We start from the raw sequence: 230686 nt of genomic DNA on the forward strand, positions 1-230686 counted from the left end.
CCCTCCCCGTAAACGGGGTGGGCGAAAGCGTGTAAAAGTCGGGGGCTATTGGTATAAGCCATACATTAAAGCGTAGTCGTTGATACGCGTTCTAATTTGAGGTATAATTTTACTTTGCATGCGTGTGTAACGCTAAAACAGAAAAGGGCTCCTTGCGGAGCCCTTTCAGCGTCTGGCAACCTCTTGATTGTACCGCGTTGCGCGTGAACCCATCTTGCGACAGGTGGGAGAAGCTATCTCAGCCAGTCAACCTCTGTGCTTTGATGACACACCAAAAACATGTCGAAGTAAAGAAAATTGCCTGACAGCTTTACAACTACGCCAGCGAGGGATCGATCGTCTTACAGGCCGCAATCAGGCCCTGGACGCTTTCGACCGACTTGGCGAACATGGCGCGTTCGTCGTCATTGACCGAGAACTGCACGATCTTCTCCGCGCCGTCCTTGCCGATCATCACCGGCACGCCGACATAGAGGCCGCGCAGGCCGTATTCGCCCGACAGATAAGCGGCGCACGGCAGGACGCGCTTCTTGTCCTTCAGGTAGGAGGTCGCCATGGCGATAGCCGATTCGGCCGGGGCATAGAAGGCCGAGCCGGTCTTCAGCAGGGCGACGATTTCGCCGCCGCCGCCGCGCGTCCGCTTGACGATGGCGTCGAGTTCGTCCTGGGAGATCCAGCCCTGCGCCACGACTTCCGGCAGGGGCAGGCCGGCTATGGTCGAATGGCGCACCATCGGCACCATATCGTCACCATGACCGCCCAGGGTCCAGGCGTGGATGTCTTCGACCGACACACCGGTCTTTTCCGACAGGAAGTAGGCGAAACGCGCCGAGTCGAGGACGCCGGCCATGCCGACGACCTTCTTGTGCGGCAAGCCCGAGAATTCGCGCAGCGCCCACACCATGGCGTCGAGCGGGTTGGTGATGCAGATAACGAAGGCGTTGGGAGCGTAGGTCTTGATGCCCTCGCCGACGGCCTTCATGACCTTCAGGTTAATGCCCAGCAGGTCGTCGCGGCTCATGCCCGGCTTGCGCGGCACGCCGGCGGTGACGATACAGACATCGGCGTCGGCTATATCGGCGTAGGAATTGGCGCCCTTCAGCGACACGTCCTTGCCGAAGACGGCGGTGGCTTCGGCGATATCGAGCGCCTTGCCCTGGGGGGTGCCTTCCATGATGTCGAACAGGACGACATCGCCCAATTCTTCACGCGCGGCGATATGGGCCAGAGTGCCCCCGATCATACCCGCACCAATCAAAGCAATCTTCGCACGCGCCATGGGAACTCCCCTTCATACAATTGCGCCAGAAATTATCGCTGCGATCTAATCCCTAAACGGGTTGGGCGCAAGCCTTCGCTGCAATGCAATCAAAAGCGAGTCTATTTTGCCGGCGTCAGGACCCCGTGCGGGTCAGCACCACCGGCGTCAGGTCGCCGGCGACATTCATCTGCGTGCCGCGCCACTGGCCGCTACTGTCCTTGTGCAGCTGGAGAATGATCGGCGAATGCGCCGAGCCGACGAAATAATTGATCTCCAGCTCGCGGCCCGTCAGGCTGACATCGGACACGAAGCCCGAGCCGTTCAGCCCATAGCTGGCCTGGGCCGAGCGCCAGGCGCCTTCGATCTGGCCCGTGCCGCCGCGCAGTTCCAGGCTGATAAGCTTGCGGCCGTCGGAGCTCGAAACCAGCCACGAGCCTTCCATCTGGCCTTCCCTGGCCGACATAGCCTGGGCAATCCGTGAATCATACTGGCGCTCGGAATCACCCTTGGGCGGCTCATAGTCTCGATGATAGTCGTTGACGGTGACCGCAGCGGAGGGCGCACCGGCAGGAACGGCGTCTTGCGCCAGGAGCGCGGCGGACATGATCAGGGCATGCAACACTTGGGATTTACTCGCACATGAAGACAGAATAACGGAAAACAGACGTGACCTGAGGAACCTCGAGATATATGTGGCACGGTACCGCCGCCGCGTACCACTATGACCTCAACATGGGGTTCTTAAGATTTCTTTCACCTCATGAGTGAACAACAGGATTTTGTCGAAGAATGGGCAAATCAGGAATCAATTCGGTTGTTGCGGTCAAGCCTGCGTGAACATAAGCTCGCCGCCACAGTCGCCGCCAAATGCATGTTGCGATGCAAAGCCTGATTGACTCCACGTTCTCAGGGTCTAAAAGACCCGCAAATGTAATGCCCGCTGCTACGGACAGCCGTTCGTGCAGATAGTTGTAAGGCCCGATTGCATGTCCCAATCTCTGCCGCCGCCCCGGCCGCTGTCTCCTCACCTCCAGATCTGGCGCTGGCATGTCACCATGCTCAGCTCGATCCTGCATCGCGTCACGGGCTCCGCCGCCGTCGCCGGCGTCATACTGGTCGCCGCCTGGCTGGCCTGCCTGGCGCTCGGTCGTGAGGCCTATACCGTCTTTATCCAGTACGCCGCCTCACCGCTGGGCCTGTTGGTTTGGTTCGGCCTGTCCCTGGCCGGTTTCGTCCACCTGACCGGTGGTCTGCGTCACCTGATATGGGACACCGGTGCGTCGTTCGAGCCGAAGAAGGCCGATGCGCTCGCCACCTGGACCATGCTGCTGGGCGTCGCCCTGACCATCGCCTTCTGGGCTGCCCTGTTCGCCACCGGAAAGGTCCATATCGGATGAGCCACGATCTCGACGTCTCCCGCTCCGCCAAGGCCTGGAAGGTTTCTGAAAAGCACGGCGCCGGTGAATGGCTGGCCGAACGCTTCACTTCGCTCGCCCTTATTCCTCTGACCGCCTGGTGCGTCTGGGTCGCCTACAGACTGGCCGGCGGCGGTTTCGATGCCGCCATCGCCTTCGTCACGAAGCCGGCCAATGCCAGCATTCTGGGCCTGACCCTGCTGGTTTGCGTCTGGCACATGTATATGGGCCTGAAGGTCATTATCGACGACTATATCGGCAAGCCCGGCACGCGCGGCTTGCTTCTGTTTCTTGTTTTCCTGCTGTGCGCCGTCGTCCTGGTCGCCGGCCTTGGCGCCCTGCTGCTGCCCTATGTGCTGCCGCAGTTCGCCACCCATGCGACCCAGGGGGCGTAAATGACCAAACCCTACAATATCATCAATCACGACTACGATGTCGTCGTCGTCGGCGCCGGTGGTTCCGGCCTGCGCGCCGCCCTGGGCGCCGGCCAGGCCGGGCTGAAGACCGCCTGCATCACCAAGGTTTTCCCGACTCGTTCGCACACAGTCGCCGCCCAGGGCGGCGTCGCGGCCAGCCTGGGTAATATGGGCGAGGACAAGTGGCAATGGCACATGTACGACACCGTCAAGGGGTCGGACTGGCTGGGCGACCAGGACGCCATCGAATATCTGGTCCGTAACGCCCCCGAAGCCGTCTATGAACTGGAACACTGGGGCGTGCCTTTTTCCCGCACCGACGACGGCAAGATCTACCAGCGTCCGTTCGGCGGCATGACCAAGAATTTCGGCGAAGGCCCGGTGCAGCGCACCTGCGCCGCCGCCGACCGCACCGGTCACGCTATCCTGCACACCCTCTACGGCCAGTCCCTGCGCAACGACGTCGAATTCTTCATCGAATATTTCGCGCTCGACCTGATCATGGATGGGGATACCTGCCGCGGCGTCACCGCCTGGCAGCTCGACACCGGCGACATCCACGTCTTCCGCGCCCACCTTGTGATTCTCGCCACCGGCGGCTATGGCCGCGCCTATTTCTCGGCGACCTCGGCCCATACCTGCACCGGCGACGGCAATGCCATGGTGCTGCGCGCCGGCCTGCCGCTTCAGGACATGGAATTCGTCCAGTTTCACCCGACCGGCATCTACGGCTCCGGCTGCCTGATCACCGAAGGCGCACGTGGCGAAGGCGGCTACCTGACCAATTCGGCCGGCGAACGCTTCATGGAACGCTATGCCCCATCGGCCAAGGACCTGGCGTCGCGCGACGTTGTTTCGCGCTCCATGACCATGGAAATTCGCGAAGGCCGCGGTGTCGGTCCCAAGAAGGACCACATCCACCTGCACCTCGACCACCTGCCGCCGGAAATCCTGCACAAGCGCCTGCCCGGCATCTCGGAATCGGCCAAGATCTTCGCCGGCGTCGACGTGACCAAGGAACCGATTCCGGTCATCCCGACTGTCCACTACAATATGGGCGGCATCCCGACCAATTATCACGGCGAGGTCCTCACACTGAAGAACGGCAATGCCGACAGCGTCGTTCCCGGCCTGATGGCGGTGGGCGAAGCGGCTTGCGTCTCGGTCCACGGCGCCAACCGACTGGGTTCCAACTCGCTGATCGACCTGGTCGTCTTCGGCCGTGCGTCGGGCCTGCGCGCCAAGGAACTGGTCAAGCCGAACACCCCCCACAAGGAACTGCCGGCCACCACCGTACAGGCCCATCTCGATCGCCTCGACCGCTTCCGCAACGCTTCAGGCAAGACCCCGACCGCCGTATTGCGCGACAAGATGCAGCACGCCATGCAGGAAGACGCCGCCGTCTTCCGCACCGGCGAGACCCTGCAGCAGGGCAGCAACCGCCTAGCCGAGATCTACAAGGCGTCATCCGATATCGGCATCACCGATCGCGGCATGATCTGGAACACCGACCTGGTCGAGGCGCTGGAATATGACAACCTGATCGCCCAGGCCGTGGTCACGGTCGATTCGGCGCTCAATCGCCAGGAAAGCCGTGGCGCTCACGCCCGCGAGGACTTCCCGGCGCGCAATGACGACACCTGGATGAAGCACACCCTGACCTGGGTCGACCTCACCTCGGGCAAGACCACCATCGATTATCGTCCGGTCCATACCTATACCATGACCAACGATATCGCCTATATCGCCCCCAAAGCCAGAGTGTACTGAGCCATGGTCGAGCTTACCCTTCCCAAGAATTCGCAAGTCAAATCCGGCAAGCGCTACAAGGCGGCCAAGCGGACCAAGACCACGCGCACCTACAAGATCTACCGCTTCGATCCGGACAGCGGCGAAAATCCGCGCTGGGACACCTATGAGGTCGACACGGCGGATCACGGTCCGATGCTGCTCGACTCGCTGATCTACATCAAGAACAATGTCGACTCGACCCTGGCGTTTCGCCGCTCGTGCCGCGAAGGCATCTGCGGCTCATGCGCCATGAATATCGGCGGCCGCAACACCCTGGCCTGCATCAAGGGCCACGACGAGTTTTCGGGCGAGATCACCATCGCGCCCCTACCGCACATGCCGGTCGTCAAGGATCTGGTCCCTGACCTGACGGGCTTCTACAACCAATACGCCTCGATCGAGCCGTGGCTGCAGTCCAAGACGCCTGACCCGGAAAAGGAACGCCTGCAGACGCCGAAGAGCCGCGACAAGCTCGATGGCCTGTATGAATGCATTCTGTGCGCCTGCTGCTCGACCTCGTGCCCCAGCTACTGGTGGAACCAGGACAAGTATCTCGGCCCGGCGGCCCTGCTGCAATCCTATCGCTGGCTGGCCGACTCGCGCGACGAAGCCACCAAGACTCGCCTCGAAGCGCTTGAAGACCCCTTCAAGCTCTATCGCTGCCACACCATCATGAACTGCGCCCAGGTTTGCCCCAAGGGACTCAACCCCGCCAAGGCCATCGCCGAAATCAAGAAAATGATGCCCGCCAAGTGAAACTCACGAAAAAGTCCTTCGGCGTTCCGCCTCAGTGTACTTTTTCATGGGCCAATATCGAAAAAATTTTCTAAGGGCGGCCTGTCGAAAATTTTTACTTTTTAGTTAGCGCTTCGCGCGTGGCGCAGGACCTTCACGACTATGGCTAAGATCACCTATATCGAACATACCGGCCGCGAACACGTCATCGAGGTCAAGACCGGCCAGAGCGTCATGGAAGGCGCGGTCAAGAACAACATCCCGGGCATAGATGCCGATTGCGGCGGCGCCTGTGCCTGCGCCACCTGCCACGTCTATGTCGACGACGCCTGGGCAGACAAAACGGGCAAGGCGTCCGTCATGGAAGAATCGATGCTCGACTTCGCCAATGACCTGCAGCCGACCTCGCGGTTGTCGTGCCAGATCCTGGTCAATGACGCTCTCGACGGCCTGATCGTGCGCATGCCGGAAAACCAGCACTGACCGGCATCACATCCGGGCAAAGTCGAACTGAACTTCATCCCCTTTAGCGTCCTTGGGCCAGAACAGCCATGGCGGATCACAATTCCCGCCAGCCACGGTGATGGAAACGGGACGCAGATCGACATCACTGCCGAGCAAATCCTTAAGGGCGCCTGGCTCCCATGAGGTTTCCTCAAGAGCGTACCCCTTTTCGGCCATGCACACGGCCACTTGGCGTCCACCGTCGACAGGCAGCAGAATATAGGCGGTCTGGTCTTGACCGCTGCTATGTACCCGGGCCTGGACATCGACATATTCGCCGTAGGGCGCCACTTTGAAGCTGCGCAGGCAGATGGTATCGGGGCGCTTGTCCTGGTTGATGTCGAAATGCGTGACCTGAACCGAAGCGTCCGGCGCGGCACAGGCAGCTGTCATCTGTGCCTTCCAGGCTGCAAGATCGGCCTCGGACGGTTCAGCTACCGGCGCAGGGCTACTGGCCGTCTCGGTCGTGGCGCCGGACGACACATCACCTGCAGCCATCAGGTTAGGCGGGAAGGTTTGAGGACTAACGGCTTTCGAGTAGATGACGCCTACAAGGCCGATAACGAAAAGCCCCGCCAAAAGACATAGCCACGCGAAAAGCTTTCTCATGTCCCACCCCAATACGTTGGAAACCGTAACATACCCCACACCGCCTGTCGATTGGCGCGCCGCCGACGCAGATCTTGCCAAACCGGCGATTCCCCTGATGCTTGAATCCGAGGATCGCCAGGGGGCGCGTCATGCCGCAACCGCGGTGGATTTTAAGTCTGTCCGGGCATCGAAACCCGATATCCTGCTGCCGAAAATGCCGCCCCGTATAAACCTGCCACGTCTATGTCGACGACGCCTGGGCGGACAAAACGGGCAAGGCGTCCGTCATGGAAGAATCGATGCTCGACTTCGCCAATGACCTGCAGCCGACCTCGCGGTTGTCGTGCCAGATCCTTGTCAACGATGCTCTCGACGGACTGATCGTGCGTATGCCGGAAAACCAGCACTGACCGGCATCACATCCGGGCAAAGTCGAACTGAACCTCTTCGCCAATGGCGTCCTTGGGCCAGAACAGCCACGGCGGATCGCAGTCACTACCCGCTAACGTGATCGACACAGGACGTCCTTTGGTTGGGTCGTCATAGACATATGCCAAGTCTTCGAGAGTCCAGTGCGTCTCTTCAATGGTAAAGCCATTGTCTGCCGTACACACCGCCGATTGTACCCCTGCGCTGACCGGCAAAATGATATAGGCGCGCTGCTCCTGATTGCCATTACGCACCCGCGCCGCAACATCGACAAATTCGCCATAGGTCGCGACCTTGAAATTGCGCAGGCAAATCGTGTCGGGCTGTCCGTCTTCATTGATATCAAAATGGGCAATCTGCACCGAAGCAGCCTCAGCCCCACAAGCAGCCACCATGTCTGCCTTCCAGCCGTCCAGTTCGGCGTCGCCGGGCCACGGCGGACCCGCCATCGCGTTGCCAGCGATCGACCCTGCGGCCACCATTACCCACACCAGGCTCAGGGCCATAAATACAGATTTCATTGTCCACCCCTCAGTTTCCGAATGGTAACACACGTCATACTGTCTGTCGATTTGCGCTTGACCGCGCCCCTTGCCAAACCGGGCGATTCGCCTGATGCTTGAATTTGGATCGCCAGGGGGCGCGTCATGCCGCTAATGCGGTGGATAAGTATGAGTAGAGTATTAACAGGATCGCAGCGCCCGGGGTCAGCCATATGTTGACTTCGACCGCGCGCGACGGCAGATCAAACATGTCCAGGGCGTCAAAGCCCCTTAGCCTGCTGCCAAAAATGCTGCCCCGTATAAGCCTGCCCAATTGGCTCGATCTCTTCTGGCCGGCCGATTCCGGCCTGACCGTCCGCCAATGCCTGGTCATTACACTGGGTGTATTTGTCGGCATGGCCCTGACCGCGGCGATCTGCGGCGTAGCCCAGGACCAGTATCATCTGCACTGGTGGCTAATGGCCCCGCTCGGCGCCTCGGCGGTCCAGATTTTTGCCGTGCCGGGCTCACCGCTGGCCCAGCCGTGGTCGGTGGTCGGCGGCCACGCCCTGTCCGCTCTCTCAGGCCTAGTCGCCTTCTATGTCTTCGGCCACACGACGCTCGGTGCAGCGGCCGCCGTAGCCGTCGCTGCGGGCCTGATGCTGTCGCTGCGCGCCCTCCACCCATCCGGCGGCGGAACCGCGCTGTTTATCGTCCTGTCGCAGACTGACGACCCGGCCTTCATCCTGTTCCCGGTCATAACCAGCGCCGTCCTGTTGGTCGCCACGGCTATCCTGTTTCACAAGTTGACCGGCCATGTCTATCCACAGCGCCAGCGCATCCGCCGCGGCGCGGAAAGCCTGGCCCTGCACCGTTTCGACCCGGAAGACCTGGAATCGGCCTTGCGTGCCCACGACCAGATTCTCGATATCAGCCGCGAAGATATCAAACAGCTGATCGCGCACACCGAGATGCAGGCCTACCGCCGCATGGCGAAGGGCCTGACCTGTGAGCAGATCATGATGCGGCCCGTCAAGAGCGTCGAAGCCAGTTCACGCGCCGTCGTCGCCAGCCATGTCATGGCGCGTAACAATTTGAAAATCCTGCCGGTCACCGGCGCCCAGCAGCAACTGGTCGGCGCTATCAAATACCTGCCGGCCGATCCCGCCGGCAATGCCTCGGCCTATATCGGCCAGGATTTTGTCACTGCCGCCGCCGGTGACCCCGTGGCCGATATCCTGCCCAGGCTTTCGGAGCATAAGGGACATGTCCTGGTCGTCGACGCCCAGCGCCAGCTAAAGGGCATTATCAGCCGGTCGGACATCATGCGCGCCCTCTTCCATAATGGTTAAGACGGTATTTGATCACAGGAATCAACATTGATTCACATTATCGTGAATCAATGCCAATATTAACCCTTTATTAATCAATGCTTGACGAATTTTCGCGTATCAACGCGATAATTCGGCGTTCAAACGCGCATAATTCAGCCCACTGGGCGATTCAGGCGACGTCGACCACGGCATTACCGCCCTGGGAGGCCGGCAAGGTGCCGCGCGAGACCGCCGTTTTCGCCGACGTCACATCGTCATAGTCCGACCTGCCGGCCTGGCTCTGATTCGGCAGGTGAATCTTGAAGCTGGCACCCTCATTCGGCTCGCTTTCCAGCGTAATCCATCCCTCATGCAGCTCGACCAGCGCCTTGACCAGGGCAAGACCCAGCCCCGGACCGCCACGTTCGCGGCCGATATAACGGTCAAAGATATGGGCCTGGACGTGGTAGGGAATGCCGCGACCGGTATAGGCGACTTCGAGCACCAGGTGATCGCCGTCCTTGCGCGCGGTCAGCGTCACCGTGCCGCCCTGGCTGGTATTACGCACGGCATTACCCAGCAGATGATCGAGACACTGCCCCAGCCGCCGGCCATCGACGCGCACCGTGCCGGCTTCGACCACGCCCTGATAATCAAACCGAATGCCACGCGATTTGAAGGAATCGGCCAGGCGGGTTCCGACCTCGGCTACGATATCGAGCAACCGGACGTCGCCCAGCGTCACCGACATTTCGCCGGCGTCGATCTGGGCCATGTCCAAAACGTCATCGATCGAGCGCGCCAACTCCTGGGCCGCGCTCTGTATAGAGTCGAGATAGGACTTCTGCTTGGTGTCCGCGCCGATATTCTGGGCGTGCAGCAGGTCGGCATAGCCGACGATCGTGGTCAGCGGTGTGCGCAGTTCGTAAGACACATTGGCGACGAAATCGCGCTTCAACCGCACGGACTCGTTCAGCGCCTCGTCACGCGCCACAATGGCCTTCTCCAGGCCACGCGTCGCCGTGATATCGGAAAACGCCACCAGGGTCGCCCCGTCCGGCAGGGGCTGGGTGCGCCACTGGGCCAGGCGTCCATCGGAAATCTTGATCTCACCCAACTGCGGCGCCCGGGCGAGCGGGTCGGTATCGGTCACCCGCGCCTTTAACTCCGCCCAGAAACCACGGTCGTGGACCAACGGCAGGCACAGCTCAGCAACATTGGCAAAGTCCATCACAGCGGCAATGTCGTCGCTGCGCAGGTTCCAGAAGCGGTCAAAGGCGAGGTTGCGCAGGCGCAGGCGGCCGTCGCTGCCGTAGACCGAAACGGCATCGTTCAATTGATCGAGTGTCGATTTCTGCACCTGGATCAGGCTGTTGAACTGGGCCTTCAGACGCAGTTCGCCGGTCTTGTCGGAAAACAGGATCAGCAGCCCGCCCAGCGGATGCGGCTGGCGGACGACGCGGAGGGATCGGCCGTCGGGCAGGGTCCACATCTCGTCGTCGGCGGTGTGGGTCAAGCCGAAAAACTCGGATTCGCGCGTCTTGAAACCTGAATAGTCGCTGGTTTCGGGCAGGCGGCGCTTCTGGCGCAAGCGATCCAGCCACTCGCCATGGGTCGGCCGCTCGGCCAGCCAGGCCGGCTCCAGCTCCCACAGCTTCTCGAAAGCGCGGTTGTGGAACATCAGCTGCTTTTCGGGCCCAAAGATCGCGACGGCGTCTTCCAGGGTATCGAGCGTTTCGTCGTGCGCCTTGGCGTGGCGCTTCAGTGCCTCGCGGCTGTCTTCCGCCTCGGTCACATCGAGGGCGTAGGCGCAGGTATAGGCTTCGTTCAACGGCTCGGCGATGACCTGGAAGGCGCGTCTTTGCCCGCCGACGGTCAGCCAGCGGAAACCTTCGCGCCGCGCCCGGCTTTCGGTCGCGTCAGCGACGAGGGCATCGGCATTGCGATCCAGTGTCGTGCTGTCCTTCAGTGCGTGTTCGAGATCCGGCGTTTCGGTCGCCTTGAGCCAGGCGTCGTTGGCCCACACCATGCGGCCGTCACGGGCGCAGATCCAGCAGGGCGCCGGCAAGTGCTCGGCCATCTGGGCGAAGGGGCCTGACGACAGTGACGCCTTGGCGCCGGCAATGGCCAGGCGAATCCACGCCGTGGCGCCTGAGGCCTTGCCTTCCAGCACCAGGGTCAGGCCGGACGGCCTGGCGGCGATCAGGCCGTTGGCGGCATCGGCGAAAACCTCGAAGCGGCACGACCGCCCTTCGGCGATCAGAGCCTTCAGACCTTTCGCCGCTTCAGGCGAGGTCTCACCCAGGGCTTCGACGATACGGGGGGCCAGGTCTGCGTCACTCAATCCCCTGACGCCCAGGGCTTCCGCGCAGGCCTTCAGGGTTTCCTCGCCCCACACCAGGCGCACGGCATTACCCTCGACCGCCAGGAAGGCTTCGTCGAACGCCGATGTGGCGGCGTCGAGCTCGCTCAGCATGGTGTCCTTGACGAACAGGTCGGATTTCAGACTATCGCGCGCCTTGGCCAGTTTTGACCGCGTGCGCCAGGCCAGATACGTCGTTGACACGGCCAGAGCCATGGCTCCGGCGGCCGCGGTATAGGCGATGGAAGCTAGGGCCATTCGAGGCTTTCCGTACGAATCACTTTACTCTTGACCCTACCGTAGCCTGATTCGCGCCATAATTAAAAAGCGCGTTAACCAAGGACGAAATGACGATAGGTAGAATCGTCATTCGCCCTAACTTTTTGTTTTGTTGCGCAATTTAACCGAAAAGTGGCATCCACTTTATCGGATTGCGCTTAGACTGCCCCCAGCTTTTTCGCTGCAAGGTAAGAATAGATGATGCTGACCAAGGCGGGGACGGTCACGGCCACCATCATCAGAATGATCAGATGCACGCCGGTCAGCAGGAAGGCGCCAACGACGACCACCAACCCAGCCAACACGAACAGGGGCCCGGCGAAGCGGTGGGTCTTGTCCCAGACGCGTTCATCAGCCAGGGTCCATGGCGTGCGTATGCCCATAATATAGTTGAGACGCGTCTTGGGCAGGTAGTTGCCGAGAATGACGATCAGAACTCCGACGCCACCATGCACGATACGCAGATGGTCCAGCTCCGCGCCCTTGGCCGACAGGACCAGAACACCGTGGATGAGCAGCAGCAAGGCCAGGACCGCGACCATGACCGCACCGTAGGCGCCGGCCGAACGGTCGATCGAGGCGTTTTTCGGCATGATGGCCGGCATAAACCACAACAATACGACCATCAGCGCCAGGGCCAGGCCCGGCATGATGGACAGGGCGATATCACGCGGAGCAAAACCGTTGGCCGTGCCTTCGGCACCGAAATGGATTGCCATAGGCGCGTCGGGCAGGGTCAGCCAACCCCAGACACTCACCGCGACCATGGCCAGCCACAGGCCGGCGCAGATCAGCTTTTCACTTTTCAGGCGCATCGGAAACCTCCCCGATTGTGGTGGCGGCTCCCTGCCCCACCTTGAAAGCGTTCATCAGCGCGAAGATCGCGTCTTCCAGCACCGATGTGTTGAGACGATAAATCATGCTGGTGCCCTGGCGGGTAACGTCGACAAGGCCGGCCGCCTTGAGAACGGCGAAATGGCCGGACAGGGTTGGTTTCGAGACGGCGACCTGGTCGGCGATATCGCCGGCGTTCATTTCCTTCTCACGCAGCATTTCCAGAATGCGGCGCCGCGTTGGATCGGCCAGAGCTTTGTAGACTTCGGACATGCCTTTACCTAATTTGTTATTTAGGCAAATACCAAATTAAAAACTGTCTGTCAAATGGTGCGTAATGAATTTGCCACGCCTGCACATTACGGTATAAACGAACGGATCAAAACATGAACACGCCATGCTGATAGCCTATCCCGTCGCCAAAGACGCCCATGCGGCCCTCGCCCTGTTCCGGCAGGGCGACGCTGCCGCGCGTGCCGTGCGCGAGAAAGAGGCCGAAACCGTCGCCAGCAAGCGCGTCGCCTTTGTCATCCAGTCGCTGGGTCCGGTCTATGAGAACGAGGGCGATGCGCTCGATGCCTATAAGGGCCTGGTCGAGGACAATCGCCCGGGTCACATCTTCCTGCCGCCAGCCGAGAACCGCGTCTGCAAGCTGACCTGCCGGATCAAGGACGCGCCGCGATCACGCGCCAAGTCTTCCCAGCCGGTCTTTGCCGAGGGCGAGCGCTGGCTGAAAGCGCCGGCGCCTCGCGAGAGCGTGTGGCAGTTGACCATCAGCTTCTGGAAGATCCTGGACGGCCCGGCCGCTCAACGCTCCTCGGGTGTCGGCGACGCGCGTTCCCTGCGCAAGCGAGCCAAAAAGGGTGAACTCACACCGGAAGAGATGCTAGCCCTGATGAACAGCCCGATGATCGCCCCTCGCCCGCAAAAGGCTTTGGACTTCGGGCTGTTCGACTTTATCCCGCCGGACAATCCGGGAATCGTCATCGCTGACGAGTAACCGGTCCGTTCAACGCGGTGACGGCACGTCTTCGACAGTGGAATCTTGGATCACGAAAAGCACCAAAATCAGAAAAGCACGAATATTCAGGGCGTTAAGTTTTTCGCGCGAAGCGCCTTCTTTGTGTGGCCAGGGCCGCGAGCTGGATTGAATGCCCTTCGGGCGAAGTTGGATTCCCCACTCCCATTCGTGCTTTTCTGATTTTGGTGCTTTTCGTGATCCAAATTTCCACAGCCGGAGACGCCCAAACTCTAAAGAGCGCGATAGAAAGCACCGCATAAAGCATGCGGTAAGAATCTACTTCGGCGCCCGTTTGGCTAGAATGCGCTGCAACGTGCGCCTATGCATATTCAAACGTCGGGCGGTTTCCGAGACGTTCTGCCCGCACAGGGCATAGACGCGCTGGATATGTTCCCAGCGCACCCGATCGGCCGACATCGGATTTTCCGGCGGAACCGGTGCGGCATCCTCGACCACCAGCAAGGCCTTGACCACATCGTCCGCGTCGGCCGGTTTCGACAGGTAGTCGATGGCACCCGACTTCACCGCCGCCACGGCCGTCGCGATATTGCCATAGCCGGTCAGCATGATCGCCCGCGCGTCCGGCCGCGCCTTGTGCAGCGCCTCGACCGCCTTCAGCCCGCTGCCGTCCTCCAGCCGCATATCCATGACCGCAAAGGCCGGCGGCGCCCTGGCGATAATCTCCATCGCCTCATGCACGCTCTCGGCCATCGTCACCTCGAAGCCGCGCGCTTCCAGCGCCCGGCCAAGCCGGTTGCGGAACGGCGCGTCATCATCCATGACCAGCAGCGTCTTGTCGGCCAGGGCCGCCATCCTGGCCGCCACCGCCGCCTTCACATCCCTCACAACCGCGTCATTCATGGTCAGGCCCCTATAAAGTTACTTTTCAGGCTGCATCGTCCGTCCACAGGATATCCATCTGGTCGCGCCGCCACAAGGCCCGCACATAGGCGCCGCCACCTTCGCGATTGCCGAAGGTTACCCGTGCGCCGGTATGTTCGCATAGGGTCTTGGCGATGAAAAACCCAAGCCCCATACCGGAATAGGACCGGCCTTCCGCCTTCGGCGCGTCCTCGCCGAAGGTCCGCGACGAGATATAGGGGTCCCCCAGGCGCGACAATATGTCCGGCGCGAATCCGGCGCCATCGTCCTCGATATTCAGCACAACGACACCCCGCGACACCTCGAAGCGCATCCACACCGTCGTCCGGGCGAAATCAACAGCATTTTCGACGAAGGCCGCCCAGGCGTGCAGCCATTCCGGCCGGCGCAGGATCATCAGGCCAGGCTCGATTTCGGGCCCGGCCGGCGCCCCGTCGCGCAGGATGTCGATGACGATGTCCTTGCGGTCCTTGCGATAGGGTGCGGCTATGCTTTCCAGGAAGGCGCGCACGGGCATCTGGTCATAGACGGAGTCGCGCGTCTCGGGTTTCTGCGACAGGGCCTTCAAGATGTCGCGGCACCTCTGGCTCTGCGACACCAGCAGTTCGGCGTCCTCATACAGCGGATCGGTCGCCTTGAGACTGTGCAGCATCTCCTTGGCGACGACCTGGATAGTGCCGAGCGGCGTACCCAGCTCATGCGCCGCCGCCGCCGCCAGCCCGCCCAGGGCGGACAGGCGCTGCTCACGTTCCAGAACGGCCTGGGTCGCCGCCAGGGCGTGTTCCATGCGCGACGATTCCAGGGCGGCCTGCCAGGCATAGCCGGCGGTAAAGACGATCCCCAGCAGGATGGCGGCGAGGAAGCCGTAACGGTAGACGTCGGGCAGGACGAAGACTTCGCCCGGTTTCCATGGCAGGTCGAGATGCCAGAAGGCGAGCGCGATACTGGCGCCCATGGCGACCAGGATCACAGCCAGGGCATGGCGTGTCGGCAGGTTGGCGGCGGCAACCGTCGCCGGCGCCACCAGCATCAGGCAGAACGGATTGTTCAGCCCGCCGGTCACGGCCAGCAATAGCGCCAGCTGCATGGCGTCAAAGCTGAGCTGCAAGGCCGCCTCCCAGCCCTTCATGCGCTGGACGAAGCGCCGTCCGAGTGTGAGGATGATGTTCAGCCAGACGCTGGCCATGATGATGCTGAGACTAAGCCACAGCCGGATCGGATAGTCGAAAACGAAGGCGATCAGCAGCACCATAGCGGTCTGGCCCAGTATGGCCAGCCAGCGCAGCATGACGAGGGTGCGCAGGCGCAGGTGGTCCTTCTCCTGCACCAGGCCGCCGGCCGCTGCGTCATTGCGTCCATTGAAAAAGGCGCTCAGTCCATCTAAAGCGGACGCCATAGGATATCCAAAGGTTTGTGCTCAGAGGAGTGGGATAGATGACAAAGTTCCGGCTGGCAATCATCGCCACAGCCTTTACAGCCCTGATCGGTCTCGCCGTGGCCAACTGGTACATCACCTTGCACCGCCAGCCGGGTCAGTCGTCCACTGTGATCGACGCCAGGCTGGAGCCCGGTGGACCCTTCACCATGGTCGACCAGAACGGCAATCCGGTGACCGAAGCGATGCTGAAAGGCAAGTGGACGGCGGTCTTCTTCGGCTACACCTACTGCCCGGACTATTGTCCGTTCACCCTGCAGACCCTGGCTGCGGTCCAGAAGAAGCTGGGCGACAAGGCAAAGACTTTCCAGATCGTCTTCGTCACCATCGATCCGGCGCGCGACACGCCTGCCAATCTGAAGGCCTATCTGGCGAGCGGCGGCATGCCAAAAGACACGATCGGCCTGACAGGCACCCAGGCCCAGGTCGACAAGATCGCCAAAGAATACCGGACCGCCGTCCAGCGCGTCGGCAGCGGCGACACCTACAGCTTCCAGCACAGCACGGCCGTCTATCTGATGGATCCGCACGGTATCTATAACAGCGCCTTTACCTATGATCTGGGCGCCGACACCATGACGAAGCTGATCAAGGACGCTATGTCAGGACGTTAGGACGATTGCGGGTCCAGGCGAAGATATGGCGTTTGTGGGCGGCTTTAAATGCTGCGTAATCTGCTGAGTCTACAGCAATTTTTAACGCGGAAAGCGCGGAAAAGTCAGAAAGACGCCGAAATTTAGGACATGTTAACGCCCGCGCGAAGCGCCTTCTATTCGCAAAGTTTGCCACAAGCGCGGAACGAAAAGCGCTGCGCGCGATAGAAGCAAGACCCTAAATTTCCGCATCTTTCCGCGTAAGCGCACCGTCAGGTGCGCGTTTCGGCGCTTTCCGCGGTGAAAATTACTGTAAAATCAGAAAATTCTTCGCAGGTGTAGCCGAGCGCAGAAGGAACACCCGTCTCCATAGCCGTTGGCGCGAGGCAATGTCCTACTATAGCGATCATGAAAAAAGGGCCGCCTCATCAGAGGCGGCCCGTCATTTTCCGTAAGCTACAGCCGGTTTCTATTGACCGACGTGAATGGTAGCGCGGCGGTTTTCAGCGTTCTTGACGCCATCGCCAGTCGGCACAGCCAGATCGGCCTCGCCCTTCCAGTCGGTCGTCACAGCCGAGGCCGGCACACCCAGCTGGATCAGGCCGTCGGCGACCATGCGAGCCCGCTTTTGCGACAGCTTGACGTTATAGGCCGCGCCGCCCGAGGTGTCGGCATGACCGGTCACGGAAACCGGAGCGCCGGGTTCGCTGGTCGCCTGGCGGGCGGCGTCGGCCATGATGGCCTGGCCATCGGCGGTCGGCATCGCGCTGTTGAACGGGAAGTAGACGGTGAAGTCGCGGCGAGCCGAAGGTGCGATTGGGGCAACGACCGGGCCAGGCGAGCTGTAATCGGCGGGCGTCTTGTTCGACTCCGGTTCGACGATCGACGACGTGACGGGCTCGACGGGGGCCGCCGGGGCGCCGAAGGCCCAACGCAGACCGATGGTCAGGCTGTGGTCACGGAGCTTGCCGGCCAGGTGCGCGTCGTAGGTGTCCTCGATCAGGGTCGTACCGTAATAGTCGGCATTGGCCGGCGCCAGGCGGGCATTGGTCGGGGCGTGGCGGTCGCATTCGCTGCCGCAACCGTCGTAATAGTCATAGTAGGAGGTGTCGACGCGGACGCCGTAGCTGCGCTTTTGCAGTTCGAGATAGCGGTAGGTCAGATCGACATTGAGATGTTCCGACACAGACCAGGCCAGGCCGGCGATCAGCTGATAGGCGCCGACCGTCTTCTTTTCATGGATCGAATAGGTCTCGCTGTAGTTGGGATCGACATAGGCGCCGGTATAGTCGGTTTCAACGCGCGCCACACCCAGGCCGGCGCCGATATAGGGATGCAGTTTGCGTTCGGGCGCAATGTCGTACAACACGTTGAACATGACGGTCGTGATGTCGAGCGTACCACGGCCAGCCGAGCTGTCGTCTTCGCTGTCGCTGCTGTAATCACCGGCAATGCCCGTGCGGATATCGCCCGGGCGCTGGCCGTATTCGATTTCGGCGCGCCAGTTCGGCGTCAGTTGGTTACCGGCGCGGATAAAGGCGGCGCCCTTGGAATGGGTATCCAGCGTGTAGCTGCTGTCTTCGTTTATATCGGTGATCGCAAGCTGGTTGGCGCCGCTGACCACCTTTTCATTCGAACTGGAAGACGACGATTCCTGCGGCGTTTCGGTATGCGAAACCAGCGTCACGTCACGGACGAACAGCTTTTCCTTTTCCATGTCGTGCGCGCCGACATCGGCGGCAATATACCAGCCGAGCGTCGTATGGGCTGAGGCAGCCGCCGCCACCAGCGACAGGGCACAAACAAGGCCGGCAACGATTTTTCCGCGCATAACACGCTCCAAAATAAATAGCTGAAAAGTATGGTAACTTGTATCTTAACAGAAAGGTCAAACTACGAGAATTCGGTTATGTCAAATGCGGCAAGATGGGGGCGGCATTGCGTCATTTACGCCGCAGTTATGCCCGATACGGGCGCAAAATGGCACAGTCTTCGCTTGGCGGGGGAGTCCTCCCGAAAACCATGCTCGCATCACGCTTGCGTGCCTGTGGGTCGCGCAAGCGTGATTGGCCCACCCGCGCCGTTTTTGCTATAGATGTTTCACGGGCTTCGGTCCGTATATCATCTCCGGATTCTTATCACGGAGCCGACACAGGCTATTGTGCCTAACAGCAGGCCTCTTACCTCCGGGTAAGAGGCCTTCGTTGTTTTGGGGCACTGTGTTAGGGCTGGTTGCCGTTCATGAAAGACCGTCCATGGCCTCCAGCAGATTTTCCGTCATGTCGCGTGTACGCAGTTTTGGTTATGCCCTCCAGGGCCTCGCCTTCATGTTCCGTACCCAGCATAATGCCTGGCTGCATGGCGTGGCGACGGTCTGCACCATTGTCTTGGCAGCCTGGCTACGCCTCGATCCCGGCGACTGGTGCTGGTTGATCGTCGCGATCGCCATGGTGTGGGTGGCGGAAGCCTTCAATACGGCCGTCGAATATGTCTGCGACGTGGTCTCGCCCCACTACAGCGACGCCGTGAAGCGCGCCAAGGACATCGCCGCCGGCGCCGTCCTCATCTGCGCCGTCGCCGCGGTCCTGATCGGCGCGATCACATTGTGGCCCTATGTCGCGGCGACGATCAAGGTCATGGGCGGCCCGGTTTATCTGTAAATCCCGACCGTAGTACAGCCTTTACGACAGGGCTATTGCCATTTAGTACGATACGTATTATGAATCCAATCTAATACGGACCGTACTAAATGACACCGCTGGGCTATGCATTACTAGGATTGATACGAAGCGAACCCCGCAGCGGCTATGCCTTGCGCAAGGTTTTTGAGACCACGCCCATGGGCAGTTACTCCAGCAGCCCGGGTAGCATCTATCCGGCGCTCAAGTCGCTGGAAAAGACCGGCATGGTCGAAAGCCAACCGTCCGGCGGCAGCAAGACGCGCTTTCATATTACCCCTGCCGGCGAGGCGGCCTTCGATGCCTGGCTGACGGAACCGGTCACGGCGACAGAAGGCCGGGACATTGCCCTGCTGCGTTTCGCCTTCCTGCAGGACCACCCCAACCGTCAGCTATCGCTTGACTTCCTGCTGTCCTTCGCCAGGGCGGCGCACAGCCAGGTTGTCGGCCTCAAAACCTTCATGGCCGCTGATCTCTACCAGTCCATGCCGCTGCAAAGCCGGCTGGCGGTGCAGCACGGTCTGAGAGTCAGCGAAGCGTCCGCCGAATGGGCGGCCGATGCCTATAAACAGCTCAACGAGGAGAATGCCCGATGAAAGTGCTTATGCCTGTATTTAAGATAGCCGCCGTCTGGCTGACCCTGCTTATCGGTCAGGTGCTTGGCGGCCTCGTCTCTGAAATTCTGTTCCATCCGCCGGCCATGACAATGCTCAATGACGGTGGTCTGGACCTTACCCAGGCGCTCGCCATCGTTACCGGTGTTTTTGCCGTCATCCTGTCGGCCCTGGCAGCCCGAATGCGCGGCCCCTTCCTTACCCGGACGATCTATCTTCTGGTCTTTTTCTACTGCCTGCAAACCGTGCTGTCGCTGATCGAGGCTGTCTATTTCAACGCCTATCTCAAGCTTGCGACATCGACCTTATGGATGATTGCCGTGGGTAATCTGATCCAGGCCGTACTCGCCACTGTCGTCGCAACAGCTTTGTTCCATGGTTCCGATGAAACGCCCGAACGGTTCACGGGGCATTTGTGGAAGGCGGTCCTGATCAGCCTGTTGTATGTTGTCGTCTATTTCGGTGCCGGCGCCATGATCGCCTGGCAGGGCGCGGCGGTGCGTGCCTACTACCAGCAGGGCATGCATATCGACATGCCGCAGTTGACCCTGCTTCAGGTCGGACGCGGCCTGATCTGGGCCGGACTGGCCTATATCGGTGCGCGCCAACTCAGCGGACCGCGGCTGTCGCGCGCCCTGCTGACCGGTGTCGCCTTCTCCGGCTTTATGGCGATACAACTTCTCATTCCGTCCAGCTTCATGCCGTGGCCGGTGCGCGTGATGCATCTGATGGAGGTCGGATCATCCAACTTCCTGTTCGGCTTCCTCGCCGCCTGGATCTGGATGATCGGCATGAAGCCGAAGGCGTCTTAAACGCCTAAGCTGAGTTCGAACGATCGGTTTGTCGCCCGCAGTTTTCCGGTCGTGAAGTACTGGACCACGGATCACCCTCAGCTAAAGCTTCGGGCGCCACGGATGCCGCTTCGCGGACACAGATAAGACACGGTTCACAGCCTTACCCGGAATTATATCGCGCGAATCAAGGGATTGAAGCGCTTGCGCTTCGTGAAGACTGGCTTCGGCAGTGGCAGATGCGCACCGCAAGCGCTGTTCCATCCGTGTATATCCGCGTTCGCGAAGCGGCATCCGTGTCACCCTGAGCGACAGCGAAGGTGATCCGTGTTCGAAGTCTTCCCTGCAGGGGGCCCTATAGTACTGACTGCGGCCGTTATCGACTCTTATGCGAAGTGCACCGCCGACGCCTGATAAACGGGGTGACCAAAGTAGGGCCAAGACCTAAAGCCGTTGGTATTACATGCGCCTACAGCTTGGCCTCCAGCCGCAGTTCGCCTTTGAACAGGTCGCGCAGGCGGTCGGCATCGCGCTGGCCCACGATCGGCATCTTGCCGTCGTACAGCTCCTCGGTGATGATGCCGGCCGCCTCGCACTGATCCAGGACGTGGGTCAGAAGCCCGGCGTCATACTGCCCCTTGGCGACGCCGAAGGTCTTCATCCGTGTCGTGTAATCGGCCGTCGCCGACTTGCCCAGGACATGCTCGATCAGCTTCTTGCGCCCTCGCGGACCGTTGAAACGATACAGCGCCGACATCAGCATCTGCGCCGGCTCTGTAACATCGCGCACCTTGCCGCGCGACAGGCAGTTGTCGCAACTGCCGCACGCCGCACCCGGGTCCTCGCCGAAATACTGTTTCACCGCCTGGCGCCGGCATTGCGGCCCCAGGACCAAAGCGAAGAAGTCGCGCGCCTTCTGCTTCTGCACGCTCTGGTCCGGCGCGCCTTCCTGCTCGCGCAACCCTAAACGGCGCACGGCCCAGCCTAGGTCGCCCGGCGCGTAGAAGCACACGCCCGAGGCCGGCTTGCCATCGCGCCCGGCGCGACCGACCTCCTGCCAGTAGGCCTCCATAGACGACGGCGGATCGGCATGGATGACAAAGCGCACGTCGGCCTTGTTGATCCCCATGCCAAAGGCGATGGTCGCCACCATGATCTTGGCCTTGCCGGCCATAAAGGCCTTCAGCCGGTCCTCGCGCACATTGGCCGACAGGCCGGCGTGGTAGGCTGCCGCGGAAAAGCCTTCCTGGTTCAGCGACCGCGCCAGCTTTTCGGTGCCGTCGCGCGATCCACAATAGATGATGCCGGCGGCGCCCTTCTGTTTTTGCAGCAGGGCGGTGATTTCCTTCAGGATCGCGCTTTTGCGGCGGACGAAGCGCAGGGAGAGGTTGGGACGGTCAAAGCCGGCAACGACCTCGACCGCCTGGTCGATATGCAGGGCGGCCTTGATATCGGCCCGCGTCAGATGATCGGCGGTCGCCGTCAGGGCCAGGATCTGCACCTTGGGAAACAGGGTCTTGACCTGGCCCAGGGCGCGATATTCGGTACGGAAGTCGTGACCCCACTGGCTGATACAGTGCGCTTCGTCGATGGCGATCAGATTGACTGGCATGCGGCTCAGCTTGTCGCGGACGAAGGGCTGCGCCAGGGCTTCCGGCGACAGGTACAGAAGGTCCAGTTGACCGGCGAGTGCCAGGTCCCACAGGTCGCCGCGTTCGTTCATGTTCAGCGAGGAATCGAGCCTGGCCGCGCGCACGCCGCGCTGCTCCAGGGCGGTCACCTGGTCGCTCATCAGCGCGATCAGCGGCGAGATGACCAGGCCGATGCCAGGGCGCAAGATAGCGGGAATCTGGTAGCACAGGCTCTTGCCACCGCCGGTCGGCAGGACGGCCAGGACGTCTTTTCCGGCCAGGACGGCGGAGATGACCTCGGCCTGCTTGCCGCGGAATTCCTCGTAGCCGAAAATGCGATGCAGGATATCCTGGGCACCAGACAGCGCGCCGTCCGGCGCCTCAGTACGTTCGATCAGGGATGCGGACATGCCTCCTGCCTACGGCGTTTCGCTGGCGGCATCAAGCCTGCGCGTTGTCACGCCGGGCTTTTTGCGCTGAGCTGTGTCAACACAAGGCCACCGACCAGTATGGCCACGCCGGCAAGCCGCAGTGCCGAGACCGGCCGGGCCGCCATACCCAACAGACCGAAGTGATCGATCAGGGTACTGGTCAGGATTTGCGCTGCGACAGCGAACAGGATGGTATTGCCAACCCCGAAACGCGGCGCCAGGACCGACACGCTCAGCACATAGAAGGCGACGATCAACCCGCCGCAGAACATCCATATCGGCGCCTGCCGAACGGCCATGACGCCGTGCGTGCCGGCAAAGACCAGGACGCCAGCGGAACAGGTCAGTCCGATGACGAACAGGATCGCCACAGACAGGACCGGATTGCCGGTCAGCCGGGCCAGGGCGCCGTTGCACACCGCCAGGACGGGAATCAGCGCCCCGGCGGCGAAAGCCCAGACGGCGTAGTGGAGATTGCCCATGGGCTCATCCCTTTGTTCGGCGTTGCGTGACACTTTCACCGCCGATACCCCAATTGTCGAGTTCGACCTCGTCTATGACCACCACCGTCGTCTCCGGATTTTTATCTAGGACGGTGACCAGCAGATCGGTCACACCCTTGATCAGGGCCGCCTTTTGCTCGGCGGTCGCGCCTTCGCGGGTGATCCTGATATTGACATATGGCATGGTGGTTCCTTTCCTGAACAGCCCTGGCGGATATATCGGGATGCGGCACGCTGGAACAAGTCATCAACCGGAATGAATTCCAGGCTGTGGCCTTTCCGAAAACCCATGAACCAGGTATCGGGTCCAGGGTCCGAGACCCTGGCTTAATTTTGCCAAATTGCCACCGTCTAGTAACCATGGGGCTTTCACACAGGTTTCGCGCGACAGCGGCACCGTCAGCGGTTATAAGATCGCTTGGGCGGTACATGGCGCGTGTAGACTGATGCCAGAAGTGTCAAGGAGTCTTTATGGCTAAGGGAATATCCCCGGCTGGGGGGAAAAAGATGGGCCGGCGTTCGCCGCTACAGGCCGTATTCTACTGGGGGACGATCCTCGTCATCTGGGCGGCGATTTTTGCCGTAGCCTTCCTGGCGGTCATGAGTTTCGACCTGCCCGACACGTCGAATCTTTACCAAACCAACCGCCAGCCTTCGATTACCTATCTTGACCGGTCCGGTGCGCTGATCGCCGTGCGCGGCTCGCAATATGCGCCGCCGGTCGATATCGACAGCCTGCCCGACTATGTGCCCCTGGCCTTTGTGGCCATCGAAGATCGCCGCTTCTTCCAGCATCCGGGCTTTGATCCCGTCGGCATTACCCGCGCCCTGATGCGGAACCTGACCAAGAAGAAGGGCTCCAACCTGGCGGGTGGTTCGACCATTACCCAGCAACTGGCGCGTAACCTGTTCCTGTCGGCCAACCAGAACATGAAGCGCAAGATCCAGGAACTGATGCTGGCTGTGTGGCTGGAACACAAGTTTACTAAGAAGCAGATCCTGGGCCTTTACCTCAACCGCGTCTATTTCGGCGCCGGCGCCTATGGCATCGAAGCCGCCTCGCAGCGCTATTTCAACAAGGCCGCCAAGGACCTGACGGTGGGCGAAGCGGCCATGCTGGCCGGCATGATGAAGGGGCCCTCGGCCTATTCGCCATTGTCGGACCAGGAACGCGCCAAGCGCCGCACCCTGGTCGTGCTCAATGAAATGGTCGACGCCAAGGTCATCTCGGCCGCACAACGCGCCGAGGTCCTGTCGCAACCGATCAAGGTGTCGAAGACCCTGGCCACCGCGCACGCGCAGTATTTTGTCGACTGGCTGGACGGCCAGATCAACGGTCTGGTTGATCCGAAAAATACCGAAGACCTGATCGTCGACACCACGCTTGACCTGCCGATCCAGACCGACGCCGAACGCGCGGTCCAGACCATCATGGCGCGCGACGCCAAGAAGGGCGTACAACAGGCCGCCGTGGTTTCGGTCGATGGCGATGGTCGTATCCGCGCCATGATCGGTGGCGTTTCCTACGCCGATTCCCAGTTCAACCGCGCGGTCGACGCGCACCGCCAGGCCGGTTCGTCGTTCAAGCCGTTCGTCTATCTGACCGCCATGGAACAGGGCTACCAGCCGACGACACCCGTGGTCGACGAACCCTACAGCATCGGCGACTGGGCACCGGAAAACTACACCAAGAAATATCTCGGCCTGATCGACCTGCAGTACGCATTGGCCGAGTCGGTCAATACGGTCGCCGCGCGCCTGGCCAACGATGTCGGTCGCGACAATGTCGCCCGCACCGCCCGTCGCGTCGGCCTGATCTCCAAGCTCAATACCGACCCGGCCATGGCGCTGGGCACTGCCGAAGTGACGCCGCTGGAAATGGCCCAGGCCTATATTCCCTTCTCCAATGGCGGCATCAAGGCCGATGTCCATGGCATCATCCGTGTACGGACGGCCTCAGGCAAGGTCTTGTATCAGCACCGTGTGCCGGGCCAGAACGATGCTCGCGTCCGCGTCATCAACAACCCGCCGCTACAGGAAATGAACCAGATGATGCGCGGCGTCATGGCGCGCGGCACCGGCACCGGCGCCCAGATTCCGGGCTATGACCTGGCCGGCAAGACGGGGACGACCTCGGACTATCGCGACGCCTGGTTTGACGGCTTTACCGGCGGTTTCGTGACCATTGTGTGGGTCGGACGCGACGACAACACCTCCATGCCCGGCAAGGTGACCGGCGCTGGTACGCCCGCTGCCATCTGGAAGACCTATATGGTCAGTGCGCTGAAGCGTATTCAGGTGACGCCGATCCCCGCCGGTCCGCCCAATACCAGCCTTGGCACTGTGGCCGAAGACGCGCTGAAGGACCTGCTGGGTACCCAGGCGAACACTGTCGCGCCGACCACGGACATTCCGGCCAATGACAATGGAAACGGCGAACCGCCGATCGTCACCATGGAGCCGATCCCCAATCCGGAAGAAAAGCCGAAGAAGGACAAGGCGGACGGGGCTCTAGACGACATCTTCTCCGAAGCCCAAAAGAAGAGCCAGTAGCCTCACTGGGCGGTTTGAAAACCGCTTCGATACATATTCAAGCTGGAATCGACCGCGTAGCGGTCAGTTTCGAAAGAAGGTTTGAAACACGAATGAACACGAATAAGCACGAATAAGGCGTGCCCTACCGGGCACGTGTGTACCTGATCATTCTGTTCGAAACGCCACCCTTTAGCGGCCTTTACCCTTGGATGCGCTGCGCGCGGCTATTTAATCGACGAGCGGAACCGCCAAGCTCCCGCGACCGTTAGGGCGCGTCTTATTCGTGTTCATTCGTGTTTCAAACCTTCTTGCGACCGTCTCAGTGACCGCTTCAGCCTACCGGTCTATTGGTAACGAAACAGGCCCTTGCCTTCGGTTTTCAGCCAGTTACGGGCGGGCTTGTAGTCGCCGCCATACAGCGCCTTCACCTCGGCCCAGAAGCGCGGGCTGTGGTCAGGGTGGCGCAGATGGGCGACCTCATGGGCGCACAGGTAGGACAGCACCGACGGTGGCGCCAGGATGATGCGCCAGGAATAACGGATGGCCTTGCGCCCCGGCGTACAGGATCCCCAGCGCCCCTTGGCGTCGAACAACGACACCTTGACGCCGTCAAAGCCCAGCCGCGCCGCATAGGCGGCCGTTTCCGTCTGCAGGGTCTTCAGCGCCTTCTGGCGCAGATAGCGCTCGATCCGGCGGGCAAAGGTCGCCGCGTCACCGCTGGTCACCAGTTGCCAGCCACCGTCGGCCGTCTGGACCGGTCGGGCCGAGATGACGCCGGCCAGTTCGGCCAGGGTCACCTCATGGCCTTTGATGGTGATGACCTGCCCTGGTGCAAACGGCTCGGGCCGGATGCAGTCGCCAAGCTTCGTGACGATCCAGTCGTGCTGTTTTCGGGTAAAATCGACAGCGTCGGCCAGCTTGGCGGGCTTGGGTGCGGTCGCAATGACCGCGCCATGGCGATCGATGCGCACCCGCACGCCGCGGGCGCGCGGATTGACGCTAAGCCGGACCTGATAGGCCCCGAAATCGACCGTATCGCCGTCCCGATAAGCCGGTTTAAACAGCGCGATCATTCAGCGAAATAAAGTCGCGGATGCGCGGATAGATTTCGTCACGGAAGCGGCGGCCATTGAACACGCCATAGTGGCCGGCGCCCTTCTGGACATACAGTTCCTTCTTCTCTGCCGGAATATTCGGGCACATCTCGTGCGCTGCCTGGGTCTGGCCGACGCCGGAAATATCGTCCTTCTCGCCTTCTACCGTCATCAGGGCGATGTCGGTGATGGCGGCACAGTCGACCTTGCGTCCCTTATGGATCAACTCACCCTTGGGCAGGGCAAATTGCTGGAACACCAGGTTGATGGTCTGCAGATAGAATTCCTCGGTCAGGTCCAGAACCGAGAGATATTCGTCGTAGAATTCCAGGTGCTTCTGCTCGCCGTCGCCGTCGCTGGCCACCAGAGAGTTGTAATAGTCCCAGTGGGCGTCGGTATGGCGCGCCTCGTTCATGCTCATGAAGCTGTAGAGCTGCACGAAGCCCGGATAGACGCGGCGGCCGACCCCCGGATAGGGGGGAGGGACCGTGTGCACCATGTTCGAGCGGAACCAGGTAAAGGGCTTTTCCTGGGCCAGGTTATTGGTCACGGTCGGATTGAAGCGGGCATCGATCGGCGAGCCCATAAAGGTCATCGACGCCGGCCGGCAAGGATCCTTGTCTTCCGACATCAGGCAGGCCGCGGCCAGGACCGGCGGTCCCGGCTGGCACACCGCCACGACATGGCAGCGCGAACCTATGGCCTGCAGCATCTCGACGATGTGGTCCATATAGGAATGGAAGTCGAAACGGCCTTCCAGCACCGGCACCTGACGGGCATTGGCCCAGTCGGTGATGTAAACGTCGTGGTCGAGCAGGAACTCCTGCACCGTTCCGCGCAGCAGGGTGGCGTAGTGACCGGACAATGGCGCCACGATCAGGACGGCAGGCGCCGGCTTTTTCTGGCCAACGCGGCGCAGGTCGGAAACGTCACGCTGGAAGCGCAACAGCGTGCACCACGGGCTGGACCAGTCTTCGATGATCGAGATGCGAACCGGATGGCCATTGATCTCGACCGAATCGATGCCCCATTCCGGCTTGCCGTAGCGCCGGGTGACGTTGCTGAACAATTCTGCGGAGGCGTAGAGCGTACGCCCAAGCGCGGTGTCGGAGGCTGGATTAAGCTTTGACCCCCAGAAATTGCGCGTCATCTGGGCCATGGCCCGCAGCGGCGCTGCCGAATAGTAGGCGTACTCGTGGAGCGAATAAAGCATTTGGTCGTTTTGCACCGGTTACTGTGACGAATAGAGGTATCATTAACAGGGCAAACCTGCCAATTGATTACGATGCGATCAATTACATTGTGATGTAAAAGGCCTTGTGCGAATGGGTGTTCGTGCAGCTCCCGGCCGACGAGATTAAGGTTTTCACCTGGTCCCTGGAAGCGAAGCTACTTCTTAATCCACCTCTTCCCGTCACTTTACGGGGAGAGGACGAGAGCTGAGCGCAGCGAAAGCGATCGGGTGAGGGGCAAATTTCACGGCCGAAACGCGCGCTTCGTCCGTGAAATTCGAGCTTTATGCCTTGTCCGACAACAACTGGGCACTGACCGTACCGTTGTCTCTACGGTGGAATTGCCCCTCACCCGGCGCTTCGCGCCGGCCTCTCCCCGTAAAGTGACGGGAAGAGGCGGATTTAAGGAGCGTCGTTGCGCTGCAGCTTGACCGCCAGCCGCGCCAGGGACGGCGTCATGTCGCCGAGGTGAGCCAACGGCACGCAGGCGGTCGGCAATTCCGGCTCACCGATCATCGCCACGGGCCGCAAGAGATAGCGAAAATCGATATGCCAGTGCTCGGGCTCATTCTTTTTCGCATTGGCCGGAACGAAGAGGCAGTCGATATCCCACGGCAGGTCGTCGCCCTGATCCAGTACGCAGTCGAAACCCGTCTCCTCGCGGGCTTCACGCAGGGCGGCGGTCAGCACGTCCTCGCCAGAATCGACGTGACCGCCGGGTTGCAACCACTGTTTCAGATGCGGATGCCACACAGTCAGCAGTGCCTCGCCCTGCGGGATCAGCACCGACGCCGTCACATGGGCAGGAAAGCACGATCGCGCCAGGCCTTCGGAAGCACCCAGCAGGTCCCGGCTGCGCGCCACCATATCCGCTTCACCGGGGTGGCGCAGGGCGTAGGCCTTAAGGGTTTCCTGGGACGTCATCGGGCGCGCGTCGTGTTACGCATCCACCTCGGCGTCCAGCGCATTTTCCTGGATGAATTCGCGGCGCGGTTCGACCAGATCGCCCATCAGCTTGGCGAACATCTCGTCCGCTTCGTCGGCGTGGTTGACCTTGACCTGCAACAGGGTGCGTGCGTCCTTGTCCAGCGTGGTTTCCCACAGCTGTTCGGCATTCATCTCGCCCAGGCCTTTATAGCGCTGGATCGTCATGCCCTTGCGGCCGGCATCGAGCACCGCCGCGACCAGATCGAGCGGGCCACGCACATCGGTCGACTTGTCCTTACGCGTAAAGACCGACACATCGCTGTATAGACTCATCAGCGCTTCGGCGCGCTCGGCCAGGCGGCGGGCGTCCTGGCTGTGCAGCAGGGCATCATCGAGGACGATCTTTTCCTGAACACCACGCCGGGCGCGTGAAAAGACGTAGCCGCCGGGACCATTGGCCGCCGTCAGGCCGGGCTCGACCGTCCACGGGCCGTCGCCGTCCTTGTTCAACCGGTCAAGCCGCACGGCCACCTGAGCGAGGTCCGGCGTGCCGCCGAACAGGCCGGCCAGGGCCGCCTGCTCGATGGCGAAGGTGGGGGCGCGTTGCGACAGGCGGTCGACGCTGGCCTTGAACGACTTGGCGGCCTTGACCTGGGCGTCGAGGTCGAGGCCAACGATGCGTTCACCGCTGCGCAGTTCCAGAACCGCATCGGTAATGCCTTCGTCGATCAGGTAGGTGTCCAGTTCCGGATCGTCCTTCAGGTAGCGCGACGACTTGCCCTTGGCGACCTTATACAGCGGCGGCTGGGCGATATAGAGATAGCCCTTCTCGATCAGCTCCGGCATTTGGCGATAGAAGAAGGTCAGCAGCAGGGTGCGGATGTGGGCGCCGTCGACATCGGCGTCGGTCATGATGATGATCTTGTGGTAGCGCAGCTTCTCGACATTGAAGTCGTCGCGGCCGATGCCGGCGCCCAGCGCGATGATCAGGGTGCCGATCTGTTCGGATGACAGCATCTTGTCGAAGCGCGCCCGCTCGACGTTCAGCACCTTGCCGCGCAACGGCAAGATGGCCTGGTTCTCACGGTTGCGCCCCTGTTTCGCCGAACCACCGGCCGAGTCACCTTCGACGATGAAGATTTCGGACTTGGCCGGATCGCGTTCCTGGCAGTCGGCGAGCTTGCCCGGCAGGCTGCTGATGTCGAGCGCCGACTTGCGCCGGGTCAGGTCGCGGGCCTTGCGGGCGGCTTCGCGGGCGGAGGCGGCTTCGATGATCTTGGCGACGATCGCCTTGGCCTCGACGGGGTTTTCTTCGAACCACTGGCTCAGCTTGTCATAGACCAGGCCTTCGACGGCCGGCCGAACTTCGGACGAGACCAGCTTGTCCTTGGTCTGGGACGAGAATTTCGGGTCGGGCACCTTGACCGACAGGACACAGGTCAGGCCTTCGCGGGCATCTTCGCCGGTGACCGTGACCTTCTCCTTCTTGGCGGCGCCGGAGCTTTCCATATAGGCCGTCATGACCCGCGTCAGGGCGCCGCGGAAGGCTGCCAGGTGGGTGCCGCCATCGCGTTGCGGGATGTTGTTGGTAAAGCACAGCATGGTTTCGTGGTAGCTGTCGTTCCATTGCAGCGCCAGGTCGACCTCGACCTTGTCACGCGCGCCGCGGACATCTACCGGCGCCTTGAGAATCGACGTCTTGGCCTTGTCGAGGTGCCTGACGAACTCGACGATACCGCCGTCGTAATGCAGGATGGTCTCGTAGGGTTCGGCATCGCGCAGGTCGGCAAAGCGGATGGAAACGCCCGAATTGAGGAAGGCCAGTTCGCGCAGGCGGTGTTCCAGCGTCTTGCGATCGAATTCGATAAAGGCGAAGGTGGTCAGAGACGGGAAGAAACGCACTTCCGAGCCGGTATAGTCGCGGCCGTTGTCGCGCTTGGGCGCGTCGCCCGTCACCTTGAGCGGGCTGACGGTCACACCGCGTTCGAAGCGCACCTCGTGCTTCTTGCCCTGGCGATAGATGGTCAGGTCGAGATAGTCGGACAGGGCGTTGACGACGCTGACGCCGACGCCGTGCAGGCCGCCCGAGACCTTGTAGCTGTTCTGGTCGAATTTTCCGCCGGCGTGCAGCTCGGTCATGATGACCTCGGCCGCCGATACGCCCTCGCCCTCGTGGATATCGACCGGGATGCCGCGGCCATCATCGGTGACCGTGCAGGAGCCGTCGACATTGAGGATGACCTCGACGCGCGTGGCGTGTCCGGCCAGCACTTCGTCGATGGCATTATCGACCACTTCGTAGACCATGTGGTGCAGCCCGGAACCGTCATCGGTGTCGCCGATATACATGCCGGGACGCTTTCTGACGGCGTCGAGACCCTTCAGGACCTTGATCGAATCAGCGCCATATTCGGTCTGGGCGGGTTCGTGCATGTCGTCAGGGGTATCGGTCATCAGATGGCCTGTCTTTTAATCAACAAAATCAACGAAGTGTCCGGCTTCAACGCGCACGCCGAGCGCACGATGTTTCAGGCCGTCAAACAGGCCCAAATCAGTGCCTGTAAAGAATGTTTGTAGGCCCAAAGCATGGGTCTCGTCAAACAATGCGTGCCTGCGCAAGGGGTCGAGATGGGCCGCCACTTCATCCAGCAACAGCAAGGGCGGACTGGCTTTGCTGCCTGTGGCAAGCCTGGCTCCCTGGGCAAGGATGATGTTGAGCAGCAGGGCCTTCTGCTCGCCGGTCGAACAGTCCGCGGCCGGACGATTTTTATCGCGGTGAAGGACATCGAGATCCATGCGATGGGGACCGTACAGCGACCGTCCGGCCTCGGCGTCGCGCGCGCGTGAGCGGCGAAATCCCTCGGCCAGGTCGCCGGCGGTGTGGTCGCGGAGCAGGGTCAGGTCGGCCTTCGGAAAAGCCCCGCCATGGCCGTCGATCTGCGCCTGCAAGGTCTCCAGCGCGTCCTGACGCGCCGCCATCATCTGGGCGCCGTTCAGGCTGAGCTTCTCTTCCAGGACGTGCAGCCAGGTTTCGTCGACACCCCTGCCTTCACGCCCCTCGGTCAGCAGCCGCAAGCGTTCGCGCAGGGCCTTTTCGTAGGCGCTGACCACGGCGGCGTGACCGGGCACGGCGGCATAGACGAGGCGGTCGAAGAAGCGCAGACGGTCGGCGCGCGCCTCGATGAACAGGCGGTCCTGGGCGGGGGTCAGCCAGATCATGCGCAGGTGGTCGAGCAGGCGTGCCGCGGGTACCGGCTGCTGGTCGATGCGGACGGTGCGTTTGTTGCGGTCGCGCGGGTCGGCGCCGGTCGCCAACTGCACCTCGTCCTCGCCGCCATGCAGCCGTGCCACCACGCCCCAGGGTTCACCTGAGGCTTCATCGGGCAGGCGGCGGCCCAGTTCGCTATAGGCGACGCCGCGCAGCCCCTTGCCGGGGTTCAGGACGCTGATGGCTTCGAGGAGATTGGTCTTGCCGGCGCCATTGGGGCCGTAGAGATAGACGCTACGGCCATTGACGGCAAAGTCCAGCCGCTCATACGAGCGGAACTCGGTCAGGGACAGGGACTGCAGGGCGTGGGATGATTTGGTCATAACTTCGGCCAGCTGGCTGGCCGTCAGCAAAAAGCGAAAGATTTGCGAAGAGCCGCCTCGAGCAAATCTTTCTCCTTATTGCCATCCACGAAAAAGTACACTGAGGCGAAGCCGAAGGACTTTTTCGTGAGTTAGACGCGCAACGGCATCAGAACGTATTGGACGCCGTTGTCGGACGGGTCCAAAACGAGTGTCGGCGATGACGCGTCCGAGAAGCGCAGTTCGACCGTATTGCCGCCGATCTGGCCCATGACGTCCAGGATGTAGCGTGCGTTGAAGCCGATATCGAGCGAGTCGTTGTCATAGTCGATTTCGGCTTCTTCGACGGCCTGGCCGGCTTCGATATTGCGCACCGACAGGGTCAGGCGGCCGGTTTCGATCGCCATCTTCACCGAGCGCGACTTTTCGGCCGAGATGGTCGAGACGCGGTCGACGGCCTTGGACAGGACGCCGGTATCGACCAGCATGACCTTGTCGTTGTTCTTCGGGATGACGCGGCCGTAGTCGGGGAAGGAGCCGTCGATGATCTTCGAGGTCAGGGAGGCGTTGCCGAACTGGAAGCGGATCTTGGCCGCCGACACGGTCAGTTCGACATAGCCTGCGCCGTCGTCGAGCAGGCGCCGCGCCTGGTCAATGGTCTTGCGCGGAATGATGACCCCGGGGCCGCCGGCCGAGCCTTCGGGCGCCGGCATTTCGGCCAGGGCCAGGCGATGGCCGTCGGTGGCGACGGCGCGCAGGTAGTTGGAGCCGTCTTCGGTCAGGGTGTGCAGGTACATGCCGTTGAGGTAGTAGCGCGTTTCCTCGGTCGAGACGGCGAAACGGGTTTTGTCGATCAGGCGTTTCAGGTCATCGCGCAGGATGGAATAGGCGACGCCGTCGTGGTCGTTCGACATGATGGGGAAGTCGCCGGCGGGCAAGACCGGCAGGGCGAAACGCGAGCGGCCGGCCGAGACCGACAGGCGCGGGTCGTCACCGGCCGAGTATTTCAGCTCGACATCGGCGCCTTCGGGCAGTTTGCGGACGATTTCATACAGGGTATGGGCGGGCGCCGTGATCTGGCCGGGCACGCTGATCGTGGCTTCGGCGGTATCGACGATTTCCATGTCGAGGTCGGTGGCCGAGAACGACACCTGGCCTTTTTCCGCCGACAGCAGGACGTTGGACAGGATGGGGATGGTGTTGCGGCGTTCGACGACGTTCTGTACGTGGCCGAGAGCTTTCAGCAGGGCGCCACGTTCGATGATGAATTGCATCTGTTAACTGTCCTATTGGTCGGTTCCGACTCGCCTTGCGGGCGGACGGGAGGCGACCTTACGCAGAATTTGCGCGAATATCAAACGGGGTTTGGGGCCTGTGGCCCCAAGACTTTCCTATTTCCTGCCTTTGCCGCCGCCCCCTTGAGGGGCGAGCGCAAAGACAGGAATTAAGCAAGGTTTTGTGGGGTCTCAGACCCCACGCCCCATTCGCTAGTTCGAGCGCAGCTTCCGCGTCAGCGCCTCGACGTCGCGCGCAATCTGGTCATCGCCCAGCAACAGCTCTTCGACCTTCTTCACCGCGTGCAGCACCGTCGTGTGGTCCCGACCGCCAAAGCGACGGCCGATATCCGGATAGGACCGTGTCGTGTGCTGCTTGCACAGCCACATCGCCACCTGACGCGGGCGGGCCACCGAGCGCGTACGGCGCTCCGACAACAGGTCCGCCTGTTTCAGCCCGAAATGATCGGCGGTCAGCTTCTGAATCTCGTCGACCGTTACGCGGCGTTCCACCGCGACCTTCAGGTTGGGCTGCAACAGCGCCATGGCTTCTTCCAAGGTCAAACTCCCTAAACGCGCGCCGGCAGATGCCACCAGAGTATTGACCGCGCCTTCAAGCTCGCGAATCGACCCCGGCACACGCTCGGCCAAAAACTGTAAAACATCGGCGCGCGGCGGCGCCATACCGGCCGCGCCCAAACGCTGCGACAACTGGGCCAGCTTGCACTCGACAATGCCCATTCGCAAAGTCTGGTCCGCCACATCGAGCGCACAGACCAGACCCGACGACAGGTGCGAACGCAACCGCGCCTCGATCTCCGTCAGCTGCGACGGCGGCCGATCGGCCGTAAACACCACACGGCGATTGTTCTCGATCAGCGAGGTCAGCGTATGAAACAGCTCCTCCTGGCTCGAGGTCTTGCCGCCGATGAAATGGACGTCGTCGACCAGCAACAGGTCGGCGCCGCGAATCTCGTCCTTGAACGCCGCCGTCGACTTGTCCATCAAGGCCTTGACGAAGGTCGAGGTGAACTTTTCCGCCGTCAGGTAAACGATCCGGGCGTCCGGACGGCGCATCTGCGCCTCCCAGCCGATGGCGTTCAGCAGGTGGGTCTTGCCGTAGCCGTAAGGCCCGTGAAAAAACACCGGATTGAAATGGCCGTCAGCCCACGACGCCACCTGGCGCGACATGCTGTAAGCGAATTCATTGCCGCGACCCGGGACAAAGCTGTCAAAGGTCAGACGCTCCTGCAAACCGCTGATGCGGTTTGACGGCGATACCTCGATTACATGCGCGTGCTGTGTCGGCGCCGCACTGGCCTGCTGCGAATGATGGCCATACCCGGCGACCTCAACCACCGGCATGACGCGGTCTGTCCGCGTCGTGCCCGCCTGGCCATTGCCGGTGCGGTTCTCGTCCTCATACTCGACGCGCGACTTGATATCGAGCACACGGGCGTCCGGATCGTGCTGTGACCACAGCTCCTGGGCGCGCCTTATGGCGTTTTTCGAAATCCAGTCCCGCGCATAGGCGGTCGGCGTCACCAGAACAGGGTCGCCGTAAGGCCCCGGTCGCACGGATGACGGTGCAACATAGGAATTATAAGGTCCTTCGCCCAATTCTCTGCGAAGGACTGACGCCACTTTAGACCATACCGTCTCAGGTAGAATCGGCGACCAGCTTGTCATGCTTGGCATTTTTTTATCGCCCCGATTATTTGCCCCATTTACCCACTCACGCATTTTGAGCCTCCCGAACGCTAAATTCCCGAGGTTTGACCTACCCCTGGGCATCGAAACGCTTGCAGACCCTTACGGCCAGAACACGCCGGACACGTCCGGCTTACGCAGTTCTAAAACCACCAGCCCGGCCTCACCCTCACCACAAGGTTGCGCCGTGTCTGGCTACTCATTGTTTGCACCCGCTACACGCTCCGATCGCGAAACCAGATAACGTATAAGCCATCAATTCCCCTGTCACGCGAACAGGGGCCGTCATCTATGCCGAACCTCGCCAAAAAAGACACCGGGAATTTGACCTGGGGTCCGTCTTCGAAGTTGTAGCGCGCTGTCTCCGGGAGGAGGCCGCGTTTGGTCAAGAAAACCGATGGACCAAAGGTCCGAATCGTTGCCGAAAGCGACCGGCATTAAAGCCGCCACCGGCGTGCCGCCGTGGTCGACTACCCCTCGCAATGACTGAAAAGCCTTGCGAAGCGGTCGTCCTTACGACAGCTTCAATTGCAACCCGGTTTGTCACCAATTCATCCGTGTTGGGATGACTTGACCGGAAGCCGACAAATTAACGCTCTCAGGCTTGGGGTCAATGACCTTATTTGCTTGGAAGCAGCGAAATACCAGTTGACACTGCTAACCTCTTCGCTCGCAAGAAGAAATTAGTACGACATTTACCAAATAATTTTTCGTGATCCGAATGCCCGCAGAACGCGCACATCTCAGGCATGAATTTTCCCGCGCCCATGTTTGCATGTGCGTTGGAAACATTTTGATTTGTCAGGAAAAACGCTCGCCAGATGGCCAGGAGCCACAGAGACGGAACGCACTGAGAAGCAGCCGAAAAAGGCGCTGCGCTGATAAGCGCGGCGCCTTGATCATAAACCTTAAGCGGTCGCCAGCTTCTTCAGCTGGGCGGCCAGACGCGACACCTTGCGCGCACCGGTATTCTTGTGGACCACGCCCTTCGAGACGGCGCGCATCAGTTCCGATTGCGCCTCGACAAAAGCGTTCTTGGCAACGGCGGCGTCGCCGGCCGTCAGCGCTTCTTCGAACTTGCGCACATAGGTGCGGACGCGCGAGCGGCGCGCCTTGTTGACTTCGGTACGAGCTGCGATCTTGCGGATCGCTTTGCGAGCGCCGGGGTTATTGGCCATTCTTCACCTGACAGGTCGGACGTTACGGACAGGTCCCCGCGGTCGCGGAGACGTGAATTTCAAGGGGGCGGGGTATAACTGATGACTCCCCCCCGGTCAATGCGTTCCGCCCCGCTTTTCGCTTCCGCGAGGAGAAATTTATGCACAGGGGTGCGCAAAAGCCGATTCCGCAAGCCTTGCTCAACCGCCTGTGACCGCGTAAACCCGATATCCTAAACTTACCTGGGGGGTATTTATGCATACGATAGACCGCCGTACAGTGCTGACCACCGGCCTCGCCGCTTCGGCCGCGCTTATCACGGCAAGCGGAGCACAGGCCCGCGCTGTCGTCGGCAAGCCGGCGCCCAAATTCACCCTGACGACCTTCGACCACAAAAGAGTCAAGCTCGCCGACCTCGCGGGTGAGGTCGTCGTGCTCAACTACTGGGCCGTCTGGTGCGGCCCGTGCAAGCGCGAATTGCCCGATATCGACACCTATGTCCGCAGCAAGGGCACGAACGCTCCGAAGGTCTTCGCCGTCACGATCGATGATACGACCAGCGACAAGCAGCTCAAGCCCCTGGCCAACGTCCTGTCCTTTCCCCTGGTTATACGCATCGACAGCATGTCCTACGGCACGATCGACGGCGCGGTGCCCAGCAACTATGTCATCGATCGCAACGGCATATTGCGCTACGCCCGCGCCGCCGCCTTCACTCTGGCCGACTTCGACCACCTGATCACACCTCTGCTGGCCGAACCCCGGCCCGCCACACCGGCACCGGATGTGACGGCATAATGTCCTGTGGGCGGCATTATCCTCTGCGGGACCTCTGATTTTACAGCTATTTTCATCGCGGAAAGCGCGGAAAAGTCGGAAGACGCGGAAAAAGGGAAGGGGTGGGACAAGTTTTGCCCGAAGGGCCTTCATTCCGCGATGTCGGCAATGTACATGGCGGGAAGGCGCTACGCGCGATAGATGCAGGACCCGAAATTTCGGTGTCTTTCCATCCTTTCGGCGCTTTCCGCGTTGAAAATTGCTATAAAATCAGTGTATTGTAGAAACGAAGTGGCCGAACGCAGACGGTAGCGATCCGCTAAATTATTTCTGGCATTTCGGGCAGTAAAAGGTCGACCGTCCTTGATGCACGACGCGCTCGATCACCCCGCCGTCGTTGCGGGGACACGGCTGGCCTTTGCGATCATAGACGCAGAACCGATGCTGGAAAAAGCCCAGCTCACCCGTCGCCGCAGCAAAGTCGCTGATCGATGATCCGCCCGCCGCCACCGCCTCTTCCAGCACGGCCTTGATATCACCGACCAGGGTTTCGGCTTCCCTGCGCTTCAGTTTCGACGCTTCGCGGTCCGGACTTAGCCGTGCCCGCCACAGGGCTTCGCAGACATAGATGTTGCCAAGCCCCGCTATACCGCCCTGGGCCATCAGCAGGGCCTTGAGATTGGCCCGACGGCCCGCAGACATGCCCAACACATAGTCGGCGTCCAGCGCGTCCGACAGAGGCTCTACGCCCAGGCCCTGAAACCACTTGCTGGTATAGAGCTCATCCGGCGACATCAGCAGCATGAAGCCGAAACGGCGTGGATCGTAGAAATCAATCCTCCGCTCCACGCCATCTTTCAAAGCCACAACCGAAACATGGCGGTGTTTAAAATCGGGCTCGACGGCATGATAATAGTTGCCATCCAGCGCCTGCTGATCGACCTGGAAGCGCCCGGTCATGCCCAGATGCGTCACCCACACGGCCTGGGTATCGAGATGGAACAGGAGGTACTTGGCGCGCCGGTCCAGACGCACCACGGTCGCACCCTCCAGCCGTTTGGCAAATGTCTCAGGGAAGGGATAGCGCAGGTTGGGCCGGTACAGCTTCACATCGGATAGCCTGGCGCCGTCGAGATAGGGCTCGAGCCCGCGGCGGACCGTTTCGACCTCGGGCAGTTCGGGCATGATGGCATCCATGCAGATTGCAAATCGTACTTGGGATTTGCAAGGTTAAGGCGTGGTGATCAGGCCACGCGCACCAATCGGCGCTTGCCTTGTTCACCCAGGTCCTTGAACCACAGGGCCGGCGTCAGGGCAACATCGTCATTGAGCGCCATGGCGTCCCAGTTAATGCGAGGCGCCTTGCTTTCCGACGCGGCGATGATGGCCCGCAGTTCGGCCGCCGAGGTCACGCCGACCATGACGGTCGAAACGCCCTTCAGGTTCAGGGCAAAGCTCAGGGCGGCGTGCAGCGGATCGGCGCCGCTTTCAGCCATGATCCGGCGGACGCGCGACAGATGCGGACCGACTGGCGTCAGATTGGCAGGCAGGCTTTCGCGCGGCAGGAACAGCAAGCCTTGCAGGAAGACCGAGCGCACCTGAACTTCGACGCCGAGATTAGCCAGGGCCTCGATACTGCCATTATGCACCAGACGCTGATCCAGGATCGACGCCGGCACCTGCATGATGTCGGGCTTGAAGCGCTTGGCCAGCAACAGCGGCTGGTCGTCATAGCAGGCCGAGATGCCGATCTTGCTGATCAGACCGTCGGCCTTGAGCTTTTCCAGGCGCGTCCACAGGTCGTCGCCCAGAGGGCCCATCAAATCTTCGGCGGAATCGACGATGGCAGCATGCGCGCGGACCAGGCCCATATGGTCGACCGAACGGCGCAGGCGCGATTCCAGCCAGTCCAGGCCCTTTTCGGCGCGCAGCGTGCGCACCTGAGGTTTGAAAGGTGACGGAAACGGCCAGTTGCGGCCCAGAATCCGTTCGACATCGCCATCATAATGCGAGGCATCGATGGCCAGAACCTTGCAATCGGCGGCCAGGGACAGGATTTGGCGCACCTCGTCTTCGCCCACGCGTCCCCGCGTGTTCGAAATGCCGTAATCGCCGCCAAACTGCGCCGAACCGAGACCAAGGGATGCGACCATACGCACTGTTTCCGGATGCTTAACCGCGTTCCTTAACCACAAGGCCCGCACAGGGACTGTCGCCCGGAAAAGTTAAACAACCTATCAACAGAATATAAAAAACCCATGCGGCCCACAGCGTTTTCGCAACATATTTGCGTTAAATCGCGTTAACCATAGATCTTATTGATTCAAATACCGAAAATTCGCATGCGATCCGGCAGTCCGGCGACGCTGACGCCCTGGTCATTGATCAGCCCGGTCGACAGCTCATAAACCCAGCCATGCACCGTCAAATCCTGTCCCGAACGCCACGCGGCCAGGGTAATCGGATTGGTCGCGACATTACGCACCTGCTGGATCACGTTCAGTTCGCACAAACGGTCCAGCATGGCGTGGTCATCCGCGCAGGCATGCAGTTCTTCGCGATGGTCGTGCGCCACTTCGCGGATCGGCGCCAGCCAATGATCGATCAGGCCATGGTCCTGGGATTCGATCGCCGTGCGCACCCCGCCGCAGCCATAGTGGCCGACGACCAGCACGTGCTTTACCTTCAGCACGTGGACGGCATATTGCAGGGTGCTGAGATAGTTGGCGTCCTGATGTGGCGTCAGGTTGGCGACATTGCGGTGGACGAACATCTCGCCCGGGTCGAGATTGACGATTTCATTGGCGGGGACGCGGCTGTCAGCACAGCCGATCCAGAAATATTCGGGGTTTTGCTGACGCACCAGACGCTTGAAGAAGTCAGGATCGACCTGCGTCTTCTTGTGCGCCCATTCCTTGTTATTTTCGATCAGAATGTCCAGCATAACCGTTACAGAGCCTCCAGATGCGAGGCTGCTTATAATCAGGTCTGCGGCGGCGGCAAGCCTAAACCTATGTCAGGTGTGCAAGTGCGATATAAGTTGATGTACGCAACCCACAACGCAGCCGAAGCCGTGATCGATCACGGCGCCCGCCTTGGCGAAAGACCCGTAACGCACGGCCAGGATCAGCACGGCAACGCCCGCCAGGCTGAGAATGGCTTCGATGATCGTGATGGCGGTCTGCACGGGACGGATGCGTTTGACCTTGGCATAGGAGGTGAGACCCTCCGGCGCGCGTGCAATTTGCAGAAACTTCATGGCGGCCCCCGGCCCTTTCGTAAATCTTAAAGACACCTTAACCGCAAATCCAGAGCCGCGCAAACCTCTTGTCTTTCCTCTTCATTTCGGTCACATCGTTAGCGAAGAAAGCCCGCGAGGCGGGGAACAGCAGGGGCGCATTATGGCGGACGACAAGAAGAGTTTTGGTGGCCTGAAAACCATTGTGGCGGCGTCAGCCGCCGGCACGACCTTCGAATGGTACGACTTCTTCATCTTCGGCACCCTGACGACGATCATCGCCAAGAACTTCTTTGCCGGCGTGTCGGGCACGCTCGGCACTATCCTCACCTTGTCGACCTTTGCCGTCGGCTTTATCGCCCGTCCGGTCGGCGCCCTGGTCTTCGGCCATATCGGCGACAAGAAGGGCCGCAAGGGCACCTTCCTGTGGACCATACTGGTCATGGGCATCGCCACCATCCTGATCGGCTGCCTGCCGACCTATGCCCAGGCCGGCCCTATAGCGCCTATCCTGCTGGTCCTGCTGCGCGTCGTGCAGGGCTTTGCGCTGGGCGGCGAATATGGTGGTGCGGCTATTTATGTTGCCGAGCACGCCCCGTCCGACAAACGTGGCGGCTATACCGGCTGGATCCAGACCTCAGCCGCTTTCGGCCTGATCGCCGCCCTGGGCGTGATCCTGATCACACGCAAACATCTGGGCGAGGAGGTCTTCGCCGACTGGGGCTGGCGCATTCCGTTCGTTGTCTCGGCCGGCCTGCTGATCGTATCGGTCTATATCCGCGCCAAGACCGCCGAAAGCCCGGCCTTCGCTGCCCTGCACGCCGAGGGCCAACTGGCCAAGTCGCCGCTCAGCGAAATCTTTTCCAAGTGGAAGAACCTGAAGGGCATGCTGATCGCCCTGTTCGGTTTCATGACGGCCCAGGGCGTTATCTGGTACACCAGTTTCTTCTACACCCAGGTCTTCCTCGACAAGATCGTCAAGCTCGACCCCGAGCAGATGAACCTGCTGATCATGGGCATGACCCTGGTCTCAGCCTTCCTCTACATTACCTTTGCCACGATCTCGGACAGGGTCGGCCGCAAGCCGGTGATGATCTTCGGCATGGCCCTGGCCTGCGCCACCTTCTTCCCCGGCTTCCACATGCTGATGAAGTACGGCAATCCCGAACTCGAAGCCGTATCGAAATCCGCCCCGGTCTATGTCGTGGCCGATCCGGCGCAGTGTACCTTCCAGTTCGACCTGTTCAACACCGCCCAGTTCACCACCCCGTGTGACCTGGCCAAGAGCGTTGTGACGGGGCTGGGCGTGCCCTATCTCAACAAGGCCGATGCCACGGGCGTCTCGACGGCCTCTATACAGATCGGCGAGGCCTCCATCGTCCTGCCGTCCGGCAAGGGCCTCGACAAGGCCGGGCTCAAGGCGCTGAAAACCAAGGCGGCCGGCGAGATCAAGGCGGCCATGAAGGCCGCCGGCTATCCCGACAAGGCCGATCCGAAAAAGGCCAATCTGTGGGCCATGTTCGCCGTCCTGTGCGTGTTCGCCATCGCCTGTACCGCTCTTTACGGGCCCATGGCTTCGGCCCTGGTCGAGATGTTCCCGACACGCGTACGCTATACCGCCATGAGCCTGCCCTACAATATCGGCACCGGCTGGTTCGGCGGCCTGCAACCGGCGCTCAGCTTCGCCATGGTCGCCGGCGCGGGCGATATCTATTATGGCCTGTGGTATCCGGTCGTAACCGGCATCATCGCCATCATCGTCGCCTTCTTCTTCCTCAAGGAAACCCACGGCCGCGACCTCAGCACGATCACCGACTGATGTCGATGTTGCGTCCCCTTTCAATGATTGTTGCCTGTCTGCTGCTCGGCGGTTGCATGACCTTTTCGGGATCCGAAGGCGATATTACCGAAGGCAAGAAGCTCGGTATCAGGATCGGGGACAAGGCGGACCGGATCGAAGCCGTCATGGCCAGGAAGCATTTCCATGGTGAACGCGTCCCGTGTCCGACAGATAAGCCAAACTCAGCCTGTGTTCCGGGTGACGTAATTTATCGCTATCATCGCCACTACGCGACGGTCACCTATGACGCCGTCGATATCTACACCCACAACGGTGTCGTTACCCGCATCATCTGGAGCGCCAACCTCCTCAACCTACCTTGAGTGCCTCCGGCTTGTCCTCCGAAGCCTTGGCGAAGGGGGACGGGCAGGGTCGCAGACCCTGCACCCATTACCGGCCAGAGATTGCCATTACCCGAACACGGCTCTTGTCGACGTGCTGCGCGGCGTCGATCGCCGTTAAGTCATAGAAGCCTTCGACCGGCGGTGACCAGGAAAATTCGCCCGACGCATCCAACGCCAGAGGCTCGCCATCGATATACCAGGCCACCGGTCGCAGGCCGCGTGCTGACAATTTCAGAGGCCGTTTCAGGATAAGACGACCTTTGGCGTCCTTGGCCAGCGCCTCGACATAGACGGTAGACCCCTGGGGCGGGAACAGGATCGACACCTTGCCGTTCTGCCCTGGCAACTCTTCCAGCGCCGTCGGCGCCTTGGTCGGCGCCAGGGCCTGGGGCATGCGCGGCGGCGCCTGAAGCTGGTCGAACACGTCGAACAGCAAGGGCGCCGAAGCCTCGCGCCCCGTCTGGTCGGCCCGCGCCCCGCCATCCGGCCGGCCGGTCCATACCAGCACGGCATAGCCGCCAGCGACACCGACAGCCAGGGCGTCGCGATAGCCATAGGACGTCCCGGTCTTGAAAGCCGGACGGTTGGCGGCACGCATCAGAGGCCCGGGCAGCCTGCCTGCCGGCGCCGGCGTCTCACGCAGGATCGCCACCACCTTGTCGGCGGCGTCGGCACGCATCAGTCTCTGGCCGCCGATCGGATGGCGCTCCCCGTCCAGGGTATAGACCAGTGGCTTGGCCAGGCCGTGATCGCCCAAGGCAGCGAACAATAGTGCCAGGTCGTCGAGATGGATCCCCTCTCCGCCCAGAGCCAGGGCCAGACCGGCATCGGCCAGGCCGGTCTTCGGCCGGACCAGCTTCACACCGACCGCCTCGAACCGCGCCTGAAACACGTCGGGGCCGATCTTGTTCAGCACTGCCACCGCCGGCACGTTCAGCGAATTGATCAGGGCCTCCTTGACCGAGACCTCGCCATGGAACACGCGGTCGAAGTCCTCGGGCTGGTAATCGCCAAAGCGCGTCGGCACGTCATTCAGACGTGTTTCCGGCGCCACGACCCCGCTTTCGAAGGCAAAACCATAGATAAACGGTTTCAGGGTCGAGCCCGGCGAACGCAGGGCGCGCGTCATGTCGATCCAGCCGCCCGAGCGGTCCAGCCCGCCAGAGCCGACACTGGCCCGTACACTGCGCGTCTTGATATCGACAACGATGATGGCGACCGACGAATTGGGTCCCTGATCCGCCGCGGTTGCCGCCGCCATGGCCTCCAGCCTCTGCTGCAAGCCGGCATCCAGCGTCGTCATCACGGTGGCCTGCAGGCCCTTGACCTCCGACGCCATGCGCCCGGCGGTATGCCAGGCGATGGCCGGGAAGGCATAGCGCTGTCTGACCATCGGCTCGCTCAGCGCTTCCTGGGCCTGAGCCCGGCCGACGATGCCGCCCGCCGCCATACGCGCCAGGATCAGGTTGCGTGCCGCCAGGGCCGCCCTGGGGTGACGGTCGGGCCGGCGCGCTTCGGGCGCCTGGGGCAGGGAGATCAGCGTCGCCTGTTCGCCCAGGGTCAGGCTGGTCGGTTCATGGCCGAAATAGCTGAGGCTGGCGGCGCGCACGCCTTCGAGATTGCCGCCGTAGGGCGCCAGCGACAGGTAGATGGCCAGGATTTCGCGCTTCGAATAGCGCATTTCGAGCTGCACGGCGCGCAGGGCCTCGACGAACTTGTTGCCGTAGGACCGCGGGTGCGGCGACAACAACCGCGCCGTCTGCATGGTGATGGTCGAACCGCCCGAGACAATGCCGCCGGCGTGCAGGTTGGAGGCCAAGGCCCGTACGATCGCCATGCCGTCGACGCCCGGATGCCAGTAGAAGCGCGCGTCCTCGACCTTAAGCAGGCGCTTGACGAATTGCGGATCGGTGCGGGCGAGGTCGGCACGGATACGCCAGCGGCCGTCATCGACCGGCAGGGCGCGCAGCCATGTGCCATTGCGGTCCAGCGCTACGGCCGACGCCGTCCGAGCCTTGTACATGTCGGGCGGCAAGGCCAGGTTGGCCAGCGCCGCCACGACTTGAAACGCCAACACACCGACCAACCCCCTGACCAGGGGTTTGATATATTTATCGGTTTGGAACTCGGGCAGTTTCACGCGTTTGGTACCATAGAGGGAGAAACGCCGAATGCGGTGGGCGGGGCTTCTTATGGAAAAGGAAGGTTGGCCCACAGATTTACACAGATTAGCACAGATTTTTCAGCGCCTTATTTGATCTACTGGCGGCTCAATCTTCGATGGACGGCCTCGCTTCGCGAGGTCACGTTATCAAAGCTGCGCATAACGATCCTGGAAAAGCATGGACAAAATCTGTGCTAATCTGTGTAAATCTGTGGGCCAAACCTTTCTTCATCGTCCGGAGATCACTGTCCGGCCGCCCTGGGTACGGCCATACAGATCCGAGCGGTAGAAGTCCTTGGCCTCGGCGCCCGGCATGTAGAAGTTGCCCTGGGTGACCGCCCGCGCGATATAGGCGACCTGGAAGCCCTGGTACGACGACACGTCGAGGGCCGCGATATAGCGGTCGTCGCGTGCCTCCTGGACCTTGACCTCGGTCAGATCGCCGATGAAGCGGAACGGTCCGTTCTGGGCGTCTTCGGTGGTCAGGGCCGATTCGATCTCGAAGCCGGCCGGCAGGGCGTCGTCGACCACGATCGGCCGCAGTTCCGCCCGGTCCGAACGGCCGGAAATCACCACCAGCACCTTCTGGCCCTGTTGCATGTTCGACGGGTCGATCCTGGAGCCATCCATGGCGTAGAAGGTCTTGGTCAGCGACAGGCCGCGGCTGTCGGAGCCCGGCGCCGCCACAGGCGTGCCGATCACCGTCACCGTGCGCCAGATCGGGCCCGAGCCGACATTGGTCATACGCACCGGGGCAAACTGGCCGATGCCGTAACGCGCCACGTGCAGGCCGCCCGGCAGGGCATTGACGCCCTTGGCATCGATCTTGGTGACGCCCGCCGCCTTAAGCATGTAGGAGGCGGCGCGCAGGACATAGGCGTCCTCGATCGTGTTCATCTGGGCCGGCGACTTCATGGCGTTTTCGAGCCGCGGAATCAGCGACTGGCCGATATCGCTTTCGCCTGACTCGTAGGCCAGGGCGATAACGCCGGCCAGGTCGCGCAGCGGCGACTGGTACCAGTCCCATGGATCGGTATAGCCGAGCTTGTCGATGGCTTCTTTAAAGGCGATGCGGGCGCGCGAACGATCACCCATCATCGCCAGGCCAGCCGCCACCTGGGCACGGGCCAGCGGCGACTCTTCCGACTTGAACTGGACGTCGTGATACCAACGCAGGCGCGCCAGGTCGCCCGACTTCGCCTTGGCCAGGACATACAGCGCATAGGCCGAGGCCCGGCTGCGCAGATGGCTGGTCATGACCTCGTCGGAGATGCCGTAGTACGAATTCCAATGGTAGCCGGCACTCAGGCGGTAATTGACATTGACGAAGCCTTCCGGCTTGGCCATGGCGCGCATGGCATTGAGCGCCTTGTCGATCGCTTCCTGCGGCACATAGGCGCCGCGCGCCCGGGCTTCGATCAGGAAGTCGGTGGCATAGGCGCCGATAAAGCCGTCGGCTGCGCCGTCACCGGCCCGCCACAGCCCGAATGCGCCGTCTTCCGACTGACGGTCGAGGATCTTGTTGACCGCCACCTTCAGCGCATTGCCCGACGGCCGCGCCAGGTTCTTGCCGACCATCGATTCGTCGACATAGAGCCACGGCACCGCCGACGACGTCACCTGTTCGGTGCAGCCATAGGGGTATTTGTTGAGCGACGCCGCCAGAGGTGCCGGGTCGATATTGCGGAAGGGCGAATAGCTGACCTCGACCGACACCGAACCCGGCTGCAACCCGGCCAGCAGCGAACCGTCGGGCGCCCAGACCTCGTTGACGTTCTGCGCCGTACTGGAAACGCGGGTCTCCGGACCCCAGCCGTTACGCGTCTGGATATCGAAGCTGTCATTGAAGTTATAGCCCTGGCCACTGAGACCGATCTGCACCGTCGACACGCCCGTCGTGTTGGACGCGGTCAGCGGCACAGCCTCGATCACCCGGTCGCCGTGACCGAGGTTGAAGGTCTTTTGGAAGGCGACGACCAGGCCGCGCAGGCCCTTGATGACGGCCTGGTAGATACCCGGCTTGCCGTCGACATTGTCGAGCTCCAAGGTCGCAAAGGCGTGGTCGCCCGGCGCCAGGAAGCGCGGCAGGGCCAGGTCGGCCACCACCGGTTCACGCACCACGATGCGCTGTTCGCTGGAACCGACCTGATCGTCGGTCCAGGCCACGGTCATGATCTTCAGCTCGCCATTGAACTTAGCGATCGGCAGATGGACCAGGGCCCGGCCGTTCGATCCCGTCTGGACCACGCCCGACCACAGGGCGATGGTGCGGATCGGCGTCGTCGTCAGGCCCTCGCCGCCCAGCTGGTCACCGCCGAATTCCATCGGCGCCGGCGCGCCCAGGTTCGGATCGAGCAGGCGGCCATAGTCGTCATTATAATCGACGCCCAGGGCGCGCTTGCCGAAATACCAGTCGACCGGATTGGGCGACTTGAACTTGGTCAGGTTGAGGATGCCGGAATCGACCACCGCGATGCTGACGCGCGCCTTGTCGCCGAGTTTCAGGCCCTTGACCTCGACCGGCACGTCGATAAAGCCCTGGCCGCGATTATCGACGCGGGGCTTCGATGGCTGGTCACTGAGCGGCACACTGACCGTCAGCTTGCGCGATTTCGGATCGAGCGGGACATAGATCAATCCGACGGCGCGACGCGGTTTCGAGGCATTGACCGGATCGCGCGGCTGGATGACGCTGACCATGACATAGGCCCCGCCGCCCCACGATGCATCCGACTTCAGCCGAACCGTGGTGCCGTTTTCGCCGATCGACACGGTCTGCATCGAGATGACGTGGTCGGTGGCAACCGCGATCTGCGCTTCGCCCTTGTAAGGCGCCTTCAGGGTCAGGTCGACCGTGTCGCCCTGGGCATAGTCCTGCTTGCCGACGGCGAGGCGTACCGAGTCCGGCGCATCCGTGCCCTTGGCGGCCGAACCCCAGCCCGAAGAGAAGCGCACCACGGTCTTCGCCTTGCCCGGCGCCTCGACCTCGAGACGATAGTCACCCCAGTCGAGACCGCGTTCGAAGGTCACGCCATTGGTTCCGTTCAGGTTCATGACCTGGCTTTCCTTGACCACATCGTGGTGGCTGGATTTCCAGTGCCATTTGCCCTCGGCAATGTACCAGTCATAATCCCAGATCTCGGAGATGATGGTCACCTTGACGCCGTTGACCGCCGTCTTGTCGCCGGTCGGGGTCAGGCCGATGACATTGAAGCCCATCTTCGGCGTATCGCGCCATGAGCCGTCCTTTTGTTCGGTCTTGACGCCGAGATACAGCGGCGCGCCCTTGATGCGCAGGGTCTGGCTTTCGCGTACCGGCCGTCCGCCGGGTTCGAACACCGACGCCGTCAACAGAACGGTCAGGGGCTGGTCGGTCTCACCGGCCAGGGAAGCGTCGAACGGGAACAGGGCATTGCCCTGGCCGTCGGTCGTCGCGGCCGGCAGGTCGACATACTTTTCGTCGTACGGCTTGCTCTCGTCGCCGAACTGATAATCCTTGTATTTCGGGAACGGCGTGGCGTCGGCACGGATACGCGCTTCGCCCGTCACCTGCAGGCCCGAACCGATGGCGCCATACAGATAGTGTGCCGCCACCGTCACCGGCCGCTGTTCGGTCAAAGACAGCAGGGGGCGATCAGCATCGGCCTTGACGTCAACGCCCAGGCGCTGCGGCGCGAAGTCTTCAACCGCGAAACCGGCGTGACCGGCGTCGCCATCGAGGCCTTCCAGCACGACCTTCGCCGTCCACTGTCCGCGCGGGGCAGTCTTGGGCAGGACAACATTGATGGCGGCATAGCCCTGCGGCGTGCCGTCGAACGGCAGGCGGTAGGCCTCGACCCCCGACGGACGCGTAATGACCACGGCGCCCTTGCGATTCTTGATAGCCCGGCCTTCGTTGTCGCGGATCAGCGACACCAGGTGCAGGGTTTCACCCGGGCGATAGATGCCGCGGTCGGTATAGACATAGCCATCGACGCCATTGGTGGCCGCGCGCCCGTCCGTCGTGCTGGCCTCATCAGAACGGCCGCCGACGCCATGCGACGTCAGGTCCATCGGCGTTCGATCGACCTCGACCGCCGTATAGTCGTCGCCCGGCCCGTAAGCCATGATCATCTTGGCCTGCAGGGCATCCGTGCCCTTGAGCAGCGCGCCGTTGAAGGTGACGCGGCCGTCAGGGCCCGTCTTGACCTCACCCAGGGTGTCGCCATTGGCGGCAACCAGGTCGACCTTGACCCCGCCCATCGGCCTGGCCGATTTCAGCGACCGCACCACGACGTCGAGCCCGCTCTGGCCCTTGTAGGTGGTCAGGGCCATGTCGGTATAGATGACCCAGCGCCGCGCGCTGGCCGGTTCGTCATTGTCGTTCTTGTCGCGTCCGCCCGAGGCATCCTTGACCTTGACGACGTAGGCGCCGGCCTTCAGGGTCTTCAGGACCGAGCCGAGCGGAAAGACCGTCGTCACGCGATCGCCATTACCGGTCTTGACCGCGACCTTGCCTTCCCAGATCTTGACGCCGATATCGTCGGCGGAATCGTCGCCCCAATTGTAGTCGTATTCGCCTTCCGACACCGGATCGGGCGCCGAGACCGACTTGCGAACCAGGTTGCGATCCGAAACGTGCCAGACCTCGAAGGCCAGGGACGAGACATTGACCGTCTCGATCGCCACGCCGTCGCTTTCCTCACGCGGCAGGATGACGCCATTGCCGGCAAACCCGACATAGGACGGTTTCTCGCCGAAGGTGAAGTCGAGATCGCTGTTTTGCGGCAGCGTGTCCATGCCCTTGGCGGGCAGGCCCTTTAAAACTGTGATGCGGCGGTCGTTGAAGCCTATGCCCGAGACGCACAGGGTGTCGTCCTTGACCGACACGGCCGGTGGCGCGGCCAGGGCCGGACTGACCACGACATAGTCGCCATAGGGCTTCGAGGCGTCCAGCGGTTTGGTGAACTGCACACAGGCCTTGGGCGAGGCGCCGGAGGTGTCGAGGCTTTGCTTCCAGACGGCGAAACCGGCGGGCTTGGGCTCACCGGCGCGCGGCGCATTGGCCGATCGCGGCTTGCCGAACAGGCCGGTCGCGGCCCCGCCGATCAACCCGTTGTCGCTGGCCGTGCCCATGGTGTGGGCCGCCGGCGAATTGGTCGCCTTGGCGACGAGGAATCCGATGGAAAAACCAGACAGCAGCACGGCCGCCGCCCCTGCCAGAAGCGTCCTGTTATGCCAGTCGATCATGATGTATCCCCGCCCTTGAGGTCGTTGGCGATCCGGCGTCACAGGACACCGGTCACTTGTCGTTAACCAGTGACGAAAGCGCGGATTTTGGCAAAGATCAATCTTTGTTTTGTGAAAAACAAGAATAGCGCTAATGATTCCGCACAACGCAATGATAAGGCCGGGACACAGGCCATGATGTCACCGCCCTCCCCGTCAGGAGACCCTGCCCCTTGAGTAAATTCGCCCGTGTCATGGTGCTTGTGGTCGATGACAATCACTACATGCGGATGATTGTATGCACCATGCTACGGTCCATGGGCATCAACCTCATTCGTGAAGCGTCCGACGGCATCCAGGCCCTGGAAATCGTCCGCGACTGGCGGCCCGACGTAATTATCCTCGACCTGATGATGGAACAGCTCGACGGTATCGAATTCACCAAGCTTTTGCGCCGCGGGTCCGACAGCCCCCATCCCTATGTCCCGATCATCATGATGACCGGCCATACCGACCGCCGCCGCGTCCTCGAAGCGCGCGACGCCGGGGTCAATGAATTCGTCGCCAAGCCCCTGACCGCCAAGGCGCTAATCGACCGCATGCGCAGCGTCATCGAGAACGAGCGCGGCTGGGTGAAATCGGCCAACTATATGGGTCCCGACCGCCGCCGCAGAAATATTCCGGACTACAAGGGCCCGTTCCGCCGCGTCGCTGATAAGGCCGAGGGGAAGATCTGAAGCCGTTCAGAATTCGCTTTGAACCGTTAGAGGCCGTGTAGCGGCATAGTCGGCAAGATTTGAAACACGAATGGACACGAATAAGCACGAATAAGTCGCGCCCTAACGGTCGCGGGAGCATAATCGCGTTGGTCAGTTGGTTAATCACCGCGCGTAGCGCATTTCAAGATGACGGCAATTCCTAACCTTTTTCATCGTGTCGCAGCGGTAATTCAGGTGCACCGGCGCGCGTTAGCAAGCCGCCTTATTCGTGCTTATTCGTGTCCATTCGTGTTCCAAATCTTCTTTCAGACATGACCGCTACGCGGTCTGAAACCGACCCAGCTCAATCCGGTACGTTTTGCTTCAGTTCTTCCAGCCAGATATGGGCATTGCCGTCCGACGGCGCGCGCCAGTCGCCGCGTGGGCTAAGCGCGCCACCCGAGATCAGTTTCGGTCCATTGGGTATGGCCGAGCGCTTGAACTGTGAAATCGTGAAAAAGCGGAACAAAAAGACCTCCAGCCAGCGCTTGATGGACTTGAGGTCGTACTTGTCCTTCCACGCCTGGTAGCTGAGAAAGGCGACCTTGGACGGCTTCAGGCCGTAGCGCGTGATGTAGAACAGATTAAAGTCCTGAAGCTCGTAAGGTCCAACCTTGTCCTCGGTCTTCTGCGCCTGGCCGGCTTCGACGGGCACCAGTTCCGGCGAAATTTCGCGGCCCAAGACCGACATCAGGATCTTGCCGGTCCTGCCATCGAACTCCCGGTTGGCCGCCCAGCGGATCAGGTGCTGAATCAGGGTTTTTGGCGCGCCGCAATTAACATTGTAGTGGCTCATATGGTCACCGACGCCGTAGGTGCACCAGCCGAGCGCCAGTTCCGACAAATCGCCTGTGCCGATGACGAAGCCGCGCTTTTCCCCCGCCAGGCGGAACAGAAAATCGGTGCGCAGCCCCGCCTGGACGTTCTCGAAATTGATGTCGTAGACCTTTTCACCACGGCTATAGGGATGGCCAATATCGAGCAGCATGCGCTTGGCCGCCGGACGGATATCCAGCTCCTCGGCTGTAATCCCCAAGGCCTTCATGAGTTTAAGGGCGTCGTTCTTCGAACCCACCGTCGTGCCAAAGCCCGGCATGGTGTAGCCGTGGATATTCTGGCGCGGCAGGCCCAGGCGGTCGAAGGCCTTGCACGTCACGATCAGGGCGTGGGTCGAATCCAAACCGCCTGACACACCGATGACCACATTCTGCGTGCCGGTGGTGCTCAGGCGCTGCATCAGGCCGTGGACCTGGATATTGAAGGCCTCGTAACAATCTTCGTCCAGCTTTTCCGGCTCGGCCGGCACATAGGGAAAGCGCGGTACATGGCGGTGAAAGTCGGTCAAGCCGTGCGGCGCGTAAACGAATGACGCTCTGACGGTATAATAAGTCGGACCATTCAACATCCGGCGCGCATCATTGAAGGTGCCGTTGCGCAGCCGGTCGGACGCCACACGTTCAAGATCGACATCACCGAGCGTAATCGAATCCGAGGTAAAGCGTTCGCCCTCGGCGATGAGATCGCCCAGTTCATAGATCAGCGACTGGCCGTCCCACGCTAGGTCGGTTGTCGATTCCCCGGGTCCGGCCGCGCTATAGGCATAGACGCACATCAGCCGTTCGGAGGTCGCGCCGCACAGGCGTTTCCTGGCACGTGACTTGCCGATCACCACCGGCGAGGCCGACAGGTTGACGATCAGATTGGCGCCCGCCAGGGCCAGATGGGTCGACGGCGTATGCGGTGACCACACGTCTTCGCAGATTTCGACGCCGAAGGTGAAGGCGTCAAATCCGGCGGCGTGGAAGATGATGTTGCTGCCGACTTCGACGCTGACCCCGCCGAGATAAAGGACAGGCCGGTCCAGGTTTTCGGCCGAGGCGAACCAACGCTTTTCATAATATTCGCGGTAGTTCGGCAGGTAGGTTTTCGGGATAACACCCTTGATGTCGCCGCGCCCGACGACGATGGCGCAGTTATAGACCGCACCTTCGATACGCAGGGGCGCGCCGACAATCAGGATCGGCCGGATCGTCCTGGAAGCTGCGACCAGATCCATGAGCGCGGTCTTGACGCGATCGAGCAGGATGTCCTGGGTAAACAGATCGTCGAGCGTATAGGCCGACAGGCTAAGTTCGGGAAAGACCAGGATATCCGCACCCAGGGTTTCGGCGCGTCCAGCCAGGGAGAGATGTTCGGCCAGATTGGCCGCCGGATCGCCGATATGCACTTTCGGCGTGACGCAGGCGACGCGAACAAAGCCGTGGGACGAGGGAGCGTAAAAATCGTTTTGCATTTCGTCATTCTCCTGGCGATGGCGCCAGATATAGATAGTTTGACGCCAAAAATCTAACTTTAATGCGCCATATCTTGAAAAATTTTGCTTAAAACATGCAAAAGCACTTCTCCAAAGTCAGGCGAGATATTTCTAGTTACACGTGATACTTTATTCCGAATTTCTGTGCCTTGGTTGCAGTTGTGAAACCAAGAAACTTCTGCCATATGTCTGACTAATTAAAACCGCTGCCAACATTAGTCGGACGGCGAAATGCCTGGGAGATATCCATTGAAACGCGCTCTAGCTGCAGCCGCGGCTGCCTTTATCCTTGCCGGCCCGGTATCGGCGCAAACGGCTCCGCCAGCCCAAACCGCCACTTCGGCCGCAACAACCCCGATCGCGGAGGATTTTAAGCCGTCCTCGCTGAACCAGCCGGGTCAGGATTATCCGCAGGTTAATTCGCAGGGCTATGCCCGCTTCCGCATCGTTGCGCCCGACGCCCAGGCCGTTAAGGTGAGTCTTGGCCTGGGCGGACGCGGCGGCACCGTGCTGACCAAGGGCGCAGACGGGGCGTGGACCGGCACGTCCGAGGGTCCGCTCGACGAGGGCTTTCACTATTACCATCTCACCGTCGACGGTGGCACCTTCAACGACCCCGGGACCTTGAACTTCTACGGCTCGATACGGTGGGAAAGCGGCATAGAAATTCCGGCGCAGGACGCGGATTTTTATGCACTCAAGGATGTTCCCCACGGCCGCGTCGAACAGGTCCTGTTCGCCTCGCCCAGCACCGGCACACAGCGCCGCGCCCTGGTCTACACGCCGCCGGGATATGACAAGAACCAGGCCGAGCGCTATCCGGTGCTGTATCTGCAACATGGCTGGGGCGAGGACGAAAACGCCTGGTCCAACCAGGGCCACGCCAATCTGATTATGGATAATCTGATCGCAGCCGGTAAGGCGCGGCCCTTCATCGTCGTCATGACCTATGGCATGACCAACGAGGTTAAGCCGGGCGGCCTGTTCAGCTTCGATATCAAGCCGTTCCAGACGGTCTTGCTCAATGAACTCATTCCCTATGTCGACGGCCATTTCCGTACCCTTGCCGATCAGCCGCACCGCGCCATGGCGGGCCTATCGATGGGCGGATTTGAAACCAAGCTGATAACCTTCGCCAACCTCGACACATTTGCCTATATCGGCCTGTTGAGCGGAGGCACCATCTCGGTCGATGACGTCAACAAGGCGCCCGGCTTTCGCGACAAGATCAAGCTGGCCTTTGTCAGTTTTGGCAGTCGTGAGCTGGAAGGTGGACGTGGCGGCCCTCCAGGGGCGCCGCCTCAGGACCCGCGCGCGAACGCTGAAGCGCTGAAAGCCTCCGGCTTCAACAGTGTCTTTTACGTTTCGCCGAAGACAGCGCACGAATTCCTCACCTGGAGGCGCAGCCTGCGCGAAATGGCCCCGTTGCTGTTCCGCGAGTAACGGACCTGGCGGCGAAGGCGTGCCGATTGTCGACACGCCTTTTTGCTCCGGTCTCGCACTTTTTGAAAGCCTTGCGAAAGCGCCTCTGTTAAGGACGGCGCCATGACCGTTACCTTTGCAGATATAGAAGCCGCCGCCGCGCGCCTGGAAGGCCATATCGTCCGTACGCCCTGCACATTTTCGCAGCGGCTGTCGGCGGCGACGCGCACGAAACTGTGGGTCAAGGCGGAAAACCAGCAATACACTTCGGCCTTCAAGGAACGCGGCGCACTGAACAAGCTGTTGTCGCTCAGCGATGACGAACGCAGGCGCGGTGTCTATGCCGCCTCGGCCGGCAACCACGCCCAGGGGTTGGCCTATCATGCCCAGCGCCTGGACATTCCCGCCACCATCGTCATGCCTGCAGGCACGCCCTTCGTAAAGGTCCAGAAGACCCAGAGCTTCGGGGCGACTGTCGTCATCGAAGGCGCCAGTTACGAAGCGTCATCGGCCGCCGCCCAGACCTTGTGCGCGGAAAACAACGGCGTCTACGTCCATCCGTTCAACGACGAACAGGTGATCATCGGCCAGGGCACGATCGCCATCGAAATGCTGGCCCAGGCGCCGGAACTGGACGTCCTGCTGGTGCCGATCGGTGGCGGCGGCCTGATCGCCGGCATGGCCATCGCCGCCAAGGCCATCAAGCCGTGGATCAGGGTCATCGGTGTCGAAGCCGCCATGTTCCCGTCGTACACCGCGCGTCGACGTAACCTGCCTGCTCCCATGGGTGGCAGCACCATCGCCGAAGGCATCGCCGTCAAGGACGTCGGCGAAATCAGCTACAGCCTGGCTGCGCCGCTCGTCGACGACGTGCTGGTGATCGACGAAGCCGATTTCGAACGCGGCATCGCCGCCTATGCCAATATTGAAAAAACGGTGGCGGAAGGGGCGGGTGCAGCCGGCCTGGCCGCCGTCATGCGCTACCCCGAAAGCTTCGACGGCCTGAATGTCGGAACTGTCCTGTGCGGCGGCAATATCGACCTGCGTTTGCTGGCTTCGGTGCTGCAACGCGAACTGGTCCGCGAAAAGCGGCTTGTCACATACCGCATTCTGGGCGACGATCGCCCCGGCATGTTGTCGCTGATGGCCCAGGTCATCGCCAGCAAGGGGGGTAATATCGTCGATGTCGCCCACAACCGGCTTGTTCTCGATGTCCCTGCCAAGGGCGCCGAGTTCGACATCATGGTTGAAACCCAGGATGCACGGCACGCCTTTGAAATTTCTGAAGCCCTGAGGAGCACAGGTTATGCGTTACGGATGGATTAAGAGCGGCTGCCTGGCGGCTCTGCTGGCGTGCAGTGCGGCCGCAAGCGCGGTTCAGGCTCAGGACAGCGTTGCGGTCCAGAATCTGAAGATCGGCCACGACTACCTGGCCCAGGTCGCCAAACAGCCGGGCGTGGTCGTCCTGCCGTCGGGCGTCATGTACAGAACGATCTCGCGCTCCCTGACGCCGGGCGCCCAGCCGACAGTGGCCGATACCGTCACCATCCATTACGAAGGCAAGCTGATCACCGGCGCGGTCTTCGATTCGTCCTTTGCACGCAACGAACCTGCAAGTTTCCCGCTCGGCCGTCTGATCCCGGCCTGGCAGGACGCCATTCCGCACATGCATGTCGGCGATGAGATCGTGCTCTATACGCCGGCCAGCCAGGCCTATGGCGAACGCGACCTCAGCCCCGACATTCCCCCCAACAGCACGCTGATTTTCCGCGTTCATCTGTTCGGCATTGCCGGCCAATAAGGACCTTTCATGCGCATATTGATGACCCTGACCGCTGCAGCAGCAGCCCTGCTGTCGCTTTCCGCCTGCCAGCCTTCGGTCGAAAAGACCATGGCCGAGTACCAGGCTTCGGCCGAGGCGGAAAACGCCAAGACCGTGAAGGATGGCGCCGATTTCCTGGCCAAGACCGCCAGGGAGCCCGGTGTGGTCACCCTGCCGTCCGGCCTGATGTACAAGATCGTGTCGAGCCCAAACCCCAAGGCGACCCAGCCGACGGTCACGGATACGGTGACGGTGAATTATGAAGGCAAGCTGGTCAATGGCAAGGTTTTCGACTCTTCGTACGAACGTAATAGCCCCGCCACCTTCCCGCTCGGCCGCGTGGTCGAGGCGTGGCAGATCGGCATTCCCCTGATGCACAAGGGCGATACCATGATGCTGTATGTGCCGGCGGAACTGGGTTATGGCGCCCAGGCATCGCCGGACGGCGCCATTCCCGCCAACAGCGTGCTGGTGTTCAAGGTCGAGCTGCTGAATATCCAGTCCGGCGTGCCAACGATTCCGACGCCAGGTCTTCAGTAACGCCGGGGATTAGCCCTTAACCCGTGCGATCAGGGCCGCTGTCGATGGATCGTGGGCTGCCGGTTCGGCCGCTGCAAAGTCCTTCAGCACAGCGCTGGCCAGGGTCTTGCCCAGTTCCACGCCCCACTGGTCGAAGCTATTCAGCCCCAGCACGATACCTTCGGCAAAGGTCTTGTGCTCGTACATGGCCAACAGGGCGCCCAGGGTCTCCGGCGTCAGTTCCTCCATCAGCACCAGGCTCGACGGCTTATTCCCCGGGCAGACCTTCTGCGGCGCGATCTGGGCGGTGCGGGCTTCGTCGAAGCCGAGGGCGCGGCATTCGGCCTGTGAGGTTTCCAGCGACTTGCCGACCATAAAGGCTTCGCCCTGGGCGATAACGTTGGACAACAGCTTCTTCTGCATGTCGTCGGAGGCCTCGGCATTCTTTTCAACAGCGATGAACTCCAGCGGGACGACATCTTCCGACTGGTGCAGCATCTGGAAGAAGGCGTGCTGGGCATTGGTGCCTTCGTCGCCGAAGACCACCGGGCAGGTCGCCGTATCAAGCAATGCGCCGTCAGGCGAGGTGCGCTTGCCGTTCGATTCCATTTCCAGCTGTTGCAGGAAGGCCGCCAGACGGCGCAGGCGGTGGACATAAGGTATGACGGCGCGGCTGGGACGGTCGAGCGCGATGCGGTTATAGAGCTGGGCCGCGGCCAGCAGGATCGGCGCGTTGCGGTCGAGGGGCGCAGTCAGGAAATGCTGATCCATGGCGTGGGCGCCGGCCAGCAGGCGTTCATAGACGTCATAGCCGAGCGCGATGATGACCGACAGGGAAACGGCCGACCACAGCGAATAGCGGCCGCCGACCCAGTCCTTGAATCCGAAGACACGATCAGCCGGGATACCGTAGGCGCCCGTCTTGTCGGGCGCGGCCGATACCGCCGCCAGGTGTTTGGACGCCGCGGCTTCGCCCAGGCCGGCAACCAGCCAGTCGCGGGCGGCCACGAAGTTGGCCAGGGTTTCCTGGGTGGTGAATGTCTTCGATACAGCGATGACCAGGGTCTCGGCCGGATCGAGCCCAGCCAGGGCCAGGGCCAGTTCCGAGCCGTCGACATTGGCAACAAAGCGGATGTCGATCTGGGGCGCCAGCGGCTGCAGCCCCTGATATACCAGACGCGGGCCCAGGTCCGACCCGCCGATACCGATATGGATCAGGGTCTTGAACGGCTTGCCAGATGATCCCGTAATGGCGCCCGAGCGGATGCCGTCGGCATAGGCCTTCATGGCGATGCGCGCCGTGCTGACGTCGGCGGTGATATGCGGGCCACGCAGGCGCAGGTTCTCGCTGTCGGAGTCGCGCAACGCCACGTGCAGGACGGCGCGGCCTTCGGAGACATTGATCGTCTGGCCGGTCCACATCCTGTCGCGGGCGCCAGCCAGGTCGGCCTGGGTGAAGGTTTCGATGGCGCGGCTGAAGCCGGAACTCGACCAGGCTTGTTTCGAGACATCGATATAGAGGCCGCAGGTCTCGAGGCTCATGCGCGCCAGACGGTCGGGATCGTTGCGGAACTGGTCGACGATCTTCGTCGTGCCGTCGACAAAGCCCTGGGTTTTCAACTCATCCAATGCGACGTTCATATCCGGCTCCTGATCTTAAAGTCAGGCGCGGAGAGACTATCTCCGCGCAAAGATTTTCGCCGGATTCCATGTCAAGCTTTGGGCCAGCCGTAAAGCGCTTATTTGCCGCGACCGCTGAATTATATTGCGACTGCGAAGAATTGGTCCCACGCCTGCTATGGCGGCGGCGATAGCCGGCCAGACTATACCCGCCTTGCCCTTCAGCGTGTCATTGAACGCGCCCAGGAACGTAAGACCAATGTGTACCGGCGCGGTCAGCAACAGCAAGCCCAGAGGCATGGTCTTGAGATACAGCCACAATCGGTTGCGATAGCCGTGCCACAGGGCAAAATCCGAACGAACCCCCGTGCTGGCAGATCCGATATGAGCGACACGGGCCTGCGGGACCAGCAGGCAGACCTCGTCGTCCAGCCGGGCGCGGAAACCGAGATCGGCGTCCTCGCAATAACAGAAAAAGCGTTCATCGAAGCCGCCCAGGCGGACAAACAGGTCGCGCCGAATCAGCATGGCGGCGCCACAGGGCGCAAAGACCTCACGGACCGTCAGATCGGGCGGAACGGGATGACCGTGGCCGGCGCGATAAGGGAAGCCGAAGAAGGTCATGGCGTCGCCGGCGCCGTCGAGTCGCGCAGGGTTGTCGGCATCGAGCTGCAGCGAAGTGAAGATGGCGACGTCGGGCCGGGCAGCGATGGCAGTACGCATGGCATTGAGCCAGTCCGCGTCAACAAAGGCGTCAGGATTGATAAAGCCGATCCATGGCGTCGCGGCCAGTTCCACGGCACGGTTCATCCCGGCGGCAAAGCCGAGATTCGCCCCGTTGCGGATCTGCCGGACGGCCGGGAATTGCGTCGCCAGGGCATCGAGATCGATGTCGGTCGAGCCATTGTCAGCATGAATAATCGCCACGCTGTCACCCAACGCGGTCAGCGCCGAGAGGCAACGGGCAATATGGGCGCCCGACTGGTAGCTGAGCGTTATCAGGGTGATGTCAGGGCTGGAAGCGCTAGTCATACCGGCCCTCCCACTCGCGTATGACCGATGGTTCTACCTCGTCAACGCCATAGGTTTCAAGGGCTTGGTGAAAAGCGGTTGGGTCGGCCGCCTGCTTCAGCGCCCAGACGGCGGCGCCACGTACGACGGGACTTTCATCGCGTAAACCGGACTTAATGGCTGTTATCAATTCTGGATTGTGTGAAGTTTTAACGGCATTACCCAGGGCATACTGCACATTTCTCAGAAATGCCGCACGTCCGATGCGTTTGATCGGCGATTTGCTGAACAGAGTCCGAAACGTCTGATCATCCAGCCGAGCCAAGTCTGCCAGGGAAAGCTTATCAAATCCCTGTCGGGCCTGCAATTTGATATCGTTGGCGGCACTGGCAAACTTGTTCCACGGACAGGCCGCCAGGCAATCGTCGCAGCCATAGATGCGATTGCCCATGGCGTGGCGGAAGGGTTCGGGCCAGGCGTTGCGCGTCTCTATGGTCAGGTAGGACAGACATTTACGCGCATCCAGCTGGTAGGGCCCGATAAAGGCCTCTGTCGGACAACTGTCGAGACAGGCACGGCAAGAACCGCAGTGGTCGGTCTCGGGGGCGTCTTCGGCGATGACCCGGTCGAGCAGAATGACGCCCAGAAAGAACCACGAGCCCAGGTCGCGCGACACCAGATTGGTGTGCTTGCCCTGCCAGCCGATCCCGGCCAGTTGGGCCAGCGGCTTCTCCATCAGTGGCGCCGTATCGACAAACACCTTCAGCTCGCAACCCGTGCGCGCCACGATGTCGTTGGCCAAAAGCTTGAGCTTCTTCTTGATCAGCTCGTGATAATCGTCGCCACGGGCATAGACGCTGATATTGGCGTGTTCGGGCTCACCCAGTTGCGCTCGCGGATCGGTTTCAGGGCCATAATTATAGGCCAGGACCAGGGCCGACTGCGCCCCTGGCCACATGTTGCGCGGATGACGGCGGCGCTCAAGCGTCTCTTCCATCCACTGCATATCGCCGTGCAGACCCGCTTCGACATAGGCGGTGAGCCGGTCTGACGCCGCCCATACGTCAGGCACGGCGGCAAAGCGCGCCGCGGAAAATCCGAGCGCAAACGCGGCGTCCCGGATCGTCCCGGCAGGATCGTCCATCACGCTAGAAATCCAGTTCCTTGTAGTGGGCGGACGGCGCCATGCCGGGCATCTTGTCGTTGAGCAGCGGCCGGAAGCAGGGCCGGCACTTGACCACCATGTACCAGGTCTTCAGGGCCGGATAACGCGACCAGTTGATCTCATCGAAATAGTCGAGAATGCTAAGTTGCGCGGCGCAGGCGAAATCGGCATAGGACATGGTTTGGCCAGCCAGCCAGTTGCGGACCTGCAGCAGGCTTTCGAAGTAGCGCAGATGGTCTTTCAGGGCTTCGCGGCCGGCACGCATGGCGGCGATATCGGGCGCGCCGCCATTCATCAGCCGCTTCTCCATCTTTTCATGGAGGAGCAGGGCATTGACCTCGTAGTCGAATTTGCGCTCGAACCAGCCGACGAGACGGCGTGCTTCCGCACGTTCATTGACATTTGCAGGCCATAATTTGACGTCGGGATAGGCCTCTTCGAGATGCTCCAATATGGCGCGGCTTTCGCACAGGCGATGGGTCTGGCCGCCGGCGTCACCGGTCGGAGTCTCGACCAGGATAGGCAGTAGCCCCGACGGATTCAGACGCAGTATGGCGTCGTCCGGCAACCAGTAGCGCACCGAAATTTCTTCGAAACCAAGCTTTTTCTCACCCAGGCCAAGGCGGACCAGTCGAGAGTGCGGGTCAAAGGCAAAATGGTAGAGTTGTCGGGTGTAGGCGGTCATCCGGTCTTTCCATTCGTTTCGGCCAGACTCTCGGCAAAAACACCCCCATGCGGTTCGGCGGCGCCGGCCGGATCGGGGTGGATGATGATATCAGCATTCGGGAATGCCTCAAGCAGGCGATTTTCAGCCGCGATCAGGATTTTGTGGGCCGCTTCCAACGTCAACTGCGGATCGAGCGCCAGATGCATCTGGATGGTAATATAGGGACCGGCCAGGCGGGTGCGCAATGCGTGGACATCGAGAACCCGCGAGTCGCTCAGCACCAATTGCCGGATACGCGACACGTCGTCATCGCCCAGGGCGCGGTCCATCAGGTGATCGGCGGCCTCGCGCAGGACCTTGATGGCGCTCCAGATCAGGCCCGTGGCCATGACGAAGCCCGCCACGGCGTCGAAAACAGGAAAGCCCAGCACGGCGGCGACAATGCCCGCCACGGCGATCAGGTTGATGGCCAGGTCGCTGATATAGTGCATGCGATCGGCCGATACAGCGACCGAACCGCTGGCCTTGACCGCGGCGTTCTGCACCATGACCAAACCCAAGGTCAGGACGATCGACACCAGCAGCACAAGGATGGCCCAGCCCGATTGCTGGACCGGGTGCGGATGCATAATATTGGCGATACAGGCCTGCATGACCAGGGCCGCGGAGGCAAAGACCAGGCCGGCCTGGAACAGCGCACTGAAGGCCTCCGCCTTGCCATGGCCGAACGGATGCTCCTTATCCGGTGGCGTGCGGGCGTAACGGATGGCAAAGAAGGTGATCAGCGAAGCCAGCAGGTCGAGGCCGGAGTCGGTCAGCGAGGCCAGTATGGCCAGGGACCCCGACGCCAGCAAGGTTATACCCTTCAGTCCGACCAGCAGGCAGGCCAGGATGACCGACAGGGACGAGGCCAGTCGCACCCGCTCGACGGGGGTCAGGTCGCGCCACCATGTGTGCATGTTTGGGCGGTTTACATGTGCCTTCATAGCCTGTCCTTGCGCTTTCTTGCGCGTGGGTGCAACCCGGGTAGTGCCCTGTCGAGGCAAGGCTTCACGGGATTTCCACACTTCACGCTATCGTGCACGCCAAACCTGTTAACAACTCCTTAATCCATGATGGATTCTTTCGGCGAAGCGTGTCACGATAAAAACGAATCAATCTTGATTTAATGTGAGCCACCACAAGATTTCGGACGCGTTAGTATGTCACGAGTATGGATCAGCCGGACCGAGGCGCTCAAGCGTCTTGAGGTCAAACCCCAGACCCTTTACGCCTATGTCAGCCGCCAGCGTATCGCCGCCAAGAGCGATCCGGCCCATCCGCGCAAGAGCCTTTATGCCCTGGACGACATCGAACGGCTGACGCGCCGCGCACCCGGCCGTGTGCCGATGCGCCCCGGCCCTACCGGCCCCGTTCCGGCGGTAGAACCGTTGCCGCCCGGCCTGACCGGCGGTACGGTGACGCGCGGCGAGGCAGCGATCGACACCGAAATCTCGATCACTATCGAAGGCCGTCATTATTATCGCGGCCGCGACAGCATCGCCCTGTCCAACACAGAAAATTTCGAGGCCGTCGCCGCCCTATTGTGGCAGAGCCCGAACAATAATCCCTTCGGGCCGCTGAAGCCGCGCCCGGACGTCAACTTCCCCGGCGGCCCCCGGACACGCGTGCTGTCGATGTTGAGCCGCCGCCTCGAGGAAGAGGCGATGACGGATATCCAGCCAGAACGCGACCTCAACCAGGAAGCCGCCAGCCTGCTCAACGAAATGGTCGACGCTGTAACCAATGGCGGTCCGCGCCTATTCTTCCACCAGCGCCTGGCGCGCGCCTGGAAGGTCTATGACAACAAGGACGCCGACCTGCTGCGCCGCGCCCTGGTGTTGTCGGCCGACACCACGCTCGATGAAGCCACACTGGCCGTCCGCGTCTCCGCGGCGACCATGGGCCCGTTGGCCATTCCATTGATCGCCGGTTTCGGCACCATGACCAGTCCTAAGCTGGGCGGGCGGATTTCGCGCGCCGAATCCTATGTCACCCAGGTTCGCCGCTCCGGCAATCCCCAAGCCCTGGCCAAGTCGATGCTGGAACGCGGGCTGGAACTGCCGGGCTTCGAACGCGACCAGTCGCCGTCGGAACACGCCCGGGCGCAGAGCCTGATCGAGGCGGCACCGCAACTGGGCGCGGATCTCAAGGCCGTGCTCAAGGTCGGTGAGGACATGACCGGCCATCCGGTCGGCATGTCGCTGGCCCTGGCCCTGATCGGTCGTCACCTCGATCTGCCGCGCGAAGCGCCCGTGACGCTGTACGGCATCGGCCGTAGCGCTGGCTGGCTGGCCCATGCCATCGAGCAGATGCACGCCGGCGCCTCGCCACGGGCGCGCCTGCGCTATATCGGCGCCTACCCCCAGATGGCGGCGGAATAGCGCTTAACGGCCCTGCCAAAGCACGCTAAGACCACGCAAACGATCGGAGTTTGCATGGACTATCTGTACGCCGTAATCCTGGGCATTATCGAAGGCCTGACGGAATTCATCCCCGTGTCGTCGACCGGCCATTTGCTGCTGTCGGCCAATATCCTGAATTTCCACCACGACGCCTTCGAGGTGCTGATCCAGCTGGGCGCCATCCTGGCCGTGGTCGTGCTCTATTTCAGCAAGCTGTGGGACGCGGTGGTCACCCTGCCGACCAAGGCGGAATCGCGCCGTTTCGCGTTAAGCGTCATCGTCGCCTTTCTGCCGGCGGTCGTGCTGGGCGTGGTTCTGCACCATCTAATCGGGGAGATGTTCCAGAATATTCCGCTGATCTGCATCGCCTTGATCGTCGGCGGTATCATCCTGTGGCTTGTCGACAAATATGCGCCGATGCCGACCCATTCCGATCCGACGACCCTGGACCTCAAGACGTCCTTGCTGATCGGCCTGTTTCAGTGCCTGGCGATGATTCCCGGCATGTCGCGTTCGGGTTCGACCTTGATCGGCGCCTTGTTGCTAAAGGTCGAAAAGCGGGCGGCGGCGGAGTTTTCCTTCTTCCTGGCCATTCCGACCATGCTGGGCGCCTTCGTGTTCGATTTCGTCAAGAGCTACAAGACCATGCCAACGTCCGACTACGGCATTATCGCCGTCGGGTTCGTGGTGTCGTTCATCGTGGCGCTGCTGGTCATCAAGCCGATGCTGGCCTTCGTCACCAAGCGCGGCTATGGCGTCTTCGCCATCTGGCGGATGGTGGTCGGCTGCGCGGGCCTGGCGTGGTGGTATCTGGGGCGCTGACTGTGGATGGGCCATTCGGTCGGGATAATTCCCGTCTGCGTTCGGCTACGCTCTTGACGCAAATACCTGATTTTTTGTAATTTTTTCAACGCGGAAAGCGCCGAAAAGTCGGAAAGACGCAGAAATTCGGGATAATGCTTCTGCTGCGCGAAGCGCCTTCGTGCAGCGTGAGTTGCCAGTATCTCGGAATGACAGCCCTTCGGGCGCAAGCTTGTCCCCTTGCTCCATTTCCGCGTCTTTCCGACTTTTCGGCGCTTTCCGCGTTGAAAATTACTGTAAATTCAAAATATTACGCAAAAACTAAAGCCGCCCACAAACCTCTGGAGCCAAACACGTAGCTTGGCTTTAGGCGACGGCGAACTGGCCGTTCTTGCGGAAGCGCCACAGATAGGTCGGGACGATCGATTCGACCGCCGTCGCCGCAATGCCAAGGTCCTTCAGGCCCAAGGCGCCCGGGGCCGCCACATTGTCCGTCTTTAGCAACAGGACCTGGTCGCTGGTCAGCCAGGGCGCGGGCACCACCGACAGGATGCCATGCACACCGGCCTGGATATCGCCAGCCACGGCGATTACACTGGCCGCAACGTAAGGCGCCCAGACCAGGGGCCGGGATTGCAGGATTTCCTGGCCGATATAGGTCAGCAGGTCCTTGAAGGCGAAGACTTCCGGACCGCCCAGTTCATAGACCTTGCCGTAGCTGGCAGTGTTACCGAGCGTGCGGGCCACGGCCGCGGCAACGTCGCCGACATAGACCGGCTGGAACTTGTTATTGGCGCCACCGAACAGCGGCATGACCGGCAACAACTTCAGTTGCCCGGCCAGGGTGGTGAAGAAGCTGTCCTGGGCGCCGAACATGACGCTGGGGCGCAGGATCACTGCGGTCGGCACGGCCTTCACGACGGCGACTTCGGCCAGGCCCTTGGTCGAGGCGTAACTTGAAGCGGCCTTGGGATCGGCGCCGAGCGACGACACCTGGACAAAGTTGACGATACCCTTGGCGGCACAGATCTTGGCCATATGGGTGCTGGCCTGGCGATGCGAGGCGTCGAACTTTTCCGACAGGGTCTGATACAGGAGACCGATCAGGTTGACACAGGCCTGGGCGCCTTCGAGGACGCGGGCGACATCACCTTCCTTGCGGGCGTCGCAACGCACCACCTGGATCTGGCCGACATCACCCATCGGCTTCAGGTCGTAGGCCTCGGTTGGATTGCGGACAGCGACGCGAATGCGCCATCCCTGCTTGGCCAGGGCCCGCACAACCTGCTTGCCCAAAAAGCCCGAACCACCGAAAACCGTGACAACCTGCGCCATGACGAAACCCTTAAGCCGCGCCGATTCACTTTGATTTTGGCGCACGAAACTTCGATAGCGCAAGGCCTTCGCGACCGCAATAGGTCATAAAGCCTCAACCAATCTGCGGCCGGATCGCCAGGCGCCGGCGAGCGAACCCGGAAAGTGGTCATCGAAACTGTCACCACAAATACCGATGGGGCCGTTCCACCACGGAGCGTGGCGTTTGAAGCCCGGCATCAGGGCGGAATAGGCGCCACGCGTCAGGGGATTGGCGATCCAGCGCGTGACAAGGGGCGCGGAAGCCAACCGCGCATCAAAGCCCTTTAACTGTTCAACCGGGGACAGGACGTCCCTGGCATAGTCGAGCGCCTGATCCGGGGTCAGGGTCTCGCTGTAGCTGGCGGCATCGCCGGTCGTAAACAGGACGATCAGCGGCTGACCTGCGCCGCGGACATGACAATAGTGCGGGATTCCGTCGAGCAGTTGCAGGCCAAGATCAGCGGGTATACCGCGGTCGTTGAAAAAACCTGGCTCCAGTTCGAGAATGATCTTGTTCATCCGGCTGACCAAAAGGCCGGCCGTGGCATGATCGATGGCCGTCTGCACCTCGGCATCGAAGGCGATGGCGCGACTTTGCAGTACGCCCAGGCTGACGGTGACGATGGCATGGCGGGCTTCGAGATCGTCCACCCGCACTCCGCCGGGAATGGCGGCGACGGACCCGACCCGATAGTTCAGCCGGACGGCGTCGCGGCCAATGTCATCCGCCATCTTGGCCGTCAGCGCAGCGATACCGCCGTTCAGCTGCAGGCCGCCAGGTTCGTTCTGGTCGGTGAGGAACTCATAGGCCGACGGCTCCAGCGGCGCCTGCAAGCCATTCCAGCCCTGGCCGAAGCGGCGCAGCCGGCGGCGGCTTTCCTCGTCGCGCCCAAGTTCGGATATCGCCACATCCTGCGCCTTTCCGCTCTTGATCGCTTCCGCCATGTCCCAGTCGACGGCCGTGTCCAGCCAGTCCTCGCCGCTGTCGATCACCCGGCCGTTTTCATAGACCCGCATCTGGTCGCCGTCATCCTTGCGGCCGCTCAGGCCATAGGCCTTGACCACGGCGCCGAGTTCATTGTCTTCGCCATGCAACCAGTGCGGCCCCAGATCGGCCGCGACTCCCGACGGCAGGCGGCGGGTAATGGCGCGGCCGCCGACCTCGCCGGCGGCTTCCAGCAAGAAGTAGCTCAAGCCCTTGTCCTTCAGCGCCAGTGCAGCGCTCAGCCCCGCCATACCCGCGCCGATGATAATCACGTCCTGCATCTCAGCTCTCCCGGCCGGTATCAAAGCGCAGGTGCGGCAAAAAGGCCATGCCTGAAGTGTCTTTACCAAATCTTTACCCTATAGCGCCGCTCTCCTGACGATTTTTTGCAGTGCAACAGTATTGTCTGGTCTCAACAGCCTTGTGAGGTGTGAGACTCTCATATGATGCAGAAGCTCCTCGAACGCATGATCCGTCACGGCAACCTGGTTGTCCGTGTCGGCTCCGGTCCACAACAAACCCAATGGCGGTTGGGCGACAACTCCGGCCGTGAGGTCGTCATTGCCTTCGACTGCATGGCCACGGCGCATAGTGTTGCGATCAACCCATACCTTTACCTCGGTGAAGCGTGGACGGACGGCCGCCTTACCGTTGAAAGCGGGGATCTATGGTCATTCATCGACCTGATCGGACGCAATCTCGACCATATGCCGGGTCGCTTCGATCGCGGCTTCGCCAGTTGGTTCAAGCGGTTACGGGGTTTTCTGCCGGCCTATTCGGTCGCGGCGTCGCGGCGCAATGTCGCCCACCACTACGACCTGTCGGAACGACTGTACCGTCTCTTCCTCGACAACGACATGCAATATTCCTGCGCCTATTTCGAGCAGCCAGACATGACACTGGACCAGGCCCAGATCGCCAAGAAGGATCATATCGCCGCCAAGCTGTTTCTTAAACCCGGTCAGAGCGTGCTCGATATCGGCTGCGGGTGGGGCGGCATGGCCTTGCACCTGGCCCGTCAGGCGGGGGTAAGCGTTACCGGTATTACCCTGTCGGCCGAGCAGTTAAGCGTGGCGGCACAACGGGCCCGGATTTCGGACATGAGCGAGACTGTACGTTTCGAGCTGTGCGACTACCGCGAGGTGAAGGGCCGCTTCGACCGCATCGTGTCGGTCGGTATGTTCGAACATGTTGGCAAGGCTGGGTTTGATGGCTATTTTCGCACCATTGCCGATCGACTGAGTGATGACGGCGTCGCCCTGGTTCACACCATCGGCCGGCGCGGTGCGGTCGGAGGCCGGTCGGCCTGGCTGGACAAATATATCTTTCCTGGCGGCTATCTTCCATCTTTGAGTGAGATGACCCAGGCCGCCGAGCGCTCTGGTCTGTGGATCGCCGATGTCGAGATGCTGCGACTGCACTATGCCGAAACCCTGAAAGCCTGGCGCCAGCGTTTTGAAGCCCATCGCGACGAGATTCGTGACCTCTATGACGAGCGCTTCTGCCGCATGTGGGAGTTCTATCTCTGCTATAGCGAGCTGGGCTTCCGCTACGCCAACCTGATGGTCTTCCAGATGCAACTGGCGAAGAAGATCGATACCCTGCCGATCACGCGCGACTACATGATGCAGCCGGTCTCGGCCTCAACCGTGGTCGACTTTGAAAAAGCCGCGGGCAAATTGCGTGAAGGCGGCCGCCGCGTCGTTCAGCCGTTGCGGCAAGGCGAAGCGTGGCGGGAACAGGGCGACGGTGCGGCGTGGTGAGAAACCGGCCATGGGAATACGCACGACATCGGACGCCCGGTAGCTGTCAGGCATCACCGTGATTCCGATCCCGGCGCCGACCATGGCCAGGGCACGCTCGTCCTGGGCCGTGCGATAGACCAGAGGTGGGCGGACGTTGCGATCGGTAAAATGGCGGCTGGTTTCGGACAGGACCTCGCAGCGTGAACGGACGATCATACTGTCATTGGCCAGGTCTTCGCCGCGGATTTCTGCACGGGCGGCCAGGCGATGGGTGCGCGCCAGGGCCAGGCTGTAGCCTTCTTCGAACAGGGGCAGGCTGCCGTCATTGTCGACGCGGCGCAGCGACAGGGCGAAGTCGATGCCGCGTTCATCGAGGCGGTTGAGAAGCTCCTGTTCGGTGCCGTCGACCAGGTCGAAGCGGATATCGGGCAAGATTTGTGACACAGCCTGCAGCAGGCCAGCCACCTGGTGCGCCGGCAGGGTTTGCAGGACACCAAGGCGGATGACATCAGCCGTTTCGGACTGGGCGATCTCGGCCGCGGCCATGTTGACTTCGTGCAGAATGGCCTTGGCGCGAGGCAGGAACCGCGTACCGGCCGTGGTCAGGAAGACGCGTTTATTGCTGCGGACAAACAGTGGCACACCGACCTGCTCCTCCAGCCGTTTGATACCGGCCGACAGCGTCGGTTGGGTGATCACGCAGGCTTGTGCGGCCTTGGTAAAGCTGCCGGTTTCCACCAGACTGAGGAAATAGCGGATAAGGTAGAGTTCCATAGATACTGTCTATAATGTGAATAGGTATTATTCATTTTTCCAATACACGCAAATGGGTTAGTTTCCGATACCCAATCATGAACTTGGACTGCGCGCGGCCCCACCCCGCCCCCCGCTTCGCGGTCCCCCTCCCCATCAAGGGGAGGGAGAGGAATCCCTATGCCCGTCCTGAAGAGCGAAATCGACATACAAGACCCGGATTTCGTCGCCAATGCCGCGCGGATGCAGGGCCTGGTCGATGATCTGCGTGGTCTTCATGCCAAAATTGCCCTGGGTGGATCGGCAGCGGCGCGCATCAAACATACCGAGCGTGGCAAGCTGTTGCCGCGCGACCGGATTACCGGCCTGATCGATCCGGGGTCGCCGTTTCTCGAGCTGTCGGCCCTGGCGGCGCACGGTGTCTATCCCGACGACGTGCCGGCGGCCGGGATCATTACCGGGGTAGGGAGGATCAACGGCGTCGAATGCGTCGTGGTGTGCAACGACGCCACGGTCAAAGGCGGGACCTATTATCCGCTGACCGTCAAGAAACACCTGCGCGCCCAGGAAATCGCGGCCCAGAACCATCTCCCCTGCGTCTATCTGGTCGATTCGGGCGGCGCCAACCTGCCCAACCAGGACGAGGTCTTTCCGGACAAAGACGATTTCGGCCGTATCTTCTACAACCAGGCGCGGATGTCGAGCCAAGGCATACCGCAGATCGCCGTCGTCATGGGGTCGTGCACGGCGGGCGGCGCCTATGTCCCAGCCATGTCGGACGAGTCGATCATCGTCCAGAAGCAGGGCACCATCTTCCTGGCCGGACCGCCGCTGGTCAAGGCGGCGACGGGCGAAGTGGTCAGCGCAGAAGACCTGGGCGGCGGCGATGTCCATGCCCGCATCTCCGGCGTGGTCGATCACCTGGCAGCCGACGATGCCGATGCCCTGCGCATCGCGCGGCGGATTGTCGGTCATCTGAACCGCCGCAAGACGGTGACCCAGGCGACGCGCCCGGTCGCGGCGCCCTTGCGTGACACTGCCGAGGTCTACGGCATTATCCCCGCCGATACGCGCCAGCCGTTCGACGTGCGCGAGATCATCGCCCGCATCGTCGACGGTTCGGAGTTCGACGAATTCAAGGCGCTGTACGGCGAGACCCTGGTTACCGGCTTTGCCCATATCTTTGGCTATCCCGTCGGCATCATCGCCAATAACGGCGTGCTGTTCGCAGAGAGCGCCCAGAAGGGCGCCCACTTCATCGAACTGTGCTGCCAGCGTAATATTCCGCTGGTCTTTCTGCAGAATATCACTGGCTTCATGGTCGGGCGCAAATACGAAAACGAAGGCATAGCCCGCCACGGCGCCAAGATGGTGACCGCGGTCGCCTGCGCCAATGTGCCCAAGTTCACGGTCATCATCGGCGGATCGTACGGCGCCGGCAATTACGGCATGTGCGGCCGGGCCTATGAGCCACGCTTCCTGTGGATGTGGCCCAATGCCCGCATCTCGGTCATGGGCGGTGAACAGGCGGCCAATGTGCTGGCCACCGTCAAGCGCGACGGCATCGAAGCCAAGGGCGGCATGTGGAGCACCGAGGACGAGGCCGCCTTCAAGGCACCGATCCGCGACACCTACGAAGCACAAGGCCATCCCTATTACGCCTCGGCCCGGTTGTGGGATGACGGGGTGATCGATCCGGCCGATACACGCAGAGTTCTGGGACTGGGGCTGTCCGCATCTTTCAACGCGCCCGTCGAACCCACCCGGTTCGGCGTCTTTAGAATGTAGGAGCTAGCCATGACGGTAATGATCGAGAGCGACGAACGCGGTGTAGCGCGGGTCACATTGAACCGGCCCGAAGTGCATAACGCCTTCAACGAGGGCATGATCGGCGACCTGAAGGACGCTTTCGAAGACCTGGGCCGGCAGGATGGTATCCGCGTCATCGTGCTGAGCGGCACCGGGCGCAGTTTCAGCGCTGGCGCCGACCTCAATTGGATGCAACGCGCCGCCGAACAGGACACCGAGATGAACCGCGACGATGCGCGGACATTGGCGCACATGTTCGAGACCATTGACGCCTGCCCCAAACCCGTTATCGGGTTGGTTCACGGCGGCGTCTTCGGTGGCGGCGTCGGCCTGGCCGCCTGTTGCGACGTGGTCATCGCCGCACCTGGCACGCAGTTCGGCCTGACCGAGGTCAGGCTGGGACTGATTCCGGCGGTCATATCACCCTTCGTGCTGGCGAAAACCGGTATGGCCGCGGCACGGCGTTATATGCTGAGCGGCGAGCGCTTCGATGCCGCCGAAGCCCTGCGTATCGGTCTGGTGCATGAGGTCGCCGAGGATATCGAAGCGGCGGCCCTGCCGATCATCACGGCCTTCCTGGAGGCTGCGACCGGGGCTGTCGCCGATATCAAGGACCTCCTGGCCGATCTGGACCATCGCGGCAAGCGGGCCGGCGGCATAGCCGACCTGACCGCAGGACGCATCGCCGAGCGCCGGGCCAGCGACGAGGGCAAGGAAGGCGTCGCAGCCTTCCTGGGCAAGCGCAAACCGGTGTGGACTATCTGATGTTTTCCAAGATCCTCATTGCCAATCGCGGCGAGATTGCCCGGCGCATCATCCGCACCTGCAAGCGGATGGGCGTGCGTACGATCGCGGTCTATAGCGAGGCCGACGAATGCGCGGCCTTTGTGCGCGAGGCCGATGAGGCGGTGTTGATCGGACCCGCGGCGGCGTCCGAATCCTATCTGCGTGGTGACCGGATCGTCGCCCTGGCGGTCGAGCTCGGCGCCCAGGCGGTTCATCCGGGCTACGGTTTTTTGTCGGAAAATGTCGAGTTTGCCCAGGCGTGCGAGGCGGCAGGCGTGGTCTTTATCGGACCGACGGCCGAAGCCATCTCGGCCATGGCGTTGAAGGGCACGGCCAAGGCCCTGATGACACAGGCCGGCGTACCGGTGACACCGGGCTATCACGGCGAAGACCAGTCAATCGAAGGCCTGCGCGATCGGGCTGGTGAGATCGGCTATCCGGTGCTGATCAAGGCGGTGGCCGGCGGTGGCGGCAAGGGCATGCGCCGGGTCGACCGCGCCGAGGACTTCGCCGATGCGCTTGTGTCGGCCCAGCGCGAGGGTTTGTCGGCCTTTTCGGACGCCAAGGTGCTGATCGAAAAATATATCGAAGTGCCGCGCCATATTGAGATCCAGGTGTTCGGCGACAGCCACGGCCATGTCGTTCATTTGTTCGAACGCGACTGCTCGTTGCAGCGCCGGCATCAGAAGGTGATCGAAGAAGCACCGGCGCCCAACCTGCCCGAGAGCTTGCGATCAGCCATGGGAAGCGCGGCGGTCAAGGCGGCTGAGGCGATCGCTTATCGCGGCGCCGGCACGGTCGAATTTATCGTCGACGTGTCGAATGGTATCGAAAACGCGCCCTTCTATTTCATGGAGATGAATACGCGGCTGCAGGTCGAGCACCCGGTGACGGAAGAGATCACCGGTCTGGACCTGGTCGAATGGCAGTTGCGCGTGGCTCATGGTGAAGTTTTGCCGCTGAGGCAGGATCAGTTGCGGATCAACGGCCACGCCATCGAGGCGCGGCTTTATGCCGAAGATCCGGAAAATGATTTTCTGCCGGCGACAGGTCGGCTTGAGCGATTGGAGTTTCCGCAATGGGCGCGGATCGAGTCGGCAGTCGAGGCCGGGGACGAGGTCAGCGTTTTTTACGACCCGATGATCGCCAAGATCGTTGTCCATGGCCGCGACCGGACTGCGGCTCTGGCGCGGATGCGCGAAGCCCTGGTCGAGACGAAATTACGCGGTTTGGCGACCAATCTGGGATTTCTGCGTCGGGTGGTGTCGGATGGCGATTTTGCTGCGGCCGAGATCGATACCGGGTTCATCGGGCGGCATATCGAGGGTTTGACGCAACCTTGGCCCGATGCCGAGGCGCCGGCCTGGGCGGTGGCGGCCGATCCGGGCTCACCGTGGAACGATTGTGGCGGGTGGTGGCTAAACCTGCCGCCGCGGCCGCATCTGTATTTGCCGGAGGGCGATGGCCATTCCGTGGCGGAATCGTCGGGCGAGGTCCATGCGCCTATGCCGGGCAAGGTGATTGAGGTCTTCGTATCGGTGGGGGACGTGGTCGAGAAGGGTGAGAGGCTGTTGGTCCTGGGCGCGATGAAGATCGAACATACGATGAAGGCCGGCCGGGCCGGGACTGTGCGCGCGGTTCATGCCGTGGCGGACAGCCAGGTCGGGGACAAGGCCTTGCTGGTTGAAATCGAATAGAAAGGTTTATCCACAGATTACACAGATTACACAGATTTTCTTCAGTGCTCTTCAGAGTGAACGCGTCTTCGATAGTGGAATTTTGGATCACGAAAAGCACGAAAATCAGAAAAGAACGAAATAGAGGCTGAAATATTCCGCCCGAAGGGCAATCTATCGTGATGCCGCATCTTTGAATTAAGGCGCTTCGCGCGAATATATACGCATCACCTATTCGTGCTTTTCTGATTTTCGTGCTTTTCGTGATCCAAAATTCCACTGTCGAAGACAGCGATCCGAAGTTACGCTGCCGAAATCATCTGAGACATCTGTGTCATCTGTGTTCCCAACACCACGAACGCCGACCCAAAACACAGGACGACGACCATGATCCATTTTCCCCATCTGCAGTTCGGCCACGGCGAGGATATAGATTCCCTGCGCGACGCCGTAGCGAAGTTTGCCGCCGTCGAAATCGCCCCCCTGGCCGAAGAGACCGACCGGTCCGACCAGTTCCCCATGCACCTGTGGCGCAAGATGGGTGAGATGGGTGTGCTGGGTCTGACCGCAGCCGAGCAGTATGGCGGGGCGGCCATGGGCTATCTGGCCCACACCATCGCCATGGAAGAAATCAGCCGCGCCTCGGCCAGTATCGGCCTTAGCTATGGCGCCCACTCCAATCTGTGCGTCAACCAGATCTCGCGCAACGGAACCGACGCACAGCGGGCCAGATATCTGCCCAAATTGATCTCCGGCGAGCATGTCGGCGCCCTGGCCATGTCGGAAACCGGCGCAGGCTCCGACGTCGTGTCGATGCGACTGCGCGCCGACCGCAAGAACGACCGCTATGTGCTGAACGGCAATAAGATGTGGATCACCAACGGCCCCGACGCCGACGTCCTGGTCGTCTATGCCAAGACCGATATGGACGCTGGCTCGAAAGGCATTAGCGCCTTCCTGATCGAGAAGGATTTTACCGGATTTTCAGTGGCGCAGAAGCTCGACAAGCTGGGCATGCGCGGCTCGCATACGGGCGAACTGGTGTTCGAGGACTGCGAAGTCCCCTACGAAAACGTGCTGGGCGTCGAAGGGCGCGGCGCGGCGGTGCTGATGTCGGGGCTGGACTATGAACGCGTTGTGCTGTCGGGCGGACCGCTGGGAATCATGCGCGCCTGTCTTGATGTCGTCATTCCCTATGTCCATGAACGTCAGCAATTCGGCGCCCCGATCGGTACCTTCCAGCTGATGCAGGGCAAGCTGGCCGACATGTACGCTACCTGGGCGGCGTGCAGGGCCTATGTCTATGCCGTGGCCGCCGCCTGCGACCGGGGCGAGACCACGCGAAAGGACGCGGCTGGCTGTATCCTGTATGCCGCCGAAAAGGCGACGTGGATGGCCGGTGAGGCGATCCAGGCCCTGGGTGGCAATGGCTATACCATGGACTATCCGACCGGCCGGTTGTGGCGCGACGCCAAACTGTATGAGATCGGCGCCGGCACCTCCGAAATCCGCCGCATGCTGATCGGCCGCGAACTGTTCGAGGAGACGAAGTGAGACCGGATCGGGTGATTTTATACGAGGTCGGGCCGCGTGATGGCTTGCAGGCCGAAAAGCAGATCGTATCGGTCGCCGACAAGGTCGAGCTGATCGACCGGCTGTCGCTGACCGGTCTGGAATTTATCGAAGCTGCCAGTTTTGTGTCGCCGAAATGGGTGCCGCAGATGGCCGATGCCGCCGAAGTCATGGCCGGCATTACCCAGTCGATGACTGTGCACTACCCCGTTCTGACCCCCAATCTGAAGGGTTTCGAAGGCGCGCGCGATGCCGGGGCCCAGGTCGTGGCCATTTTCGGCGCGGCATCGGAGACGTTTAGTCAGAAGAACATCAACTGTTCGATCAAGGAGAGCCTGGAGCGCTTTGAACGGGTCTGCGAAGAGGCGGTTGCACGGGGAATCCGGGTGCGCGGCTATGTGTCCTGCGCCGTGGCCTGCCCCTATGAAGGCCCGATCGAGGCTTCCGCCGTGGCCGATGTCGCCGAAAAGCTGATCGAGATGGGTTGTTATGAGGTCAGCCTGGGCGACACCATCGGCGTCGCCACACCGGCCGATGTCGAGCGCTTGCTCGACGAGATGACGGCGCGGATTCCGCGTGAACGGCTTGCCGTCCATTTCCATGACACCTATGGCCAGGCCCTGGCCAATATCCTGACCAGCCTGGACTATGGCATTACGACGATCGATTCCTCGGTCGGCGGACTGGGCGGCTGCCCCTATGCGCCCGGCGCCGCCGGCAATATGGCGACCGAGGACGTATTGTATATGCTCAACGGACTAGGTATTCACACGGGCGTGGACCTGGGCCGTGTGGTTGAGGCGGCGTGGTTTATCTCGGACGTGCTGGGTCGTCCGCCGAAGTCGAAGGTAGCCTTGGCCATGGGTCCAGCGCCCAAATAAACGGAATGGGTTTTCAGATGACTGATAGCTATTACATGAAAGAGCGGTACCCGGAGAGTTGGGGCGATCTGCAGTTCTTTTGGCGGCGTGCCGAGCTTTTATCCTTTCTTAAGGACTGCAGGGATCGGACTCATTACGAAACCGAGGATGAAATCAATTTCGATGTTCATTTCTTTTTTGATGATCACGACTTTGCTGACGATCCAGAGGGTTTGATCGGATATATCCTTTTTGATGATAAGGAAGTCGACTTGATCAAAGCATTTGTCAGCGAATACGGCAAGGTGATCAACCTAGACTTCAAGACTGTGGATTGGGCGCCAGTTATGGCTTCGGCCAGCCATGCGTACGACTATATCGTACAAAATCGCGCGTAATTGCTTGGTTCGTGCGCGGGCAGGATAAGGCCGGCCGCCGAAGTCGAAAGTGGCGCTGGCCATGGGGCGGACGATTTGAAACCTGATCTGTTGACAAGTCCCGCCATGTGACAACGATATGTCCGACAGCTTCTTTTGTGGGACACAACGACATGACCGACCGGCGTTCGCTGCTGCAACTGTCCCTGATGACCGCGGCCCTGGCCGGTGCGTCGGGCGCGCGGGCCAAGACCCCGCCGGTCATGCCGATCGTGGTTTCGACCTGGGACTTCGGGGTGGCGGCCAATGCCGCCGCCTGGGACGTGCTGAAAGGCGGCGGATACGCGCTGGACGCGGTCGAGGTCGGGGCACGCATCCCCGAAGCTGACCTGCGTAACCACAGCGTCGGACGGGCCGGCTATCCCGATCGCGACGGCCATGTCGCGCTCGACGCCAGCATCATGAACGAACAGGGCGGCTGCGGCGCGGTTGCCGCCCTGGAACACATCGCCCATCCGATTTCGGTGGCGCGGCTGGTCATGGAAAAGACGCCGCACGTCTTGCTGGTCGGTGAAGGCGCCCTGCAATTCGCCCTGGCGCAGGGCTTTCCGCGCGAGGAGCTCTTGACACCCGAATCCGCGGCAGCCTGGCAGGCCTGGCTGAAGACATCGAACTACCAGCCTGTCGCCAATAGTGAGATGTCGAGTTATGGCGCTGGCGGTGCACCGGCGCCTGGCAGCCGTATTCCGGGCGACAAATACAATCACGATACCTTGGGCATGCTGGCTTTGGATGCCGACGGGCGTCTGGCCGGGGCGTGCACGACCAGTGGCATGGCGTGGAAGCTGCGCGGACGGGTCGGTGACAGCCCGATCATCGGCGCCGGACTGTATGTCGACGGCGAGATTGGCGGCGCCACCTCGACCGGCGTCGGCGAAGAGGTGATCCGCACCGCCGGCAGTTTCCTGGTTGTCGAGTTGATGCGCCAGGGACGATCGCCGCAGCAGGCCTGCGAAGAGGCGGTGATGCGCATCGTCAAGCGCCGGCCCGAAGCGGCCAAGACCCTGCAGGTCGGGTTCCTGGCGCTGAACCGGCGCGGCGAGGTCGGCGCCTTCGCCATCCAGAAGGGCTTCGTTTATGCCCGCTGTGACGCGACGCGCCAGGACCTTGTCGTCCCTGCCAAAAGCCATTTCCAGACCGAAATCTCATGAGTTCTGAGCCGGCGGTTTTGTGCTTCGATATTGGCGGCACCTTTATGCGTTTCGGCGTGTCCGAACGGCCGGGGCATCTGGTTCAACTCGAGCAGTTCGCGACGCCAAAGGATAGCCTGGATGCCCTCAGTGATGCGATTTCGCGCCTGATCGCGCGGCGGGCGGGCGACGTGGCCTTGTCGGTGGCCGGACTGGTTGATCCGCTTACAGGCGTGGTGACCTCGGCCAATATTCCGGCCATTTCGGGCGTGGCTCTAGGTCAGGTACTGGCGGCACGGCTGAACCGGCGGGTAACCGTGGCCAATGATGCCGACTGCCTGACCCTCGCCGAGGCGCATGAGGGCGCCGGGCGCGGTCATGGCGTCGTTTTTTGTGTGATTCTCGGTACGGGCGTGGGCGGCGGACTGGCCGTCGATGGGCGCATTGTCAGCGGAGCCGGCGAATGGGGGCACGGTCCGGTCGTCAATGAACGGATCGATCTGAATGACGGAGAGCCTTTGATTCTGCCACGCATGGCGTGCGGTTGCGGCCAAAAGGGCTGCGTCGACACGGTCGGGGCGGCGCGCGGGATAGAGCGGTTGCATCATGCCCTGCATGGCCAGGCGGCGGGCAGCCAGGACATTATCGGAGGCTGGCAATCGGGTGACGCGGCGGCGGCGCGGACGGTTGCGGCCTATGTCGAGCTGGTCGCCGATCCGCTGGCCGTCGTGGTCAATGTCACCGGCGCTTCGGCTGTTCCTGTCGGCGGCGGGATGGCGGGTGCGACGGAACTGATAGCCCTGCTGGACGTGGCAGTGCGCAAGCGTGTGCTGAAAACCTTCGGCGCGCCTCTGGTCGTGCCGGCACACTGGCGGGAGGACGGTGGGCTGATGGGGGCCGCAATACGCTTGCGGCAAGAGCGCTTATAGCTACTTACCCCGGCCCATGGCGCGCAGGAGGAAGACCGTGGCGGTGGAGGCTGTAACAGCTGCGAAGGTGCCCCAGGCCATGTCGATCAGGCTCAGTTTCAGCGACCAGTTGTTGAGAACGGATAGGCCCGTCAGATCATAGGTGGCAAACGCCGCCAGACCATACACGGCAGCACGCGCACTCAGCTTGCCGAAACCCTCGTCGGCCTTCAGCGTCGGGGCAATGACCAGATATACCAGACCCGACGCGTAGATCAGGTAAAAAGCTGCGGCAGCGACGAAGTTGGGCGCGTCGCGAACCATACCCGGCATGTTGGGCTTGTACAGCACGTCCAGGGTCGACCCGATCCAGATCACGTCCAGCACCAGCAACACAGCAAGCGCCATGACAAAGGCCAGGATCGGTGTCTTCATGGTCAGATACCGGCGAACGGTTGCAACAGCTTGCCCAGCCAGGTCTTCGGCACAATGGCCTGTTCCTGGGCGATCAGGCACAGGCAATCGACGTCCCAGATATCTGGGGCATGGCTGTCCGCTTCATCGCACGACACGAAATCGCCCGGGCGGTATTCGCCCTTATGATCACGGAAGTGGCCGTGCAGGACGACCGTCATCTCACGGCCCCTGTGCGTATGTTCCGGCATGGTCATGCCCGCCTTGACGAACATCAAATAGGCTTTAGCGCCTTTCGGTTGCGGACCGACATCAACAGGAGCCAACCAGACGCCGGGCGCTGCCCAGTAGCGATCCTTGATCACCATAGATTTAAGCGATTCGGGCAGTTCAAAGCCTTCGAGGAAGGCCGGGCGTTTGACAACAGCCGGCGCCGGTGCCGTTGAGATGGACTCCGGCCGTTCTATGCGCGCCATGGCCAGGTCGAGCGCATTGTCCGACATGGCCACGCCTTCGATGTCTTCCAGCATCGCAGCGCCGATGTCGCTGAACAGCTTCAGGTCGGCGCGGCAATGGGCGCAGCCTTCAACGTGGGTGCGGACGGTCAGGTGCAGGCCGGGCGCCAGGGCGCCACGGTAATAGTCCCACATGATATCTTCGCCGGGGTGGTGATGAACGCTACTCATACTGTTTTATCTCCGGAAAGCCGGGCCTCGAACCCGTTCTTCAACCGCGTCATGGCAAGGCGCAGGCGTGATTTGACCGTGCCGAGCGGGATCGCCAGAGCCTTGGCGATATCGCCGTGCGACAGGTCTTCGTAAAAGGACAGGCGCAGGATGGTCTTTTGTTCTTCGGGCAGGGTGTCCATCATGCCCGACAGGGTGCGGGCCGACTGGGCATCGACCAGGAGCTGATCCGCCGCGCGATCGGGTTCGCCCTGCCAAAGGTCTTCGGGCAGGTCACGCGCCCGCTTGGCCTTGCGTGCTGCATCGATGCGCAGATTGCGGGCAATCGAATAGATCCAGGTCACCGCCGTCGCCTTGGAAGGGTCGAACAGGTGCGCCTTGCGCCAGACATTGAGCAGGGCGTCCTGGGCCAGGTCTTCGGCTTCGGCCGCCGTCATGCCCTGGCCCATGACAAAGGCCTTCACCTTGGGCGCAAAGCGCGAAAACAGCTGGGCATAGGCCTGACGGTCGTGGGTCTGCGCAATGCTGGTAATCAGCATTTCGGGAGTCTGAACCGTCACGCTTGAGCTTTCGTCGGTCATGCGAGCAGAGAAGACTATGTTGTGCGCGCGGTCAAAAATCATTTTCGTTACTTCAACATCCGCGCCGTCGCAGGAAGCTCTGCGGGGTGCGTTCAAGCCAATTTACGCCGGAAGAGCGGATTCGGATCACCGCCCGTGCTGAATATTCCTTTGCCGGTATGTGATCCGGCCTGCCGACCGGGCCGTAATCAATTGTGAAAAAACGGCAGTAAAGAGGCTTTACCATGCATGACCTGATCGACAGCGCGTCCCCATTACTCAGGAACAGCGCCGGACGCCGTAAGAAGATCGCTGTGGTCGGATCGGGTATTGCCGGCCTGTCGGCGGGGTGGATGCTGAACCCGCATTGCGACCTGACGGTATTCGAAAGTGGCGACGAGCCCGGCGGCCACAGCCACTCGGTCAATGTCGGCACGGACAGCGATCCGTTGTGGATCGATATGGGTTTCATCGTCTTCAACGCGCCCTGCTATCCCAATCTGGTGGCATTGTTCGAACATCTCGACGTCGAGCATCAGCCGAGCGACATGTCTTTCGGCGTCAGTGTCGACGCCGGTTCGCTGGAATACGGCTCGCTGGGATTGAAAGGGATCTTCGCCCAGCGCCGCAACCTGTTCCGGCCGCGCTTCCTCAGCCTGCTGCTCGACATCGTGCGCTTCTATCGCGAGGCGCCCAAGGACATGGCGGCGCGGCAACGCGAGGGCTATCGGCTGGGTGATTACCTGCGTGACCGCAACTACGGCCGCGCCTTTATCGACGATCACCTGCTGCCCCAGGCGGCAGCCATCTGGTCGACCTCGGCGGCGCAGATCATGGACTATCCGTTTCGCGCCTTTATCGCCTTCTTTGAAAACCACGGACTGTTGCAGATTAGCGATCGCATCCTGTGGCGCAGCGTCGTCGGCGGCGCGCAGGCCTATCTGAAGAAGCTGATCGCCCCCTTCCGCGACCGCATCCTCACCGACAGCGCCATTGTCGCCGTGCGCCGCAGTGCCAATGGCGTGGTCCTGACCGACCGCCACGGCGGAACGCACGCCTTCGACGAGGTCGTCTTCGCCACCCATGCCGACGTGACCTTGCGCATGCTAAGCGACGCCTCGGACGACGAAATGCGGGTTCTGGGCGCCTTTACCTACACGCACAACGAAGTCGTCCTGCACACTGACGGGGCCTTCATGCCGCGGCGCAAGGCTGCCTGGTCGGCGTGGAACTATATGGGCGAGCGCGATGCCTCGAACGCACAGCAACTCTGCGTCACCTATTGGATGAACCTGCTGCAGGTGTTGAAGGATAAACCCAACTATTTCGTCACCCTGAACCCGACCCACACCATAGACCCTGCCAAGGTGGTCAAGCGGATCGATTTTGAACACCCGCTGTTCGACGCACGGGCGATTGCCGCCCAAGATCAGCTGGGCGGATTGCAGGGACTGCGCAACAGCTGGTTCTGCGGCGCCTATTTCGGCTCGGGGTTTCACGAAGACGGCCTGCAATCCGGCCTGGCCGTCGCCGAGGCGATTACCGGCATGCCGCGGCCGTGGGCGTTCGACTGGAGCAAAAGCCGGATCGCTTATAATCCCTGGTCTGGGCCTTGGGTTGAATCACGACTTGCGGTGGCTGCGGAATGAAGACGTCGCTCTATGCCGGAGAGGTGATCCATCAGCGCTTTGCGCCCAGGGTTCATCGGCTGTCCTACCATATCTTCCAGGTGCTGCTCGATCTCGACCGGCTGGGCGAAGACACCCGCGGCGTGCGGTTGTTCTCGCACAACCGTTTCAATCTGTTCGGATTTTACGACCGCGACCATGGCCCGGACCAGGCGACGCGACGCGACGCCAGCCTAAGCGTCCGTATGCGGACGATGTTGGGCGAACGCGGCCTGTGTGAAGACGGCGACCGGCTGTATCTGCTGGCCATGCCGCGCGTGCTGGGCTTTGTGTTCAATCCGATCAGCCTGTATTTCGTGCAAGCGGCCGATGGCGCCATGCGCAGCGTCGTCTATGAGGTCAACAATACCTTCGGCGACCGCCATTCCTATGTCTTGCCAGTGATCGATAGCGGCCGGCGCATCCATCAGCACAGCGACAAGCGGCTGCATGTCTCGCCCTTCATGGACATGAACATGGCCTATGATTTCGACCTGATCGCTCCGGAAGAGACATTCGCGCTGAAAATTCAGTTGAAGCAAAATAGCGGTGACGGCGGCTGGCGGGATATGTTGTTTGCCGGCTTTACAGCTAAGCGCGAGGCCCTGGCCGACGGCGCGCTGTTGCGCCTGTTCTTCGCCATGCCGCTGATGACGCTGAAGGTCGTGCTGGGAATTCACTGGGAGGCCTTGCTGATCGCGCTGAAAGGTATCAAGTTAAGGCCGAAACCGCCGACGGCGCGGTCCAGTGTCAGTATTTGAGATATGGATTTGACGAAGCGCAGTTTTATGGCCGGGGGTTTGGCCGGTGTTGGTAGCCTGCTGGCCGGGTGCAATACCCTAAGCCTGTTCAATGCCTTTACGCCCAAGGAAGGTGGCGTGAAGCGGATCGCGTCCGACGTCGCCTTCGGTGACAATCCGCGCCAGAGTTACGACGTCTATGCTCCGAAGGCGCACGAAGGGCTGTTGCCGGTACTGGTATTTTTCTATGGCGGCGGATGGAACAGCGGGTCGAAGAAGGACTATGTCTGGATGGGTCACGCCCTGGCCTCGATGGGCTATGTCGTGGCGATTGCCGACTATCGTGTCGTGCCTGAAGTCGTCTATCCGGCGTTCCTCGACGATAATGCGGCGGCGATAAAGCACGTCGTGGCCCATGCGGCGGATTATGGCGGCGATGCGGCGCGGCTGGCGACCATAGGTCAATCGGCCGGCGGTTATGCCGCGGTGATGATGGCTTTGGATGAACGCTATCTGCTAGATGGCACGGTCAAGGCGTGCGTCGGCATTTCCGGGCCATATAACTTCTATCCCTTCGATGTGCCGGCCTCGGTCGATGCCTTTGGGACGTGGACAAAACCGGAGGAAACCCAACCGGTCAATCACGCACGCAAGGTGGCGACGAAGTTCCTGCTGTTGCAAAGCCGTGCCGACAAGGTGGTCGGCCTGCAGAACGCCGTGGCGCTCGAAGCCAGGCTGAAGGCGGCGGAAACCGACGTGACCTTGAAGGTCTATGAGGGGCTGAGCCATGAGGACACAGCGGCGGTTTATTCGCTGCCGTTCCGCAAGAAGGCGCCACTGTTCGCAGACACCCAGGCGTTTCTCAAGTCAGCCCTCTGAATACGTATTCCTGTTAGCGGTCGACCGTGTTCCTGATACAGATTGAAAAGCTTTAAGATCAGGGACCGATGACCAGTCAGCCTATTCAATCCGTTGTCATCGTCGGTGGCGGCACCGCCGGCTGGATGAGCGCGGCATCGCTGATCCAGCGCCTGGCCGTCAAGGGTGTGAAGATCACCCTGATCGAGTCGTCGGCCATCGGTACGATCGGCGTCGGCGAGGCCACGGTACCGGCGATAAGGCGCTATTTCGCTTCGCTCGGGCTGGATACGTTCGAGCTGATGAAGGCCTGTAACGCAACCTTCAAGCTGGCCATCGAGTTCGAGGGCTGGCTGAAACCCGGCCACAGTTTTTTCCATCCGTTCGGGCGCTACGGCGTGGCGGCGGGACCGGTCAGCTTCCATCATCTATGGCAGAGGCTAGCGCAAGCTGGAGAGCCGTACCCGCTGGGCGACTACTGCCTGGGCACGGAGATGTCGATCCAGGGCCGGTTTGCCCTGCCCGATGCGCAGCCGCCGGCCGATTTTGCCTTTTACGACTGGGCGATCCATTTCGACGCGACCCTGTTCGCACGCTATCTGCGCGGCTTTGCCGAGACACGCGGTGTGACGCGGATCGACGCACGCATTGTCGATGTGGCGCGGTCGGAGTCGGGCCATATCGCGTCGGTTCGACTGGAGTCGGGCGAGACCGTCGCCGGTGACCTGTTTATCGACTGCTCGGGTTTCCGCGGACTGCTGATCCGTGAGACCCTGGGCGTGCCGTTTGTCGACTGGCGCCACTGGCTGCCCTGCGATCGGGCGGTGGCCATGCCGTGTGCGCACGCCGATGTCCTTGACCTGACGCCCTATACGCGGTCGCGCGCCGAGACGGCCGGCTGGACATGGCGCATTCCGCTGCAACACCGCATCGGCAATGGCTATGTCTACAGCTCCGATCATATTTCGGACGACGAAGCCTTGGCGCACCTGCGTGGATCGCTGGACGGTGAGCCCCTGGCCGGACCCAATTTTGTGCGCTTTACGGCCGGACATTCTCAGCGCCTGTGGGACGGCAATTGCGTCGCTATCGGACTGGCCGGCGGCTTCCTGGAACCGCTGGAATCGACCAGCATTACCCTGATCCAGGCCGGGATCGACAAGCTGCTGACCTATTTTCCGGACCGGGCCTGCGATCCGCGTCTGAGCGGAGAATATAATCGCATCTCTACGCTGGAATATGAGCGCATCCGCGACTTTATCATCCTGCATTACTGGGGTAACCAGCGTGGCGACGAACCGCTGTGGCGCCATTGCCGGGAGATGACTTTACCGGATTCGCTGGCGCAGCGGATCGAGCTATATAGGGCGTCGGGCAAGGTCACCCAGATGGAATGGGAAAGCTTTTTCGAGCCGTCATGGGTATGCCTGCTGAATGGGCTGGAGGTGCAGCCCCGGGCCTATGATCCGTTTGCGGACAATTTCGCCTTGAGCGACCTGCAGGATCTGGCGCGCAATGTCCGTGCCGACGTCAAGGGCATGGCTACGGCTGCCGAACGGCACAGCGATTTTATCCGCAAACACTGCCGGGCTGGTTAGGATGGAAGCCGTTCGTGCAACGCGGTGACGGCACGCCTTCGACAGTGGAATTTTGGGCCACGAAAAGCACGAAAAAACGAAAAGCACGAACGGGAGCACGCTGAAACTTCCTGGCCCGAAGGGCAATCGATCATGATACGGTATATCGAATTAAGGCGCTTCGCGCGGGCCGCCACTCGACTTTCATTCGTGCTTTTCGTTTTTTCGTGCTTTTCGTGGCCCAAAATTCCACTGTCGCATACGTGCATCCACTAAGTTGAACGATAAAAATCCGTATCCGGATTACCGAATCGTGACAGACGCGAAAACGGGTTTCGCCGCACTATAGCTACAAGGTGGCCGTGGCGGCGCATTCGCGGGCAATGAAGGCCTCGTGGCTCGGCAGGCCCGCCACCGCGCGTGCCAGAATGACTTTCAGATCCGCCATAAAGCCCGTCAGGTCGTCGCCCTTAACCGCGTGAGTCAGGGGGTGCGCGGCATTCGGCATGATGCCCTGGCCGATCAAGACCTGGGCCCAGTTGGTATCGCGGAACAGGTCGTGTTCGTCGATCAACAGGCGGCCGTGCTGACGAAAATACTCGATCTTATTGGCCAGGCTGTCGGGAACTTCCATCGTCCGGCAATGGTTCCAGAATGGACTGTCGTCGCGTTGCGTCGCCTTGTAATGCAGAACGAGGAAATCGCGGATCAGCTCGTATTCCAGCGCCGTCACACGATTATACTCGGCCATTTCGAGCGGGTTGAAGCCCTTGTCCGGGAAGAAGCGCAGCAGGCGCGTCATGCCCGATTGCACAAGATGGATGCTGGTCGATTCGAGCGGCTCCATGAAGCCCGAGGCGAGACCCAGCGCGACACAGTTCTTGACCCATGACTCCTTGCGCCGGCCGGTGACGAATTTCAGGGCTCGCGGATCGGCCAGGGGCTTGCCGTCGAGATTATCGAGCAGGATACGCGTCGCTTCGTCCTCGTCCATGAATGAACTGCAGAAGACGTGGCCGTTTCCGATGCGGTGTTGCAGCGGAATACGCCACTGCCAGCCGGCGCTATGGGCGCGAGCACGGGTATAGGGGGTCAGGGGCCCGAAGGATTCACACGGCACCGCCATGGCGCGATCGCACGGCAGCCAGTGCTGCCAGTTGACATAGCCGGCTTTCAGGGCGCCTTCGATCAGCAAGCCGATAAAGCCCGAACAGTCGATGAAGAAGTCACCTTCCATGATCTCGCCGCTTTTCAGCGTCAGGGATTCGATAAAGCCGTCGTTGCTGCGCAGATTAACGCCGGCCACCGTGCCTTCGCGGCGGACGACGCCGGAGTTTTCACAGCCGGTGCGCAGAAAGCGGGCCAGCAGGCCGGCGTCGAAGTGCCAGGCATAGGTCAGACCGTCGATTGCCGTGTCCGGAATGCGTTTAACGCGGGCAAAACGGTTAGCTTCGCAGGCCAGATCGTGGAAGCTGTAATCCCACAGGCTACCGGCGTCCTTGCCTTCCAGGGTCTGGCGCAGCCAGTAATAGAAGAAGGGCAGTATACCCAGGGCCTGGCCCGGTTCGCCAAAGGTGTGGGTGTATTGATGGCCTTTTTTGTACCAGTCGATAAACTGGATGCCGAGCTTGAACGTTCCCTGGACGCGGCTGAGCATCTGGTTTTCGTCAATCCCCAGGAAGGTCATCAGCTTGGTCAGGGGCGGAATGGTCGCCTCACCTACGCCGACAATGCCGATATCGTCGGATTCGACCAGGGTGATGTCGAGATTGCGGCCAAAGGTCTTGGCCAGCATGGCGGCACACATCCAGCCGGCGGTGCCGCCGCCCAGAATAACGGTTTTTTTGATGGGTTTATCGGTCATTCAGTGGCCCGGCCTGTAGTGTGGCAGGTAGCGTTCAGACGATGTCGTTCGAAGGTGCGCTGCCTGCTCGACATGCCTGCCCGCACCACCCGTAAAGGTCAAGGGTGCGGCGGCATGAATACGAAAACACCTGCCGACCCGAAGGCCGGCAGGTGCATAGTTTAGACGCAGTTCAGATTACCACTTGTAGGAGGCGCCGAACTGATAGGTGCTGCCGTACTTTTCGTAACGCAGGATGCGCTCGGGGTGACCCTTGCCGTTATAGGTGTAGAACGGCTCGTTGGTCAGGTTGGTGCCCGACAGGTAGATGGTCAGGCCCTTGGCCGGGCCGCTTTGCAGTTGATAGCTCATCTGCGCATCGACCACCGATTCCGAGTGGACCCAGTTGTTTTGCAGGGTGTTGGTGTAATCAGGCACTTCACCAAGGAAGTCACCGCGATAACGGTTCGAGATCCGCGCCGAGAAGCCATGCTTTTCGTAGTAGACCGTGGTGTTGATGACTTCACGCGACAGGCCGGGCAGATCGATATTGCCCGTACCAAACGGATCGATCGCCGACTTGTTGAAGGCCGCACTGGCCACGATACCGAAGCCGTCGAGCCAGGGCGCTATCATTTCGCCTGGTACGGAGGCCGTCAACTCGAGACCCTGGATGGTGCCGCCATCGCCGTTGACCTTCGAGCTAATGCGGCCTTCGCGATGCAGATCGGCCTGTTCGCAAACCCAGTGACCATTGAACGGTGAACTGGTGTCGTGGTCGATGATCTTGTGGGCGTCGCTGAAGTCGGAGCCGTTGTCGTAGCAGGTGGTGTTCTTCAACGAGGCGCCCGTGAAGTCGACAATGGTACTGCCGTCAACAACATAGGACGTCAGGTCCTTGTAGAAGAACGCTGCCGACACGTAGCCCTTGCGACCGAAATATTTTTCAATCGAGAGGTCGAAGGCATTGGCCTTCCAGGGCTTCAGCTCGGCATTGCCGCCGCCGCCGTTCCACCAGTAGCGTTGGCCACCGACATTGGCCGGATTGCCATTGGTGCTGTTGCTGAAGTTGATGCCAGCGGCCAGTTCGTCCATGCGAGGACGCGAGATCGTCGAAGCGGCACCAATACGCAGTTGCATGTCGTCGCCGACCGCCCAGTTCAGGCTGAGCGAAGGCAGGACGTCGGTATAGTTGGTGCCGCCAGACTGCTGCTTGAGGCCTGTCGCCGTGCCGTCCGTGAAGTAGGACGTACCGACCTGGTCGGCGTGTTGCGCCTGGACCCCGATATTGCCGGTCAGGGCCTTGCCCATGAAGCTTGTGTCGATATTGGCCATGATGAAGGCGGTATCGACCTCTTCCGTCACGTTCCACGTCTTCTTGACGCAGTCGGTGCAGGTGTTTTCGGCATAGGCATAGAAACCACTGCGGTACAGGCCCAGTGCGTCGTAGGAGATCATGCCCGAGGTGTTGCCGAGGAAGGAGGCATCGGTCACGCCGGTGCGGAAGGCGTCCGGCACCTTGACGGCGACGCCGCTCTTCAGGCTGATCGTACCTTCGTTGCCGATCTTGTTCTTTTCGCGCTTGGTGTGATTGTAGCCGAACTGGAGGCTGGAGAAGATGCCGCCGTTCAGGTTACGCTTGGCGCCGAGCTTGATTGTCGTCAGTTCGTCGGTGATGTGCGGCGCCTTGACGTAGCCAGCGCGGCCCGGTCCACCCCATCCGCCCGGATCGGTCAGATAAATGGTGTCGAAGCTGGAATAGTCGAGGACGCTTTGCAGTTCGGTCAGGCCGAGCGGCGTCTGGTCGAAGGTGATGGTGTCCTTGGTGCCGGAACCACTGGCGCCGGTGCCGGCTGTGGTTTCGAGGATCAGGTCGTCGCGGCTGATCTTGGAGTAGCTGAGGTCCGACGACAGCGACCAGTTGTCATTCAGGCCGTATTCCGTGGTCCAGCCAATGGAGTCGACCTTGGACTTACGCTCATTGACATAGTTCTCAACGACCGTGTTGACGTCGGTGAAGACACCGTGGGTGACATAGCCGTCGCCCAGGGTATAGCCGGGCTGCAGGTGATTGGCGCCCCAGGCCAGCGGGAATTCGAGGCGGGCGATGCGCTGCAGTTCGGTGAAATCCGAGTGATAGGCGTCGATCGTGGTGTGGAAGTGGTCGTTCGGCTTGAATTCCAGGACGCCCATATAGCCGTCACGCGTCAGGTTGGACGACTGGACCTGGTCCTTTTCACCACCGGTGATCAGGTGGGTGGAATCGAAGTTGGGATAGCCCCAGGATTCCTTCTTGGTGACCTGGTACGGCGAGTCGGTGTGGGCGTAACCCAGGGCCAGGCCGATGGTCTTGTTGGCGAACTGGTCGATATAGGCCAGAGAATAGCGGCCGCCCGAGTTCTTCATGCCGCCGATGGCAGCGTCTTCACTGTTCATTTCACCGCGGATGCTGGCGGCGATGGTGCGCTTGCCGTAGGCCAGCGGACGGACGGTCTGAAGGTCGGCCGTACCGGCGATACCCTGAACCACCATGCTGGCGTTCGGCGTCTTGTAGACCAGAACCTGGCTGATCAGTTCGGACGGATACTGGTCGAATTCGACCGAGCGGTTGTCGTTGGTCGACACCTGTTCGCGGCCGTTTAGCGTGGTCACCGTATAGTCGGGACCCAGGCCACGGACGCTGAGCGTCTGGGCGCGGCCGTTGGTACGCTGGGCGGCGATGCCGGGCAGGCGGGCAATGGATTCGGCGATCGAGGCGTCCGGCAGCTTGCCGATGTCTTCAGCGGAGACCGCTTCAACGATCTGCGATGACTTCTTCTTGGCTGTGATGGCGTCCTGGATACCCTTGCGGATGCCGGTGACGACGACGGTCGTGGTTTCGTCGGCGGGTGAGGCCGATGTGTCCTGAGCGAAGGCGGGCGCCGTGAAGGCGCAGGCCGTCACAAGGGCCACCGTTGCACCGCAGGTCAGCAGACGTGTACGCAACGCCCCCGAGTGACCCTTAAAGTTTTTCATTTTTCTTCCTCCTGGTGTCGTTTCTCTGACGATAATCGACGCCCGCCGACCTCATGTCGCAGCGCACGCCCGTTAACATCTCAACCCTCAAGGCACTCTGGTGGCGCCCTTGTTCGCGACTATCTATACAAGCATGCTATTTTTGCAAGGCTTTGCAAAATTTTGCATTCATAATGCTAAACAATTCGTAATTATGTGGCTTCCGGGTGACGGATATGCGGCAAAATTTGGCTATTGTCTGAGTTAACGCTCATTATTAGCGGCTTTTTGTCTACGTAACGGAGAATTTATCCCACTTCTTGTTTTTGACAGAGACTGCAAAAACTTGCAAATTGCTGCAAAGTCGCGAGACTGAGACGATAAAAACGTACTGACAGCGCTTACCTGCGATCGATTTTGCTATGGTAACGCTACCGTAGCCAGCCAACCGATGTTGCGCGGATGCGACACACAGGTGTGGTATTTGGGCGAAACGGCTAAAGCGCCGAACTTAATCTGGCGCTGTAAGCTGAAGCGTTATGACGCGGCGAAAAGGATTAGCTCGTGAGAAACGAAGCGGAGCGTACTCAAGTACGTGAGCATCGTATCGCAACGAGATGATGCTTTGCAGCCCGTCAGAACGCTTCAGCCGCCGCAGGATTCGCGGATGATAAGCTCGGTTGCGACTATCTCGGAGTGGGTCTCGTCATTGGAAATGGAGCCGATCAGTTTCGACACCATCAGCTTGCCGGCGCGCGCCAGGTCCTGGGAGATGGTGCTGAGCGCCGGGTGCGAGAAGCTGGCCAGCTGGATGTTGTCGTAGCCGACGACCGAGACATCCTGTGGCACCTTGAGGCCTGCCTTGACCAGGCCGCGGATGGCGCCAAACGCGATGATATCCGAGGCGGCGAACAGACCGTCAAAGGTGATGCCCTTGTTGACCAGGTTGACGACGGCGGCTTCGGCCGAAGCAATTTCGAAATGGGTGGGCACGACCAGTCGCGGATCGTAGCTCAGGCCCGATTCCGCCAGAATATTGAGATAGCCCTGGAAGCGGAGCTTCATCTCTATGCCTTCGGTCTCGCCAAAATAGGCGATGCGGGTACGGCCGAGACGGACCAGGTGCGCGGCGGCGCGTGTGCCGCCCTGGAGATTGTTGGAACCGACCGTGCAATATTTCTGACCGGGCAGCTCCTGGCCCCAGACGATGAACTTGTTGGTGCTGGCCGCCAGGCTGTTGAAGCGATCGTGGAGATAGCTCTGGCCGAGGAAGATGACGCCGTCGGCCTTGATATTCTGCATCAGGGTGACGAGGTCGTTCTGGCTGCGCGGCGTCAGGTGAGACAGCAGCAGGTCACAACCCATGTCGCGCGCCGCTTCGCCGACGCCAGAGATCAGTTCAAGATAAAAGGGATCGGAGAAACGGCCTTCGCGGCCATGGGGCGGCGGAATGACGATAGCAATGGTGGCCTGGGAGCCACTCATCGACATTGGCATGTCCTGGTTGAGGACATAGTTGTGATCGCGGGCGATTTTCCAGACGCGGCGCTTGGTGACGCGATTGACGGCCGGCGAGTCGTTGAGGGCGCGCGACACGGTCGCCACCGACACGCCGGCGATCTTGGCCAGGTCCTCCAGCCGGATCTTGCCCTTATTGTCCATAGTTTCCGCCCCACGTCGTATTTTCGGGAAAGGGAGCACGATTTGTCGTGCAAAAGCAAGTGCTTTCGGTCTTATGAAAAAATTTGAACGGCGGATTTCGGCCGCATAAGCCAAATCGGCCCTATCGGCTGAGGACAAAGACCAGCGGTATCTCGATGCGTTTGCGCCAGTCCTTTTCGCTATGTTCGGCACCCGCAAAGACACGGCTGGTGAAATTGGCGGGCGACCAGCCATTGTTGAGCAGCATGGTCGTGGCGCTTTCCATATAGGGGGTGAACTCGCCGTCCAAGCCCACTGTGCCCTGGTCGGTGTAGATACGGTTCTGGCCGGGTTGCAACTGCGTCGTCTTGAGCCAGGCGCGCCAGCCGCCAGTCACTGTCGCGCGGTCCGCCGCGACGCCAACCGGCTCCTTCGCCCAGCTGGCCATCAGCCACGGCATGGACAGGGACGCCGACGCGCCGAAGATCTGCGGATATTCACCCTGGGCATAGAGGGCGATATGGGCGCCCATGGACGAACCCATGATGGCAGTGCCTGCCGGGCCGGATACGGTGACATAGGTCTTGTCGATGACGGGCTTCAGTTCGTTGACGAGGAATTTCAGAAAATTGTCGGAATTGGGGACAGCGTCGTTCTCGAAGGCCCGGACGCGCGCCTGGTAATCCGCCGGCATCAGGCCATAGACCTTTTGCGGCATGTATTCGGCGGTGCGGGCATCGATATTGTCGACTGCCACGACGATGGTGGGCGGCACGCGGCCATCGTCGATCAGGCCCGGCAGGACGTCGGCAATGCCCCAGTCGGCGCCGCTATAGGGGCTGGGGCTGAAGACATTCTGTCCGTCCATCATATAGAGGACCTTGCAGGGCCGGTCGCCGGCCTGACAGGCCTGCGGCACCCATACGGTGACGTCGCGCGGGATGACAAATTGCGAATCAAAATGCGTAAAATGATCAAGGCGCGGTGAATCCTGGTTATGGATCTGGCTCTGCGCCTGTACTGTGGGCCCGCTGAAGCCTAACCCGATGATCGCCGCCAACAGTATGAAACGCATGGGATTTTCCTCGTTCTGTGTCATGTGGCGGATAAAGGCGGCATAGAGCGGGTGGGTTTTGACGCGTCAAAACTCCCGCTCTAAGTTTTTGATTTGTCGCGCAATTTATCCGAAAAGTGCTACACACTTTGTCGGATTGCGCTTTAAGTCCAGTTGCATACGTATTCTGCCGGCGCACAAAAAATGCATACGTATTCAACATTGCATTGCAAACAACATCCATGTTAGGCTATAAAGGACTTCGTAACTAATTGCTGCGTGCAGCCTGTTGCAAACTGAAGCGCTAAGGCGGGTAATCAACTCCATGTTTGATGTCCTGACAAGGCGCTTTCTTTAAAACGGGCCACCGCTGCAAACGTTTACAGTGAATTTCAGATTGGTGCTTCAGGGCTAGAAAACCCAGATTTATCAAGCTGCTCCTAGATTTCGGTTGTTGTGACGCAGCCGAAATACACCAATTACAGGGTGCAGACTTTGTAAGTGGTATCTTCTCAACACAAACTTCCCTCTGTCCGGCGACGGGCAGGGGGAATTTTTTGCCTGATCAACGGGTTATTCCAACGGCGATGAGCCGTTGGCAAGGGCGCCAAAATCGTTTCATGGCCGCCGCGCCCATAGGAGTGTGCTAACGCTCCGCTTCTTGAGCACCTTGCGCGAGCCATCGGGGGCGCCCGTGCGACGGCGCTTGAGCTCTAAAAGGAGCCGAATTCGTATTCATGACAAATTTCAGTCCGTGAATACGTATGCAGCGCGACTCACCCCGAAAATTTTCATACTGTCGCAAAAAATGGCGGTGAAAACCGGCCATGGGGCTGCGGCGAGACACTCCGCTCCACATAACAACAGTACAGACCCAGGTAAGCTGGCGATGGCGGATAGCCCGCATCGACGCAGGCCTTGGGCGCAGGAGAGGTAGATGAACAAGGGGTTTTCCGGCCTGTCGACATGCAAGGCCGCGGTCAGTCTGATCGCGCTGCTAAGCGCAGGCCTCATGTCCTCGGCCTGTTCGGCCGAAGACACCGTCATTCCCAATCATAACCCGACCCTGAATTCCGGCGGCAAGGCCAGCAATGGTCCCGGCGTTGCCTCGCCCTGGGCCTATTCCGGCAAACAGGGCATCGGCACCGCCTTTGAGGCCTATAAGGACTATCAGTTCAGCGACAGCGCCGTCACCGGTAAGGTATCCAGGGTATGGTTCTCGCTGGCGCAGGGCATACTGACTGAAACGATGTACGGCCGTATCCACGAGGCGCAGATCCGCGAGATGCAGATCGCTGTGACCGGTGACGGCTGGACCGCCTTCGAGAAGACCGACACGGACAGCCATGTCAGCTATATTCATACTGACAAGCAGGGCCGCGCCCTGTCGCCGGCCTACCGGCTGACCAATACCGACAAGCAGGGCCGATTCGTCATCATCAAGGACGTCTTTACCGATCCCGATCAGCAGAGCGTCATGGTGCGCGTCACGGTCAAGGCGCTGAAAGGCCCCGTTACGCCGTGGGTGGTGCTGGATCCGTCGGTTGCCAATACCTCGGGCGACGATGAAGGGACGGCATCGTCCGGCGCCCTGACCGCGTGGCAGGGTGACGTTGCGCTAAGCCTGAAGGCGTCGGTGCCGTTTGCAGCCGCCAATGTCGGCTATGCCGGCGTTACCGATGGCCTGAAGGACCTGAGCGATCACCAGCAGATCTTCGGGCTGCACGGCTCGACCGGTGGCACCCGGGGCAATATCGTCCTGGTCGGCCAACTGCCAGGCGTCAAGACCAGTTCGACCTTCGACCTGGCCATCGGCTTCGGCGCCGATACGACCAAGGCATCGAGCGCAGCCCAGGCGACGTTGAAGACCGGCTACGCCCGGGTACTGGCCAACTATAACGGCGAAGGCAAGGCGATCGGCTGGGAAGACTATCTCGACGGCCTGAGCGAATTGAAGAGCCTGATCCCGGTCTCGGAAGACGACGGCAAGCTGCTCTATGCCAGCGCCCTGGCGTTGAAGGTCCAGGAAGACCACACCTCGGCCGGTGCGCTGATCGCATCGCTGAGCAATCCGTGGGGTGACAGCGTCTATACCGACGTCTCGGCCACCGGCTACAAAGGAGTGTGGCCACGCGACTTTTACCAGGTCGCCATGGCGTTGGCGGCTCTGGGTGACAAGCAGACCCCTGTCGCGGCCTATCGCTACCTGCCGACCGTCCAGGTCAAGTCCTCGACTCCCGGCAACACCGGCGCAACCGGCTGGTTCCAGCAGAAGTCGCATGTCGACGGCACACCGGAATGGGTGGGCGTGCAGCTCGACCAGACAGCCATGCCGATCCTGCTGGGCGCGCGCCTGGAGCAGCTGAAGCTGATTTCGCATGATGAACTGATTTCGTCCTACGGCACTGTACTTAAGCCTGCGGCCGAATTCCTCAGCCGCGGCGGGACGGTCGGGCTGGATTGGAATCACGCGACCATTACCCCGCCCTACTCGCAGCAGGAACGCTGGGAAGAGCAGGAAGGTCATTCGCCGTCGACCACGGCTGCCATCATTGCCGGCCTGGCCGCCGCCAGCGATATCGCCAGCGAAGCCGGGGACGCGGAGGGCGCCAGGGAATTCGCCGCCAAGGCCGCCGACTATTCGGCCAAGCTGGAGCAGCGTCTGTTCACCACCACCGGCAAGGTGCGGGGCGAAGACAAGCTGGCGAGCTACTATTTGCGTATCTCACGCACGGACGATGCCAATAACCCCGGCACCCAAGATGAGCGCAATGGCCGCGCCGGCCTGCGTTCGGACCTGATGGTCGACGCCGGCTTCCTGGAACTGGTGCGCTATGGTGTCCGGCCGGCCGACGACAGCCATATTACCCAGTCCGTGGCCGTTATCGATGACCAAGGCCTGCCGGATAATCTGCGGGTGCGCTACGATTTCACCTGGGCCGGAGCGAATGTAAGCGTGCCGGGCTTCCGCCGCTATGGCAATGACGGCTACGGCGAACGCACCACCGGCGGCAACTATTCGGTCAATGGCATGATGGATCCCAACCAGCGTGGACGGGTGTGGCCGATCTTCACGGGAGAGCGCGGTCACTATGAACTGGCGCTGGACGGGATGAAGCCCGGCGGTGCGACGGATGGCGACGTCAAGGCGATCCGCGATGTCTATGTCAAGGGCATGGAGCTGTTCGCCAATGAGGGGCTGATGATCCCCGAACAGGTTTTCGACGGCGTCGGCACGAACGAACCCCATGGCTACGAGGTTGGCGAAGGCACAGACAGCGCGACGCCGCTGGCCTGGTCGCACGCCGAATATGTCAAGCTGCTCCGCTCCTTGCGCGATAAGCAGGTGTGGGATCGCAATGCTTCTGCCTATGCGCGCTTCGGTGAAGCGCCGGCCGAGGCGAAATAGAGTTTTCAGGAATAGGTCAAGGAATCAGTCTCAACCCTTTGACCCAGACTGGCCTCCGGCGAGTGCAAGCGCCGGAGGCCTTTTTTTATGCCTTTCAACTTCAGTGCGAAATTAGTTGCTTTGGAATTAGGTAGTCATAATTTTTTCCCGTCATTTCATATGACTTAAGTGCAGATCTTCCGGCATGATGATTGTTGATCAATTCGTAGCCTAAAATAATGAAATACTGAATTAAAGCACGCTCGGCCTTTTCAATTGTCTTTTTTCTAACCAATCCTCTTGATGATTCCAAGTAACAGTAGTGAAAATATCGAGTACCATTCTATACTCTAACTGCACTATAATCATCATATTCACCCAATATTACATTTCTTATTCTTTTTTCATGCTTTCCCATATTATTAAAATATTGGCATAATCGCGTTTTTATATGGACTGTTTCACCAACGTAAAAAGGTTCATGGGGGCCATCTCCATATTTTCGGGAGAAAAAATATAACCCATGTGAATCCTCTAACCGGTCTACAGTTCCACTTACAATGCCCTTGTCGACCAGTATTTCAACAGGTTTTTTCCAATTGAAAGTTGCCATAATGTGCACCCTTTTTCATATGATTTTCAGTGCCCGCCGCACGATTCGCGAATGATGAGTTGCGTCGGAATCCGTGTCATCTCGACCGGCTCGCCGTCGATCAGCGCCGCCAGGGTGTCGACGAGGACCTGGGCGGCCGTGGTCGTGTCCTGGCGCACCGTCGACAGGGCCGGATTGGTGCAGGTGCAGGCCCACAAATCGTCGAAGCCCATCACGGAGACATCGCGCGGCACGTTCAGGCCGCGCTTCTGCAGCGACTGGATGGCGCCGATCGCCAGGAGGTCGGTCACCGCAAACACGGCATCGAAGGCAATACCGTCGTCGAGCAGGCGATCGATCGCCGCCGCCCCTTCTTCGCGCGAAATGAAACAGTCGATGGCCAGGGCCGGATCGGGTTTCACGCCAGCCTCAATATGGGCGCGCATATAGCCCTTGTAGCGTTCGAAAAATTCGGAATGGCGCTCGGAAGCCTCGCCCAAAAAGACAATACGTCGGCGGCCCAGTTTCAGCAGATGCTCGGCCGCCATATGGGCACCGCCTTCATTGTCGCTGCCGATGAACAGGTTGGGCGTTTCGGGCATAACCGGTCCAAACACCACCCAGGGCTCGCCGACCTGGCGCAGGACCTCGACCTTTTGCAGGTAGGTTTCGAAATCGCGGTAACCGAGGAAGATGATGCCGTCGGCCCGGCGTGAAAAGCCATAGTCGGCGCCCCAGTCAGCATTCTGCTTTTGCAGCGACATAAGGACGTCGACGCCTTTTTCAGCGGCGTAGTTGAGGATCTGGCCGATCAGCGGCAGGAAGAAGGGATTGATCGGGTTGTTGCCCTGATCGAGGTCTTCGGAGACCAGGACGGCAATGGTGTTGATCTTCTTGGAGCGCAACTTGCGGGCGTTGATATCGACCGTGTAGTTCAGTTTGGCGGCAGCGTCGAAAACGCGTTGGCGCACGCCTTCGCTGACCGAACTGGACCGGCTGAGGGCCCGCGAAACCGTCGCCTGGGAAACCCCGGCCAGGGCGGCGATATCGAAGGAGGTAGGACGTTTCATCTGGCTCATTGTTGTTTTGCCCGGGAGGATGACACCGCCCGGGCAATTAAACAAGACCACTATGTCGTGCGCCAAAAAGCCCGGGTTAGAGTGAAATGATTTTAGGTAGAATCGTCATTTCGCTCTAACTTTTTTGCTTGTCGCGCAATTTAACCGAAAAGTGACATCCACTTTATCGGATTGCGCTTTAGAACCGGAAGCGCAGGGTCGCCTTGGCGCCGTGATCCGACATCGTGTCCCCCACCACGCCGGAATAGGCGATCGAGAGGTCGGTGCGTGGCCCGATTTTGGCGTCGACACCGACGTCCATGACCAGGGCACCCTTGTCAATCGGTGTACCAAGGACGGTATAGCGATTACTGGCGGCAAAGTTGGCCAGGGCCGGCGAATCAAGATCGCCGTCGGCGGCGCGATAGCCGACCATGGCGCGAAGATCGACCGGCTTGCCGTCCTTTGATGACAGGCGTGCCGTGCCGCGTACGCCGACCGTGGCAAAGGTGATGTGCGTATCCTGGGATGGCAGGGTCAGCGCCGCGGTGCCGCCGCCTTCCTTGGCGTCTTCCAGCTTGGCCTGGACAAAGGCCGCAGAAGCGAAGGGCTCGACCGTCCAGTTGTCACGGACATGCCTATAGCCGACGTCGCCGAAAACCTGGGTGATCTGGCTGCCATAATCGCTGGTCAGGTGATTCGAGAAGCCGGCAAAGGCAATGTTGCGGTTGGTCTCGACATCACGGTGCGTATAGGCGACACCCCCGCGGGCGCCCCAACCGACAGCCTTGCTGGTACCGACATAGCCACCCAGATGGATGTCGTTCGATTCACCGGAGGAGGCGCGGTCGAAGACCTTGATCTTGCTGTGGTCGAAGCCAAGGACGAAGCCGGCGCGCCAGGTTTCGTGCTGGACAAAATCGGATCCTAAAAAGACGCCGCCAATGCTGCGTTCGGCCGAGGCAGCATTGCCGTCTCCGTCCAGGTCCGCCTTGGACCCGAAGACGCGGAACCAGCCGGCCCGGCCGCCGGTATCCCCCGAAGTCAGCCGATCGGTGATGGCGTCTCTGATGAAGCGGCTGTCTTCGATGGCAGCGGCCTGGTAGGTCGCGTGAACCTCGCCGGAAATCTGGTCGAAGGCGTCTTGCGCCTCGGGCAGGGTCTGCAGATAGGCCAACGCCGTGAACAGCTCGCCCGACCCGGTGTCCGCCGCGCCGCCGGCGGCCTTCTGGTTCGGCGTGCTGCCGGCGGATTCGAAGGAACGCGTCTGGGCGACGTCGAGATAGACGTGGCTGGCGTCGTAGTGGTCGACCAGGTTGATGAAATAAGAGACGCGGGTGTCGCCGGTCAGGCTATAGGTGCCCGTCAACCCGCCTTCGGCGCTGAGCACCGTGTAGCGCGTCCCCAGGACATAGCGCGACGGATCGAGCTTGGTGACATGCAGGACGGCGCCGGGATCTACAACCGCCGTGCCGGTTATGGTCAGGCGATCGTTTTCTCCGGTCGACTGCAGTTCCACCTCATAGGTCGAAGTGGCGGCTGCGGTATAGCCGCCCGTCACGGTGAGCGTGCCGATCGAAGCGCCGGGCGCCACGACCGAGCCGTCGAGCGCGGTGATGCCGCCGACAGTGCCGTAGCCGCCCAGAACAGCACCGCTGTCGACCGTGACCAGTGAACCGGAGGTGTCGCCGTGGACCAGCAGCCGGCCGGCCGCCACTTCGGTCGCGCCGGTAAAGGTGTTGTTACCGTCGAGGATCAGTGTGCCCAGGTCTGTTTTCTGCAGACCGCCCGTTCCGGTCAGGCTGGAGGAAATGAGGGTATTCCAGCCGGCGCTTTCCGGCGTGCCGTCACCGACCTGGATAGCGGCATTGCCGGACAGGCCGATATCGTCGCCCAGTATGTGGTAGCCGCTGGTCAGGAAGGTCATGCCGGTAACGCCGATAGCGCCGTTGCCGTCATCAACCGTGACCGTGCCGGGCGCGCCTGTGAAGACGACTCCGCCGGGATTGGGATTGTAGTGGCCGTTGAGCGCGCCGGTCCCTTCGGTCCAGTTGCCCTTGGTCGCCGTCCATGTGCCGTCGCCGCCATCGACCGTCAGGTTGGCGGCGCTGGTCGCGCCGTCACCATCCCAGAACAGCAGGATCGGATCCGTGCCGCCGCCCGTGCCGCCGCCGCCTTCGACCGAGCCGAAGCCGTCGAGATAGGCATAGCCGGCATGGCCACCATAGGGACAGTCATTGGCCAGCAGGGACAGGATGAAATCATGGCCCAGGCGGTCGGAAACGTCCACGCTCTGGGTCAGCCAGTCGGAATAGAACCATCCCAGCGAGGACTGGGTGAAGACGCCGGGCGCCGTCGCGGAATTAAGATTGTACGAATAGAGAATTTCGTTGGTCGTCGCATCCTTCAGGGTAATGATGAAGGCGTCCGAATCATAGGTATCATGCGATGACTGCAAGACGGCGGCATAGGCAAAGGCAATCAGGTTCTCGCTGTAGCCGTTCACCCGCTGGCTGAGCACCGTGACCGAATTGTTGTTGTAGGAATCGTTGACCTGGGCGGAGTGGTCGCCGGCATAGACCGTACGCAGAATATTATCTGTATACGGATCAAATCCCGCATTGGTGACGGCCGCCACGATATAGCTGGGGTCGTAGTTGGTACCGGTGGGCAGATAGTCTTCCGGAACCGGATAGAGGCCGCCGGGCCAATAGCCCCCGCCGACCGTCCAGCCGTCCAGCGTACCACTTTCAAAACTGCCGTTTTGAAAGGTCTGAGCGTGGGCCGGGATGGCGAGGGCGGACAGGGCCACACCGGCGAGCAGTGATAGGGGTTTCATGAACTTCATGACAATGGCTCCGAAACTGTAATCAATGTAAAAATTCAAACGCGAAGCTCGCCCCGGGTCACCGAAGCGACGGCAGATGCGACAATTGGGACGCGGAAAACTGGGGACGCGGAAAATGGGCCAAAATACACGGCCTGAGTAAAATCTACGGCGATCTTTATAAGAATGTAATGCTGTTCTTCGGAAATCGGATCGTCGTTGCGGACGGGTCTCAAATTAGCCGCTTTCACGGATATAGGCGTCGATGATCTCGGCTACCCAGGCCATAAAAGCACGAACGCGGCGCGCCTGATGCCGGCGGCGAGGATAGATCAGCGCGACCGGCAGGGGCTCTGCGATATGGTCCGGTAATATTTCCCTGAGATGACCCGCCTTCAGGGCCTGAACCAAGCCGGCGCGCGGCGCCTGGATGATACCCAGCCCCGCCAGGGCAGCCGCCTGGAAGGATTCCGTACTGTTGACCAGGATCCGCCCGGCCACGTCACGCGTCACATAGTCGTCGCCAACGCGATATTCGAAGCCGTAGGGTTTAGCGCCCATCTGGCTGACATAGTGGACCATACTGTGTCGATCGAGATCGTCCAGGACAAGCGGCACACCGTGGCGCTCAAGATAGGCCGGCGCGGCGACATTGACCATGCGCATGACACCGACCGGCCTGGCGATCAGGCCGCTGTCGGCCATCATGCCGACTCGGACAACGCAGTCGAAGCCTTCGGCGATGATATCGACCCGGCGATCCGTGCAACTCAGTTCCAGCTGCAGGCCGGGATGGCGGTCGAGAAAGTCCGGCAGGCGCGGCACTATGTAGTTGCGCGCCATGGCGACGGGCATGTCCACACGCAGGACGCCCGTCAGGGCGGCCGGCGATGACTGGAACATGGCGTCCATGTCTTCGATGTCGGACAAGAGATCGCGGGCGCGCTCGTACAGGGCCTGGCCATCGTGGGTCAACTGGACGCGGCGAGTGGTGCGATACAGAAGCTGGACCTTCATCCGCGTTTCGAGGCCGGCGACCGCCGCCGACACGGCCGATTTCGGCAAGCCCAGCGAAGCCGCCGCCTGGGTGAAGCTGCTCAGTTCGGCAACGCGGACAAAGGCCGCCAGGGCGTCGAGACGGTGCATATTGTTCTTATTTGGTGAACAGTGAAGATCATTTTAGCGAGTTTATCTCGTACTGGCCGCACAGTAAAGTCAGGATCTAAGCAAGGAGATAGATCATGACCATCGCATTGATCACCGGGGGAAGCCGCGGCCTGGGCCGCAACATGGCGCATCATCTGGCTTCCAGGGGCGTCGACATCCTTTTCACCTACCATTCGAACAAGACGGAAGCCGAGGCATTAATCGCCGAACTGGGGTTGTTAGGACGCAAGGCCGTGGCCCTGCAGCTCGACGCAGGCCAGTCGGCGGGGTTTGCGGCCTTTGCCCAGACCGTGCGCGAAGCCCTGCAAACCCACTGGGCGCGGCACGATTTCGACTACCTGATCAACAATGCCGGCACGGCGCTGTATGCCGCTTTTGCCGAGACGACCGAGGCGCAGTTCGACGAGGTGATGAATATTCACCTGAAAGGTCCGTTCTTCCTGACGCAACATCTGCTGCCGTTGATCCGGGACGGCGGGCGAATCATCAACCTGTCGTCCGGCCTGGCGCGTTTCAGCCTGCCGGGCAGCTCCGCCTATGCCATGATGAAGGGTGGGGTCGAGGTGATGACTCGCTATCTGGCCGTCGAGCTGGGATCGCGCCGTATCACGGTCAATACTGTGGCGCCGGGGGCCATCGCGACCGATTTCGGCGGTGGACGGGTGCGCGACAACGCCGACCTCAACGCCCTGATCGCCAGCCAGACACCCCTGGGTCGTGTCGGATTGCCCGATGATATCGGCGGCATCGTCTCGGTGCTGCTGTCCGACGAAGCGCAATGGCTGAACGGGCAGCGCATCGAGGTCTCAGGCGGCATTCACGGTTAATTCAGCTCAAGCGCCGTCGCACGGGCGCCCCCCGATGGCTCGCGCAACGTGCGCGACGGCCAAAGTATGTTCTCTGGCGCCCTTGCCAAGCTGCGATAAGTCATCGCAGCTTGGAATAATAGCCTTCTACAGGCCTTCGGTGTCGATAATCACCCGGCCATTGGCGATCTGCACGTCAGGCACGTGGTCCGTCGTGAAAGGCACATAGAAGCTGGGACCCTCAAGCGGCTTGACGTCGAGCAGGTCGCCTGCGCCGAAATTATCGACATTGGCCACCTTGCCAATCTCAGCGCCGGCCGTATCGAAGACCTTCAGGCCGATCAGGTCGGTGATATAGAATTCCTCTTCGTCCGTGTCCGGAAGATCGGCGCGATCGACATAGAGTTTCAGCCCGTTGAGCTTTTCCGCCGCTGTACGATCGGGCGCCTGTTCCGCAAAAACCAGCAAGCCCCCCTTATGTTCGCGCGCCTTGGTAACGACCAGGGCCGGCTTGCCGTTGAGGTCGAGCAGCGGACTGTGTTCCAGCACGCTGACCGGGTTGTCCATATGGCTGATCAGCTTGAATTCGCCCTGAATACCGTGGGCCGCGCCGACCTGGGCCACAAAAACAAGATTGGGTTTGGACTGGGCCATTGGTGCCTGCGGATAGGTTTGAATACAAAAAAGGGCCGGGACGAATCCCGGCCCTTTTCATTATAACAAGCGAAAGGCTTATTCCGAAGCCGGGGCTTCTTCAGCAACAGCTTCAGCGGCCGGTTCTTCAGCGGCAGGCGCCTCTTCAGCCGGGGCTTCTTCGACGACGGGAGCCGGCGCGGCAGCAGCCGCAGCAGCGGCTTCAGCTTCGGCAGCCTTGGCAGCGGCCGCTTCTTCACGGGCAGCGTTCTCAGCGTCGATACGGTCCTGTTCGCGTTGCGCACGTTCAGCAGCGCGTTCCTGGGCCTTCTTGTGCGGCAGGCCCTTCTTCGGGTTGTTGCCGGCTTCCCACTTGACCAGGCCTTCTTGCGACAGGAAGCGCGCAACGCGGTCGGTCGGCTGGGCGCCCTTCTTGAGCCATTCGGCGATACGCTCGACCTTCAGGGTGACGCGTTGGACATCCTTCGGCAGCATCGGGTTATAGGTACCGACCTTTTCGATGAACTTGCCGTCGCGGGCGGCGGCGGCATCCGCGATGACGATGGTGTAGTACGGGCGCTTCTTGGAGCCACCACGCGAGAGACGAATTTTCAACATTTCAGTTAGTCCTTATTAAACAGCTATTTCTTGGTTGGGTCGAAGGGCTTTGCTCCCGGCAATCCGGGAAGGCCGCCAAACAGGCCCGAAGGAGGTGTGGGACCCCCGAGGCCGGGCAATTTGCCGGCGCCGAGGTTTTTCAATTTTTCGAGATCAGGCGCACCGGGCATGGCGCCACCCATCTTCTTGGCCATTTCCGCCATGTCGCCCATGGCGCCAGGATTCGGCATTCCGCCCATTTGGCCACCCATGCCGAACATCTTGGCCATCTGGCCCATGGCGCCGCGGCCGTTGGACCGCGACATGGCCTTGAAGGTATCGGCCATCTGGCGATGCTGCTTCAGCAGCTTGTTGATTTCCGAGACCTCGACGCCGGAGCCGGCGGCGATGCGGCGTTTGCGCGAGGCGTTGAGAATATCCGGCTTCTTGCGCTCGATCTTGGTCATCGAGGTCACGATGGCAATCTGGCGATCGAACACCTTGTCGGTGATGTTCATCTCGTCGATCTGTTTCTTGACCTTCTGCACGCCGGGCAGGAGGCCCATAATGCCGCCCAACCCGCCCATGCGCTTCATCTGGCGCAGTTGCTCGGCCAGGTCGTCGAGGTCGAACTGACCCTTGGCCATCTTCTTCGCCATGGCTGTCGCCTTGGCGGTGTCCAGTTCCTGCGATGCCTTTTCAACCAGGGCGACGATATCGCCCTGGCCCAGGATGCGCCCGGCGATACGGCGCGCATCGAAGACGTCGAGCGCCTCGACCTTTTCACCGGCACCCAGGAACTTGATCGGCAGGCCGGTCGTAGCCCGCATCGACAGCATGGCCCCGCCGCGGGCGTCGCCATCGGCGCGGGTCAGGATCAAACCGGTCAGCGGCAGGCGTTCATGGAAGGCGGCGGCAGTACGCACGGCGTCCTGACCGGTCAGGCTGTCGGCGACCAGGAAGGTTTCGACCGGATTGGCGACCCGGGCGATCTCGGCAGCCTCGTTCATCAAGGCTTCGTCGAGCGTCGTACGGCCGGCGGTGTCGAGGATCAGGACGTCGAAGCCCTGCAGGCGTGCCGATTGCAGGGCGCGCCTGGCGATATCGACCGCGCTTTGACCGGCGACGATCGGCAGGAAGTCGACGCCGACCTGTTCGGCCAACAGCTTCAACTGCTCCATGGCGGCCGGACGACGCGTGTCGAGCGACGCCATCATGACCTTCTTGCGGTCGTAGTTTTTTAGGCGCAGGGCCAGCTTGGCCGAGGTCGTGGTCTTGCCGGAACCCTGAAGACCGGCCATCAGGATGACGGCGGGCGGGACGGCGTTGAGATTGAGCGGCTCGGCTTCTTCGCCGCCCAGCATGTCGATCAGCCCGTCATAGACGATCTTGACCACCTGGTCGGCCGGCTTGACGGCCTTGATGATGTCTTCGCCGGTGGCCAGTTCCTTGGCCTTGGTCATGAACTGACGCACCACCGGCAGGGCGACATCGGCTTCCAGCAGAGCGACGCGCACCTCACGCAGGGCTTCGTCGACATCCTTTTCCGAAAGGACGCCGCGACCCGACAGTCGGTCGAAAAGACCGGACAGGCGCTCGTTCAAGCTGTCGAACATGACTTACCTCAAAAGCTGCGCTTCAGGCGTGCCGGCAAACAGAAAATCCCCGAGGGCGCCACGCGCTGTCGGGGAGCCTTCTCATCCCCGTCCGGACTGTGCCGGGGTCGTGATGACGAAGGGTTCTGGCTTGAGGCACACCCAAGGGTGCGCGATGTGGTGGCTTCTTTGACGCAAAGGCCTGTAAGAGTCAAGTCCTGTGGTGCTTTGGGAAAATTTACACCGGAGGCATACCCATGAGAAATTTATGGAAATTTTACGGAAGGTGATCAGGCTTAGCGAACTGTTAAACACGATTCAGGCATAACTCTGCGTAACTTCGTTATAAGAGGACAGGGACCGATGACCGGATTTATCGACGGTATCAACGCGCGCACCAGTATCGCAGGCCGCATGCGTATCCTTGGCGTCCTGATGGTCGTACCCGTCGCCATTACCGGCTGGCTGTTGTACCAATCCCATATGGTGGCCGTCGATTTCGCCAAAAGCGAAGAAGCGGGCTCGCAGTATCTTGGTGCCCTGTGGCCCGACGTCATGGCCGGTGCAGCGGGCCAGGGTGCCGTTGATGGGGCTACGTTAAAGAAAGTCGCGGCCGACAACGCGAAAATGGTCGATCCGGCCCACGCCGACGCCCTGTCGGACCTGTCGGGCGCCGAGTTGTTGAAAGCCGCCAACGCCCTGTTCGCCGAGGTGACCGACAAATCAAAACTGATCCTCGATCCTGATTTGCCCAGCTACTATATGATGGATGCGGTGACCACCAAGATGCCGGCCGCCGTCGTTGCGGCCGCCGCGCTTCATGACGCGCCGACCAGCGAGATCGCCGGCGTCACTTTCGACAATGCCATGGCCGCGCTTGGCGACTCGTTCGGCAAGTCGGGCCAATACAGCGCCTCGGGCAAGCTGGCCGGCGACACCCAGGCCGCACTCGACCAATTCCTGGCCGCGGGTAGCGCCTTTCGCAAGGACCCCGCAGCCTATAGCAATTTCCTGACCGCCGCCGACGCCCTGTTCACACCCGGTAATCGCGATCTCGGCGCCATGCAAAGCGAACGGGCTGCGAAAGAATCCGGCCGCATGTTTATCGAACTGGCGATCGCCGCCGCTGTATTGGGGCTGGCCCTGGCTCTGGCAACGGTCATAGGCTCCGGCCTGTCGCGAAGGCTGCGCCTCTTGTCAGAACTGATGCAGAAACTGGCTCAGGGTGAATCGACGTCCGAAATCCCTTTCCAGGGCGACGAATACGAGACAGGCGTGATTGTCCGTACCCTGACCAGTTTCCGCAACACCCTCGGTGAGGCCGAAACCTTACGACTCAGCCAGGTGCAAATGGAAGAAACGGCGCGTCAGGCCCGCGGCAAGGCCATGCGCGATATGGCGGATCGATTTGAGTCATCGATACTCAGCATTGTCGAACGGCTGGGCCATGTGAATCAAAGCCTGGGCGCGACGGCGACAGAACTTAATACCAATGCCGAAGAAACGCGCGCCCGCAGCCACGCCGCCGCCCATTCGATGGATATGGCCAGCGCCAATGTCCAGTCGGTGGCCGGCGCCACGGAAGAAATGTCGGCCTCGTCCCACAGCATCGCCGATCAGGCCGCGCGTGCCTCGCAGGCCGCGGGTGACGCCGCGTCGCGGGCCCATGACGCCACGGCCAAGGTCGAAGCCATGAATGCGGCCGCCCAGAGCATCGGCAGCAGTATCGACATGATCACTCAGATCACCTCGCAAACCAACCTGCTGGCGCTCAATGCGACCATCGAAGCGGCGCGCGCCGGCGAGGCCGGACGTGGCTTCAGCGTGGTGGCGACGGAGGTCAAGGCCCTCGCCCAGCAAACGGCGCGGGTGACCGAGGAAATCAGCCTTCAGGTCAAGACTGTGCAACAGACGACGGCCCAGGCCGCCGATGCCATGGTGACCATCGCCAATATGGTTGTCGGTCTGCGTGACATCTCCACCGCCATTTCCGAATCGGTCATCCAGCAGAGCCAGGCGGTCGGCGAAATCTCACGCTCGACCAGCGAAGTCGCCATGTCGACATCGGAGGTCGGCGCCGCCATCGGAGAAGTCAGCCTGACCGCCACGCGCACCGGCACCCAGGCGCGTGAGGCATTGACGGATATCGAACACCTGGCCGATCAAACGCGGATGCTGAAGACCACTGCCATGGATTTCCTGGCCAGCGTCAGGTCGGCTTAGCCGGCCTTTAGAGGCTTCTGGCGTAATAAATATACCGCCGGCGGGGCGGTATAAGAGTCTCCGCAGGTCACCCCTGCAGATGTCCGATCAGGCGCAGCAACAGGCCTTCCAGTTGCGTCCGCTCGTCTGGAGAAAACACGGACAGGGCCTGGGTCTGCTCAGCTTCGAGCCGGATACCCACAACAGAAAAACGTTCCCGGCCGCTGTCGGTCAGGTGAACATTGTGCGCCCGGCGATCCGTCGGGTGTCGGCGACGTTCCACCCAGCCGTCCTTTTCCAGCGCGTCGAGAAACAACACCACGGACGACTTTTCAATGCCCGATATCTGGGCCAGTTGCGCCTGGGTCAGGTCGTTCTGCGCATACAGGCTGGCCAGCAGCACGACGTGGCCCATATGCAGCGGCCCGCCGTCCAGCGCCCGGACCATGCGGGCCCGGAACAGGTGATGCGCCGAGGCCAGCAGATAGCCCATGGCCTTCTGGTGTTGGGCGATGACGGTTTCTTCGGGCTGGCTCATGGGACTGGCTTAGAATGCAGTGGGCGTCGTCGTCAATAAGATGACCCTAACATGGCGCTTGCATATTGTCTAATATTAGACTATCTATGAATAGTCAATATTTGTGGAGGTTATCATGTGGCGTCGTCTACCCGCGGCCTTGAGCCTGTTTCTCCTGTCGCCGCTGATCGCGGAATATCTGCTGGGCAGCCTGCCTGTCTCGATGATCGCTATCCTGCCAATCATGGCGATGATGTACGGATCGGGCGCCATATTGATCCGCGAGATCGTGCGGCGAACCGGCCGCGGTTGGGTGTCCATGGCGCTGCTGGCCTGCGCCTATGGCTTTGTCGAAGAAGGTTTCGTCACCCAATCGCTGTTCAACCCCAATTATCTCGGCCTGCGCCTGATCGATTTTGGTTTTATTCCCGCACTGGGTACAGCCCTGCCCTGGCTGATTTTCGTTATCAGCATTCATGTCGTGTGGAGCATCTGTGTGCCGATCGGCCTGAGCGAGGCCCTGTTCAAAAACAAGCGCGACCAGGCATGGCTGGGTCCTGTCGGCATCTCTGCTTTCACGTTGCTCTTTTTGGCGGGTTGTACCCTGGTCGCGACCTTTACCTACAAACAGCGCCCGTTCATGGCCACGCCGATGGAGTTGGGCGGCGTTGCGATGATCGTCATCGCCCTGGTCGCGGCGGCCCTGCTGTGGCCGAAGTCCTCAACGGGCGCTACGGCCGCACCGCATCCGTCTGTACTGTTCCTCGGAAGCCTCATTCCGGGTTCAGCCCTGATGCTGCTGCAACAGTTCGCGCAAGGCAGGCTGCATTGGGATTGGCCGACCTGCGTCGCTGCCGTCTTAGGGATCGAAGCGCTGTTCGTCGCCTTTATGGTCGTCTTCACGCGCGGCAAGACGTGGAGCGACGTCCAGCGCTTTGCCCTGATGGCCGGCGGTTTCTGCACCTATGTCTGGGTCGGATTTCTGACCGATGTCCAGCTGCACGGCGCGGCCGATACGACAGCCCATGCCATACTGGCCGCCGTCATGTGCGCCGTCCTTGCCTTTGCCGGTTATCGCGTCGTCACAGATAAAGGTTGAACGCCAGGGTCTGCAGGGCCGCACGCTGCCACGGCACATCCAGTTTGCGGATATCGCGACGGGCAGCGCCGGACAGGTCACGACGCAGGGCAGAATTACCGACCAGTTTGCGGAGCGCCGTTGCCGCGGCGGCGATATCCGGCTCGGCCCACCGCTGATCGCGATCGCGCTCCAGCCCCATATAGGGGCCGTCCGGATCGCGTATCGGGATCAGGTGCGACGGCACCAGGCGGGCATTACCGTCGTTCATGAAATCGATATTGCCCGACCAGCCGGTGGCAATGACCCCGACGCCGGCGGCCATGGCCTCGGCCAGGGTCAGGCCAAAACCTTCCGAACGATGCAGCGATATCAGCAGATCGCTGGCGGCGATCAGTCCGTCCATCTCGGCGTCGCCCAGCCGCTCGCTCATCACACGGATATCGGGGCGCACGGCGACCAGGGCCAGCAGACGCTGCTCCGTGACGCGGTCGCCCGTGAGGTCGCTCACCTTCAGGGTCAGACGGGCCTGGTTCGCTGCGTGCGGAAAGGCCTGACACCAGGCGTCAACCACGCCCCACGGATTCTTGCGGGCCGCCGAGGACTTGGTGTCGAAGAGGCTTAAGACCTCGCACAGGTCCGGATCGAGACCGAAACGCGTCTGGGCATCCTGATAACGCATAGCGGCCAGGGCCGGCACAGGATGAGGCATAAGGCGCAGGCGCGCAATCAGGTCATCGCGCCCCGCCTGACGAAAAGCCGCCGCCATGGCGTCAAGAGTGAAACGACTGGGCACCCAGATTTCGTGCAGATAGTCGGCGATCCACACCCAGTCGGCCGGCGCCTTGGGCGTTTCCCATGCCCAATAACCGATGCGATAGCGGTCGGCCCAGGTGTTTGGCGCGTGGGCCAGAAAAGCGACCAGGCATTCCGGAGCATTGGCGTGGATCAGCCATACGCCGCCTTGGCCAGGCAAATGTCCAGCTTGCGGCAGGATCTGCTTAAAACACGGACGCAGGTCGTGCTGCACGACACCATAGCCGGCCGCCTTCAACGTTTCAGCAGTCAGGCGACCCGCCCGGCCGATACCAAGGGTTTCGTTGAAAAAGCCCGATACAACCAAGGGCCCGGGCTTCGGCGCGCCACTGCCGGCGCGACTCCAGTGCGACGAACGGACATTGCCAAGCAGGCGCAGGGCGCCGTGGATCAGGGGCAGGCGGATTTTCAGGGGAAGATGGCGCAGGCGAAGCATGACGCCAGCCTAGACTGAATCTATCGCACGTGAAACGCTGTTTGCGCCGGCAGTCACAACGAAATGTGGAACATAAGACGTGACGATGCACGGAACGCAGACGCCCTCGCCGATCCGATCAGAGTCCCAGCCACTTGCGGCGTTGCGTCCAATAGGATTTGAACTGGTCCGCCTGGAACTCGTCCTCGAAGGTCACAACCTTGGTCAGGTGATCGCCATTGGGATCCGAATGCACCGAAATGGCGTCGGTATCCTGGATAGAGGCAGCTTCGACAAATTTAAAAAAAGCACCAAAAAAAGCGTCGTTTTCCGATTCGGTATTCAGATCAAATTCAAGACTGACCACGCCCTCACCTCTTAACAAACGACCTGACAACAAAGCCTCATCGCGCCCAGCCCGTCGATGCAGATCATGACCGAATAATGTCAGAAACCTGCAAAAACTGTGCGCTGCACAATTTTGTCATGAAAGCTTAAAATGTGGAAAGAGTCAAAAAGAATAAACAGATATTTAAGACGCAAAGCCGTGACCGGCAGCAGCAAAGCCGCGCACGTCCCCGATGACAGCCCTGTCATTACAAGCTGCGCGTATTGAGCGCCGTTTGGAGCTCGATACGCGTCGCGCTCCCGGCTTCGGCGTAGGCCTACTCAGCCGTAGCGCTGTCGAGCAAGGATGCGTCGTCAGGCGTGTTACGCCCAGCCGGTTGCAACAGCTTTTTGATATTGCGTGCGGCCTGGCGAATACGGTGTTCGTTCTCGACCAGACCGATGCGGACATAGCCTTCGCCATATTCACCGAAGCCCAGACCTGGCGCCACGGCGACATGGGCCTCTTCGATCAGCAGCTTGGCAAACTCGATCGAGCCCAAATGTTCGAACTTGGGCGGAATCTTGGCCCAGGCGAACATAGAAGCCGGCGGCGGCGGAATGTCCCAACCGGCGCGCTTCATCGAGTCGATCAGCACGTCGCGGCGCGACTTGTAGGTGGCGCGAATCTCATCGACATTGTTCTGCGGCCCGTTGAGCGCGGCGGCAGCAGCGACCTGTATGGGTGCGAAGCCGCCGTAGTCGAGATAGGATTTGACGCGTGAAAGGGCGGCGCAGATTTCCGAATTGCCGACCACCATGCCGATGCGCCAGCCGGCCATGGCATAGGTCTTGGACAGCGAATTAATCTCGACCGAACGTTCGCGCGCGCCTTCGACCTGAAGCAGGGAGGGCGGCGGGTTGTTATCGAAATAGATTTCCGAATAGGCGATGTCGCTGAGCACGATCAGGTCATGCTTCTGCGCCAGCTTGACGACCTCCTTGTAGAAGTCGAGATCGACCCACTGCGCCGTCGGGTTGGACGGATAGGACACGATCATCACCGATGGCGTCGGCACCGAGTGCTTCACCGCCTTGGAAATGCCCGACAGATAGGCCTCCGGCGACAGGGCCGGAACGTGACGGATAACGCCGCCCGCCATCAGGAATCCGAAGGCGTGGATGGGATAGGCCGGGTTCGGACAAATGACCGTATCGCCGGGCGCGGTGATCGCCATGGCGAGATTGGCAAACCCTTCCTTGGAACCAAGCGTCGCCACGACCTCGGTATCCGGGTTGAGCTTGACGCCGTAGCGGCGGTCATAATAGCCGGCCATCGCTTTGCGCAGGCCTTGGACGCCCTTGGAAACGCTGTAGCCGTGGGTCTTGGGCTTCCTCACCGTCTCGACCAGCTTGTCGACGATATGCGGCGCGGTCGCCATATCGGGATTGCCCATGCCGAAATCGATGACGTCGACGCCTTCTGCGCGCAGCCGTGCCTTGACCTTGTTGACTTCTTCGAAGACGTAAGGGGGCAGACGGCGGATACGATAAAAGTCGCGCATAACGAGGTAGAGCCTGAAAACGAGTTACTGAGGCCCTCCATATGGAACATCAGGCGTCGTTTGTCATGTCACGAAATGCAAATTATTCGGAGATTTTTGCGCTAAGTGACAAAATTTGCTAACCTTCTACCTGCTGGCGAAGACGCTCAAGACGTTCATCCCATTGCTGCGAAATCCGCGCCAGGCAGATACGGGCTTCGCCCAGGGTGCGGCGATCGATCTGCCACAAGGTGGCGCGGCCGACACGCTGACAGCGCAACAATCCAGCGGTTTCCAGGACCTTGAGATGCTTGGTGACGGCCTGGCGCGTCAGGCCGCTATCGCCGGTCAGGGTGACGATCGAACTGGGGCCCACACGGATCAGCCGTTCGATAAGGGCGAGGCGATTGGCATCGCCGAGCGCGGAAAAGATGGCGGCTTCAGCGGGCAAGATAGGCCTCGACATAGGCTTTGATCAGGCCGGTCTGGGCCTGCCAGCCACCCTCGTTCATCGGGAAGGCTTCGGCGCGACGCTGCGGTGAAAGGTTCTCGAAGCCTGACTCTGTGATGGTCAGGTGCACGCCGTCCGCAACCTCCTTCAGGGCGAAGGTGACCAGGGTCATGGGTTCGTCGGAGTAGTCGACGGTCTTGTCGATCGCATAGGGATGCCAGCGGAACGAAAACAGGGTGTGCGGTGCAATCGTTTCAACCTTGATCTGGAAAGGCGTGCCTTCATACGGCTTCTGGTGCGCAGCGATTTCATCATTGACCGCCGTTGGCACGATGACACCATGCAGCGGTTTGCCGGCCTCGAACGGGCCATCAAAACGCACGCCGAACCAGGTGCCGAACTGGGCGGAATCGGCGATTGCGGCCCAGACTCGATCCAATGCCGCTTTCAACACGATATGTTTTTCGATAATATCTGACATGCGAACCTCCATATCCGCGCTATAAACATCGGGAACTTCATTCGCAACCATTTAGTTGCCTATATATGATCGCATTATCGTGATATCGCTCCGACATGCGAAAGCGGGGACGCATTATTTGGGGGGTTGTCGCACTGGCTCTGACCGGGCTGGCGGCTGACGCCTTCTGGTTCGAACCACGATCGACAACGGTCACCGAACTGGAAGCCGAGGTGCCGGAATGGCCGGCCGGCACAGCGCCGCTGCGCATCGTCCTGCTGTCCGATTTTCACGTCGATAATGTCCATATGCCGCCCAGTCGCGTGCGCGACCTGGCGCGCCAGGTTGCCGCCCTGCATCCCGATGTCGTACTTCTGGCCGGTGACTATATCGGCGGCAATGTCTTCAAGGGACGGCGTGAATTCGGCGCCCGGCCGATGCGCTCGGCGAAGGAGATCGCGCTGGATGAGGAAGGCCTGCGCGCCCTGGGCACGTTCGAGGCGCCGCTCGGTGTCTATGCGGTGATGGGCAATCACGATTGCTGGTGGGACTGCCAGCGAACGCGGGAGGTCCTGGCGGAAACCCATATCCATTTCCTTGAGAATAAGGCCGCGCAACTGTCGCGGCCGGGTGGCGATGTGTGGATCTTGGGGGTCGAAGACGGCCAGACCGAGAACCCAGACTTTCCGGCAACGGCCGCCCAGGCGCCTGAAGGCGCCGCCACGGTGAGCCTGACGCACAACCCCGGACTGTTCGACTGGCCATCCAATCACACGCCGATTCAGTTGTCCGGGCACAGCCATGCCGGCCAGGTGCGGCTACCCTTCATCGGAGCGCCGGTCCAGGTATGCCGCCACACGGAAGACACCGCCAAGGGCTGGACCATCGTCGATGGGCGCATACTGGTCGTGACGCGGGGGCTGGGGTCGAGCGGCATGCCGGTGCGCTTCGGTGCGCCGCCGCAGATCATGGTCCTGACCGTACGGCCTGGCCCCGTCGCCAAGGTCAGGGCCTTGACGCCAAGACAAGGCTTTTAGAACAGACCCTTTTCTAGAATAGACTCTTTTTAGAATAGGCTCTTGGACTGGGCGAAGCGAGCAAACATCTGCGGCCAGTCGTGCGCCGGCTTGCCCACGGCGCCCGTCATGCCGAAACCATGGCCGCCCTCGGCGAACAGGTGCGTCTCGACGGGCACGCCAGCCGCTTTCAGGGCGTCCCGCAGACGCAGGCTGTTGGCGACCGGAACCGTGGCGTCATCCTCGGCATGGGCCAGGAAGCACGGTGGGCAGGCCGGGGTGATGTTTTGATCCGGGGAATAGATTTTGATTTGTTCAGCAGACGGATTATCACCCAGCAGATTGACGCGCGACCCCATATGGGCGACCGAAGCCTCCATCGACTGGACCGGATAGATGGGCGCAGCCAGGCACGGCCGGGCATCCTGTGTATCGGCGGCGTCGACCGGGCTGTAGACCTGGGCGGCATAGCGGGTGAGCAGAGAGCCGCACAGGTGGCCGCCGGCACTGAATCCCAGGGCGGCCAGCCGTGCCGGGTCAAGCGAAAAGCGGGCAGCATTGGCGCGGATCAGACGCATGGACCGTTGGGCATCGGCCAGGGGCACGTCTGCCTTGTTGGCCCAGCCGCCGACCGGCAGGCGGTAAAACAGAACAAACGCCGAGACACCGAGCTTGTTGAGGAAGTCCGCAACGAGGTAGCCCTCGTGGTCGAAATAGTTGGCCGTATAGCCGCCGCCCGGAATGACCAGAACAGCCGCGCCATTGGGTGATTTGGCGGGGAAGGCGGCCAGTCGCGGTACGGCGATGCCGGTGGCGTGGCGGAAGTGGCTCTTGCCATCAGTTGCCGTATCCTCGACGGTTTCAACCGGCAGGACAGCGGGTGCGCCCGGAATGCCCTTCGGCCACAGGTTTATGATTTCGGTGGGCGCGGGCCAGGGCGCGGCTTCATCCGACGCCTGCGCTACGGATTGGAGGCTGACCGACAGGCCGGCGAGAAGCGCCGACCCTTGCAGCATCTGGCGACGATTGCGATCCATGACATCCTCCGGTGATTGGCTTTTACCAGACATTTAAGCATTGGCTGACGTCTAATGCCAGCAAGCTTTCACTCGGCTGCGAAGGTCAGGTCTCCGTAGTGCTTAAGCGAGCACGCACGTCTTCGACGGTGGAATTTTTTGGCACGAAAAACACAAAAAAAGTGAAAAGCACGAACGTGTCCAGAACTTTTCGCGCGAAACGCCTTCTATCAATGCCTTTTGCCACAGGCAGAGAACGAATGCCCTTCGGGGGTAGGCTTTTCAGCTTGCTCCCATTCGGGCTTTTCACTTTTTTGTGTTTTTCGTACCAAAAAATTCCACTGTCGAAGACGCGATCACACTGACTTGCGCCTCGGACGCGCTTGAAAAGGTCATACCAGATTGAGAAAGTCGGCCGGGTTCAGGCAATACGGTGAAAAACGGATGCGGCGCAGGGCGCCTTTGAAATAGTCGACACGGTTTATGCGTGTGGCGATGGAGGTGTGTCCCGGACCCTGCGCTGCAAAGGCGATATCCGCCTGTGCCTGGACGACGCGATTGACATAGGCGCGATAGGTCGTGCCGTCGTAGCTCTGGGCGACGTGATACCACTGGCCGACGGGGTGCAGCTTTTGCGGATCGGCCAGGGTGCAGGTGTAACCGGGGCCGCCGGCGAAGGCGTCGAGGTACCAGTGATCGCCGACGACGCGCAGTTCAAACAGGATGCGGGTATGTTCAACAGACGGCGCGTCCTGGTTCAGGTGCAGCCAGCGTTGCTGGGTTGCGCCGCCGTCAGGCCGGATCAGCGCTTCGATGGTGAAGGTCTTGGCGCCGGCCAGTGGATGACTATCGACGAACAGGGCATCGTCGATGCCGTCAAAGGCAATGGCGGCTCCAAGCGGCGTAGGGACGCGCTGCGGCTGGCCTTCGACATGAACCTTGCCTTGGTTGAAACCCGTGACGGAGTCGAAGCGCCAAGTGGTCTGCGGCAAGCGGGCTTTCGCATATCCTGTGTTTGCGAAGCCTGCAGCGACCGTTGCTCCGGTCAGGACGGCACGACGCGTCAGCGTGAGGCACATTGAAGATTTTGTATCGGTAAAACCTGCCGAAGCGGAAAACATTGCCGCGGCATCGATCGTTTTCAGCATGCTACCACGCTTTCATTGTCATCGAGGATGAACACAGCGACACGATGTTCGCAGCTTTGGCGAAGCGGAGCAACTGGGACCGCCGGTGACGTGGTCACGGTGATAAAGCCGTTCAGCCTTGTGGCTATGGTCACGGTCCTGCCCGTTTCAGGCACAGGACATTGGGATGACCCGTCAACGACGCAAGGGGCAATCTAGGAAGTCAGTTCCCAAACAGCCAGGAAAACCACCAGGACCAGCGCCAGAGGCAGCAGGGCGGCGGCACGGACGACGTCAAAAACCTGAACAGCAGAACGCGAGATCATAATCTCTTCTCCCGAATACGAACCGGAAAAAGAAGCCTGCAAGATTCACGCCAAAAGCTACGACCTGGAACTACTCGACCGTAACCGATTTCGCGAGGTTGCGCGGCTGGTCGACGTCGGTGCCTTTGTGGACGGCGGTGTGGTAGGCGAGAAGCTGGATCGGCACCGAATAGACCAGGGCGGCGATAAAGGCGTCGCACGACGGCGCCTTGATCACCTTCAGCGATTTGGCGGCGTCGCCCGGCAGAGTCGGGACCTTTTCCGGGACATTGGTGATCATGATCACCCGGCCGCCACGCGCCGCGACCTCCTGGACGTTCGACGCCGTCTTTTCGAACAGCTCATCGTCCGGGGCGATGACCACCACCGGCGTGTTTTCGTCGATCAGGGCGATCGGGCCGTGTTTCAGCTCACCGGCGGCATAGCCTTCGGCATGGATGTAGCTGATTTCCTTCAGCTTCAGGGCGCCCTCGAGGGCCAGGGGGTACATTTCGCCCCGGCCGAGATAGATGACGTCGCGCGCCTTGCTGAGGTCGTCGGTCACGCGGATGATGTCGGCGTCCATGGCCATGGCTTCGGCGATCAGGCCGGGCGCACCCAGCAGTGTCTGGACGAGGCGCGCCTCTTCGGTCGCATCAATCTGACCGCGTTGCCGGGCGGCGCAGACGACCAGCGACAACAGGGCCGACAACTGGGCGGTGAAGGCCTTGGTCGAGGCGACGCCGATCTCCGGGCCGGCGTGGGTCGGCCACATCAGGTCGGCTTCGCGGGCCATGGTCGACGAATGGACATTGACGAGCGCAGCGGTACGCAGGCCCTGGTCCTTGCACCAGCGCAGGGCAGCCAGGGTGTCGGCCGTCTCGCCCGACTGCGATACCGCGATGGCCAGGGTACCGGGCGTGGTGGCCGGAGTACGGTAGCGGAATTCCGAGGCGACCTCGACGTCGACCGGCAATCCGGCCAGCTTTTCAAAGGCATAGCGGGCGATGGATCCGGCATAATAGGCGGTACCGCAGGCAATAATCTGTATACGGGCTATATTGGCAAAGTCCGCCTGGGCAGCAATGTCGGCGCGCACGCTTGAGGTCGTTGGGTCAAGATAGGCCGACAAGGTGCGCTGACAGCTTTCGGGCTGTTCGTGGACTTCCTTTTCCATGAAGTGGCGAAACGCGCCTTTTTCGACCAGAACTGCCGAGGCCGACACAATGCTCGTCGGCCGATTGACCAGTTGGCCGGCGGCATTGTGGATCTCGGCACCATCGCGATGCAGGACCACCCAGTCGCCCTCTTCGAGATAGGTCACGCGCTGGGTAAAGGGGCCGACAGCCAAGGCGTCGGAGCCGAGGAACATTTCGTTGTCGCCCCAGCCGACGACCAGGGGCGAACCGCGACGGGCGCCGAGGATGGTCTCGTCTTCGCCGCCGACCAGGATGGCCAGGGCATAGGCGCCGTGCAGGCGGTCGAGAACGGATTTGAAGGCGTCCTTGAGCCCGGCGCCCGATTGCAGGGCATCGTCCAGCAGGTGGGCGATGACTTCGGTGTCGGTATCGGACGAGAAGACATGGCCCCTGGCCTTCAGCTCGGCCTTGATCTCGGCGTAGTTTTCGATGATGCCGTTGTGGACCAGGGTCACCCGGCCCGAGGCGTGCGGGTGGGCGTTGGCGACCGTCGGCGCGCCGTGTGTCGCCCAGCGCGTGTGACCGATACCGACCAGACCGTCGAGGGGTTCGGCGTCAATGGCGGCTTCGAGATTGCGGATCTTGCCGGCGGCGCGGCGGCGTTGCGGACCATCCGGGGTTTGAACCGAAATACCGGCACTGTCGTAGCCACGATATTCGAGGCGGCGAAGCGATTCGAGCAGGCGGGGGGCGACAGGTGAACTGCCGATGATGCCGATAATGCCGCACATATTTGTGTTTTCCGCTTTCGAGTTCTGGCGTAGAAGACTTACGGCCACCGCTTCAGGCGCTCCCCTTTTTGTAAGCGGGGCAACCGAAGGGGCGGCAGTGGTATTAGGTCGCTGGGTTTAGCAGAAGGGTTTGAACGAAGTCATAAATTACCATGACAGATCGTTACAGGCTTTGCGAAATTAGTCAATAAATTCAGCTCTTAACTATTGGTTGGTTACAATTCAGAACAAAGATTTTACGCGCCGTGCGTAAAGTTTCGCCTATAAGACGCCCCATCCCAGCCCTCGACTACGGACAATACCAATTTCATGAGCACGCGCAAATATTTCGGCACAGACGGTATCCGTGGCCGCGCCAACACCTTCCCGATGACCGCCGAAGTCGCCTATCGCGTCGGCATGGCTGCCGGCAAGATGTTCATGTCGAACGCCGATCGCCGCCACCTGGTCGTTATCGGCAAGGATACGCGGCTGTCGGGTTATATGATCGAACCGGCCCTGGTCGCCGGCTTCACCTCTGTGGGGATGGATGTGCGACTGTTCGGACCGTTGCCGACACCCGGCGTGGCGCTGATGACGCGGTCGATGCGCGCCGATCTGGGCGTGATGATTTCCGCCTCGCACAACCCCTTTATCGATAACGGCATCAAGCTGTTCGGGCCCGATGGCTACAAGCTGAGCGACGAGGTCGAGCTGGAGATCGAGGCACGGATGGACGGTGATATCCTGGACGGGATCGCCGAACCGCACAAGCTGGGCCGCGTGCAGCGGCTGGACGACGCCCAGGCGCGCTATATCGAGATCGTCAAGGCCAGCTATCCACGCAACCTGACCCTGAACGGGCTGCGAATCGTCATCGATTGCGCCCATGGTGCGGCCTATAAGGTCGCGCCCCTGGCCCTGTATGAGCTGGGTGCCGAAGTGATCTCCATGGGCGTATCGCCCGACGGCGTCAACATCAACGAAAAGTGCGGCTCGACCTATCCGGAGACCATGGCGGAAAAGGTCAAGGAAACGCGCGCCGATCTCGGGATCGCGCTGGATGGCGACGCCGACCGGGTGGTGATCTGCGATGAAAACGGCAAGGTGGTCGACGGCGACCAGATCATGGCGATCATTGCCGGCAACTGGGCCGACAAGGGCATGCTGAAGGGCGGCGGCGTCGTGGCGACGGTCATGTCGAACCTGGGACTGGAACGCTATCTCGGCGCCCGCGGACTGAAGCTGGAACGGACCAAGGTCGGCGATCGCTACGTCATGGAACGCATGCGCGATGGCGGCTTCAATCTGGGCGGCGAACAGTCGGGCCATGTCATTCTGAACGATCACGCGACGACGGGCGATGGCCTGATGGCGGCGCTGCAGGTCCTGGCCGTGCTGGTTGAACGCGGCAAGCCGATGAGCAAGCTGGGGCATCAGTTCGATACCGTGCCGCAGGTGCTGAAGAACGTGCGGTTTACCGGCGTCAGTCCGCTGGATTCGGACGCCGTCAAGCAGGCCATACGTGAAGGCGAAGAGATGCTGAAAGGGTCGGGCCGCGTGCTGGTTCGGCCGTCAGGGACAGAATCACTGATCCGCGTCATGGCCGAGGGTGATGACGAGAAGCAGGTCAAGGCGGCGGTGAATATGATTGCCGAGGCGATTAAAGCCTGACCCCTCCGGCGGCTGCGCCGCCACCTCCCCATCATCGCTTCGCTCGATAGGGAGGAGGGTGAATTGTCACCCTGGGTCCGGAGTACGTTGGGCTAAATGTAACTGGTCCACCACGTTCTGTGCGTCGACCGGTAGTTCGCGTACCAGCGCGACAGTGGGTAGAGCAGCGCCAGGATCGCCAACCAGACAAGATAGACACCCCACAACGGCAGGCCGAAATGATGCTCGGCGACGCGCGACGGGTCCGGCAGGACGCGCAGGAAGGCCTGTGGCGGCACGCCCTGCGTCAGGCCGATCAATATGGCCGCGACATGCACCACATAGATGTGCACGATATAGGTGAACAGAGACGTACGGCCAAAGGCGAGGAGCGGAGTCTTCGCGATCGTCGGCAAACGGGGTAGCGCCATGAACAGCAGGATCGACACGCCCAGCGTCAGCAGGACATAGTCGAGCGACGGCGGGTATTTTTCGACATCGATAAAAGCCAGCGGCGTAAAAGCTGGATTGGCGGGAGCGCTCCACGGATCGGGATCGCCATAATGGTTGACCAGGCGCAGGACGATAAAGACGGCCAGGCTGGCGCCGGCCAGCACGCCCAGGTTTCGCGTCCGATCGGCGCCGGTATCGGTAAACAGGTTGCCCAGGCCGTAGCCCAGGCACATGATGCCGAACCAGGGTACGGCCGGGTAGAGGTCAAACCCGCCGAATGGCACAGGTCCTGGCTGCATGAACAGATTCCACACGACCTTCATGGGGGTGGATAGCTGGCCGGTCTGGATGGGGTCGAGGACATTGTGGCCGGCGACGATAAAGGCGCCGATCGCCAGTACCCAAAGGCGCGGCAAGTGGACCAGTGCCGCCATGATGACCATGCCCACGCCAATCGCCCAGATGACCTGGAGGAAGATGCCGGGCCAGAAATCGAAACCGAAATTGACGACGGTCAGTTCAAGGACGATCAGCCAAAGGCCGCGAACCAGCAGGAAGCGTGAGAGGTCGGCGCCGGTCTTGCCCTTCTGTTCCTGCAGAAAGATGGACACGCCCGACAGGAAGACAAAGGTCGGGGCGCACAGGTGGGTGATCCAGCGCGTCATGAACAGGAACGGCGTGGTGTGTGTCAGGTCGAGGGGAAGGAAGATGTAGGCTTCGCGGCTGATAAAGTCGCGCGAGTGGTCGAGCACCATCAGGCAGATGATCAAACCGCGCCACAGGTCGATCGAGTCGAGGCGCTGCGTCGGCGTGGCGGTTGAGTCGGACATGAAAAGGCCCTCCCGAGGGAGGGCCAACATACGCCTTGGCAGCGTTATGACAAGTTGCAGAGATGTTTTTACAGGATGCCCAAATTACAGGATGCTTTGACCGGTCTTGGCCCAATCGGACAGGAAGGTTTCCAGGCCCTTGTCCGTCAGGGGGTGCTTGAACATGTCCTTGAAGGTTGCCGGCGGCAGGGTGGCGCAGTCGGCGCCGGCCAGGGCGGCCTGGGCGACGTGGGCCTGGGTGCGCAGGCTGGCGGCCAGGATGTCGGTATCGAAATCGTAATTGTCGTACAGCGTGCGGATATCGTGGATCAGCTGCATGCCGTCGGCGCCCTGGTCGTCGAGACGTCCGACGAACGGCGACACGAAGGTCGCGCCGGCCTTGGCGGCCAGCAGCGCCTGGTTGACGCTGAAGCACAGGGTGACATTGGTCATCAGGCCCTGGCTGGACAATTCCTTGGTCGCCTTCAGGCCTTCCAGGGTCAGCGGCACCTTGATCACGACATTGCTGGCGATCGTGGCGAGCTTTTCGCCTTCCTTGATCATGGTGACGGCGTCGGTCGCGGCGACTTCGGCCGAGATCGGACCGGAGATCAGGTCACAGATTTCCTTGATGACCTCGAACATGTCGCGGCCCGACTTGGCGATGATGGTCGGGTTGGTCGTCACGCCATCGATCAGGCCGGTTTCGTTCAGTTCAGCCAGAAGCTTGGTGTCGGCGGTATCGGCAAAAAGCAGCATGGGAGGTTCCTTGAATGTCGCTGTGGCAGCACTAAGTTTTCGGAGAGCTTCCAACCGGCGTGAATATGTGGTTATGGAGGGCTTAAAGACGTTTCCCCCGACAAACTCAAGTATTTTATTGATGAACGACTCTGTATCCGCTGCTGCGCCGAAAATCGGCTTTGTTTCCCTGGGCTGCCCCAAGGCCCTGGTCGATTCCGAGCGCATCCTGACTCGGCTGCGGGGAGAAGGCTATGAAACCTCGGGCTCGTACCAGGGCGCCGACGTGATCGTGGTCAATACCTGCGGCTTTCTCGACTCGGCCAAGGAAGAGAGCCTGAACGCCATCGGTGAAGCCCTGGCGGAGAACGGCAAGGTCGTGGTCACCGGCTGCATGGGCGGCGAAGAGGCGATGATCCGAGCGCGTTTTCCCAATGTGGCGGCCGTGACCGGCGCGCATCAATATGACGCGGTGATGGACGCCGTGCATAATATCGTGCCGCCGAAGCCCGACCCGTTCCGCCCGCTGGTACCCGAGAACGATCCGGGCGTACGGCTGACGCCGAAGCACTATGCCTATCTGAAGATTTCCGAAGGCTGCGATCACCGCTGTTCGTTCTGTATCATCCCCACCCTGCGCGGTGACCTGGCGTCGCGGCCGGTGGCCGAGGTGCTGCGCGAAGCCGAAACCCTGGCCAAGTCGGGCGTCAAGGAACTGCTGGTGGTCAGCCAGGATACGTCGGCCTATGGGCTGGATATCAAATATGCCCAAAGCGAGTGGCGCGGGCAGAACTGGGACGCCTCATTCGAGGATCTCTCGCGCGGGCTGGGCGAGTTGGGCATCTGGGTGCGGATGCACTATGTCTATCCGTATCCGCACGTGAACTCGGTTATCCCGCTGATGGCCGAGGGCAAGATCCTGCCCTATCTCGATATTCCGTTCCAGCATGCCTCGCCGAAGATTTTGAAGGCGATGAAGCGGCCGGGCAACCAGGACAAGACCTTGCAGCGTATCGAGGCGTGGCGCGAGATATGCCCGGACATCACGATCCGCTCGACCTTTGTGGTCGGCTTTCCGGGTGAAACCGAGGCAGATTTCAATCTGCTGCTCGACTGGATGGAAGCGGCTCAGATCGATCGCGTCGGTGCCTTTGCCTATGAGAATGTTGAGGGCGCACCGGCCAAGCTGTTGCCCGATCACGTGCCGGAAGAGGTCAAGCAGGACCGCCTGGCGCGGTTTATGGCGGTGGCGTCGCGGATCTCGGCGCAAAAGCTGGCCGCCAAGGTTGGGCGGATCGAGGACGTGCTGGTCGATGAGATTCGTGCGGATGGCGTGGCGGTGGCACGTACCCGCGGCGATGCGCCAGAGATCGATGGGCATATCTACCTGAAGGGCTTTACGGGGCTGAAATCCGGCGATTTCGCCAAGGCGCGGGTCGTCAAGGCCGACGCCTATGACCTGTGGGGCGAACCGGAAGGCCTGATCAAGCTCAACCGCGTCCCGGGTGCCGCCAAGCGACCGATGCATCGGCTGATCTCGCGGATTTAGACGGACTGAATTGTCCGCGCAACGTAGTGACGGCACGTCTTCAACAGTGGAATTTTGGATCACGAAAAGCACCAAAAGCAGAAAAGCACGAATATTCAGGATATTACGGTCGTTCGCGCGAAGCGCCTTCTTTCTGCACACGAGGCCACGAGCTGGGCTGAATGCCCTTCGGGCGAGGTGGGTTCAACCTGCTCCCATTCGTGCTTTTCTGCTTTTGGTGCTTTTCGTGATCCCAATTCCACAGCCGAAGACGTGCCGTCACCGCGTTGCGCGGAAAGGCTATCTCGTTTTTAAATAATGTTCCTATTTTGTTCTGAATGTGATACACCTCAATCTGCCATAAAGAGGGGACATCATGGACACGCAGGACCTGCTTTACAAAAACGAAGTTTTCGCCATTCAGGGCGCAATTTTCGAAGTCAGTCGGGAAATGGGAATTGGCTTTCTGGAAGCCGTTTACCAAGAATGCCTGGCTAAAGAATTTGCAGCCCGCTCTATAGGCTATGTCGAGCATCCGGAGTTGAGAATCTTTTACAAAGGAGGGGTTCTCGAAAAGATATACAAACCTGATTTCATCTGTTTCGGCAAAATCGTAGTCGAGCTGAAAATTGCACAGGATAGTGCCGAAAACCACAGGCCGCAGGTTCTCAACTATCTGAAGGCAACGAACCTGCGGCTGGGGCTTTTGGTCAATTTCGGTGTCTATCCCAAAGCTATCATCGACCGCATCATACTTTGATCAAGCGCGTTTCAGCGCCGCGATATCCGCGCCTTCGATCGCACCGAGGTTGACATCGATTTTGTCGATCGGCCAGTCCCACCAGGCGATGCTCAGCAAGTCAGCAATGACTTCATCGCTAAAACGCGGGCGGATCAAGGCCGCCGGATTGCCGCCGACAATCGTGTAGGGCGAGACGTCCTTTGTCACCACCGAACCCGTCGCAATAATCGCTCCCGAACCGATCGTCACACCCGGCATGATCAAGGCGTCATGACCGATCCACACATCGTGACCGACCATGGTGTCCCTGGACGGCAGGTCGATATAGTCGCGCATGGTTTCCGGCTTGAACACCTTGAAGGGATAGGTGCTGAAACCCGTCATCGGATGGTTGGCCGACGAGGTGATGAATCGAACACCATGAGCGAACTGGCAGAATTTCCCGATCGTCAGTTTTTCCTTGCTGATCGGGAACAGATAAGGCGCGATGGCCTGGGACCAGTCGGCGACGTAGTCGAACCTGGAGGCGTAGCTGTAGTCGCCCACTGTTATGCGCGGGTGGTTGATGACATTTTTCAGATAGACCGTATTGGGGATGACGGTGCCGTCCGGCAGGGTGATGGGGTGGACCGCATCGATATTAAGCAGGGGCATTCTAAACCTCAGGGCTTGGCAAAGCGACGCGTTAGGCGCGCCTTGATGCGGGCATCGGCCTCAATGGAGGCTGGACGGACGAAATCGTACTGAATAGCCTGCCAGTCGGGATCGTCGCGATCGAAGCCCAGCCGTGGCAGAGAGTCCAGCGAGGTGACAAAGCAATGCTGGCGATAGGGCAGGAGCACGCCGCCATGCGCCATCTGGTGCGCCTTAGCCTCGTCATAGGTGGCATACCAGTGATTGAGCGTATCGAGCCGGCCGGGTGCGCCGAACAGTTCTGAAAAATCGACGCCATCCGCAGCCTGCTTCAACGCCGCCCAGCCCGGATGGCCGGCCTCGAGGGCGACCACGGCTAAGGCGTGTTTCAATTGAAGGTCCGTAGGCGGATTATCGAGCCGGGTGAAGCGGGCGAGCGCGGCGACATCGCTCGAACGCGCGGCTTTCAGCAGGCGTGCGGCGTCGCGTTTGTACGAATCAAGGGGTTTGGGCGCCTGATCAGGCATGGCTAGTCTCCTTTGCGAAACGGCTTTTTCCCCAACCCGTGAAAAGCCACAAAAGAGCAGATGATATAGAGCAATCAAAGATGCCGGGACGACCTGAGGTCTTTCGCAGGGGCGAGCCTTCCCGCAGGCTCACCGGCCTCATAGCCACAAATGCACGAATCTTCAAGCCCTTCTTCACGTGCTTCTGGCTTCGCAGGTGCAATTTTTTAGCCCAAACGGAAAGATTTGCTGTAAGGGAATCACTTAAGAGGGTTTATTTCCTCAGCTTTACGGGATCCCATCTTGATACGACTCAAGGACAGCATGGACGGGCAGGCAAGCGCTGGCCAAACAGCCGATAGCGGTTCAGTTGACCGCGCCGCGCCAACGCGCAAGGCGTCCGCCTATCAGGATCGCTGGTGGTTTACCGAGGACGGCCTGCGCCTGTATGCCCGCGACTATCCGGCCAGTCCGGGACGGGTCAAACTGCCGGTCGTGTGCCTGCATGGACTGACGCGCAATTCGGCCGATTTCGAAGATATCGCGCCCTACATGGCCAGCCTGGATCGCCGCGTAATTGTGCCCGACCTGCGCGGCCGCGGCCTGTCGCAGTACGATCCCGACCCCAGCCATTACCATCTGTGGACCTATGCCAAGGACGTGCTGGACCTCTGCGACGCGCTGGGCATCGGCCGTGCGATCTTTGTCGGCACGTCGATGGGCGGGCTGGTCACCATGGCCCTGTCGACCCTGCGCCCCAACCTGGTCGTGTCGGCGGTACTGAACGATATCGGACCGGTCCTGTCGCCCAAGGGCATGGCGCGGATCGACGCCCTGGTGGCGCACAAGCCGGTCAGCCTGCGCAACTGGCACGATGCGGCGGTGTTTGTCGGCGAACAGAACCGCCAGGCCTTCCCCAACTACACCCAGGCCGACTGGCTGAAATTCGCCCGTCGCGTCTTTATCAAGGGTAAGGGCGATTTGCTGCGGATGGCTTACGATCCGCATATCACCGACGCCTTTCGCAGCGTGACCGAGACCAATAGCAGCTACGACATGGCGTCGTGTTTCGCCAACCTGGCCAGCGGACGAAAGCTGCTTCTCGTACGCGGTGCCTTGTCCGACGTTCTGGAGGCCGGCGAAGCCAAGAAAATGGCCTCGGTGGCGCCCAAGTTGAAGCGGGTCGATGTCGACTATATCGGCCATGCGCCAACCCTGACCGAACCCGTCGCCCTGACCGCCATCAGCGATTTTCTTGAATCGCAAGGCTGATTGACCTTCACTTTGCTGCGTCCGTGCCTATATCAGGCTGATATCAGGTGAAAGGGCCGGCATGACGCGGACAGTGGTATTCGACAGCCCCTACCTGTTGGGTTTCGACGACATGCGCGCCCTGATCGAGCGCATCGGCCGCAGCCACGACAATTACCCGCCCTATAATGTCGAAGCCCTGAGCGCGACGGAGATCCGCATCAGTATTGCGGTCGCCGGCTTCAGCGCCGATCAGCTAAGTGTCGAGGTCAAGGGCGCGCATCTGACCGTCAGTGCGTCAAAAGAGCGTGTGGGCGAGCCTGTCGAACGCGACTATCTGCATCGCGGGATCGGCTTGCGCAACTTCACGCGAGCCTTCGTACTGGGAGAGGGCTGGGAGGTCGGAAGTGCCTCTCTGGCCTATGGACTTCTGCATATCGATGTGGCGCGGCCGCCAGCCAGCGACAACGTACGGCGGATACCGATCGAGGTTGTGGGCTGACAGGGTCGTGGGCGGCATTGGCTTATGGCGTAATATTTTGATTTTACAGTTATTTTCAACGCGGAAAGCGCGGAAAAGACGGAAAGACGCAGAAAAAGGGACCAGGTGGACAAGCTTGCGCCCGAAGGGCTGTCATCCAAACTGTTGGCAATTCACGCGGCAGGAAGGCGCTACGCGCGATAGAAGCGATATCCTAGTCTAAATTTCAGCGTCTTTCCGTCTTTTCCGCGCTTTCCGCGTTGAAAATGACAGTAATTTCCGAAGTTTATCTGAAGACGTAGCCGAACGCAGACGCACTGGTCTGGCAGTATCGACGTCAATTGAAGATCAGGCCGCGTTGCTGTCGGCGTAGCCAGTCAGCAAGGCGTAGATCGCGTCGGGGCTGTCGACCAGGCGAAGCTGCTCACGCAATTCCTTTTGACGCAGCAGGCGCGAGACCTTGGCCAGGGCGCGCAAGTGCTCCGTACCGGCGTCTTCCGGCGCCAGCAGGGCAAAGATCAGGTCGACGGGCATATCATCGATCGAATCGTAGGCGATCGGTGTTTCCAGGCGCACAAAGATGCCATGCATGCGCTCGAGCCCCGGCAGGGCCGCATGGGGAACCGCCACGCCCAGGCCGACACCCGTCGAACCCAGCTTTTCACGTTCCAGCAGGGCGTTGTGGACGGCAGTGACGTCCTGCCCCAGCAGACGGGCAGCGACGTCCGCTACCATCTGCAGGGCATGCCGCTTCGAATTCACGCTGACTGCGCCGAGAATGGCGCGCCGGTCCAGCAAACTGTTGAGGTACATCGTGATCCTGATCGAGCGCCGGCGAACAGATGGCGCGGTCGCGGTTCCAATAGATGGCCCCGCTTCACGCGTCAACTGTGGTTGTTAGGCAGTGCGCCGGCGCCCGCACTTAAGACGCGGCACGCATGCGCGTGCGTTCAGGATCGACCCAGCCGATATTACCGTCCGGACGGCGATAGATCATCGACAGGCCGCCATGGCCCGCATTGCGGAACATGATGGCGGGATAGTTGGACATCTCCATTTCCGCCACCGCTGCGGAGACCGTCATGGTGCGCAGCTGGGTTTCGGTTTCGGCGATGATCATGGAATGGGGCGGCGAGGTATGGTCCATACCGTCGTCGAGCTCACCGTCAGAGCCATCGTCATTGCTCATATCGACACCGCGCAGGACGGTGACATTGGCCGTTTCTTCCTTGGCCGGCGTGCCATTATGGTGTTGCTTGAGGCGCTGCTTGTAGCGGCGGACACGCTTTTCTATCGTGTCGAGCGTACCGTCGAAGGCCGAATGGGCGTCGCCACCAAAGGCGTGCGAGACCAGAATCTGACCCGAAGCCAAGCGTACAAGGCAATCGGCCTTGAACATATGTCCCTGCTTCGAAATCGTGACTTCGGCATCTCCGCCGCGATCGAAATATTTGGCGATACCAGACGCCAGTTCGCTTTCGATCCGCTGACGCAGGGCGTCGCCGACTTCAACCTGTTTTCCGCTGACTTGAATATGCATAGCGATGATCGCTCCGTTCTTTGAAAATGCAAGAACCAGGGCGCCTGTTGCACGTCAGGCGCCGCCGAGGACCCCATATGGGCCTGAGATCAGAGTACGCCGATAAGCGGCGTTGAAAAGTCACTTATATGTGTTGGACGTGCGGCAAAAAGCCCCGGTAGGGACCATTAATTGCCTTATTTAATCAGTCGTTTACGTTCGACCGACGAGGGTATGCGCAGGGCTTCGCGATACTTGGCGACCGTGCGGCGGGCGATGTCGACACCGGCCTCTTTCAGCAGTTCGACGATGCGGTCGTCGCTGAGTATTTCGCCGGACGATTTCTCGGAATCGATCAGGGTTTTGATCTTATGACGGACGGATTCGGCCGAATGGGCCGCCGTACCGTCGGACGAAGCGATCGACGAGGTAAAGAAGAATTTCAGCTCGAAAACGCCGCGCGGTGTCGAAATATATTTGTTCGAGGTGACGCGCGAAATCGTCGATTCGTGCATGCCGACGGCCTCGGCCACCGTCTTCAGGTTCAGCGGGCGTAGATATTCGACGCCGTAGACAAAGAAAGCGTCTTGTTGCCGGACGATTTCTGACGACACCTTCAGGATGGTGCGGGCACGTTGGTCCAGGCTCTTGATCAGCCAGTTGGCCTGGTTCAGGCATTCGCTGAGGTAGGACTTCTCGGCGTCGGAACGGGCGGATGTCGCCACCTTGGCATGGTATTTCTGGTCGACCAGGACGCGCGGCAGGGTATCGGAATTGAGATCGATGCGCCAGCCGCCGGACGGATCGGGGCGGACGAAGACGTCAGGCACAACGGTCTGTGACGGTTCGGCGCCGAAAGCCGCACCCGGACGCGGATTCAGCGATTTCAGCTCGGAAATCATCTCGATCAGGTCTTCTTCGTCGACGCCGCACACCTTGCGCAGGGCGCTGAGGTCGCGGCGCGCGAGCAGTTCGAGATTGTCGATCAGCGCGGCCATGGCCGGGTCGAAGCGGTTGCGTTCGATCAGTTGCAGTTTCAGGCATTCCGGCACCGACTGCGCCATGATGCCGGTTGGCTCGAAGCCCTGGCAGGCCGCCAGGACCTTCTCGACAAGGCTCAGTTCGCAGCCCAGGCGGTCGGCGATTTCGGCCAGCGAGGCGCGCAGGTAGCCGGCTTCGTCGACGGCGTCGATCAGGATCTGGGCGATGGCGATTTCCGGCGCCGAGAAGTGGGCGATCATCGCCTGGTCGGTCAGGTGTTCAGCCAGGGTTTTTTCGCGACTGAGGCTGCGTTCCAGGCCTTCGTCGTCGCCGTCGAAGCCGCTGCCGCCCTTGCCGGCCTTGCTCCAGTCGACCATGGGTCCTTCGGAGTCGCTGGCATTGGCGCTTTCGCGTTCACGGACCGGCGGCGTATCGTCGCCATAGACGTCCGCCTGCGACACGTCCATGTCGCTATTGGCCTGGGCCGTGTCGCGGTCGCCGAGTTCGAGTTCGGGACGTTCTTCGCGGTATTCAACGGGAGCTTCGGCTTCGGCGTCGCCGATCGGGTCAGCGTCGTCGCGCTGCAACAAAGGGTTGCGTTCCAGCTCGGTTTCAATGACGGCTTCGAGCTCAAGATTGGACAGTTGCAGCAGCTTGATAGCCTGCTGCAACTGGGGCGTGATAACGAGCCCCTGCCCCTGTTTGAGTTCTAATCTTTGACCGAGCGCCATGCCTGAACCTGATAGCCGTTTCGCGCCATACTGGCCGTAAATCGTCTATATTTGTTTAGCTTCCCAGCATTTTTTGCCGGAGCGATATCGCAGGGATCATGTCTGGCACGATTGCGTTAACAATTTCTTGGGAAGGGTTAATGCGGACGCTGGAAGATGTGGATAGTCGTTCGCTCAACGCGGTGACGGCACGTCTTCGGTAGTGGAATTTTGGATCACGAAAAGCACGAAAATCAGAAAAGCACGAATAAGCGGCGATGTGGCCGTTCTACCGCGCGAAGCGCCTTAGCTCGTTGATGCGGCTTTTGTGATCGATTGCCCTTCGGGCGAGGAAGATTCGGCTTACGCCGTTCGTGCTTTTCTGCTTTTCGTGCTTTTCGTGATCCAAGATTCCACCGTCAGAGTGGTGAGAACTCTGACTAGCACTACAGAAAACCTTAGTTGAACGACTCGCCGAGATAGACGCGGCGGACTTCCGGATCGTGGGTGATCTGTTGCGCCGTACCTTCGAACAGGACCTCGCCGCTGTGGATGATCGACGCACGGTCGACGATTTCCAGGGTCTCGCGGACATTGTGGTCGGTGATCAGGATACCGATGCCGCGGCTTTTCAGATAGATGATGACCTCGCGGATGTCCGAAATGGCCAAGGGGTCGATACCGGCAAAAGGCTCGTCGAGCAGCATAAAGGACGGCTTGCTGGCCAGGGCGCGGGCGATTTCGACGCGGCGGCGCTCACCACCCGACAGGGCCGTCGCCGGCGAGTGGCGGATATGGGTGATGCGCAGGTCTTCGAGCAGGCGCGTGGCGTCATCGGCGACCTTTTTCTGGTCTTTTTCGTTCAGTTCCAGCACGGCCAGAATGTTCTGCTCTACCGACATGCCGCGGAAGATCGACGCTTCCTGGGGCAGGTAGCCAATGCCGAGACGCGCCCGCTGATACATCGGTTGGTGCGTGATGTCCTGGCCGTCCAGCATGATCGTGCCGTAGTCGGCCTCGATCAGGCCCGTAATCATGTAGAAGCACGTCGTCTTGCCGGCGCCGTTGGGACCCAGCAGGCCCACCACCTCGCCACGACCCAGCGCCAGGCTGACGCTCTTGACGACAGCGCGGTCCTTGTACGTCTTGCCTACGCCCTGGACAACGATGCCGTCGGCTACGCCCGGCTTCGGCGTGGAGGAGAGGATATCTGGTATGTCATTCACGATTTTAATATTTCCCGGCTGGCGCTGGAGCGGGGCTTTGATGTACTCAAAACCCCGCTCCAGATTTTCGTTTTGTCGCGCAATTTAACCGAAAAGTGGCGGCCACTTTATCGGATTGCGCTGGCGCCCAGCTATCAATGAGCGTTGGTGGCCTTGGTCGCGGTGTCCTCGTCGGGATAGATAACGGCGCGGACACGGCCCTTGCCCGAGGCCGTCGGCGCGGCGTCCATGGTCGTTACGCCGTTGCCGACTTCGGCGACCAGGCGCGTGCCGGTCATGACGTTCTTGCCCTGTTGCAGGATGACGTCGCCCGAAATGACCATGGTGTCTTCGGCCTTGGTGTAGACGGCGGTATCCCCCTTCACCGTATTGTCGGGCGTCACGTAATAAACATTGCCCGAGGCTTCGATGCGGACCACCTCGCCCCAACCCTTGTTCTCGCCCTCACCGCCTGCAGCGTGGGTGATGGTGACATGGTCGGCGCGCAGGCGCGAATCCGCCTGGGTAATTTCGACGCGGCCGTCCCACACCTGGGTATGGGCGTTTTCGTCGGCGTGCCAGTTGTCACCGCCGACCAGGACGGGGCCGCCCTGTTGCGAGACCTGCGCTCCGGCAGAAGAGGTAAGACCGAATACGGCCATAGCCGCCAGAACGAGATATGTTGTTTTCATGCCATTCCCCTCTATTGCAGGCTTGCCGTGACTTTGGCGTCGCCCTTGCCGTGGAATTCGACCGAGTTGCCGTTGTCGGAAATGACAAAGGATTCGCCAACTATATGACCGACGGAACTCATTCCATCAATGTGTTTGTCGCCATGAACGGTCGAATTCGTCAAGTCAACAATGGCTTCATCGGTTTTGAAGGTAAAATCCGAACCGCCGGCGACCATGACCACATTGCCGCTAAGTACAAATTGCCGTGTCGTCTGGTCGAAGACGCCATTGGCGGCGGACAGCCTGGTCGAACGATCGCTGTCGCCCTTGAACTCCATCACCGGCGCCTTCAGCGTCACGGTGGTCGAGTCCTTGCCCTTGCGCACAGCCTCAAGACCGCTGATCGTATAATGGTCGCCCTTCCCGCTCTGGCCGAAATAACGCGGATTGGTCATGCGGATTTCGTTGGAATTGCCGCCGAAGACGATCAACGAATTGACGATACTGGTCACCACGATCCAGCCGAAATTGCCGATGATGAGAAGGATGATGGCAGCTGGGAAGAAGGTGCGCAGTTGCTTGATAAGGCGCGAACGGCGACGAACAGCGGCGACTTCGACGCCCAGTTGCTGACGACGCGCCGTCTGTTCCTCATCCGCGTCGACGGGCGGGGCAAGACGGGCATTAACCTCGGTCACGTCCATGAAATATTTATCCGTGTGCGCCGGTCTAGATCCAGCTGTGGGCGAAGATATCGCAATCTTCCCATCCTGCCAAATCCAGTTTGACGCGCTGCGGCAAAAAATCGAAACAGGACTGGGCCAGTTCGGTCCTGCCCTCGCGCGCCAGCATGGCGTCGAGGCGCTCTTTCAGGGCGTGCAGGTGCAGGACGTCGGAGGCCGCATAGGCCAGTTGGTCGGGCGAAAGGCTGGCTGCGCCCCAGTCCGAACTTTGCTGGGCCTTTGACATGTCGACGCCCAGCAGTTCGCGCGACAGGTCCTTCAGACCGTGGCGGTCGGTATAGGTGCGCGCCAGTTTCGAGGCGATCTTGGTGCAATAGACCGGTGTGGTCGACACGCCAAGGTGCAGGGCGAACATGCCGATGTCGAAACGGCCGTAGTGGAACAGTTTCAGAACCGAAGGATCGATAAGCAGGGCCTTGAGGTTCGGGCAGTCATAGGCAGGGCGATTCATGCGTACCACGTGGGCATTACCGTCGCCGCTGGACAGCTGGACCACGCACAGGTCGTCGCGGCCGAAGCGCAGCCCCATGGTTTCAGAATCCAGCGCTACCGACTTGCCCAGGTCCAGGCCGTCGGGCAGATCGCGCTCATGGTAGAATACGGTCAAGTTATGCGCCTTGTTCTTATGTGACAGTTTGGTTTTCGCTAAACCTGAATGACGCAAAGGTCAATCTTTGCGAACAAACGTCAAGGCATGGCCGCAAAACCAAGTGTTACAGTTTGGCGCGCAAAAACGCCATCATGCGTTTCCAGGCCAGTTCGGCGGCTTCTGGATTATAGACCTCTGGCCGCGTCTTGTTGAAAAAAGCGTGGTCGGCGTCGTAACTGTAGATTTCGGGTGGATTGCCGGCTGCCGTCATGCCGGCTTCGATATCGGCCACCACCGCCGGCGTCACCCAGTCGTCCTGGTTGCCGAAATGACCCTGGAACGGGATCTTGATCGCAGCCGGATCGGCAAAAGCCTTGGGCGGGACACCGTAGAAACAGACCGCCGCTGTAAAACCTTCGAGACGGGCCGCGGCGCCGATGGTCAGGGCGCCGCCCATGCAGAAACCCATGACGGCGACCAAAGGGTTGATGGCCTTGAGATAATCCAGGGCCGCGGCGATGTCCTGATGCACAGCGCCTGGAAAATCGAGACCATTCATCATGTGCGAGGCCTCATCGGCGTCCCTGGTGATGCGCCCATGGTAGAGATCGGGCGCCAGGGCGTTGAACCCCTCGGACGCAAAGCGATCGGCAATCGATTTGATATGGTCGTTCAGGCCCCACCATTCCTGGATAACGATCACGCAGGGGCGCGCCGGGTCGGTGTCGGAAAGCCAGGCGTCGAGCGCGCCGCCATCCGGGCGGTTGAGGGTGATCATCTGGCCCATGGTCGAATCTCCTGTGACGCGCGATTATACAGTCGATATGGAAAATGCAGGCGAAAATTCAGAAGCCGAAAACCCGCCTTAACCCAAGAAAAAAGACGTACAGGCCGAAGATGCTGAAAGCCGTTCCGACGATAACGAACAAGATGATGTGGAAATAGAAGGCAATAGGATTGTCCTGGCGCGTGACCCAGCCCAGGCCCCTGACTCTCAGGCGACCGTCGAACCAACTTTTGACGATCATCGACAGGAAAAACAGGGCAAACCCGGTCCAAGCCGCCGTAAGAAGCAGTTTCGCAATATTGTCGGTCATGCGGCTTCCCTCGAAGGGACTTGTTTATATCATTTCGCCGCTTTGCCAAAGGGCACGTTCGGTAGCGAGATTTTGCTTCGCCTGGGCATCGAGGTGGCTAAAGGCATCCGTCAGGAAGATATGGTCGCGTTCGATTGTCGGCGTCAGGAACAGGGCGACGCGGCCGGCGGCATAGGCTTCCGGGCCGTACACCGGCAGGTATTCACGAGCGACGCCACGTGCATAGGCGAGATAGTCCGTCCACGGAGCACCCAGGATCGACATGTCGATATCGAGTACCAGATTGGTGTCCGGATCGTGTTCGGCCAGGTGCTTTTGTGTTGCCAGAATATGATGAGCGGCCCGACTGACGTCATGACCAGGCAGCAGGTGCGCCACAAGGTGGGCGCTCTGGGCTTCGTTATCGTGACGTGACGGGTCGTAGACGACGTCGTGAAAATAGAGCGCCAGAAGGGCCTGGTCCGGGTCTTCGAAGCGGTCGCGCACAGTGTCGAACAGAGTCACCACCGCGGCGATATGATCGAAGGCATGGTAATGCCGATGCGGCTCGCCATAGGCCTTGACGAGCGTCGACCAGAGCCCGGCACTGTCGCTGATGGACAGTCGGGCACACAGGTCTTGCCAGCCGATTTGCAGTGACGTCGTCAGTGGAATGACCCCTCCGGCGAGACAAGCTCGCCACCTCCCCTTTTGCTACGCAACAGGGAGGAGGGTGAGGTGCCTGCCCCGTTGTGCAGCCATATTACAGGAAGCCGAGGTAGGGTGTCGAGAAGTTGCCGAGATGCGGGAAGATGTCGTTCAGGTCCGTGTCCGACACGCCGAACCACTTGCCGATCGTCGCGCCGTACTGTTCCACCGAGGTCGTCGGGATCATGGCATTGTCGACAATGTCCGGATTTTTGAAGCCCGTCTGGTCGATGCCGACCGTCGGGAACTGACCGTACATGTCGCCGCCCTTGACCGCGCCACCCCAGATGAGATGGTGGCCGCTCCAGGCGTGATCCGTGCCATCGCCATTGCTCTGGTAGGTGCGCGAGAAATCCGACGCCGTAAAGGCCGTCACCGCCTTGCGCATGTCGATGCCGCCGATATTCTTGAGGGCAGTGTCGAAATAGGCGAGGCCCTGGGACAGTTCGGCCATCAGCTGCGGCTGGGAGCCGTTTTCACCGTTATGGGTATCGAAGCCGCCCATGCTGACGAAGAAGACCTGGCGCTTCAGGCCAAGCGCCGGGCCGGCGGCGATCATCTTGGCCACCGTATTGAGCTGGGCCAGGAAATAGCTGCCGCCCGGGTCGCCGGTGAACGGATCTATGAACGGCGGCGCATCGGGAACGCCCGAGGGGATGGGCTGCTGGTAGGCGCCGTTGATGATGTCCGCCGCCGACATGGAGCGCGACACCGTGGCAGCGTGGTCGTTCTGGAAGTAGTTGGCGGACGCGCCATCGCGGATAATCAGGCGCAGTTCCTTCGACGGAATGCTGCTGCCGTACAGCCAGCCTGTGGTGCCGTCGATGCGCTGGGCCGGATTGCCATAGACATTGAGCGGATATTGCAAGGTCTTGTCACCCGACAGGAAGACCGTGTTGCCGGAAGTCGAGGGCGCTGTGAACAGGGCGTTGGCGCCGTTGCCGCTGGCGATCATATCGGCCAGGCGACCGCCCCAGCCGATCTGGGCGCCTTCGGTGGCGCCCGCCTGCCACATGGTCTGCTGGTCGTTATGCGAGAACAGGTTGGACGGCAGGTTGCGGCCGTTTTCGTAGTCGGAGCGGCGTGTCGGCTGGATCAGGGTGCCGACATTGGCCATGACCGCGAGGCGGCCGGCATTGAACAGGGTCTGGGCGGGTCGCATATGCGGATGCAGGGCGAAGGTCCGCGTTGTCGCGTTGGTGCCGACGGGAATCGGATTGGGTGTCTTGGGCACGATCGGGATCATGCCGCCCCAGAATTCCGGTTGGGCGCGCGAAGCGACCACACGGCTGGTGATGGGCGAGGTCTGGCCCAGTCCCACAGCCGCCGCGCCGACCGGCATCAGGGCGATGGGATCGTTGCCCTGGCTGCGCGCGTACCAGTAGCGGTTGAACGAGTCCTGGTCTGTCGGCATGACCATGTTGTTGGCGTCATTGCCACCGAACATGAAGATGCAGACGATGGCCTTGTAGTCCGGGGCCGAGGCGGCGGAGAGGGAGCCCGCGGCCGCCAGTTGCAGGGCGAACGGTGCGATGGCGCCCATACCGCCCAGTGCAGCGCACTGGCGCAGGAACTGGCGGCGGTCGCGATCCTTGAATCCGAGATTGCTGATCATAATTGCACCTACTGCTCAGTTACTTTTGGGCCAGGTATTCGGGAGAGGCCATGGTCAGCATAATGGCCGCCCTGACCCGGTTGCGTTTGGCTTCGTCGATGTCGTTCTGCGTCCAGCCACCGGCCAAGGTGCCGATTTCGATGCCGTTCATCGCATTGCTGATGTGGCCGCGCAGCCGGGAAGACATCTTGCCGTACATCAGGACCTTGTTCATGTGGTCGATGACGGCGTCCGGATTTTCGGCATTGGCCATGTCGACCGACAGGTTGATCTTGACGTCATTGCCGATCGCATCGCCCTGCCAGTCGCCGATGCCGTAGCCCACCGCATATTGCAGGGTGTTGATATAGCCGGCGACGCTGACCTCGTTGACGCCCTGGAATTCGGGCGCGGTGATACCGTTGCGGCCAAGCGTCGTATTCGGCGGAATATAGCCCGGGCGCCAGAAGTTGAACACGGAAGGTGCGTCGAGTACGGACTGGCTGATCGACCAGTTGGGTGCGGTCGAACCGATCCGCCATTGTCCTGTATAGGATGTAGCATTGAAGGCGCGCAGGACATGAGCGAGGCGGACAACCGGTTCGCGCAGCTTGCCGAAGCCGGGCTCGGCCGTCTTCGCGGCATCGCGGGCTTCCTGGTCGGTCAGAATAGCGCGGACGACGGCCTTCATGTCGCCACGCACGCCATGGCCGTTGTTGTTGAACACGGTGGCGACGCGTTTGACGTAATCCGGGCTTGGATCGGAGGTCACCAGGCGCTGGATGAGCTGCTTGCCGATAAAGGGGCCGACATTGGGGTGGTTGAACAGGGTATCAAGGGCGATTTTCAGGTCGGCCGGGCCGTCCGGCGTCACGGAAGCCGGGATATTGGCTGTCAGGAAACGCTTCTGCGATATCGAATGAAAGTTGGCGTAGTAGAGCATCGGTTTGACGACCGCATCGTCGTCGCGCGGCCAGCCGTAGAAGGTTCCGTCGTCCGGCGTCGGGCTGTACCAGCTCCAGCCCGTAAAGACGCGGGCGAGATTGCGGATATCGTTCTGCGTATAGCTGGGCTGGGGGTCGCCCGTCAGGGTCAGGGCGCGCGTGCCGTCGATGTTCAGCTTATAGAGACCGAGCGACATCAGTTGCATGATTTCGCGGGCATAGTTTTCGTCGGGGTGACGCCCAGGCGATTCCTTCTGGTTGCCCAGCATGTTGAGATAGACGCCCATCATCGGATGCAGGGTAACGTCCTGAAGCAGGTCACGATAATTGCCGAAGGCGTCACGGCCCAGCATGTCATAATAGTCCGCCATGCCGCGGGCATCGACATTGGGATTGGTGAAGGAGGTGACGAAGATTTCCGACAGGGCGAAGGCAACGCGCTGGCGCAACTGGTCGTCACCCGTCACGGCCTGGTCCCAGAAGCTGTCGTAGAAGTCGTCTTCGTAGATGTAACGGTTCGGATCGATTATCCGGTACATGGCCAGACGGGCATCGAGGTCGGCGAGGTGCGAGGTCTGCGGCATCGCCTCCTGTTCGGTGATCCAGTCGTTCAGGGTCGAATGGGTCAGGCTGTCGATTGTGCTGTCCGTCGGCCCGAAGGTCGACTGGGTCAGGAAACGCGCGGCTTCGAGCTCGGTCGGATGCGGTTCGGGCGTCGGGGTGGTCGAATCCGGCCCCGTGGCGACAGGCGTGCCGCCGCCGCTGGAACTGCTGCTGCCACCGCTACCACCGCCGCCGCAGCCGGCGAGCAGGATCAGCGACATACCGGCAGCTAACACTCCAGCCCACGGCCGGAGAGACCTTGGCTTAATATCCAGCCCGCCCATGCTCTACCCCTGAAATTTTAGATTTTTTCTCATCCGCAAAGCGTGACCGGACGTTATTACGTCCTGCGTATTTGTCCAGTCAGCCGAGATTAAACACGGCACGCTTAATCTTCTGTAAAGACAGGTTAAAATTATTGCGACACTGAAATGTGAAGCTCTTAACGTTCAGGGAAAGGCAACGTCCGGTCCGTTCGCACACCATAAGGGCGAACCCCGTCGGAAGAATGATCGCGCAAGGGGAAAAAGCTCAGCCATTTTAAGCGCGTGGCCGGGTGGAGGATCTGGTCCCGGACTGCGAAATGACTCTCCGGACCGACGGGTCTTACGCCATGGCCCGCAGGATGGTGTCGGGGCGTGCCGCATCAGTCGGACGGCGCGAAAACACCAAAGGCTGGGGCATGGCCGATTGCGGCGACGATTGCCGCGCGGCGGCGATCCAGTTGGCGGCAGTGATCTTGTTCATGGCGGAACCCATCTACCTTCTTTGGCATTATGGTTTTACTGGCGGCCCGGCTCACCAGACGGGCTCACAAATTTTGTACCGCACCAGCTTATCAAAATTCGATAAGGAAATGATGAATCACGCTTGAGATTCTGTGGTCATGAAAAAAGCCGCCGATCGCTTGACCGGCGGCTTGGTTTTTCAGCCTAAAATTCGATCAGAACTTCGAGCCCAGGCGGATGCCCATGGTGCGAGGTTGGATCGGCACAGCGTAGGTGCGCGTACAGATACTGCACTGGACATAACGCGATATCTCGCCGCGTTCGTCGGTCACATTGCTGATATAGCCTTCCAGGCTCCAGTTATTCAGGTTCAGGCCTGTCGCCAGGTTGAGCGTCGAGAAGGCCGGCAATTCGCCTACCACCGCCGCGTCGTCGATGCGTATATCCGATGATGCCTTGCCCTGATAGGCAAGCGACGCCTGGAAGTAGGGGCTCAGATCGGCGACCGTCCAGGTATAGCGTGCCGTGGCGGCCAGCTTGAGCTGTGGCGTAACAGGCAGGCGCGTGCCCTTCGGCGCCAGGACGTCGCCGGCCGTACATTGATAGGTCGGATCATCGTACGAGCACAGGTTCTTCTTGATCTTGGCATCGGTAAAGGCGCCGGTTGCCGTTATGGTCAGGTGCGAAGACGGCACCCAGGTCACGTCGCTTTCGATGCCGTTGATTTCGGCGTCGGGTCCGTTGTGGATTTCGGTAAAGCTGTTCAGGCCGAGGAAGGAGAACTGGAATTTTTCCCAGCTCTGATGATACACGGCGCCGTTGATGCGCAGCTTGCCATTGTTCAGGGTAATCTTCCAACCGGCTTCGAGATTGGTCAAATAGTCCGGGGCATAGGCGCCGATGGTACTGCGGCGGTTGATGCCGCCCGGACGGAAGCCGCGTGACAGGGTCGCATAGTAGAGACGATCGGCCATCGGCTTATAGCTCAGGTTCAGCTTGTAGGTCGAGCCATCGCCTTCGGCGTGCTTGGCCGAAATCGTGCCGTCAGCGTTGAGAACACCGAGATTGGTACAGGGCGTCCCCGGAATGGCGCCCGGCAGGACCGTGCTGGACACGCCGTTATTGTAGTCATCGCGCACGGTGGCGCCGCTGGTCGTATAGCAGCCCGCGACACCCGTACGCGAAGAACCGGCGCCGTTCCACGGCGGGCCGTTCGGATTACGGCCGAAGCCGAAGAAGCCGATCAGGCTGTTGTCGTATTGGAAGGACCGGAAACCGACCGTCGCGGTCAGTTTCGGCGTGAGATCATAGCTGAGCTCACCGAATATGGCGGTATCGAGGTCGTTGCGGTTCTGCAGGGTTAGCCACAGGGTCCCGGGACGGCCATTGACCGACAGGTCCGGCGCCAGGCCCGGAACGATATAGTCCTGCAGGATGCGGTGCGTCTGGCGTTCATAGAACAGGCCGCCGACGAAGCGCAGGCGGTCTTCCGATGGCGACGAGATGCGCAGTTCGTGGCTTTCCTTGGTGAAGAAGTCGTCGCCATTGATGTACTGGCGCGGATCGATCGTGTCGCCATTGGCGTCCTGGAAGTAGAAGTAGCCGGCCAGGCCGCCGTACGAGGCATAGGCCGCGTCATAGGATTCGGAATAGTCGGTATAGTCGTTGGTCGCGTTGATCTGACGGTCCATGGCGGCGCCGGCATAGGTAATGTCGAAATTACCGATCTTGCCCTGGATGGTCAGCGACGCCTGGGCGAAGCGGTCCTTGCGCCAGTCGGGATAGAAGTGCTGGACGCTGAGATCGCCGAGCGACTGGTCGTAACCAAAAACACCGTGGCTCTTCTGGCTCTGGCCCATCAGGGTCGCCGTGGCGGTCCAGTCATCGTTCAGGTCGACCTTCAGGGCGGCGCGGGCACCAGCCAGGCTGAGGTCGTTGAAATTGTCTTCGACCGAGTCGGCATTGTTGACGGTGATGCCGCCGGGATCGGGCAGGAAGCTGCGCGAGCCCGCGATATTGTCGATATAGCCACCGACATGCTCACCCCAGCCGACGATGCGCAAGGCAGCGCGGTCGCCCAGCGGCACATTGACCATGGCCTCGAGCTTGCCACCGGAATCGCCGCCGGTGATGGTGTTGGCTTCGATATCGAAGCGACCGTAGAGGGCTGTCGTGTCGGGCTTGTTGGTGATGATGCGGATGGTGCCGGCTTCGGACGAGGCGCCGTACAGGGTGCCTTGCGGTCCGGCCAGGGATTCGATGCGTTCGACGTCATAGATATGGACGTCGAGTGCGCCACCGATGGTGGTCACGGGCTGTTCGTCAAGATAGACGCCGACGCTGGGCAGGGACCCCGAGTGGTTGCCGTCGCCGCCAGAGGCCACGCCGCGGACATAGACATTGGTCGAACCTGGCTGCGTGGTCTGGAACGACACGCTGGGCAGTTGCGCCGCATAGTCGTTGAAGTTGCTGATATTCAGCTGGTCCAGCTTCTTGGTGGTCAGGGCCTGGATGCTGATCGGCACGCTGGACAGCTTTTCCGAACGCTTTTGCGCCGTAACCACGACCTCGATCGTGTCGTCGCTGGTCGTGCTGGCCATATCCTGGGCCATGACAGCATGTGGGATGAAAGCGCCGGCGGTCAGCATGGTGGTCGACAGCAGCGTAACGGAAAGGAGTCGCGTTCTCATAGCCTGGTCCCTCTTTGGGGTTGAGATTTGCGAAAGGATTGTTCCTGTCGTGATCACACGTCAACGCGATATGCTGCAACGCGAAGAATGATGTTGAAAGCGTGTCGAATTTATCACTGATTTATGACAATTTCGTAAGGTTTCCCTTACGTTACATAGCGCTTCAGCCGAAGGCCGGCGCGTGCGGATAAGCTTCCAGTACGTCGCCGAGTGCGTTTTTTAAAGGAACGAGCCAGGGTTCGAAACCCTTCCAGACGTCGGTTCCGTCGCGATTGACCGGCCGGCGCACCTGTTCGGAGGACGGTGTGCGCACCGCCCGGTCGTTGTCGAAAAATCTCAGGGTAGCGTCTTCGAACTCCAAGCCGCAGGCGGCGATGAGGGCCCTGATCTCACCTTCGGTGTCTTCTATGAGATTTTCATGGATGACGCGATGAACGCGGCTGGGAAGAACAGCGTCGAAATGGGCCATCAGACGGACATAGTCGCGATAATAACGCCCCATATCCTCCAGGCTGTAGGTGAAGTTCTGGCCGCGGGCGAAGTGCTGTTTGAAGTTGGAAAAACCGCAGGCCATGGGATGGCGGCGGGCATCGATGATGGTCGCATTGGGCAGGACGAGGTGAATAAAGCCCGTATGCGTCCAGTTGTTGGGCAGTTTATCGATGAACATCGGGCGTTCGGTCTTGCGCTGGATACGCGTCCGGCTGAGATATTCGGCGCCAAGCTGTTCAAATTTTTCCGGCTCCAGTCCGGTCAGGCGCTGCGGATAGCCGGCGCCGCGGCGGGCCAGCATGGGAATGTCAGGCAGTTCCTGGGTGCCTTCGATCTGCGAATGGCTGGACAGGATCTGCTCGATCAGGGTCGAGCCGGCGCGCGGCATGCCGAGCACAAAGATGGGGTCGCGCGACAGGTCGCCGCTGCCCCGGCGTTCGGCGAAAAACTGCGGCGTGAAGGTGGCGATGCAGTCGTCGACAAAGGCCGTCGTGTCGTCGGCGCTGTAGGTGTCGGAGGTGCGGCGAAGGGCATTGCCGGCGCTGTAATGGCGGAAAGACGCTTCGTAGTCCCTGGCGTCTTCCAGCGCCTTGCCCAGGGCGAAATCGATATGGTAGCGGTCGGCGTCGCTGATCGGCGGACCTATCAGGACCTTTTGCATGGCCGCGACGTCGGCCTCTGAGAACTTCACCACCTTGAGATTGGCCAGGGACCACCAGACCTCGCCCAGGTGGGGCGCCAGTTCGAGCGCCTTGCGGTAGGCGGCGATGCCGTCCTGCGTGCGGCCGACGGTCTTCAGGGCGTGGCCGTAGCTCATCCACACCTTGGGTTGGCGCGGCGACTGTTTAAGGACCGCTTCGTAAAGCGCGATGGCCTCGTCGAATTCGCCGACACGGGTCAGGGCAGCGGCCTTGAGATTTCCGGCGCCGCCATTGGCCGGGTCTTCGGTGATCAGGTGTTCGAGCTCCGCCAGGGCTTCGACCGTGCGATTCTGGCGGTACAGGATGGTCGCCAGATTAGCGCGGGCGGCGCCGAATTCCGGAGCGATTTCCAACGCCCGGCGCAGCAGGTTTTCGGAATCGCGCAGGCGGCCGATGCGCGCCGCCAGCTCGGCGAGCATGCGAATGGCGGCGACGTCGAGCGGGTCGGCCTTCAAATGCGCCTTGAGCAGGGGTTCGGCGTCGGACAGGCGGTTGTCGTGGAGGGCCAGGGCCGCTTCCAGCAGGCGCGGATTGCGCAGGCCGGCACGGATGGCGAGATCGGAGGTCGAGGCGGTCATGCCGCCAAGGTTTAGAGATTTGGCAAAGCCTGTAAAGAGAATATGACGTTTTCAGCCCGGCTCGACATAACGCTCGATGATCTGCGCCATCGAGACCCGATAGCGGAGTTTCCGGAACGGGCAATCCCGTTAACATTAAAGCTTCACCGTCTGCTTAGGGTTAGCGTGTAGTGTAGCTTCAAGGCATTTCTGAAACCTGTTGTCATAGGTAGTAACAGCGTTGCGTAACGAGGGCTTGAAACCACATATATCTGGCTTCGTCGGCCGCGGCCTGCGGCTGATGACCAGCGCGGCGTTCGAAACGGCGCTGCTATGCCTGCTACTGCTCACAGCCGCCGCCATCATCTGGCAAAACCAGATTCTCGAGCGCACCGTCCGTTTTACGCCGGCGACCACGGCGTCCAGCAGCTATCTGGTGTTCAGCGACGGCGATATCGGCGGTAAGTCGTTTGCGCGCTACCTCGGCCCTATGCATTTGGATTGCGAGTTGCGCAGCGGCAATGCCTATCCCTATTGCGGTTTTGAGCTGTTTGTCGACCGCAACAGGGGCATTCACGGCCTCGACCTGAGCCATATGCATTCGCTGGCCATCACCATGATGTATCGCGGCGCATCGACCTCGTTCCGGGTCCACCTCAAAAACTTCGACCCAAGCTACAGCCATGCGGCCGACGACGAGTCGCCCAAATATCTGCGGGTTGAAGCCGATACGACACCCGGCAAGCTGCAGCGCGCAGAATTTGTGCTGGACGATTTCGGTGTCGCCGACTGGTGGCTGCGCAAACACAAGCTGGCGCCGGAATTCGGACGTCCCCAGTTCGACAATATTACCTCGCTGATCGTCGAGACGGGGTCGGAAGCCCCGATGGGCCGCCACGACTTCGAGGTGCGTGAAATCGAGATACGCACGGCGATCCTCAGCGATGCCGAATGGTATTCGTTGCTGCTGGGCATCTGGATCGTCATGATCGTGACCTATCTCGGCTATCGGATCAGCAATCTGCGTCATGCCTTGCGGGAACGGCGGACGCTGGAGGCCCTGGCCCTGCGCGACGCCCAGGATGCGGCGCGGCGCGACCACCTCACCGGAATTCTCAATCGCCGCGGCGTGACCGAGCGCTTCGACACATTAATCAATGAGCGCGGCGCGACCTTCTCCACCGCCGTCATCATGATCGACATCGACCATTTCAAGAAGCTGAACGACACCCACGGCCACGACTACGGCGACAAGGTGCTGTCGGCCTTCGCCACCGTCCTCAGCCGCAATGTGCGCGTGGTCGACATGGCGGCGCGGTGGGGCGGCGAGGAATTCATTGTCGTCTGCACCGATATCGACCGGCGCGGCGCTCAGCGTGTCGCCGACAAGATTCGCCAAAGCATCGAAACCTTCGATTTCGGACCCTGCGGGCAGGTTACGGCCAGCCTCGGTATCTATTGGTCGCACGTAACCCAGGCAGAACTGGTACCCATGGTCGCTTTGGCCGACCTGGCACTGTACTCGGCCAAGGCCGGCGGGCGAAACTGTTGCAAGCTTCACGGTGCCGAGATGTCGGACGCTGCGTAGGTGAGTTGGGGTTCGCTTTAAGAAAGACAGTTTGGACTTCCCTGCGGGAAGACACTTTTAGTCGCTTAGCGGAGTGACGCGCATCGTTTTGACGATGCTTGCCCTGCGGGCGCCTTCGGCGTCGTGCGCCCTTTCGGGTCGCACCGAACCGCGCGGTTCGACCCAGGCGACACCATTAAAAAAGCCTCCCAAGTGGGAGGCCTTTTTAATGGTGGAGCTTAGCGGAGTCGAACCGCTGACCTCTTCAATGCCATTGAAGCGCTCTACCAACTGAGCTAAAGCCCCATCCGTCAAAGATGGTATAGTTTGTCCTTGGCGAACCAAGGCGGCGACTTCTATTTCAAGGCTCGCCGCCATGCAAGACCCTTTGCGAAGTTTTTTCGTTTTTTTATTGAAGGCTTTTGCCGGCGCGGTTACGCGGTTCTCCCACAGGAGATCGTCATGCACGCCGCCAGCTTTTCACTCGACGCCTATTTGAAGCGTATCGGATTCGAAGGTTCGCCGAAAGCCGACCACGCCACCTTGCGCCAGATGATGCAACGCCAGGCGCGGACCGTGCCGTTTGAAAATCTCGATGTCCAGCGGGGTAAGGTCGTGTCGATCGATCCAGAGGACATTGCCGCCAAGATATTGCCATCGTCGCGCGGCGGCTATTGCTACGAGGTCAACAGCCTGTTCGCCATGGCGTGTGAGGCGATCGGGATTCCGTATCGCCTGCTCGGGGCGCGGCCGATCGTGCCGGGTCCCCGCAAGGCACGCAGCCATATGATCGTCCTGGCCTTTCCAGGCGAAGAAGCCTGGCTGTGCGATACCGGTTACGGACGGTTCGGGCTGCGTGAGCCGATCCGCCTAGATGCCGTGGAACCTGTTCAACAGGATTTCGACACCTACCGCATAGTGCGCGATGGCGACGTCCTGACCATAGAGACGCAGTTGGGTGGCGATGAGGAGGGCTGGAATGGGCTTTACAGCTTCAATCTCAGCCCGTTCGAACTGTGCGACTTCATCGCCACCAACTATTACAACTCGACCCATCCCGACGCGGTGTTCGTACAGAAGCTGCTGCTGGTCCGCCATACCGCAACGGGCCGGCATGTCCTGTTCGGCGACGCGCTCAAGACCTATGCCGAGGGGCGCCTGACCGAGCGGCAGGTGAGTCAGGCCGAACTGCCCGGCGTCGTGCGCGCGTTGTTCGGCCTGGAGCTTTAACGGGCACTTTGGGGAAAGGCCGGCAGACGGGCGATGTCATTGGGATCGTGCTGCACGACTAAAATCGCGTGAAGATTGGCCGCTATCTCCTGCAAGCGCACCATGGATGCCAGGCTGTCGGCGCGGCTGGCATTGAAACCCGGAACGCCGTGATGGGCGAACTGTTCCTCGAAATGGACCACATCGCCCGACAGCAACACGGCGCCGGTCTGCGACAGACGAACCAGCAGCGCCATTTCGCCCGGCGTATGACCCGGCATGGCCAGCATGGTCACGCTGCCGTCGCCGAAAACATCATGGTCGGTCGCAAAGGTCTCGACTTTCGACGTGCCGTCCAGCCAGGGCTTGACGGTACCGGCGTCGACACCGAAAGGCGCCGGCGTGTCGCGAAAGGCAGCGAAGTCGGCAGCGCCGATCATCAGCACCGCCTTGGGGAAGCTGGCCGCCTGACCTGTATGGTCGAAGTGGTTGTGGCTGATACCGAGCCGGCCGATCTGCGCCGGCTTGACGCCGATCCTGGCCAACTGCGTGACCAGATCGGCGGTCAGGGTCGGCGCCATCAGGGCGGCCGGATCCTGTTTGGCGCCCACGAAAGTGGCGGGAAGGCCGGAATCCCACAGCATATAGTCGCTGCCGTGGCGGATCAGATAACAGCTATCGGTCAGGGTACGTTTGACCCCGGCATAGTCATAGGCGTCGGAGAAGGCGCCGAGGTCGCTGACGGCAATCTGGCCGCAGTCGAGACGCCACAGCTCGACATCGGCGGCGCCGGCGGGCACGGCATGGGCGGCGAAGGCGGCCGTCAGGGCAAACAGGGTCTTGAACAAGGCTTTCATGGGAGGCTCCGTTGTGAAGGCCTGCGGTGTAGCGCCCCGCTGTCCCTCGACGAGCCCGGTTTGCACCGATATGGGCCCGAAACGCTCAGCCGGCTCTTTTTTGTGCGCCGATTGCGGCCTAGGATAGGGTCATGAACCTGCACCTTCGCCCCGTATCCGTTTCCCCGCTGGTCCAGCGCCTTCGTGCCCTGTTTCCCGAACGGCGGGCCGGCGTACAGAGCCACGCCCGCAACCTGTTCTGTTATTGCGCCCTGGACCGCGAGCGGATCGCCGCCATACGGATGCCGCACGCCGCGATCGTCATCGTCCTGCACGGCGTCAAGGAGGTCTGGCTCGGCGACCGGGTTCAGGTCTTTCCGGCGGGTTCGGTCTTCGTCCTGCCGCGCGACGTGCCGCTGGACGTGGTCAATATCCCGAGCGACGACGGGCTGGGCGTCTATGAATCGCTGATCATGGAGGTGCCGGCCCTGCCCGTCGGCGTTGCGCCCCTGTCAGCGGTGGAGATAGCGGCCGGTCCGGCAGCGGATTTTTCCATTGACCCCGATGCTCATCTCGTGGAAGCCCTTGTCCATGCGGCCACCGCCATCGCCGATGGCCGTCAGGGCGAGACCGTCAAGGCATTGCGCATGGCCGAGGTCCTGACGCTGATGCGGCCCTTTGCGGCGGCACGTACCCTGTTCGTCACCAACCTGACCGACCAGGTAGCGTGGCTGATCGGCAGTGCGCCGGCTAAGCAGTGGAGCGTGGCCGAGATAGCGAAAACCTTGAATATCGGCGCCTCGACCCTGCGCCGACGTCTGGCGACGGATGGCACGTCGTTTCGCGAGATCCTGGCCGATGAGCGATTGCGTCTGGCGCGGCAAGCCATGGAAGCCGGCGGGCTCAGCCTGGCTGCGGCCGAAGCAGCAGGCTATACGTCCCGGTCGCATTTTTCACGGCGCTACCGTGAGCATTTCGGCACGACGCCGACGGGGCGGTAGTCAGGCGGACTTATCTTGGTTCAAATGTCCTCGCCAGCGAGGTTGGCGGCCAGGAAGTCGACAAAGCGACGCACCGCCGGCACCATGCCGCGCCGCGACGGGAATACCGCCAGGATGTTCGAAACCGGTGACGCCCAGCCCGGCAGGACCTGCACGAGCCGCCCCTCCCGCAGTTCATCGTGGCACAGGCTTTCCGGCAGGATGGTCATGCCGATGCCCTCGAGGACGGCCGCTTTCAGGACGAGCAGGTCGTCCGCCATGCAGACGGGACGGTGATGGAACTCTACGCTCTCGCCGCGCGGGCCGACCAGATGCCAGGTTGTCCGGCCGTCGACTGCCGTCATGGCCAGGGTCGGCAGGCGATCCAGGTCGCCGGTCGAGATTATCGGGTCGGCGCGTTGCAAGAGCGATGGCGCGGCAAACAGCCGGATCGAGGTCCGGCCGAGATGGCGGACGACCAAGCTACCGCCGTCTTCAATCGGAGTCGGTCGGATACGCAGTGCTACGTCGATCCCGTCCTGGACCAGGTCGACCACCCGATTGGTCACCCGAAGTTCGATCCGAACGTGCGGGTGTGCGGCGATAAAGGCCGGCAGGACGGGCGCCAGCGCCGTCTGGGCCAGGGTCACGGGACACGTCACGCGCACAGTGCCGCGCGGCTCGCTGCGCACGCGGGCGACCGCCTCCTCGGCCGCATCGGCCTGTTCGCGCATGGCGATGCAATGGCTAAGATAGCTTTCGCCGGCCTCGGTGAGGGAGAGTTTGCGGGTCGTGCGTTGCAGTAGCCTTACGCCCAGGCGTGACTCGAGCTCGGCAACCCGCCGTGACAGCTTTGATTTGGGGATGCCGAGGCTGCGGCTGGCGGCCGCGAACCCGCCCCGGTCAGCAACTTCGGCAAAATATAACAGGTCGTTCAGATCGATCATTGTTCCACCTATGAGACAATCTATCCCGATATTGCCCTCTTATCGATGATTTGGTGTGTAACTAAATTCAATCCTGTTGGCGAGGCCCATTTGGCCGCGCCGTGGAGATTGATCATGAAACTGTTGCATATCGATTCAAGCCCCCTGGATGCCGGTTCCGTCTCGCGTCGGCTGACGCTGAAGACCGTCGAGGGCTATGCGGCCCGATATCCCGGCATCGAGGTCGACTATCTGGACCTGGGCAGGGAGGCGCCGTCGCACCTGGATGCCAATTCGCTGGCATTTCGTTTAGGTGTGGAGGCAGCGGATCTTTCCGAGGCGCAGCGCCGTGAGAACGCGGTATCCGAACGGCTGGTGAGCCAGTTCCTGGCGGCCGACATCGTGGTAATCGGGGCGCCGATGTTCAATTTCAGCGTTCCGAGCCAATTGAAGGCGTGGATCGACCGCGTCGCCCAGGCCGGCCGGACGTTCCGCTATACGGCCAACGGCCCGGAAGGCCTGGTCCACGGCAAGTCCGTAGTCGTCGTGTCGACGCGGGGCGGCGTGTATAGTGGCCTGCCGGCCGAGGCGATGGACCACCAGGAAAGCTATCTCAAGGCCGTGTTCGGCTTCCTGGGCGTCGACGACCTGCGCTTCGTGCGCGCCGAGGGCTTGAGCATGGGGGAGGAGTCCAGAACCAGAGCCTTGGCAAGCGCAGATCAGGATATCCGGCTGCACGTGGCGGCTTAAAGGGGCAGCATCGCAATGAAAAAGGCCGCCGGAGCGATCCGGCGGCCTAATGTTTTAGCGGTCTTCGTCGTCGGCGTCGGGCAGGCCGTCGATTTCCTCGTCGAAGTCGGCGTCTTCATCGTCTTCGAGGAAGGGCACGTCGTCGGCGTCGTCATCAACCAAGTCGGCGTCTTCGATATCCATGTCAACAGCGTCAGGCGCGACACGGGCAGGATCGGCCGGATCGAGGTCTTCGTCTTCGTCGACGATCAGCGGGTCGTCGGTCACCACTTCGTCGATTTCGGGCGCGGTCACTTCCGGCTCTTCGTCCTCGTCGTCGACAGCGACCTTGGCCTTCACCTGATCTTCGGCCTCCTCGTCGGCATCCTCGTAGTCAGGCGCTGTGGTGCGGACACGCGAACGGCGCGTGCGGATCACTTCTTCCTGGTCGAATTCGAAGGCGCAGCGCGGGCAGTGCGCCGGACGGTTGTTCAGATCATAGAACTTTGCCGTGCAGTTCGGGCAAACTTGTTTGGTACCTAAGGCAGGATCAGCCACGAGACGTCCTTAATCTAGTATCGGAAAAAACTGTTGCGTCGGCCCCCTTGCCACTAGATAAGCCTCCTGTCAAAAGCTTAAATCCGCCCCGACGTCACTTTTTTTTGCTGAGATTTTTTCGCGGCCGAAAAGCAGGGGCCTCTTACCAGCGCGTTCATGTTGCCTAACCAAACTTCCAGCCCCGCCACCGCCGTCCGCCTGATCCCGCCTGGCACCAAACCTGCGGGCCGGATTGCCCTGCCCGGTTCCAAGTCGATCACCAACCGGGTTCTGCTGATTGCGGCCCTGGCAGCCGGCAAAAGCCAGATCAGCGGCGCGTTGAAGAGCGACGATACCACCTATATGGCCCGCGCCCTGGGACAGTTAGGCGTCAATGTCACGGACAGCGGCGATACCGGTTTTACGGTTGAGAGCACCGGCGTGCTCAGCCCTTCGGCCACACCGCTGTTTCTCGGCAATGCCGGCACGGCCGTTCGGTTTCTGACGGCGGCTGCGGCCAATATCCGTGGAACAACGGTGCTGACCGGCGACGCCCACATGCAAAAGCGGCCGATCGCGCCACTGGTTGCAGCTTTGAACGCGGCCGGCGTCGAGGCTACCGCCCCCACGGGTTGCCCGCCGGTGACGGTGACCAGCGACGGCGGCTTTGCCAACCGCGATATCGAGGTCGATGCCAGCCTGTCGAGCCAGTATGTCTCGGCACTGATGATGGCGGGTGTGACAGGTGCCGCGCCGCTGCGGTTGCGCGTCAAGGACGGCGATATCGGCGCCCTCGGCTATATCGACATAACGCTTGCCTGCATGCGCGCTTTCGGTGCCGATATTGCGCAGACTGGGCCGCTGAGCTGGGAGATCGCCAACAGCGGTTATGAGGCGCGCGACTACTGGGTCGAGCCGGACGCCAGTGCCGCCACCTATGTCTGGGGCATCAATGCGTTGCTGGGGGCGGATATCGACATCGGCATAGCCCCCGAGGCGATGATGCAGCCGGACGCCCGGGCCTATGACTTTATCTCGCAGTTCCCGAACCTGCCGGCGGTCATCGATGGCAGCCAGATGCAGGACGCCATACCGACCATAGCCGTCCTGGCAGCCTTCAACACAACGCCTGTCCGCTTTGTTGGCATTGCCAACCTGCGCGTCAAGGAATGCGACCGGATCAATGCCGTGGCAACCGAGCTGAACCGGATCAAGCCGGGCCTGGCTCAGGAAATCGGCGACGATCTGCTGATTACGCCGGATCGGGGTTTGATCGGAGGGAAGGTTGCGGCGGATATCGAGACCTATCACGATCACCGTATCGCCATGGCGTTTGCTCTGGCGGCTCTGGTCGTCGACGGGGTGCGGATTCTCGATCCCCGCTGCACGGCCAAGACCTATCCCGGCTATTGGCGCGACCTGCAAAGCGTCGGGATAGAGATGACGTTCGAGTAAAGGGCGCGGGCGGATGTCTTAAATCCGCCTCTCCCCATTACTTTACCTATCCGACTCACACTTCTATCAAGAATTTGAAGAGAAAGAATCGTTCCCACAGATTTTCACAGATTAGCACAGATTTTAAGCATCTGGAGTGCCCTAGCGGTCATTATCTGCTGGAAAACCGCTGTCGCGGCCAAATAAGCCATTGAAAATCTGTGCTAATCTGTGAAAATCTGTGGGCAAACCTATCGAAAAGTGAAAGTGGCTTCCTTAGTGCGTTCTCGAAGTCCGATCGCTGTATTTCGACTTGAGATGTGTGAATTCGATAGGTAAGGCGACGGGGAGAGGCGGATTTAAGGGCCATCCAAACCTGCAGTATAGCAGTGTAGAAGAAGCGCGGCTTGCCAAGCTCCAAAGAGTGGGCGATACGCGGCGGACACCGCGACGGTATGATCGCTCGTGGAATGCCCCTCACCCGGCCCTTCGGGCCACCCTCTCCCCTCACGAGGGAAGAGGAATTTTAAGCTCTGATCTGTGCTATGACGAAACCTCTTCTTATCGCTTTCGATGGACCGGCGGCGTCCGGCAAGGGTACCCTGGCCAGCGTGGTCGCGGCGGATTACGGCCTGCCCTTTCTCGATACCGGCCTGCTGTACCGCGCCGCCGGGCATCTGGCGCATGTGCTGAACCTTGATCCCGCCGAAGCGGCGATGAAGATCACCCCCGAACTGCTGGCCAATGATGCTCTGCGCGGTCGTGAAGCCGGCGAGCGCGCAAGCCAGGTCGCCGCCATCCCCGCCGTGCGCGCGGCCCTGAAACAGTTCCAGATCGATTTCGCCCATCAACCGTCCGGCGCGGTATTGGATGGCCGCGATATTGGCACCGTCATCGCCCCCGATGCGCCCATCAAGATCTTCGTCACCGCCGCCCAGGAGATCCGCGCCCACCGGCGCTGGTTGCAACTGGTCAAGCTCAATCCGTCCCTCGGTCTGGACGAGGTTTTGTCAGATATCCGCATTCGCGACGCCCGCGATTCCGGCCGCGCCGACGCGCCGCTGGAAATGGCGAAAGATGCACTCTTGCTAGATACCTCCGACTTAGGTATAGAAGCCGCCATCGCGGCTGCGCGATCCCTTGTGAAAGACCGTTGTGGCGCTCTTTGAGCGTCAAAACCAACCAGCGGTCTGTTGAGGCAAGCACAAAGGGACGTCTTGGGGTCTATCTGACCTGTAGTCCACCTCTTGGGGCCCGCCGTCCCGCATCATGCCAAAAAGTGTGCATCTGAATTCCCTTGCACTTTTTGGATTACTTGATGCGCAAAAATGGTTGCCTCCCAACACCCAAATCACCCAATCGAAGCCGCACCCCCGCGCATTCTCCCAAGGCTGTTTACGCCTCCTTTCGCCGTTGGGAATTCCGTTGCCGGGACACGCGCCCACACATAAAGAGTCTAAATGAGCGATTATAACCCCTCGCGCGAAGATTTCGCCGCCCTGCTCGACGAGAGCATGCACGGCCGCGACATGCTTGAAGGCCAGGTCATTCACGGCCTCGTCGTCGCTGTCGACAAGGATTACGTCACGGTCGATGTCGGTCTGAAGACCGAAGGCCGCGTCTCCATCAAGGAATTTGCCCTGACCGACGGCGCCACGCTTAAGCCGGGCGACACGGTCGAGGTCTATCTGGAACGCGTCGAAAATTCGATGGGCGAAGCGGTCATCAGCCGCGAAAAGGCCCGCCGTGAAGAAGCCTGGACCCGTCTGGAAGCCATCTTCAACCGCGGTGAGCCGGTCATGGGCACCATCGTCGGTCGCGTCAAGGGCGGCTTCACCGTCGACATGGACGGCGCTTCCGGCTTCCTGCCCGGTTCGCAGGTCGATATTCGTCCGGTGCGCGACGTCGCCCCTCTGATGGGCAAGGAACAACCCTTCGCCATCCTGAAGATGGACCGTCCGCGCGGCAATATCGTTGTCTCGCGTCGCGCCATCCTGGAAGAAGCCCGCGCCGAACAGCGCACCGAGCTGGTCGGCCAGCTGGCCGAAGGCGAAATCCGCGACGGCGTCGTCAAGAACATCACCGATTACGGTGCGTTCGTCGACCTGGGCGGCATCGACGGCCTGCTGCACGTCACCGACATGTCGTGGAAGCGCGTTTCGCATCCGTCGCAAGTGCTCAACGTCGGTGACGCGGTCCGCGTCCAGATCATCAAGATCAATCCCGACACGCAGCGCATCAGCCTCGGCATGAAGCAACTGCAGTCCGATCCGTGGGAAAATGTCGACACCAAGTATCCGGTCGGCGGCAAGTTCTCGGGTCGTATCACCAACATCACCGACTACGGCGCGTTCGTCGAACTGGAATCGGGCGTCGAAGGCCTGGTTCACGTTTCGGAAATGTCGTGGACCAAGAAGAACGTCCATCCGGGCAAGATCGTCTCCACCTCGCAAGAAGTCGAAGTCGTCGTCCTGGAAGTCGATGCCTCCAAGCGCCGCGTCTCGCTCGGCCTGAAGCAAGCCCAGGAAAATCCCTGGGATCAGTTCGTCCGTCAGCACCCGATCGGCTCTACCCTGGAAGGCGAAGTCAAGAACGCCACCGAATTCGGCCTGTTCATCGGCTTCGACAACGACATCGACGGCATGGTCCACCTGTCGGATCTCGACTGGAACATTCCGGGCGAAGAAGCCATCGCCAAGTACAAGAAGGGCGATGTCGTCAAGACCAAGGTTCTGGACGTCGACGTCGAAAAGGAACGCATCAGCCTGGGCATCAAGCAACTGGGCAACGATCCGATGACCGGCGACACCTTCAAGAAGGGCCAGACCGTCACCGTGACCGTCACCGAAGTCACCTCGGGCGGTATCGAAGTCCGCTTCGGCGAAGACGACGCCCCGATGTCGGCCTTCGTGCGCAAGTCCGACCTGTCGCGCGACCGCAACGAACAACGTGTCGAACGCTTCGCCGTCGGCGATCGTATCGACGCCCAGGTCACCAATATCGACAAGGCCGCCCGCAAGGTGTCCGTCTCGATCAAGGCCCTGGAAATGTCCGCCGAAAAGGAAGCCATCGAACAGTACGGCTCGCAGGACTCGGGCGCTTCGCTCGGCGACATCCTGGGCGCCGCCCTGCGCGACAAGGCCGGCTCGTAAGGCCTATGCTCGTTATCGCGATGGTGTTAACGCGCTCACGCGATATCGACGGTAAGTAAATTAAGCCGGAACCTGTCATGGGTTCCGGCTTTTTTTTACATGTAGCGCGCGGCATTGCCGACAGGCCATCACTTTGAATCTATGGCAATTTTCAACGCGGAAAGCGCGGAAAAGTCGGAAAGACGCGGAAATTTAGGTTGAAGTATCTCCCGCGCGAAGCGCCATCAAATTGCACCTCATAAGACGGCGCTTCGCGCAGTAGAGAGCGTACCTGAGATTTGGCTTCGCCGAACTTCGTTTCCGCGTCTTTCCGACTTTTCCGCGCTTTCCGCGTTGAAAATTACTTTAACTACAGATGCTTGCTCCGCAAGCGTAGCCACGCGCTGCCAGACTCGCGATCAGACGAGTTTTTATTTGCGCGGCGTTGTAGGGAAGGGGCAAACTCGTTCGTCTTAATCCCAGCAAGGACGCCGTCATGCATTACGCCATACTGTGTTACGATTCTGAAGAGATCATCAGTGCCTGGTCGAAGGAGAAGGACGATCAGGTCATGCACGACCTGGGCGAGGTCCAGGATCGGCTGGTCGAGCAGAACAGGCTGGGACCGGTCGTCCGCCTGATGCCGACGACCGCCGCCGTCTCCCTGCGCAAGGGCCGCGATACCCTGGTCATCGACGGGCCGTTCGCCGAGACCAAGGAACAGCTGCTCGGCTTCTATACCGTCGAATGCGACACGCTGGACGACGCCATCGATGCAGCCAAAAAACTGGCCGCAGCCAGTGGTTCGGCCGGCTGTTTCGAGATCCGCCCAATGATGATCTTTATTCCCGACCGGCGAACCGCGGCCAGCAACACACCATGATCGACGCCGACTGGACCCATGCCGCCATATCCGGCGCCCGGCCCCAGGCCGTGGCGGCCCTGCTGCGTTATTTCCGCGATCTCGACCTCGCCGAAGACGCGTTTCAGGACGCCGCCCTGCGCGCGCTGAAGGCATGGCCGGTCAAGGGACCACCACGTGATCCCACCGCCTGGCTGATCATGGTCGGGCGCAATGCCGGCCTGGACCATACCCGCCGGCGCGCCAAACAAACCGTTCTGCCCTCCGAAGACGTCCTGTCTGATCTGGAGGATGCTGAAGACAGCCTGGCCGAGCGATTGGACGGCGCTGATTACCGCGATGACGTCCTGCGCCTGCTGTTTATCTGCTCGCATCCCGACCTGGCCCCCGTCCATCAGGTGACCCTGGCCCTGCGCATCGTCTGCGGCCTCAGTGTCAGCCAGATCGCCCGCGCCTTCTTTACCGGCGACAAGGCGATGGAACAGCGCATTACCCGCGCCAAGGCCCGCATTGCCGACAGCCCCGTACCCTTCGAAGCGCCCGGACCGACCGAACGCGCCGAACGCGTCCACGCCGTCGCCACCATGATCTATCTGGTGTTCAACGAAGGCTATACCGGCAATGCCCGTGAGTCCGACGCCCGCGCACCGCTGTGCAGTGAAGCCGTCCGCCTGGCGCGGCTACTGATGCGCCTGTTTCCAGCCGAACCCGAGATTATGGGCCTGACCGCCCTGCTCCTGCTGCAACACGCCCGGGCACCGGCGCGGTTCGACGGCAATGGCGAGGCCGTCCTGCTCGAACAGCAGGATCGCAAGCTGTGGGACCGGCGGCAAATCGACGAGGCCCTGGCCCTGATCGACAAGGCCATGCGCCATCGCGCACCCGGGCCCTTGCAGGTCCAGGCCGCCATCGCCGCCCTGCACGCCCGCGCCACGACGCCCGACCTGACAGACTGGACGCAGATCGAGCGCCTGTATCGCACCCTGGAACAGCTCCAGCCCTCGCCCGTCGTGACGCTGAACCGCGCCGTGGCGGTCGCCAAGCTGGACGGTCCCCAGGCGGCGCTCGACCTGATTGCGCCATTGGCCGAGGTTCTGGATGGCTATTACTATTATCATGGCACGATCGGAATATTCCGCCGCCAGCTCGGCCACGCCCAGCCGGCGCGTGACGCCTTTGCCCGCGCCATGGCGTGCAGCAAGACCCTGTCAGAAGCCGCCCATATCCGCCGCCAGATCGACCAGATGGATACTGAGTTTCCAGCCACGAAAATTCTTTCAGACAAAATGTAGGATCGCGTGGCGCCCGTTCGTTCTTGATCTGTAACCACCACGGAGGACCACATCATGACCCAACCTGCACACATGCAAGGCGTTATCCCCTATCTCAATGTCCTGGGCGCCAGCGACGCGTCCGCCTTCTACCAGAAGGCCTTCGCGGCCGAGGAACTGCGCCGCATGGCGACCGACGATGGCCGGCTGATCCATTGCCACCTGAAGATCAACAACGGCTCGTTGATGTTGTCCGACTGCTTCCCCGAGCACGGCTATGAACACCAGCCGTCGCACAGCTTCATGATGACCCTGGTCGTCGATGATGCCGATCTGTGGTGGAACCGCGCCGTTGAGGCCGGCTGCGAGATCAAGATGCCGCTCGATATCCAGTTCTGGGGCGACCGCTATGGCCAGTTGATCGACCCATACGGCGTCAGCTGGGCCGTCAACCAGCCGATGCAAGCCGCCTGAACGGAGCAACAATCATGACCACCACAAATCTCAATGCTACAAAACTCGATGTTGGCCGCATCACCGGCTATGTCCTGACCGGGTTTTTTACGCTCTTCATGGCCATGGACATCACGATCAAGCTGATCCGCCTGCCCGTCGTCGCCACAACCATGACCGCCCTGGGCTGGCCGCCCGAAGCCGGCCTGTGGATCGGCGTCATGGAACTGGTCATCGTTGCGCTCTACCTGTGGCCGCGCACGGCCGTACTGGGTGCCGTCCTGTTCACCGGTGTTCTGGGTGGCGCCATAGCCACCCATGTCCGGATCGGTAATCCGCTGTTCAGCCACGTCCTGTTCGGCGTTTATCTCGGCCTGTTCATGTGGGGCGGACTCTATCTGAGAGATGCCGGCCTGCGCGCCGTCTTTCCTCTGCGCCGGAATTAGTTTTTTCCGCCCTGAGCTGTTCGCATTTGTCTCAGCTCAAACGCCGCATGGCTCGCCGCAAAGGCGGCGACGGGCGGTCGCCCTTGCCAAGCGCGATGAGTCATCGCCATCGCCGCTTGGTATAACAGACGGACCTGCCCATCTCAACGCCGGAATCTGTAACGGGTTCCGGCGTTTCCGCGTTCGCACTGCGGTAACTGCCCGTGATCACAGGTTTTTTTACAGAACCTTACAAAACCACCGTTTGGTATGACCACGGTCATGCCTGGAGGCGCAGATACGTGTAAAATTTCCTAAAAGTTGAAAATAAATTGTGTGTGATAGCGGTATCACTCAGCTAAATTACATACAACCCCTTGAACATGCTTTCATTTTCGATCATGCTCGTTTTTTCCGGTTCACCAATTGGGGGAGACATAGATGCTCAAGTCTGAACTCATTGAACGCTTGGCTACAGAGTACCCGCATCTGACGCAAAAAGACGTCGAGCGGGCTGTCAACCTCATCCTCGAGTCGATGATTTCAACCCTCGAAAAAGGCGGCCGCGTCGAGTTGCGCGGTTTTGGCGCCCTTTCCGTGCGCTCACGACCTGCTCGTGCCGGACGCAATCCGCGCACCGGCGAATCCGTCAAGGTGCCGGCCAAACACGTGCCCTTCTTCAAGAGCGGCAAGGAACTGCGCGAACGACTGAATCTCAGCGGCGACGACAACAGCGCAGACTAAGCTTAACTAAAACAGAGCGGGCCCATGAGCATCGTTTCAGAATTCAAGACCTTCATGATGCGCGGCAATGTCGTCGACCTCGCCGTGGGTGTGGTCATCGGCGGCGCGTTCGGCAAGATCGTGTCCTCGCTGGTCGATAATATCATCATGCCGCCCATCGGCTATGTTACCGGCGGCGTCGATTTTTCCCATCTGGTGCTGAACCTGCCGCAGCTGGATCCGGCCAAGCCTGTGGTCGCCATCTCCTACGGCGTCTTTATCAACACCATCATCCAGTTCCTCATCATCGGCGCGGCCATTTTCCTGGTCATCAAGGCGATCAACAAGTTCATGCCGCCCCCGCCCGCCGCTGATCCGTCGCCGCCGGGCCCGTCGCAGGAAGAACTTCTGGCGCAGATCCTGGCCGAGCTTAAGAAGAAGAACGCCTGATAGCGGCTCATAAAATTATACCGCCCCGTGAGCGGGGCGGTATAAGATTTAGCATCTCCCGAGCCTGCTTTGCGCCGACAGCGACTCAGGCCTATTAAGGGATCATGATCCCCGACCTGTTCGCGCACAATATCTTTGAGAGACCAGGGCCGCGCTGGTTCAGCATCCCGTCCGGGCGGCCGTTTCTCGACGATCTGGCGCGTGGTCTGTGCCAAACTCTGGGTAAGGATCTGCCCGAAGCGCAAATTCTTACTCCTACACGCCGCGGCGCCCGCGCCATGGCCCGCGCCTTTTCCGCCCAGACACGCGGCGGCGCGCTGTTGCTGCCGCAGATCCGCGCCATCGGTGATCTCGACGAAGGCGAACCGCCGTTCGATCTCGAGGCCCTGGGTCTCGACCTGCCGCCCGCCATTTCCAGCCTGCGCCGGCGTTTCGAACTGGCGCGACTGATTGTGCGCGACTATGGCGGGCTGGAAGGGCGCGAGGTCGGCGGAAAGCTGGCGCTCGAACTGGCGGACAGCCTGGCCAAGTTCTTCGATTCCCTGGCCCTGGAAGAGGTCGACGCCCGCGACCGGCTGCATAGCCTGGTGAGCGGCTCCGGAGCTGACCAGTACAGTCTGGAAGGCTGGGCAGCGCACTGGCAGATATCGGCCCAGTTCCTGGCCATTGCCGTCGAAGCCTGGCCCAAGCGCCTGGACGAACTGGGCATGATGGATCCGTCGCAGAGACAGGTTGAGCTGATCCGCCGCCTCATTCGTCAGTGGACGGATAAAGCGCCGGCGACGCCGTTGGTCCTGGCCGGCACCACCGGTTCGGCCCCCTCGACCGCCGACCTGGCGCAGGTGGTAGCCAAGGCTGCCCAGGGGGCGGTCGTCCTGCCCGGACTGGACCTGTCCCTGGCCGACGATGTCTGGACGCAGATCGAGGATTCGCATCCTCAGGGGACGATGAAAGGCCTGCTCGACCGCCACGGCGTCGATCGCCGCGATGTCCATACCTGGCCGGTGTCGCTCGATGCCGACCGGCGCAAGGCCAATGCCAGGCGGCGACTGCTCAACGAAGCCCTGCGACCGGCCGAAACGACCAAGGATTGGCGCGAACAGATCGACGCGCTTCGGGCAGAGAGCGAAACGGCGATTTCGGACGGTCTGGACGGGCTGAACGAGATCGTCACGGCGCGTGACGAAGAGGCCGCCACCGTCATTGCCCTGTTGATGCGCGAAACCCTGGAGACCCCAGGCAAGATCGCCGCCCTGGTCACCCCCGACCAGGTTCTGGCGCGCCGGGTCAGTGCCCGTCTGACGCGTTGGGGTCTGCAGGCCGACTCGTCGGCCGGCGAACCCCTGTCGAACAGCTTGAGCGGACGTTTCGTGCTCGACCTGCTGGAACTGTTGCAAAGCCCATGCGATCCGGTGCGGTTGCTGTCCCTGTGGGGCCATCCCTATTCGATCTTCCATGAGGCCGAAGGGTCGCGTGACGTCGAAATGCGCGCCCTGCGTGGCGCCACGCCGGTCAGTCTCCAGTCCCTGCGCACGGTACTGGACGATCCCGAGCGGCCGGTACCGGAGGCGCTGGCCCTGTGGGATCACTATGTTGCCCTGATCACGCCGGTTGTCGACCAAGGCGCCGGCGATCTGGGCGAAGCGGTGACGCGCCTGACGGCTCTGGCCGAGGCTCTGGCCATTGATAGCGGTCAGGCGCTGTGGTCGGGCGCGGCCGGCGCCAGTGCCGCCGAACTGCTGTCCGGCTTGATCCGCGAAGGCGCCGGATATCAGGTCGACACCCTGCGCGACGTTGCCGATATCGTCGGCCATCTGATCCGCACCTGCAAGGTGCGCACCGGCGGCAATACCCATCCGCGCCTGTTGATCCTGGGCGCCATCGAAGCCCGGCTGGTCACCGCCGATCGATTGATCCTGGCCGGGCTGGAAGAAGGGGTGTGGCCGCAGGCGCCGGATCTCGATCCCTTCCTGTCGCGGCCGATGCGCAAGACGCTTGGCCTGCCCAGTCCGGAACGTCGCACCGGCCTGTCGGCGCACGACTTTATCCAGGCCGCCTCGGCGCCCGAAATCTACCTGATCACCCGCCGCCGTCGTGAAGGTGAGCCACAGGTGGCGTCGCGCTGGCTGTGGCGATTACAGACCCTGTGCGAAGGTGCGGGGGTGAAGGTGCCGACCGACGATCGCTATCTCGAATGGGCGCGGGCGCTGGATCGCGGCCTGACCGTCAAGCCGGCGGCGCTGAAGCCGGCGCAAAGGCCCAATCCCAAGCCGCCCGTCGCTGTGCGGCCTGACAAGCTGTCGGTTACCGAGGTCGAGGTCTTTGTCCGCGACCCCTATGCCATCTACGCCAGGCACGTATTGAAGCTGCGACCCCTGGAACGGCCGAACGAGCCCGTCGAGGGCCGCCAGCGCGGCACGGCGATTCACAAAAGCCTGGAGCGTTTCGTCGCCGAGGATGTGCCGCTGGGCAAGGCCGGGGTAACGCGGCTGTGCGACCTGCTGGAAGAAGAACTGGCGGCGACGCGTTTTTCACCGGCCCAGATGGCGCTGCAACGGCCCCTGCTGCCCGGCATGGCCCAGGCCTTTGTCGATTTCGAAGCCGTGCGCCGCAGCCAGGGGCCGCGTCTGGTTATCGAGCACAGGGGCGAGATGAAAGTCGCCGGCATCACCCTGGTCGCCAAGGCCGACCGGATGGAGGTGCGCGAAGACGGCATCGATATTCTCGACTTCAAGACTGGCCAGGCGCCGACCGCCAAGGCCGTGGCCGCCGGATTCTATCCGCAGCTGACCCTGACGGCGGCGATCGTCAAGCATGGTGGATTTGCCGGCATTCCTGCCGATCGTCCCCTGGGCGAGTTGATCTATGTCCGCATCGCGCCCGACACCGCCCGGCCGCAGACGGCTGTGGAACGTGGCGCCATCGCCAACGACCTGGCCGATGCGGCGCTCGACAGCCTGCGCCGGCGCCTGTTCGCCTATCAGGACGCCGGCAAGGGTTATCTGTCGTGGACGGCGCCGCAATTTCTCAAGACACGCAGTGGTGATTACGATCAACTGGCGCGTCTCTACGAATGGTATGTTCTGGGCAGCGAAGAGACCGAGGACGGCGCTGAAAGTGTGGGGGAAGAGGCATGAACGCGCACGCTCCCAATCCGCAAAACGATGCTGCCGATCCTAAGGCGTCATGCTTCCTGACCGCCAATGCCGGGTCGGGCAAGACGTCAACCCTGGTCAACCGGGTGGCCCGCCTGTTGCTCAATGGCGCCAAGCCCGAACATATACTGTGCGTCACCTATACCAAGGCCGCCGCCGCCGAAATGCAGAGCCGTTTGTTCGAGCGACTGGGCCATTGGGCCGTCGCCGATGATGAGCAGTTGGCGGACGATCTGCGCGGTATCGACGAGCGGCCGCATAACCTCCCCCGAGACCTTTCGCGGGCGCGCGCCCTGTTCGCCAAGGCGCTCGAGACGCCCGGCGGGCTGAAAATCCAGACCATCCACGCCTTCTGTGAAAAGCTCCTCCGCCGCTTTCCGCTGGAAGCCAGGTTGTCGCCGGCCTTTCAAGTGCTGGACGATCTGGTCGGTGAGGCGCTGGCGGCGCGCGCCAGCGCCACGGTCCTGACCCTGGATGCGCCGGGCGTCGCCGAGATGATGGCGGCACGCGACCGGTTGATCCGAAGGCTGAAGGCCGGCGGATTCGAGAGTTTGCTGAAGCAGTTCATCTATCAGCATGACGATCTGAAGGCCCGGCTCGACGCGTTGAAGGCGGGCCATGACGACTGGACCGTGACCCTGTTTCACGGGCTGGGCCTGGAAGGTGTGTGCACATCCCACGACTGCCTGATGGCCCATGCCGAGCGGATCGAGTGGGAAATCATCAAGGATGTCGCAGCGGGCCTGACGGCCGGGACATCCAAAACCAACCTGGAGGCCGGTCGGGCCTTTTTCGAGCTGCATCTGCGCTACCAGGCCGACGGCTATTTCGATCTCGACCTGATCCGACCGGTGTTCCTGACTAAGGAAGGGTCACCGCGCAAGACGGTCTATACCAAGGAAACGGCGGCCGGCGATCGTATTGTGCTCGACCGCATGGCCGAGGAGATTCAAGGTTTGGCCGAGCGTCTCAAGGCGGTCGATATTGCCGCCAATACACTGGATGCCCTGCGCCTGTTCGAGGTGTTCAGCTTTGTCTATCAGGGCGAGAAAACACGTGAAGGTGCGCTCGATTTCACCGACCTGATCAACCGGACGAAAAAACTGCTGACCGACTTTCATTCCGACTGGATCCTGTTCAAGCTGGACGGCGGCCTGGAGCATATCCTGATCGACGAAGCCCAGGATACGTCGGAGGTGCAATGGACGATCGCCGAGGCCCTTTCGTCGGACTTCTTCAGCGGCAAAGGCCAGACAGACCAGGGCCAGATTGGCAAGCCACGGACGGTGTTTGCCGTCGGTGACGAGAAACAGTCGATCTACGGCTTCCAGGGCGCCGATCCGCGTGAATTTCTCGCAGCGCGGCAGCGCATCGGCGTCAAGGCGGTCGAAGCTGGTGCGAAATTTGTCGAACCCGAACTGATCGACAGCTGGCGGACCCTGCCCGGCATACTGGAATTTGTCGATGCGCTGTTCGCCGACCCCGACCTGGCCCATGCCCTGACCTTTTCAGCCGAAGTGATCCGCCATGTCGCTAAACGCCAGGGCGCCAGCGGCCTGGTTGAACTGTGGCCACTGGTCCGGGCGATCGCAGCAACGGAAAAGACCGCCGATGACGATGACGAGCAGGCGGCACTCGACGATCCCGGGCGCAGCCCGCCATCGAAGCGACTGGCGCAGCAGATCGCGGCGACCATCCGCGAAGATATCGCCACGGGGCGCGCCATTTTTGACAAGGGCCAAAAGCGCTGGCGTCCCGTCCATGCCGGCGATGTGCTGATCCTGGTGCGCAAGCGCGACCATCTGTTCGAACATATCATCCGGGAACTGAAGATGGCCGGTGTGGCCGTCTCGGGCGCTGACCGGCTGAAGCTTGGCGACCATATCGCCTTCCAGGACCTGCGCGCCCTGCTGCGTTTCTGCCTGCAACCGACCGACAGCCTGTCCCTGGCTTGCGTGCTGCGCAGTCCCCTGTGCGATCTCAGCGAAGGCGATCTGTTCGACCTCGCCCATGCACGTGAAGGCCGCAGCCTGTGGACGGCGTTGCGCAGCCATCCAGCAACGGAAGGTCCGATCGACGCCGCGCGTATCTTCCTGATCTGGGCGCAGAAGAACGCCTGGCTGTTGACCGGTTTCGACTTCCTCAGCCGGGTGCTGAACCGCCGCGACCTGGACGGTCGCAGCTATCGCCAGCGCTTCCTGACGCGGCTGGGCGACGAATGCGAGGACGTGCTGGATGAAACCCTGGCGTTGGCGCTGAAGGGTGAGGGCAGTGGTGCGCCGGGGATCAGCGCCTGTCTCGACCTGTTCGAATATCATGCCTCGGAAATCAAGCGCGAACAGGAAGAGGGCGGCCGGGCCGTGCGCGTCATGACCGTGCACGGCTCCAAGGGGCTGGAAGCGCCGTGGGTCATCGTGCCGATCGGGCCGCAATATGGCGCGCGCAAGGAAGACCCGATCCTGGCCTCAGACGAGGCTCTGTATCTGTGCGTCGGCGGCAAGAAGGCCGATACCGCGTCGATCACCGCCATTCGGACCGCGCGGGCGCTGAAGGATGACCAGGAGAGTCTGCGCCTGTTCTATGTTGCCCTGACCCGGGCGCGTGACCGCCTGACCGTATGTGGCTACGCCGGAACCAAGGCGCCACCGGTCGGGAACTTTCCGTCGTGGTACGACCTGGCCGAGGCGGCGTTCGAACGCCTGCCCGATCCCTATCTCGAGACGATGAAGCTGGTGGCGCCGTTTGACGACGGCGAAATGACCGAAGAGGCCGTGATGCGGCTGTATGGGCTGCGCTCCGACCTCATGACCGCGGAAGCTATGCTGCGACCGCCTGAGACGCCCCTGCCCGCCTTTGCGACTGAGATGGTGGCGCAGGCCGATATCGAGACAGAGCGCTGGGCCGCCATTTCGCAGATGGGTGATGAGGACCGCGAGGAGAGCGAACGCGCGCCGTCGCCTTTACAAACCGTCGGTACCTTGGGCCGCTATCGGCGGGGCAACCTGATCCACAAGCTGTTCGAGATTCTGCCCGATATCACGCCGGAAACCCGCCTGTCCGTGGCCGAGCGTTATCTTGCCCGCCAGGGTGATCTCAGCGACGACCAGCGCAAGGAAATGGCCGGGGCCGTGATGGCGGTGCTGAACGATACGCGCTTTGCCGAGGCCTTCGGGCCTCAGTCACGGCCGGAAGTCGCCCTGGCCGGTCAGATCGGTGTCCATGCCGGTGGGCAAGCGTTGATGCTGTCCGGACGGATCGACCGCCTGGTTGTGACGGATGAGCGGGTGGTGATCATCGACTACAAATCCAACCGCCCGGCGCCGAGCCGCGCTGAAGATGCGTCTATTGCCTATCAACGCCAGATGGCCGGATATGTCGCCTTGCTGCGTCAGGTCTACCCTGATCACAGGATCGAAGCGGCCCTGTTGTGGACCGACGGCCCGAAGCTGACGCCGCTTAGCGAGACTTTAGTAAATCTCAGGTTGGCGGAGATTCTTACTCGCTGATTGACGCGTTGATTTATGGGTCGCGACCCCTTACATTTGCTACAACAGTTTTGAAGGGAGCCAATGATGGCTACGCATAAGATTACCGACGAATCGTTTGAAAACGACGTGTTGAAGTCCGACACGCCGGTGCTGGTCGACTTCTGGGCCGAATGGTGTGGGCCCTGTAAGCAGATCGCCCCGATCCTCGAAGAAGTCGCTGACGGGCTGGGCGGCAAGATAAAGATCGCCAAGCTGAATATCGAAGATTCGCCGATGACGCCGTCGCGCTTCGGTGTGCGCGGTATCCCGACCATGATGCTGTTCAAGAACGGCCAGATGACGGCCATGAAGGTCGGCGCCCTGCCCAAGGCCAAGCTGCTGGAATGGCTCGGTGAGAATTCGATCGCCTGATTCTGGCGCCTGAAATGCAAGAGCCTCGCCATGGCAACATGGCGGGGCTTTTTGTCGCCTGGCGGGCCCGGTTGGTCTGCTGTGCGCGGCTACGCCTTTTCGGAAGATCATGATTTTACAGTATTTTTCAACGCGGAAAGCGCGGAAAAGTCGGAAAGACGCGGAAAAGAAATCGGTTGTTCTATTCCTGCCCGAAGGGCGTTCATTCTACGCCGTGCAGCGCTCATGAGAGATAGGCGCTACGCGCAGTAGTGACTGGATCTGAGATTTCTGCGCCTATCCGACTTTTCCGCGCTTTCCGCGTTGAAAATTGCCGTAAATTCAAAATATTGCACCGATGCAGATGCAGCCCGTAACCGCATCACACCGGCCAGGTTTCGGGCGACAGGGCCAGGACATCACCAGCCAGATAAAGCGATCCGCAGATGAGGACGCGACAGGGTACCTTGGGCAGGGCCTGTATGGCGGCCAAAGGACTATCTGACGTAATCGCTCGAAGGCCCATGGCTTGTGCCGCCTGCGCCAGTCCATCGGCGGGAATGGCGGCGTCGCTGGAGAAACCAACACAGGCGAAATCGGCTTCGACACCTTCGAAAGCGGCAAAAAACTGACCAGAGTCCTTGGTATTGATCAGTCCACAGATGATATGCAGTGGTTTCGGATCGCGGCGCTGAATACGGTCGACAAAATCGCGCAAGGCCCGGGCAGCGTGAGGATTGTGCCCTCCATCAAGCCACAGGTCCGAACCCGCCGGCAGGGCCTGAGCCAAGGGACCGGCCTTGAGGCCCTGAAGCCGGCCGGGCCAGGTGGCGGTTTGCAGGCCGGTATCAATAGCGTCCGGGGAAATGCCCAACATCAGAGCGGCTTTGATGGCAAGCGCCGCATTGCCGATCTGGTGCTCGCCGGGCAGGCGCGGACAGGATAGATCGTAGAGCGCGTCCTCGTCCTGAAATTCCAGACGTTCGCCGTCGCGCGATGCGTCAAAACCTTCACCGGCAAAGGTAAGGGAGACGCCAAGGCGTAGCGCCTGGCGTTCCAGGGCGGCACGAGCTTCGTCGGCCTGGCGGGCTGACAGGGCCGGGGTTCCGCGCTTAAAGATACCGGCCTTCTCGCGCGCGATCTGCGACAGGTCGTTGCCAAGGAAATCCTGATGGTCGTAGTCGATGGGCGTAATCAGGGTCAGGCGCGGCTTGAGGACGATGTTGGTCGCGTCGAGCAGGCCACCCAGGCCAGTTTCGAGCAGCAGAATGTCCGCTGGTGTCTCGGCAAAGGCAACAAAGGCGGCAGCGGTGGTTGATTCGAAAAAGGTCAGGGGCAGGCCGGCATTGGCCTGTTCGACGCGGTCGAGGATTTCGGCCAGGTGATCGTCCGTGATCAGACGGCCGGCCAGACGGATGCGTTCGGCGAAGCGCACTAAGTGCGGCGAGGTGTAGACATGGACCCTGAGACCCTGGGCTTCCGCCATGGCACGCAGCAGGGCGATGGTCGAACCCTTGCCGTTGGTGCCGGCGACATGAACCACGGGCGGCAGGCGATCCTGTGGCCGGTCCAGCGCTTCGCATACCCGCAACATGCGCTCGAGATTCAGATCGATGCGCTTGGGATGCAGGGCCTTGAGCCGCTCGAGCGGCGCGTCGAAAGGCAGGAGCCGGTCAGTCATGGGCCGGTTAGACCGCGAATCGCGCACGCGTGCAAGGCAGGTCAGACGGTCGCCATGTCTTTGTCCGGACGGCGAATCAGCCAGGCGATCAAGGCGCAGGCGATCGCCCAGGCCGCGTAGAAGGCCAGCAGTACCGGGTTTTCAGCGTTCATGTGCATCATAAAGGCCAGGGCAATGCCCGCCAGCGCCGCGAAGGCAAGGTAGAAGCGGACCTTACGCAGGCCCAGGGCGTACAGCACCGCGTGGCCGAACAACCCCGTTGGCAAGGTGAGAAACAAGACCACCAGAAACGGGTAAAAGGTATAGCCGAAGGTCCCCAGATCGTAGTGCGGCACGGTGAAGACCCAACCTTCGCTATTATCTTCGCCAACAGAGACGTAGATACACGGGTCCGCCACCAGGGTCGTCAGCCACGCTCCCGTGGTCAGGCCCAGCAAGGTTTTAGCGAGACGGACGAGCTTGATGTTATCCGCCATCAGGCCTGGCTTCCAGCAGTGGCGAGCCATCCTTGTCCGGGCGACGGATCAGCCAGGCGATCAGGGCATAGATGGGCGCGATAATTGTGCCCGACAGCAGGTTCCGCAAGGTCAGTAGATCGATAAAAGACACTGCCGGAATCGCCAGATACGCCATGACGGGAAACGTCAGAGCGCCCAGACTTGTCGCTACGAGCAAGGTCGGCCAGAGTTTGGTTACGCCGAGCTTTTGCAGAATGAACTGGACGGGTGCGCCCACAACAATCAGGGCCATAAACGAGATTGCTACCAGAATGACATAAATAGTGCCGCCGAAGGACGTGGCCGGCCATGTCAGGGCGTCAAGCACGCCATGCCAGGACATCTTGGGTGTCTGCCCCCAGACGATATGACTCAGTATCGGAAATGCCAGATAGGTGCCGAGAACAGCCGCGAAGACGCAAGCCAGAAGGGTTTTGCGGATCAGGATAGGCGGGCCAGGCACCTCCATCAGAAATGGCTTTCCTGCGGTGGCGGCACGTCCTTGTCCGGACGGCGGATCAGCCAGGTGATCAGGGCGCATAGGGCCGCCCACCCGCCATAGGTCACCAGCGCCGTCAGGTCCCCAGAGGTCGCATTTTGATACAGCAGGAACTGGCCCGTGGCACCGCCCGCAAGCCCGGCCAGGCCGCAATAATAATACCAGTTGCGAAGCTTCAGGCCATACAGAACGGCATGCGCGATCAGGCCGGTCGGCACCATGAACAAAAGCACGAAAAACGTCATTGCAACAATGCTGCGAAAAATATCCGGATCGAAATTTCCGCCGGTTACGCTTTGAAACAGCGCTATGACCATAAACGAAATAGCCGTGCCGAGACCGGCTCCAACCACAAGCCCCACACAGGTCTTTACAACCAGCGGCGCCTTCAGCTTCATGGGGCCGGAACCGCGCACACCGTGGCCACGTCCCGGTCCGGGCGGCGAATCAGCCAGAGGATCACGCCGCACATGACTCCGCAGGTAATGCAGAGCAGCCAGGCCGGCAGGGTCATGACTTGCGCCCCCAAACCGAAACCCAGTCCAACGCCTGCCAGGGCCGAGGCCGCGAGATAGGGGGTGGGTGTGCGCCAGTTCCGTGCATAGAATATGGCATGGACGATCAGGCCCAAAGGTATCACCACCATAATGGCAAAACTGGCCGTGTTCAGGCTGGCGGTAAAGGTTGCGGCGCTGAACTGCGGCACGACGACCTCCCAGTGACCCTGGCTGGAGAAGGACAGAGCGGGGTCCGCCAGCACCGAGGTCAAGCCGGCGCCGAGGACAAGCCCGACAAAGGTGCGCAGGACGCGCCTGTGCTGCAGATCAAAAGTCATGGGTTGTGTTTTCCTGTACCATTACGGCCTATCATAGCGGCCGCGTTACAGGAAGGACGAGGTCGTCCCTGCTGGAGGATAGCTTCGCTGATTTGCCAAGACGTGAGATCATTTCGCCTTCCCCCCGGAGGCTTGAGTTTAGGCCGCCCGTCTGCGGCCACCCATCAGCATCGACATGATAGCGCCCAAAACTTCCGGCAACTCACTGCGCGGAACGACGCGATCGACCATGCCTTTTTCGACCAGGAATTCCGCACGCTGGAAGCCTTCCGGCAGTTTTTCACGGATGGTCTGTTCGATGACGCGCGGACCGGCAAAACAGATCAGGGCGCCGGGTTCGGCCAGGTGAATATCACCCAACATGGCGTAAGAGGCCGTGACACCGCCCGTGGTCGGGTCGGTCAGGACGACGATATAGGGCAGTTGCGCTGCCTTCAGTTCCTGGATGGCGAGCGTGGTGCGCGCCATCTGCATCAGCGACAGGGCGCCTTCCTGCATGCGGGCGCCGCCGGCGGCGGTGAAGATGACCAGGGGACATTTGTGGGCAATAGCCGAGCGCGCCGCGGCGATAAAGCCATCGCCGGCCGCCATGCCGAGGCTGCCGCCCATGAAAGCAAAGTCCTGGACCAGAACGACGCAGGGCACGCCCTGGACCGTGCCGTAACCCGCCGCCATGACATCCTGCTCACCGGTCGCGGCGCGCGCGGCCTTCAGGCGTTCGGCATAGGGCTTGCCATCGGAAAAATGCAGTGGATCTTCGATGACCGCCGGCAGGGCAATGTCTTCCCAGACGCCGGTATCCGTGCCGTCGGCACTGTCGAAGGTGAATTTCATGCGGGCATTGGGCCCGATCCGCATATGGCGCCCGGACGGCGTCACCCACATGGCGGCTTCAAGATCCGAGCGATAGATCATATCGCCGGAATCGGGATCCTTGACCCACAGGTTTTCTGGCGTCTCGCGCTTACTGACCAGCTTGGAAACACCCGGCGCAATCTTGGCCAGCCAGCCGCCGCGTTCGCGACGCTCGGCCGGCTTTGCTGCCACCGGCAATTTCGGACCCTTGGTTGAATCAGCCATAGCCATACTTCTTGCTACTCCTGCAGAACCGCAGTCAAACGCGCCGAGTGAACAGCGTGGGCCAAAATGGCGGCCTTTTCCAGCACTTTCGCAGGTGCGGCGTTGATTTCGGGTAAACTATTTTTGATTTCGTCGACCAGAGCCGACCCGACAACGGAGGCATCGGCAATGCGCGCCACTGCCGCTGCAAGCTCAGGTGTACGAATTCCGAAGCCCACGGCCACCGGCAGTTGTGCGGCGGTGCGAACCTTGGCGACTTCGCCGACGATCGCGTCAGGATCGGCGGTTTTCACCCCCGTCACCCCAGCCACCGAGACGTAGTAGATGAAGCCCTTGGTCCGGCGGACCAGGGTTTTCAGCCGCGAGGTGTCGGTGGTCGGCGTGGCCAGACGGATAAGGGCCAGGTCATGGGCGTCCAGGGCATCGGTGAGCTCGTCGCCCTCTTCCGGCGGGAGGTCAACAATGATCACGCCATCGGCGCCGCATTCCGCCATGGCCGCGGCCCAGGCTTCGGCGCCCATGAATTCCACCGGATTGGTGTAACCCATCAGAATGACCGGCGTCGTCTGGTCGATCTCGCGGAAGCGGCGCACCAGTTCGAAGATATCCCTGATCTTGGTGCCGGCCTTCAGGCTGCGTTCGGCGGCGTGCTGCACGGAGGGACCTTCGGCCATTGGATCGGAGAAGGGAAAGCCGAGCTCGATCAGATCGGCGCCCGAGGCCGGCAGGCCCTTCAGGATCTCAAAGGTGGTGTCGAGGTTCGGGTCACCGCCCATGACATAGGCGATGAAGGCGGCGCGGTTTTGCGCTTTCAGGGCCGCGAAGGTGGCATCGATACGAGCGACGGTCATGCTACCAGCCCTCCACCAAAGCCACTTTCAGCGCCCATGTGTTTGGCAACCGTGGCGATGTCCTTGTCGCCGCGGCCCGACAGGTTGAGCACGACGATGCCGCCCTTACCCACCTCCCTGGCCAGTTCGCCCACCCTGGCAATGGCGTGCGACGATTCGAGCGCCGGGATGATGCCTTCAAGACGGGCGGTCAGGTGGAAGGCTGCGAGGGCTTCCGTGTCGGTTGCTGTGACGTATCTGGCGCGGCCGGTCTTGAAGAGATGGGCGTGTTCCGGACCTATACCAGGGTAGTCGAGGCCGGCCGAGATGGAATGGCCTTCCAGGATCTGGCCATCGTCATCCTGCAGCAGATAGGTGCGGTTGCCGTGCAGCACGCCGGGGCGGCCGCCGTTCAGCGAAGCCGCATGGCCGTTATAGACGTCGAGACCATGGCCCGCCGCTTCGACACCGATGATCCTGACCGATTCGTCGTCGATGAACGGGTGGAACATGCCGATGGCGTTGGACCCACCACCGACGCAGGCGATGACCGCGTCGGGCAGGCGTCCTTCCATTTCAAGAATCTGCTGGCGCGTTTCCTTGCCGATCACCGTCTGAAAGTCGCGGACCATTTCCGGATAAGGGTGCATGCCGGCGGCCGTGCCGATCATGTAGTAGGTGTCATGGACATTGGTGACCCAGTCGCGCAGGGCTTCGTTGAGCGCGTCCTTCAGCGTCGCGGCCCCGGCCGTGACCGGCGAGACCGTGGCGCCCATCAGTTGCATGCGGAAAACATTGGGCTTTTGGCGCTCGACATCGACCGCGCCCATATAGACGATGCACGGTAGGTCGAAACGGGCGCAGACGGTGGCAGAGGCCACGCCGTGCTGACCGGCGCCGGTTTCGGCGATGATGCGCGTGCGGCCCATGCGCTTGGCCAGCAGGACCTGGCCGATGCAGTTGTTGATCTTGTGCGCGCCGGTATGGTTCAGTTCTTCGCGCTTGAAATAGATCTTGGCGCCGCCAAAATGTTCAGTCAGGCGTTCGGCAAAATAGAGCGGCGACGGACGGCCGACGAAATGCTTCAACAGGCTATGATACTCAGCCCAGAAAGCAGGATCGGCCTTGGCGCTTTGCCAGGCGGCGTTCAGTTCCAGCACCAGGGGCATCAGGGTCTCAGGGACATAGAGACCGCCGAATTCACCAAACCGGCCCTTTGCGTCCGGTTGATGATAGGTGTTGGGGCGCAGATCGCTCACCGTATCGAATCCTTCTGTTGTGTTTCTCAAAGCTGCAGTTGCCTACAGCTGTAGTGGTCTACAGCGTTGCAACCCCTCCGTCGGCTGCGCCGACACCTCCCCACGAGTGGGGAGGTGGGCGTTATACTAACTTTACGGCTTTAAGGAAGCTGGAAATGAGTCGAATATCCTTAACGCCCGGCGACATTTCGACGCCGGATGAGACATCGACCATGGGTGCGCCGCTCAGGCGAAGGGCATCGGCGACGTTGTCGGGCGTCAAGCCGCCGGCCAGAAACCATGGCTTGACGCCGGTCCAGGCCCGCATCAGGCGCCAATCGAAGCTCAGCCCCATGCCACCCGGCAGGTCGGCGCCTTTCGGGGTTTTGGCATCGAACAGCAGGTGGTCGGCGACCACTTCGTAAACAGATGCAGCGGCAATATCGTCTGGAGCTTCGACGCTGATGGCCTTGATGACGGGCACGGTATACTGCGATCTGATCTGGGCGACCCGTTCTACCGTCTCATGGCCGTGCAACTGGATCAGGTCGGGCCGGACATCGCGGGCAAGTGATTGCAGCAGCTCATCCGAAGGGTCGACGACAACGCTGACAAGCTGTACATGAGTGTGTTCCTGGCGCAGTGTGGACATGAGGTCCGCCATAGCTTTCAAGGGTAAATGACGTGGGCTTTTCGGGAAGTGGATAAAGCCCAAATAGTCAGCGCTGTCATTTATGGCCGCTGTGGCGGCCTCAAATGTCGTGAGCCCGCAGATTTTTGCGCTAATTGTCATAAAACACCCGTGTTTAGTGACGCTTTAGTACCGGGCTTTAGTAAAAATCAATATTTCGATTTTAAATTGGTAAATTAACGAAACTGGATGCAAGAAAACCAGTCAAACAGGCGTTTAGGGAAACGGATAGATTAATGGCTGAATTTGTGCTTTTGAGCGACATCAGCAATGGAGCCTATCTCAAGCTCGCCCTGGCCAAACGCGGCGAGCGGCCGGACGAGACGGAGTATTTTCCTTGCGAGACCCTGGACGAGTTCAAGGCCTCGATCACGAGTTTCCTGAAGGCCCATGACAGTCCACGATTAATGGGTGCTGCGATTTCCGCCGGCGGCTGGGAACAGGGCGGCATCATGGCCATGCCCAACCACCGCTTCAATATCAACCGCGCAGGCATGCGCGAATTTCTCGATATCCAGCGGCTGAACCTGGTCAATGACTGCGTTGCCAAGGCACTGGCCGTGCCGCGCCTCGACACGACCGAACGGCGCCAGATCTGTGGCGGCGAGCCGGTGGATGAACAGGTCATCGCCGTGATCAGCGCCCATCGCGGCCTGGGCCAGGCCGCCCTGGCCCCTGACGGTATGGGTAACTGGACGGCCATGCCGTGCGAAGGCGGCCATTCGGACCTGACGCCGACCACCGAGTTGGAGTGGCAGGTGTGGAACGTGCTGAACGACAAATATAAAGGTCACGTTTCGCGCGAACGCGCCGTCTCGCTGCCCGGTATGGGTGATATATGGCGCGCCCTGGCCATTGTTTCGGGTGACACGGCCGCTGCGGTTCCGGAAGCCGAAGTCATCGTCAGCCGCGCCCGTGGCGGCGACGAACGCAGTCGTCAGACCGTCGATCTGGTGACGGGCTGGCTGGCGTCCTTTGCTTCGGACATGGCACTGATTCTTGGAGCGCGCGGCGGTGTCTATCTGGCCGGGGAACTGGTCGAGGTCCTGGGCGACCAGCTCGATGTCGAAGCCTTTGTCCGGCGTTATGCCGACAAGGGCCGTTTGACGGATTACGTTTCGGAAATTCCGGTGTATATGGCAACCGCCAAGGACATGGAAGTCATCGGCCTGGCGACGCTTTTCGACTGACTTTCGACTGATCTTTGCCAGTTCTACTGATCTTTGCCAGTTCTACTGATCTTTGAAAGACATCACATGGCGGAATATGTTCTTCTCTGCGATTTCATGATCGGCGCTTCGGTCAAGATGGCTCTGGCGCGTCCCGGGACGCGGCCACCGGAATCGACCCTGTATTCCTGCCCCAGCCGGGCCGCTTTCGACGAAGCGATGCTCGATTTTCTCAGCCAGAACGGCCAACCGAAGCTGATAGGTGTCGCCATCTCGTCGCGCGGTTGGGAACGCAGGGGCATACTGAAGCTGCCGGGCAAGGATATGACGATTGTCCGCGATGACATACGTGCGCTGCTGGATGTCCAGCGCGTCAATCTGGTCAACAATTTTGTCGCCCGGGCATTGGCCATTCCGCGCCTGAAGCGCAGCGAGGTCGAGAAGATCTGCGGCGACGACGCCATGGACGAACAGGTCATTGCCGTATTGGGACCGCACCATGGACTGGGCCTGGCGGCCCTGGCGCCCGATGGCGCCGGCAGCTGGACCGCCATACCCTGCGAAGGCGGTCACTCCGACCTGCCCGCCACCACCGAACGCGAGTGGCAGGTGCGGCAAATCCTGGCGCAACGCCACGGTTATGCGGCACGTGAATTCGCCGTCTCACTGGATGGGCTGGCCGGCCTGTGGGCGGCCCTGTCCGAACTGGACGGCGACGAGGTCGTCAAGAAATCACCCGAAGAAATCATCGCCCTGGCCAGTATCGGTGAAGCGCGCGCGGTGGAGGCGGTGCAGCTGTGCCTGGGCTGGCTGGCCGCCATGGCCTCCGACGTGGCGCTTATCCTGGGGGCGCGTGGCGGTATCTACCTGACCGGCGATCTGATGGATCTAATGGCCGACCTGTTCGACGTCAATGCCTTCCGGGCGCGTTATGTCGACAAGGGCCGGCTGAGCGAATATGTCGGCGAAATCCCGGTGTTCAAGACGCTGGGCAAGGATCTGGAAATCATCGGCCTGGCGACCTTGTTCGATTAACGGGGTCAGCCTCAACAAAAGATTTGAACACGGATAAGGCACAGATACCGCTGCGCGGACGTGGATGAAAGCACGGATGGGATCTGCATCGACCACCCCGAAATGCTTTGTTGATTCACGACCGCGAACCAACTCAACGAGGCTGACAACTGATGCTGCCAGATAATGATCATACCAAGAAGGTCTTTGAACACCTGGAGGCCGCGCTGGATGCCAAAGCGTCGCGATTTGCGCGATATTCAAACGATGGAAAAGACGACCTCTTTGTCATGGAGCTCGACGACCATCCGCAAACCGGTGTGAAGACCTATTCAACTGTCGGCCTGTCCAGATTTCCGTTAATGAAAAACGAAAAACGGAGCGCAGTGAGCTTGGAAATTATCGGATCTTGCGGATCCGCGTTCCCTGATTTTAACAATTTGATTTCAGCCTCGGCTTTTCACGTTATTTTTTCGAAATGGTACTGCTGTCCCGGAATGATCTATCCGGATGTCGTATCTCAGTGTGGCATATCCGTAACGATGAACGATGTCTATTTCGCCAATCCGTTTCTGTGGGACAACAAACTGCATAATCTAAAGGTCAATAGTTCCACGGTCGCATGGCTGTTGGCTGTGCCAATTTCCAGGGGAGAATCGAATTATGCTAGGAAGTTTGGCACGGATAAGCTCGAAGAACTGTTTGAGAAAGAAGATATCGATATCTTCAATCTGAACCGTCAATCGGTCGTCTGATCAGGCTTTCTCACTCAACTTCGCTTCGGCAATGTCCCGTGCAGCCGGGTCGCCGACATGCATCCAGTCGCCATCCATGACGCAGCCGGCGATGCGACCCTGGGGCGCCAGTTCGCGCCACACCTTCGCCAGCGAAAAGGCGGCCTCGGGCACACCATCGACGATCTGCGGTCTGGTGATGTGCACGCCCATATAGTTGAGCGGCGCCGTCGCGGCGGCATTGCGGAAACTCAGGCGGTCATGGCCGTCGATAAAGAAATCGCCCGCGCCGTCGAAGCCTGTGGTCCGCTCCATCGGGGCCAGCAACAGGGCGGCGTCCATGGTCTCAGGGTCCCACAGGTCGCACAGGGCGGTCATGGCCGTGCCGTCGGGTGCGGTTTCCAGCCAGACACTGTCGATATTGGCCACCCAGATAGGATCCTCGCCGAGATAAGGCCGCGCCTTTTTCAAACCACCACCGGTTTCCAACAGGGCTTCGCGCTCATCCGATATGACGATGTCGAGATCGCGGCGTCCCTTGAGATGGGCCTCGAGACGATCGGCAAAGGCGTGGACATTGACGACAAAGCGGCGGGCGCCGGCGGCGTGCAGGCGATCCAGCATATGATCGATCAGGGTTCGGCCACCGACCTCGACCAGGGCCTTGGGCCGGTCATTGGTCAGGGGCCGCATGCGCGTGCCTAGCCCGGCAGCGAGGATAAAGGCGGTTTCGGGACTCATCTTCAGACCCTAAGTTTATCCGCAAAGCCGTAACGATGGAACCATTCGTTCAGGCCTTCCATGCCCGGCGCCTTCAGATTACGCGCCAGATGGCCCCACATGCGCGGGATGAAGATCTCGTAGCGCGGCTTATGATAGTGCACGACCAGGCGGGCAAAAATACCGAGGATACGGGCTTCGTTCAGCGTCGCCAGGGCGTTGTAGTCACGCATGAAGGCTTCCCTGTCGACGCCTGGGCGCAGACTGAAATAATGGTCGAGCGCAGCGCGCTCCAGTTCCGGCGAAACGTCGCGGCGGGCGTCCTGCAGCAGGGACAGCAGGTCCCATGACGGGTGCGAACGCAGGGCATCCTGGAAGTCGATCATCCCGACCCGGGCAACGCCTTCGCGTTCGGGCAGCCAGAGCAGGTTTTCGGCGTGGTAGTCGCGATGGATGAAGACCGTAGCACCTGCTTCGGCGCGCTGGCGCAAGGGTGACCACAGGGCTTCCCATTCATCGAGCGCCGTGTCCGACAGGCCTTGGCCACCGGCGTAGCGTGGGTACCATTCGACGAACAAGCCGGCGCCCGTCTTCAGCGCCAGGTCGTCATAGGTGAGCAGCGGCCAGTCGCCGTCTAATACATTGGGCGGGGTCAGTTCGTGCAACTGCGCCTGGGCTTCGATCGCCGACATGTAAAGCGGCGTTTCGTCCTGGCCCTTGGCGATCAGGGCCGCGAACAGGTCGTCGCCGAGGTCTTCGGAGATCAGCAGCCCATTGGCGGCATCAACCTCGTAGATTTCCGGCGCCGACAGGCCCTGCGCGCGCAGATAGTTTGCAGCGGCGACAAAGGCTTCGATACGGCCGGCGGCGAGGCGCGCCATGGCATTGTAACCCGACTCCGTGCGTTCGGCTGGCGTCTCGAAACGGCCGCAGGGCTGGGTTTCGAGCGCCGGCGGCTGGTCCATCAACATGAAACTTCTGCCGCCCTTCAGCAGGCGCTCATAGCGGCGGGTTGAGGCATCGCCCGGCAAGGGATGGCGTTCGGCGTCACCAAAGCCCGAGCCAGTCAAAAATCGGCGTTTGGTCGCCTCTCTGTTATCCATCTTAATCTACGCGAGTCCTGAAATTTCCATGCGGTCGCAAGGTGGCGATTCGGCCATGGGGAAAACGGGTCTTATCGGCTGTTTCCAAAACGATGTCGAGTCGGTCGTCATAACCCAGGTGGCCCAGACGGTCCGGCCATTCGATCAGCAGGACCGACGTTCCAACCGCATCGTCGAGGCCCAGTTCATAGGTCTCTTCGGGTGCTTCCAGGCGGTAGAGATCGAGATGCAGGAGATCGAAGCCTGAGGTGTCATAGGCCTGGATCAGGGTGAAGGTCGGCGAGGGCACGTCCTGGTCGGGCTGAGTCAGGGCGCGGATCAGGCCGCGCGCCAGGGACGACTTGCCCATGCCCAGTTCGCCGGTCAGGTAGACGACGTCGCCGCGTCGCAAATGCGGAGCGACCAGGGCGCCGAGTCGCGACGTGGCGGCCTCATCGGGCAGATAGAGGCTGTGCGGCTGCGACAGGTCGAGCGTATTGAGTTCGGAGGGAGTCAACATGGGCTAGGCGGTAAACGGTGCGTCGGGGTTGCCGGCCAGGGTGCGTTCGACATAGGCTTTCAGGGTATCGGTGTCGAGACCCGGCGCGTCCGGAGCGATCAATGGGCCCACCGTCAGGTCGAAGCGCTTGCCCGCCTTGTTCAGCAGTTCGTGGAACAGGGTGATATCGCGCAGTTCCTGCGAAAAACGATTGAAGAGATGAAACCAGAAGGAGTCGGGACCGGTGAGGTGAACGGGCACGATGGGTGCGTCATATTTCTGGGCCAGGGAGACCGCCGTCGTCGCCCACGGCGGGTCGGCCAGCTCGCCCTGCGCATTACGACGCGCCAACCGGCCGGCGGGGAACATGACGACGCAACGTTCGGCTTCGAAAGCGGCTTTAGCGGCGCCGAGCGTGACACGCGTCTTTTCGCGCGTTCGCTTGGCCTCCACCCATTCGACAGGGATCAGGGCTTCGGCAAAACGCGGATTGACCCGCAAAGCGTCGGCATTGGCAAAAAAGATGGCGTCGTCGCGCAGGCGCAACAGGGCGTCATAGACCGCGATGCCGTCGGCTATGCCCGTCGGGTGATTGACGATGACGACGCAGCGGCCGGTCTTCGGGATGCGCTCGGGACAGCGGGCCCGGACATCGAGCGACAGCAGGTCCGAGACGTAGCTCAGGGCCTCCGCTCCCGCCATGGACCGAACGGCGTCGGCCATGCGCCGCGCCTTCGGATAACCCAGTATGGTGTAGAGGACAGGCTTGACCCATGGCCAGACAGGCGAGGCGACCAGGCGCGGGGCGCGTTCATAGATCAGTTCGTCGATGATATGCAGGGCCATGCTTCTTCACTTGCCATAGCCTTGACTTGCAGGCAATCGCCGGGCTTGGCAAGGCCGGGCGGACGGTGTTAGTTTACGCCCCATGACCCAGTCCGATATCAAGCCTAACAGTGAAATTGGCAGCGAAAACGGCAGCGAGGATCGCCGCCGCCCCAAGTCCAAGGTGGTGTATGCGATTCTGTGGGGAGTGACGGTTCTGTGTGTGATTTTTGCACTGATCGTCATGTTAAATCAGGGCTAGGGCGGCAAAAGTCCATAAATTGATGGATTTTTTATATTAAGTATTTGTTAATCCGTATGAAATTTCTGAACGCGGATGAGCCTTTCCGGCTGGGGCTTTAACGACTATAGTTAATGGCGACGTGTTTGCTCGGGGGTATGGATGAACAGGAAAATCCTGTTGTGGCTGATGGCACTGGTAATCATCGTCCCGGCTGTGCTGGGTACGGGTTACTGGCTGTATTGGGACGCCTATATCCGCTACGCGCCCGTCACCATCACCAGCGCCGAAGACCTGCCCAAGATCCAGAAGCTGCTCGACCGCGTCGACTATCTGACGCCGGGCAAGAAGGACAAATGGGTCTATCTGGTCACCTATCGCAGCTGCAAGACGTGTAACGATTACGAAGACACCGAACTGCCAAAGTTTGCAGCGGTGGGCGTCGATACGCGTATCGTGCCGTTTTCCCTGCCCGACAATCAGGGTGTCATTCGCTCGACACCCGAGGAGCGTTCGACCATCGCCGAGCTGTGGCTGACGCGGAACTGGGATTTCTACAAGGCCTGGCATTCGGCGACCGACGAGACCTGGACGGCCCAGGGCCTGCCCGTGGCCGATGACGACATGGCGCGTTCGGCCGTGGTCGGGGCGTCGCAGAGCTTCAACGACCAGATCAATGAGCTGCTGCGGCGGAACAAGGTCGCCGTCAGCTACCCGCTGATTATCTGGCGCGACAAGAACAACCAGCTGCGCGTCTGTGGCTGTGCCAACGAAAAGGCATGGCATTTCGTGCGTGAAGAGCTGAACGCTCCCAATTCGGTCGGCGGTACACAGATATTCGGCGTCGAGGTGCCGAGCGAGATCACCCTGCCCAAGTTCGGCAGCGAAGGCGCCGCTTCGTCGTCGGCTTCCGGGCCCCCGACCAAAATGCCGGACTCCAAGTAGGTTTAAGTTATTGAAGGTTTTGATGATGCGTATGCTCGCCGGTCTGGTGGCCGCCGTTATGCTTGCGGCGCCGTTTCATGTTTCGGCCCAGTCAGCGTCCTATGAACTGGTGGCGGCACCGACAGCACAGCGCGGCCAGGTCGTCGAGATCAACGGCGTGAAGACCTATACCGCCGAAAATGGCTGGTACACGGTGACCCTGGGGCCCGACGACACCACCGACCTCGACCAGGACCTGCGCTATTTTACCTATGGCAAGAATACGCCGGGCCATTTTGTCGAGATCGTGGTCGCCACGGCCGGGATGAAGCCCGATGAAACCGTCATGAGCTTCGACGATATCGAATCCGGCATTGCCGACATGATTTCGCCGACGGAACGGCCGGCTTTCCTGGACGGGCTCTATATCAGCGATCGCAAGATCATTACGCTCGGCGACGGCAACGGTCATAAGCCGATGCAAATTGCGTTGTGGATCGGCAAGGACCCTAAGGCACCCGATGCGGTAACCGTGATCGGCGGGACGCTGCTGCCCAAGGGCAATCTGATGGTCATGATCGACGCAGACAATGCCGAAGACGCCGAGGCCGTTTTGCGCGCTCACTTGCGGATCGCGGCCGGTGTGCTGGAATAAGAGGTATGAGCCGCCCGCGCAACGCGGTGACGGCACGTCCTTTTACGGTGGAATTTTGGATCACGAAAAGCACGAAAAGCAGAAAAGCACGAATGGAGTGGGCTGATCCTATATCGCCCGAAGGGCATTCAATACAGTTCCTGGTCGCAGGCGTAGAATGAAGGCGCTTCGCGCGGGAGAATCTTTCACCCTGATATTCGTGCTTTTCGGTTTTTCGTGCTTTTCGTGATCCAAAATTCCACTGCCGAAGACGCGCCGTCACTACGTTGCGCGAACCATCCAAACCCGCTTGCAAAGGAAAGCCCGCCCCGGCGTGACCGGAGCGGGCTTTTCTGTTGGCCGTAAGGCTTGTTCTTATTCCGCGTCGGGGTTCGGGGCAGGCGCTGCATTGGCCATGGCGGCGCGCAGTTCATCGCCCTTGGAGCCGCGGGTCGAGCTTTGCGAACGTTCGACGATACGCGCCGACTTGCCGCGACGGTCGCGCAGATAGTACAGCTTGGCGCGACGGACGACGCCGCGACGCTTGACTTCGATCGAGTCGATCATGGGCGACAGGAAGGGGAACTTGCGCTCCACGCCTTCGCCGAAGCTGATCTTGCGGACCGTGAAGGTTTCATTGATGCCGGAACCGGCGCGAGCAATACAGACGCCTTCGAAGGCCTGGACGCGTTCGCGGTCGCCTTCCTTGATCTTGACGTTGACGCGCAGCGTGTCGCCGGGTTGGAAGGCCGGGGTCGTCTTGCCAGCTTTCAGCTTGGCAACTTCTTCGGCTTCGATCTGTTGAAGCAGGTTCATAACTATTCTCCTTTAGGGGCTTTAATGCCTTTTGCCTGTGATTTGGAAAGCCAGGCCGCCCACATATCGGGCCGCCGTTCTTTCGTTATTGCCTCTCTCTGTTGCTGCTTCCACACGGCCGTTTTCTTGTGGTCGCCGGATAACAGCACTTCAGGGATGTCGAGGCCCTCGAACGTCCGCGGTCGCGTGTACTGCGGATGCTCCAGGAGTCCATCCTCGAAGCTCTCGGTATCGAGACTTTCCGATGCGCCGAGAACCCCCGGAATAAGCCGCACCACTGCCTCGACGGTCACCATCGCCGCCGCTTCTCCGCCCGCAAGGACGGCGTCGCCGACGCTGATTTCCGTAAACCCGCGGGCGTCAAGCACCCGTTGGTCCACCCCTTCGAAACGGCCGCACAGGACAATCAGTCCCGGGGCGGACGCCCATTCCTTGACTTTCGCCTGGGTCAGGGGTTGGCCCCGGGCGGACATGTAAACCTTTGGGCGGTCAGCCAAAGAACCAGATTGGTCAATCGAATCAAGGGCTTTGGCGATGACGTCGGCCTTCAGCACCTGACCGGGACCACCGCCCGCAGGGGTGTCGTCAAGAAAGCCGCGCTTATCGCTCGAAAAGGTCCGAATGTCCAGTGTTTCCAAGGACCACAGACCAGATTCTTTCCACGACGTGCCGATCAGCGAGACGCCGAGCGGGCCGGGAAAAGCTTCGGGAAACATGGTCAGGACGGTGACATTGTAGGACATGGGCGCGGCTGTTACCACAAAGGGGGCGGATTACCAACCCGATGTCACGCCTTGACAAGGCACGGCAAAGGCGGAACCCTCGGATACAGGTCAGATAAGGGGGCATCGATGTCGGACAGCGAAGGCATTCAGCAACGCAATCCGTTCGGTGTTTTTCTGAAGCGGACGGCCTTTTTGACGCTGGGGCTGGTCGTTCTGATCACCATCTGGGTTCATGAGCGCTATGTTCTGAACCCGTACGATCCGCAATTCGCCCGCTTCGCCCCGTTCAAATGGTGGCTGATTCCGCATATTGTGACAGGCGCGGTGTGTCTGGTGCTGGGGCCGTTGCAGTTTTCGACCACGATCCGCACGCGAAAGCCCGGGCTTCATCGCTGGACCGGACGGGTCTATGTGGTGTCGGCGGTCATTTCGTCCTGTCTGGCTCTGTATATCGTCCTGAAGCATGAGCTGCCCGCCAATCAGTGGGTCATGGGCAGTATGGCGATCTTCTGGCTGGTGACGACGGCCTTTGCCTGGCTGTGCGCGGTCAGGCGCCGGTTCGACCAGCATAGACTGTGGGTCGGGCGCAGCTATGGACTTACCTTCACCTTTGTCAGCACCCGCTTTATTCCTGACGTGGTGATGCCAGGTATGGATTATTACGAGGTGACGACCTTGTACTGGCTGCTGATTGCTGTGGCGCTGATTCTGCCGGATGTGCTGGCCGTCTTTGGGCCACGGCCCGTCAGCAAGGTTTGAAACACAGGGGATGAATTACGGTCCCTGATTTCCAAAAGCGTAAACCACGCCGAATATGAAAAAAGCTGAGACAAGGACTGACAACACTGTTCCGAGTACGTCCAACCACCTTGCTTTCTTAAAGAGGCACAAATAAATCGAATATACCGTGCTGACAAACATCAATATGCCGATCAAAATGTATCCAGCATCCACAAAAGGACTGGCGTTCACCAATCCACACACACGTTCGTGTTCATTGTGGTATTCGCACACTTCTTTCGGAAAATACGTCAACACGACCTGCCAAAAGAATAGGCCTGTCAGGATCAATAGCGGCGCGAGCCAGAATATATATTTTTTCATCGCGACGGTTGCCTTTGTCATCGCATCTCTTAAGTCACCTCGTTTGTTCTAATCATTCGTGGTTGAAATCTGCAAACCTATTTTCCGGCGCGGCGGTCGAGCTCGTTTTTGGTGGCGCTATAGGTCGCCACGCAGTAGGGCACGATATAGTTCAGAGCCACGTGACCCCAGGCAATGCCGTGCCACGCCAGGATAGCTGCGCCCTGATTGATAGCGTTCAGGACGGTGCCGATAACCAGGGCGATGCGGATGGCGTTCAACACCACCCGCTTCGACAAGGCGACTGTCCAGAACTCCCGGTTCAACGGCGCAGACGCAGGGTCACACCGTAGGTACGCGGATTGCCCATGAAGGCGTCGTAGGTGCCGCTCTGGAAGGGGGCCGCGAAAGCGACCTGGTAATAGGTCTCATCCGTCAGGTTCTGGCCCCACAGTTCCAGCATCCAGTTGCCGTCCGGCGCGCCCAGGGCCAGGCGGCCATTATACAGGGTGTAGGCCTTTTGCAGCTTGATCGGGTTGAGGTCCGAACCGGTGTTGTAGGCGCTGTTATAGCGGCCATCCACGGTCGCGGTCAGTTTCAGCGCACCCATCATATGACTGTAGTCGAGACCGAAGGCCGACGACCATTTCGGCGCAAAGGCGGCCGTATTGTTGGCCAGAAGCGCCAGGCTGGGGATGGCTTCGGGGCCGAATTTCGACTCGTTATAGGTGACGCCGGCGCGCAGGCCGAGGCCGAAGCCGGTCACGTAACGGCTGTCGAGTTCGATACCCTTCGAGCGCAGGTGCGGGATCGAGGTGACGACAAAGGTGGTGCCCAGGAAGGTATTGAGCTGGAAATTGCGGAAGGCTTCATCGAAGGCCGTGGCGTCGACCGCCAGGCGGTTGTTGATAAAGCGACCCTTGAAGCCGACCTCGTACGACCGCGAGGTCTCAGCCCGGAAGGACGAGTCGCGATCGACGGTAAAGTCCGCTTTCTGCTCACGGTCGAGATTGTAGCCGGCGCCCTTCCAGCCCTCGCCATAGGAGGCGTAGGCCATGAGCTTCGGGCTGATCTGCCATTTCAGTTTCAGCGAACCGACGGTGGCGGTCTCGGCGCTGCTCTGGGCCAGGTTCAGGTTGTTGAAGGCCGGGTTCGACCACGGCAGGCACAGAACGCCCAGGCTGGCCGTGGCGTGGGCGCAGGCCAGACCACCGTCGCTATTGGTGAAGCGCGAGATCAGGGTCTTTTTCTGGTGATTGCTACGCGCGCCGGCCAGCAGGGTCAGCTGGTCATTGAGGAACCATTCGACATGGCCGAAGACCGCCGTGTTGCGCTCACGCTGGTCGTAGGTGTCGTGATTGCCCTGACCCGACACGAAGGATTGACCGACCGGCAGGCCGGTGATCTGCGACACGCGCGTCGGATTGGCGCCGCCCGACAGCAACAGGCTGAGATAGGATTCGTAGTCGTCGCCGTAGATGGTTTCATCGTGACGCGTCAGGTCTTCCTGGTCGAGGAAGACGCCCAGCATCCAGTCGAAATTCCACGTCTTGCCGTTCAGGCGCAATTCCTGGGAAATCGTGTCGAAGCGGTTGCCGAATTCGCCGCCTTCGTTGCGGTAGTAGATATCGGCCGACGTGAAATCGGCATCATAGCCATTGGTGTGGTCCCAGTGACGACCAGCGGTGATCGAGGTCAGCTGGACCGAGTCGCTCAAGACCACGTCGCTTTGCAGGGACAGGCCGGAATCGACGATAACCTGGCCGGTCGGGCGATTGGACCAGGCCCGGCGGGCCTCGGGGTCGACGACACTGGCCGTACCCTGGCCGCCGGTCAGGCTGTCGATATAGCCGCGTGTGCCGCCGATGGCGATGCCCGTGCCGGTACAGCAGCTTTCGTCGCGTTTGGTGTAGTCGCCGATAACGCGGACACGGACGGAGCCATTGGGCGTGAACAGCAGCTGACCACGCGTCGACCAGTAGTTGGTGTCGCCGTCGTCGGTACGGGTGCGTGGGCCATCGCCGATGTGGACGTCGTACTGGCCGTCACGCTGGCGCGTCGTCAGGGAGAGGGAGCCGGCCAGGGTGTCGCTCAGCGGGCCGGTGATATAGGCGGCGGCGCCCAGCGTCCATTGCGTGCCAGCGGTCAATTCCAGCGACGACGATGGTGTCATGCTCGGCAGCTTGGTCACCACCTGGATGATGCCGGCTGAGGCGCCCTTACCGTAGACGTCCGATTGCGGGCCCTTAAGGATTTCGACGCGATCGATCTCACCCAGGTCGCTCATGGCCGTGGCGGTGCGCGGGCGCAGCACGCCGTCGATCGTTACGCCGACCGAGGATTCGAGACCGGGGTTGTCACCGACCGTACCGACACCACGCAGGCGGGCCGTGGTCTGGGCTTCGTTGGCCGTCGAGATAATGAACAGAGACGGGGTGAGGACCTGCATATCCTTCAAGTCATGGGCGCCGGCCTTTTCCATCTGATCGCCGGTTACCACCGCAACCGCCAAAGGTGCGCGGCTAAGCGGTTCGGCCCGCTTCTGCGCGGTGATGATGACTTCCGTGGTCGCCTGGTCGGCATGGTCCTGAGCAAGGACAGGTGGGGCGAGGAAAGCCGGAACCAGTGCGGTGAAAGCCAGAAGGCGCAGCGAACGAAATGACATTAGATGGTCCTGAACGGCGGCCGATGTCCGGCCCGAATGGTTTGCGCCCCTAAGCGCTTTGTTTCGCAGGTGCAAGAGCTTTCCCTGAGTTACATAAGAAACTTTCCCTTAGGTAAAGTTCAAATCCCTGTGCTGACAGGAATTGACGTCCGGCAGGGGTACCACAACAGCGCTATTTTCCCGTTCCACTGTGGTGCGGCTGTGACAGTTGTAAGGTTATACCATGCGAAGCTTAAGTGTTTTTGAAAGCATCAGCGTCGACGGCTATTTTACCGACGCCGACAACGAAGTGGACTGGGCCTATGCCGGCGGCGAAGACCCGGAATTTGCTGCCTTTACGGCCAGCAATGCCAAGGGTGGAGGCGCTCTGGTTTTCGGCCGGGAGACCTATGACATGATGGCCGGGTGGTGGCCTTCGCCCATGGCGGCGGAGGCAATGCCCGAGGTGGCGGCGCAGATGAACGCCCTGCCCAAGATCGTCTTTTCGCGGTCGTTGGAGACGGCCGAGTGGCAAAATACCACCGTGATTCGCGGCGATGCCGTGGCGGAAATGCGCCGGCTGAAGAGCGAAGACGGCGGCGGCATGGTCATATTGGGCAGCGGATCGATCGTCGCCCAGATGGCGAAGGCCGGTCTGGTGGATGACTATCAGCTGGTCGTCTGTCCGGTGGTGCTGGGCAGCGGACGGACAGTGTTCGATGGCGTCGATATGACCCGGCTGAAGCTCGGCGACAGCCGCACCTTCAAGAACGGCAAGGTATTTTTGCACTATAAGGCTTAAATATTTTTTAGCTCAAGCGCCGCCGCACGGGCGGCCCCGATGGCTCCTCGCATAAGCTCGGGCGGCCAAAGAGCGCTTTCTGGCGCCCTTGCCAAGCGCGATGAACCATCGCTGCTTGGAATTAAACGCTTCATTAGCGTCGGCATGGTAATGACGTAACGGAACCTCAGAACGAGAACCGTCATGATCACCAAGCTGCGCCTGGCCATCCGTAACGATCTCGAAGCGCCGGATGAGGCACGCCGGTTCGGGTCGGGCTATATCAGCGGTGTCCTGGCCCTGGTGCTGGGCGGTTGCGCCCTGCTCCTGCTGCTCAGCCAGCAATATCCAACCCTGTTCGCGGTCAGGGATCTCGACTTCCTCCACCACCATGCCGGCTATATGCTGGCCGTTCAGGCCATGGCCTTGCTGGCCTTCGTGCTGGCCTGCGTCAACCTGGTGCTGCGGCGGAACAAGGTCCTCGGTTTTGCCGCCCTGGCCTGCGTGCTGCTCACGACGTCGCTGGGCGCGATGGGCAGCGCCACCTTGCCGCGCGAAGCCGCCCTGAACCTGGGCCTCGACTGGTTCGTCCTCAACCTGCTGCTCAAGGGCTTCCTGTTCGTGCCCCTGGAAAAGCTGTTTTCGCGCAATCACAAACAGCCGCTGTTCCGGGCGGAATGGCGCGAGGACCTGTCCTATTTCCTGATCAGCGGTATCTTCATTCAGATCATGGCCTTTGTGTCGCTGGCGCCCAGTCTGGCGGTCATGGCGCACACCACCGGCTGGCAAGGCCTGCGCGACGCTGTGGCGCATCAGCCGATTGTGTTGCAATTCATCGAGCTGATGATCATTTCGGACGTCATGCAGTACGGTTTCCACCGCCTGTTCCACCAGATTCCGTTCCTCTGGCGCTTCCATGCCGTGCATCACTCGGCCCAGACCATGGACTGGCTGGCCGGGTCGCGCATGCACATCGTCGAGATCATCGGCCTGCGCGGTATCTCGATCATCCCGATGTATGCCCTGGGGTTCAGCCAGCCGGCGCTCTATTCGTACATCTTCTTCGTCTATCTGGTCGCCGTCTATGTCCATGCCAATCTGCGCTTCAACGACAAATGGCTGACGCCCTTCTTTGTGACGCCGCGTTTTCACCACTGGCATCACGGCATTGAGCAAGAGGCCATAGACGTCAATTTCGCCGTCCATTTTCCGTGGCTGGACAAGCTGTTCGGCACCTATTACCTGCCCGGCGACAAATGGCCGTCGGGCTACGGCATCGGCGGCCATCCCGTGCCCAAGGGCTTTATCAAGCAGCTGCTGTATCCCTTCCAGCGCGAAAAACAGACGCCGGCGGAGTAGGCCGTGGCTGCTATTCCGCCTCTGTTTATGGCAAAATAATCGGCGCACATCAGGGAGCATCCGGCCCGTAGATGAGCCTGAAAGGCGGTCGAATGGCGACTAAGTTGTCGAACGAATCTCGAATTCATGCTCGACGATCATTATCCCGCCGGTTGATAGGCTTAATTTCCATACTCCAGGGACATCCGCATCAAATTGCGGGAAGAAAGCAGCTGGGTAACGGCTAACCTTTCCCAAGTGGGGATTCAATGTCAAATCAAAGTAAGAGATTCCAGCGACTGTGTCGTCTGGCCGCGTGATAGAGTAGTCAATACGCAAGATCGTGTTCTGCGCGATCGCACCAGTCTCTATAACACATTGAACCGAAAGCTGTAGTTTCGGATGCGGAAGTGGGATGTCATACCATGCCCATCCGCCACCCAGAACACAAAATAAATGATTACCTTGTGCACTTATAGCATTGGCTAGGAATATAGTAGAAATACGCAAACCGTTATCGAAATCACTTTCATCACCTGCACGGCCAACAAAACCAGCAGAACCGCCGCCGCCGCCGCCGCTCCCTGGGTCCCGCCCGGCTTCCCCGTCCAAGTCGATTGGCTCATGGAAGCCTGCTGGGGTCACGCCAACTATATTAAAAACCCCACCGTCGCCGCCGCCGCCGCCATGCCGTCCACCCTCTCCACCGGCCTTCAAAGTCGCTCCGCGAAAGTCCATATGTACGGATTGTTTGTTGGGTTTAATTGATGCCAACAGATCTGCAACCAACGCGTTGGAAAGGGCAGGCACCTGATTATCACCTGCCTTTGCCTCATGTTCAGACTTGATGGCCAGCAGTTTTTCAGGGCTGTAGGCCGCCCCCTTTTTTGCGTCAATAATTTTGTGATGCCTGGAACACATCAGGATCAGATTTTCGTGTGAATGCCTTTGTATTGACGATTGGCTACTATCGTAACGTGGGCCTCGGGGGCGTTGCGCTCGAATATGGCAAATTTCAGCTGTAATAGTATGTGTTGCCGGATCAACAATAGCTGTCGAGCAACCTGGAAAAGCGCATCGATTCATTGACAACGCAAAGAGTCGTCGAACGGTGGTGGCTGTGGGTCTTTGTAGCGTTGTCATTTGTACCCTAGAGAAGTATCTAATAAAGCATCGCTGATGCCCGCAGCATCAAAAACTGACCGAACAATATAGGCCCGATTCCGTCTCGTTGAACACGTTAATAGCCTTTGGCACGATTGAACACAATTTTGGCGGGCCGTGACGAGTATACCCACGGTTCAAACGCTCTTTTTTGCTCACGCAAGACCGCGTTGATACGCGTTTGGATAGCTTTCGTCTTTTGACTTAGACTATTCGGCCATCCCAGCGTTCGGACGAACCGCAATGGGGTTTCTTGATAGGCCAGTAGTATTTGCCATGTACGCCGTTGATCAATCCATCAGGTCGCGCACGTCTCTATTTATGAACCCTTGCCTTAGCCTAATGTCGCTACCCTTGCCAAGCGTCCTGGCTTCGCGCATAATCGGACCTGCGCATCAGGGCGCATCCGGTCCGCGGGCAGGGATTTTCCCACCTTTATCTACCTGAATTCGTTTCGACGAACCTTCCTTTCAGCCCTCACAGCGGACCGTGGGCAGACCTGAAAGGCGTTCGTATTCATGACCAAGTCACCCCTCTCCCAAACCGCAGACCTCAATCTCGACTTCTATCGTAAGCGCGCCAAGGCCCTGTTGCGCGCCGCGCGCGCCGGTGATGCCGCTTCCAATGCCCGTCTGAAACGCTATGGCAGCCACGATGAACCGGCGCTTCACGCCGCGCAGCTGGCGATCGCCCGCGAACAGGGTTTTGCCAGCTGGCCGCGTTTCCAGGCCTTTGTCACCGAATCGAATCTCGACTTCCGCCAACTGGTCGACCGCTTTATTTCGGCCGCTACCTCGGACGGTCGCCGTGCGCGCGATATCCTGGCCGACCACCCCGATGTCGTCGGGGCCGGAGTCTATGTCGCCCTCGTCATGGGCGACTGGGAAAAGGTCGCCGACGCCATCGCCGCCGATCCGGACTTCGCCACCGAAAAATCTGGCCCTGAAGGCGTAGAGCCGTTGGTCTACGCGTGTTTTTCGCGCTTCGGTCATCCCGGATCGCCACGCGCCACCAAACTGGCCTTGACCGTGCGGTTGTTGCTCAGTCGCGGCGCCGATCCCAATACGGCGTTCATCTCCGATGACGGGCCGTTGTCGTGCCTCTATGCCGTCAGCGGCCTGCTTGGCAATGTCGAGATGACGCGTTTGCTGCTCGAAGCCGGTGCCGATCCCAATGACGGCGAGTCGGTCTATCACGCCACCGAACATGCCGACCTGACGTGTTTGCGATTGTTACTGGAGCACGGCGGCAAGCCTGATTCGGCCAATGCCCTGAAGCACATGCTTGACCGGGAAGACTGGGAGGGTGTCCGGTTGCTGCTCGACCATGGCGCCGACCCAAATCATACCAATCCCCAGGGCGATACGGCCTTGCACTGGGCCGTGCGGCGTGGGCGCAGTGTCGCGATTGTCGCCATGCTGCTCGAGGCCGGCGCCGATATCGATGCGGTGCGCAACGATGGCCGGACAGCCTATGCCATGGCGGTTGTCGACGGACAGTCCGCGATGGCCGAATATCTGGCCGGGCGCGGGGCGGATACGCGATTGAGCGCCATCGACGCCTTTGTGGCCGGCCAGGGCGGTGAGGTTCCTCCGGAAAGCGCCCATTCACCGGAAAACGCGCGGTTGCTGACCCAGTTGGCTGAAGGCGGCAATGTGACGGCGGTCGAGGGCCTGCTGAAGGCCGGTGTGCCCGTGGGCGCCCGGGGCGACGGCGGCATCACCGCCCTGCACTATGCGTGCTGGCGTGGGGATGTGGCGATGATGCGGATATTGATCGCTGCCGGCGCGCCACTTGATGTCAAGGACGACATGTATGGTGCGACGCCCTCGGGATTCCTGCATCACGGATCTACCAACTGCCGTCTGGGCGACTATGCCGAGGGGACGCGGATGTTGCTGGCAGCCGGTCTGCGAGAGTGGGATGAACCGAGCGGGAATGCCAAGATGGATGCTGTGTTGCGCGAGGCGGGGCTGATATAGGTCAGAAGGATCGTGCTACTCTACGTATCCACGTCTTCGACAGTGGAATTTTTTTGGCACGAAAAGCACGAACGAAGTAGAAAAGCACGAATATTCAAGATGTTACAATCCTATGCGCGAAGCGCCATACATCGCATTTGATGTCCCACACGCAAATTATAGCCCTTCGGGCGAAGAATTTTTAGCTTGCTCCCGTTCGTGTTTTTCGACTTCGTTCGTGCTTTTCGTGCCAAAAAATTCCACTGTCAAAGACGCGAAAGCTCTGAAAGCGCTATAGTTATCTTACCGCACATGCAGACCCAGCTCCGACAATAGCTCCGCCGCCTGGCTACGCGAGATGGTGGCGCCCTTGAAGCGTTTCGCGTCGTCCAGGCGAACGCCGCCAATATCGGTCCCGCGCAGATCGGCGCCCTGGAACCGGGCGTCGGTCAGGATGGCGTCGCGCAGGGAGCAGTCTTCGAATACGGCATCGCGGAAATCGCAGCGCTGCAGGTCGGCATTGTGCATGTCGAGCTGTTTCAAGGTCTGTTTTTGAAACGATATGCCGCGGAGACGGGTGTCATTCAGCCGGCATTCTTCAAACGCGATATCCAAGGTCTTGGCGTCATTCAGATTGGCGCCGGTCAGCTTGCAACGCTGGAACCGCGCCTGAGTCAGGGTCGCACCGCGGAACAGGCTGTTATTGAAATCACAACCGGTGAACTTGGCCTCGATCAGAATGGCGCTGGTAAAGTCGGCATGGGCGCCTTTACAGCCGATGAACTGGGCGTGTTCCAGCTTAGCGCTAACAAATCGGGTTTTACGCAGCAGGCATTGCTCGAAGATCCAGCCGTTGAGGATCATGTCGGACAGGTCCGCCTCTTCGACTTCGCAGCCGACAAGATGAACGGGCTCGCCCTTATTGGCCAGGAGCAGGATGGCGCCGCGGTCGAGGATTTGGTCGGTGATGGTGGTTGGATTCACGTGCGCGCCTAGTCGATGAACATAAAGCTATGGACGATGGACGGGACCAGCGACAGGGTAAAACCCAACCATCCGACCCAGGTGAGTTTATTCATCAGGCCTGCTATCAAAGCTATGATGAGAAGTCCTAACACAATCTGTTTTGAATAACCAAAATAGGCATTGGCGGCCTCGGGTGCCAATTTTCCTACACACTGCGGCCACCCGAAATGCTGACAGGCGGCATTCGAAGTGATCTCGTAGAGAGCAAGCCAGATGAGCGGCAGCCATCCGATCCAAGTCCGCCAGGTGAGGTATTTGGTCATTCGTCCTCCTTCCCGATCCTAGCGCTGTCGCGTTATGGGGTCGAGGGGTCCGCGACCCCTCGCCTTGGATATAAAAAAACTGGACAACCCCTAAAGGGGTGCCCAGCTTTTTTATCTTGAAGAACGAAGGGGCTACGAGCCCCTTCACCCCGTTACTTGACGGCGCTTAGTCGCGACGGCGACGACGGCGCGGACGGTCACCACCGCGGTCACCGCGATCACCACCATCCGCCATTTCCAACTCGCCTTCATCGCCAGCGGTTTCACCCGAAGCCGCGCGAGCCGCATTGCGTTCCGCACGCTCAGCGTCCATCTTTTCGGTCAGGTCCTCACCGGTTTCCTGATCGACCACCTTCATGGACAGCTTCGTCTTACCGCGGTCGTCGAAGCCTAAGAACTTCACCTTCACTTCGTCGCCTTCGTTCAGGACGTCCGAGGTCTTGCCGACCTTTTCGTTCTTGATCTGCGAGATGTGGACCAGGCCGTCCTTGGCGCCGAAGAAGTTCACGAACGCGCCGAAATCGACGACCTTCACGACCTTGCCCTTGTAGATGGCGCCGACTTCCGGTTCCGAAGCGATCGACTTGACCCAATCGCGGGCGGCGTCGATCTTGCCTTGGTCCGAGGCCGAGATCTTGATCGTGCCGTCGTCGGCGATGTCGATCTTGGCGCCCGTCTTTTCGACGATTTCGCGGATGACCTTGCCACCGGTGCCGATGACTTCACGGATCTTGTCGGTAGCGATCTTGATGGTTTCGATCTTCGGCGCAAATTCGCCCAGCTCTTCGCGAGCGCCCGAGATCGCCTTGTTCATTTCTTCCAGGATGTGCAGACGGCCTGCATTGGCCTGGCGAAGCGCCTTGGTCATGATCTCTTCGGTGATGCCGGCAACCTTGATGTCCATCTGCAACGACGTGATGCCGTTGGCCGAACCGGCCACCTTGAAGTCCATGTCGCCCAGGTGATCTTCGTCACCCAGAATGTCGGACAGGATGGCGAATTCGCCGGACGGTTCCAGGATCAGGCCCATGGCGATACCCGACACCGGCGACTTCAACGGCACGCCGGCATCCATAAGAGCCAGCGAGGTGCCGCAGACGGTCGCCATCGAGGACGAGCCGTTCGACTCGGTGATTTCCGAGACAACGCGGATCGTATAGGGGAAGTCTTCGGCGGTCGGGAGCATCGGACGGACCGCGCGCCAAGCCAGCTTGCCGTGGCCGATTTCGCGGCGACCGGGCGAGCCCATACGGCCGGTTTCACCGACGCTGTACGGAGGGAAGTTATAGTGGAGAAGGAACTTCTCCTTGTAGGTGCCTTCCAAGCTGTCGATATACTGTTCGTCTTCACCGGTGCCCAGCGTCGCCACAACCAGGGCCTGGGTTTCACCGCGGGTGAACAGGGCCGAACCGTGGGTGCGCGGCAGGATGCCGACTTCGGAGACGATCGAGCGGACCTTGTCGACGGCGCGGCCATCGACGCGACGGCCGTGGTCGATAATGTCGCGACGCAGGACGTCGGCTTCGCATTCCTTGAAGGCCGAACCGAAGATGGCGGCTTCGACGCCGTTCGGGTTTTCTTCGGTCTTGACCAGGACAGCAGCGGCCTTGGACTTGGCGGCGCCGACGGCGTCATGGCGGTCATGCTTGCCGGTATGGCCATAGGCGGCGATGATGTCCGGACCGACCAGCTTCTTGATTTCGGCAACGACAGCCGAGAAATCTTCCGGTTCGAATTCGAAGGGTTCCTTGGCGACGTGTTCGGCCATTTCGATGATGGCGTCGATCACCGGTTGCATGCCCTTGTGCGCAAACATCAGGGCGCCCAGCATCATGTCTTCCGACAGTTCCTTGGCTTCCGATTCCACCATCATCAGCGCGTCCTGCGTGCCGGCGACGACGAGGTCGAGTTGCGATTCCTTGATCTGGTCGACGGTCGGGTTCAGCACGAACTCACCATCGATAACGCCGACGCGAGCGCCGCCGATCGGACCCATGAACGGAACGCCCGAGAAGGTCAGGGCAGCCGAGGCCGCGACCATGGCGACGATGTCCGGATCATTTTCCATGTCATGCGACAGGACGGTACAAACAACCTGGACTTCGTTCTTGAAGCCCTTGACGAACAGCGGACGGATCGGACGGTCGATCAGACGCGAAACCAGGGTTTCCTTTTCCGACGGACGGCCTTCGCGCTTGAAATAACCACCGGGGATCTTGCCGGCGGCGAAGGTCTTTTCCTGATAGTTGACGGTCAGCGGGAAGAAGTCCTGGCCCGGCTTGGGCTTGCGGGCGTACACGACGGTGGCCAGCACGGTGGTCTCACCGTAGGTGGCCAGCACGGCCGAGTCGGCCTGACGGGCGATACGGCCCGTTTCGAGCGTGAACTTGCGGCCAGCCCAATCGATGGATTTTCTTTTGATATCGAACATATGTTTTCTTTCTATGGACCCTCGCAACCCCATGTCGGGAGAGTCAGCCGTTATCGGAACGGCGCGTTTAAGGGGGCTTTTCTTGTTCCAAGCCCAGCGTATGTCAGCGAAACACGTGGTTTCGCGGGGTGTTAAGCAGATCGGCCATTGCGGCGGATCGGGGTGTATAGTCCGCCGTTTTGGCGGAGGTCGTGCGTGTCGTCCTGTGTAATGTCCTGAGGACGATCAGGTATGCGAAGAGGCCTGGAGGGTGGCTCCAAGCCTCTTTTGGTCTTTGAACCTTAGCGGCGGATGCCGAGGGTTCCGATGATGGACTGATACCGATCGGTATCACGGTCCTTCAGGTAGTCGAGAAGGCGGCGACGCTGCGACACCATCTTCAGAAGGCCACGACGCGAGTGGTTGTCCTTCTTGTGTTCCTTGAAGTGCTCGGTCAGGTTGGCGATGCGTTCCGAAAGGATTGCGATCTGCACTTCGGGGCCGCCCGTATCACCTTCGGTGCGGGCGTGGGTCTTGATCACTTCTGTCTTGCGATCAGGGGTAATCGACATCGGGTATCTCCTTAAATCAGGATCAAAGGTTGAGAATACGCGTCGGGAAGAGTTTCCCGCCACGCAGTTCGCAAAGCGCCTGAATCTGCCCGTCGAGCACTGCCTGGACCGTGTCGGGAAACTCGACAAAGCCTGCCTCGCGGCGGGCCTTTTGAGCCTCGGCAACAGTGGCTATCTGGCGGGGCAATAGGGCAAGGTCACGGCCTTGCTTCAGCTTCGAAGCCTCCTCTTGCGTCACAGGCAGGGCCGGGATGTCGTCCAGCGCCGTCTCTACGCCAAGTAAAGCCTCAAGAGCGGCGCCTCTATGCACCAAATCGGTCAGCTTTTCCAGTGTTATTGCATTTTTTGTTGCAAACGCGCCGACCTGCTCGCGACGCAGCGCCGTGACGTGGCCGCACACGCCCAACTCGACACACAGGTCGCGGGCGATCGAACGAACATAGGTGCCCTTGCCGCAGTGAAGCGTCAGGGTGGCTGTGTCGGTCGTGAACGCGTCCAGGGTCAGGTCGTACACGTCGACCGGCCGGGCTTTCAGCTCGACCTCGATACCGTCACGCGCCAGGTCATAGGCGCGTTTGCCATCGACCTTGATGGCCGAAAAGGCCGGTGGGACCTGTTCGATCTTGCCGATAAAGTTGGGCAGCAGGGCCTCGATCGCCTCACGCGATGGACGAGCGTCGGAGGTGGCGGTCACCCGGCCCTCGGCGTCGAAACTGTCGGTCGTGGTGCCAAAGGTGATGGTGAAGACATAGACCTTGTCGGTCTCGACCAGGAAGGGGACGGTCTTGGTCGCTTCGCCGAGCGCAATCGGCAGGATACCGGTGGCCAGGGGATCGAGCGTCCCGGCGTGACCGGCCTTTTGTGCCTGGAACAGCCAGCGGATCTTGGAGACCGCCGCCGTCGAGCTCATCTCATAGGGTTTGTCGAAGCAGATCCAGCCGTGAATCGGATCGCCTTTTTTCTTGCGGGCCATTGGTCGTGAATTTCAAAAAACTGTCCCCTCTCCCCACCTGAGGGGAGAGGGCTAGGGTGAGGGGTCAATTCCACTGAAAGAGAGGCCAAACTGTCCGTAGGACCCCTCATCCGGGCCTTTGGCCCACCTTCTCCCCTCAGGTGGGGAGAAGGGAATTATCGACTAGCTTCGTCATGTCTGGGACTCAATTGAGACCCTCGCCGCTTTTCAATGCAGATCTATTAATTTTCGTCGTCTTCATCGTCGTGATGCAGATCACGGGCAATGTCCGGACGCATGAACAACGCATCGATCCGCGCCGCTTCGTTGAAGCTTTCATCGTGCAGAAAACGCAGGGCCGGGGTGAACTTCATCTCGATCGAGCGGCCAAGGACGCCACGCAGAAACTTGGCATGGCGGTTCAACGCATCGACGGCCGGTGCCACGTGCGCGTTGCCGTCAAGGCCGGCGCCCAGCGGTTCAACGAACACTGTGGCGTGACGCAGATCGGGTGAACAGCGCACTTCGGTGACGGTGATCGAGATACCGGCCAAGGCCTCGTCGTGGATGTCTTCTTCGCGCAGAATCTCGACCAGGGCGTGACGCACCAGTTCGCCGGCGCGCAGTTGGCGCTGGGTGGGTCCCAGTTCGGAAGGCTTGGGCTTGTCTTTAAAGGATCGTTTCATCCCGCTCATATAGGGGATTTGGCTGATTTTTCTATGGAAAAATGCAATCGCCGGGTTATGACTGAGAAAACCACAGAAAACTCAGGGAGATACCTCTTGGCGACCTTTAAACCCGACTACGTGCCCCGCATGGAAGGGCTGGATGCTCTGCGCGGCTTTGCCCTGATGGGACTGTTTCTGGTTCACATGCCGGAATTGTTCGAACTGTACTGGGCCCACCCCGTCACGGACCCCACACAACTGCTGTGGCACGATACCATATTCACCATTTTCGCCGGCAAGTCATTTGCCCTTCTGGCCCTGTGTTTCGGCGTGTCCTTCTTCATCATCATGGACCGTTCCGCCAAACGTGGCATAGATTTCACGGGCCGCTTCGTCTGGCGCCTCGTGCTTCTGGGTCTTATCGGCATTCTACATACCTTCTGGTATCGCGGCGATGTGCTGGAAATCCTGGCGGTGATGGGCCTGTTCCTCATTCCCTTCTATCGCCTCAAGTCCAACGGCCTCATCCTGGCACTGGGAGCCTTCTTCCTGCTGCAGCCGATCATGATCGTTCAGCTGGTCAGTGCACTGCACGGCGCAGCCTGGGCTAACAAGCCTTTCGGCTTCTGGGGCGGCACCATTCCGGAGGTCTACCTGACCGGCAAGAGCCTGCTTGAGACCATGCGCATGAACTGGGTTGATGGCCATCCGTTCAAGTGGTTGTTCATGTACGAATCCGGTCGTCTCAGCCAGATTCTCGGTCTGTCGCTGATCGGCATGGTATTGGGCCGCATCGACTTCTTCGGCCAACCGGAAAAGTACAAGACCTTGCGGCTTGTCACCATGGGCATCGCAGCGGTAACGGCCCTGGCTCTGTTTTTCTGCAAGGCCCAGCTGAGCCTGCTGATCCCAACGGACAAGGATGTCTTCATGCCGCACGCCCTTTGGGATGGTATGCTGTCGAGCTGGTTCGACCTCAGCGTGATGACCGTCTTGATGATGGGCTTCCTGTCGCTCTATTTCAGCTTCGGCCACCGCCTCCTGAACCTGCTGGCGCCGGCGGGGCGGATGACCCTGACCCTGTATGTCTTGCAGTCACTGATCTTTGTGCCGGTCTTCTACAGCTATGGCCTGGGGCTGCATGCGACCATGCTGCAATCGACGGCGGTCCTGTTAGCCTTGGCGTCATTTGCTGTTCAGGTCGCCCTCGCCCATTTGTGGTTCCGCTACTTCCTGTACGGCCCGCTGGAGTGGATCTGGCGCGCCGCGACCTACCTAAGTCCGAGCGTTCCGTTCCTGCGTAAGAACTCGGCCTGAATCTCGAGGAAGGCTTTCAGCGGCAGATAAAGGCCAAGGCGGTTCCACGGCGCCTTGGCCACCTGCTTGCGTAGTTCTTCGATGTGGTTGACCGCCATCCAGAACGACATCAGGTACAGCGACCAGACCTGCATCAGGAAGGCGGCAATGGCGGGCTGGGAGTCGTGATCGTCTTCGGCTTCCACCGGCTCGAAGCGCAGGGGCTGGGCCGTGGCGACCGGCGCGCTGAACTGTTCCCGGATAAAGGCTTTCAAGCCGTTGTCGGCGAAGCGGGCGCGGTTTTTCAGCGCTTCCGGCTTGGCATGGTTGCCGGCATCAAGGGCGTAATAGTGGAGCACGGCCTGGGCGATGGCGGCGTCATAGGCAAACAGTCGATGACGGTCGTAGGTCAGGACCTTGTGGGCTTGGGCACGCTTGAAGCCGAGCCGGGTTTTGATAGCGGTAATGCGGGGCTTGTCGGTTGCCCAGTCACGGCTGATTGTGCCGATATGCGCATTCTGGACCCCGCAAAGCGCCGCCAGGCCGCGTTGGGTCAGGTAGGGTTCGCCATTGCTCAGCAGACCCATGCCGACGCCGTCGATCTCGGCATAGGCGGTGACCGTCACCTCGACCTTCGCGCGAGACGCGTGGGCAGATTTTCTCTTTCCCGTATTTGGGGAAGCGGCAGGCAGCAGATCGAACATGGGCACGACCCCGCATATGTGAAGAAAATGTGACGAAAAGCTTATGCTACAAGGGAATCAGGTCGCAATATTGCGGCGCAATATCTGGTTAATCAAGTCTTAACGCGTTTGCACTGCGGGAGAAGCGCTCACAACTGGGGATAAGTTGTCCCGAGAGTCGTCCACGGTGAGACTGATGAAGAAAGAGCGCTGAATCTGTTCCTCCTTTTTCACCGGACCGCGATCTCGTCAGGTTGCGGCGAAAACCGTTAGCACGCGAGACACGGAGCGGAGCGTACTCAAGTACGTGAGCACCGTATCGCAGCGTGATGACGGTTTGCAGCCCAACCTCACGGGATCGCCAGCCTAGGTGAAGACGACGGTTTTGGAGCCATTAATAATAACTCTGCGTTCGGCGTGCCAGGTGACGGCGCGAGCCAGGACGCGGGCCTCGATATCCTGACCGATCGCCACCAATTGCTCGGGCGTCAGGCCATGGTGGACGCGCTGGACGTCCTGCTCGATGATCGGGCCCTCATCCAGGTCCGAGGTCACGTAGTGGGCTGTGGCGCCGATGATCTTCACGCCGCGTGCATGGGCCTGATGGTACGGTTTGGCGCCCTTGAAGCTGGGAAGGAACGAGTGGTGGATATTGATGCAGCGACCCTCCAGCTGCCGCGCCAGGCCATCCGACAGGATCTGCATGTAGCGGGCCAGAACGACCAGATCCGCCTTGTGACGTTCAATCAGCGACAGGAAGGCGGATTCCTGCTCATCCTTATTGTCCTTATTGGTCGCCAGGTGGACATAGGGAATGCCGTTCCACTCGACAAACGACCGCATATCCTCATGGTTTGACATGACGCAGGCGATCTCGACCGGCAGAAGACCCGCCCGCCAGCGATGCAGCAGTTCGTAAAGGCAATGGCCGAACTTCGACACGGCGATCAGCACCTTGGGCTTGATCGACAGGTTGAAGATTTCCCAGTCCATGGTGAAACGGTGGGCAATGGGCCGAAAACCCTCGCGCAGGATCTCCATCGGCGGCATTTTCGCACCAGCCTGTTTGAACACCACGCGGACATAGAACATGTCACCCTGAGAGTCGTTGAACTGGTTCGACTCGACGATCGAAATGTCGTTGTCGTTGAGATAGCCGGATACAGCCGCCACAATGCCGCGGGTATCCGGGCACTTGATGATCAGGACATAATGGGCGGGATCGAAATCAGAGGTGTCGAGCATGGCAATTGTAACCGGTTAGGAGCCGGTGGCTATAGCACCAAAGGCTTTAGAATTTCGAATGTTTCGCACGTTACGACCATTTATTGCATGATGCCGTCACTGACCACCTTATCCGTCGCCGGATCGACGACGGCATAGAACGACTTACCGTCGCCACCATAGGCGCCTGGTTGCATCTGGTCCGCAACCTCATGGTTGATAATGGCGAACAGATACCCGTCCGCTTCACGGCCGCGGAAATATACCGAGTAACTTCCATCCGGCCAGCCACGCGTCTTGCGCACGTGGTCTCTTATAATTTTCAGGTAGTGAACCTCTTTAACCGAGCTGGTCTGCGGCCCGGGCGGCGGTACAAAGGACGAATCCATGGCACATCCACTCAGGGTGACCAGTACCGCCAGGAGGATAAATCCACGATGCCCCATCCTCACTATCCAGCCACAATCAGAAGAAGCGCTCGCCCTTGACGGTCTTCTTCACCGGATCGACCAGGACCTGGAACGTCTCGCCATTGCCGCGCACCAGATGGCGAGGATCGTCGCCCGTCACCACCACGGTAAAAACGGCCAGTTCGTCTTCGTAACCGGAAAATTCAACGACATAGATGCCGTCCATCCAGCCGCGCTTGTTGCGGACATAGTCCCTGACCAGCGGCACCATCTTCTTCTCGGCCTTGGTCATTTCCGGCACGACCGTGTCGCTGCTGACCTCGTTGGCGAGGACGGGCGCAGCCGAAAGGCAAAGCACCAATGCGAGAATCAAGGATTTCATAAACAGGACTCAGGAAAAGACGCGGGGCCGCAGGGCCCCACACCCCGATACATATCAGGCTAAGCTCAATCTATAAAACGAATTTGGCCCGCACAAGGCGGGCCAAAAACGTTTTGCAGATTAAAGCGTGCGCCGGATCTCTTCGACCGTGAAGCACTCGATAAAGTCGCCGGCCTTCAAATCCTGGAAGCCATCGAACGCCATACCGCATTCCTGGCTGACCACAACCTCGTTGACCTCGTCCTTGAAGCGCTTGAGCGTCGACAATACACCCATTTCCTGGACGACCACATCGTTGCGGATAATCCGGACGCGCGCACCCTTCTGCACCTTGCCCTCGGTAACCCGACAGCCGGCAACCTTGCCGACCTTCGAGATATCGAACACTTCGAGCACCTCGGCATTGCCGAGGAAGGTTTCGCGCTGGATCGGCGCCAGCATGCCCGAAAGCACGCCGCGGATGTCGTCAATCAGGTCGTAGATGATCGCGTAATAACGGATCTCGACGCCTTCGCGTTCGGCCAGGTCACGCGCCTGCTTGCCGGCGCGGACGTTGAACCCGATGATCGGTGCATTCGAACCCTTGGCCAGCTGGACATCGGATTCGGTGATGGCGCCGGCGCCCGAGTGAATGATCCGCGCGCGGACCTCCTCGTTGCCGACCTTCTCCAGCGAACCGACAATGGCTTCCGCCGAACCCTGCACGTCGGCCTTGATGATGAGCTGAAGCTCCTTGACCTTCTTGTCAGCCAGCTTGCTCATCATGTCGGTCAACGACACAGCGCCCACGGGGGCCATGGTCTTTTCACGGCGCAGACGTTCGCGATATTCCGTGATTTCACGGGCACGAGCGTCGCTTTCCACCACGGCGATGGCTTCACCGGGATCAGGCGCGCTGTCGAGGCCGAGGATTTCCACCGGCTCGGACGGACCCGCCTCTGTCAATTGCTCGTCGCGCTCGTTGATCAGGGCGCGAACGCGGCCGAAAGCCGAACCCGCCACGACGATGTCACCGCGCTTCAAGGTACCGCGCTTGACCAGAACCGTCGCCACCGGACCACGGCCCTTGTCGAGCTTGGATTCGATGACAACGCCTTCGGCCGTACGGTCCGGATTGGCGCGCAGGTCGAGCACTTCGGCCTGCAGCAGGATCGCTTCGATCAGGCTGTCCAGACCCAGGCGGGTCTTGGCAGAAACCTCGATCACCTGGGTGTCGCCACCCAGGGCTTCGACGACGATTTCATGCTGCAGCAGTTCGTTGATGATCTTCTGCGGATTGGCGCCCGGCTTGTCGATCTTGTTGATGGCAACGATGATCGGCGTCTTGGCGGCGCGGGCATGGTTGATGGCTTCGATGGTTTGCGGCATGACGCCGTCATCGGCCGCCACGACCAGGACCACGATATCGGTGACATTGGCGCCACGGGCACGCATGGCCGAGAAGGCGGCGTGACCCGGGGTGTCGAGGAAGGTGACGCGATCGCCGGACGGCAGGCGGACCTGATAGGCGCCGATATGCTGGGTGATGCCACCGGCTTCACCCGACGCAACGTCGGCCGAACGCAGGGCGTCAAGCAGCGACGTCTTGCCGTGGTCGACGTGACCCATGACCGCCACGACCGGCGGACGCGGTTGTGTATCGTCACTGTGATCCTCGGCGTCGATAAAGCCTTCCATAACGTCGGCTTCCGACACGCGGCGCACCGTGTGACCGAATTCCGAAGCCACCAGTTCGGCGGTATCTGTATCGATCACGTCGTTGATCTTCAGCATCATGCCCTGACGCATCAGGAATTTGATGATGTCGACAGCGCGGACCGCCATCCGGTTGGACAGTTCCTGGACGGTGATAACATCGGGAATGATGACTTCACGCGCCGCACGGGCCTGTTCGACCGTATGACCCTTGCGCTTTTCACGTTCGCGTTCGCGAGCGCGGCGCACGGAGGCCAGGGAACGCATGCGTTCGGCGGCATCCTCGTCGTCTCCGACCACGGCTTGAAGCGTCAGGCGGCCTTCGCGGCGCTTGGGTTCACCACGCGTCTGCGACACGGCCTTGACCGGCGCGCCGGTCTTGCCACGCTTGATACCGCCACGATCATCCTCATCAGCGGCGCGGCCGCGGACTTCGCCGGCCTTGACCGGACCCGCCGTGCCACGCGACGAACGAATACGATCGACTTCGGGGGTTGCCGGCGCATTGGCGGACACACCAGGTCCGGCACGCGGCGGACGCGGAGAATTGGCGCTGTAGCGAACGGTTTCACCACGCTCGCCACCTTCACGCGGCGGACGCGGAGGCGCGTTCGGATCGCGCGGAGGACGCGGCGGTGCATTGGGATCGCGCGGCGTGAACGGACGGTTCGGATCGCGCGGAGGACGGTCGCCTTGCGGACGATCGCCACGCGGGGCATCACGGTTAAACGGCGGGCGGTCACCCTGCGGACGGTCGCGATTGAACGGCGGCCGATCGCCCTGAGGACGATCACCTTGTGGGCGGTCACCCTGGGGACGATTGCCATCACGGTTAAACGGAGGACGGTCGCCTTGCGGGCGGTCACGATTGAACGGCGGCCGATCGCCCTGGGGACGATCACCACGCGGGGCATCGTTACGCGGACCATCCGTCCGGGGCCCGTCTGAACGGGGAGCGCGTTCATTACGGAACGACGGACGTTCCTGGTTCGGCGCAGGCGCACGCATGACCGGCGGTTCCGGAGCGCGAGTGCGTTGCGGAACCGGTGCTGCCTGGGCCGGAGCCGAAGCTTGGGCCTGGGCGGGCGCCGGGGCCGAAGATTGCGCTTCGGGCTGGGCCTGAGCTACCGGCTGAGCAGGCGCAGCTGACTGCGCGACGGGTGCTTGCGCCACCGGTGCTGCAGGCGCCGAAGCTTCGGCGGGCTTGGGCTGAGCCGCGGCAGCGGCAGCCGCCTGGGCCGTCGCGGCACGAGCCGCAGCCGCACGGGCTTCGCCGTCGCGGCGTTGCTGATCGGCCAGGGCCTGGGCAATGGCGCGCTGACGGGCGTCCTGCTCTTCCTGGCGCAGACCACCCTGCCCGCCCTGTTGCGAGCGTTGCGGCTGCTGTTGCGGCCGGGACTGCGGCGCGGGATTGGGGCGCGCCAGGTTGGTTTCGGCGCTGGGCCGGGCCTGGGGCGGATGATTGGTCGCCGGCGGGGGCGTCCCGATGCGGCGCTTGGTTTCCACCACCACCGTCTTGGAGCGACCATGGCTGAAGCTCTGTTTGACCGTACCGGTCGAAACATTGCCGCCAATACGCGGTTTCAACGTCAGCGGCGCGCGCTCACGGTTCTGGTCGTTGGGATTGTCGTCTTTGGGGTCGCTCATGCGGCTTGCTTTACTTAACCCTTGCGAAGCGCGCAACCTGCGCGGCCTCAGTTGGTGAAAAAATCTATGATCTTCGGCGATTCTGCCCATGCAGACCGCCAAAAAGGGGCGCTTACGCGATTAACAGGTCAGGGCGACCTCTCTCCAGGGGCCACATGGCCCCCAGGCACCACATTCGGCGCCCAGCTGGTAGCCCAGGTCTCCGGCATCAGGGGTTCAAACCCCGACAACCGATCCATCTCCGCCGTCCATCTCTTGACCCGCCGTCCGCCCAGCAAGGCGGCATGAATGGCGTTTTCCTGGCCGACGGCCAGGCTAAGTTCCTCATTGGAAAAGACACCGCACACCCGGGGTTCCGGTTGCTGGGTCCTTGCCGCCGCCATAACACGCTTGCGGCCGTCTTCGGCGCTGTCGCTGGCCTCGATCAACCAGGCCGTCTTGCCCGACTTGACCGCCGCCAGCACCTTCTCAAAGCCATTGAGCATGCCGCCTTCGCGCCGCGCCAGGCCCAGAAGGTCGAGGCAGCGGCGGCGCAGGAGATCATGTACCAGGGAAACCAGTTCGGGCGCAGCCTTGACCTGACGCTTGGCAGCTTTGCTGAATATGTTGCGTTTGATCGCAATTTCAAGGCTTGGGCGGTCAGACGCCACCCACATGCCACGACCGGGCAGCTTTTCGGCCAGGTCGGGCGTCAGGACACCGTCGGGCGCCACGACGAAACGGATCAGGCGCGCGGTATCGACGCTGGTCCCCGACGCTATATCGCGCCTCAGTTTTCCAGGCGTATCCTCGCACAGGATGGCAACCTCCGGCTCGTCGCCGGAGGTGTTATCAGTAAGATGCAGCACCGGCGGCTCATCACCGGAGGCGCTGTCAGTATGGGTTAGCGGGCGCGGCTCATTGTTCGAGTGTGGCGACATTCTCGCCCTCCTCAATAGCCTCTTCGGTCGCGTCCGAGGCCTCCGCAGTCTCTTCGTATTCAGGCTCTTCTTCCGAAGGCTCTTCGGCCGGAGCCTCGATCCAGCCGGCGGTGATGCGAGCGTTGAGGATCAGGTTTTCGGCGTCCGGAACGCTGAGCGTAAAGGATTCCAAGGCGCCCGGCACGCGGACGCGTTCGCCGCCTTTTTGTTCGAAGCCGCCACGCAGTTCGTCGGTGGCGAGATCCGCCAGGTCTTCGACCGTCTTGACGCCGGCTTCACCCAGGGCCACGGCCATGGGCAGGGTCAGGCCCTGGACATTGACCAGGTCGTCCTCGACGCCCAGTTCCTTGCGCTTGGCGTCCTGTTCGGCGGTTTCGCGTTCCAGGAAGTCGCGGGCGCGGGCCTGCAGTTCCTGGGCGGTATCTTCGTCAAAGCCTTCAATGGCGGCGATTTCGTTCTCGTCGACATAGGCCAGGTCCTCGACCGAGGTGAAGCCTTCGGTAACCAGCAGCTGGGCGATGACTTCGTCGACATCGAGCGCTTCCTGGAACAGGACGGTGCGTTCGGCGAATTCCTTCTGACGGCGTTCGCTGTCCTGGGCTTCGGTGATGATGTCGATCTGCCAGCCGGTCAGTTGCGAGGCCAGGCGGACGTTCTGGCCGCGGCGGCCGATGGCCAGGGACAGTTGCTCGTCGGGCACCACGACTTCGACGCGGTCTTCTTCCTCGTCCAGAACCACCTTGGTGACTTCAGCCGGGGCCAGGGCGTTGACGATGAAGGTAGCTTCATCGGGCGACCATTGGATGATGTCGATCTTTTCGTTCTGCAGTTCGGCGACAACGGCCTGGACGCGCGAACCGCGCATACCGACACAGGCGCCGACCGGATCGATCGAGCTGTCGTTCGACAGGACGGCCATCTTGGCGCGCGAACCGGGGTCACGGGCGACCGACTTGATTTCGATGACGCCGTCGTAGATTTCCGGCACTTCCTGGGCGAACAGCTTGGCCATAAAGCCACCATGCGCGCGCGACAGCATGATCTGCGGACCCTTGGTTTCACGGCGGACGTCGTAGATATAGGCGCGGATGCGGTCATTGACCTGGAAGGCTTCGCGCGGGATCGACTGGTCGCGGCGCATGATGCCTTCGCCACGGCCCAGGTCGACAATGACATTGCCGTATTCGACGCGGCGCACCGTGCCGTTGACGATATCGCCGACGCGGTCCTTGAACTCATCGAACTGGCGCTCACGCTCAGCTTCGCGCACCTTGTGCGTCACGACCTGGCGGGCCATCTGGGTCTGGACGCGGCCCAGCTCGAACGGCGGCAGGACCTCGACATATTCCTTGCCGACAAAGGCTTCCTTGTCGTCGCGCAAGGCGGATGCCAGGGTTTGCTGGGCGTATTCGTTTTCCACTTCCTCGTCGCCGACGACGGTGACATGGCGGGTAATGGTCATTTCGCCCGACTTCGGGTCGATAAAGACGCGGATGTCGTGTTCAGCCCCGTAACGCGAACGGGCTGCCTTCTGGATCGCCTCTTCGATCGAGGCAATCACGACCGACTTGTCGATCGACTTTTCACGCGCCACGGCGTCTGCGATTTGCAGCAGTTCCTGACGGTTGGCGCTGATCCCGGTGAAGCTCATTTGAGTTTCCTTATTTTTCGTCGTTGGCAGGTTCGTCGTCGAGGTCATCTGCGTCCTCGAAGTCGTCTTCAAATTCTTCGTCTTCGTCGTCGTCGTCCGAGCCGCTTTCGCCCAGACCTTCGCTAACCAGACCTTCGTTAGCAAGATCTTCGTCATCCAGATCGTCGTCTGGATCTTCGCCTCTGGCGGCTCTGATCTCGGCGCCCTTTTTCAGCAGGTCGTCGTTCAGCACCAGCTTGGCCTCGACGATCCAGGCAAACGGCATGAGGGCGGTTTCTTCCTCGCCTTCCAGGTCAATGGCGACATGGTCGTCCTCGATACCGGCCAGCTTGCCGCGGAAGCGCTTGCGGCCTTCGGCCAGGCGATCGAGTTCGATACGCGCCTCATAGCCCTCGAAGGTCGCGAAATCCTTCAGTCGGGTCAGCGGGCGATCGACGCCAGGCGACGAGACTTCCAGGACATAGTCGCCCGAGATCGGATCGGCTTCGTCGAGATAGGCCGACAGGGCGCGCGACAGGCGCGCACACTGGTTGACATTGATATCGCCGTCCGACTTGCGCTCGGCCATGATCTGCAGGCGACGGGCGCCGCCCGGCTTGTTCGAACCCATCAGACGCACGCGCACGATATCCAGCCCCAGCTCTTCGGCGATAGGGTCAAAAATCTCGATCAGCTTACGGTCTTCAGAGGTCTTGGCGCGCAAATTCAGGTCTCAGGTAATAAAAAAGGCGGCGAGCCTCTTCGGGCCGCCGCCGTTGCCTCGCGGCAATCGGACGATGTTGGGGGCTATATAGGGCGTATGCCGTCCTTTGCCAAGGAGAATCTATTTTGGAAAATTCTACGCCGACTGCGCGTGCCGATCTTGGCGTAGATATTGGCCACGGATGGCACGGATCGGCGCTTCGCGCCGACACGGATAAGCAAAGATATTAGTAACTGCCAAGTGGGTGTAAATGGTTCTGCTCAACGTAGTGACAGCACGTCTTCGGTGGTGGAATTTTGGATCACGAAAAGCTCGAAAAGCAGAAAAGCACGAATATCATGGTTGAAAATTCTCCCGCGCGAAGCGCCTTCATTCTGCGCTTGAGCCACGAGCTCTATTGATGCCCTTCGGGCGATATAGGATCAGCCCGCTCCATTCGTGCTTTTCTGCTTTTCGAGCTTTTCGTGATCCAAGATTCTACTGTTGAAGACGTGCATCCACCGCGTTGCGCGACCGTCTACACCCGCCTCGGGAGTTATCGATATATGGCCCAAACCGAAAGATAGAGCGCCGTGAATCCGTGTCGCCGCAACGCGGCGATCCGTGTCATCCGTGGCTAACGTTTTAGCTACCGAATGTAAGCGTGGAGAAGGCCTTGGCGTAGTCCTCAGGCACAGTGACCGGATACAGCTGGCCGGAATACATCTGGATCAACTGCCAAGTAATGTAGGCACCGGACACCGTAACCAGAAGCAAATATGCGTAGCCCACCGGCTTGTTGGTCTTCTTGAAGATGTCATAGGCGATGCAGGCGAAGTGCAGGAACAGCGAAAACACCCCAGCGCCGTAAAAGCCATAAAAGACGTTTTTCCACACCGGCGAGGTCAGGCCGGCTGCGGCATAGGCGAAATTGGTGTCGAGATGCAGGACCTCGCGGCCGAAAAACACCCAGACGATATGGAGGACGATGAACAGCACCATCAACAGGCCGGACGCCGCCTGAAGCTGGTGGATAAAATCCTTCTTCTTGCGCCAGATTTCGAAGATCAGCGGGACGCCCGTCAGGATCTGGAGCGCAAAAGCCGCCAGGGCCGCCCACTCGACCGGCGGATAGCGGTAAAGGATGCGCGCCGCGTCCATGAACTGGGCGTGGGCGTCGACGCCGAACAGGCCGGCAAAATGGTTGGCAAAGTGCAGGCACAGAAAGGCGAAAACAAACGCCGCCGACACCTTGTGAACCCGTTCCATGCCCAATCTCCCGCAACCATGGCTCCCGCAACCACGGTTAACCATGGCGCATGCGACGGCCTTTGACTACCGGTGGAATCACAAGCTTGTGATGTGTGGCTTTTGGATCAGCGCTTCGCCTCAGCCAGCAAACGGATGGCCAGTCCGCCCAGTACCGTCGCCATCAGCCAGCGCTGCGCCTTGATCCATGACGGCCGCGCGGCCAGGAAGGCGGCGACCCAGCCCGCGCCGAAGATGATCAGGCTGTTGACCGACATGCTGATCGTCATCTGGATCAGGCCGAGCGTCAGGAGCTGACCGAGGACGTGGCCGGCTTTCGGGTCGATAAATTGCGGCAGCAGGCTGAGATAGAGCACCGCCGCCTTTGGATTGAGCAGGTTGGTGAAAAAGCCCATGGAAAACAGGGTGGCGGCATTGTCGCGCGGCAGTTGGCGGACGTCGAACACCGCCTTTCCGCCGGGGCGAATGGCCTGCCAGGCGAGATAGAGTAGGTATAGTGCGCCGCCGATACGCAGGACATCATAGGCGAACGGCACAGCCATCAGCATGGCGGTAATGCCGAAGACCGACAGCAGCATATAGATCAGGAAACCGGCAAAGACCCCGGCCAGCGACAGGTAGCCGGCAGGGCGGCCCTGGCTAATGGTTCTCGACACCAGATAGATCATGTTCGGTCCGGGCGTCAGCACCATGCCTAGTCCCACCAGAGCAAAAGCCATCAGGTGCATCGTCAATCTCCTATCTGGGTTTACGGATAAAATCGAGGAAGACCGGCTTGCAATCGCCCAGGCCCTTGACCTCGTAACGTGTGGTAATGTGATCGACGGGAGGCTGGGTCCAGTCGGCAGGGCGTTGTGCCGGCCACTCGAAATCGGGACTGGCGGTGAATCGTTGCAAGGCCCAGTCGGCATAGTCGGCCCAGTCGGTGGCAAAACGTAGCGCACCGCCGTCCTTCAGGATACGCGCCAGGGCCGCGACGGTTTCGGGCTGGATCAGGCGGCGCTTATGATGGCGCGCCTTGGGCCAGGGATCGGGAAACAGGATAAAGACGCGGCTGACCGAGGCGTCCGGCAGCTTGTCGAGCAACGGGCGGGCGTCGCCGGTCAACAGGCTGACATTGTCGACACCGGCTTCGTCGATGTGGCGCAGAGCCGAGCCAACGCCATTCAGAAAGGGTTCGCAGCCGATGATGGCGACGTCGGGATGACGGGCCGCCTGCTGGACCATATGCTCGCCGCCGCCGAAGCCGATTTCCAGCCACAGTTCACGGTTGGACGACACAAGGTCGGCAACACGGGCATCCGATACTTCGATTTGCGGCAGGAGGGTATCGAACAGCGTCGCCTGACGCGGCTTGAGCGTACGCGCCTTGATACGCCCGAACGAGCGCATGGGACCCCAGGTCGGGGTAGGTGTTTCTTCGGAAGACATGGCGGGGCTTTAGCGGCTGGGCGCAAGAAACTCAAGCAGGTGTCAAAGAGAAAAGGGAACTGGGAATGAATGCGAATTAAACGGCGTACATTCATCCCATCGAGGACATTGAAGACGAGAATCGTCTGTTGCTACCTTGGCCGTCACCCAAGAGGCTTCGTCGTGCAGGGTCAGGGGTTCGCCGCGCTCTACGGACTAAGATCGGGGGCGGAGTTCGGTTAACCGGTCGAGAATCTCCTTATTGACGGCGGCGGCGGGGCGTTCCCAGAAGATGTTCGATTCGCTGGCAAGCCAGATGCAAAACGCTTTGTCATCGTTCGGCGTCAAGCCGAAAAAGGTTTGAGACTCACCGGTCAGCAAGCGGTCGTACCAACCGACCCAGCCCGACCAGTGTTCATCGGTGCGGGCCATGAGTTCAGCTTTTCTCGTGGACCAGGCGCCGAGGAGCGAAGGTACGACAATCTGAGTCCAAAGCGGCGCGTGCAGGACAGTTGAATTGCCATCGGCCTCACGTAGGCGCGTTGCGTCCAGGCCAAGTTCAGACCAGACCGTGTCGGCAGCAGCAGCGGCGGCGCTGGCGGTATCGGCGCCGATACCGACATGGAGGGCGACACCGAGGGCGTCTTCCATGTTGAAGCGGGCGGCGGTGGCGGCATCAAAGCCAGCGATGGCGACGGCGTGGAGGGCGGCGTTTGTCGCGTCGCCGGCGCTAGTACGGGTGATGTGGGCGACCATGTAGGCGTTGGCGATGGCGACGGTGGCGCGATTAGCGGCGTCCATTATTTCGGGGGCAGGCCAAGCCACCGCTGCCCAAGAAATAAACAGGGCGCGGCAAATCGATAGCGTTAATCCATATTGCTCCTCGGGTGCACATAAAGGAAACACGCGCAGCGCCGTCCGTAATATGATGATTTGCGCCCATTCAAGGGGGGCATCCTCGAGAAATCTCGTAACTTCCTCGCTGCTTCTGATTTCGACCACGCACGCTCCCCGGGTTAGGATCGATCATCAGTGAACCATCTAAGTACGCAAGGTTTCGCCCACAGATTTTCACAAATCTGTGCCATGGCGGTCCAACGATTCACTGGATCGTTGGACTCGGCATACTGTGAAAATCTGTGGGCAGAAATCTTAAAACGCCTTACGCAGTTCCTCGACCAGGTCGGTCTTTTCCCATGAGAAGCCACCGTCGGCGTCAGGCGTGCGGCCGAAGTGACCATAGGAGGTCGTGCGCTCATAGATCGGCTTGTTGAGGCCGAGGTGCGTGCGGATCGAGCGCGGCGTCAGGCCGCCGATCAGGTCCGGCAGGATGGCTTCCAGCTTTTCCTCGTCGACCTGGCCGGTGCCGTGGGTGTCGACATAGAAGCTGAGCGGGCGAGAGACGCCGATGGCATAGGAGACCTGCAGGGTGCACTTTTTCGCCAGGCCCGCCGCGACGACGTTCTTGGCGAGATAGCGCAGGGCATAGGCGGCCGAACGGTCGACCTTGGTCGGGTCCTTGCCCGAGAAGGCGCCGCCGCCGTGGGGCGCCGCGCCGCCGTAGGTGTCGACGATGATCTTCCGTCCGGTCAGGCCGGCGTCGCCATCCGGGCCGCCGATGACGAAATTGCCGGTCGGATTGACCAGCCACTCGGTCTCGTCGGTCACCATATTGGCCGGCAGGACTTCGAGGGCCAAAGGCTTGATGATGGCTTCGATGTCCGAAGGGGTGAGGCCGTCCCTGTGCTGGTGCGATACCAGAATCTTCAGGATGCGCGCTGGCACGCCGTTTTCGTACTGGACGGTCACCTGCGACTTGGCGTCGGGCTCCAGAGCATGCTCGCCGGCATGGCGGGCGGCCGCCAGGCGGTGCAGGATATTATGCGACCATTGCAGCGGCGCCGAGGTCAATTCCGCCGTCTCGTCCGTCGCATAACCGAACATGATCCCCTGGTCGCCGGCGCCTTCGTCCTTGTTGTCGCCGGCATCGACGCCCTGGGCGATGTCGGCGGATTGGGCATGAAGATAGCAGGCATAGTCCGCCATGGCCCAATGGAAGCCTTTTTGTGCGTACCCGATCGTCTTGACGGCGTTACGCACCTTGTCTTCCAGACCCTGAATGATGTCGCTGATCTGGTCGTCGCTGGCGCGGACTTCACCAGCCAGGACGATGCGGTTGGTCGTCACCAGGGTCTCGCACGCCACGCGCGCTTCGGCGTCACGTTCCAGAAAGGCGTCGACGACGACATCCGAAATACGGTCGGCAACCTTATCCGGATGGCCTTCGGAGACGCTTTCGGAGGTGAAGATATAGGAAGGGCGCATGGTCAGGGCTCACTTTAAATCCAAGGGGCATATACATATAAACATATCTTTATATGAGCAAGCAGGATTTTATTCTCCACAAGTTCCACCGACGAAAAAACCCCGGCCAAACGACCGGGGTCTTGTTTTACCTCTTCGCAAACCGTGCCTTTGGTTTGGTAAATCGATTGCACGGCCTGAGAAAACGAAGTCGGGAAGCCTTAGGCGTCCTCGCCTTCGGCCAGGGCACGCACCAGTTCGAGAATGCGGCGGCGATGCTTGGCGTTCTTGATGCGCGGGAAGGCTTCAGCCAGTTCGATACCCTCTGTCGTCATCAGAAAACCATGAACGAACTGTTCGGATTCGGACTCAGAAAAACCCTCGACGGGTTCACTCGCGCCGTAGCCTTCAAAGAAGTAGGCGACGGGGGTCTTCAGGGCTCGGCCGATTTCGAACAGCTTGGAGGCGCTGATGCGATTGGAGCCACGCTCGTACTTTTGTACCTGCTGGAAGGTCAGATCAATCGTTTCCGCGAGCCCTTCCTGGCTCATACCGAGAAACTTGCGGCGCATTCTGACACGTGCGCCTACGTGTAAATCGACCGGATTGGGGCTGCGGTCTGTCTTTACGGAAATGTCGTCCAACTTTGCCTCTTACTAAAAATCAGCTGTCGCTGAGGGTTACACGTGCGTGTGAAGACAATCCGGCTGACTATCCGGACTGTTCCTGACCAGGGCGATCTGTTGTCTCACCACCGACACCCCCACGACGTCAGCGAAGCGCAAGGTTTCTTTTGATCACCCTCACACAAGTCTCAATTGTCACAAAAAATAGACACAGACAAGCGATCACCACCTGAAGGAGATTTTTCGTCCGGCCGTAGGGGGTAACGGACAAAGCAGCCGGAATCGGCATGTCCCGGAAGGCCCTGACCGAGGTGTCGATTTTCGTGCCAGGGACGATTCGGCCCAGAGGATCGACCAGTACGGAAATACCGGTGGGTGTCGACCTGACCAGAGGCAGGCCCTCTTCGATAGCGCGATAGCTGGCCTGGTTCAAATGTTGGCGTGGACCGGTTGTCGGGCCAAACCATGCGTCATTGCTGATGTTCAGTATCCATTTGGGGCGCAACCGGGCGTGCTTACCGCTGTAATCCGTCATATCCAAAGAGGGGAATATGCCTTCATAGCAGATCAACGGCAGAAAACGTGGAATGCTGCCAAATGCTACCGGCGCGGTGCGATCGCCCGGCGTAAAGCCGTCGCCGATATGGACGAGCTCCTTGAATCCTACCGCCTGCAACACATCCTCATACGGGAGAAATTCACCGAAAGGCACCAATTTAAACTTATTGTAGAAACCCTCAACCGTGAACACATTTTCGTGATCAGCAGTGACGATCATAGAATTTCGCCAGACCGACCGACCCATACGATCATAATCGGCGCGATAGGCGCCGAAAATCAGCGCCTGGTTCTTGCGCAAAAGGTTGGCCATGATTGGCGCGGTCCAGGTCTTGTCGGCAAGCAGATCGTCCGACGAGGTCGGCAAGGCGCCCTCGGGCCACACCACCAGGTCCGGCCACGGCTTGCCAGGCGCCGGCGCGGCCCGGGTCATGCGCACATAGTCCATAAAGACCGGACGAAATCCGTCGCGGTCCCATTTTGCGCGCTGGCCGATATTGGGCTGAACCACGCGAACCGTATAGCTTGTGAAGGTCACATGCGTCGTCTCAAGGCGATACAAACCCACTCCGAAACAGCCGGCAAGGACAAGGCCCGCCCAGATCACTGGTGCATAGCCCTTGACGCCCATGCCGCGGCGCACGACCCCGAGGGAACAGAATATGGCAACCGTCAGGAAGCTCAGTCCGTAAACACCGACATAGGCAGCTATTTGCGACATGGCGGATCCAGCAAGCCAGGTGGCACCGGCCGGATTCCACGGAAAGCCCGAAAAGATCCAGCCACGCAGCATTTCAAACGCGGAAAACAGCGCGGCGAAATAGAGGAAGCGTTTGACACCTGACGGCGCAAACCAACGGTACAGGACGGCGAATAAGCCCCAGAACAGGGCAATGCCGGCAGGCAGGGCTGTGGCGGCAGGGATGGCCATCCAGCCATAGGTGTCGGCGTCGACCAGAAAGGCTTCGGCGACCCAGAAGCAGCTGACGAAAAAATAGCCGAAGCCAGCCAGCCAGCCCATGAAAAATAGAGTGCGCTTAGGCGTCGTGCCCAGATCGCGTTCAAACAACCAAAGCAGAAGGGCATAGCCGAACAGGCCGGGCAGGAAACCGAAGGGCGGCTGCGCCAGCCCGATCATAATGCCCGCCAGCAGCGACAGCCAGCGCGGACGCGCCGGCAGGTCAAGCCATTTGACCCAGGCATGCAGTCCGGCCATCGCCTCAGTCATCGGCCGGCGTCAGGTCGGCGGCAGGCTCGAAACTGCGGCGGTGGAGACGCAAACGCTTGATACGACGGGCATCGGCATCGAGGACTTCGATATCGAAACCGGCGGCGGCATAGGGAATAACCTCACCGCGCTGGGGCACCCGGCCGGCCAGAACCGCAACCAGCCCGGCAACCGTGTCGATTTCTTCCTCGGTATCGGCCGGGAACAGACTGACCCCCAGTTTTTCTTCCAGGGTGGTCACTTCGACGCGGCCATCGACCTCGATCTGGCCGTTGGGCAGTTCACGAACCTCCTCTTCCGAGGCTTCGTCATATTCGTCGTCGATATTGCCGACCACCGCCTCGACCAGGTCTTCCAGGGTCACCAGGCCGTCGGTACCGCCGAATTCGTCGATGACCAGCGCCATGTGGATGCGCTGGGCCTGCATACGCAGCATCAGCTCGGATGTGGTCATGGACGATGGCACATACAGCAGCTCGCGGCGCAGGCGGTGCAGCACCGGCTCGGCCCAGTTGGGTCCGTTGCGTCCCGCTTCGGGGCTGAGCAGTTTCAGCACGTCCTTGATGTGGACGACACCAACCGGATCATCGAGCGAGTCGCGATAGATGGGCAGGCGCGAATGTTCGCTCTCGATACAGGTGCGCACGACATCGGCCAGGGTGCTGGACAGTTCGATGGCGACGATATCGACGCGCGGCGTCATGACGTCGGCGACGCTGAGCGACTGAAACGCCCGGGCGTGATCGACCAGTTCGGAGGCGATATGGTCCTCGCCGCTGGCAATTTCGGCTTCGGCACGGGTCTGGGGCCGCGTCAGGCCGAAGAAGGAGAGGAACGATTTTCGCGGGGGTTCAGGGTCAGGCATGATCAGGGTCAGAGGGGGCCATCTGAAAGATAGGGATCAGCAACCCCGAGCGACTTCAGGATATCCCGTTCGAGATTTTCCATGGTCTGAGCCTCGGCGTCGTGAATGTGATCATAACCCAATAAATGCAAAGCGCCATGGACGGAAAGATGGAGGACGTGATTTTTCACCGTCTTGCCCTGTTCCCCGGCCTCCCGAACGCAGGTTTCGAGCCCCAGCGCCATGTCGCCCAGATGTTCGAGCACGCCCTTGATTCGCATCGACTTGGGCGCCGGAAAGCTCAGGACATTGGTCGCCTTGTCCTTGTTGCGGTATTCGGCGTTGAGCCGGCGCATCTCGGCGTCGTCGCACAGCAGCACGACGATATCGGCCTGGTCCTTGAAATTGGCGGCCTTCAGGGCGGCCGTGATGGCGGTTTCGACCACGGCCACAGCGTCCGGCAAGGCATCGAGCCAGCCGTCCTCTTCGATTTCAACGTCTATCAGCGGTTCCAAGGATTTGCTCATGGTAAGGTTTGGAACCGCGAATGAACGCGAATGAACGCGAATTGGGCGGGCTTCGCCCGCGTGAAATCCAACGGAAAGGACATCGACGGTCCTGTCACGTTCGACATGAAGTATTTGCGTTCATTCGCGTTCATTCGCGGTTCCAAAAAACCTATCCCCCGAACGAATTCTTGTGTTCATTGTCATAGGCGCGGACGATCCGCGCCACCAATTCGTGGCGGACGATGTCGTCGGCGGTCAGTTCGGCGACGCCGACGCCCTTGACCGTGCCCAACAGGCCCACGGCATGGGTCAGGCCGGAATCGGACTTGTTCGGCAGGTCGACCTGGGAGGGATCGCCCGTCACCACCATCCTTGAGCCTTCGCCCAGGCGGGTGAGGAACATCTTCATCTGCATGCGCGTCGTGTTCTGCGCCTCGTCGATAATGACATAGGCGTAGTTCAGCGTGCGACCGCGCATATAGGCCAGGGGTGCGACTTCGATTTCCTTCGACTCGCGCTTCTTGGCCAGGACCTGGGCGCCCAGAATATCGTCCAGCGCCCCCCAGATCGGCGTCAGATACGGATCGATCTTCTCGTTCAGGTCGCCTGGCAAAAAGCCCAGCCGCTCACCGGCTTCGACCGCCGGCCGTGTAATGATAAGCTTGTCGACCTTACGCGCCAGCAGCAGCGATACGCCGTAGGCCACGGCCAGAAAGGTCTTGCCAGAACCCGCCGGCCCCAGCGCAAAGACCAGATCCTTGTCGGCCAGTTCCTTGATATAGGCGGCCTGACCGGCGGTCTTGGCCGCGATGGCGCCACGCCGGCCCATGATGACCGTGTTGCGCTGGTCGATCGGTGCCGCCGCAATCGCCGCGTCGGAGGACGGCGCCGGCTGTTCGATCATGCGGCGGACGTCGGATTCGGAAATGTCGATGCCACGATCGTACAGCTCGCACAGGGCGATAATGACCGCCCTCGCCTTCTGACGCGCCCGTGCATCACCCGAGATGATCAGGCCACCGCCCGGCATTTCGACCAGCACCTTGAACGCCCCTTCGAGCATGGCAAGATAACGCTCGCTGGGTCCAGCCACGGCCAGGACGCAGGCATCGGTCAGGGGGATAAAATCGTCTTTTACGGCGCTCATGCGGCGACCGTTTCCAGCAGCGCGCCCCGCAGGGAATTGTTGCCGATGGCGGTAATGCGCACGGGCACGATCTGGCCGATGAGGTGGTCGGCGTCCTCGACACAGACGGATTGCAGATAGGGCGAGCGGCCGATGGCCTGATTGCCGTAACGACCACGCTTGTCGAACAGAATGTCCAGGGTCTGGCCGACCAGCCTGGCCTTGAAAGCTTGTTGCTGTTCGATGATCAGGGCATTCAGCGCCTGCAGGCGTTCATCCATCACGGCGTCGCTAACCTGGCCGGGCATGGCGGCAGCGGGCGTGCCGGGACGCGGCGAATATTTGAAGGTGAAGGACGAGGCGTAACCGACCTCACGGACCAGGGCCAGGGTGTCCTCGAAATCCTTGTCGGTCTCGCCCGGAAAGCCGACGATAAAGTCGCCGGACAGGGCCAGGTCGGGCCGCGCGGCCCGGATGCGGGCGATCAGGTCGATATAGGCCTGGCGTCCGTGCTTGCGGTTCATGATGCGCAGTATCTTGTCCGAACCCGACTGGACCGGCAGATGCAGGTACGGCATGACGGCGGCCAGGTCGCGGTGGGCGGCGATCAGGTCGTCGCCCATGTCATTGGGATGCGAGGTCGTGTAACGCAGGCGATCGAGACCCGGGATCTCGGCTAGGGCGTACATCAGCTTCGCCAGGGTCGAGGGCTGGCCGCTGTCGTCGAGGCCGTTATAGGCATTGACGTTTTGGCCGAGCAGCGTCAGCTCGCGCACGCCCTTGGCAGCAATGGCGCGGGCCTCGTCGAGGATCGAAGCGACCGGGCGCGACCATTCAGCGCCGCGCGTATAGGGCACAACGCAGAAGGTGCAGAACTTGTCGCAGCCTTCCTGGACGGTGAGAAAAGCGGTCGGGCCGGAGACGGTGCGGGCGCCGGTCAGGGCGTCGAATTTAGCTTCTGGCGCAAAATCGGCGGCCAGGCGCTCACCCTTGGCACGGTGAGTGCGGGCGATCAGTTCGGGTAGCTGGTGATAGGCCTGGGGGCCGACGACCAGGTCGACCGCGGGAGCACGGTGCATGATTTCCTTGCCCTCGGCCTGGGCGACGCAGCCGGCGACGGCGATGGTCATGCGGCCTTCACCGCGCGCTTCCTTTTCCTCGCGCATTTCCTTGAGGCGGCCGATCTCGGAATAGACCTTTTCGGCGGCCTTTTCGCGGATGTGGCAAGTGTTGAGCAGGACCAGATCCGCCCCCTCGGCCTGGTCGGAAACCTCATAGCCCAACGGGCGCAGGATATCGATCATGCGCTCGCTGTCATAGACGTTCATCTGACAGCCATAGGTCTTGATATGCAGCTTCTTCGGCGCCGGCGGGGTGACGTGTTGGTTCATGGGGCGCGTTATGATGCCTGAGGCGGGAAGTTTCAAGAGTTTATCAACAGGTGAGGTGTTGATTGGTAAGTGGGAGACGGCTACCGCGTAAGAGACAAGAATTTGTATTTACAGCTATTTTCAACGCGGAAAGCGCGGAAAAGTCGGAAAGACGCGGAAAAAAGAGGTGGCAACGGACAGGCTCTTGCCCGAAGGGCTTTCATAGCGCGTATGCGGCGACAAATCATAAAAGAAGGCGCTTCGCGCATTTGAAGTCAGACCCTAGATTTCGGCGCCTTTCCGACTTTTCTGCGCTTTCCGCGTTGAAAATTGCTGTAAAATCAATATTTTACAATGGCGTTACCGCCATCTACACTGCAAAATTCTACTTCTCTTCGTCCAGCGGAACGCCATACAGCTCCAGCTTATGGCCGACCAGCTTGTAGCCCAGCTTCTGCGCCAAGGCTTCCTTCATGATCTCAATTTCCTTGTCGAAAAACTCCACGACCTGGCCCGTCTTGATATTGATCAGGTGATCGTGGTGATCATCGCCGGCCTGCTCATAGCGCGACCGGCCATCGCCGAAGTCATGGCGTTCCACCACGCCCGCCTCTTCGAACAGCCGCACCGTACGATAGACCGTCGCCAGCGAAATGTTGGGATCGACCGCTGCCGCGCGATGATACAGCTCTTCGACATCCGGATGATCATCCGCCGCCGACAAAACACGCGCCACAACCCGACGCTGATCTGTCATGCGCATGCCCTTTTCGATACACTGTTGTTCAATGCGATCCATGACGGGCTCCCGCTTTTCGATTTTGCGACTTAGTCGCAGTGCAACACCAGTAAATGTAAGGTTTTGCTCAAGCGAGCGCAAGCCTTAGTATATGCGCATCCACAGGTGGGGATTCCTTGCGGCTGTAATAGGCCCGCCGGCGACCGGCGCGTTTGAAGCCGCAGGACTCGTACAAACGCAGCGCCGCGTCATTATCCGTCGCCACCTCGAGGAACAAGCTTTCCGCGCCTTCATTGCGCAAGGCCGCGATAACCTGCCGCAACAAGGCGCGCGCCAAACCCTTCTTCTGATAGTCCGGATCGGTGGCGATGGTCAGGATCTCGCCCTCGCCCTCCACCACCGCCATGACCACAAAACTGACCACATCGCCATCGGCTTCGAAAACATAGGTGCGGTGGTGAGGCTTGATCAGCAGATCGGCAAAGACGCCCGAACTCCAGCCATAGTCGAAACACCGGGCGTGGATCTGCTCGAGCTGGGTACAGGGCGCATTGAGCTGACGAATGACCGTCATGATGCGAGTTCCAGAGTTATGATACCCCGCGTCGACGCCACCGCATCAGCGCCGCGCATATAGAGCGGCGTCACATCGTCATGGCCCGGCGCCAGGGTCAGCTCGGCCAGGGCGTCGAGCGACGGCCAGCCCTGCTCAAAGATATCAATACCGGGACAGACCTCGCCGGCTTCACGCGCCGCCGGCCCGGACAGGATGTCGAACGGATGGTCGCGTGCAAACTCTGTGATTTCAGCCAGGGTCAGGGTCTGGGCCGGATCATTTCCCCGCTGGACATAAAAATTACCGCGCCCGCCATTGATAACGGCCAGCGGCATGCGCCCGGTCAAATCGGCATGGTGGTTCAGCGCTTCCAGCGTGCCTATGCCCTTGAGCGCGACACCCTGACCGACGGCCAGGCCCTTGGCGAACGACAAACCAACGCGCAGGCCGGTAAAGGAACCAGGTCCCAGGGTCACGCCGATATGGGTCAGGGTTTTGGGCGTGAGGCCGCTTTCACGGAACAGCTCGGAAATCATGACCGGCAAACGTTCCTGATGGCCGCGCGGCATCGGCTCGATCTTGTCGATCCGCAGCTCGCCATCCTGAAACAACCCGGCAGAACAGGCGTTCAGCGCGGTGTCTATGACCAGGACGGTACTCAGAGGACGGCCTCGATCTGCCGCACCTCGGGGACGTAATGCTTCATCAGGGATTCGACTCCCTGACGCAGCGTCGCCGACGATGAGGGGCAGCCGGCACAGGCGCCACGCATATGCAGATACAGCGTGCCGGATTCCATGTCGAAGCTGTCGAATTCGATATCGCCGCCGTCCTGGGCGACCGCCGGACGCACGCGGGTGTCGAGCAAATCCTTGATTTCGGCAACGATCTGGCCCAGCTCGCCTTCATAGACGGTTTCGACCTTGGTCTCGGTTTCGCGCAGGATCGGCTGGCCGGAGGTGTAGAAGTCCATGATCGCGGCCAGGATGGGCGGTTTGAGCTGCGCCCAGATCAGCGAGGCATCCGGATCACGGCGCACGGTCAGGAAATCGGAGCCGAAGAACAGGGCCGAGACGCCATCGATCTTGAACAGGGTTTCCGCCAGAGGCGACGCTGTCGCTTCATCGGCCGAGGCAAACTGTTTGGTGCCGGTTTCGAGCACGGTCCGGCCGGGCAGGAACTTGATGATATCGGGGTTGGGCGTGGCTTCGGTCTGGATAAACATAGCGGCGTACTCGGATATTACCTTATGCGCTAAATGGGCGCAAAACGGTTCATTGGCAAGAGCAATCGCTTAGTGGGCGCTTTCAGGGCGGCCGAGTGCCAAGTGTGTAATTCCACCTCTACAGTGGAATGATTCAACGCGGAAAGCGCCGAAAAGTCGGAAAGACGCAGATATTCAGGATCTACCTTCTACCGCGCGAAGCGCCTTTTTGCAGCGTGACTTGCCAATATCTCGGAATGACAGCCCTTCGGGCAGAAGCTTGTCCGCCCGTTCTTTTTGCCGCGTCTTTCCGACTTTTCGGCGCTTTCCGCGTTGAAAATTGCTGTAAATTCAAACTATTCTCACACAAAGTGGCCGCCCGCCAAATACAAGCCTTAAAGTTTCGCCACCCATTCGCGCAACACGGCATTGACGATGGTCAGCTTGGCGAAGCTCCAGCCGCCGCCGGTCATGTCGACAATCATCGAACGCAAGGGCTCGATCAGGGCCGTATTGTCCGCCGCCCAGCTTTCGATGATCTCCAGCGGTGACTGCGATACCGTCATGCGCGACATCATCGCCTTGACCACCAGCTTTTGCTCTGTCAGCACGTCCTCGATCAAACGCCGTGTCGCCATACGATCCCACGGATCGGCACTGGCCAGACTGCCGGCGCCATCGTTCAGATCGTCGAAGCCAAAACGATGGCCCGTCAGGAAATACAGCTCGGCCGTCTTGTCGAGCGGCTTCTTCGGACCGCCCGCCAGGTCGATAATATCCGAGGCATGATGGAAGGCCGACAGCTCGGTAATGGCACGCGCCAGAGCTTCCGGCGCACCCAATCCGACCAGGGTTTCGACGCGTGCGGCGATTTTCGCCTTTACCGGTTCGCTCAGCACACTTTGTCCCAAGCCCAGCAGGGTCGTAACACCCTCCGCATAGGGCGCGACACGCGCGTCGAGCGTCGCCGGCGCTTGGGAAAAGCGCCGGGCGATCCAGTAGGTCTGGTGGCGGACAAAGGCCGACAGGTCGCGATACAAGCCCGTCTGGGCCGCCGCCGGGATCTTGGTGTCGAGCGCGCTGACCTGATCCCACAAGGTCTTGATGCCGAACAGCTGACGCGCCGCCGCGAAGGCCAGGACAAAGCCTTCGGCATCGACGCTGGTGCCCTTCATGACGCGGGTGGCGAAGCTGGGGCCGGTCATGTTGACGATGTCGTTGGACAGGACGGTGGCGACGATTTCGCGATGCAGGCGATGCTTGCCGATATCAGCCTTGTAGCCGTGCAAAGCGTCGGGGAAGTAGTCGACTAGGGTCGGTTCGAATGCCGCGTCATCCGGCGCCTTCGACGCCACGATGTCGTCGAACAGGACCAGTTTGCTATAGGCGGTGACGACGGCGATTTCCGGCCGGGTCAGACCCCTGCCCTGTGCCCGTCGGCCTTCAAGCGCTGTATTGGACGGCAGGCCCTCGACCTTGCGGTCCAGCCGGCCGCGCTTTTCCAGGGCCGACATAAAGCCCTGCATGGCGGCGTTGTCGTCAGCCGCGGTCGCTTCCTGCAGGGTCAGGGCCAGGGTCTGGTCGTAATTGTGCTTCAGGACGTGCTGCGCCACCTCGTCGGTCATCGACGCCAGCAGCTTGTCGCGCGCTGCGATCGTCATCCGGCCGGTGGCGGTCAGTTGGCCCAGCAGAATCTTGATATTGACCTCGTGGTCGGAGCAGTCGACGCCGGCGGAATTGTCGATGGCGTCGGTGTTCAGCCGGACGCCGGCTTCGGCGCAAGCGATGCGGCCGGCCTGAGTCAGGCCCAGATTGGCGCCCTCGCCGATCACCTGGGCGCGAACCTCGTTGCCGTCGATACGGATGGCGTCATTGGCCTTGTCGCTGACATCGACATGAGCCTGGGCCGGCGACTTGATATAGGTGCCGATACCACCGAAATAGAGCAGTTCGACGCGCGCCTTGAGGATGGCGTTCATCAATTCGAACGGCGTAACCGCATCGGCGTCGAGGTCCAGCAGGGCCTTGATTTCCGGCGTCAGCGGGATCGATTTCTGGCCGCGCGAAAAGACGCCGCCGCCCTTCGAAATCAGCGCCTTGTCATAGTCCTGCCACGACGACCGCGGCAGGGCGAAAATGCGCTCGCGCTCGGCAAACGAGGCTTCCATGTCCGGATTCGGATCCAGGAAGATGTCGCGGTGGTCAAAGGCCGCCACCAGCTTGATCTTGTGGGATAGCAACATGCCATTGCCGAAGACGTCGCCCGACATGTCGCCGACGCCGGCAACCGTGAAGGGTTCGGACTGGATATCCTTGCCGATCTCGCGGAAATGGCGCTTGACGGCTTCCCAGGCGCCACGCGCCGTAATGCCCATGGCCTTGTGGTCGTAACCGACGCTGCCGCCCGAGGCGAAGGCGTCACCCAGCCAGAAGCCGTAGTCGGCCGAGACACTGTTGGCGATGTCGGAGAAGGTGGCGGTGCCCTTGTCGGCGGCGACGACCAGATACGGATCCGGGTCATCCCAGCGCACGACCTGGGGCGGCGGCACGATATGGCCCTTGGCGTCGATATTGTCGGTCAGATCGAGCAGGCCGCTGAGGAAGGTCTTGTAGGCGCGGACCGCCTCGGCCTTGATGGCGTCGGGCGTGGCGCTAGGTGAACCGGCGCGCGGCAGCATCTTGGGATAGAAACCACCCTTGGAGCCGACGGGCACGATGACGGCATTCTTGACTTGCTGCGCCTTGACCAGGCCCAGGACCTCGGTGCGGAAATCGTCCTTGCGGTCGGACCAGCGCAGACCGCCACGGGCCACAGGTCCGAAGCGCAGATGAACGCCTTCGACGTGCGGCGCCCAGATGAAGATTTCACGATAGGGTTTGGGTTCGGGCAGGTCGGCCAGTTCACGGCTGGCGATCTTGAACGAGATATAGGCCTTGGGCTGGCCGTCCGGCGCAGTCTGGAAATAGTTGGTGCGGCGCATGGCGCCGACCAACAGGTACAGCCGGCGCAGGACGCGGTCGTGATCGAGGCTGGCGACCTTTTGTAGCAGGGCCTCGATCTGGGTTTTTGCCTCGGCGACCAGGGGCTCGCGCTGGGCGATATCCTTGAGGTCCGGCGAGAATTTCAGATTGAACAGGTGCAGCAGGGCTTCAGCGACCTCGGGGTTTTCGCGCAGGGCCGCCTGTTGGACGTCCGGGCTGGGGTCGAGGCCCGACTGGACGCGATAACGGCACATGGCGCGCAGAAGGGCGACCTCGCGCCACGACTGACCGGTCAGGGTCAGGGCATTGAAGCCGTCGCTTTCGGTCTGGCGATACCACAGGGCCAGGATAGTTTGCTGGAATTCGTGGGCGAAGTCGGCGAAGTCGCTGCGGGCGCGGTCATTGAGGTTCTGCGGCGGCAGTTGCAGGATGAATTCGTGAACCCAGAAACAGCCGAGATCCCACGACTTGACGTTAAAGCCATATTCTTCAAGGGTCTTCAGACCCATTTGGTCAAGGACGGGCAGGATATCGGACAGCGGAATCGCCCGATCCGCGCGGGTATAGAGCTTGAAGCAGAAGATCGAATCCAGGTCTTCGAGGCGCTGATAGGCGCGCAGATTGACCGGGGACTGCGGTGTCAGGCCTGCCAGGTAGGTGATGTCGACCACCGCCTCGCGCGTTTCGAACCGGTCCTGATAGCCGGCCGGAAAGGCGCGCGACCAGACGACCCAGTCGATGTCGTCGTGCGGCAGGGCGAGGTTATCGGTAAAGTCAGTATCATGGACCAGGGCTTCGAGCTTTTGCGGCCATGACCGGGTGATGTTTTCGATATCGGCTTCAAGATCGGCAATATTGGGCTCGAAATGGTCGCCGGGCGTGACGCCGATAATGTAGTGGATGCACGACAGCATCGAGTCGTTGATATAGGGATAGGACGCCGAAACCCGGCCGAGATAGGCGTTGGCCAGTATTTCACCGGCCTGTTTCTGCATCTGCGACTGATAGATCTCGCGCGGGATGTACAGCATGACCGAAATGAAACGGTCGAACGAATCGGCGCGGGTAAACAGCTTGACCCTCGGCCGGTCGGACAGGTGCAGGATGCCGCGGGCGATGCGCAGCAGGTCGGCTTCGCTCATCTGGAACAGTTCGTCGCGGGGATAGGTCTCGACGATATTCTTCAGGCGCTTTTCGTTATAGCCGCCGCTGAGACCCATGGCGCTGGCCTCGTGCAGGACGTGCTCGGCCTTCTTGCGAACCAGGGGTACTTCGAAGGCCGGGCGGTCATAAGCCTCAGAGGTGAACAGGCCGACGAAACGGACCTCGCCCGACGGCTGGCCATCGGCGCCGTAACGCTTGATGCCGATATAGTCCATATAGATGCGGCGGTGGACGCGCGACTTGATATTGGCCTTGGCGACCGTGACCGGTTCGGAGTTTTCGAGCTGGTGCAGAATCTGTTCGCTAAGCACGGCCGGCTCGGAACTGCGGCGCAGGACCTGGCGCTGGGCGTCGCGCAGGACGCCGAAGCCTTCCTGAAGCTGGTTCATCGGCTGTTCGGAGGCGTAGCCGCCCTCGGCATTGCGGGGATAGGTGTAGCCGCGCGCGCCCAGGAAGACGAAGTGGTTCTCATCGATCCAGTGCAGGAAGGCGAGATTCTCTGCCAGGATGGCATCGTCGATCTTGATCGCCTTGTTATCGCGCAGGGCTTCCAGCGCCTCGATCTCCTGGGCCAGCAGCTTCTGCATGCGCGGAAAGTCGCGGACGGCCAGTTTCAGGTCGTGCAGGCTCTCATCGATGCCGGTCAGGATCGTTTTGCGCCGGTCGGTATTCTGGCGCTCGACGAAGATCAGCATCATCGATTCTTTGTGGCTGGCGCCCGTTGCGGCGCGCTCACCATTATCGTCGCGCGTGACGGTGACCACCGGGTGGAACATGGAGCGGACCGAAATACCCTGGTCGATCAGCTCGCCCATGACGGTTTCGACGATAAAGGGCGAGTCGCTCTGCACGATCTCGATGACGTCGTAGGGTGTCGGCTCTCCCGCCGCCGTCGTGACCGGCAGGATGCGGCGCAAAGTCTCGGTGCCGTGGTTACGGCGCGTTCCATAGGCCCAGAACTCGGCGATGACGCGATTGAGGCCGGCCGTGTCGAGATCGGGCAGTTCGTCGGCGTCGAAGTCTTCGAGAATCTGGGTCAGGAAGACCTTTTCAGCATCGGCAAGGCGTAGAAAATCCCGGGCGCCGATCGTGGCGACAAAAGCCTTGGTGAGCGCATCCTTAAGGGCATGGAGGGCGTCGCCGGAGGCGCCGCTGAGGGTGATGTCGTCCATGAAACTGTCTTCCAACCTTCTTCGAGCCCGGGGCATTTTCCGGCGCGGCGTATCCGCCGTCTGTGCGCTTTCGTCCGGGCATTATTGTGGCGGAAATTGTTTAACAAAAGCACCCGGGCAAGTCACGAGGTAGTTTCCACTGATACTTGAAAGACTGGCACATAAAAGGCCGCCAACCCGTTGCAGGATTGGCGGCCTTATGGGCCATGACCGGTCTTCATGGGGAAAAAACCGGCCGCGGCGATGGCAACACCAGCCAGGTCCAAGGGGATAAACCCGCCGGCGGAACCGGCACGGCCGGTTCGGGTTGTCATTTTGGTCCGTGAGAGAGGCACGTCCCAACACATGGATTTTTACCACTTTCGCGGTGTCATAACCATAGGCTCGCATATCACAGTTATGTGACGCCGGTTAAGGCTTGATAAAGCTTTTGTTGATGAAAAATTCATTATTTTCAGTGGCTTGAGCAACGCTATATTCACCATTTCTGTTTAGCATGATCATCATGATACAGCCTGTTCTCGCCCTTATCGCCTGGTCGATGGTCATGCTCGTCTGGCTCTATGTCCGGCGGCTGCCCGCCCTCTGGCGCTATGCTACGACCGAAGCGAATCCGCGGTCGCGCGAGGCCGTGCGTCACCTGCCGGCCCGGGCGCAATGGCCGGCGGACAATTACAATAATCTTCTGGAACAACCGACACTGTTCTACGCCCTGTGCCTGGGCATCTATCTCAGCGGCTTGTCGAGCCCGGATATGGAATATCTGGCCTGGCTCTATTTTGCCCTGCGGGTCATCCATTCGCTAGTCCAGGCAACGTGGAACGAGACGGTGGTGCGCTTCTGCCTGTTCGTCGCCGGTTCCGGCGTGCTGGGCCTGTTGTGTGTCCTGGCCGTGCGCCTTGGCTTTGGTATTTGAGCGGTTTTCTATCGCTCTCGGCTATATCTTTCGAAAACATTTTGAATTTACAGTATTTTTCAACGCGGAAAGCGCAGAAAAGTCGGACAAGACGCGGAAACGAAGTTCCGGGCGGCCAAACTTCGAGTATTGCTTCTACTGCGCGTAGCGCCTTATGCCGTTCGGGTTGCCGACATCTCGGAATGAAAGCCCTTCGGGCACAGGCCTATCTGCGGCTCCAATTTCCACGCCTTGTCCGACTTTTCTGCGCTTTCCGCGTTGAAAATTGCTGTAATTACAGAATATTACGCCGCAGCCAAAGCCGCCCATAAACGGCTTGCGATCTATTGCGCCACATACGGCACGATCTGCCACATGTGCAGGACGTGCTTGATGCGGCCAGCTTCGGTGCCGGCCTTGGCGCCGTGACCGACATAGAGATCCGCACGGATATTGCCTTTGATCGCGCCACCGGTATCCAGCGCCGAGACCAGCCTGTGATATTCCGGGAAGGCGCCGTTCAGGGTGCCGGCCTTGGCGTCGATCCAGAACAGGTCACCGAGATCGTGCAGGGACGGGTCGACGGCAATGGCCGAACCCGGAGGCAGGGGCAGGCCGGCGGCGCCGTTGGGCTCTATTTGGTCGGGCTGGATGGCGAAGAAGGCGTAGCGCGGATTGGCGTTCATCACGTCGGTGGCCTCGGGACCGCGGTGATCGGCCAGCCACTGATGGATATTGTCGCCCGAGGTTTCGTTGCTGGCCAGGTAGCCGCGCTGGACCATGACCTTGGCGATACCGACGAAGGGCTGGCCGTTATCGGCGGCGTAGGCGGCGTAGACGCGACGGCCATCGGGCATGTCAAGAAAGCCCGAGCCCTGAAGCTGCATATAAAAATAGTCTTCCGGCCGCATGTAGTAGCCCGTCATGACCGGCATCATTTCGATATCGGCGCGGACATAGTAAGGAACGTATTTGTCACCGACCTTGCGCGCAGCGATCTTGGCGGCAGCGGAGGCGGGGGTCAGTTGGGCGCCGGGAATGATCACCAGGTCGGCGGGCTTGGGGCGTACGGGCTGCGAAAATTCGTCGGTCTGGACGTAGTTGGCGGCATAGTCGGGTACGTAATAGCCGGTCAGGGTTCCCTGGCCATCGAGCGGCACGACCTGCAGGTTGCGATTGAGGAAATCCTTGATCTGGTCCGGGGAGTCGAATTCCTGGGTCGCCAGGGTGGCGCAGATGGCGGCGTATTGCCGGCCTTTTTTATAGGTGCAGGTCGCGCGCAGGGCCTCGAGCGCGATGAAGGCGTCGGTGTCTTCCCAGCCGGGCAGGGTGGACAGGCGCTTTTCGACCGGGACCGGATTCACGGTCGGTACGGGCGGTTGGGTGACGGGGGGCGTCACCGGTGGCGTGGTCGGGGTGGTCGGTGGCGTGACCACCGGCGGTGTCGACGGCGTTTCGGCGCAGGCTGTGACGAGCAGGGCCAGGGCAAGACCGGCGGCCCAGCGGCCGCGTTTGAACAGGATACCGAACATGCCACCTCCACACGTGAAGCGGCACTTTGGTCTGTCAGGCGATTTGGGTCAAGTGCGCCGGGTCAGGCTTTTGCCGCTTCGACCTTGCTGAGCAGCCACGGGCTGTTGGGCAGGCGCAGGCCTTTCTGGAAGGTCCAGAATTCGGCGGTGCGCTTGAAGGTCTTGACGGGCTTATGGGCGTCTTTTTTGGTCGTTTCGGTTTTTGTGACCGGGACGGCGGATTCGACTGGCGATACAACAGGCGATTCTGGGGTCGGCTCTACAGCGGTTTCGGCCTCAACGAGGGGCGCTTCGACCGGCGGGGCTTCATAGGCCAGTTCCGACAGGAAACGTACGCGGATCTGGGCGACATCGTCCTTGAAGTCGATGACGTCGATGTCGGCCTTGGGCGTGTCGACGAAGCTTAAATGATCGTTGGGCACGGGGCGGGCAGCAATGGCCTTGGCGAAACTGCCATAGACGGTTTCAGACAGCTTGTCCTTGACGGTGTCAATTTCGCCCTTGTGGAAGGCGACGACAATTTGTTCGTAGGTTTCGCGGGCCTTTTCGAGGAAATTCAGTTCGTTGAAATTGGCGTCGCGCGTCTTGAGCATATCGAGGTTCGGCATGCGCGACGATTCGAGCGGCTTGTCACCC

The 230686-nt window shown here is 60.8% G+C and carries 205 protein-coding genes, 1 tRNA gene and 1 pseudogene (1 of these 207 cut by a window edge); 74 read left to right on the forward strand and 133 right to left on the reverse strand.

The window, feature by feature from the left end:
• Positions 1–316: 316 nt before the first annotated feature.
• Together mdh and AC1DXO_RS03675 are read right to left on the reverse strand one after the other, a co-directional pair.
• A complete protein-coding gene (gene mdh, locus AC1DXO_RS03670; protein WP_476976739.1) occupies positions 317–1279 on the reverse strand; it encodes a malate dehydrogenase in 963 nt (320 codons plus the stop codon).
• Positions 1280–1394: 115 nt separating this feature from the next.
• Positions 1395–1865 (reverse strand): hypothetical protein, encoded by a 471-nt coding sequence (locus AC1DXO_RS03675; RefSeq protein ID WP_476976740.1) that lies wholly within the window; start codon positions 1863–1865, stop codon positions 1395–1397.
• 382 nt (positions 1866–2247) lie between these two features.
• Here AC1DXO_RS03675 and sdhC point away from each other — a divergent pair, with 382 nt between their 5' ends.
• The 5 genes from sdhC to AC1DXO_RS03700 all read left to right on the forward strand — a co-directional run bounded on the left by sdhC (position 2248) and on the right by AC1DXO_RS03700 (position 6101).
• Entirely contained in the window at positions 2248–2658 is a 411-nt protein-coding gene (sdhC, locus tag AC1DXO_RS03680) for a succinate dehydrogenase, cytochrome b556 subunit (protein WP_476976741.1), read from the forward strand.
• Positions 2655–3071 carry a succinate dehydrogenase, hydrophobic membrane anchor protein gene (sdhD, locus tag AC1DXO_RS03685; RefSeq protein ID WP_476976742.1) on the forward strand — a complete coding sequence of 139 codons (417 nt, stop codon included), beginning with the start codon at positions 2655–2657 and terminating at the stop codon, positions 3069–3071. Before sdhC ends, sdhD begins: the two co-directional genes overlap by 4 nt.
• On the forward strand, positions 3072–4862 hold the full coding sequence (gene sdhA, locus AC1DXO_RS03690; protein ID WP_476976743.1) for a succinate dehydrogenase flavoprotein subunit: 1791 nt from the start codon (positions 3072–3074) through the stop codon (positions 4860–4862).
• A gap of 3 nt (positions 4863–4865) precedes the next feature.
• Positions 4866–5639: a succinate dehydrogenase iron-sulfur subunit gene (locus AC1DXO_RS03695; RefSeq protein WP_476976744.1), complete on the forward strand. Its 774-nt coding sequence runs from the start codon at positions 4866–4868 to the stop codon at positions 5637–5639.
• Between the two features lie 141 nt (positions 5640–5780).
• Positions 5781–6101, forward strand: coding sequence for a 2Fe-2S iron-sulfur cluster-binding protein (locus AC1DXO_RS03700; protein ID WP_476976745.1), 321 nt, complete (start codon positions 5781–5783; stop codon positions 6099–6101).
• Positions 6102–6107: 6 nt separating this feature from the next.
• Here AC1DXO_RS03700 and AC1DXO_RS03705 read toward each other — a convergent pair whose 3' ends face one another.
• Positions 6108–6731 carry a hypothetical protein gene (locus tag AC1DXO_RS03705; protein WP_476976746.1) on the reverse strand — a complete coding sequence of 208 codons (624 nt, stop codon included), beginning with the start codon at positions 6729–6731 and terminating at the stop codon, positions 6108–6110.
• 212 nt (positions 6732–6943) lie between these two features.
• Here AC1DXO_RS03705 and AC1DXO_RS03710 point away from each other — a divergent pair.
• Positions 6944–7123, forward strand: a pseudogene (locus AC1DXO_RS03710) (2Fe-2S iron-sulfur cluster-binding family protein); the annotation flags it as partial.
• Between the two features lie 6 nt (positions 7124–7129).
• On the opposite strand, the gene AC1DXO_RS03715 reads toward AC1DXO_RS03710, so the two are convergent.
• Positions 7130–7663: a hypothetical protein gene (locus tag AC1DXO_RS03715; protein ID WP_476976747.1), complete on the reverse strand. Its 534-nt coding sequence runs from the start codon at positions 7661–7663 to the stop codon at positions 7130–7132.
• A 269-nt stretch (positions 7664–7932) separates the two neighbouring features.
• On the opposite strand from AC1DXO_RS03715, the gene AC1DXO_RS03720 reads away from it, so the two are divergent.
• Positions 7933–8976: an HPP family protein gene (locus AC1DXO_RS03720; protein ID WP_476976748.1), complete on the forward strand. Its 1044-nt coding sequence runs from the start codon at positions 7933–7935 to the stop codon at positions 8974–8976.
• Between the two features lie 151 nt (positions 8977–9127).
• On the opposite strand, the gene AC1DXO_RS03725 is transcribed toward AC1DXO_RS03720, so the two are convergent.
• The 3 genes from AC1DXO_RS03725 to AC1DXO_RS03735 form a co-directional block, all read right to left on the reverse strand.
• A complete protein-coding gene (locus AC1DXO_RS03725) occupies positions 9128–11557 on the reverse strand; it encodes a sensor histidine kinase (RefSeq protein WP_476976749.1) in 2430 nt (809 codons plus the stop codon).
• 179 nt (positions 11558–11736) lie between these two features.
• Positions 11737–12393 carry an SdpI family protein gene (locus AC1DXO_RS03730; protein ID WP_476976750.1) on the reverse strand — a complete coding sequence of 219 codons (657 nt, stop codon included), beginning with the start codon at positions 12391–12393 and terminating at the stop codon, positions 11737–11739.
• Entirely contained in the window at positions 12377–12685 is a 309-nt protein-coding gene (locus tag AC1DXO_RS03735; protein ID WP_476976751.1) for an autorepressor SdpR family transcription factor, read from the reverse strand. Before AC1DXO_RS03735 ends, AC1DXO_RS03730 begins: the two co-directional genes overlap by 17 nt.
• A 124-nt stretch (positions 12686–12809) precedes the next feature.
• Here AC1DXO_RS03735 and AC1DXO_RS03740 point away from each other — a divergent pair, with 124 nt between their 5' ends.
• A complete protein-coding gene (locus AC1DXO_RS03740; protein WP_476976752.1) occupies positions 12810–13412 on the forward strand; it encodes a hypothetical protein in 603 nt (200 codons plus the stop codon).
• A 297-nt stretch (positions 13413–13709) separates the two neighbouring features.
• Here the strand turns inward: AC1DXO_RS03740 and AC1DXO_RS03745 are convergent, their stop codons facing one another.
• Positions 13710–14246 carry an ActR/PrrA/RegA family redox response regulator transcription factor gene (locus tag AC1DXO_RS03745; protein ID WP_476977219.1) on the reverse strand — a complete coding sequence of 179 codons (537 nt, stop codon included), beginning with the start codon at positions 14244–14246 and terminating at the stop codon, positions 13710–13712.
• A 73-nt stretch (positions 14247–14319) separates the two neighbouring features.
• Complete coding sequence (locus AC1DXO_RS03750) at positions 14320–15711, reverse strand: ActS/PrrB/RegB family redox-sensitive histidine kinase (protein ID WP_476976753.1); 1392 nt, start codon at positions 15709–15711, stop codon at positions 14320–14322.
• Positions 15712–15749: 38 nt separating this feature from the next.
• Here AC1DXO_RS03750 and AC1DXO_RS03755 point away from each other — a divergent pair, with 38 nt between their 5' ends.
• On the forward strand, positions 15750–16364 hold the full coding sequence (locus AC1DXO_RS03755; protein WP_476976754.1) for an SCO family protein: 615 nt from the start codon (positions 15750–15752) through the stop codon (positions 16362–16364).
• Between the two features lie 448 nt (positions 16365–16812).
• On the opposite strand, the gene AC1DXO_RS03760 is transcribed toward AC1DXO_RS03755, so the two are convergent.
• A complete protein-coding gene (locus AC1DXO_RS03760) occupies positions 16813–18174 on the reverse strand; it encodes an OmpA family protein (protein ID WP_476976755.1) in 1362 nt (453 codons plus the stop codon).
• A gap of 424 nt (positions 18175–18598) precedes the next feature.
• On the opposite strand from AC1DXO_RS03760, the gene AC1DXO_RS03765 reads away from it, so the two are divergent.
• From AC1DXO_RS03765 to AC1DXO_RS03775, 3 genes are all read left to right on the forward strand, one after another.
• The gene (locus tag AC1DXO_RS03765; RefSeq protein WP_476976756.1) at positions 18599–19003 is read left to right on the forward strand and encodes a diacylglycerol kinase family protein; all 405 of its coding nucleotides are present in this window, start codon (positions 18599–18601) and stop codon (positions 19001–19003) included.
• A gap of 89 nt (positions 19004–19092) precedes the next feature.
• Positions 19093–19617 (forward strand): PadR family transcriptional regulator, encoded by a 525-nt coding sequence (locus AC1DXO_RS03770; protein ID WP_476976757.1) that lies wholly within the window; start codon positions 19093–19095, stop codon positions 19615–19617.
• 8 nt (positions 19618–19625) lie between these two features.
• The gene (locus AC1DXO_RS03775) at positions 19626–20447 is read left to right on the forward strand and encodes a hypothetical protein (RefSeq protein WP_476976758.1); all 822 of its coding nucleotides are present in this window, start codon (positions 19626–19628) and stop codon (positions 20445–20447) included.
• Between the two features lie 448 nt (positions 20448–20895).
• Here AC1DXO_RS03775 and AC1DXO_RS03780 read toward each other — a convergent pair whose 3' ends face one another.
• The 3 genes from AC1DXO_RS03780 to AC1DXO_RS03790 are packed head-to-tail and all read right to left on the reverse strand — an operon-like array spanning position 20896 to position 23175.
• Entirely contained in the window at positions 20896–22467 is a 1572-nt protein-coding gene (locus AC1DXO_RS03780) for a RecQ family ATP-dependent DNA helicase (RefSeq protein ID WP_476976759.1), read from the reverse strand.
• 47 nt (positions 22468–22514) lie between these two features.
• Positions 22515–22970, reverse strand: coding sequence for a DMT family transporter (locus AC1DXO_RS03785; protein ID WP_476976760.1), 456 nt, complete (start codon positions 22968–22970; stop codon positions 22515–22517).
• Between the two features lie 4 nt (positions 22971–22974).
• Positions 22975–23175 carry a tautomerase family protein gene (locus AC1DXO_RS03790; RefSeq protein WP_476976761.1) on the reverse strand — a complete coding sequence of 67 codons (201 nt, stop codon included), beginning with the start codon at positions 23173–23175 and terminating at the stop codon, positions 22975–22977.
• Between the two features lie 287 nt (positions 23176–23462).
• Between AC1DXO_RS03790 and AC1DXO_RS03795 the strand changes: the two genes are divergently transcribed.
• Positions 23463–25544: a transglycosylase domain-containing protein gene (locus tag AC1DXO_RS03795; RefSeq protein WP_476976762.1), complete on the forward strand. Its 2082-nt coding sequence runs from the start codon at positions 23463–23465 to the stop codon at positions 25542–25544.
• A gap of 326 nt (positions 25545–25870) precedes the next feature.
• On the opposite strand, the gene AC1DXO_RS03800 is transcribed toward AC1DXO_RS03795, so the two are convergent.
• The 8 genes from AC1DXO_RS03800 to rpsT all read right to left on the reverse strand — a co-directional run bounded on the left by AC1DXO_RS03800 (position 25871) and on the right by rpsT (position 36511).
• A complete protein-coding gene (locus AC1DXO_RS03800) occupies positions 25871–26599 on the reverse strand; it encodes a M48 family metallopeptidase (protein ID WP_476976763.1) in 729 nt (242 codons plus the stop codon).
• The gene (locus tag AC1DXO_RS03805) at positions 26583–27833 is read right to left on the reverse strand and encodes a polyhydroxyalkanoate depolymerase (protein ID WP_476976764.1); all 1251 of its coding nucleotides are present in this window, start codon (positions 27831–27833) and stop codon (positions 26583–26585) included. The genes AC1DXO_RS03800 and AC1DXO_RS03805 overlap by 17 nt, the downstream gene beginning before the upstream one ends.
• Before the next feature lie 421 nt (positions 27834–28254).
• Entirely contained in the window at positions 28255–28776 is a 522-nt protein-coding gene (locus tag AC1DXO_RS03810) for an NUDIX hydrolase (RefSeq protein ID WP_476976765.1), read from the reverse strand.
• Positions 28777–28791: 15 nt separating this feature from the next.
• Positions 28792–31233: a DNA topoisomerase (ATP-hydrolyzing) subunit B gene (gene gyrB, locus AC1DXO_RS03815; protein WP_476976766.1), complete on the reverse strand. Its 2442-nt coding sequence runs from the start codon at positions 31231–31233 to the stop codon at positions 28792–28794.
• Between the two features lie 15 nt (positions 31234–31248).
• A complete protein-coding gene (gene recF / locus AC1DXO_RS03820; protein ID WP_476976767.1) occupies positions 31249–32370 on the reverse strand; it encodes a DNA replication/repair protein RecF in 1122 nt (373 codons plus the stop codon).
• A gap of 131 nt (positions 32371–32501) precedes the next feature.
• On the reverse strand, positions 32502–33623 hold the full coding sequence (gene dnaN, locus AC1DXO_RS03825; protein ID WP_476976768.1) for a DNA polymerase III subunit beta: 1122 nt from the start codon (positions 33621–33623) through the stop codon (positions 32502–32504).
• Between the two features lie 213 nt (positions 33624–33836).
• Entirely contained in the window at positions 33837–35312 is a 1476-nt protein-coding gene (gene dnaA / locus AC1DXO_RS03830) for a chromosomal replication initiator protein DnaA (RefSeq protein WP_476977220.1), read from the reverse strand.
• 929 nt (positions 35313–36241) lie between these two features.
• Positions 36242–36511 carry a 30S ribosomal protein S20 gene (gene rpsT, locus AC1DXO_RS03835; RefSeq protein WP_476976769.1) on the reverse strand — a complete coding sequence of 90 codons (270 nt, stop codon included), beginning with the start codon at positions 36509–36511 and terminating at the stop codon, positions 36242–36244.
• Positions 36512–36746: 235 nt separating this feature from the next.
• On the opposite strand from rpsT, the gene AC1DXO_RS03840 reads away from it, so the two are divergent.
• Positions 36747–37289: a TlpA family protein disulfide reductase gene (locus AC1DXO_RS03840; RefSeq protein WP_476976770.1), complete on the forward strand. Its 543-nt coding sequence runs from the start codon at positions 36747–36749 to the stop codon at positions 37287–37289.
• Between the two features lie 303 nt (positions 37290–37592).
• Here AC1DXO_RS03840 and mutM read toward each other — a convergent pair whose 3' ends face one another.
• From mutM to AC1DXO_RS03860, 4 genes are all read right to left on the reverse strand, one after another.
• Positions 37593–38453, reverse strand: a complete 861-nt coding sequence (mutM, locus tag AC1DXO_RS03845) for a bifunctional DNA-formamidopyrimidine glycosylase/DNA-(apurinic or apyrimidinic site) lyase (RefSeq protein ID WP_476976771.1) — start codon at positions 38451–38453, stop codon at positions 37593–37595.
• Between the two features lie 59 nt (positions 38454–38512).
• Positions 38513–39421: an aldo/keto reductase gene (locus AC1DXO_RS03850; protein ID WP_476976772.1), complete on the reverse strand. Its 909-nt coding sequence runs from the start codon at positions 39419–39421 to the stop codon at positions 38513–38515.
• A gap of 170 nt (positions 39422–39591) precedes the next feature.
• A complete protein-coding gene (locus AC1DXO_RS03855) occupies positions 39592–40212 on the reverse strand; it encodes a carbonic anhydrase (protein WP_476976773.1) in 621 nt (206 codons plus the stop codon).
• Between the two features lie 72 nt (positions 40213–40284).
• Positions 40285–40527 carry a hypothetical protein gene (locus AC1DXO_RS03860; protein ID WP_476976774.1) on the reverse strand — a complete coding sequence of 81 codons (243 nt, stop codon included), beginning with the start codon at positions 40525–40527 and terminating at the stop codon, positions 40285–40287.
• Between the two features lie 142 nt (positions 40528–40669).
• On the opposite strand from AC1DXO_RS03860, the gene AC1DXO_RS03865 reads away from it, so the two are divergent.
• Complete coding sequence (locus AC1DXO_RS03865) at positions 40670–42325, forward strand: MFS transporter (protein WP_476976775.1); 1656 nt, start codon at positions 40670–40672, stop codon at positions 42323–42325.
• Between the two features lie 56 nt (positions 42326–42381).
• Positions 42382–42669, forward strand: a complete 288-nt coding sequence (locus tag AC1DXO_RS03870; RefSeq protein WP_476976776.1) for a hypothetical protein — start codon at positions 42382–42384, stop codon at positions 42667–42669.
• A gap of 67 nt (positions 42670–42736) precedes the next feature.
• Here the strand turns inward: AC1DXO_RS03870 and pbpC are convergent, their stop codons facing one another.
• On the reverse strand, positions 42737–44830 hold the full coding sequence (gene pbpC / locus AC1DXO_RS03875; protein WP_476976777.1) for a penicillin-binding protein 1C: 2094 nt from the start codon (positions 44828–44830) through the stop codon (positions 42737–42739).
• Between the two features lie 252 nt (positions 44831–45082).
• Positions 45083–50083, reverse strand: a complete 5001-nt coding sequence (locus tag AC1DXO_RS03880) for an alpha-2-macroglobulin family protein (RefSeq protein WP_476976778.1) — start codon at positions 50081–50083, stop codon at positions 45083–45085.
• Between the two features lie 212 nt (positions 50084–50295).
• Between AC1DXO_RS03880 and AC1DXO_RS03885 the strand changes: the two genes are divergently transcribed.
• On the forward strand, positions 50296–50799 hold the full coding sequence (locus tag AC1DXO_RS03885; RefSeq protein WP_476976779.1) for a response regulator: 504 nt from the start codon (positions 50296–50298) through the stop codon (positions 50797–50799).
• A 325-nt stretch (positions 50800–51124) separates the two neighbouring features.
• Here AC1DXO_RS03885 and AC1DXO_RS03890 read toward each other — a convergent pair whose 3' ends face one another.
• A complete protein-coding gene (locus AC1DXO_RS03890) occupies positions 51125–53113 on the reverse strand; it encodes an NAD(+) synthase (protein ID WP_476976780.1) in 1989 nt (662 codons plus the stop codon).
• A gap of 270 nt (positions 53114–53383) precedes the next feature.
• On the opposite strand from AC1DXO_RS03890, the gene AC1DXO_RS03895 reads away from it, so the two are divergent.
• From AC1DXO_RS03895 to AC1DXO_RS03910, 4 genes are all read left to right on the forward strand, one after another.
• Entirely contained in the window at positions 53384–54577 is a 1194-nt protein-coding gene (locus AC1DXO_RS03895; RefSeq protein WP_476976781.1) for an alpha/beta hydrolase-fold protein, read from the forward strand.
• A 102-nt stretch (positions 54578–54679) separates the two neighbouring features.
• The gene (locus tag AC1DXO_RS03900) at positions 54680–55882 is read left to right on the forward strand and encodes a threonine ammonia-lyase (RefSeq protein ID WP_476976782.1); all 1203 of its coding nucleotides are present in this window, start codon (positions 54680–54682) and stop codon (positions 55880–55882) included.
• Positions 55863–56357 carry an FKBP-type peptidyl-prolyl cis-trans isomerase gene (locus tag AC1DXO_RS03905; protein WP_476976783.1) on the forward strand — a complete coding sequence of 165 codons (495 nt, stop codon included), beginning with the start codon at positions 55863–55865 and terminating at the stop codon, positions 56355–56357. The genes AC1DXO_RS03900 and AC1DXO_RS03905 overlap by 20 nt, the downstream gene beginning before the upstream one ends.
• Before the next feature lie 9 nt (positions 56358–56366).
• Entirely contained in the window at positions 56367–56918 is a 552-nt protein-coding gene (locus AC1DXO_RS03910) for an FKBP-type peptidyl-prolyl cis-trans isomerase (RefSeq protein WP_476976784.1), read from the forward strand.
• Between the two features lie 9 nt (positions 56919–56927).
• On the opposite strand, the gene pgi is transcribed toward AC1DXO_RS03910, so the two are convergent.
• From pgi to AC1DXO_RS03935, 5 genes are read right to left on the reverse strand one after another with little or no spacing between them, the layout of a single operon-like run.
• The gene (gene pgi / locus AC1DXO_RS03915) at positions 56928–58538 is read right to left on the reverse strand and encodes a glucose-6-phosphate isomerase (protein ID WP_476976785.1); all 1611 of its coding nucleotides are present in this window, start codon (positions 58536–58538) and stop codon (positions 56928–56930) included.
• 36 nt (positions 58539–58574) lie between these two features.
• Positions 58575–59549 carry a glycosyltransferase family 2 protein gene (locus AC1DXO_RS03920; protein WP_476976786.1) on the reverse strand — a complete coding sequence of 325 codons (975 nt, stop codon included), beginning with the start codon at positions 59547–59549 and terminating at the stop codon, positions 58575–58577.
• Positions 59542–60672, reverse strand: coding sequence for a tRNA epoxyqueuosine(34) reductase QueG (queG, locus tag AC1DXO_RS03925; protein ID WP_476977221.1), 1131 nt, complete (start codon positions 60670–60672; stop codon positions 59542–59544). Before queG ends, AC1DXO_RS03920 begins: the two co-directional genes overlap by 8 nt.
• A 4-nt stretch (positions 60673–60676) precedes the next feature.
• Positions 60677–61378, reverse strand: a complete 702-nt coding sequence (gene fzlA / locus AC1DXO_RS03930; protein ID WP_476976787.1) for an FtsZ-binding protein FzlA — start codon at positions 61376–61378, stop codon at positions 60677–60679.
• The gene (locus AC1DXO_RS03935; protein ID WP_476976788.1) at positions 61375–62346 is read right to left on the reverse strand and encodes a cation diffusion facilitator family transporter; all 972 of its coding nucleotides are present in this window, start codon (positions 62344–62346) and stop codon (positions 61375–61377) included. The genes fzlA and AC1DXO_RS03935 overlap by 4 nt, the downstream gene beginning before the upstream one ends.
• Before the next feature lie 216 nt (positions 62347–62562).
• Here AC1DXO_RS03935 and AC1DXO_RS03940 point away from each other — a divergent pair, with 216 nt between their 5' ends.
• Together AC1DXO_RS03940 and AC1DXO_RS03945 are read left to right on the forward strand one after the other, a co-directional pair.
• Complete coding sequence (locus tag AC1DXO_RS03940; RefSeq protein WP_476976789.1) at positions 62563–63783, forward strand: citrate/2-methylcitrate synthase; 1221 nt, start codon at positions 62563–62565, stop codon at positions 63781–63783.
• Between the two features lie 54 nt (positions 63784–63837).
• Complete coding sequence (locus AC1DXO_RS03945; protein WP_476976790.1) at positions 63838–64626, forward strand: undecaprenyl-diphosphate phosphatase; 789 nt, start codon at positions 63838–63840, stop codon at positions 64624–64626.
• 345 nt (positions 64627–64971) lie between these two features.
• Here the strand turns inward: AC1DXO_RS03945 and AC1DXO_RS03950 are convergent, their stop codons facing one another.
• Both AC1DXO_RS03950 and AC1DXO_RS03955 read right to left on the reverse strand, forming a co-directional pair.
• Complete coding sequence (locus AC1DXO_RS03950) at positions 64972–65940, reverse strand: complex I NDUFA9 subunit family protein (RefSeq protein ID WP_476976791.1); 969 nt, start codon at positions 65938–65940, stop codon at positions 64972–64974.
• Positions 65941–66024: 84 nt separating this feature from the next.
• Positions 66025–67227 carry a flavin monoamine oxidase family protein gene (locus AC1DXO_RS03955; RefSeq protein WP_476976792.1) on the reverse strand — a complete coding sequence of 401 codons (1203 nt, stop codon included), beginning with the start codon at positions 67225–67227 and terminating at the stop codon, positions 66025–66027.
• Positions 67228–67389: 162 nt separating this feature from the next.
• On the opposite strand from AC1DXO_RS03955, the gene AC1DXO_RS03960 reads away from it, so the two are divergent.
• Positions 67390–68709, forward strand: coding sequence for a class I SAM-dependent methyltransferase (locus AC1DXO_RS03960; protein ID WP_476976793.1), 1320 nt, complete (start codon positions 67390–67392; stop codon positions 68707–68709).
• Here the strand turns inward: AC1DXO_RS03960 and AC1DXO_RS03965 are convergent.
• Positions 68590–69465 (reverse strand): LysR family transcriptional regulator, encoded by an 876-nt coding sequence (locus tag AC1DXO_RS03965; protein WP_476976794.1) that lies wholly within the window; start codon positions 69463–69465, stop codon positions 68590–68592. The genes AC1DXO_RS03960 and AC1DXO_RS03965 overlap by 120 nt on opposite strands.
• Before the next feature lie 159 nt (positions 69466–69624).
• Here AC1DXO_RS03965 and AC1DXO_RS03970 point away from each other — a divergent pair, with 159 nt between their 5' ends.
• From AC1DXO_RS03970 to AC1DXO_RS04005, 8 genes are all read left to right on the forward strand, one after another.
• Complete coding sequence (locus tag AC1DXO_RS03970; protein ID WP_476976795.1) at positions 69625–71232, forward strand: carboxyl transferase domain-containing protein; 1608 nt, start codon at positions 69625–69627, stop codon at positions 71230–71232.
• A gap of 9 nt (positions 71233–71241) precedes the next feature.
• Positions 71242–72018 (forward strand): enoyl-CoA hydratase-related protein, encoded by a 777-nt coding sequence (locus AC1DXO_RS03975; protein ID WP_476976796.1) that lies wholly within the window; start codon positions 71242–71244, stop codon positions 72016–72018.
• Positions 72018–73736: an acetyl/propionyl/methylcrotonyl-CoA carboxylase subunit alpha gene (locus AC1DXO_RS03980; protein ID WP_476976797.1), complete on the forward strand. Its 1719-nt coding sequence runs from the start codon at positions 72018–72020 to the stop codon at positions 73734–73736. The genes AC1DXO_RS03975 and AC1DXO_RS03980 overlap by 1 nt, the downstream gene beginning before the upstream one ends.
• A 366-nt stretch (positions 73737–74102) precedes the next feature.
• Positions 74103–75269 carry an isovaleryl-CoA dehydrogenase gene (locus tag AC1DXO_RS03985; RefSeq protein WP_476976798.1) on the forward strand — a complete coding sequence of 389 codons (1167 nt, stop codon included), beginning with the start codon at positions 74103–74105 and terminating at the stop codon, positions 75267–75269.
• Positions 75266–76168 (forward strand): hydroxymethylglutaryl-CoA lyase, encoded by a 903-nt coding sequence (locus AC1DXO_RS03990; RefSeq protein WP_476976799.1) that lies wholly within the window; start codon positions 75266–75268, stop codon positions 76166–76168. Before AC1DXO_RS03985 ends, AC1DXO_RS03990 begins: the two co-directional genes overlap by 4 nt.
• A gap of 17 nt (positions 76169–76185) precedes the next feature.
• Positions 76186–76545: a hypothetical protein gene (locus AC1DXO_RS03995; RefSeq protein ID WP_476976800.1), complete on the forward strand. Its 360-nt coding sequence runs from the start codon at positions 76186–76188 to the stop codon at positions 76543–76545.
• Between the two features lie 152 nt (positions 76546–76697).
• A complete protein-coding gene (locus AC1DXO_RS04000) occupies positions 76698–77735 on the forward strand; it encodes a glycosylasparaginase (RefSeq protein WP_476976801.1) in 1038 nt (345 codons plus the stop codon).
• Entirely contained in the window at positions 77732–78643 is a 912-nt protein-coding gene (locus tag AC1DXO_RS04005; protein WP_476976802.1) for an ROK family protein, read from the forward strand. Before AC1DXO_RS04000 ends, AC1DXO_RS04005 begins: the two co-directional genes overlap by 4 nt.
• Here the strand turns inward: AC1DXO_RS04005 and AC1DXO_RS04010 are convergent, their stop codons facing one another.
• From AC1DXO_RS04010 to AC1DXO_RS04020, 3 genes are read right to left on the reverse strand one after another with little or no spacing between them, the layout of a single operon-like run.
• Complete coding sequence (locus AC1DXO_RS04010) at positions 78644–79057, reverse strand: DUF2177 family protein (protein ID WP_476976803.1); 414 nt, start codon at positions 79055–79057, stop codon at positions 78644–78646.
• Between the two features lie 2 nt (positions 79058–79059).
• Positions 79060–79722 (reverse strand): ChrR family anti-sigma-E factor, encoded by a 663-nt coding sequence (locus AC1DXO_RS04015; protein ID WP_476976804.1) that lies wholly within the window; start codon positions 79720–79722, stop codon positions 79060–79062.
• Complete coding sequence (locus AC1DXO_RS04020; protein WP_476976805.1) at positions 79719–80345, reverse strand: sigma-70 family RNA polymerase sigma factor; 627 nt, start codon at positions 80343–80345, stop codon at positions 79719–79721. Before AC1DXO_RS04020 ends, AC1DXO_RS04015 begins: the two co-directional genes overlap by 4 nt.
• A 182-nt stretch (positions 80346–80527) precedes the next feature.
• On the opposite strand from AC1DXO_RS04020, the gene AC1DXO_RS04025 reads away from it, so the two are divergent.
• From AC1DXO_RS04025 to AC1DXO_RS04040, 4 genes are all read left to right on the forward strand, one after another.
• On the forward strand, positions 80528–81931 hold the full coding sequence (locus AC1DXO_RS04025) for an NAD(P)/FAD-dependent oxidoreductase (protein WP_476976806.1): 1404 nt from the start codon (positions 80528–80530) through the stop codon (positions 81929–81931).
• A complete protein-coding gene (locus AC1DXO_RS04030; RefSeq protein WP_476976807.1) occupies positions 81928–82710 on the forward strand; it encodes a DUF1365 domain-containing protein in 783 nt (260 codons plus the stop codon). The genes AC1DXO_RS04025 and AC1DXO_RS04030 overlap by 4 nt, the downstream gene beginning before the upstream one ends.
• A 27-nt stretch (positions 82711–82737) precedes the next feature.
• Positions 82738–83568, forward strand: a complete 831-nt coding sequence (locus AC1DXO_RS04035; RefSeq protein WP_476976808.1) for an alpha/beta hydrolase — start codon at positions 82738–82740, stop codon at positions 83566–83568.
• A 68-nt stretch (positions 83569–83636) separates the two neighbouring features.
• Positions 83637–85145: a tryptophan halogenase family protein gene (locus AC1DXO_RS04040; RefSeq protein WP_476976809.1), complete on the forward strand. Its 1509-nt coding sequence runs from the start codon at positions 83637–83639 to the stop codon at positions 85143–85145.
• Between the two features lie 328 nt (positions 85146–85473).
• On the opposite strand, the gene AC1DXO_RS04045 is transcribed toward AC1DXO_RS04040, so the two are convergent.
• The 4 genes from AC1DXO_RS04045 to AC1DXO_RS04060 all read right to left on the reverse strand — a co-directional run bounded on the left by AC1DXO_RS04045 (position 85474) and on the right by AC1DXO_RS04060 (position 92677).
• The gene (locus tag AC1DXO_RS04045; RefSeq protein ID WP_476976810.1) at positions 85474–86988 is read right to left on the reverse strand and encodes a tryptophan halogenase family protein; all 1515 of its coding nucleotides are present in this window, start codon (positions 86986–86988) and stop codon (positions 85474–85476) included.
• 177 nt (positions 86989–87165) lie between these two features.
• Complete coding sequence (locus tag AC1DXO_RS04050; protein WP_476976811.1) at positions 87166–89982, reverse strand: TonB-dependent receptor; 2817 nt, start codon at positions 89980–89982, stop codon at positions 87166–87168.
• A 624-nt stretch (positions 89983–90606) separates the two neighbouring features.
• A complete protein-coding gene (locus tag AC1DXO_RS04055; protein WP_476976812.1) occupies positions 90607–91623 on the reverse strand; it encodes a LacI family DNA-binding transcriptional regulator in 1017 nt (338 codons plus the stop codon).
• 121 nt (positions 91624–91744) lie between these two features.
• Positions 91745–92677, reverse strand: coding sequence for an alpha/beta hydrolase (locus AC1DXO_RS04060; protein ID WP_476976813.1), 933 nt, complete (start codon positions 92675–92677; stop codon positions 91745–91747).
• 916 nt (positions 92678–93593) lie between these two features.
• Between AC1DXO_RS04060 and AC1DXO_RS04065 the strand changes: the two genes are divergently transcribed.
• Positions 93594–96065 (forward strand): glucan 1,4-alpha-glucosidase, encoded by a 2472-nt coding sequence (locus AC1DXO_RS04065; RefSeq protein WP_476976814.1) that lies wholly within the window; start codon positions 93594–93596, stop codon positions 96063–96065.
• Positions 96066–96387: 322 nt separating this feature from the next.
• Here the strand turns inward: AC1DXO_RS04065 and AC1DXO_RS04070 are convergent, their stop codons facing one another.
• The 4 genes from AC1DXO_RS04070 to AC1DXO_RS04085 form a co-directional block, all read right to left on the reverse strand.
• The gene (locus AC1DXO_RS04070; protein WP_476976815.1) at positions 96388–96657 is read right to left on the reverse strand and encodes a GIY-YIG nuclease family protein; all 270 of its coding nucleotides are present in this window, start codon (positions 96655–96657) and stop codon (positions 96388–96390) included.
• Between the two features lie 26 nt (positions 96658–96683).
• On the reverse strand, positions 96684–97706 hold the full coding sequence (locus AC1DXO_RS04075) for a LacI family DNA-binding transcriptional regulator (protein ID WP_476976816.1): 1023 nt from the start codon (positions 97704–97706) through the stop codon (positions 96684–96686).
• 187 nt (positions 97707–97893) lie between these two features.
• Positions 97894–100542 (reverse strand): autotransporter outer membrane beta-barrel domain-containing protein, encoded by a 2649-nt coding sequence (locus AC1DXO_RS04080; protein ID WP_476976817.1) that lies wholly within the window; start codon positions 100540–100542, stop codon positions 97894–97896.
• 216 nt (positions 100543–100758) lie between these two features.
• Entirely contained in the window at positions 100759–101667 is a 909-nt protein-coding gene (locus AC1DXO_RS04085) for a LysR family transcriptional regulator (RefSeq protein ID WP_476976818.1), read from the reverse strand.
• Between the two features lie 95 nt (positions 101668–101762).
• On the opposite strand from AC1DXO_RS04085, the gene AC1DXO_RS04090 reads away from it, so the two are divergent.
• The gene (locus tag AC1DXO_RS04090; RefSeq protein ID WP_476976819.1) at positions 101763–102515 is read left to right on the forward strand and encodes an SDR family NAD(P)-dependent oxidoreductase; all 753 of its coding nucleotides are present in this window, start codon (positions 101763–101765) and stop codon (positions 102513–102515) included.
• Positions 102516–102641: 126 nt separating this feature from the next.
• On the opposite strand, the gene rimM is transcribed toward AC1DXO_RS04090, so the two are convergent.
• From rimM to ffh, 3 genes are all read right to left on the reverse strand, one after another.
• A complete protein-coding gene (gene rimM / locus AC1DXO_RS04095) occupies positions 102642–103148 on the reverse strand; it encodes a ribosome maturation factor RimM (RefSeq protein ID WP_476976820.1) in 507 nt (168 codons plus the stop codon).
• 78 nt (positions 103149–103226) lie between these two features.
• Positions 103227–103745 (reverse strand): 30S ribosomal protein S16, encoded by a 519-nt coding sequence (rpsP, locus tag AC1DXO_RS04100; RefSeq protein ID WP_476976821.1) that lies wholly within the window; start codon positions 103743–103745, stop codon positions 103227–103229.
• 23 nt (positions 103746–103768) lie between these two features.
• A complete protein-coding gene (gene ffh / locus AC1DXO_RS04105; RefSeq protein WP_476976822.1) occupies positions 103769–105340 on the reverse strand; it encodes a signal recognition particle protein in 1572 nt (523 codons plus the stop codon).
• Between the two features lie 342 nt (positions 105341–105682).
• Between ffh and AC1DXO_RS04110 the strand changes: the two genes are divergently transcribed.
• The gene (locus tag AC1DXO_RS04110) at positions 105683–107542 is read left to right on the forward strand and encodes a methyl-accepting chemotaxis protein (RefSeq protein ID WP_476976823.1); all 1860 of its coding nucleotides are present in this window, start codon (positions 105683–105685) and stop codon (positions 107540–107542) included.
• Between the two features lie 67 nt (positions 107543–107609).
• On the opposite strand, the gene AC1DXO_RS04115 is transcribed toward AC1DXO_RS04110, so the two are convergent.
• Positions 107610–108059 carry a MarR family winged helix-turn-helix transcriptional regulator gene (locus AC1DXO_RS04115; RefSeq protein WP_476976824.1) on the reverse strand — a complete coding sequence of 150 codons (450 nt, stop codon included), beginning with the start codon at positions 108057–108059 and terminating at the stop codon, positions 107610–107612.
• Positions 108060–108174: 115 nt separating this feature from the next.
• Here AC1DXO_RS04115 and AC1DXO_RS04120 point away from each other — a divergent pair, with 115 nt between their 5' ends.
• Positions 108175–109137, forward strand: coding sequence for a hypothetical protein (locus AC1DXO_RS04120; RefSeq protein ID WP_476976825.1), 963 nt, complete (start codon positions 108175–108177; stop codon positions 109135–109137).
• On the opposite strand, the gene AC1DXO_RS04125 is transcribed toward AC1DXO_RS04120, so the two are convergent.
• The 5 genes from AC1DXO_RS04125 to AC1DXO_RS04145 form a co-directional block, all read right to left on the reverse strand.
• A complete protein-coding gene (locus tag AC1DXO_RS04125; protein WP_476976826.1) occupies positions 109121–110368 on the reverse strand; it encodes a glycosyltransferase in 1248 nt (415 codons plus the stop codon). The genes AC1DXO_RS04120 and AC1DXO_RS04125 overlap by 17 nt on opposite strands.
• 118 nt (positions 110369–110486) lie before the next feature.
• Entirely contained in the window at positions 110487–110714 is a 228-nt protein-coding gene (locus AC1DXO_RS04130) for a hypothetical protein (protein ID WP_476976827.1), read from the reverse strand.
• A 298-nt stretch (positions 110715–111012) separates the two neighbouring features.
• Positions 111013–112239 carry an LL-diaminopimelate aminotransferase gene (locus AC1DXO_RS04135; protein ID WP_476976828.1) on the reverse strand — a complete coding sequence of 409 codons (1227 nt, stop codon included), beginning with the start codon at positions 112237–112239 and terminating at the stop codon, positions 111013–111015.
• A 118-nt stretch (positions 112240–112357) separates the two neighbouring features.
• Complete coding sequence (locus tag AC1DXO_RS04140; protein WP_476976829.1) at positions 112358–112669, reverse strand: ArsR/SmtB family transcription factor; 312 nt, start codon at positions 112667–112669, stop codon at positions 112358–112360.
• On the reverse strand, positions 112659–113150 hold the full coding sequence (locus AC1DXO_RS04145; protein WP_476976830.1) for an SRPBCC family protein: 492 nt from the start codon (positions 113148–113150) through the stop codon (positions 112659–112661). The genes AC1DXO_RS04140 and AC1DXO_RS04145 overlap by 11 nt, the downstream gene beginning before the upstream one ends.
• A 95-nt stretch (positions 113151–113245) precedes the next feature.
• On the opposite strand from AC1DXO_RS04145, the gene AC1DXO_RS04150 reads away from it, so the two are divergent.
• Positions 113246–114166, forward strand: a complete 921-nt coding sequence (locus AC1DXO_RS04150) for a metallophosphoesterase (protein ID WP_476976831.1) — start codon at positions 113246–113248, stop codon at positions 114164–114166.
• 29 nt (positions 114167–114195) lie between these two features.
• Here AC1DXO_RS04150 and AC1DXO_RS04155 read toward each other — a convergent pair whose 3' ends face one another.
• The 3 genes from AC1DXO_RS04155 to glmS form a co-directional block, all read right to left on the reverse strand.
• Positions 114196–115182: an alpha/beta hydrolase gene (locus AC1DXO_RS04155; protein WP_476976832.1), complete on the reverse strand. Its 987-nt coding sequence runs from the start codon at positions 115180–115182 to the stop codon at positions 114196–114198.
• Between the two features lie 371 nt (positions 115183–115553).
• Positions 115554–116153 (reverse strand): LamG domain-containing protein, encoded by a 600-nt coding sequence (locus AC1DXO_RS04160; RefSeq protein WP_476976833.1) that lies wholly within the window; start codon positions 116151–116153, stop codon positions 115554–115556.
• A 531-nt stretch (positions 116154–116684) separates the two neighbouring features.
• Positions 116685–118523, reverse strand: a complete 1839-nt coding sequence (glmS, locus tag AC1DXO_RS04165) for a glutamine--fructose-6-phosphate transaminase (isomerizing) (RefSeq protein ID WP_476976834.1) — start codon at positions 118521–118523, stop codon at positions 116685–116687.
• Between the two features lie 309 nt (positions 118524–118832).
• Between glmS and glmM the strand changes: the two genes are divergently transcribed.
• The gene (glmM, locus tag AC1DXO_RS04170; protein ID WP_476976835.1) at positions 118833–120176 is read left to right on the forward strand and encodes a phosphoglucosamine mutase; all 1344 of its coding nucleotides are present in this window, start codon (positions 118833–118835) and stop codon (positions 120174–120176) included.
• Between the two features lie 92 nt (positions 120177–120268).
• Here the strand turns inward: glmM and AC1DXO_RS04175 are convergent, their stop codons facing one another.
• Both AC1DXO_RS04175 and fsa read right to left on the reverse strand, forming a co-directional pair.
• On the reverse strand, positions 120269–121438 hold the full coding sequence (locus AC1DXO_RS04175) for an acetyltransferase domain-containing protein (RefSeq protein WP_476976836.1): 1170 nt from the start codon (positions 121436–121438) through the stop codon (positions 120269–120271).
• Positions 121439–121522: 84 nt separating this feature from the next.
• Positions 121523–122176: a fructose-6-phosphate aldolase gene (fsa, locus tag AC1DXO_RS04180; RefSeq protein WP_476976837.1), complete on the reverse strand. Its 654-nt coding sequence runs from the start codon at positions 122174–122176 to the stop codon at positions 121523–121525.
• A gap of 121 nt (positions 122177–122297) precedes the next feature.
• Here fsa and rimO point away from each other — a divergent pair, with 121 nt between their 5' ends.
• Positions 122298–123704, forward strand: a complete 1407-nt coding sequence (gene rimO, locus AC1DXO_RS04185; protein WP_476976838.1) for a 30S ribosomal protein S12 methylthiotransferase RimO — start codon at positions 122298–122300, stop codon at positions 123702–123704.
• Positions 123705–124059: 355 nt separating this feature from the next.
• Positions 124060–124443, forward strand: coding sequence for a GxxExxY protein (locus AC1DXO_RS04190; RefSeq protein WP_476976839.1), 384 nt, complete (start codon positions 124060–124062; stop codon positions 124441–124443).
• On the opposite strand, the gene AC1DXO_RS04195 is transcribed toward AC1DXO_RS04190, so the two are convergent.
• Together AC1DXO_RS04195 and AC1DXO_RS04200 are read right to left on the reverse strand one after the other, a co-directional pair.
• Complete coding sequence (locus tag AC1DXO_RS04195) at positions 124444–125079, reverse strand: CatB-related O-acetyltransferase (RefSeq protein WP_476976840.1); 636 nt, start codon at positions 125077–125079, stop codon at positions 124444–124446.
• 8 nt (positions 125080–125087) lie between these two features.
• Positions 125088–125585 (reverse strand): hypothetical protein, encoded by a 498-nt coding sequence (locus tag AC1DXO_RS04200; RefSeq protein ID WP_476976841.1) that lies wholly within the window; start codon positions 125583–125585, stop codon positions 125088–125090.
• Between the two features lie 282 nt (positions 125586–125867).
• On the opposite strand from AC1DXO_RS04200, the gene AC1DXO_RS04205 reads away from it, so the two are divergent.
• Positions 125868–126836, forward strand: coding sequence for an alpha/beta fold hydrolase (locus tag AC1DXO_RS04205; RefSeq protein ID WP_476976842.1), 969 nt, complete (start codon positions 125868–125870; stop codon positions 126834–126836).
• Positions 126837–126897: 61 nt separating this feature from the next.
• Positions 126898–127317, forward strand: coding sequence for an Hsp20 family protein (locus tag AC1DXO_RS04210; RefSeq protein WP_476976843.1), 420 nt, complete (start codon positions 126898–126900; stop codon positions 127315–127317).
• Between the two features lie 327 nt (positions 127318–127644).
• Here AC1DXO_RS04210 and ptsN read toward each other — a convergent pair whose 3' ends face one another.
• The 15 genes from ptsN to AC1DXO_RS04285 form a co-directional block, all read right to left on the reverse strand.
• Positions 127645–128109 carry a PTS IIA-like nitrogen regulatory protein PtsN gene (gene ptsN / locus AC1DXO_RS04215; RefSeq protein WP_476976844.1) on the reverse strand — a complete coding sequence of 155 codons (465 nt, stop codon included), beginning with the start codon at positions 128107–128109 and terminating at the stop codon, positions 127645–127647.
• A gap of 109 nt (positions 128110–128218) precedes the next feature.
• A complete protein-coding gene (hpf, locus tag AC1DXO_RS04220; protein WP_476976845.1) occupies positions 128219–128836 on the reverse strand; it encodes a ribosome hibernation-promoting factor, HPF/YfiA family in 618 nt (205 codons plus the stop codon).
• 176 nt (positions 128837–129012) lie between these two features.
• Entirely contained in the window at positions 129013–130527 is a 1515-nt protein-coding gene (gene rpoN / locus AC1DXO_RS04225; protein ID WP_476976846.1) for an RNA polymerase factor sigma-54, read from the reverse strand.
• Between the two features lie 437 nt (positions 130528–130964).
• A complete protein-coding gene (gene lptB, locus AC1DXO_RS04230) occupies positions 130965–131714 on the reverse strand; it encodes an LPS export ABC transporter ATP-binding protein (RefSeq protein ID WP_476977222.1) in 750 nt (249 codons plus the stop codon).
• 152 nt (positions 131715–131866) lie between these two features.
• Positions 131867–132403, reverse strand: a complete 537-nt coding sequence (locus AC1DXO_RS04235) for an LptA/OstA family protein (RefSeq protein WP_476976847.1) — start codon at positions 132401–132403, stop codon at positions 131867–131869.
• An 11-nt stretch (positions 132404–132414) separates the two neighbouring features.
• Positions 132415–133089, reverse strand: a complete 675-nt coding sequence (lptC, locus tag AC1DXO_RS04240) for an LPS export ABC transporter periplasmic protein LptC (RefSeq protein ID WP_476976848.1) — start codon at positions 133087–133089, stop codon at positions 132415–132417.
• Positions 133090–133114: 25 nt separating this feature from the next.
• Positions 133115–133735, reverse strand: a complete 621-nt coding sequence (locus tag AC1DXO_RS04245; protein WP_476976849.1) for a ribonuclease D — start codon at positions 133733–133735, stop codon at positions 133115–133117.
• Positions 133736–133841: 106 nt separating this feature from the next.
• Positions 133842–134504 (reverse strand): dienelactone hydrolase family protein, encoded by a 663-nt coding sequence (locus AC1DXO_RS04250; RefSeq protein WP_476976850.1) that lies wholly within the window; start codon positions 134502–134504, stop codon positions 133842–133844.
• Between the two features lie 58 nt (positions 134505–134562).
• The gene (locus AC1DXO_RS04255) at positions 134563–134814 is read right to left on the reverse strand and encodes a hypothetical protein (protein ID WP_476976851.1); all 252 of its coding nucleotides are present in this window, start codon (positions 134812–134814) and stop codon (positions 134563–134565) included.
• A 24-nt stretch (positions 134815–134838) separates the two neighbouring features.
• On the reverse strand, positions 134839–135318 hold the full coding sequence (locus AC1DXO_RS04260) for an HD domain-containing protein (RefSeq protein WP_476976852.1): 480 nt from the start codon (positions 135316–135318) through the stop codon (positions 134839–134841).
• Between the two features lie 238 nt (positions 135319–135556).
• A complete protein-coding gene (locus AC1DXO_RS04265) occupies positions 135557–137116 on the reverse strand; it encodes a DUF1501 domain-containing protein (protein ID WP_476976853.1) in 1560 nt (519 codons plus the stop codon).
• A gap of 19 nt (positions 137117–137135) precedes the next feature.
• Complete coding sequence (locus AC1DXO_RS04270) at positions 137136–138863, reverse strand: DUF1800 domain-containing protein (RefSeq protein ID WP_476976854.1); 1728 nt, start codon at positions 138861–138863, stop codon at positions 137136–137138.
• A gap of 385 nt (positions 138864–139248) precedes the next feature.
• Positions 139249–139389 (reverse strand): hypothetical protein, encoded by a 141-nt coding sequence (locus AC1DXO_RS04275; RefSeq protein ID WP_476976855.1) that lies wholly within the window; start codon positions 139387–139389, stop codon positions 139249–139251.
• 196 nt (positions 139390–139585) lie between these two features.
• Positions 139586–142060, reverse strand: a complete 2475-nt coding sequence (locus AC1DXO_RS04280) for a TonB-dependent receptor (protein ID WP_476976856.1) — start codon at positions 142058–142060, stop codon at positions 139586–139588.
• Between the two features lie 163 nt (positions 142061–142223).
• Positions 142224–143831, reverse strand: coding sequence for a sulfotransferase family protein (locus AC1DXO_RS04285; protein WP_476976857.1), 1608 nt, complete (start codon positions 143829–143831; stop codon positions 142224–142226).
• A gap of 235 nt (positions 143832–144066) precedes the next feature.
• Between AC1DXO_RS04285 and AC1DXO_RS04290 the strand changes: the two genes are divergently transcribed.
• A complete protein-coding gene (locus AC1DXO_RS04290) occupies positions 144067–145398 on the forward strand; it encodes a GGDEF domain-containing protein (RefSeq protein ID WP_476976858.1) in 1332 nt (443 codons plus the stop codon).
• 209 nt (positions 145399–145607) lie between these two features.
• Here the strand turns inward: AC1DXO_RS04290 and AC1DXO_RS04295 are convergent.
• Positions 145608–145683, reverse strand: a tRNA-Ala gene (locus AC1DXO_RS04295).
• A gap of 156 nt (positions 145684–145839) precedes the next feature.
• Between AC1DXO_RS04295 and AC1DXO_RS04300 the strand changes: the two genes are divergently transcribed.
• Positions 145840–146607, forward strand: coding sequence for an arylamine N-acetyltransferase family protein (locus tag AC1DXO_RS04300; RefSeq protein ID WP_476976859.1), 768 nt, complete (start codon positions 145840–145842; stop codon positions 146605–146607).
• On the opposite strand, the gene AC1DXO_RS04305 is transcribed toward AC1DXO_RS04300, so the two are convergent.
• Positions 146604–147443: an N-acyl homoserine lactonase family protein gene (locus AC1DXO_RS04305; RefSeq protein WP_476976860.1), complete on the reverse strand. Its 840-nt coding sequence runs from the start codon at positions 147441–147443 to the stop codon at positions 146604–146606. The two genes, AC1DXO_RS04300 and AC1DXO_RS04305, sit on opposite strands and share 4 nt — an antisense overlap.
• A 131-nt stretch (positions 147444–147574) precedes the next feature.
• Here AC1DXO_RS04305 and AC1DXO_RS04310 point away from each other — a divergent pair, with 131 nt between their 5' ends.
• Positions 147575–148423, forward strand: a complete 849-nt coding sequence (locus AC1DXO_RS04310; protein WP_476976861.1) for a helix-turn-helix transcriptional regulator — start codon at positions 147575–147577, stop codon at positions 148421–148423.
• 20 nt (positions 148424–148443) lie between these two features.
• Here the strand turns inward: AC1DXO_RS04310 and AC1DXO_RS04315 are convergent, their stop codons facing one another.
• The gene (locus tag AC1DXO_RS04315; protein ID WP_476976862.1) at positions 148444–149349 is read right to left on the reverse strand and encodes a LysR substrate-binding domain-containing protein; all 906 of its coding nucleotides are present in this window, start codon (positions 149347–149349) and stop codon (positions 148444–148446) included.
• A gap of 114 nt (positions 149350–149463) precedes the next feature.
• On the opposite strand from AC1DXO_RS04315, the gene AC1DXO_RS04320 reads away from it, so the two are divergent.
• On the forward strand, positions 149464–150078 hold the full coding sequence (locus AC1DXO_RS04320; RefSeq protein WP_476976863.1) for an FMN-dependent NADH-azoreductase: 615 nt from the start codon (positions 149464–149466) through the stop codon (positions 150076–150078).
• A gap of 54 nt (positions 150079–150132) precedes the next feature.
• Here AC1DXO_RS04320 and AC1DXO_RS04325 read toward each other — a convergent pair whose 3' ends face one another.
• The gene (locus tag AC1DXO_RS04325) at positions 150133–150615 is read right to left on the reverse strand and encodes a TIGR02300 family protein (RefSeq protein WP_476976864.1); all 483 of its coding nucleotides are present in this window, start codon (positions 150613–150615) and stop codon (positions 150133–150135) included.
• Between the two features lie 156 nt (positions 150616–150771).
• On the opposite strand from AC1DXO_RS04325, the gene AC1DXO_RS04330 reads away from it, so the two are divergent.
• The 12 genes from AC1DXO_RS04330 (at position 150772) to trxA (ending at position 166397) form a co-directional block, all read left to right on the forward strand.
• Positions 150772–152049, forward strand: a complete 1278-nt coding sequence (locus AC1DXO_RS04330) for a 3-phosphoshikimate 1-carboxyvinyltransferase (RefSeq protein WP_476976865.1) — start codon at positions 150772–150774, stop codon at positions 152047–152049.
• A 524-nt stretch (positions 152050–152573) separates the two neighbouring features.
• Complete coding sequence (cmk, locus tag AC1DXO_RS04335; protein ID WP_476976866.1) at positions 152574–153197, forward strand: (d)CMP kinase; 624 nt, start codon at positions 152574–152576, stop codon at positions 153195–153197.
• 291 nt (positions 153198–153488) lie between these two features.
• The gene (gene rpsA, locus AC1DXO_RS04340) at positions 153489–155180 is read left to right on the forward strand and encodes a 30S ribosomal protein S1 (RefSeq protein ID WP_476976867.1); all 1692 of its coding nucleotides are present in this window, start codon (positions 153489–153491) and stop codon (positions 155178–155180) included.
• A gap of 475 nt (positions 155181–155655) precedes the next feature.
• On the forward strand, positions 155656–156042 hold the full coding sequence (locus AC1DXO_RS04345) for a YciI family protein (protein WP_476976868.1): 387 nt from the start codon (positions 155656–155658) through the stop codon (positions 156040–156042).
• Positions 156039–157313 (forward strand): RNA polymerase sigma factor, encoded by a 1275-nt coding sequence (locus AC1DXO_RS04350; protein ID WP_476976869.1) that lies wholly within the window; start codon positions 156039–156041, stop codon positions 157311–157313. Before AC1DXO_RS04345 ends, AC1DXO_RS04350 begins: the two co-directional genes overlap by 4 nt.
• 54 nt (positions 157314–157367) lie before the next feature.
• Positions 157368–157766 (forward strand): VOC family protein, encoded by a 399-nt coding sequence (locus AC1DXO_RS04355; RefSeq protein ID WP_476976870.1) that lies wholly within the window; start codon positions 157368–157370, stop codon positions 157764–157766.
• Positions 157767–157780: 14 nt separating this feature from the next.
• Positions 157781–158191: a DoxX family protein gene (locus AC1DXO_RS04360; protein ID WP_476976871.1), complete on the forward strand. Its 411-nt coding sequence runs from the start codon at positions 157781–157783 to the stop codon at positions 158189–158191.
• Positions 158192–158611: 420 nt separating this feature from the next.
• The gene (locus AC1DXO_RS04365) at positions 158612–158914 is read left to right on the forward strand and encodes an integration host factor subunit beta (protein ID WP_476976872.1); all 303 of its coding nucleotides are present in this window, start codon (positions 158612–158614) and stop codon (positions 158912–158914) included.
• 24 nt (positions 158915–158938) lie between these two features.
• Positions 158939–159343: a large-conductance mechanosensitive channel protein MscL gene (mscL, locus tag AC1DXO_RS04370; protein ID WP_476976873.1), complete on the forward strand. Its 405-nt coding sequence runs from the start codon at positions 158939–158941 to the stop codon at positions 159341–159343.
• Positions 159344–159447: 104 nt separating this feature from the next.
• On the forward strand, positions 159448–162480 hold the full coding sequence (addB, locus tag AC1DXO_RS04375) for a double-strand break repair protein AddB (protein ID WP_476976874.1): 3033 nt from the start codon (positions 159448–159450) through the stop codon (positions 162478–162480).
• Positions 162477–166004, forward strand: coding sequence for a double-strand break repair helicase AddA (addA, locus tag AC1DXO_RS04380; RefSeq protein ID WP_476976875.1), 3528 nt, complete (start codon positions 162477–162479; stop codon positions 166002–166004). The genes addB and addA overlap by 4 nt, the downstream gene beginning before the upstream one ends.
• A 66-nt stretch (positions 166005–166070) precedes the next feature.
• Positions 166071–166397 carry a thioredoxin TrxA gene (gene trxA, locus AC1DXO_RS04385; protein WP_476976876.1) on the forward strand — a complete coding sequence of 109 codons (327 nt, stop codon included), beginning with the start codon at positions 166071–166073 and terminating at the stop codon, positions 166395–166397.
• Positions 166398–166758: 361 nt separating this feature from the next.
• Here the strand turns inward: trxA and AC1DXO_RS04390 are convergent, their stop codons facing one another.
• The 9 genes from AC1DXO_RS04390 to AC1DXO_RS04430 all read right to left on the reverse strand — a co-directional run bounded on the left by AC1DXO_RS04390 (position 166759) and on the right by AC1DXO_RS04430 (position 173829).
• Positions 166759–168057, reverse strand: coding sequence for a bifunctional folylpolyglutamate synthase/dihydrofolate synthase (locus tag AC1DXO_RS04390; protein WP_476976877.1), 1299 nt, complete (start codon positions 168055–168057; stop codon positions 166759–166761).
• A gap of 41 nt (positions 168058–168098) precedes the next feature.
• Positions 168099–168533, reverse strand: coding sequence for a hypothetical protein (locus AC1DXO_RS04395; protein ID WP_476976878.1), 435 nt, complete (start codon positions 168531–168533; stop codon positions 168099–168101).
• Positions 168523–169095 (reverse strand): hypothetical protein, encoded by a 573-nt coding sequence (locus tag AC1DXO_RS04400; RefSeq protein ID WP_476976879.1) that lies wholly within the window; start codon positions 169093–169095, stop codon positions 168523–168525. The genes AC1DXO_RS04395 and AC1DXO_RS04400 overlap by 11 nt, the downstream gene beginning before the upstream one ends.
• Complete coding sequence (locus AC1DXO_RS04405; RefSeq protein ID WP_476976880.1) at positions 169023–169451, reverse strand: hypothetical protein; 429 nt, start codon at positions 169449–169451, stop codon at positions 169023–169025. Before AC1DXO_RS04405 ends, AC1DXO_RS04400 begins: the two co-directional genes overlap by 73 nt.
• Positions 169448–169888 carry a hypothetical protein gene (locus tag AC1DXO_RS04410; RefSeq protein WP_476976881.1) on the reverse strand — a complete coding sequence of 147 codons (441 nt, stop codon included), beginning with the start codon at positions 169886–169888 and terminating at the stop codon, positions 169448–169450. Before AC1DXO_RS04410 ends, AC1DXO_RS04405 begins: the two co-directional genes overlap by 4 nt.
• A gap of 138 nt (positions 169889–170026) precedes the next feature.
• The gene (locus AC1DXO_RS04415; RefSeq protein ID WP_476976882.1) at positions 170027–170974 is read right to left on the reverse strand and encodes an acetyl-CoA carboxylase carboxyltransferase subunit beta; all 948 of its coding nucleotides are present in this window, start codon (positions 170972–170974) and stop codon (positions 170027–170029) included.
• Between the two features lie 8 nt (positions 170975–170982).
• Positions 170983–171819, reverse strand: coding sequence for a tryptophan synthase subunit alpha (gene trpA / locus AC1DXO_RS04420; RefSeq protein ID WP_476976883.1), 837 nt, complete (start codon positions 171817–171819; stop codon positions 170983–170985).
• Entirely contained in the window at positions 171816–173057 is a 1242-nt protein-coding gene (trpB, locus tag AC1DXO_RS04425; RefSeq protein ID WP_476976884.1) for a tryptophan synthase subunit beta, read from the reverse strand. Before trpB ends, trpA begins: the two co-directional genes overlap by 4 nt.
• A gap of 121 nt (positions 173058–173178) precedes the next feature.
• Positions 173179–173829, reverse strand: a complete 651-nt coding sequence (locus AC1DXO_RS04430) for a phosphoribosylanthranilate isomerase (protein WP_476976885.1) — start codon at positions 173827–173829, stop codon at positions 173179–173181.
• Between the two features lie 134 nt (positions 173830–173963).
• Here AC1DXO_RS04430 and AC1DXO_RS04435 point away from each other — a divergent pair, with 134 nt between their 5' ends.
• The 3 genes from AC1DXO_RS04435 (at position 173964) to AC1DXO_RS04445 (ending at position 176665) form a co-directional block, all read left to right on the forward strand.
• Positions 173964–174917: a glucokinase gene (locus AC1DXO_RS04435; RefSeq protein WP_476976886.1), complete on the forward strand. Its 954-nt coding sequence runs from the start codon at positions 173964–173966 to the stop codon at positions 174915–174917.
• Positions 174918–174983: 66 nt separating this feature from the next.
• Entirely contained in the window at positions 174984–175931 is a 948-nt protein-coding gene (locus AC1DXO_RS04440; RefSeq protein ID WP_476976887.1) for a glucokinase, read from the forward strand.
• 152 nt (positions 175932–176083) lie between these two features.
• The gene (locus AC1DXO_RS04445; protein WP_476976888.1) at positions 176084–176665 is read left to right on the forward strand and encodes a suppressor of fused domain protein; all 582 of its coding nucleotides are present in this window, start codon (positions 176084–176086) and stop codon (positions 176663–176665) included.
• Here AC1DXO_RS04445 and AC1DXO_RS04450 read toward each other — a convergent pair whose 3' ends face one another.
• The 4 genes from AC1DXO_RS04450 to AC1DXO_RS04465 are packed head-to-tail and all read right to left on the reverse strand — an operon-like array spanning position 176666 to position 179791.
• Positions 176666–177385, reverse strand: a complete 720-nt coding sequence (locus AC1DXO_RS04450; RefSeq protein WP_476976889.1) for a nucleotidyltransferase family protein — start codon at positions 177383–177385, stop codon at positions 176666–176668.
• Positions 177386–177387: 2 nt separating this feature from the next.
• Positions 177388–178467 carry an N-acetylmuramate/N-acetylglucosamine kinase AmgK gene (amgK, locus tag AC1DXO_RS04455; RefSeq protein WP_476976890.1) on the reverse strand — a complete coding sequence of 360 codons (1080 nt, stop codon included), beginning with the start codon at positions 178465–178467 and terminating at the stop codon, positions 177388–177390.
• Between the two features lies 1 nt (position 178468).
• Positions 178469–178966 carry a tRNA (adenosine(37)-N6)-threonylcarbamoyltransferase complex ATPase subunit type 1 TsaE gene (gene tsaE / locus AC1DXO_RS04460; RefSeq protein WP_476976891.1) on the reverse strand — a complete coding sequence of 166 codons (498 nt, stop codon included), beginning with the start codon at positions 178964–178966 and terminating at the stop codon, positions 178469–178471.
• Positions 178967–178969: 3 nt separating this feature from the next.
• Positions 178970–179791, reverse strand: a complete 822-nt coding sequence (locus AC1DXO_RS04465; protein ID WP_476976892.1) for a GNAT family N-acetyltransferase — start codon at positions 179789–179791, stop codon at positions 178970–178972.
• Positions 179792–179873: 82 nt separating this feature from the next.
• Between AC1DXO_RS04465 and AC1DXO_RS04470 the strand changes: the two genes are divergently transcribed.
• From AC1DXO_RS04470 to AC1DXO_RS04480, 3 genes are all read left to right on the forward strand, one after another.
• Positions 179874–180032 (forward strand): hypothetical protein, encoded by a 159-nt coding sequence (locus AC1DXO_RS04470; protein WP_476976893.1) that lies wholly within the window; start codon positions 179874–179876, stop codon positions 180030–180032.
• A gap of 141 nt (positions 180033–180173) precedes the next feature.
• Positions 180174–180956, forward strand: coding sequence for a hypothetical protein (locus AC1DXO_RS04475; protein ID WP_476976894.1), 783 nt, complete (start codon positions 180174–180176; stop codon positions 180954–180956).
• Between the two features lie 22 nt (positions 180957–180978).
• Positions 180979–181590 (forward strand): hypothetical protein, encoded by a 612-nt coding sequence (locus tag AC1DXO_RS04480; protein WP_476976895.1) that lies wholly within the window; start codon positions 180979–180981, stop codon positions 181588–181590.
• Positions 181591–181944: 354 nt separating this feature from the next.
• Here the strand turns inward: AC1DXO_RS04480 and rplS are convergent, their stop codons facing one another.
• On the reverse strand, positions 181945–182385 hold the full coding sequence (gene rplS, locus AC1DXO_RS04485) for a 50S ribosomal protein L19 (protein ID WP_476976896.1): 441 nt from the start codon (positions 182383–182385) through the stop codon (positions 181945–181947).
• Positions 182386–182387: 2 nt separating this feature from the next.
• Positions 182388–183128: a tRNA (guanosine(37)-N1)-methyltransferase TrmD gene (gene trmD, locus AC1DXO_RS04490; RefSeq protein ID WP_476976897.1), complete on the reverse strand. Its 741-nt coding sequence runs from the start codon at positions 183126–183128 to the stop codon at positions 182388–182390.
• A gap of 108 nt (positions 183129–183236) precedes the next feature.
• Between trmD and AC1DXO_RS04495 the strand changes: the two genes are divergently transcribed.
• Entirely contained in the window at positions 183237–183869 is a 633-nt protein-coding gene (locus tag AC1DXO_RS04495; protein ID WP_476976898.1) for a DUF2306 domain-containing protein, read from the forward strand.
• A gap of 15 nt (positions 183870–183884) precedes the next feature.
• Here the strand turns inward: AC1DXO_RS04495 and AC1DXO_RS04500 are convergent, their stop codons facing one another.
• Genes AC1DXO_RS04500 through AC1DXO_RS04510 form a run of 3 tightly spaced genes read right to left on the reverse strand, consistent with a single transcriptional unit; the run spans position 183885 to position 186858 of the window.
• Positions 183885–184235 carry a hypothetical protein gene (locus AC1DXO_RS04500; protein WP_476976899.1) on the reverse strand — a complete coding sequence of 117 codons (351 nt, stop codon included), beginning with the start codon at positions 184233–184235 and terminating at the stop codon, positions 183885–183887.
• A gap of 56 nt (positions 184236–184291) precedes the next feature.
• Positions 184292–184492 (reverse strand): nitrate/nitrite transporter NrtS, encoded by a 201-nt coding sequence (nrtS, locus tag AC1DXO_RS04505; RefSeq protein WP_476976900.1) that lies wholly within the window; start codon positions 184490–184492, stop codon positions 184292–184294.
• 23 nt (positions 184493–184515) lie between these two features.
• Complete coding sequence (locus tag AC1DXO_RS04510; RefSeq protein WP_476976901.1) at positions 184516–186858, reverse strand: TonB-dependent receptor; 2343 nt, start codon at positions 186856–186858, stop codon at positions 184516–184518.
• A gap of 223 nt (positions 186859–187081) precedes the next feature.
• Between AC1DXO_RS04510 and AC1DXO_RS04515 the strand changes: the two genes are divergently transcribed.
• Entirely contained in the window at positions 187082–187639 is a 558-nt protein-coding gene (locus AC1DXO_RS04515) for a dihydrofolate reductase family protein (RefSeq protein WP_476976902.1), read from the forward strand.
• A gap of 183 nt (positions 187640–187822) precedes the next feature.
• Positions 187823–188977: a sterol desaturase family protein gene (locus AC1DXO_RS04520; RefSeq protein WP_476976903.1), complete on the forward strand. Its 1155-nt coding sequence runs from the start codon at positions 187823–187825 to the stop codon at positions 188975–188977.
• A 99-nt stretch (positions 188978–189076) separates the two neighbouring features.
• On the opposite strand, the gene AC1DXO_RS04525 is transcribed toward AC1DXO_RS04520, so the two are convergent.
• Positions 189077–190099 carry a hypothetical protein gene (locus AC1DXO_RS04525; RefSeq protein ID WP_476976904.1) on the reverse strand — a complete coding sequence of 341 codons (1023 nt, stop codon included), beginning with the start codon at positions 190097–190099 and terminating at the stop codon, positions 189077–189079.
• Positions 190100–190638: 539 nt separating this feature from the next.
• On the opposite strand from AC1DXO_RS04525, the gene AC1DXO_RS04530 reads away from it, so the two are divergent.
• Positions 190639–192102, forward strand: coding sequence for an ankyrin repeat domain-containing protein (locus AC1DXO_RS04530; protein WP_476976905.1), 1464 nt, complete (start codon positions 190639–190641; stop codon positions 192100–192102).
• Between the two features lie 282 nt (positions 192103–192384).
• Here AC1DXO_RS04530 and AC1DXO_RS04535 read toward each other — a convergent pair whose 3' ends face one another.
• The 6 genes from AC1DXO_RS04535 to rbfA form a co-directional block, all read right to left on the reverse strand.
• Positions 192385–193065: a pentapeptide repeat-containing protein gene (locus AC1DXO_RS04535; protein ID WP_476976906.1), complete on the reverse strand. Its 681-nt coding sequence runs from the start codon at positions 193063–193065 to the stop codon at positions 192385–192387.
• An 8-nt stretch (positions 193066–193073) separates the two neighbouring features.
• A complete protein-coding gene (locus AC1DXO_RS04540; protein ID WP_476976907.1) occupies positions 193074–193370 on the reverse strand; it encodes a hypothetical protein in 297 nt (98 codons plus the stop codon).
• A gap of 166 nt (positions 193371–193536) precedes the next feature.
• The gene (gene pnp / locus AC1DXO_RS04545; protein WP_476976908.1) at positions 193537–195801 is read right to left on the reverse strand and encodes a polyribonucleotide nucleotidyltransferase; all 2265 of its coding nucleotides are present in this window, start codon (positions 195799–195801) and stop codon (positions 193537–193539) included.
• A gap of 281 nt (positions 195802–196082) precedes the next feature.
• Positions 196083–196352, reverse strand: coding sequence for a 30S ribosomal protein S15 (gene rpsO, locus AC1DXO_RS04550; RefSeq protein WP_476976909.1), 270 nt, complete (start codon positions 196350–196352; stop codon positions 196083–196085).
• Positions 196353–196374: 22 nt separating this feature from the next.
• Complete coding sequence (gene truB / locus AC1DXO_RS04555) at positions 196375–197325, reverse strand: tRNA pseudouridine(55) synthase TruB (RefSeq protein WP_476976910.1); 951 nt, start codon at positions 197323–197325, stop codon at positions 196375–196377.
• Between the two features lie 221 nt (positions 197326–197546).
• A complete protein-coding gene (rbfA, locus tag AC1DXO_RS04560) occupies positions 197547–197990 on the reverse strand; it encodes a 30S ribosome-binding factor RbfA (protein WP_476976911.1) in 444 nt (147 codons plus the stop codon).
• A 96-nt stretch (positions 197991–198086) separates the two neighbouring features.
• Here rbfA and AC1DXO_RS04565 point away from each other — a divergent pair, with 96 nt between their 5' ends.
• Complete coding sequence (locus AC1DXO_RS04565) at positions 198087–199289, forward strand: DUF418 domain-containing protein (protein ID WP_476976912.1); 1203 nt, start codon at positions 198087–198089, stop codon at positions 199287–199289.
• Here AC1DXO_RS04565 and AC1DXO_RS04570 read toward each other — a convergent pair.
• The 24 genes from AC1DXO_RS04570 to AC1DXO_RS04685 form a co-directional block, all read right to left on the reverse strand.
• On the reverse strand, positions 199244–199972 hold the full coding sequence (locus tag AC1DXO_RS04570; RefSeq protein WP_476976913.1) for a hypothetical protein: 729 nt from the start codon (positions 199970–199972) through the stop codon (positions 199244–199246). The two genes, AC1DXO_RS04565 and AC1DXO_RS04570, sit on opposite strands and share 46 nt — an antisense overlap.
• A gap of 345 nt (positions 199973–200317) precedes the next feature.
• On the reverse strand, positions 200318–201196 hold the full coding sequence (purU, locus tag AC1DXO_RS04575; RefSeq protein ID WP_476976914.1) for a formyltetrahydrofolate deformylase: 879 nt from the start codon (positions 201194–201196) through the stop codon (positions 200318–200320).
• 80 nt (positions 201197–201276) lie between these two features.
• Entirely contained in the window at positions 201277–201480 is a 204-nt protein-coding gene (locus AC1DXO_RS04580) for a hypothetical protein (protein WP_476976915.1), read from the reverse strand.
• Positions 201481–201640: 160 nt separating this feature from the next.
• Entirely contained in the window at positions 201641–201967 is a 327-nt protein-coding gene (locus tag AC1DXO_RS04585) for a hypothetical protein (protein WP_476976916.1), read from the reverse strand.
• 120 nt (positions 201968–202087) lie between these two features.
• Positions 202088–205309: a translation initiation factor IF-2 gene (gene infB, locus AC1DXO_RS04590; protein WP_476976917.1), complete on the reverse strand. Its 3222-nt coding sequence runs from the start codon at positions 205307–205309 to the stop codon at positions 202088–202090.
• Between the two features lie 128 nt (positions 205310–205437).
• Positions 205438–206229, reverse strand: a complete 792-nt coding sequence (locus AC1DXO_RS04595) for an RNA-binding protein (RefSeq protein ID WP_476976918.1) — start codon at positions 206227–206229, stop codon at positions 205438–205440.
• Positions 206207–207880: a transcription termination factor NusA gene (gene nusA, locus AC1DXO_RS04600; RefSeq protein WP_476976919.1), complete on the reverse strand. Its 1674-nt coding sequence runs from the start codon at positions 207878–207880 to the stop codon at positions 206207–206209. The genes AC1DXO_RS04595 and nusA overlap by 23 nt, the downstream gene beginning before the upstream one ends.
• 10 nt (positions 207881–207890) lie before the next feature.
• On the reverse strand, positions 207891–208583 hold the full coding sequence (gene rimP / locus AC1DXO_RS04605; RefSeq protein WP_476976920.1) for a ribosome maturation factor RimP: 693 nt from the start codon (positions 208581–208583) through the stop codon (positions 207891–207893).
• Positions 208584–209207: 624 nt separating this feature from the next.
• Entirely contained in the window at positions 209208–209831 is a 624-nt protein-coding gene (locus tag AC1DXO_RS04610) for a hypothetical protein (RefSeq protein WP_476976921.1), read from the reverse strand.
• Between the two features lie 107 nt (positions 209832–209938).
• A complete protein-coding gene (locus AC1DXO_RS04615; RefSeq protein ID WP_476976922.1) occupies positions 209939–210559 on the reverse strand; it encodes a LysE family translocator in 621 nt (206 codons plus the stop codon).
• 10 nt (positions 210560–210569) lie between these two features.
• A complete protein-coding gene (gene trmB, locus AC1DXO_RS04620) occupies positions 210570–211262 on the reverse strand; it encodes a tRNA (guanosine(46)-N7)-methyltransferase TrmB (RefSeq protein WP_476976923.1) in 693 nt (230 codons plus the stop codon).
• 195 nt (positions 211263–211457) lie between these two features.
• The gene (locus AC1DXO_RS04625) at positions 211458–212243 is read right to left on the reverse strand and encodes a hypothetical protein (protein WP_476976924.1); all 786 of its coding nucleotides are present in this window, start codon (positions 212241–212243) and stop codon (positions 211458–211460) included.
• Positions 212244–212393: 150 nt separating this feature from the next.
• A complete protein-coding gene (gene metK, locus AC1DXO_RS04630) occupies positions 212394–213566 on the reverse strand; it encodes a methionine adenosyltransferase (protein WP_476976925.1) in 1173 nt (390 codons plus the stop codon).
• Positions 213567–213766: 200 nt separating this feature from the next.
• Positions 213767–214117 carry a helix-turn-helix domain-containing protein gene (locus AC1DXO_RS04635; RefSeq protein ID WP_476977223.1) on the reverse strand — a complete coding sequence of 117 codons (351 nt, stop codon included), beginning with the start codon at positions 214115–214117 and terminating at the stop codon, positions 213767–213769.
• A 199-nt stretch (positions 214118–214316) separates the two neighbouring features.
• Positions 214317–215957 (reverse strand): apolipoprotein N-acyltransferase, encoded by a 1641-nt coding sequence (lnt, locus tag AC1DXO_RS04640; RefSeq protein WP_476976926.1) that lies wholly within the window; start codon positions 215955–215957, stop codon positions 214317–214319.
• Entirely contained in the window at positions 215950–216822 is an 873-nt protein-coding gene (locus tag AC1DXO_RS04645; protein ID WP_476976927.1) for a hemolysin family protein, read from the reverse strand. The genes lnt and AC1DXO_RS04645 overlap by 8 nt, the downstream gene beginning before the upstream one ends.
• An 8-nt stretch (positions 216823–216830) precedes the next feature.
• The gene (ybeY, locus tag AC1DXO_RS04650; protein ID WP_476976928.1) at positions 216831–217328 is read right to left on the reverse strand and encodes an rRNA maturation RNase YbeY; all 498 of its coding nucleotides are present in this window, start codon (positions 217326–217328) and stop codon (positions 216831–216833) included.
• 151 nt (positions 217329–217479) lie between these two features.
• Positions 217480–218457 (reverse strand): PhoH family protein, encoded by a 978-nt coding sequence (locus AC1DXO_RS04655; protein WP_476976929.1) that lies wholly within the window; start codon positions 218455–218457, stop codon positions 217480–217482.
• Positions 218454–219827 carry a tRNA (N6-isopentenyl adenosine(37)-C2)-methylthiotransferase MiaB gene (gene miaB / locus AC1DXO_RS04660; protein WP_476976930.1) on the reverse strand — a complete coding sequence of 458 codons (1374 nt, stop codon included), beginning with the start codon at positions 219825–219827 and terminating at the stop codon, positions 218454–218456. The genes AC1DXO_RS04655 and miaB overlap by 4 nt, the downstream gene beginning before the upstream one ends.
• 364 nt (positions 219828–220191) lie before the next feature.
• Positions 220192–220605, reverse strand: a complete 414-nt coding sequence (locus AC1DXO_RS04665; RefSeq protein WP_476976931.1) for a Fur family transcriptional regulator — start codon at positions 220603–220605, stop codon at positions 220192–220194.
• A gap of 67 nt (positions 220606–220672) precedes the next feature.
• The gene (gene rimI, locus AC1DXO_RS04670) at positions 220673–221119 is read right to left on the reverse strand and encodes a ribosomal protein S18-alanine N-acetyltransferase (protein WP_476976932.1); all 447 of its coding nucleotides are present in this window, start codon (positions 221117–221119) and stop codon (positions 220673–220675) included.
• Positions 221116–221712: a tRNA (adenosine(37)-N6)-threonylcarbamoyltransferase complex dimerization subunit type 1 TsaB gene (gene tsaB / locus AC1DXO_RS04675; protein WP_476976933.1), complete on the reverse strand. Its 597-nt coding sequence runs from the start codon at positions 221710–221712 to the stop codon at positions 221116–221118. Before tsaB ends, rimI begins: the two co-directional genes overlap by 4 nt.
• A gap of 47 nt (positions 221713–221759) precedes the next feature.
• Entirely contained in the window at positions 221760–222326 is a 567-nt protein-coding gene (locus AC1DXO_RS04680; RefSeq protein ID WP_476976934.1) for a NifU family protein, read from the reverse strand.
• A 374-nt stretch (positions 222327–222700) separates the two neighbouring features.
• A complete protein-coding gene (locus AC1DXO_RS04685) occupies positions 222701–227623 on the reverse strand; it encodes an NAD-glutamate dehydrogenase (protein WP_476976935.1) in 4923 nt (1640 codons plus the stop codon).
• A gap of 505 nt (positions 227624–228128) precedes the next feature.
• On the opposite strand from AC1DXO_RS04685, the gene AC1DXO_RS04690 reads away from it, so the two are divergent.
• Positions 228129–228539, forward strand: a complete 411-nt coding sequence (locus tag AC1DXO_RS04690) for an MAPEG family protein (protein ID WP_476976936.1) — start codon at positions 228129–228131, stop codon at positions 228537–228539.
• A gap of 323 nt (positions 228540–228862) precedes the next feature.
• Here AC1DXO_RS04690 and AC1DXO_RS04695 read toward each other — a convergent pair whose 3' ends face one another.
• Together AC1DXO_RS04695 and AC1DXO_RS04700 are read right to left on the reverse strand one after the other, a co-directional pair.
• Positions 228863–230050 carry an MltA domain-containing protein gene (locus AC1DXO_RS04695; RefSeq protein WP_476976937.1) on the reverse strand — a complete coding sequence of 396 codons (1188 nt, stop codon included), beginning with the start codon at positions 230048–230050 and terminating at the stop codon, positions 228863–228865.
• Between the two features lie 62 nt (positions 230051–230112).
• A protein-coding gene (locus AC1DXO_RS04700; RefSeq protein WP_476977224.1) for a Tim44/TimA family putative adaptor protein crosses the window boundary here: on the reverse strand, positions 230113–230686 show its 3' portion. 140 nt of this gene lie beyond the right edge of the window; 574 of the gene's 714 nt are visible here — the last part of the coding sequence; the start codon falls outside the window, past its right edge; it ends in the stop codon at positions 230113–230115.

It is taken from the genome of Asticcacaulis sp. P2_C5 (assembly GCF_056404555.1).

Bases quoted from the DNA above. Each gene is read 5' to 3' on its own strand.
- mdh (WP_476976739.1), bottom strand. From the start codon at position 1,279: ATGGCGCGTGCGAAGATTGCTTTGATTGGTGCGGGTATGATCGGGGGC.
- AC1DXO_RS03675 (WP_476976740.1), bottom strand. From the start codon at position 1,865: ATGTCCGCCGCGCTCCTGGCGCAAGACGCCGTTCCTGCCGGTGCGCCC.
- sdhC (WP_476976741.1), top strand. From the start codon at position 2,248: ATGTCCCAATCTCTGCCGCCGCCCCGGCCGCTGTCTCCTCACCTCCAG.
- sdhD (WP_476976742.1), top strand. From the start codon at position 2,655: ATGAGCCACGATCTCGACGTCTCCCGCTCCGCCAAGGCCTGGAAGGTT.
- sdhA (WP_476976743.1), top strand. From the start codon at position 3,072: ATGACCAAACCCTACAATATCATCAATCACGACTACGATGTCGTCGTC.
- AC1DXO_RS03695 (WP_476976744.1), top strand. From the start codon at position 4,866: ATGGTCGAGCTTACCCTTCCCAAGAATTCGCAAGTCAAATCCGGCAAG.
- AC1DXO_RS03700 (WP_476976745.1), top strand. From the start codon at position 5,781: ATGGCTAAGATCACCTATATCGAACATACCGGCCGCGAACACGTCATC.
- AC1DXO_RS03705 (WP_476976746.1), bottom strand. From the start codon at position 6,731: ATGAGAAAGCTTTTCGCGTGGCTATGTCTTTTGGCGGGGCTTTTCGTT.
- AC1DXO_RS03715 (WP_476976747.1), bottom strand. From the start codon at position 7,663: ATGAAATCTGTATTTATGGCCCTGAGCCTGGTGTGGGTAATGGTGGCC.
- AC1DXO_RS03720 (WP_476976748.1), top strand. From the start codon at position 7,933: ATGCTGCCCCGTATAAGCCTGCCCAATTGGCTCGATCTCTTCTGGCCG.
- AC1DXO_RS03725 (WP_476976749.1), bottom strand. From the start codon at position 11,557: ATGGCCCTAGCTTCCATCGCCTATACCGCGGCCGCCGGAGCCATGGCT.
- AC1DXO_RS03730 (WP_476976750.1), bottom strand. From the start codon at position 12,393: ATGCGCCTGAAAAGTGAAAAGCTGATCTGCGCCGGCCTGTGGCTGGCC.
- AC1DXO_RS03735 (WP_476976751.1), bottom strand. From the start codon at position 12,685: ATGTCCGAAGTCTACAAAGCTCTGGCCGATCCAACGCGGCGCCGCATT.
- AC1DXO_RS03740 (WP_476976752.1), top strand. From the start codon at position 12,810: ATGCTGATAGCCTATCCCGTCGCCAAAGACGCCCATGCGGCCCTCGCC.
- AC1DXO_RS03745 (WP_476977219.1), bottom strand. From the start codon at position 14,246: ATGGCGGCCCTGGCCGACAAGACGCTGCTGGTCATGGATGATGACGCG.
- AC1DXO_RS03750 (WP_476976753.1), bottom strand. From the start codon at position 15,711: ATGGCGTCCGCTTTAGATGGACTGAGCGCCTTTTTCAATGGACGCAAT.
- AC1DXO_RS03755 (WP_476976754.1), top strand. From the start codon at position 15,750: ATGACAAAGTTCCGGCTGGCAATCATCGCCACAGCCTTTACAGCCCTG.
- AC1DXO_RS03760 (WP_476976755.1), bottom strand. From the start codon at position 18,174: ATGCGCGGAAAAATCGTTGCCGGCCTTGTTTGTGCCCTGTCGCTGGTG.
- AC1DXO_RS03765 (WP_476976756.1), top strand. From the start codon at position 18,599: ATGGCCTCCAGCAGATTTTCCGTCATGTCGCGTGTACGCAGTTTTGGT.
- AC1DXO_RS03770 (WP_476976757.1), top strand. From the start codon at position 19,093: ATGACACCGCTGGGCTATGCATTACTAGGATTGATACGAAGCGAACCC.
- AC1DXO_RS03775 (WP_476976758.1), top strand. From the start codon at position 19,626: ATGCCTGTATTTAAGATAGCCGCCGTCTGGCTGACCCTGCTTATCGGT.
- AC1DXO_RS03780 (WP_476976759.1), bottom strand. From the start codon at position 22,467: ATGTCCGCATCCCTGATCGAACGTACTGAGGCGCCGGACGGCGCGCTG.
- AC1DXO_RS03785 (WP_476976760.1), bottom strand. From the start codon at position 22,970: ATGGGCAATCTCCACTACGCCGTCTGGGCTTTCGCCGCCGGGGCGCTG.
- AC1DXO_RS03790 (WP_476976761.1), bottom strand. From the start codon at position 23,175: ATGCCATATGTCAATATCAGGATCACCCGCGAAGGCGCGACCGCCGAG.
- AC1DXO_RS03795 (WP_476976762.1), top strand. From the start codon at position 23,463: ATGGCTAAGGGAATATCCCCGGCTGGGGGGAAAAAGATGGGCCGGCGT.
- AC1DXO_RS03800 (WP_476976763.1), bottom strand. From the start codon at position 26,599: ATGATCGCGCTGTTTAAACCGGCTTATCGGGACGGCGATACGGTCGAT.
- AC1DXO_RS03805 (WP_476976764.1), bottom strand. From the start codon at position 27,833: ATGCTTTATTCGCTCCACGAGTACGCCTACTATTCGGCAGCGCCGCTG.
- AC1DXO_RS03810 (WP_476976765.1), bottom strand. From the start codon at position 28,776: ATGACGTCCCAGGAAACCCTTAAGGCCTACGCCCTGCGCCACCCCGGT.
- gyrB (WP_476976766.1), bottom strand. From the start codon at position 31,233: ATGACCGATACCCCTGACGACATGCACGAACCCGCCCAGACCGAATAT.
- recF (WP_476976767.1), bottom strand. From the start codon at position 32,370: ATGACCAAATCATCCCACGCCCTGCAGTCCCTGTCCCTGACCGAGTTC.
- dnaN (WP_476976768.1), bottom strand. From the start codon at position 33,623: ATGCAATTCATCATCGAACGTGGCGCCCTGCTGAAAGCTCTCGGCCAC.
- dnaA (WP_476977220.1), bottom strand. From the start codon at position 35,312: ATGACAAGCTGGTCGCCGATTCTACCTGAGACGGTATGGTCTAAAGTG.
- rpsT (WP_476976769.1), bottom strand. From the start codon at position 36,511: ATGGCCAATAACCCCGGCGCTCGCAAAGCGATCCGCAAGATCGCAGCT.
- AC1DXO_RS03840 (WP_476976770.1), top strand. From the start codon at position 36,747: ATGCATACGATAGACCGCCGTACAGTGCTGACCACCGGCCTCGCCGCT.
- mutM (WP_476976771.1), bottom strand. From the start codon at position 38,453: ATGCCCGAACTGCCCGAGGTCGAAACGGTCCGCCGCGGGCTCGAGCCC.
- AC1DXO_RS03850 (WP_476976772.1), bottom strand. From the start codon at position 39,421: ATGGTCGCATCCCTTGGTCTCGGTTCGGCGCAGTTTGGCGGCGATTAC.
- AC1DXO_RS03855 (WP_476976773.1), bottom strand. From the start codon at position 40,212: ATGCTGGACATTCTGATCGAAAATAACAAGGAATGGGCGCACAAGAAG.
- AC1DXO_RS03860 (WP_476976774.1), bottom strand. From the start codon at position 40,527: ATGAAGTTTCTGCAAATTGCACGCGCGCCGGAGGGTCTCACCTCCTAT.
- AC1DXO_RS03865 (WP_476976775.1), top strand. From the start codon at position 40,670: ATGGCGGACGACAAGAAGAGTTTTGGTGGCCTGAAAACCATTGTGGCG.
- AC1DXO_RS03870 (WP_476976776.1), top strand. From the start codon at position 42,382: ATGACCTTTTCGGGATCCGAAGGCGATATTACCGAAGGCAAGAAGCTC.
- AC1DXO_RS03880 (WP_476976778.1), bottom strand. From the start codon at position 50,083: ATGATCGACTGGCATAACAGGACGCTTCTGGCAGGGGCGGCGGCCGTG.
- AC1DXO_RS03890 (WP_476976780.1), bottom strand. From the start codon at position 53,113: ATGCAAAACGATTTTTACGCTCCCTCGTCCCACGGCTTTGTTCGCGTC.
- AC1DXO_RS03900 (WP_476976782.1), top strand. From the start codon at position 54,680: ATGACCGTTACCTTTGCAGATATAGAAGCCGCCGCCGCGCGCCTGGAA.
- AC1DXO_RS03905 (WP_476976783.1), top strand. From the start codon at position 55,863: ATGCGTTACGGATGGATTAAGAGCGGCTGCCTGGCGGCTCTGCTGGCG.
- AC1DXO_RS03910 (WP_476976784.1), top strand. From the start codon at position 56,367: ATGCGCATATTGATGACCCTGACCGCTGCAGCAGCAGCCCTGCTGTCG.
- pgi (WP_476976785.1), bottom strand. From the start codon at position 58,538: ATGAACGTCGCATTGGATGAGTTGAAAACCCAGGGCTTTGTCGACGGC.
- AC1DXO_RS03920 (WP_476976786.1), bottom strand. From the start codon at position 59,549: ATGACTAGCGCTTCCAGCCCTGACATCACCCTGATAACGCTCAGCTAC.
- queG (WP_476977221.1), bottom strand. From the start codon at position 60,672: ATGGACGATCCTGCCGGGACGATCCGGGACGCCGCGTTTGCGCTCGGA.
- fzlA (WP_476976787.1), bottom strand. From the start codon at position 61,378: ATGACCGCCTACACCCGACAACTCTACCATTTTGCCTTTGACCCGCAC.
- AC1DXO_RS03935 (WP_476976788.1), bottom strand. From the start codon at position 62,346: ATGAAGGCACATGTAAACCGCCCAAACATGCACACATGGTGGCGCGAC.
- AC1DXO_RS03940 (WP_476976789.1), top strand. From the start codon at position 62,563: ATGTCACGAGTATGGATCAGCCGGACCGAGGCGCTCAAGCGTCTTGAG.
- AC1DXO_RS03945 (WP_476976790.1), top strand. From the start codon at position 63,838: ATGGACTATCTGTACGCCGTAATCCTGGGCATTATCGAAGGCCTGACG.
- AC1DXO_RS03950 (WP_476976791.1), bottom strand. From the start codon at position 65,940: ATGGCGCAGGTTGTCACGGTTTTCGGTGGTTCGGGCTTTTTGGGCAAG.
- AC1DXO_RS03955 (WP_476976792.1), bottom strand. From the start codon at position 67,227: ATGCAGGACGTGATTATCATCGGCGCGGGTATGGCGGGGCTGAGCGCT.
- AC1DXO_RS03960 (WP_476976793.1), top strand. From the start codon at position 67,390: ATGATGCAGAAGCTCCTCGAACGCATGATCCGTCACGGCAACCTGGTT.
- AC1DXO_RS03965 (WP_476976794.1), bottom strand. From the start codon at position 69,465: ATGGAACTCTACCTTATCCGCTATTTCCTCAGTCTGGTGGAAACCGGC.
- AC1DXO_RS03970 (WP_476976795.1), top strand. From the start codon at position 69,625: ATGCCCGTCCTGAAGAGCGAAATCGACATACAAGACCCGGATTTCGTC.
- AC1DXO_RS03975 (WP_476976796.1), top strand. From the start codon at position 71,242: ATGACGGTAATGATCGAGAGCGACGAACGCGGTGTAGCGCGGGTCACA.
- AC1DXO_RS03980 (WP_476976797.1), top strand. From the start codon at position 72,018: ATGTTTTCCAAGATCCTCATTGCCAATCGCGGCGAGATTGCCCGGCGC.
- AC1DXO_RS03985 (WP_476976798.1), top strand. From the start codon at position 74,103: ATGATCCATTTTCCCCATCTGCAGTTCGGCCACGGCGAGGATATAGAT.
- AC1DXO_RS03995 (WP_476976800.1), top strand. From the start codon at position 76,186: ATGACTGATAGCTATTACATGAAAGAGCGGTACCCGGAGAGTTGGGGC.
- AC1DXO_RS04000 (WP_476976801.1), top strand. From the start codon at position 76,698: ATGACCGACCGGCGTTCGCTGCTGCAACTGTCCCTGATGACCGCGGCC.
- AC1DXO_RS04005 (WP_476976802.1), top strand. From the start codon at position 77,732: ATGAGTTCTGAGCCGGCGGTTTTGTGCTTCGATATTGGCGGCACCTTT.
- AC1DXO_RS04010 (WP_476976803.1), bottom strand. From the start codon at position 79,057: ATGAAGACACCGATCCTGGCCTTTGTCATGGCGCTTGCTGTGTTGCTG.
- AC1DXO_RS04015 (WP_476976804.1), bottom strand. From the start codon at position 79,722: ATGAGTAGCGTTCATCACCACCCCGGCGAAGATATCATGTGGGACTAT.
- AC1DXO_RS04020 (WP_476976805.1), bottom strand. From the start codon at position 80,345: ATGATTTTTGACCGCGCGCACAACATAGTCTTCTCTGCTCGCATGACC.
- AC1DXO_RS04025 (WP_476976806.1), top strand. From the start codon at position 80,528: ATGCATGACCTGATCGACAGCGCGTCCCCATTACTCAGGAACAGCGCC.
- AC1DXO_RS04030 (WP_476976807.1), top strand. From the start codon at position 81,928: ATGAAGACGTCGCTCTATGCCGGAGAGGTGATCCATCAGCGCTTTGCG.
- AC1DXO_RS04035 (WP_476976808.1), top strand. From the start codon at position 82,738: ATGGCCGGGGGTTTGGCCGGTGTTGGTAGCCTGCTGGCCGGGTGCAAT.
- AC1DXO_RS04040 (WP_476976809.1), top strand. From the start codon at position 83,637: ATGACCAGTCAGCCTATTCAATCCGTTGTCATCGTCGGTGGCGGCACC.
- AC1DXO_RS04045 (WP_476976810.1), bottom strand. From the start codon at position 86,988: ATGACCGATAAACCCATCAAAAAAACCGTTATTCTGGGCGGCGGCACC.
- AC1DXO_RS04050 (WP_476976811.1), bottom strand. From the start codon at position 89,982: ATGAAAAACTTTAAGGGTCACTCGGGGGCGTTGCGTACACGTCTGCTG.
- AC1DXO_RS04055 (WP_476976812.1), bottom strand. From the start codon at position 91,623: ATGGACAATAAGGGCAAGATCCGGCTGGAGGACCTGGCCAAGATCGCC.
- AC1DXO_RS04060 (WP_476976813.1), bottom strand. From the start codon at position 92,677: ATGCGTTTCATACTGTTGGCGGCGATCATCGGGTTAGGCTTCAGCGGG.
- AC1DXO_RS04065 (WP_476976814.1), top strand. From the start codon at position 93,594: ATGAACAAGGGGTTTTCCGGCCTGTCGACATGCAAGGCCGCGGTCAGT.
- AC1DXO_RS04070 (WP_476976815.1), bottom strand. From the start codon at position 96,657: ATGGCAACTTTCAATTGGAAAAAACCTGTTGAAATACTGGTCGACAAG.
- AC1DXO_RS04075 (WP_476976816.1), bottom strand. From the start codon at position 97,706: ATGAAACGTCCTACCTCCTTCGATATCGCCGCCCTGGCCGGGGTTTCC.
- AC1DXO_RS04080 (WP_476976817.1), bottom strand. From the start codon at position 100,542: ATGAAGTTCATGAAACCCCTATCACTGCTCGCCGGTGTGGCCCTGTCC.
- AC1DXO_RS04085 (WP_476976818.1), bottom strand. From the start codon at position 101,667: ATGCACCGTCTCGACGCCCTGGCGGCCTTTGTCCGCGTTGCCGAACTG.
- AC1DXO_RS04090 (WP_476976819.1), top strand. From the start codon at position 101,763: ATGACCATCGCATTGATCACCGGGGGAAGCCGCGGCCTGGGCCGCAAC.
- rimM (WP_476976820.1), bottom strand. From the start codon at position 103,148: ATGGCCCAGTCCAAACCCAATCTTGTTTTTGTGGCCCAGGTCGGCGCG.
- rpsP (WP_476976821.1), bottom strand. From the start codon at position 103,745: ATGTTGAAAATTCGTCTCTCGCGTGGTGGCTCCAAGAAGCGCCCGTAC.
- ffh (WP_476976822.1), bottom strand. From the start codon at position 105,340: ATGTTCGACAGCTTGAACGAGCGCCTGTCCGGTCTTTTCGACCGACTG.
- AC1DXO_RS04110 (WP_476976823.1), top strand. From the start codon at position 105,683: ATGACCGGATTTATCGACGGTATCAACGCGCGCACCAGTATCGCAGGC.
- AC1DXO_RS04115 (WP_476976824.1), bottom strand. From the start codon at position 108,059: ATGAGCCAGCCCGAAGAAACCGTCATCGCCCAACACCAGAAGGCCATG.
- AC1DXO_RS04120 (WP_476976825.1), top strand. From the start codon at position 108,175: ATGTGGCGTCGTCTACCCGCGGCCTTGAGCCTGTTTCTCCTGTCGCCG.
- AC1DXO_RS04125 (WP_476976826.1), bottom strand. From the start codon at position 110,368: ATGCTTCGCCTGCGCCATCTTCCCCTGAAAATCCGCCTGCCCCTGATC.
- AC1DXO_RS04135 (WP_476976828.1), bottom strand. From the start codon at position 112,239: ATGCGCGACTTTTATCGTATCCGCCGTCTGCCCCCTTACGTCTTCGAA.
- AC1DXO_RS04145 (WP_476976830.1), bottom strand. From the start codon at position 113,150: ATGTCAGATATTATCGAAAAACATATCGTGTTGAAAGCGGCATTGGAT.
- AC1DXO_RS04150 (WP_476976831.1), top strand. From the start codon at position 113,246: ATGCGAAAGCGGGGACGCATTATTTGGGGGGTTGTCGCACTGGCTCTG.
- AC1DXO_RS04155 (WP_476976832.1), bottom strand. From the start codon at position 115,182: ATGGATCGCAATCGTCGCCAGATGCTGCAAGGGTCGGCGCTTCTCGCC.
- glmS (WP_476976834.1), bottom strand. From the start codon at position 118,523: ATGTGCGGCATTATCGGCATCATCGGCAGTTCACCTGTCGCCCCCCGC.
- glmM (WP_476976835.1), top strand. From the start codon at position 118,833: ATGAGCACGCGCAAATATTTCGGCACAGACGGTATCCGTGGCCGCGCC.
- AC1DXO_RS04175 (WP_476976836.1), bottom strand. From the start codon at position 121,438: ATGTCCGACTCAACCGCCACGCCGACGCAGCGCCTCGACTCGATCGAC.
- fsa (WP_476976837.1), bottom strand. From the start codon at position 122,176: ATGCTGCTTTTTGCCGATACCGCCGACACCAAGCTTCTGGCTGAACTG.
- rimO (WP_476976838.1), top strand. From the start codon at position 122,298: ATGAACGACTCTGTATCCGCTGCTGCGCCGAAAATCGGCTTTGTTTCC.
- AC1DXO_RS04190 (WP_476976839.1), top strand. From the start codon at position 124,060: ATGGACACGCAGGACCTGCTTTACAAAAACGAAGTTTTCGCCATTCAG.
- AC1DXO_RS04195 (WP_476976840.1), bottom strand. From the start codon at position 125,079: ATGCCCCTGCTTAATATCGATGCGGTCCACCCCATCACCCTGCCGGAC.
- AC1DXO_RS04200 (WP_476976841.1), bottom strand. From the start codon at position 125,585: ATGCCTGATCAGGCGCCCAAACCCCTTGATTCGTACAAACGCGACGCC.
- AC1DXO_RS04210 (WP_476976843.1), top strand. From the start codon at position 126,898: ATGACGCGGACAGTGGTATTCGACAGCCCCTACCTGTTGGGTTTCGAC.
- ptsN (WP_476976844.1), bottom strand. From the start codon at position 128,109: ATGTACCTCAACAGTTTGCTGGACCGGCGCGCCATTCTCGGCGCAGTC.
- hpf (WP_476976845.1), bottom strand. From the start codon at position 128,836: ATGCATATTCAAGTCAGCGGAAAACAGGTTGAAGTCGGCGACGCCCTG.
- rpoN (WP_476976846.1), bottom strand. From the start codon at position 130,527: ATGGCGCTCGGTCAAAGATTAGAACTCAAACAGGGGCAGGGGCTCGTT.
- AC1DXO_RS04235 (WP_476976847.1), bottom strand. From the start codon at position 132,403: ATGAAAACAACATATCTCGTTCTGGCGGCTATGGCCGTATTCGGTCTT.
- lptC (WP_476976848.1), bottom strand. From the start codon at position 133,089: ATGGACGTGACCGAGGTTAATGCCCGTCTTGCCCCGCCCGTCGACGCG.
- AC1DXO_RS04250 (WP_476976850.1), bottom strand. From the start codon at position 134,504: ATGGGCCAGATGATCACCCTCAACCGCCCGGATGGCGGCGCGCTCGAC.
- AC1DXO_RS04255 (WP_476976851.1), bottom strand. From the start codon at position 134,814: ATGACCGACAATATTGCGAAACTGCTTCTTACGGCGGCTTGGACCGGG.
- AC1DXO_RS04265 (WP_476976853.1), bottom strand. From the start codon at position 137,116: ATGATCAGCAATCTCGGATTCAAGGATCGCGACCGCCGCCAGTTCCTG.
- AC1DXO_RS04270 (WP_476976854.1), bottom strand. From the start codon at position 138,863: ATGTCGCTGATCCTGCTCGCCGGCTGCGGCGGCGGTGGTAGCGGTGGC.
- AC1DXO_RS04275 (WP_476976855.1), bottom strand. From the start codon at position 139,389: ATGAACAAGATCACTGCCGCCAACTGGATCGCCGCCGCGCGGCAATCG.
- AC1DXO_RS04280 (WP_476976856.1), bottom strand. From the start codon at position 142,060: ATGAGAACGCGACTCCTTTCCGTTACGCTGCTGTCGACCACCATGCTG.
- AC1DXO_RS04285 (WP_476976857.1), bottom strand. From the start codon at position 143,831: ATGACCGCCTCGACCTCCGATCTCGCCATCCGTGCCGGCCTGCGCAAT.
- AC1DXO_RS04300 (WP_476976859.1), top strand. From the start codon at position 145,840: ATGCACGCCGCCAGCTTTTCACTCGACGCCTATTTGAAGCGTATCGGA.
- AC1DXO_RS04305 (WP_476976860.1), bottom strand. From the start codon at position 147,443: ATGAAAGCCTTGTTCAAGACCCTGTTTGCCCTGACGGCCGCCTTCGCC.
- AC1DXO_RS04310 (WP_476976861.1), top strand. From the start codon at position 147,575: ATGAACCTGCACCTTCGCCCCGTATCCGTTTCCCCGCTGGTCCAGCGC.
- AC1DXO_RS04315 (WP_476976862.1), bottom strand. From the start codon at position 149,349: ATGATCGATCTGAACGACCTGTTATATTTTGCCGAAGTTGCTGACCGG.
- AC1DXO_RS04320 (WP_476976863.1), top strand. From the start codon at position 149,464: ATGAAACTGTTGCATATCGATTCAAGCCCCCTGGATGCCGGTTCCGTC.
- AC1DXO_RS04330 (WP_476976865.1), top strand. From the start codon at position 150,772: ATGTTGCCTAACCAAACTTCCAGCCCCGCCACCGCCGTCCGCCTGATC.
- cmk (WP_476976866.1), top strand. From the start codon at position 152,574: ATGACGAAACCTCTTCTTATCGCTTTCGATGGACCGGCGGCGTCCGGC.
- rpsA (WP_476976867.1), top strand. From the start codon at position 153,489: ATGAGCGATTATAACCCCTCGCGCGAAGATTTCGCCGCCCTGCTCGAC.
- AC1DXO_RS04345 (WP_476976868.1), top strand. From the start codon at position 155,656: ATGCATTACGCCATACTGTGTTACGATTCTGAAGAGATCATCAGTGCC.
- AC1DXO_RS04350 (WP_476976869.1), top strand. From the start codon at position 156,039: ATGATCGACGCCGACTGGACCCATGCCGCCATATCCGGCGCCCGGCCC.
- AC1DXO_RS04355 (WP_476976870.1), top strand. From the start codon at position 157,368: ATGACCCAACCTGCACACATGCAAGGCGTTATCCCCTATCTCAATGTC.
- AC1DXO_RS04360 (WP_476976871.1), top strand. From the start codon at position 157,781: ATGACCACCACAAATCTCAATGCTACAAAACTCGATGTTGGCCGCATC.
- AC1DXO_RS04365 (WP_476976872.1), top strand. From the start codon at position 158,612: ATGCTCAAGTCTGAACTCATTGAACGCTTGGCTACAGAGTACCCGCAT.
- mscL (WP_476976873.1), top strand. From the start codon at position 158,939: ATGAGCATCGTTTCAGAATTCAAGACCTTCATGATGCGCGGCAATGTC.
- addB (WP_476976874.1), top strand. From the start codon at position 159,448: ATGATCCCCGACCTGTTCGCGCACAATATCTTTGAGAGACCAGGGCCG.
- addA (WP_476976875.1), top strand. From the start codon at position 162,477: ATGAACGCGCACGCTCCCAATCCGCAAAACGATGCTGCCGATCCTAAG.
- trxA (WP_476976876.1), top strand. From the start codon at position 166,071: ATGGCTACGCATAAGATTACCGACGAATCGTTTGAAAACGACGTGTTG.
- AC1DXO_RS04390 (WP_476976877.1), bottom strand. From the start codon at position 168,057: ATGACTGACCGGCTCCTGCCTTTCGACGCGCCGCTCGAGCGGCTCAAG.
- AC1DXO_RS04395 (WP_476976878.1), bottom strand. From the start codon at position 168,533: ATGGCGGATAACATCAAGCTCGTCCGTCTCGCTAAAACCTTGCTGGGC.
- AC1DXO_RS04400 (WP_476976879.1), bottom strand. From the start codon at position 169,095: ATGCGCCCTGATCACCTGGCTGATCCGCCGTCCGGACAAGGACGTGCC.
- AC1DXO_RS04405 (WP_476976880.1), bottom strand. From the start codon at position 169,451: ATGAAGCTGAAGGCGCCGCTGGTTGTAAAGACCTGTGTGGGGCTTGTG.
- AC1DXO_RS04410 (WP_476976881.1), bottom strand. From the start codon at position 169,888: ATGACTTTTGATCTGCAGCACAGGCGCGTCCTGCGCACCTTTGTCGGG.
- AC1DXO_RS04415 (WP_476976882.1), bottom strand. From the start codon at position 170,974: ATGGCTATGGCTGATTCAACCAAGGGTCCGAAATTGCCGGTGGCAGCA.
- trpA (WP_476976883.1), bottom strand. From the start codon at position 171,819: ATGACCGTCGCTCGTATCGATGCCACCTTCGCGGCCCTGAAAGCGCAA.
- AC1DXO_RS04430 (WP_476976885.1), bottom strand. From the start codon at position 173,829: ATGACAATTAGCGCAAAAATCTGCGGGCTCACGACATTTGAGGCCGCC.
- AC1DXO_RS04435 (WP_476976886.1), top strand. From the start codon at position 173,964: ATGGCTGAATTTGTGCTTTTGAGCGACATCAGCAATGGAGCCTATCTC.
- AC1DXO_RS04440 (WP_476976887.1), top strand. From the start codon at position 174,984: ATGGCGGAATATGTTCTTCTCTGCGATTTCATGATCGGCGCTTCGGTC.
- AC1DXO_RS04445 (WP_476976888.1), top strand. From the start codon at position 176,084: ATGCTGCCAGATAATGATCATACCAAGAAGGTCTTTGAACACCTGGAG.
- AC1DXO_RS04450 (WP_476976889.1), bottom strand. From the start codon at position 177,385: ATGAGTCCCGAAACCGCCTTTATCCTCGCTGCCGGGCTAGGCACGCGC.
- amgK (WP_476976890.1), bottom strand. From the start codon at position 178,467: ATGGATAACAGAGAGGCGACCAAACGCCGATTTTTGACTGGCTCGGGC.
- tsaE (WP_476976891.1), bottom strand. From the start codon at position 178,966: ATGTTGACTCCCTCCGAACTCAATACGCTCGACCTGTCGCAGCCGCAC.
- AC1DXO_RS04465 (WP_476976892.1), bottom strand. From the start codon at position 179,791: ATGGCCCTGCATATCATCGACGAACTGATCTATGAACGCGCCCCGCGC.
- AC1DXO_RS04470 (WP_476976893.1), top strand. From the start codon at position 179,874: ATGACCCAGTCCGATATCAAGCCTAACAGTGAAATTGGCAGCGAAAAC.
- AC1DXO_RS04475 (WP_476976894.1), top strand. From the start codon at position 180,174: ATGAACAGGAAAATCCTGTTGTGGCTGATGGCACTGGTAATCATCGTC.
- AC1DXO_RS04480 (WP_476976895.1), top strand. From the start codon at position 180,979: ATGATGCGTATGCTCGCCGGTCTGGTGGCCGCCGTTATGCTTGCGGCG.
- rplS (WP_476976896.1), bottom strand. From the start codon at position 182,385: ATGAACCTGCTTCAACAGATCGAAGCCGAAGAAGTTGCCAAGCTGAAA.
- trmD (WP_476976897.1), bottom strand. From the start codon at position 183,128: ATGTCCTACAATGTCACCGTCCTGACCATGTTTCCCGAAGCTTTTCCC.
- AC1DXO_RS04495 (WP_476976898.1), top strand. From the start codon at position 183,237: ATGTCGGACAGCGAAGGCATTCAGCAACGCAATCCGTTCGGTGTTTTT.
- AC1DXO_RS04500 (WP_476976899.1), bottom strand. From the start codon at position 184,235: ATGACAAAGGCAACCGTCGCGATGAAAAAATATATATTCTGGCTCGCG.
- AC1DXO_RS04510 (WP_476976901.1), bottom strand. From the start codon at position 186,858: ATGTCATTTCGTTCGCTGCGCCTTCTGGCTTTCACCGCACTGGTTCCG.
- AC1DXO_RS04515 (WP_476976902.1), top strand. From the start codon at position 187,082: ATGCGAAGCTTAAGTGTTTTTGAAAGCATCAGCGTCGACGGCTATTTT.
- AC1DXO_RS04520 (WP_476976903.1), top strand. From the start codon at position 187,823: ATGATCACCAAGCTGCGCCTGGCCATCCGTAACGATCTCGAAGCGCCG.
- AC1DXO_RS04525 (WP_476976904.1), bottom strand. From the start codon at position 190,099: ATGACAACGCTACAAAGACCCACAGCCACCACCGTTCGACGACTCTTT.
- AC1DXO_RS04530 (WP_476976905.1), top strand. From the start codon at position 190,639: ATGACCAAGTCACCCCTCTCCCAAACCGCAGACCTCAATCTCGACTTC.
- AC1DXO_RS04540 (WP_476976907.1), bottom strand. From the start codon at position 193,370: ATGACCAAATACCTCACCTGGCGGACTTGGATCGGATGGCTGCCGCTC.
- pnp (WP_476976908.1), bottom strand. From the start codon at position 195,801: ATGTTCGATATCAAAAGAAAATCCATCGATTGGGCTGGCCGCAAGTTC.
- rpsO (WP_476976909.1), bottom strand. From the start codon at position 196,352: ATGTCGATTACCCCTGATCGCAAGACAGAAGTGATCAAGACCCACGCC.
- truB (WP_476976910.1), bottom strand. From the start codon at position 197,325: ATGGCCCGCAAGAAAAAAGGCGATCCGATTCACGGCTGGATCTGCTTC.
- rbfA (WP_476976911.1), bottom strand. From the start codon at position 197,990: ATGAAACGATCCTTTAAAGACAAGCCCAAGCCTTCCGAACTGGGACCC.
- AC1DXO_RS04570 (WP_476976913.1), bottom strand. From the start codon at position 199,972: ATGTTCGATCTGCTGCCTGCCGCTTCCCCAAATACGGGAAAGAGAAAA.
- purU (WP_476976914.1), bottom strand. From the start codon at position 201,196: ATGCTCGACACCTCTGATTTCGATCCCGCCCATTATGTCCTGATCATC.
- AC1DXO_RS04585 (WP_476976916.1), bottom strand. From the start codon at position 201,967: ATGAAATCCTTGATTCTCGCATTGGTGCTTTGCCTTTCGGCTGCGCCC.
- infB (WP_476976917.1), bottom strand. From the start codon at position 205,309: ATGAGCGACCCCAAAGACGACAATCCCAACGACCAGAACCGTGAGCGC.
- AC1DXO_RS04595 (WP_476976918.1), bottom strand. From the start codon at position 206,229: ATGTCGCCACACTCGAACAATGAGCCGCGCCCGCTAACCCATACTGAC.
- nusA (WP_476976919.1), bottom strand. From the start codon at position 207,880: ATGAGCTTCACCGGGATCAGCGCCAACCGTCAGGAACTGCTGCAAATC.
- AC1DXO_RS04610 (WP_476976921.1), bottom strand. From the start codon at position 209,831: ATGGAACGGGTTCACAAGGTGTCGGCGGCGTTTGTTTTCGCCTTTCTG.
- AC1DXO_RS04615 (WP_476976922.1), bottom strand. From the start codon at position 210,559: ATGCACCTGATGGCTTTTGCTCTGGTGGGACTAGGCATGGTGCTGACG.
- trmB (WP_476976923.1), bottom strand. From the start codon at position 211,262: ATGTCTTCCGAAGAAACACCTACCCCGACCTGGGGTCCCATGCGCTCG.
- metK (WP_476976925.1), bottom strand. From the start codon at position 213,566: ATGCGCCCTTCCTATATCTTCACCTCCGAAAGCGTCTCCGAAGGCCAT.
- AC1DXO_RS04635 (WP_476977223.1), bottom strand. From the start codon at position 214,117: ATGCGCCGCAAGTTTCTCGGTATGAGCCAGGAAGGGCTCGCGGAAACG.
- lnt (WP_476976926.1), bottom strand. From the start codon at position 215,957: ATGACTGAGGCGATGGCCGGACTGCATGCCTGGGTCAAATGGCTTGAC.
- AC1DXO_RS04645 (WP_476976927.1), bottom strand. From the start codon at position 216,822: ATGCCTGACCCTGAACCCCCGCGAAAATCGTTCCTCTCCTTCTTCGGC.
- ybeY (WP_476976928.1), bottom strand. From the start codon at position 217,328: ATGAGCAAATCCTTGGAACCGCTGATAGACGTTGAAATCGAAGAGGAC.
- AC1DXO_RS04655 (WP_476976929.1), bottom strand. From the start codon at position 218,457: ATGAGCGCCGTAAAAGACGATTTTATCCCCCTGACCGATGCCTGCGTC.
- miaB (WP_476976930.1), bottom strand. From the start codon at position 219,827: ATGAACCAACACGTCACCCCGCCGGCGCCGAAGAAGCTGCATATCAAG.
- AC1DXO_RS04665 (WP_476976931.1), bottom strand. From the start codon at position 220,605: ATGGATCGCATTGAACAACAGTGTATCGAAAAGGGCATGCGCATGACA.
- rimI (WP_476976932.1), bottom strand. From the start codon at position 221,119: ATGACGGTCATTCGTCAGCTCAATGCGCCCTGTACCCAGCTCGAGCAG.
- AC1DXO_RS04680 (WP_476976934.1), bottom strand. From the start codon at position 222,326: ATGTTTATCCAGACCGAAGCCACGCCCAACCCCGATATCATCAAGTTC.
- AC1DXO_RS04685 (WP_476976935.1), bottom strand. From the start codon at position 227,623: ATGGACGACATCACCCTCAGCGGCGCCTCCGGCGACGCCCTCCATGCC.
- AC1DXO_RS04690 (WP_476976936.1), top strand. From the start codon at position 228,129: ATGATACAGCCTGTTCTCGCCCTTATCGCCTGGTCGATGGTCATGCTC.
- AC1DXO_RS04695 (WP_476976937.1), bottom strand. From the start codon at position 230,050: ATGTTCGGTATCCTGTTCAAACGCGGCCGCTGGGCCGCCGGTCTTGCC.